Below are 230,686 nucleotides of genomic sequence, written 5' to 3' on the forward strand. Positions count from 1 at the left end.
AAAACACTTTTAGGCAGGATTTGCTCTACCGGATCAATACCATTGAGATTACACTACCGCCACTGCGGGAGCGCTTGGAGGATATCCCACTCTTGGCCAACCATTTCATAGATATCTATTCCAAAAAATACAACAAGGAAATCCGCAAGGCTGGAGAGGCCCTGATCAAAAGGATGCAAAAGTACCATTGGCCGGGCAATATCCGCGAACTCCAGCACAGCATCGAGCGGGCGGTCATTATGACGACACACAGCGTACTCCAGCCGGAGGACCTATTTATGCAAAAGCAACTCAGCCCCGAAAAGCAGGACGAAATGGTCAGCCTCGACCACCTCAACATCGAGGATGTGGAGAAGATTTTGATTAGAAAGGCCCTGCAAAAGCACAATGGACATATTACCCGCGCAGCAGAGGAATTGGGATTGACGCGATCATCATTGTACAGGAGATTGGAGCGCTATGGGCTTTAGATCATTTGCGGTTGGCGTGACGGTCCGCATCCTGCTGATCGTGTTTTTTGTCTACTTGGGCCTGTATATCCATTACCAAGACGGCTCGGTTATCCAGGGGATCATGTTTTCCCTGATTGTGCTTTTCCTGACGTTGAACCTCATCTCCTACAGTACTACCACCAACCGAAAAATCACGCGCTTCCTCGAGTCGATCCGATACTCCGATTTTTCTTCCTCCTTTACCAAAGACAGCAAACTCGGTTCATCCTTTCGGGAAATGAACATGTCCTTCAATGAGGTGATCGAGGCCTTCAAAAAAACGCGTGCCGAAAAAGAGGAGCAGATGCTTTTTCTCCAAATCATGATCCAGCATATCAATACGGGGATCATTTCCTTTGACAGTACGGGGAAAATCGGCGTCATCAACGGTGCCGCCAAGCAATTGCTGCAAATCCCCCAGTTCAAGGATATCCATGACCTTGGAAAACTCTCCATCGAACTGCTCAAAAATGTACTTTCGCTCAAGCCGGGCGGCTCCTTTTCGATCAAAATTAACAACGACCTCCACCTCAACGTGCAGTCCGCCGCCTTCAAGATGGAGGGGAACAGTTGGACCCTGCTATCCTTCCAAAACATCCGTGCCGAGCTCCAGAAAAACGAACTGCAGGCTTGGCAAAACCTCACCAAAGTCCTTCGCCACGAGATCATGAACTCGATGACGCCCATCGCCAGCCTTGCAAATTCGCTTGGGACAATCCTGGAAGAGGATGTCATCGAGCAGGAAGACGGCAGCTTGGAAATCGAGCAAGACACTTTTGTCGACCTATCGGAAGGCCTACAGACGATCAGCAAACGCAGCGCGGGCCTGGTGGATTTCGTCAACGCTTACCGGGACTATACGAATATTCCCCAGCCTGTCCTGAGACGATTCCCCGTGCAGCAGCTCTTTGAAAACATCTGCACCCTCCTCAAGGAAGAATTGCTCAAAGTGGACATCAAACTCGTGACGGAAATCCAGCCCAGAGAACTGGAAATCAATGCCGACCAGGACTTGATCCAAATGATCCTGATCAACCTGATCAAAAACGCCAAGGAAGCAATGGAAAAGGCCACCAACCGCACGATCATCCTCAAAGCAGGCATCGACGGGCAGTCCTTTCCATATATTCGGGTCATCGACCACGGCGAAGGCATCGTTCCGGAGGCGATCGAGCGGATATTTGTGCCCTTCTTCACGACCAAAAAAACCGGCAGTGGCATTGGCTTGGCGATCTCCCGTCAGATCATGAACCTCCACAAAGGCAGCCTCGAAGTCGAATCCGAACCCGGTAAAAGGACAGCATTTACCTTGAGTTTTGGGTAAGTCCCAATAACAATATCACTCTTTTTTCGCCAAAGCGCTTTGCCGGGATTGAATTGACAGAAATATTAAATCTGCTGAGACAAATGCAACACATATTTGGAAAGCTTGGCTGTCAAAAACCCCCCTAGGTGTAGAATAGACTTTCGGTGGTGGCTGGGTGTAGTTTGCAACTACACCCTTCTATCAAAAAATATTTGCAATTGCATGCTATGGACAATTCGTCGAATTAGAATATAGTTCTAAACAGATGGAATTAATTTGAAGGCGTAATTGCAAATTACGCCTAGCGCCAACGCCACATTTCACCCAGACGGGGATTTCCTCAAGGTGACTAGCGGCTACGCATTGCTCAGCGCAAAAGGAGGGCAGCGTAGGATATAAGATACTCATCTGCACAGAAATGGAAAACTATTGCAAAAACCAGGGAAACGATTGCAAAAAGAGGGGTAAACCTGACAAAAGCTATGATCAGTTATCAAATGAGCTAATGCCAAAATCAATAATAGCAAAGTAGCCCCACCGGTTCTAACCTTTGCTAGTTTTATACCTGCCCTCTGTTCACCGGGACTGACTTTTTTTAGTACATCTTTGGCCAGAAAATAAACGAATACCAGCAAGATTACACCAATTATCTTGTTCATAAGTTCTAGTCTTCTTTAGATTGATCAACCGCAAATATGACCCCAGAATTGAGTTTGTCTACTTGGGCATTAAGAATATCTTTTGTGGTTTTGTATAGGTCTGTTTTGTTTATCGTTCTTTCAACTGGCTTCGGCGCAATCCCCGTCTAGGTTTAGTCTCGACCTTCGTTGGTGGCTGGGTGGGTCCCGATAATCATCGCGGATGAAATTCCACCCTACTATTCTTCCAATTTGTAATTGGAGTCATCGACTAAACACTAAAGAGGAATATAGTTTGAGATGAGGTGAATTACAAATTCAAAGAAAAATAAAGGCTTAATTTCATCCTCGATAGCCCTTGGGGTAGGCCTAGCGCCTTCGCCAAATTTCACCTAGCTGGTCCTCCTTTGCTCCCCTACCCCAAATACTCATAGACACTATGGTAACAGCCGTGGGATTCTACATAGTCAATGTAGGCATGATAGAATGGGTGGGCACTTAGCGTAGCGCTGTCTCCGACGACGATCAGTTTGCGCTTGGCACGGGTCAGGGCTACGTTCATGCGGCGGGTGTCGGAGAGAAAGCCGATCTCATTTTTGGTATTTGACCGAACCAGACTCAGCAGGATGATATCCCGCTCCTGTCCTTGGAACCCGTCGATTGAGTCGATCGTCAGGAGTTCGGAAAAGGATCGCAGGTTAGGATAGTTGTAAGACTCGAAGAGCAATTCGTTGAATTTCCTGACCTGGGCTTTGTAGGGCGCGATCAGTCCGATATTCCAGGCGGCTGTTTTGATCTTGGCGATGCCGATGCGCTTGATCAGCGACTCAAGTTGGCCGAGGCAAAACTTCGCTTCCTCCGGATTGAAAGTGGAAAATGTCTCCTCCTCTGTCTGTTCGGCAAATCCACTTCCCGCAGTATCGATAAATTCCAGCACAGGTTCGGCTTCATCCAAGAAATGATATCGGGTATTGGGTGCGGCATGCAAATCCCGACGGTAGAAAAAATCACTCGAGAACCCTGCAATCAACTCCGGCATGCGGTACTGGACATTGAGCATATGGGAAGCTGAGGGCTTGCGTTTGATTACCTTTTCGAAAAGCGTCTCTGCGAGGCCACCTTGTGCCGCTTCATAGGACTTGATCGTTGGCGGGAGTTGGCAGTGGTCACCTGCCATCACGACCTTTTGGGCTTTTTGGACCGGAATCCACACGGCCGGTTCCAATCCCTGCGCGGCCTCATCGATAAACACAACGGGAAACTTGCGCCCATCGAGCATGGAATGCGCCGCACCGACAAGCGTACAAGCCACAACCTGCGTTTCCTGGAAAATGTCATAGACGATATAGTCCTCCAATTGCGCCGCTTCATCCCGGGCCCGGGCAACCTCATCCAGCATTCTGCGCTTCTGCATCCGCTCTTCCTGACCGTAATTACGTTTGTACTTGGAGGCAAGCTTGCGCAGTTCGTCGACAGATTTTTTGACCCGCTTCAGGTCCTTGTAGCTTTCGTGTTGCGCAATCTTCGCATCCAAAGTCTGCGCAAGAATCTGTTCGTCAACCCGTGCAGGATGCCCGATCCGCAGGGTTTTGATACCTTGGGTGACCAGTTTTTCCACCAAAAGATCTACGGCCGCGTTGCTGGGTGCAGTCACCATGACCTGGGAAACAGACTTCAACGTCTCGACGATCGACGCGACCAGGGTAGTGGTCTTGCCTGTCCCTGGAGGACCATGGATGACGGCCACGTCCTTTGTGGCCACCACCAACCCTAGCGCCTGATTCTGGCTTTCGTTGAGTCCTTCGACTTCCAACGGCTCAATGGGCCCGAATTCGGGAGATTTTTCACCCAATAGAATCTGCTTGAAGGCGCCCAAGCGGCCTTTCTCGGACTGGATGACGGATTTCATGGCCGACTCCATTTCGCGGTAGCTCGCCTCGTCGAAGAGCAAGTCGACGCCAATACGCGTTTGGAAGGCCCAGTCAGGAAGTGAATCCTGCGAAAGGGTAACGGTCATCGTATCCTTTTTGACCTGGTTGATGACACCGCTGATGCGCATATTGGATACGTTGTTGAAATCGGCGGTGGTGAAGATGGAGACGGATTTGCCGGACTGGAAGGAGTGCGATCTGCCCGTATCAAACCGCTCAAGCTCAACGATCAAATGGTCGCCAAGTCTGTGCTTGCTGGTTTTCAACTGGACTGGATACCAGCAAACACCCTCTTCTTTTTTGGCTGCGATCGAGGCGTTCAGGACCTTTCGGCGGTACTCCTGGAGATCGGTTTCCCACTCCAACTTCAAAAGTTTCAAAGTATTTGTTAATTCTTCCTGAATATTTCGCATCAATCTTTAATTTTAGGGCGAAAGTAATCATTATCCTTCCCCCAAATTATACACTCCAGTAAAAGGTGAATTTTCTCGCACACGCTTATCTATCATTTGGCGATCCTAAGGTTCTAGTCGGAAATTTTATCGGTGACTTCGTCAGAGGCGATATCGAACACAGTTTTGAAAAGGATATCGTCATTGGCATCAAGCTCCATTGGGGTATTGATAACTTCACGGACCACCACTTTGTAGTGAAGGAGGCACAGGCAATCCTGAGGCCGCATTACAGCCGTTATTCGATGGTAATCACGGATATGTACTTCGATTACTTCCTCGCAAGGTATTGGAAAAACTACAGTGCCAAGCCGCTGCCTGAGTTCGCCGATGAGGTTTATGAAACGATTGATAGCTATGCCGACATATTACCGGAGAAATTCCTCCAAACATTCAGCTACATGAAGTATTACAACTGGCTGGCTGGCTATGGGGAACTCGAAGGAATCCGCAGGGCAATGACAGGAATGTCTAAGCGAACACGCTTCGATTCCAAAATGGAGACCGCCCATATTTTTCTAGACGAACACCACGAGTACCTAAAGGTCCATTTCGGCGATTTTTTTGAAGATGTGGTAAGTTTTGCCAAGGGAAGATTGAAGGAACTGAGGGAAGAATATGGTTCACTGCAAACCTAAGACAAGCACGTACATTGCCTTGAGCCTCATCCTGTTGGCTTTGGTCGCAGGATTGGTCAGTACTTTGGGGCACTTTGCCAGCCAAAGAACGTATCCAATTTGGTTGTATTTGAGTGTGACTGTACTTCTCACGGTGGTGATTTTGATGCTTTTGGTCAAAATGATAGCCGGCTTCAAAACCATATCGGCCGGCGATGGAAAAATCGTAACCATGCTGCCGCTTCGAAACCAAACCAAGGTTTACCCACTCGCGGAAGTCATCGCTTGGGATGAGGAAAAAGTCGTTGCCAACAAACGCGAGTTTCGGCAGCTGACCATCGTTTTTTCTGACAAAAACTCATTCACCATCAGTAATCACGAGCATGTGAATTATGATGATTTTTTCAAATACTTGCTCAAAAAGCTTCCCAACAAAAGACCTAAGCAAAAGGGGAAATAAGGTAAACGGAGACTCTTTAAAAATCCTTTCTGGAAAGAAAAAACCCCGATTTTGGACCGGGGCTAGCTATTATCTTTGGGTGCGGAAGTTTCTGTCGTACAGCGTGATGCTGTCCTTGATGATTTTATAAGCTTCTTCTTTTCCAAGAAAATCCTCCACCTTCACCTCCTTATTTTCCAATTTTTTATAGTCTTCAAAAAACCGGTGAACCTCCTTCATCAGGTGGGGCGGCAGTTCATCGATATCGCTGATATAATTGACGGATTGGTCGTCGGCTGCCACGGCGATGATTTTGTCATCGGCCTCGCCCCCATCTACCATCCGCATTACGCCGATGACTTTAGCCTTCACGAGAGTCATCGATGGAATGTCTATCTGTGATATAATCAGAATATCCAAAGGGTCCTTGTCGTCGCAGAAAGTCTGGGGAATAAAACCATAATTCGCAGGATAATGCACTGCCGAAAACAACACCCGGTCCAGCAGAAGCATGCCCGTTTTCTTGTCCAATTCGTATTTTCCTTTACTTCCTTTGGGGATTTCTATGACGCCCATTACATATTCAGGGGCTTCTTTTCCAATATTGACATCATGCCAAGGGTTGATCATCTCTAAAAAGATTTAAGGGTAAACAATAAATATCAAGCAAATTAACGCCAAAATGCCAAGGAAACAAAGTGCATGTATGCTGGGGATTTTGGAATTTCCCAGTCCTTGGAAATGGTTTATACCGAAGTCTTTACAGGTTCAGAAGGCTTTAGGGAAGGCAAAGTTACCTGTACCGTGGTGCCAAGGTCAACTTCTGACTCGAGAAGGATTTTTCCACCAAGCTGATAGACTGCCTCTTTGACCATATACAATCCCAAGCCTGAACCGACGCTTTTCTGGGTTGCCCTTTGGAAAAGGTTGAACACATCGGCACGGTATTTCTCCTCAATTCCTACGCCGTTGTCTGCAATGGAAATAAGTGCTTGATCTTCCTCGACCACGATTCGGATGCGCACCTGTTTGGAATCCGAATAATCCTTTTGGAACTGGCACGCGTTGTTGAGAAGATTTCCAAGGATCACACGAAGCTTGGAATCATCAGAATAGAATGGCTGGTTTTGGGCAACATCAACCCGCAAGTCGATCTCAGACAAATCCCAACGTGAAGCAAGATTGTCTATTTGCTGCTTCACCAAGTCTGCAAATTCGATCTCTGTGACTTTGTTTTCCAATTTGGTAGACCTGTAGAAATCAAGCATTTTGAAGATGTATTCGTCGAGCTTATGCATCGCCAAATCGATCATGTCAAAATACTCAAGCACATTGGGGTCTTTGGATTCTAGCTTGGCGAGCTTGGAAACTCCCGAGATACTCATCAGCGGCCCACGCAATTCGTGCGATAGCGTATACACGAACTGGTTCATTTCGGAGTTGATCTTTTCAAGCCTTTCATTTTTAACCCTGAGTTCCCTTCTAGTGAAATAGATATCTCCGGCATTGATGATTGCATTTTTGACCGTTTCGATGTTCCATGGCTTGTCAATAAACCGGTACACCTGACCTCTATTGATCGCGTCGATTACACTTGCTATATCGGAATAACCTGTCAACAAGATTCTGACCGCTTCGGGATTGATTTTCATCAGTTTTTCAAAAAACTCAATACCATCCATTCCCGGCATCCTGATGTCTGCGATGACCACATGGAGTTCCTGCTCGGCTGCGATCTGCAATCCTTCTGCGGCGCTTTGGGCAGTCACCACTTTGAATTCCTTTCTCAGGCTAGCTTTGAAGGAATTCAGGTTATTGTCCTCGTCGTCGATGTATAACACTATGATCCGATCAGTCATTGTACGGCGTGGTTTGGTATATTGGTAACGTGATGATGAAATTGGTGCCCCTGCCCTCAGCGGTATCCACGTGTAGTGTACCCTTGTGGTTTTCGATGATGGTGTAGACGATGGAAAGACCCAATCCAGTTCCTTTCCCTACGGCTTTGGTCGTAAAGAAAGGTTCAAAAATCCTTTGTTTGACATGATTTGGCATGCCTGGGCCATTGTCTTCGATTTCAATTTTGATTTTTTCGCCCAGAAGTGAGGTACGTATAGTCAGGGTCGGCTCGGCTATCTTCGCATGGTCAAGCAAGGCATGAATCGCATTGGTAATGATATTCATAAAAACCTGGTTCATTTTACCGGCGAGGCATTCGACCATGGGAATGTTGCCAAATTCCTTGTTCACCTTGATCTTGCCTGCCATAGCACTGTTGAGCAGGACCAGCGTGCTGTTGATGCCATCATGGATATCGACCTTCTTGACATCCTGCTCGTCCACTCTTGAAAACAAGCGTAGGCCCTTTACAATCTCTACGGTGCGCTTTGCGCCATCTTCCATGCCCCTGAGCAACTGATCTATTTCCTGAAGGATATATTCGAATTCGATTTCCCTTTCGAGTTTGTCAATTTCTTTTTGGGATTCGGGTGAAAACTCAAGCTTTCCTTTTTTGCGATAAAGCTCCACAACCTCCAGCAAATCACCAATATCCCGACGCAATGGAGAGATGTTGGAGCTGACAAAATTGATCGGGTTATTGATCTCATGCGCAATGCCCGCGGTCAACTGACCCAAGGAGGCCATTTTCTCCTGATTGACCATTTGGGTTTGTGTGCTCTGCAGGTTGTGCAGTGTATATTCCAATTCCTCGGTGCGTTGCTTCACCTTTTCCTCCAACAGTTCATTTTGCTCAATAATCAAGCTCTCGTTTTGCTTGAGCACTTTCATGATGTCGTACTGCTCCTTTTCCTTTTCTGACTCAAGGATGCTTTTCCTATCCGCAAGTGCAAATGAAAACAAGATTACCTGGAGCGTTGCCGCCAATGGAAGAATATAGACCGAAAATGACGAGAACGGAATCAATCCGAGTTCGATGGATATGTGCACAAGGGCACCCATCGCAAAGACCGTCCAGGCTATGATAAAATACCTGGCGGGAAGGTATCCTTTTCTCAAAACCCGAAACCCAATGAACCAAACGAATACTGACAACAGCCCAATTGCCAGGAGGTAAATCCGATATCCCGCCATCTGGGAAAAGAAAATATTATCAAGCACCACAAACACAAAAATGCCAACCAGGAAAGTGACTCCGATTTTGAGCTTGGGTGCGTATCTAGAAATCGCCAAAAATTCCTTGGCAAATAGCGTGATCGAAATTCCAGTTAAGGAACCGAACAAGACGATTGATCTGACATTCATCCATTCCCAACTGGGCCAAAGCAGCTCTTGGGTATATCCGAATATCGAAGATTTGGCAAACCAAATGAGGATTGTATGAATCGTATAGAGTATGTAAACCTTGTCCCTGAATGCAATGAAAAGAAACAAGTTGTAGACAATCAGTCCTGCCAAGATTCCTGTAAACACCCCAAAAAGAATGTTCTGCAGGTTCATTTTGTAATTTACTTGCTGAAGGTCAGCAATATAGGCGGAAAATATCTTGCTATTGTTACTCTTGATTTTAAGATACACATCGGCTTCCTGCATTCCCGAGAGGTCTAGCTCAAACGCGATCTTATTGGTAGGGATGATCTTTTTGTGAAAGTCAACGACTCTGCCGCCCATTTGGTAGCTGAGGATTTTCTCCCCATTTGCCAAATAGAAGTGTGCCTCGTCCAAGCCGGAGTTGTTGATAACAAGGAACTTCCTTTGATCATCCAAACTCTCTGACTTGACACGAAACCGAAGCCAAATCGAACTTGAGTTGATACCGAAGTTATGGATTCTTTTGGCAAGCTCCCTAAAATCCTTGCGATGAATAATTTGCTCCGGCGTGAACTCATTTCCCGGGTCGACCAAGTACTCAAATTGGGAAACGGGAATAGCTTCCTGCTCTGGCAAAATATGAATCGGAAACAAGCCGACTATCCAAAGAATAATTGAAAACAACCCAACCATCGGAAAATTACATTCATTAAAACTGATGCGGGACTGGCCCGACCATCGCAAATATTGCAGCTATATATCGGATATCCGCATCTAAATCCATGATTTCCAAATGATTGGAAACACACTGCAAATATCCAAGCCAAACAATCGGGTGACGAAAGATCAGGGGCAACCAAGCATTTGTCAGGAAAAAACGTGGGGTAAAATTTGATTAAGTATCTCTTACTCAATACAACACGTCATTTCCGGATGGCAATATGTGGATTTCTTTTGTATTTTTTGAATACGGGCACATTCAAATGCCGAATATTTCTTTTTGAACCAAAAAAATTGAAGGATAATGTCAAAACCCAAAAACTACCCAAATCTCCAACGAATATGTTTTTCTAAAAAAACCAAACCTCAATCAAGTACAATTTTCTCCTTCTTCCATAAATTGGTTTTTTGATGCATAAACGAGGAGAAAATAAGATTCAAACTACTGAAAATCAGTTTCTTTTTGGAAGAAAGGAATTCAAAATAGCCGAATAAATGATCAAAAAAATGAAAGATTTTTGATGAAAAATTGACCTACCTAAGCCCATATTTTTTTATTGCCACACAAAAAAAATACAATTACATTCAAAGATTGGTGTTTGGAAATAAAATATTTGTAGTTTTGCCACAATCAATCATGCCATTCGATGTCTGAATCACCCCAAGATAAGATAAGAATCCTGTATGTAGATGACGAAGAAAACAACCTTCAGGCCTTCAAAGCTACATTCAGGAGAAACTATGAAATCTACCTAGCCCTATCTGCCAAAGAAGCAAGGGAAATTCTTCAAAACCACGAAGTGCAGATCATCATCACGGACCAGCGGATGCCTGATGAGACAGGGGTGGACTTCCTTGCGTCGATCATTCCGACCAATCCGGACCCAATCCGTATCCTGTTAACTGGCTATACGGATATCCAGGCTGTGATTGATGCAATCAACAAAGGCCAGGTATATCACTACCTAACAAAGCCTTGGGAAGAAGAATACATGAAAAACGTGATCAGTAACGCTTTTGAGGTATATTCGTTACGCAGAGAAAACAGGCAGCTCACCGAAGACCTGATGCTCAAAAATAAGGAGCTCCAATCAATGCTTAATCTGAAAGAAATGCCCTAATAACGGGCGGCAAGCAGCAGCAATAATTCCTTGTGGGTCATTGAGAATTTTCGTGCAAGATAAGCATTTGTCAGGCTACCTCTGTACGTGTAAACTCCCTTCATGAACCATTTGTAGTTGAATACCATCTCCTCGGCCCCTCCCAAATCAGCCATTTGTAGCAGAATGGGTGTAAAAATATTACTCAGTGCAACTGAAGCCGTACGGGAAACCCTAGACGCGATATTGGGCACACAATAATGGATAACACCATACTTCTGGAACGTTGGATTGTCGTGGGAAGTCATCTCGGAAGTCTCGATACATCCTCCTTGGTCAATAGACACGTCAATGATCACGCTCCCCGGCATCATTGAAGCGACCATTTCTTCGGTCACCACCATTTTGTTTTTGCCCTTCTCGGCGCGCATCGCGCCGATCACCACATCCGCCTCTTTGATCGCTTTGGCGATGGTATAATTATCTATCGTGGAGGTGAATACCTGCTGACCAAGCAACTGTTTGATCCTGCGCAGTTTATAAATATGATTATCAAATACCTTAATATTTGCCCCAAGGCCGAGCGCGGTGCGAGAGGCGTATTCAGCGACAGTTCCCGCGCCTACAATCACCACTTGGGTCGGGGGTACGCCCGTGACGCCACCCAATAGCAGACCTTTACCGTTATTCACGGCACTGAGGTATTCCGAGGCGATCAACATGACGGTGCTACCTGCTATCTCACTCATCGCACGAATGACAGGCATTCCTCCAACCTTATCCTCCAAAAACTCATAGGCAACTGCCGTTATCCGCTTTGAATTCAGCGCATGTATGAAATCAGCGTTTTGTTTTCCAAGCTGCAAGGCCGAAATCAGGCAGGAACCAGGCCTCATAAACTCGATTTCTTCAACTACGGGCGGCTCGACCTTCACAACCACCTCAGCATCAAACGCCTCCTTGGCCGAATAGACAATTTTCGCACCGGCGTCAGAATACTCTTTATCCGAAAATTTTGATTGCGCGCCGGCACCAGTTTCGACCATCACCTCCATCCCGTTGTTTATGAGTAGGGCAACAGCATCCGGTGTAAGAATCACGCGCTTCTCTTGTGCGGCGGTCTCAGTCGGCATCCCGATCAATAGTGACCGTTTAGCCTCCTTCACTTTTGCCATTGCTTCCCTGGGAAAAATCCCAACGCCCTCGGTTATCTCAACCATCTGCTTGCCCATTTTTTACCTTCCTTAGGATTAAATGCCTTGTCCCATTGTGCAGGGTAATTATGCGGATATGGAAAAAATCCTCCGGCAAAAATCCCGGAATCTTTTCCGCCCACTCTATCCAACAATAATTTCCACTTTCGAAATACTCGTCTACTCCGATCTCAATTGCCTCTGCGGGATCCTCCAGCCTATAAAAATCAAAATGGTAAAAGACTTCACCAAAGTGATTCCCGTACTCATTGACCAACGAAAATGTCGGGCTGCTTACCCGATCTTCCACCCCAAAGTGTTTGGCTATCGCCCGGATAAGGGTCGTCTTGCCGGCACCCAAGTTTCCTTGGAAAATCCAGATCTTCTCATCCCCAGCGTATTCGATCAGCTTCTTTGCGGTCTGATCGATTTCGTCCAAGCTTCGGCACTCAATCGTTTCCAAATCTAATCAAATATTCTTTGGTGACATTCGGACTATCGGAACAATCATTTCCTCCAATGATACGCCGCCATGCTGAAACGTATCCTTGTAGTAGTTGACGTAGTAGTTGTAATTGTTCGGATATGCAAAGAAATAATCTTCGACCGCAAAAACATAACTTGTGGAAACATTGAATTTTGGCAACTTGGCATCTTCGGGCCGAGAGACTTCAAATACTTTTCCACTCTCGAAGTTGAGGTTCTTTCCCTGCTTGTACCTTAGGTTGGTCGTGATGTTCTTGTCCCCAATGATTTTGTAGGGCTTATTGACCCGCTTGGTGCCGTGATCGGTCGTGACAATGACTTGGGCCTTGGCTTGATGGATTTTTCTAAACAGCTCATACAAGGAAGAATGTTCAAACCAGCTTTTTGTCAAGGAACGGTAGGCGGACTCATCAGGAGCCAACTCCCGGACCATCTTCATATCGGTCCGTGCATGGGACATCATATCGACAAAATTATACACCAAGACATTCAGATCATTTCTCAGCAGTTGGCTGAATTGGTCGACCACTGCTTTACCTTGATAGGATTGGATGATCTTATGATAGCTGTACTTGATAGATAGCCGGTTTCGATGGAGGTTTTCACCAAGAAACTGCTCCTCGTTGTTGTTTTTTCCTTCCTCTGTATCTTCTCCCTCCCAAAGCTCCGGATGTATTCGCGCCATATCCGAAGGCATCAGCCCGCTGAAAAGTGCATTACGCGCGTAAGCCGTCGTAGTAGGAAGAATGCTGAAATAGGTCCCTTCTTCCTCCACATTGAAATACTCGGTAATCAGCGGCTTGATTGACTCCCACTGATCGAGCCTCAGATTGTCGATCACTACAAAAAAAAGCGGTTTTCCAACTTGTATGGTTGGAAAGACCTTTTCCTGGAGGAGCCGGTGGGAAAGTATCGGACGGTCGCTTTTGGGGTTGTTGATCCAGTCGAGGTAATTGTGTTTGATAAATCTCGCAAATGAAGAATTTGCTTCGGTTTTTTGGGCGTCAAGCACGTCTTGCATACTCTTGTTTTCGGTCGCATCGATCTCAAGTTCCCAATAGGTAAGTCGTTTATATATCTCGGTCCATTCCTGAAATGTGGACGCTTCGTCGCAGGCATGACTGATATTCATAAAATCTTGCCTGTATGAGAGGTTGGTCTTTTCTGTGATCAACTGCTTGTTTTGGAGGATCTTCTTGACGGAAAGTAGTATCTGATTCGGATTTATCGGCTTGATGAGATAGTCTGCGATCTTTCCCCCAATCGCATCGTCCATGATTGTTTCCTCTTCACTTTTGGTGATCATGACCACGGGTATCTGCGGCTTAAGCATCTTGATTTGCTGCAAGGTCTCCAACCCAGTCATCCCCGGCATCATTTCATCCAAGAAAATCACATCAAAATTGCTTCTTTCGACCGAATCGATCGCATCGACACCGCTGTTGACGGTCTCGATTTCATAACCTTTTTGTTCCAAAAATAGAATATGTGGCTTAAGGAGATCAATCTCGTCATCCGCCCACAGGATTTTGAACCTTTGCATAGAGTAGCGTTTACTTCTTCTTGAATTTATAATTACTTTTGGAACCAATCAAATGTCGCGGACATTGAAAAGCCACAAGATACTGAATGATCCTGTTTATGGATTCATTACCATCCCCAGCGGACTGATTTTTGAAATTATCGACCATCCATTCTTTCAACGGTTACGGCGGATCAAACAACTTGGTTTGACTGATTTCGTCTATCCAGGCGCCCTGCACACCCGATTTCATCATGCACTGGGTGCTATGCACCTGATGCGTATCACGCTGGACAACCTGCGCGTGAAGGGGACGGAGATTTCCGAGGAAGAGTATGAGGCTGCGCAAATCGCGATCCTTCTCCACGACATTGGGCACGGACCCTTTAGCCATGCCTTGGAATTCAGTCTTTTGAAAGGCATACCCCATGAATCAATTTCGGCACTCGTGATCGGCAAATTGAACGAAGAGTTCGGTGGAAAACTGGGCCTCGCGATGAAAATGTTTGGCGGGACCTATCATCGAAGATTTTTCAATCAGCTTGTATCCAGCCAGTTGGACATAGATAGATTGGATTATTTGCAGCGCGATTGCTTTTTTACGGGCGTCTCGGAAGGGACGATCGGCGCCGATCGGATCATCAAAATGATGACAATTTCAGAAGACGAACTCGTCATCGAGGAAAAGGGAATCTATAGTATCGAAAATTTCCTAAGTGCCCGGCGTCTGATGTATTGGCAGGTCTACCTGCACAAGACGACGGTAAGTGCCGAAAACATGATGATCAACCTGATCAAACGGGCAAAATTTTTGGTGCAAAATGGGGAAAACATCCCCGCCACCGAGGACCTGTTAATCTTTCTTAAAAACGACGTGCAGCTACAGGATTTTGAGAATTCCGATCAAATCCTACACGCGTTTTTGTCATTGGACGACTTTGATGTTTGGGGAGCAATCAAATGGTGGAAAAACAGTTCCGATCCGGTTTTGAGGAATATTTCAAACATGTTTTTGACCAGAAACCTCTTTAAAATCACGTTGAGAAACGAGGAATTTTCGGATGAGGAATTGGAAAATGCCCAAGCAACCCTTGTGAAGAGGCAACATATTTCGAAGGAAGATTTGGGTTATTATTTTTCCCATGGATCATTGAGCAACTACGCATACCTCAGCAAGGAGAAGATCAATATCCTCACCAAAAAGGGAGAAAAAATCGACGTTGCCTCGGCCGCTGACCTTCCAAACATCAAGGCGATGAGCAAAATTGTCAAGAAACACTTTCTCTGTCATGCCAAAAATTTAATTTTGTAAGATACAATCGCGCACGCATGGAGTTTTCCCTCAATCAAATCGCAGCACTCATCAACGGACAGGTAGAAGGTGACGGCAGCCTCACGGTCAGCCGAATCGACAAAATCCAGGAAGGTATGCCAGGAGGCATCAGTTTTCTTTCCAATGCCAAATACGAGTCTTTCATCTACGAGACGAAAGCCACTGCTGTGATTGTGTCTGAGGATTTCAATCCCCAAAAGCCGATTTCCACCAATCTGATACGCGTCAAGAATGCCTACAATGGTTTTACACAACTTTTGGAAACCTATGAAGCAATGGTCAAAGGTCAACAATCCGGTGTGGAAGAGCCTTCTTTTTTTCATCCATCCAGCCAAATCGGAGCAAACCACTACCGCGGCGCTTTTTCTTATGTAGGAAAAAACACAGTTTTAGGTGACAATGTAAAGATTTTCCCACACGCCTACATTGGTGACAACGTCCGCATCGGCAACAATGTGACGGTACACGCGGGGGTGAAGGTTTACAACAATACCGAAATTGGAAATAATTGTACCATTCACCCCGGGGCAGTCATCGGGGCCGATGGATTTGGATTTGCGCCACAAGAAGACGGCAGTTACAAGGCAATCCCGCAATTGGGTAATGTGGTTTTGGAAGATCATGTGAGCGTTGGCGCCAACACGACGATAGACTGCGCAACGATGGGATCCACTTTGGTCAAAAAAGGCGTGAAAATCGACAATTTGGTGCAAATCGCCCACAACGTAGTCATAGGTGAAAACACGGTCATTGCTTCCCAAACGGGCATTTCGGGATCTACAATAATTGGAAAAAACTGCGTAATTGCTGGCCAAGTGGGAATTGTGGGGCATATCAAGATCGCGGACAACACGACCCTCGGAGCCAAAACCGGCATCATCAAAAGCGTGGATACACCTGGAAAAACACTTTTTGGTTATATAGGATTTGAGGTAAAGGAATTTTTGAAGTCCTACAGCGTATTCAAAAAACTTCCCGATATACAGGACAAAATCAAAGAACTGGAAAAAAAGGTTTAAATTTGCCGCCTAGTAGCTAATTCAGGAAGCGAAAATCGGACGAATGAGAGTCAAACAGCATACGATCAAAAAACAGGTTACCTTATCAGGAGTCGGACTCCACACAGGCGTAATCTCCAACATGACTTTTTTACCTGCCCCTCCTAATCACGGCTATAAATTCCAGCGCATAGATTTGGATGGTATGCCCATCGTAGATGCTGACGTAGACAATGTGGTGGATGTATCAAGAGGAACAACCTTGGAACAAAACGGCGCGAGGGTTTTCACGGTTGAGCATGTGTTGGCCGCATTGGTCGGACTTGAAATCGACAACGTTCTGATTCAACTTGACGGACCCGAACCACCCATCATGGATGGCTCCTCGATCCAGTTTATCCATATATTGGAAGAGGCAGGCTTGGAAGAGCAAAATGCGCTTCGCAGGTTTTTTGAGGTACCAGAAAGTATTACCTACCGTGAACCGGCCAGGGAAGTGGAGATTGCCGCTTTGCCATTGGATGACTACAGGGTGACTGTGATGGTTGATTACAACTCTCCGGTACTCGGTAGCCAACACGCTTCTATCACCAATATCAGCCAATTCAAGGATGAAATAGCTTCTTGCCGTACATTCTGTTTCCTCCATGAGTTGGAAATGCTCTACAATCACAACCTGATCAAGGGCGGAGACCTCAACAACGCCATCGTTGTAGTCGATCGAGTGGTGGAAGACAAGGAATTGGAGCATTTGGCCAAGATGTTCAACAAGAAAAAAGTCGAAGTCAGGAAAGAAGGTATCCTCAACAATGTCGAGCTCCGATACAAGAATGAACCCGCAAGGCATAAATTGCTCGATGTGGTGGGTGATTTGGCTTTGGTAGGAAGACCTCTAAAGGCGCAAATTTTAGCGGCCCGTCCAGGCCATGCAGCGAACGTCGCCTTTGCCAAGAAAATAAAAAGGGTCATGGAAAAGGCCGGTCCGGTGAATATTCCCCACTATGACCCCAAACTCCCACCGGTCATGGATATCAACCAGATCAGCAATATCCTTCCCCACCGCTATCCATTCCAGTTGATTGACAAGATCATCTATCTGGACGATACCGTCGTCGCAGGCGTAAAAAACGTAACGATCAACGAGCCGTTTTTTATGGGGCACTTTCCGGGAAATCCTGTGATGCCAGGCGTTTTACAGGTAGAGGCGATGGCCCAAACAGGAGGGATTTTGGTTTTGAGTACCGTCGATGATCCGGAAAAATATTGGACCTATTTTTTAGGTATTGAAAGTTGTAAGTTCCGCAAAATGGTTCTCCCTGGAGATACACTCGTGTTTAAATGCGAGCTCTTGGCCCCGATTAGACGGGGAATCGCAAAAATGAAGGGAGAAGCATATGTGGGAAACACATTAGTCTGTGAAGCAATTATGACCGCTAGCATAGTCCGTAAAGAAGCATGATCAGTCCACTAGCATATATACACGACAAGGCCAAGATCGCCAATAATGTCCACATCGAACCATTTACCATGATCCACGACAATGTGGAAATCGGTGAAGGAACATGGATAGGTTCCAACGTTACGATTTTTCCAGGTGCCAAAATCGGAAAAAACTCCAAGATATTCCCTGGTGCCGTGATTGCGGCAATACCGCAAGACCTGAAATTCCACGGAGAGGAATCAACAGTGGAAATTGGTGACAACACAACGATCCGCGAATGTGTCACCATCAGCCGTGGTACGGTCGATAAGCGAACCACCAAGGTCGGTAACAATTGTCTGCTGATGGCTTATGTCCATATCGCTCATGACTGCATCGTCGGAAACAACGTCATCATTGCCAACTCGGTGCAGGTGGCGGGGCATGTGTCGATTGATGATTGGGCGATCATCGGCGGTAGCAGTGCGGTGCACCAATTTGTCAAAATCGGCATGCATTCTATGATTTCGGGTGGTTCTTTGGTCAGAAAAGATGTGCCGCCCTTTACAAAAGCAGCCCGTGAACCACTTAGCTATGCGGGGGTCAACAGTCTGGGTCTTAGAAGACGGGGCTACTCCAGCGAAGTGATCAGCCAAATTCAGGAGGTCTACCGATATCTGTTTTTAAATAGCCTCAACAATACCCGCGCACTGGAAGAAATCGAAATCAATCTTCCCGCCACCAAAGAGCGGGATGAGATCGTCAACTTTATCAGATCTTCCGAGCGCGGTGTGATGAAAGGCTATATCAGCTAGGATGGATGGAAGTCCTGCTGCAAAATATTTCGAAGCGCTTCCAATACGAATGGATTTTTAAAAATCTGGACCTTCAGATTGCCGATGGATCTCGTTGGGCAATAACCGGCAGCAATGGTTCGGGGAAGTCAACGCTTTTGAAATGTATCTCGGGACTTCAACCATTGACTGAAGGGACAATTTCCTATAACATTCATGGCGAAACCATCCCCTCCGAAGAAATCTACAATCACCTAGTGATTTCGGCACCCTATCTCGAACTCCCAGAAGAGTTCACTTTGAGCGAGTTTCTGCAATTCCACTTCAGCTTCAAGCAAATAAAGCCAAGCCTTACCCACAGGCAAATGTTGGAAATCATGTATCTCATCGGGCAGGAACACAAACCGATTTCACAGTTTTCTTCCGGAATGAAGCAGCGATTGAAGCTGGGAATTTGTTTTTTTTCAAAAACAAATTTAATTCTGCTGGATGAGCCAACTTCCAATTTAGATGAAAAGGGAGTCAAATGGTATTTGCATTTGATCCAACATTTTTCGCAAGACGCCACGATTTTCGTCTGTTCCAACGACCAAAGGGAATACAGCTTTTGTGACAATCTTATAGAAATCGAGACCTACAAGCCAAATCGGATGCTTTGATATTTCAGGTATATCACTATTTTTACGAGGAAATATCAACTAAAAAATTATGCTTAAATCACCAATGCGCACTCTCCTAGCACTATGCGCGCTACTTCTAGTATTCTCCTGTAAAGACGACGGAGAAGTGGATCCTCCCAAAACCCCTGAGGAACTTGCAATTGAAGATTTAACTGGAAGCGGAACAATCACCTGGGCAGTGGCTGGAGGTGGTTCTGTTACTCGTGATGGACGTAACGAAACGAACGTTTACCAAACTTTTGAGCTGACTTTAAATTCATCTCCAGGAAAAACCTACACCTCCATCAACGGTGCAGACCTATTTGATGCCGGAGGAAGCTGGGCATTCGTGACAGGCAGCCTTGACAAAATCATCCTTGATGGTTCCAAACCTGCCGCCAAAATCCCGATTTCCTTTACACGGACAGGAGACAATTTGATTTTGACATTCTCCATTGTTGCACCAAGTGGTAGAACCATGCCGAATGGCGCCGTAGCCGGTAACTATACATTCACATTGAGAAAAAAGGCATAAAGTCTATTTTCATGAAGAAAAAAGGGATTCCGACAAAATCGGAATCCCTTTTTTTATGCCTTGAGCGTCACAAGGGTCACACCCGCGCCTCCCCTGTCGGCGTGTTCATCTTCCAACTTGGATACCGAATTCATCGACCGCAGCAGGTTTCTGGTTATTTCCCTCAATATGCCATCCCCTTTGCCATGGACAATACGCAAGTCCTTCAAACCCAACATAAACCCATCATCGACAAAATTCTGCACTAAGGAAATGATCTCCTCTGCACGCTTTCCCCTGATGTCGAGGTTTGGCGAAAAATCCATCATTTTCGCATTGGTGTCAAAGCCAACTCTTCTGGCAAGGGATTTTTTTTCCTTTTTCATTTCTCCCAATGAAATCTTCTCCAAGCGATTCAGTTTCACGTTCGATTTCAGATCTCCGATGCTGATTTCGGCCTCATTCTTTTTGAGGGCCATCACCTCTGCAATCGCACCGCTGTCCTTCAATCGCACGTGATCACCCACGGCAATCTCCCCTGAAATGACCTTGATGGTTTTTTCGGGAGCTGGAGTTTTCTTCTCTGGTTTCACCTTTGCCTTCAGCTGCTCGACCTCTTGCCTCAGTTCCTTTGCTTTATCTTTGTCGGCCTGCGTGCGGCGGATTTCGGAAATGGTATTTTCGATCTTCCTGTTGACATCGTCCAAGAGTGCTTTCGCCTCTGTCTTCGCCTCTTGGATATACTTCTTTTTGTTTTGCTCCAAGGATTCCTTCATCTCGGCATATTCCTTCATCCGCTGATCAAGGATCCTTTCTTTCCTTTTGTTTTCCAGCAGGAGGGATTCTTGCTGCGCCATTTGGTTCTCGAGCTTGGTAAGAATCTTATCGTACTTGACACGCTCTTCTCCAATATGCTCCTTGGCATAGTCGATGATATCCTTGGCGATTCCAATCTTCGAAGCGATCTCCAGTGCAAAGGAGCTTCCTGGTTTGCCAATATCCAATTGGTAAAGCGGTTCCAATTTCTCCACGTCATAGCGCATGGCCCCATTCACCAAGCCTTGGTTTTTGGCGGCCACCTGTTTGAGGTTGCCATAGTGGGTTGTGATCACCCCATAGGCTCCGGTACTGTTGAGAGCAAGTAGAATCCCCTCGGCTATCGCTCCACCAAACATCGGCTCAGTCCCTGTACCAAACTCGTCGATAAAGATTATGGATTTCTTGTCAGCAAATTGGGTGAAATGCTTCATGCTCATCAGGTGTGAGCTGTAAGTACTGAGGTCGTTTTCGATATTCTGCTCATCCCCGATGTCGATGAAGAAATCATCAAACACAGTGCAAACAGAATGACTGTCCATCGGCACCAAAAGGCCACATTGGAGCATAAACTGGGCCAAGGCCACTGTTTTCAGCGTGACGGATTTCCCGCCTGCATTGGGCCCCGAAATAACCAAGAGCCTTCTGTTATGGTCTAGGCTGAGGTTGAGTGGCACGACTTTCTTCCCTACCTGTTTGAGGGCAAATTCGAGCAGAGGATGTCTTGCATCGGACCATTGAAGTTGACGCTCCTTTTTTAAAATGGGCTTGTGTGAATTGGTCTTGATCGCAAACTTTGCCTTGGCCCGAATAAAATCCACCATTCCCAAAAAATGATAGGCCTTACGCATCTCGGGTATGAAGGGTCTCATTGTATCCGTGAGCTTAGTCAAAATCCGTTGGATTTCCCTCCGCTCCATGTACTCGAGGTCCTTCAGCTCATTGTTGATGTCCAAGACTTCGGCTGGTTCGAGATATACAGTTTGGCCAGTAGCTGATTCATCATGGATGAATCCCTTGATTTTTCGCTTGTTTTCTGCCAAAACCGGAATGACCATCCTGCCTCCCCTGACGGTAATGGATGCGTCATCGGGCGTCATCCCCTTCGATTTGGCTTCTCGAAATATACGGTCCAATACCTTTCTAAGGCGGTTTTCCTCGTACAATATCTGTGACCGAATCAGGGATAGTTCCTGGGAAGCGTTGTTTCTTATTTTTCCCTTTTCATCAAGTATCCTTTCTATCGCTCTCAGCACAGTATTGTCCAATGCAACAAGGCCCAACAATGCAAACAGACTCGGATACGCTTCCTCATGATCCTTGAAAAACTCGATGCACCGGCTGAGGGTAAAAAGTGAAAGCCTGATTTCGTGGAATTCTTCTTGATCCAGAAAACTTCCCTCTATCCTCGCCTTGTCAAGGTAGGGATTCGCATCGGTGTAGTTGGATGAAGGGAACAACTCCCCGGACCCAATGATTTTCTTGAATTCATCTGTCTGTTCAAGCAGCCTCGAAACCAGTGACAAATCCTTTGAAAAGGACATTTTGTCCACGAATTGGATACCTAAAGGTCCAGAACATTCCTCTTTGATTAGTTCCCGGATCTTGGTAAAGCTGATTTTTTCTTCTACGTTTTGGGGATAAAGCATGAATCGTACCTATTTGCCAGAAGATTCGATGACGTGCAGGGAATCAATGGTCCTGGCATAAATCCTGTCCATCACCCGAAGATCCCGCATATAATACTCAAGGCTTGCTCTAAAAACCGAGTCGCTGACCGCATGTTTTTCAAAAACCTCATTTTCCAAATAGGGATACAATACCCTTGAGGAATCAAAATGTATCGGAAACGAACTGACTATCCCCTCTGCCAAATGGATATCCGTCAGGATTTGAACCATTTTGTCTTCCGAGAGCACGCCTTCCGGCTGCTTGTCAGGACTGCAGGAAAAGGAAAGGATCAAGCAGAAATGGAGAAATATTTTTTTCACGAACCAAAATTAAGGAAATCCAAGATATAGCCGTCGAATTATAACATGGTAAACTCCCGAACATCCCATTTCGTTTTTAAATTCAAATATCAGGCTTAATTTAGGCCCGCGAAAACCCCAACATGAACCAACTCCTCAAGAAGCTCAGACGGTATGAAATCATGATCCGGAAGGTGGTCAACAACCAGCTTCAGGGTGACTACCAATCGATCTTCAAGGGATCTGGGTTGGAGTTTGACGACCTGAGACCCTATCAATATGGGGATGATTTCAGGACGATCGAATGGAAAGTTTCCGCCAAAGGCCACGGCACTTTCGTAAAGACCTTTCGGGAGGACAAAGACCAGTCGGTTTATTTTTTGCTGGACATCAGCGGTTCGCAGGATATCGGCGACGAAGGCAAAAAGAAAATCGATATCGGAAAAGAAGTGGCGGGGGTACTGACTTTGGCCGCGGTCTTTGAAGGAAGCCAAGTCGGCTTGATTTCTTTTTCAGACCAAAAAGAAAAAATCATCCTTCCCGGCAAAGGTCCCAAGCAGGGCATCAAAATCATCCAAGGGATATTCGGCCACAAAAACATATCCCTCAAAACAAACTTGAAGGAAATGTTCAACTTCGCCCTGAACATCATCAAGAAAAGGAGTATTGTCATCGTGATTTCTGACTTTATTGATCAAGGATACGAACGACCATTCAAGGCATTGGCCCAAAAACACGATTTGATTGCGATCCAAATAACCGATCCAAGGGAATCCGCGTTACCTACTTTGGGGATCATCCCGGTCTATGACAAAGAGCAAGGTAGGACGACTTGGGTGAATACCGCCTTTGGGAGTTTTTCTAGAAAAATTCTAGAATCTTTCAGCTCAGAACGCGAACACCTCCAAGATGTCTGCAAGAAAAACCAAGTCAACTACCTCGAAATCAGTACAAAGAATGACATTGTCCTGCCACTGATAGAACTATTCAAGCACCGTAACCGAACCATGAAGCGTGGGTAAAATCTTGGCCTCCATATTGTTGATTTTGGGATTCTTTGTCCGGCCGGTTTTGGCGCAGGATATTGAGGTGGAGGGCTATTTCATGCAGGATTCAGCGAAGCTGGGCGAGCGGGTTGCCTATGTGCTCAAAGCCAAATATCGCCCCGGCACGAATATCATTTTCCCGGATTCCAGTTATAATTTCGAGCCTTTTGTTTTGCTTGAGAAAAAATCCTTCATCTCATCTACAACCGATGACGTGACATTGGACTCCGCCGTGTACTATGTGTCGAATTTTTCGCTCGACCCCGTTGCACGGCTGTCATTACCGATTTATGAAGTCTTTCGATACGATAGTCTGGAGCACAAACCCCTGGAAGCCCAACTCGCCCTGAAATTGACGATTGACCCGCTTCCCGAAAACCTCGCCTTCAAGGACAACAACGTCTACCAACCCATACCTACCGAATTCAATGTGTTTGTTTTGGTTATCGTCCTGGTGGTAATGCTGGTGGTCGCTGCCGTCGTTTTGTTTTTCTTCGGAAAAAAACTCAAGCGAATATGGCAAAACTGGCTCGAGAAACGCAAATACAAACGCTTCCTCAGCCGGTGGGAAAAAGCAGAACTTGCCTTTGCTTCCCAACCCGACATGGATCATGCCGACGAGTTGCTAGGGCTTTGGAAAACTTACATGGAGCATCTCAATGAGCAACCTTTCAGGGAATGGACTACCACGGAGATTTCGGAATTCCTTGACAACAAAGACATCATCAAGGATTTCCGCGCGATCGAATCCATCATCTATGCGGGGCAATCCGGAAAGGACATCAGCGAAAACTGTCAAAATCTAAGGGAAGTATGCGCCATGGCGTTCCAAAAGAAGATAACCGAACCCGATGAATCCAAATAACATCAGCGACTTTTTCTCCTTGTTTTGGTTCCTTCCCGAGACATTCCAGTCCTATGATTGGGAAAACATCTGGGCTTTGCACCTGCTTTGGATCGCTCCGTTGGTAATGGGTTTGCGGAAGTTTGTCAAATTTCTAAAAAACCCCGTGTTGGAGCTTTCCCTTCCGGGTACGGTTTCACAAAACAATCCATGGACTTATCTACGTCTCATTCCGGGAGTACTTTTTATACTCGGACTGTGGATGGTGATCATCGCACTCGCCCGTCCGCAGAAAAGCAACGAGCGTGTCGAACAATACACCGAGGGCATCGATATCATGCTGGTGATGGATATATCGGAATCGATGGACCTACAGGACTTCAGCCCCAACAGGCTGGAAGCGGCCAAGCAAACGGCGATTGATTTTGTCAACGGCAGGTTTGGCGACCGGATCGGAATGGTGATATTCTCAGGAGAGGCTTTTTCGCTGGCTCCTTTGACGACAGACTACAAGCTGCTCACCGATTTGGTGAAGGATATCACCTTCAATATGATGGACGCCAAAGGCACCGCGATTGGCAGTGCGCTGGCGGCAGGCACCAATCGCATGCGGGAATCAGAATCCAAAAGCAAGGTCATGATACTGCTCAGCGACGGTGAAAACAACGCCGGAAACGTCGATCCGATCTTCGCTGCCAATCTCGCCGCGGCCATGGATATCAAAATCTACACGATTGCCGTGGGCAAGGATGGCATGGTACCCTATGGCGTGGATTTCTTTGGACGGCCGCAGATGATTGAGAGCTATCTGGACGAAACCACCCTGCGGGATATCGCGCGCATCGGCGGCGGGCAATTTTTCAGGGCTTCCGATGGAAATGCGCTCGAGCAGATTTTTGACCAAATCAATACCATGGAAAAAGCGGAAATCAAGGAATCCCGCTACAAGGAAACTGTGGATTTCTATCGGGTGTATTTGTTTTGGGGCATCCTCTTTTTCCTCATTTGGATGGGGCTGAAAAGCAGCTTTTTCAACAATTTCCTCTTGGATTAAGGCCTATTCCGCCAGTGCCTCCCGTGTCAGCTGCTCAAACAAAATGTAGGTGGAGTAAAACGTAACCGGAACACTCACCAACAATCCGACACCAAAGGTCAAAATCCCGCCGAGATTGATCAACAACACAAGTAAGGTGTAGACAAAAAACTTCCACCAACGCACCGTGATCAGTTTCCGGCTTTCCTCCAATGCGCTCCAATAGTCAAATCCCCCAAAAATTGCCATTAAGACCGCAAAATTGTAAGCTACTGCCAGGTAGACTCCCGGAATGATAAAAGCAAAAATACCCAGACTCACCAAAACCTGCCCTACCAGCCAAATCAAGACGGTCGGAAAATAGTAGGTGAAACCTTTGAAGAAATCCGGATACACAACGGGTTTCCCAGCACTGATCTTGAAGGCCACGAGATAAAAACCCGAATACAAAGGAGGGGCAAGCAGCAGGCCAAATAGGAAAAGGAATTTATCAAGATAAACCAGCGCCAGCAGCTGCAAGGAAAAAATCAGCAGCGTAAAGGCCATGCTGAAAAGCGGCTGCTTCAAAAACATTTCCCAAGACTTCCGGAACACCAGATCCAGGTCAAAGTCATAGCCTTTTTCCCGAAGTGCGGCAAGACGTTCTTGGTTCGTGTTGGTTGAAGTCATTTTCAGATCAGATAGAATTCATTGGGTTGGAGGCAGCACAAGCCAAATGCCACACTTTACGATAGACCGCAGATAAATGCCCACCTAAAATTTGTAAGTGGGCAAATGTTTCAGGATATCGGCAGTCATCTTGGCAAGGTCAAAGTCGTGCTGCCAGCCCCAATCCTGCCGAGCTCGGCTATCGTCAATGCTGTCGGGCCAAGAATCAGCGATCGCTTGGCGGAAATCGGGCTCATAACTGATCTTGAAGTCGGGATAATGAAGCTTGATGCTTTCATAGATTTCCCTTGGACAAAAACTCATCGCCGAAAGGTTATAGCTCGAGCGGATCTTGACACTCTCCCGTGGTGCCTGCATGAGTTGGATGGTGGCTTTGATGGCATCGGGCATGTACATCATCGGCAGATAAGAATCTTCTCTAAGAAAGGATACAAAATGCTCCCCTGCTATCGCCTTGTGGTAGATATCCACGGCATAGTCAGTAGTTCCTCCGCCCGGCAGAGACTTGTATCCGATTAGCCCTGGATAGCGAAGGCTGCGTACGTCAACACCGTATTTTTCAAAATAGTACTCGCACCAGCGCTCCCCGGCTTGCTTGGAAATTCCATAAACCGTATTGGGTTCCTTGACACAGTATTGGGGTGTCTGGACCTTGGGCGTATTGGGACCAAACACGGCAATGGAAGAAGGCCAATAGATTTTGTCCATTTTTTCTTCCTTCGCAAGCTCCAATATGGAAAGCAGGCTGTCCATATTCAACCTCCAGGCAAAAAGCGGGTTTTTCTCGCCCGTGGCGGAAAGCACCGCGGCCAAATGATAAATCTGAGTCACACTTTCGGATTTCACCAGTCGGCGGACAGCCGCATCGTCCATCACATCAAGGACTTTTGTCTTGCAGCAATCAAATTTTTCAAGTGATTTTGGGTTGATGTCGGTAGCGATTACCTGCTCGCCACCATGGATTTCGGCCAAAGCCTGTGTCAGTTCTGAGCCCAATTGCCCGGCTGCACCAATGATCAAAACGCTTTCCATGAGTAAAATTTTCCGACAGATGGACTTCTATGCCCCCTGAGGTTTTTGATTATATTTGGGATTGAATGGCGCAAAAATAGTGATTTCAGCCGATGTACGGCACAAGGGCGCCACAAGTGTTTGAGCTTTTAAAAAAACTAATTCCAATCCATGTACGATACCCTAAAACCCAAATTAGAGAAAGAGTTGCAGGAAATCCAGTCTGCTGGACTTTTCAAGAAAGAGCGGATAATCACCTCCCCCCAGGCTGCGGAAATCACCATCGCCGGCGGACAAAAGGTGTTGAACTTCTGCGCCAACAACTACCTTGGCTTGTCATCCCACCCCAAAGTGATCGAGGCGGCCAAGAAAGCCATCGATACGCATGGATTCGGTATGTCTTCTGTCCGCTTCATCTGCGGGACGCAAGACATCCACAAGGAGTTGGAGGAAAAGATTTCCAAGTTCTTGGGTACAGAGGATACAATTCTATATGCAGCCGCTTTTGATGCCAATGGCGGTGTATTCGAGCCTTTGTTTGGTCCGGAAGACGCCATCATCTCCGATGCCCTGAACCATGCCTCCATCATCGACGGTGTCCGCCTCTGCAAAGCCATGCGCTACCGCTATGAGCACAACAACATGGAGGACCTCGAAGCCCAACTCAAGGATGCCGATGCCAAAGGTGCCGTTCAGAAAATCATCGTCACGGATGGGGTCTTCTCTATGGATGGCACCATCGCGCAACTGGACAAGATTGTCGCTTTGGCTGAAAAATACAAAGCGGTAGTCATGTCAGACGAATGCCATTCCACCGGATTCATGGGCAAAACCGGCCGCGGCGTACACGAATACCGCAACGTCATGGGCAAAATCGACATCATCACCGGTACCTTGGGCAAAGCATTGGGCGGTGCTTCGGGCGGCTTCACCTCAGGCAGAAAAGAAATCATCGAACTCCTCCGCCAACGTTCAAGACCTTACCTGTTTTCAAATACCCTCGCGCCTTCGATCACAGGCGCATCGATTGCCGTGTTTGATTTGCTATCCGAGACGACCGAACTCCGGGACAAACTCGAGGAAAATACCAAATACTTCCGGGCCAAGATGACTGAGGCAGGATTTGACATCAAGCCGGGAGAGCATCCCATCGTTCCGATCATGCTTTACGATGCGGTATTGTCCCAAAAAATGGCTGAAAAGCTGCTGGAAAAAGGAATCTATGTGATTGGATTCTACTTTCCCGTCGTGCCGAAAGGCCAAGCCCGGATCCGCGTTCAGATTTCGGCCGGACATGAGCGTCACCACCTAGACAAGGCGATTGCAGCTTTTGTTGAAGTTGGCAAGGAACTGGGAGTTGTAAAGTAAAAAAAAATTATCCCGTGCCATGACCCTTCCATCATGGCACGGGATTTTTTTTAGTGGCTGGGAAATCAGGGTCCAAAATACGCTACTGCCATCATTGGCGGACTATTTCACCTCCTCACATTCTTCTCCTCTATCCTTTTCAGCTCGCTTTGAATCTTTTCCTTGCTGATCCATTGACCGCGGAGCATCAGGCCTTCAATGTTTTTGAGTCGGCTGAGATCTTCGAGTGGGTTGCCTGACACCAAGACAAAATCTGCCGCAGCACCCGACTTGATCACTCCATAGTGCCCATCTTGTCCAAAGTAGCGCGCGATGTTGGCCGATCCAGACTTGAGGATTTCGACAGGTTCCATTCCCGCTTCGTGCATGGACTTGATTTCATTGTGGATCGAAAAACCGGGTACGTTGAACACCTGCGGGCTATCCGAACTCATCAATATCGGAACTCCCGCTGTATGCAAAGCCAACAGCATTTTTTGACGGAATTCAAGGTAAGGCTTCACGATCTCTTCCCGAAGCATGCCCTGGTTTTCCAACAGTTTTTTCTGGTTGACCCATTGCTGTATTTGGACTCCCGGGAGGTACTTCATGTCGGGTTCGAGCCGAAACTGGTCGGCAGGTATATACCCAAAAAACCGTTCAAACAGCGTAAGGGTCGGCGCAATCCAAGCTTTGGAATCCAATGTCATTTGGACCAATTCAGGGATTTTGGACATGTCTGCATAGGGAAGCGCCATCATGCTGAACGCTCCCGCCACCTGGGGATCAAGTTTGCTCTTGTCTGCAACCAGTGCCTCAATATATCCATCCATGTGCTCCACGGACTTGTAGCCATGTTGGAGGGAATTGGCAAGGCCCACGTCCAATGAAACGTGGCCGCCAAAGATGATACCCTCTTCTTTCGCAGTGTTCGCGATCGCCAAAAACCGCGGCATATCCAATCCTGGATGCAGCTTGAGGTGGTCAAATCCACCGGCTTTCTGCTCCCGGACCATTTGGGCGCCGTGCTCCGGACTTTGCACAGAGCCTCCGTTCAGGGAAGGACCCGCAGCAAACAGGCGTGGGGAAATGATTTCCCCAGAGGCCACTTTTCCCTTCAACTCAAGATGTGAAGGATGCCCCATCATTCCCCTTACATTGAGAATGCCGTTAGCGATGTACAGCCAAAGGATATCCTGGGTATAGGAAAAGTCCCCCTCTGCGGATGCAGGCGGAATATGGGAGTGCATTTCTGCCAAACCAGGATGTGCAAAAGCTCCTTTTGCGTCTGTTTTGGTAATATTGGTCGGTATGTTTCTGGGCGGTGATGCCTTGGGGAATACGGCTGTGATTTTTCCTTCTTGTACCAAAATGGACTGGTCGCGAAGTATTTGACCCGACTCGACGTCGATGATGTGGACGTTTTGAACGAGCATATCCTGCGCAGCACACGCAAGAGAAGCACATGCCGCGACAAATAAAAGAAGGAGCTTTTTCATGGTTAAATTTGGGTTTAAGATGGGTGTGGAACACTGGCTTTCCAATCACTGTGGAAAAAGGCCCCACTTGGGTCGTCTTTGCGCTGATAGGTATGCGCACCGAAATAGTCTCGTTGTGCCTGAATGAGATTAGCGGGGGAATCGGTCGTGATGCGGCTGAGGAAATAATTGGCAGCGGCTGACATGACAGGCAGCGCATGGCTATGCTGCAAGCCCAAGCCAACGATGTACGTTAGGTCCAATTTCATTTCCTTGATTTTTGATTTGAGTGATTTGGTGGTGAAAATGGACGTGTTGTCCTTGAAAATTCCCACCAACTGCTCCATCATGGTAGAGCGGATGATACAGCCATTGGTCCAAATACGGGCAATCTCGCTGAGATTGAGGTTCCAGCCTTCTTTTTCCGATACCGTCTTCATCAAGTCGAAGCCTACTTCATGGTTGATGAACCGTGTGAGGGCATAGGCGTTTTTGAGTTTCTCGATCAAAATGACCTTATCCTCCGCAAAGGCGCCGAATCTGTGTCCATAATATTCAGCCAATTCGACCCGATTAGATTTGTTGCTGGAAAGCATCCGGGCAGTCACGGCTTCAGACAAAGGACTATAAGGCACTTGAAAGTTCAAAGCAGTGGTCAAGGACCAGCTGCCGGTTCCTTTTTGGCCCGCCTTGTCCAAGACCATATCCAGCAGATATTCCCGCCCATCCCTTACCAATAAAATATCGGCAGTAATTTCCAACAAATAGCTCCTTAGGCCTTCATTTGCCCAATTCTTCAACACTTTCGAAATTTCAGGATAGGTGAGTTTGAGTCCATATTTCATCAATTGGTAAATCTCAGCCAAAGCCTGCATCTCAGCATACTCGATGCTGTTGTGCACCATTTTTATAAAATGCCCGGATCCGGCGGGGCCGATATACTCAACGCAGGGATTGGCATGGGCATCTTTTGCGGCGATTTTTTGCAGGTAGGGTGCCAAGATATCGAAGGCTTCCCGGCTTCCACTCGGCATCAGAGAAGGACCTCTACGAGCGCCCTCCTCTCCACCGGAAACGCCCATCGCTACAAAGTGAAGACCCTTTTCCTCCAAAGCCTTCACGCGTCGATTAGAATCCTCATAAAAAGAATTCCCGCCATCAATCAGGATATCTCCCTCCTGCAACGAGGACTCCAATTGGGCGATTTGTTGATCAACCGCCGCACCGGCAGGGATCATCAGGAGTATCTTCTTCGGGGATTGAAGCGATGAAAGAAAACCTTCCAGATCATCAAATCCCTTCAACAACGGAAATTCAGTATTCTCCTCAGCGAACTGGCTGGCAACGTATTCCTCTTTCCCCTCCACAAAACGGTTGTAAACCGAAACAGGAACGCCCTTTTCAGCAAAATTCAACGCAAGGCTTTTCCCCATTACACCCATGCCGATGATGCCGATATGGGAAGCTGCTTGGGATATTTCAGGATAAGACAACACCTCCTTTACCATTTCTTCTGGACTCTTCGTAATATCGATGTGATAACCGTATCCAGGTTCCTCCCAAGTGTTGAGTTGCGAATCGAGCAAATCGGGGTTCATGTAATGGCCCTTTCTTGCGGCCATCCTTTCGGCAATCACTTCCTTCATGCCTTTGAGGTGCAGCCAAATAATGTCCGGGACGGTTTGAAGCCTTTCCCGATATACTTCCCGTAGCGCAGAGCAAGCCAAAATCCCCCCACCGGATGATTCCCATTTTTGGATATTCTCCGCTAGGTGATCAAGCCAAGGCCAACGGTCGTGGTCGGTCAAGGGAATACCGTGGGTCATCTTCTCGATATTTGCTGTGGGATGGAAGTCATCCGCATCATAAAAAGGCAAATGAAGATTCTTTGCCAAAAGGGAGCCCAAAGTGGTTTTTCCGCTCCCGGATACACCCGTCACAATGATTATCATAGCCGAAATTAAGAAAATTAATTATTTTCACCATGTTTACTTACGCAGGGCAAATGGCTGCTTCAGAAAATCTTTCCGATCATTTTTATACCAAAAAAGTCGCCGACCTGCATCACCGTAGGCTGTTGGTTTTTCATCCCAAGACTCCCGTTTCCGGCGTGGCAGCGGCCATGGCCGAAGAAAAAATGTCCTGCGTATTTGTAGGTCCTAGGGAGGATGACATCCAAGGCTATGTCACTGACATCACCCTCCGTGACAAGGTATTGGCCAAAGGAATATCTGCGGAAATTGAAGTTGCGGAGATAATGGATTCGGGTATCGTCTTTATCCCAAGACAGGCATTTCTCTATGAAGCTTTGCTGCTGATGTTTCGAACAAAGACGAGGTATTTGCTCGTCCGCGAACATGGAAAATTTGTCGGGTGGATATCCAGAAACAAGATCCTCTCCGAACAGGCGCAGGGACCGTTCATGTTTATCCAATCCGTGAAGCAAGCCTTGGACACTGAGGAACTCGCCTCGAAATGGGCGCAACTTCCCTCGATTATCCACGATTTGTTGTCAAAGGGCATGAAGGCCCAAATCATCAACCAAATCGTCACGGCTGTCTCTGACGCCATTGCGCTCCGGATCATCGAAAACGTGATCCATGAAATGGGCCCGCCACCGGCAAAGTTTGTCTTTTTTGTATTGGGAAGTGAAGGACGGTCCGAGCAAACGCTTAAGACCGATCAGGACAATGCAATCATTTACGAAGATAAAGCCAATGAGCAACGGGAGATTGTGCGCGAATACTTCCTGGAGTTTGCAGATCGGGTTTCCACCGACCTGGACCGGGTCGGTATCATATTCTGTAAGGGTGGATACATGGCCAAAAACCCCAAGTGGACCCATTCGCTATCGCACTGGAAGCGCAACTATGAAAACTGGATCCAAGAGTCTTCACAGGAAACAGTAATGAAGTACGCAACCTTCTTTGACTGCAGGCCGATTTTCGGGGATTTTTCGCTTTTGGATCAATTGAAGACATTTATGGGAGATTTACTTGAAAAAGCTCCGGAGCGCTTTTTTGTCAATATGGGTTACAATGCGCTGCAATTTGAACCTCCACTTTCATTTTTCAGGGGTATCAGAACCTACGAAATTGATGGGGAAAAACATTTTAACATCAAAAAAACGATGACCCCCATTGTTGACTTGGCCCGGGTATATGCCCTACACCACAGGATTTTTGAAACAAATACCGGAGAAAGAATCAAGGCGCTTGAATCATTGGGTGTCTTTTCACACAAGGAAGCCAATGAACTCAGCCACGCGTACTACTACCTGATGGGACTTCGGCTCGAAAAACAGTCGCTACAATTGCTTCAAAAAGATGAAAAAGCCTCCAACCATGTAAATATTGACCATTTGACGAAGGTCCAAATGGTCACATTGGTGGAAATCTTCAAAGTGATCAAAGAATTTCAACTGAAAATCAGGGTGGCGTTTACTAAAAATATATTTTAGCAAATCGAAAAGATCTTTTTTAAATTTTTTATAAAAGTCTATGATTTTATACAAAAGTTTTTTTATTTTGTGTAGAAAATAAAATCCCAATAAAATTTCTTATTTGGAAAGATTGGTAATTGCAATGCAGATTAGAATAAACCAATCTTCTAAAAAGGGAACGATTACCAAAATTAATGATCGGAAGAAAGATTTCTAACCGAAACTTCTCCATGACAAATCCAGAGTACGAATCTGATAAACCCAGCAACATAACTCCATCTATATGCTCAGCAAATATCCGCTTTCAGAAGTAGAAAAAGCCTTTCAGAAAGAATCAGGAATTGAGAACATCAGCACGCTGATACCGTACCTCACGGTCGATAACTTCCCAAAGCTCGGTTTGATCACGGCTTGCCGATTTTTGGAATGGGTTTCCGAAAACCCCCAAGGCGTCATCAGTCTTCCGACTGGAAAAACTCCCGAATACTTTATCAAATGGACGCAGTTCCTTTTGGAAAATTGGGACACAAAAAAAGGGAAAGAAGTGCGGGACCGCTACAATATGTCAGCCCTAAAGAAGCCCAACCTGAAGGATTTGACATTTGTGCAGATCGATGAATTCTACCCGATTTCTTCCAAACAGAAAAACAGCTTCTTCGACTACGTCAACAAATTCTACCTGGAAGGATTTGGAATGAGCAAGGAAAAAGCCATCCTGATCAATTCGGACGAGATCCCTTTGGCTGGCGGCAAGCACTTCAAGGAGGTTTTCCCTGATTTGAAGGTGGATTTGTCCCTCCGCTTCCGCGATCCGATAAATGCCCTCGAAAAAATCCAGCAGCAATCCATTTACATGATTGACCATTGGTGCGGGCAATATGAACAGCGCATCAGGGATGCAGGCGGCATAGGGTTTTTCTTGGGCGGAATTGGTCCAGATGGACATATAGCATTCAATACGCGGGGATCGCACTTGTTTTCGACCACGCGTCTGACAGAAACAAACTTCGAAACCCAGGCCGTAGCCGCGGGGGATTTGGGTGGGATCGAGGTTTCTGCCAATAGACTAGTGATTACAATTGGCCTTGAAACCATTGTTTACAATCCGGAAGCAGTCGGCATTATCATCGCCGCGGGTGAAGCCAAAGCCCAAATCGTCAAGGATTCTCTGGAAACACCCCTGAGCAATATCTATCCTGGAACAGTACTGCAAAAACTCAAAAACGGACGTTTTTACCTGACCAAAGGTGCTGCAGTTCGCCTGACCGATTCCGTGGACGCCTATTACAAAAAAGGCGAATGGACCTGGGAGAAAACGGAAAGATCCATCATTGATCTTTGCAAAAAGATCCAAAAGTACGGCCACAGGCTCAAAATGGAGGACCTGAAAGCAGACAAATACACGTCGATGATTCCGGGGCTGTCCGAAGACACGGTCAACCAAGTGATGAAAAGTGTGGTTGAGAAAATCAACCGCGGTACAGAAAAGGAAAAAAACCAAGTACTGCTACATACCGGCCCGCACCATGATGATATCTCTTTGGGGATTTTGCCACACATTACAAATCAATTGGCGGAAAACACCAACGAAGCCCATTTCTCAGTATTGACTTCGGGCTTCACGGCCGTGACAAATTCATTTGTGATCGATACGCTTTTGCAGACCAAGAAATTGCTGGACGAAGGCTTGATCCAAATGGTCCATTACGATGACTTTTTTGACGTAGGCTACAAGCTGAAAACCGATAAGGATGTCTATCACTTTCTGACCAATGTGGCTTCCGAACACCCCGACCAGAGAATAAGAGGTCTATGCCATAGGGTCGTGCGGGCATTGGTGGACATTTGGGAAGTGAAAAGTAAGGCCAAGCTGCGCGAAACCATCAATGACGTGATCAGCATTCTGAGAAACTCCTATGACGGCGAGAAAAACCCGGCCAAAATCCAGAAGCTGAAAGGTATGATCCGGGAGTTTGAGGAGGAATTGGTTTGGGCGCATTTTGGGGTACAGGTCAAAAACGTCCACCACCTGCGCTTGGGCTTCTACACTGGTGACATTTTCACCGAACAACCCGATAAAAAGCGTGATGTGGAACCGATCGTGGAATTGTTCAGAAAAGTTAACCCAACTAAAATAAGTTTGACATTGGACCCAGAAGGTTCTGGGCCAGATACCCATTACAAGGTACTTCAAGCAACCGCAGAAGCGGTCCGTCAATGGGGATTGGAAAAAGACTTGAGCGAATTGCGCATCATTGGTTACAGAAACGTTTGGTTCAAATTTGAACCCCACGAGGCCAACGTGATCGTGCCTGTTTCACTCGGAGACATGTCGGTGATGGAAGATTCCTTCACCAATTGCTACCTGAGTCAGGTAAATGCTTCCTTCCCTAGCTATTCGCACAACGGGAAATTCTCCACTGTTGCGAAAAGAACCTGGGTGGGACAGTTAAACGACATACAGTTGCTATTGGGTAAAAACTATTTTTACCTCCACGATACGGCAAAGGTTCGGTCAAGCCACGGCCTGATATTCTTCAAGGATATGAATGTCGAGGAATTCTTGGCCCATGCGAGGGAATTGGAAAAATCCATCGAGGGAATGCTTTGAAGTACGAGAAAATAAATGGCCGGGAAGAAAGTCCAGCGCAAACTTTCTTCTGCGGCCGTTGAACTTTTGAACAATAAACCTATGCTGAAAACCGAAAGACCTATTCTTGGCTTGGACATTGGTGGCACCAATATCAAAGCAGGCGTGCTCGTCGGATCCGAGTTGGTGGATATCCGAATGATCGAAACTCCCTCACAGGAATCCCAGGAGTACATCCTCGAGACGATCGCCGATCTGATTGGCACCTATCTTCACCACGATTTTTTTGCGATTGGAGTAGGTATTCCAGGTCTGATAGACACGGATTTGGGCATTGTGCTCAATCTTGAAAATATCCCTTCCTTCAAAAGGGTACACCTCCGGGAGTTTTTGGAATTGAGGTTCGGCAAACCGGTATACATCAACAATGACGCGAATTGCTTTGCGCTTGGGGAATACAAATTTGGCGCAGCAAAAATCTATAAGCATGTAGTCGGAATCACGCTTGGCACCGGACTTGGCGCAGGCATTATTGCGAATGGACACCTTTATTGTGGTTTCAACTGTGCGGCGGGCGAATGGTGCTCAGCCCCCTATTTGGACCAAGACTTTGAGTTTTATTGCAGTTCCAAATTTTTTTATGCCAAATACCATGCAAAGGCAAAATCACTTTCGAAGCGGGCGAAAGATGGAGACAAAGAGGCATTGCGCGCTTATGCGGAATACGGGCACCATTTGGGTGAATTGATCAAAAACATCCTGTACACGCTAGCGCCCCAGGCAATTGTCTTAGGTGGATCGATTAGAAAAGCTTACCCCTTTTTCAGGGAAAGTATGCTGGCCAATATCGCCACATTCAAGTATCCCTCCGTGAGTGCCAACCTCAAGATCCTGATTTCGGAGCTGGATGAAACAGGCATACATGGCGCAGTGGCGCTAGTGGATGAATATGCCGTACCCGCTGAGCCCGTTGAAAAGAGCATCTGAGGCAACCGTTATTTTTTCAGAATAATATTTGGATTCGTCTGCCACGACTCACTTGGGTCTGTAATAATTCGTACCTTTCGGCAGATTTGAACCCAAATAGTATGATCTACAATTCCATTATCGAGACCATTGGCAACACCCCCATGGTTCGCTTGAACAGAATCAATAAGGGCATCAAAGGAGAAATCCTCGTCAAAGTCGAATACTTCAATCCCGGGAACTCCATGAAAGACCGGATGGCCATCAAGATGGTAGAAGACGCCGAAGAGGCCGGAATCCTAAAGCCCGGAGGCACCATCATCGAAGGCACGAGCGGCAATACGGGAATGGGCTTGGCCTTGGCGGCAATAGCCAAGGGATACCGCTGCATCTTCACAATGGCAGACAAACAATCCAAGGAAAAAATCGATATCCTAAAGGCCGTCGGGGCCGAGGTAGTCGTTTGCCCAACCAACGTTGCACCCGAGGATCCTCGATCATATTATTCCGTAGCAAGACGTCTCAACCAAGAAATCCCGAATTCATTCTACCCCAACCAATACGACAATCTCTCCAATTCCCTCGCGCACTACGAAACGACCGGCCCCGAAATCTGGAAAGATACAGAAGGCAGAATTACGCACTATGCGGCGGGCGTCGGCACCGGAGGCTCCATGTGCGGTACAGCAAAGTACCTCAAGGAACAAAACCCCGATATCGTGACCGTGGGCATCGACACCTATGGCTCAGTTTTCAAAAAATATAAAGAAACAGGAGTATTCGATGAAGATGAGATATACCCCTATCTGACCGAAGGTATCGGCGAAGACATTCTCCCAAAAAACGTAGACTTCTCACTCATTGACCATTTTATCAAGGTCACGGACAAAGACGCTGCCGTAATGACAAGGAGGCTTTCCCGTGAGGAAGGGCTCTTCGTGGGCTGGTCCTGTGGATCGGCTGTACACGGTGCCTTGGAGTATGCCAAAGAAAACCTCAAGGAGGGTGACGTGATGGTGATCATCCTGCCAGACCATGGCACACGCTATCTCGGCAAAATCTACAACGACGATTGGATGCGCAACCACGGCTTTCTCGAGGACAAATCTTTTGGCACTGCAAGGGATATCATCGCCTCTAGAAATGGCAGCTACAGGCTGGTTGTCTCCCAGAAAAACGACAACGTAAAGGATGCTATCCACCTGATGAACCAAAAGGGCGTATCCCAGATTCCCGTCGTGGAAGATGGTCAGGTTGTGGGGAGCATTACCGACAGCAAACTGCTTTCCAAGATCATCGAAAATCCAGAATTGAAGGATGCAAAAGTTTCCGAGGTGATGGAAACTTCGATGAAATTTGTAGCCTTGGACAGTACGCTTGATGTGCTCAGCAGCATGCTCGAAAAGGAAAAAGCGGTCCTTGTCAGGGACGACAAACACCAAATCCACATCGTCACCAAGCATGATCTCTTGGAGGCCATGACCAAGTAAATATCTTTCAACATTATTTGGAAAGGAGATAGGAGGCGCAATAAGGTTTCGAGGCCATTCGTCGCAGAAATCGAGAAACCCTGCATCTCCTACTCCCATTTTCCCCGATTCTCACATCCTGTTTGCGAAAATTCCAAAATTCTGTAATTTGACCGAAATAGCGTCAATTACATGTTTCCCAAAGGATTACCTGTTTTTATCACCCTTGCCTTTCTTTTCCTTGTCGGATTGATCATTTGGCTTTGGCCCGAAGACCGTGTTAACTTCAGTACGGAAGTAAAGCCAATCCTGAACAAGCATTGCATTTCCTGCCATGGCGGTGTCAAAAAAAACGGTGGCTTCAGCGTACTGTTTGAGGAGGAAGCATTAGCCCCGACCGAATCAGGGATACCGGCCATTATCCCCGGCAGTCCCAACCAAAGCAACCTCATCAAGCGGCTCCATGAAACCGATCCCGAGTTACGGATGCCTTACCAAAAACCCCCGCTTTCTGAACAGGAAATTGAAATCCTGAGGAAATGGATCAAGCAAGGCGCAAAATGGGGAGATCATTGGGCCTATGAAAAAGTAGCAAAACCAGAAGTACCGAATCGTCCACAATGGAAAGAGGGGATCAAAGCATCTACCTTGGATGCCTTTGTACTGGAAAAACTGGAGGAAAATGGACTTCAGTCCTCCGCTCCAGAATCCAAAGGTCGGTTGCTGAGAAGGCTTTCTTTGGATATCACAGGCTTGCCACCCTCCGAAGGCCTCGCCAAGGAATGGAAAACCGGGCAAGTGGATTTGGATCAAGTCGTTGACACGCTGCTTTCTGACAAGGCTTTTGGCGAAAAATGGGCAAGCTGGTGGTTGGATTTGGCGCGCTACGCAGATACCAAAGGCTATGAGCGGGATGTGTCACGGACTATGTGGCCTTACAGGGATTGGGTGATCGACGCACTGAATGCGGATATGCCCTTTGACCAATTTACCATCGAACAGCTAGCCGGGGATCTTCTGCCCCAGCCGAGCGACACACAATTGAAAGCCACAGCCTTTCATCGAAACACCATGAACAACGATGAGGGCGGAACCCAGGATGAGGAATTCCGGGTAGCTGCCGTGCTGGACAGGGTCAACACAACCTTTGAAGTCTGGCAAAGTACCACCATGGCCTGTGTGCAATGCCACAGCCATCCCTACGACCCAATCCGGCACGAGGAATATTTTCAAGCGGCGGCATTTTTCAACAATTCCAGGGACGAAGATACCCACGATGAGGAACCCAAGCTGCGCATGTATGAAGCCACTGATTTGGCTGAAATCGAAACCATCAAAAATTGGGTCAAGGACTTTGGCAAAAAGGAAGATGTTAGGTTCTACGGTGATTTCCTCAGATTCCAGGAGCCCAAATACCATGCGCATCTCTGTGAGGACTTTGACAAGGCCGAGCTGATCGATACCAAATGGCTGGGCCTTTGGCCTGGCGGGTCAACATATCTGAGAAATGTTTATACAGGCAGCTCCGACCTTTTGCTGCTGAATTATTGGGCGGATGTGGACGGAACCAAGATGAGTATCCGTGAAGACGGTCCAGACGGGCGGGTCCTCAGCCAATTTGTCATCAACAAAACCAATGGTCGAGTGACGCGGGCGATACCCTTTTTACCCGTAGATGGAAAGGTTGACCTTTTCATTTCGGCCGAAAATCCAAGAGCCAAAGCCCAACAAAACACCTCAGCGATCGTATGGTTTGCCTTCGTCCCCTCTCTTCCCGGAAAAGACAAACCGGGACACGCCGGTATGCAGGAGAAGTTTATCAGCCTGCTCAACCAAAAACCGCTCTCACTACCGATCATGGGTGAAAACCCAAGCTTCATGCAGCGGGAGACAAGGGTATTTGAAAGGGGAAATTGGTTGCTGCTTGGCGAAAAAGTAGAGCCGAAGACTCCGGCAGCCCTGAACCCTTGGCAAGAAAAATGGCCCAGAAACAGACTTGGATTGGCCTATTGGCTGACGGACAAAGAGAACCCCTTAACTGCACGCACGGTCGTCAACCGGGTTTGGCAGCAGCTGTTTGGTCGGGGCTTGGTCAACACCTTGGAGGACATGGGTACCCAATCTGATACGCCATCGCACCAGGAGTTGTTGGATTATTTGGCTTGGCAACTGATGTACGAATATGATTGGAGCCTCAAAAAGCTGATCCGGGAAATCGTGCTTTCGAACACCTATCGACAAAGCTCACAAATCACACCGGCAATCCTTGCCGCAGACCCGGAAAACCGCTGGTATGCCCGAGGACCGAGGATAAGGCTTAGCGCCGAACAGATACGCGATCAGGCTCTGGCAAGTACCGGTTTGCTGAGCAGGAAAATGTATGGTCCGCCAGTCATGCCTGAGCAGCCTGAGGGCGTTTGGCAGACGGTCTATAACGGTGAATCCTGGACAACGAGCGAAGGCGAAGACAGGTACCGACGCGCAGTCTACACCCTGCTGAAAAGGACAAGCCCCTACCCTTCCTTCATCAGCTTCGATGCCGGTAGCAGGGAGGTCTGCCTCAGCAAACGCATCGTCACCAACACACCGCTTCAGGCGCTCGTCACCCTCAACGACCCGGTCTACATCGATGCGGCGCGAGAGATAGCAAAAAAAATGCATACACTCAGTGAGAAACCCCAGGAAGCGATCGCGTCAATGTATGGATCGATGATGCTGGAAGAAATCCCACCTGCAAAACTCCAAGCTTTGACAAAGTTGTACGAACAGGCATTGGAAAACTATCGCCAGAAACCCGAAATGGCCATTGAGTTGATTTCCCAGTCGGAGCAAAAAAATAAAAATACACTTGCCGCTTATGTGGTGGTAGCCAATGCCCTGTTGAACCTGGATGAATTCCTAACTAAACCCTGATTATGCTAGGACTTGAGAGACTATTAAAAGAACTCCAGCACCGCCAATTGGAAGAGCAGACGAGGCGGCACTTTCTCCTCGAATGTGTCAGCAAAATGGGTGGATTGGCACTGGCGCCGCTGCTATTCTCCTGTGAATCAAATCCCAAAATACCCGCGACTCAGCAGGTTGCCTTGAGTCAGCGCACCCTCAATCCCCTTTCCCCCCAGCCTCCACCGCACTTGCCCAAGGCGAAGTCGATCATCTACCTCCACATGGCAGGATCGCCTTCACAGCTAGAATTGTTTGATTTCAAACCTGAATTGGTGAAATACGATGGAAAAGCCTGCCCAGAGTCGCTGTTGGAAGGGAGAAAATTCGCCTTTATCCGCGGTGTCCCCAATCTTTTGGGGCCCCAGTCCAGTTTCCGGCAACACGGTGAATCCGGCGCATGGGTGTCAGATTACCTGCCTCATTTTTCCAAAGTTGTGGACGAAGTAGCATTTCTCAAAGCCGTCCATACCGACCAATTCAACCATGGCCCCGCCCAACTTTTCATGCATACCGGTAGTCCGCGTCTCGGAAGGCCAAGCCTCGGGAGTTGGGTGACCTATGGCCTCGGAACAGAAAACCAAAACCTGCCGGGCTTTGTCGTGTTGACCTCGGGCGGAAAAACCCCCGATGCAGGCAAAAGTGTCTGGGGCTCAGGATTCCTTCCTTCTGTCTACCAAGGTGTACAATGCCGCTCCAAGGGAGACCCTGTGCTTTACTTGCAGGATCCAAAAGGGATCTCAAGGGATTTGAAACAAAACATCATCAGTGCCATCAATGATGTCAATAAATTGGAATATGAGCAGTACGGAGATCCTGAGACACTGGCCCGGATCAATCAATACGAAATGGCCTATCGGATGCAGATCGAAGTCCCCGAAGTGATGAATATCAACGATGAGCCCGCATACATCCACGAACTCTACGGCACCAAGCCAGGTGAGGAAGCATTTGCGAACAACTGCTTATTGGCCAGAAAGCTCGTCGAAAAAGGCGTCCGCTTTGTCCAACTTTTCGATTGGGGATGGGACAGCCACGGCACGGATCATTCGACGGCGATCGACTTGGGCTTCAGAAACAAATGCAATGAGATCGACCGCCCGATTGCAGCGCTGTTGATGGATTTGAAGCAAAGGGGAATGCTCGAGGATACGCTGGTCGTCTGGGGCGGGGAGTTTGGCCGCACGCCGATGCAGGAAAACCGGGAGGGAAAAACGATGGGCTACAAAGGCCGCGATCACCACGTGGAAGCTTTCACCATGTGGATGGCCGGAGGCGGGATCAAAAACGGCAGCTCCTTTGGCGAGACCGACGAATTGGGTTTCGGTGCGGTCAGCGGCAAGGTCTCCGTGCACGATATCCATGCCACCATCCTCCAACTGATGGGATTCAACCATGAGCAATTCACCTATGATTTCCAAGGGAGACCGTTCAGGTTGACAGATGTAGAAGGCCATATCATCCAAGAAATCCTGGCTTGATGGCAATACTCGCGCTTATAGAACTACTGGGTAGAATGCACCCCCTATTGGTACACCTACCGATAGGGTTCCTTATTTTTGGGATTTTCCTAATTTTCTATTCCAAAAAAGAAAATGACTTACTCCCGGCCGTACGCCTTGCGGTGATACTTGGGCTATTGGCGGCTATTGCGTCCGCGATAAGCGGCTGGCTGCTCTACCAATCGGAAGGGTTCGCGTTTGAGACTGTCCGTGGGCATTTGATAGCTGGTGTGATCACCAGTATTCTTTCAGGTTGGCTACTTTGGGTATCCCACCGAAGGACAGCCATCGACCGCAGCATCAAATGGATATCCGCCGCCTTGGGAATCGCGTTGCTGATCACAGGCCATCTTGGCGGCAACCTGACACATGGAGACGATTACCTGGTGGAGGTTCTTCCAGAACCGGTTCAATCGTGGTTTGGATATGAACCAGAAGCCCCCAAACCCATTGCCTTGGATCCCGATCAATGGCAGGAGGCCTTGGTCTATGAAGATCTCGTGATGCCCATTCTCCAGCAAAACTGTGTAAGTTGCCACAGTCCCAAAAACAAAAAAGGTGGCTTGATGCTGACTTCCATCGAGGCAATCCAGCAGGGAGGGGAAAACGGGCCTGTTTTGACAAAAGAGAATCCACTTGAAAGTCCGCTGATCGCCCGCATGCTTTTGCCTTTGGACCACGAGGACCACATGCCTCCAAAAGAAAAACGGCAGCCGGAGAAGGCCCACATCGAATTGGTGAAGGCCTGGATCGCTGCCGGAGCGGACTTTTCAAAAACGCTTGGAGCCGCAGGAATCGAAAAAAACTTGCTTGTCCCATTTTTCAAAAAAGAATCTATTCCCGACTTTCCCATCACGGACCTCGCCCCTATCCCGGTGGATAGCCTGAAAGTTTTTGCCGAAAAGGGAATCCTTGTCGAACCCATCAGCCTCGACAACAGCTTACTCAAGGTATCCTGTATCAACTTTTCTGCTTTCACCGATGCTGATTGGGAAATGCTGAAAGGCATCAGTTCCCACGTCGCTTGGCTGGACCTCAGCGGGACAGCGGTAAGCGACAGCCTGATGGTACATGTTGCTGGACTTCCCAACCTCACCGTCCTCAAACTCAGCAACACTGCCCTGCGGGGTATCCTTTTGGAAAAACTGAATGCAAATACCAACCTCAAGCGGCTCTACCTCAATCAAACGGAAGTCGACTGGAATACTTTGGAAGTATTGAAAACCCATCCCAGGCTCATGGGATTATTCGCCTACAACACACCCGCTTCCAAGAGCGAAACACCCGATTGGGCGAAAAAATGGGGAATCAAACTGGAGACAGGCGGCTATCAGTTACCTGTGGTGGAGACAGAGAAGGTGGTTTATTGAATTCATCATTGACTTTTCTAAACGCATTACGCTGTTTCAGTTTAACGCAGTCCAGAGAAAAACCACTCCCATATACGTCCAAAACAATGAAAAAAGGATGTGAACAATCGTTTCAAAGGTCTTCCCTTTCCATAGTTTGGGTGAATAGACAAATAGCTGGACAAATAACCTGATCGTCCAAAAAACACCCAAGCCGAAGCAGATGTGCTTTCCGAGTTTTGTACCGATCAGATCCGCATAGGACGTAATGCATAATACCCCCATTGCAAATACCGTGAACGCGATGAAAAACGTATGCACTTGTACCATTTGGCGATTAATCAGCGTCAATGAATTGAGCTGCTCTTTCCAATTGAAATAACGCGGAAAAATTATGTGGACAAGCGCTAATGACGCCAAAAGGTACCCAATGATTCTAAAGTGAATCTCCATTTTTTCCCAAAACAAACGTCGTGATGAAAGGTGTTGTTTTTTGTTCCTTAATGATCTTCAGATTTGCCGCAACAAAGGAATTCAGCCATTGCCTGCGCGAAAAAAAGTGAAAAAAACCTATCGTGTAGGCTGCGAAGTTGAAAAGATCCCTCAGATGCTCTGTCACATAGATTCGACAATCTGAATTTGCTACCCGATTGATTTCCCGAAAAAACACAGCCCTTTCACGCGCATCTCTAATTTCGTGGGCGGATAAAGTCAAAAAAATAAAATCAAAGCTACTATTACCGAATGGAAGCTTTTCGGTTTCAACGTTGATTGTTCTTGGATCCGGTGGAAATGCTTTTCGGGCACGTTTGATTGATACTTCGGTATGTTTTCTGGGATCATAAAAATCACAAATTGTAAGGCAAGAATTTGGAGCCTTTGTTCGGATGATATGACTCGTTTCATCAAAACCTGCATTTATATTTAAGATACGGCAAGGCCTAGTATCATCGAACCAGGTCATTTGGTAAAGATCAGACCGATCATAGATATAATGTGACACGACAAGAGAAACCAAAATTGAAAACCCTGAAAACAACGCGAGCCAAAAGAAAACATCTTGAAATTGAGTCGGAAAAATCTCTGTAAAGATTGTCAGTACGACAATCAAAGAACCAGCGATCAAATAAAAGTGCCAATTGAAAAGAACAATGTTGCTTAGACCTTGAAATCTGTTTCGGTTTGTGGCCATTGTTCAATTCTTCCCTTTTTCCAAATGTAAGGTATATTTTTCACCTCAAATGCATTCGCAAGGAGTGAATTTTTAAGCCTTAGTTCCTCAAAAAAACCCACCCGAACCCCTTGAACTGATATTGGTTGAGGTTGCCAGTTCTCACGCATGCCCTCAATGATCAGGACTTGTTTTCTCTTTTCATCAAAGCTGAAAGTGAACGGCAGCGGACCTGCAAACCTACGGGCTTCCTTCCAATCGGAAAACGGTGAACCCTCGGGCAAAGCGGGTTGAATCCGCTTTGTATCGATCGTCAATTCTATCCCCGAACGAACTGAAATGATATTCATTAAACCACCTTCGTGGGTTATATTGATGTCGGTAGTGGAATATTTGTAATGTGTGAAAACATTTCCGAGAAATTGCATCTTGAGCTTATCTGTTTCTGATTTTAGGATGTACAAGCCCCTCAACCGCTTTCCCGACCGAGATTCATATCTGACAAACACCCGGTACCCAATTAGGAAAAAATCATTTCCAAGAAACTTTGGAAAACCCTTTGGCCTCAGATTCTTGGTTTGGACCATCGCCACCGCAACGAATCCCCATTTGTCTTGAAAGGTGTCGAGTTCCAAACATTCCGGTATCAAATCGGCAAGCAAATCTTTTGGAACTGCAAAAGACAAAACAATAGAACTTTCAAAAAAGGCTTCGATTTCGAATGGATGATTTTTTAGAAAGTCTATCATTTGGTCAACTATTTCTCGCCGTTGTTTAACACAAACTCATTGTAGTACACCAACCCGATGAACAAGAGCGCAAACAAGGCATTATACCTTCCCCAAAGCAACAAATCAGGAACAAGCACAAACTCTAGAATATTCATGATTGCGACCAAAAACATCTGAATGATAGCATTCAGCCTTGATCTAAACCTGGTCAAGACCCAAAACGCCATGATGGTTTCAGAAACTCCAATCAAATGGGTCAAAAGAGGAGCATTCGAATCTCCCAATATTCTGCCTACGATCTGCTCATGCCTGGGGACAAGGCCGAGCACTTTACAAAAAAATCCATTCACCAGCCACACAAATGAAATTGCGGCTGTCAACAGATGATCTCTGAGCTTTGTGCCTTGTCGAGGTGCCATAAAACCTTGCCTTCAAATCTTACTCCCCAGATTACTTCTTTCCGACCATTGACGGCGTTACCTTTTCGCAGATCACCGCAACTCCTCAATAAAGCAACTCCGATCATTTGACTTTTTCCATGAGCCCATCAAGCCCCGCCACGACACTTCCATCTGGGAACAAAGCGATCGGCCGTTTGATCATGCTGCTTTTCTGGAGGAGTATCGGAAGTCCGGTGGATGGACTATCCATCAAGGCCTTTTCCGCATCCGAAAGCTGGCGAAAGGTGCTTCCTTTGCGGTTAACGAGCGTATCGTAGCCCAGCTTTTCCGCAAAGCTCGACAGTAAAGCGCTATCTGGCGCATTCTTTTTGTAATCCATCAACTCGTACGCGATCCCCTTTTCTTCCAGCAATTGAAAGGCTCTCTTCATGGTATCGCAGTTTTTGATGCCGTAGATTTTGAGTGACATGGTTATGGGTGAAATTTCCTAGAGAATATGTTTTTCAATTCTTGAGGCTTCCTTTTTTTCGAAATCGCTTTCAAAAATCAGAAACCTCAACTCGCTAAATCGTTACCAATTTGGCAAGAAATATCTATCTATTAGTCAAAAAGGTCGGGTTCCTCATGAAAATTATCCGATTTTAAATGACACAACATCCTACTTTGGTATAAAAATCCTTACGGTGCCAACCTCCAGACTACGGCTGAAAGTCTGCTTGTCAAACTGTTTGGCCTTCGAATACCACTATCATATCCCTACAAACAAATCATCCATCGTCACTTCACTCTGCACCAGCAGGTTACTGTAAGTGTTGCGATGAAGGCCATAGGTACTGACAAAGGTGAAATGGACTGCTTTCCGCGTTTTGGAGATTTCTTTAAACGTGGAGATCTTGGCCCGCAACTGGTCTGCGTATTCCTTGGTAATGCTAAAGGTATCGAGGTGATACTTGCATTCGCACACTGTAATCACATGGTCCCGACGGTCAATCAGGAGATCGATCTGGGCGCCTTTGCCTTCCATCGTGCCTCGCCAGGCAGCATGCTCCGCCTGGATACCGCTGATACCCAGAGCCTTTTTGATCTGTGGAACATGGTCGAGACAAATCTGCTCAAAGGTGAATCCTTGCCATGCCCGGTGACTGGGCTGATCGATGAGCTGTAGCCAGTCGGTGCTTTGGGGCTCTTGCAGAAAATGGAAATAAAATGCAGTGAAATAATCCGACAACCTGTAAAGGGTATTTTTTTGTTTCCTGTCCAAGGAAGGATAGGAAGTGATAAAGCCGCTCTCTTCCAAATCCTCCAAGACTTTGCTCAGCGTTCCGCCAGACTGGATTCCCGAGACCTTGATGATTTCACTCCGGGACATGCCGTATGTTTTGCTCGAAATTGCCTCCACCACATTTTCATAGACTTCATGCCGCTTGAAGAGTGCTCTGTACAGGTTGTGAAACTCATTGCGAAGCAGACCACTCTTTTCAAAAAAGAGACTTTGAATCGTTTGGGCAGCACTTCTTCCAGGCTCCACGGCACTCAGGTAATAGGGAATTCCACCCATACACATGTAGAGTTGGGTAATTTGGTACCGGTCGAGTTGGCAGTTATTTGACTGCAATAGTTCCTCCGCTTCGCTGAGGGTAAAGGGCTCGATCTTCATCTGGGCAGTCACGCGGTTGTGAAGGCCTCCCGTGCTGTTGATGACTTCGGTCAGCATCCAAGAAGCTGCCGACCCGCAGACAATCAGCAAAACGTCCTGCCTGTGTGTAGCCCAAGCATTCCAAAAATGCTCCAAAGCCATCAAAAAATCAGACCCGTGGGTTTGCATCCAAGGAAGTTCATCTATGAAAATGACTAGTTTGCCATCTTTCTTTTTGTCTTCCAGATAGGACCTTATCCGCTGAAATGCCTCCAACCAATTGGCGGAGGGCTTATCAAAAAACAAGGGAGACTGCCTGTTCATCTCCGAATCGAAGTTGAATAACTGCTGCTCTGTAGTCGCATTGGCCAATCCACTGATAAAAAAATCAAATTGGTATTCGAAAAATTCCTTGATAAGAAAGGTCTTTCCGACCCTTCTCCGGCCATAGACAGCCAAGAATTCGGATTTCTTGCTCTCCAGCAATTTCCTCAGTCTATCCTGAGGAGCTCTTCTTCCAATCAGGTGCTTGCTTCGCATACGTGAACTATTTGCAGCCAAAACTTACACAAATAAACAATTTTTGGCTGATAAAAATATATTTATCAGCCCGAATTGAATACTTTTATTCACTTTTGGCTGCAAAAATTCATTTTTGATTCAAAAAAAGAGGGAACAGATCCCCCTTTTTTATCAATCTGTTCAAAAGACTTACTATCTACCCATCACCTCTATGATCGACTCCCCATGCGCTGTTACGATTTTTCCAACCAAGTCCTCAGTCAGCGCAGTGGACAAAAACAGGGATTCGTATTGGGATGGCGCAAGGTAGATCCCACGGCTCAGCATGGCCTGGAAATATCTTCCGAAAAGCGCAGTATCTGATTTCTTGGCAGTCTCGAAGTCGTATACCTCTTGATCCGTGAAAAACAAAGTATACATACTTCCCAACTGATTGATGGTGAAGTTCAGACCCAACTCATCCAAGACCGATCTAAAGCCAGTCACCAGACTATCTCCGATCGCATTGAGCTGCGAAAAAACCTCCGGATGGCTGTCCAAATGCCGCAGCATCGCCAATCCGGCTGCCATCGCAATCGGATTCCCGGACAAAGTTCCTGCTTGGTAAACCGGTCCAGAAGGTGAAACAAAGTCCATGATTTCCTTTTTTCCTCCATAGGCACCGACAGGCATCCCGCCTCCGATGATTTTGCCCAGCGTGGTCATGTCGGGAGTGACACCAAAAAGCTCCTGTGCTCCGCCCTTTGCCAGTCTGAATCCTGTCATCACCTCGTCAAAAATCAACACAATGCCTTCGCGGTCGCAGATCTTCCGGAGTCCTTCCAAATAGCCGGGTTTTGGCAATACCAGGCCCATATTGCCGGGAACTGGCTCAAGGATGATGGCGGCGATTTCATTTGGGTTTGCGGCAACAAGACTTTCAATAGCTTCAAGGCTATTGTAGGGAGCGAGCAGGGTGTCTTTTGCCGTGCCGACGGTCACGCCAGGGGAATCCGGATTGCCCATGGTAATGGCGCCGCTCCCTGCTGAGATCAGGAAAGAATCCCCATGGCCATGGTAGTGGCCTTCCATCTTGATGAACTTGTCCCTTCCGGTAAATCCGCGCGCGACACGAATGGCCGACATCGTGGCTTCTGTACCTGAATTGACCATCCGGACTTTTTCGACCGAAGGCACCATCGAAATGATCAGCTCCGCAATCTCCACCTCCCGGGCCGTGGGAGCACCAAATGATGTCCCGTTCTCCAATGCCCTCACGATCGCCTCGCGGATCATCGGATGGTTGTGGCCGAGGATCATCGGGCCCCAACTGTTGATCAACTCAATGTAGGCGTTGTCATCCTCGTCATAGATGAAGGCACCATCGGCCCGCTTGATGAAAAGCGGGTCTCCGCCAACGGCCCTAAAAGCGCGAACGGGAGAATTGACTCCTCCCGGTATGAATTGTTTTGCCTTTTCAAAAAGGGCCTTACTCCTGTCTTTTCGCATTTGAAATTTATTTTTCTACAAGCACGCCGTTCTCGAGAAATAAAACTGGAACGTAGCTATTGTTGTTGCTTTGATTGAAATCTGACCCATATAAAATCCTTCCGTTTTGGAATCCGCGCTGGTCAAGATTTTTCCTAAAGTCAAAACCTTTGCTTGGACCGATGGTCTCGGTTACCCAATACAATAACTCGTATCCAAGGTAGGCATTGGCGGGTGGTTGGCTAAGGAACCTTTCCTGAAAACTAGTCCTGAACTTTTCAAGGTTTGGGTTGGAAAAATCCACTGCATTGTTGCCGATGAAATGAAAGATTTGGTTTTCTAGCATTTCATAGCTGGCAAAATTGAAATACAGCCAACTGTCCATCACCAAAATCGGGGTTTGGATGTTCTTCGCCTCCATAAATCCAAAGGTACTTTGGGCCAAATTGGGATCATCTGAAAGGATCATTACGAGATCCACATCGGCCCTCTCCCCATTGCGAAGTCGAACTTTGTCAAAAAAACCGTTAATTGTTCTTGGATTGACTTGCTCGGCGACGGCAATACGATAACCTTTTTTGTTTGCAATCTCCTCGACTCGTTTGGCAAGTTGCTCGTCTCTTGTGGCATTGGAATAGGCAATTGCAATCCGTTTTCCGGCAATATTGCCACCTGCAAATTCCATGACTCTCCCTGCAATGGATGCCACAGAGGGCCTAAACAAATATGCAAATTCCAATCCCTCGATTTTGTCATCCACATTTGAAAGCGGATTGACAAATGGAATGTCATTTTTCTCCGCAAACTGTGCCACCAATTCGGTCTCTTCAGGATAAATGGGTCCAATAATCAGATCCGCATCCGTCACGAAACTGTCTGCCAAAACTAATCTCAACCTGTTTAAATCGCGTTGGGTATCATAGCTTCTCAAGTTGATTTTGTAGCCCACTTGTTTCAATTCATCTAAGGCAAGCCTAAGTCCTTGGTAAAACTCAAGCACAAAATTCCCCGATCCAAGGCTTGCAATGTCTGTGACACCGGCATAATTGAAGGGTAAAATGATCGCAATATCCAAAGTTTGGGGATTTTTTGTGGTAGGTATATTGCCTGGGCCCGATGAACTGCTTAGCTGTTGCAAAACCCTGCGCTCGTCGGCAGAAAGGATCGACTGTTTTTCAAGTTGGCCTTTCATTGCAAGTCGATAGCCTTGGTTTTTTTGGAATTTGCTGAAGTTGGCAACCAAAAAACTAACCGAGGCATTCTCAAGGTATTTCAAACTTGCCTTTTCTGCCTCTGCGTAAATCTTGGTATCCTTGATGTTTTCTATTTCTGTCAGAGCGGCCTGAAAGTTGCCATCTTTGAAGTGAATCAGCGCCAAAAGATACCTGACATCGTCTTTTTGTTGCCAGGAAGCATCCTGGGCCAATGGCATGAGGACGGATTTTGCCAATTCATTTTGATTGTTCTGGAATGCCGCCCGTGCAAAGTGATAATTGGCGTACTTGGATAGCGCTCCGTAGTCTCCCTCCATGTAGGGCCTAAGTAGATTCATGGCGTCATTGTAATTGCCATAGCTGATCAATGTTTTTGCCCTTTTGTAGGAGGCAAGCTGGTCTTGACCGAAACTATAGCTGGAAAAAATCGAGAAAGACAGGATCAACAGGAAACTGACCTTTAGGGGGGATATTTTCAAGTGGTTCATTGTTTCTTCCTACCAAAATTGGTTCCGAAATTACAGGATTTTTGGCCAAATGAAAAAGAAAGACATACAGGTAAGGGTACTTCGCCCCTCCAAAAGCACGCGATATTGACCAAAAAGTGACCTTGAGGAGTTGCAAACAAATCTCTCCTGTTAGGAAGTCATTCGGTTTTTGCGGGTAAGATTTTTTATAAAATCCACTTTCCTAAACCGCAGCGCTGACCAATCCGCATCAATGGCAATCTGTCTCACGCCTTCGAAACCGTTTTGCCCCAAGACTTCCCAACCCGTATCCCGGTTGATACTGGCTTTATACTTCTTCGAAGTACCCTTTGGATAGGCCATCCAAAAAACCTGGTCATTTTGGATATTGTCCTTGATCTGCGAAAAATTGCGGGCGATTCCCTCTGCAGTAGTCGCGAAAGAAATGAAAAAATCAGCGGCTGCGGGCTTCTCGACCACAATGCCTAGATTTGTCCATTGCATGGCTGTGGGAAGGAACTCCGATGGTATCTCCGCCATGAAAATTTTCATTCCTTCTTTGAAGTTTAGTTTGCTGAGTAGTTCGGTCATAAATCCAGATCTTTAAAAGCGAGTCTTGACACAAAAAAGGCTTGTTTAAAACACTCCCATTCCTAAAAATAGGGCTTTTTTTCCTTTCAAAACTCAACCTCAGTAAGAAATTCAATTTGGAAAAACATCGCCAAGAGACACCGCCGACGGCTTCTTCTACAAATCGAACATGCTTCCCCCATTGCGATCCAAAGATGACAAAGGTCTGTTTTGGGAACTAATTTGGGTCTATCTTTGTTACCACGTTACAATTTGGGGCTGACCGGTTTTGACAGTAGGTGTGAAGATTGGGCCCGCATGCAGGCTGAAGTATGTACGGCCTTGAAAGATTCATACGAACACAACTGGCGAAACTTCTTACGCCATGGCTGCCTAATCTCTCCTTCACTTGGATGAGACCGGCTTAAAGGGTTGAGTACCGATAGGCGCTCCCCGGCCACATCCCGCTACCTGTTGCGCTGTCCGGGTGGACTTGGGGTGTCGACTAGACAGCGATGCTCCCTGCGAGGCTGCTAGGCAGGGCTAAGACAAGCGGCTAAGCCAAACATAGGTGTGTCACCCAGCAGTGTTTTGGTCGAAAACCCAACCGGTGACTAAGCATGTAGACGGTACAGTGTTTCCCTATCTGGACGCGGGTTCGACTCCCGCCAGCTCCACAAAAAAAATTCCCCCACCCTAACTCCTTCAAATAGGGTGGAGGATTTGGTAAATGGTTAAAAAATACTCCTTCAATCGTATGGGTCAGCGACAGTCCAAATCGTCTGCCTGATACCCAAATTCCTTTTTTTATTTATAAAAGCAGTGCGCTCTTCAGGCCTGCGGCGATTTTTTTGCTGAATGAACTTTGTACTTCTCTTGCGTCGTCCTTTCTGATCGAAAGGAATGAAGTCCTGTCCCTGATGATGTCCCAAGCCATGTCTTTGGCTTCTCTTTCTGTGCCGGCGTCGGTTTGGATTTGAAACTCGATTCCGTTGATTTCCAATTTGATATAGTACTTTGCCATAACCTAAGTGTTGAAACAGTGAGTGATTTTTTGCGAGATATTTAGATTCAACAGCTTTCGCTGTACCGGGCACTATCAAACTGTCTAAAACATATTTGATGGTTCAAAGTACATTTTTTTATATTTCAAAAGCAAATATTTCACAAAAAAAATTTCCAACTTTTTTCAAAATCCCCATTATTTCAATGTTTTGGGGGTTTTGTCCAAAGTTGGAAATCGTAAAAATTTGGAATCTATTTAAGCCGATCAGGTTCCAAAGTAGCTGTTCAGCGTTTCCACCATGTGTTCTTTTTCCTGCAAATCCTTGATGACCTTCCCTTTTTCGAGCAAGACGATCCTGTCACAGATCTCCGTCACATGGTTGAGGTCATGGCTGGAAATCAGGAAAGTGACCTGCCTATCGGACTTTTCCTGGAGAATCAATTTTTTTAGGCGCACCTGGGAACTAGGGTCCAGGTTTTCGAAAGGCTCATCCAGCATCACAACCTCAGGATTTCCCAGCATGGCAGCCGCAATTCCCACTTTTTTGAGGTTTCCCTTGGAGAGGTCCCGGATGTATTTCTTTTTTCCCTGGATTTCATCATTGAACAATTCCTGGAATTTCTCCAGGTGCAGCTTCAAATCCTCCACGGAGAGTTTGTAGATCTTGCGCAGTGTCTCGAAATACTCGTCCGGCGTCAAATAGGAAAGCAGCATGTGTTCGTCCAAGAATGCACCTACCCTTGATTTCCAGTTTTCCGTTTTGCTCACGTCCATCCCGTCCAGCAATACACCGCCGCCGGTGGGCCTCACGAGATTGAGCATAATCCTGAATAGCGTCGTCTTTCCTGCGCCGTTGTTACCTACCAGCCCAAAGCATTCTCCCTTGGGAATCTGAAGCTCCTCCACATCCAAGACAACCGCGTTCTTGTATTGTTTTTTGAGTCCCTGTACCGATATCATAGTTCTTGTCTAAATGAAGATGAAATTTCGTATTGATTGGCCATTACTTTCCTTACCGCGATTTTGGACAAATAGGGATACGCCACCAAACCCGCTGCACCCACTACGCCCAATGCGAGCAATCCGACATATTGGTCAAAAATCAAGGCAAACGGCAGGTAAATCGCATAGGGTGCCCCCATCATCGGAATGATCATCAGAAACTGGGCGACACCCACGCCTTCGTAATTGAACATTGCACCTTTGTTGAGATCCATGGGTTTGGGTTTCCAAAGTGCAAGGTTGATCACCATATGGATAATCACGCCCACATTGAAAAGAAACGTGGCGATGTGGATCAGCAATATTTCCCAACCAAAAAACACGTAAGGAACCGATGCGAGAAAGCAAATGACTGAAGTACCGATAAAGAGCAGATATTTCCCCTTGACCAAGGCCTCCAATCCGCCTTCTTTCTGCATGTAGAAATCGAAATTGGCGGAATTCCAACTCAGGAAAAGCTGCCCGTACTGAAGCATAAAAATCCCCGTGATAAATGATCCTACGAATACAAACAAGTGGTTGAAGCCCTGTTCAGTTTTGTATTGTGGATTGGCGTAGAAAATCAATCCGTACAACAGGAAAAATCCGGCCAACATGAGATAGGTGCGGCTTTTCTTGTGCCTGATGATCAGTTTCCATTCCAAGTTGGCAAGCTCTCCCGCCAATCCAAACCGGTTAAAAATCCCAAACTCTTGATTGACAAAGCGGACCTGTTCCTCTTCCATCAGGTCTTCGAGATAGGCATTTTGGTAGTAAAACTTGTATGCCAAGTAATACATGCCGAGAAAAACCCCAAAGAGACAAATCACCGGAATAGCCGAAACTAGAGACCAATCAAACAGAGGCTTCACCCAATCGCCCAAATTGAACCAACCGAAATAGGTAGAGCCTGAGGTCAGCAACAAGATGCCAAATATCACCGCGAGGCCTTTCCAACTATCCTCAAACTTTTGCTTGAACCATAGCATCAGCCAATGCAGCGACCAACTGCTCAGACAGACCGAAGCCAGCCAAGAAAACGCCGCAAAACTCCCAAACCTCGGCCCTACCTCTTGAAAGGCAAATGGTGTGAACAGCAGCAGAGCAATCAGACTGAGCGGAGAAACAAATGACCGCCCCAGTAAAAAATGGATGATCCTACTCTTTTTGATCGGCAAGTGCAGAAACCGCTCCAGCTCAATCACAGGAAGTTTCTGGACAAAATACCGATAGATAAACTCAAACAGAAAGAAGAACACCAAGAAGCTCGATAAGGTGGCGTAGGCGTCTTCCTTCTCGAATCCTTTTTCGATTATGACTTTTAGAAATAATCCCAAAGCAAGGACATATCCCAACAACAATACAGCCAAAAACGCCAAGAAAACAGCCACAAGGGCGCTCTTGGCAAAGGCGGTAGAGCGGATTGTTTTCAAAAGCTCAAGTCTGATCAATTCTACAACCATAGCAAAAATGGATTTAATAGGTTTTCAAGTAACTTTAGCGACAATATAGCCAAAGATGGCCATTGCCGTCAACTCACAATATTTAATTTGACCCAATGAAGGAAAATTTACAGGAATCAGGATTTTTCAGTTTGGTGCAGGCACGACGCTCCGTGCGGGTGTTTAACCAAACCGAACCTTTTGATTTTTCGGCTGTAGGCCGCAGTATCGAAGCTGCCGTGCTGGCACCCAACAGTTCCAATATGCAGCTATGGGAGTTTCATCGGGTCAAGGAAACCTCTCCATTGAAGGTGCCCCTAGCCAAACTTTGTATGGGGCAAAAGGCCGCAACCACTGCAAGGGAACTCGTATTGATCGTCACAAGAAGGGATTTGTGGAAAAAAAGGGCGGCTGCCAACTATGCATACATTGATGATTGCTACAAGGACTCCGACCCTGTCAAAAGAAAACGTGGGCTCTCCTACTACAGCAAACTGATTCCGAAACTCTATGCTTGGTACCCGTTATGGTCTCCGGTCAAACAAATTGTCGCTTGGGCCATTGGACTGAAAAGGCCGATGGTGAGGGAAGTCTCCGAGGCAGACGTCCGCGTATCGGTGCACAAAAGTGCCGCCCTGGCAGCGATGACTTTTATGTATGCCATGAAAGCCGAAGGGTACGACACCTGTCCTATGGAAGGATTCGATTCCAAAAGGGTGAAGAAACTGCTCAATCTACCAAAATCCGCTGAAATCAACATGATCATCGGCTGCGGCAAGTCGGCGCCGGATGGCGTCTATGGTCCAAGGTTTAGGGTGCCAATGGAAGATGTTGTGGTGGAATACTAGTTTGGAAGTACGAAGTCGGAAGTTTGATTCAAAAAGCGATACCCAAGCATTGAAAATCGAATGCCATGGACCATCGACCACTGGCTTTAAACTTCCTGTATGCCGAAGTCCCAATCTCAAATTACGAGTCACCGATAGCTAATACCCATATTTCCCCTTCCATCTTTCCTTCAAAAACTTTCTCAATTCATTCTCTCGAGCATTGTTGCCTGGGTCATAGAACTTGGTGTTTTTGAGAGCGTCCGGCAGGAATTCCTGTGCGACAAAGTTGTTTTCGTAGTCATGGGCGTATTGGTAGTTTTTCCCATAGCTCAAATCCTTCATCAACTTGGTCGGCGCGTTGCGCAGGTGCAGCGGCACAGGAAGATCCCCTTTTTCGGCGACTGCGGCTTGGGCTTGGTTGATGGCAAGGTAGGATGCATTACTTTTGGCGGAACTCGCCAAGTAAGTAACACATTGGGCAAGGATAATCCGGGATTCGGGATAGCCGATCATTTTCACAGCCTCGAAGCAGTTGGTAGCGAGCAGGAGCGCATTTGGGTTGGCATTTCCGATATCCTCAGAGGCCAATATCACCAAGCGCCGTGCGATGAATTTGACATCCTCCCCACCTTCGATCATCCGCGCGAGCCAATAAACGGCCGCGTTTGGGTCGGAACCCCGGATGGATTTGATAAAAGCGGAAATAATGTCATAATGCTGCTCGCCCGATTTGTCGTACAAAGCAATCTTTTGTTGGGCGATCTCCGTGACCTTTTTATCGGCGATGATAATTGGCTCTTCCCCGATGCTATCCACAACGATTTCAAACAAATTAAGCAACTTTCTCCCATCCCCGCCGGAAATTCGCAACAAGGCCTCCGTTTCCCTCAGCTCGATTTTCTTACGCTTAAGAAACACGTCCTTTTCCATGGCCTGATGCAGCATGGCCTCCAATTCGCTTTTCCCAAGCGGATTCAGCGTGAAAACCTGACAGCGTGAAAGCAATGCGGCATTGACCTCAAAGGAAGGATTCTCGGTCGTCGCACCAATCAGTCGGATAATACCTTTTTCTACCGCACCAAGTAAGGCATCCTGTTGGGATTTATTGAAGCGGTGGATTTCATCGATAAATAAGACAACCCCAGTCTGGAACTTGGCCTTGTCGATGACTTCGCGAATTTCCTTCACTCCGGACGAAATCGCACTCAGCGTGTAAAATGGCGCCTTGATCTCATTGGCGATGATATTGGCAATCGTAGTCTTGCCGACTCCAGGAGGTCCCCATAAAATCAACGAAGGGATATTGCCCGCACGGATTGCCCTAAAAAGAAAAGAATTGGGACTCGAAAGGTGCTCTTGACCGATCAAATCCTCCAATCGGTGGGGCCGCATCCGTTCGGCAAGGGGAGTCTGTTGCATCGTAGAAATCAATTGATGGGGAGATTTCAAAGGTACAAATTCCCTTGTCAAACCATCAATTTCGCAATTTCAAAACCACGCAATCGGTAGCGAAATAGAGGTTTTTCAATAGGCTATCCTTATTGGTACAAGAACTGCAATTCTTCATGTCAATGATTCAATAGTTTACAGATTTGATTAACTTGACTCGGTCGAAATTGCATTTTTATGTCCCACACGGATTCTCGAAAAGCCTCAATAAGGCTTTATAAAAAACTCAAATACGGTTGGATACTCGCCACCACCACCTTCACGGGAAACTTTATTCTCGCTTTTTTGACCACCTACTTCTTTCGAAGTCTGGGCTATGCCGATGATGTAAATTATGTGTTTTTCTTGGCGATTCTGGCTGTAGGACTTTGGGTAACTGAAGCCATTCCACCTTTTGCGGTGGGCATATTTATTTTCTCAGGACTTTTGCTCGGCTTTGGTACGGACTTGATCCTAGTCGAGCACAAAACACCGGTCGAAATGTATCTCGGCACCTGGACAAGCAACGTGATTTGGTTGCTTTTGGGCGGATTTTTTCTCGCTGAGGGCATGAGTATCGTAGGTTTGGACCGCTCGCTATTTAGGTTTACGATGCGAAAGTTTGGAAATCAGCCCAACCGACTGCTCTTGGGCATCCTGCTTACAACGGGCGTTGCCAGTATGGTCATGTCCAACACCGCCACTACGGCAATGATGGTTTCCTCCATTCTACCCTTGGTAAGGCTTCTCGGCAAAACCTCTCCCTATTCCAAAGCCCTATTGGTAGGGATACCCGCAGCGGCGACACTTGGAGGAATGGGTACCATCATCGGTAGTACACCCAATGCGATCGCTGTCGGCGCACTACAAGAAAAGGGACATTATTTGACATTTGTAGACTGGATGGTTTTTGGTATCCCAATGGCTTTTGTGACTTTGCTGATTTTTTGGCGGTTTTTGGTCAAAACACTAAAACTAGGTGAGGTCACTTTGGACTTGACGGAGTTAGCCAACAAGCCGAAAAGCCCCTTTACATTCGAACGTGGAGCGGTGATTTTTACCCTTGTTATAACGGTCGGCATGTGGCTGACCGAGTCCATACATGGCCTTCCGATTGCTGCGACATCAGGCATTCCCATAGTTCTCTTGACCTTGTTTCAGGTCGTCAAAGCAGAAGATGTGCGGAGGCTTCCATGGGACACGCTGATGCTGGTGGCTGGTGGCTTGGCGCTCGGCATTGCCATGGTGGACGTGGGTCTGACGGATATCATCATGGATGCGATCACGCATTTGGATATCCCATTGGCAGGAGTTGCGGTGATTCTCTCACTCGTCGCAGTTGGTATTTCCAATATCATGAGCAACACCGCGGCTGCGGCGATATTGGTGCCATTGGGGTTATCTTTGCCGGGTGTGTGGGGAATTGTCACACCGCTGGTTGTTTCACTCAGCTGTTCGTGTTCCTTGCTTTTACCCGTTTCTACGCCTGCGAATGCGATTTCCTATTCCACAGGATTGATCGAGCAGAAAAGCTTCTTCCCAAGCGGCTTGTTGATGATGGTTTTGGGGCCGCTGATGGCTTTTGGAACGGTTATGCTTTACACGTATCTGTTTGGCTATTTTTCCTGAAATCAAATGGATTTGACCAAAGCTTTCATTTTATCCAACCCAGTCTTTGCTACTTGAAAAGCATCCTCTTTCCAATAGGTTTGGTTGAAAAGCTCTAAGGAAAGCACTTTCGGCCCACCCATATTTTTCAGGTCGGTCAATATCTGCTTCATCGGTGCCGCTCCGTCACCCGGATACACCCGATCCTTATCTTCCTGTTTTTCCCTTGGAATACTTGAAACAAAATCATTCATGTGAAAAATCTCCACCAAATTCCCATTGAGCATCTTAAGCCCTTCATAGCCCGAACCTCCCCGAAACAAATGGTAAACATCCGGCAATATCCTTGCATCCTTGTCATTGGCAACAGCCGCCACCATAAGCACCTGGCCTAAGTGGTGAAAATACGGGAAGGCGCCCCAAAATTCCAACTGCGGCATTACGCCTGTTTTTCTTCCCAAATCCAGCAAAGCCTTGTAACGCTCGCCTGCCTTGAACAGGTCCAGAGGTGCGGTCACACCTGCCGCAGGTGCAGCAACCCTCGTGCAGCCAAGTGAGGCCAATAGGTTCATTTCCTTTTCCATCTGTTCCATGCCGACCTTTCTTTTGGCATCGTCATCCACCATCCATGGCGCAAATCCAATCGCATTTTCAAAAGTCAATCCAGCATCAGAAATCAATTTCTTCAAACTTGCGGCGGTATTCCCTTGGGAAATAAATTCCTCCAGATCACGGATCCACAATTCTACCCCATCATATCCCGCTCGGGCAGCAATATCCAAATAGCCTTTCAGGCCGGGCTTTTGGCCCATGATGGTGCTGGTATTGAGGCAAAAGCGAAACTCGGATTTTGCTTTTGGGGGCGTTGCTGGTATAGCCGATGTAAGTATCGCAGCACCAGCGCCGAGTCCGATGGATTTTAGGATGTCTCTTCTTGTACTCATGGTTGGAGTATATTGGTTATTGGTTATTGGTTTCTTGTTCAAGGTCCGCCGTTTCTATGATCCATCCAATTCACTTGAAGCGCGATGTAGGCCTCAGAGCGACGGCAAAGGGATTGGTTTTTTTGTTGAACCTAGCCAATCGTCGATCCGAGGCTCCGATAATAGGCGATTGACGCATAGTCCTGCTTTTTGGTTCTTGAATCTTTTTTCCCAAAAAAGAAAATTTCCATTTGCCACAAAAACCCGAATCTGTGCCTTGAAAATAGTTTTTTGCCAAAAGAAAAATCAACCATTTATGTAATTGGGGCGTAAAATGGGAATACTCCAGACAATTATTACCTATCTTATCCTGCCTATTGAACCTAAACCAACCGCATGAAACAAATTTTTACGCTAGCTCTTTTCCTTTTTGGATTTTGGGGAGTCTCGGTTTCACAGGAAGGATCGGTTGCTTCAAATATCTACCAGTCAAATATCCCACTCCACCAGGAGACGATCAGCGGCGGATTCTATGTGGACCCACCACCCAGCATCCAAGGTGATCCTTACTTTTCTTCAAAAAACTTCGAAATCGGCAACCTGACCGTCAACGGGATTACCTACCAAAACGTCCCGCTGCTATATAATATCTATTCCGACGAAATCATTACATTCCATCCTGAGCACAGGCAAAGAGTGCTTATCAAAACAGACAAAATCAACGCGTTTTCTTTTCTGGAGAAGTCAAAATCGAATTTTGTCAAAATTGCCGAGAACCCTGATTACAGTCACCACGGAAACGGATTTTATGAAGTTGTCGCTTCCGGAAAGGTCGACCTACTTGACAAACATTACAAGACTCGGAAAGAAAAACGTGAACTGAGCAAATACACCAGTGAGTTTCTGGAAAAAAATGATTTCTGGTTGCGAAAAGGCGATGAGATGCGTCTTGTGAGAAAGAAAGGTGACGTCTTCGATTTTTTGGACTTGGAAAAAAAAGAGGTACGGAAAATGGCCAAACAGCAAAACTTGATTTTCAAATCCGACAAACGAGCCTACCTGTTAATGGTCGTATCACACTATAACGACCAGAATCCATGAGCATCCGGGCAATCATCTTACTCATCCTCATTGGAATTGGGAGGCTTGGTTTCGCACAGGAAATCAGCCAAGACGGACAGCGCATTACGGGCCTTTTCCCCGGAATCAGCTTCGAACGCTTCGCCAGCCAAATCGAATCAAAGACCGAATTCAGGTTTTACTTCGACGAAAAGGCACTTTCGGAAACCCAGGTCAATATCAGCGCCAAGGAAAATACGCTTTCCCAAATACTGACAGGGATTTTTGAAGGCTCGGAATTCAGGTTTTTCATCGATGAAAGAAAACGGGTATTCATCACTCAAGGAGCTCCCTTGGACAATAGCCTCAACCCGGACTTTTTCAAAACACTCGAAGACCAACAAACCCTCGACAGCCTGCAGCGGCAAAAGGACATCGACAGGGTGTATTCGAGAAACAAGCTCTACATCCTCGGCGAAACGAATCCCAGCAAAACGGGGACCGCAACCCTCCGCGGCAACATCACTTCGCTTGAAAACGGGACGCCCGTCAACGGCGCCATCGTTTTCGAAAAAATCAACTACACCCGCGCTATATCCAACGATAAGGGGAACTATGAAATCAAGTTGCCGACTGGGAGACATGTCCTGTTTATCCAAAACCTCGGCGGTTTTGTGGAGCAGCGCCAAATCAACCTTGTAGGGGACGGGATTCTTGACATTTCCATCGAAGAAAACATTATTTCACTCTCCGAGGTGACGATTTCATCCGAGAAAATGAGCAATATTGGCAGGCCTGAAATGGGCGTACAAAAGCTCAATATCGCCTCGATGAAAAAAATCCCGGCGGTCTTGGGAGAAGTGGACGTCATCCGTAGCATCCTAACACTGCCCGGCGTGCAAACCGTGGGCGAAGCAAGTGTGGGTTTCAACGTCCGAGGAGGTGCGGCCGACCAAAACCTGATTCTCTACAACCATTCGACGATTTACAATCCCTCACACCTTTTTGGACTCTTCTCAGCATTCAACCCAGATCTCGTGGAGTCAGTTGACCTGTACAAGGCCGGCGTGCCCGTCAAATACGGCGGCAGGCTGAGCTCGGTCCTCAATGTCAACGGCAAGTATGGAAATCCCGACAAGGTGACCGTTCGTGGTGGGATTGGTTTGCTGACAGGTCGATTATCAGTCGACGGGCCGCTTGGCCCCAACACCTCATTTTCCCTGGGCGCTCGCTCCACGTATTCCGATTGGCTCTTGAAAATCCTGGAGGAAAACACTGACTTCCAAAATGGAGCGGCCAATTTCTACGACTTTGACCTCCACTTTTCACAAAAAATCGGTCAAAAAAATGTACTTCGGTTCAACGGCTATGGCAGCAGGGACCGCTTCCGATTTGATCCAGATACAACTTTCCAATATCAAAACCAGAATTTCAACCTTGGCTGGACACATTATTTCAACGAAAAGCTGGAAATGGAAGTGGTGCTGGGCAGGGATTCGTATGAGTTTGGAATCGAAGGTCGGGACAATCCCTCCAATGCCTACAACTTTGGATTTGAGATCAAACAGAATTTCGCAAAGGCCAATTTCCGGTATGAATTGGACGAACGGCATACGCTTCAGTTTGGAATCAACGCGCTTCAATACCAACTGAGCCCAGGATCGATAGCGCCCGAGGGGCCGGAATCCATCGTCGTTCCAAAGACAGTAAGTCAGGAACAAGCTTTCGAAACGTCCATCTTCCTCGGCGATGATTTTGAGGTCAATGACAAAATCACGGTCAATTACGGCGCGCGATACGTTTTCTATAGTTTTGTAGGACCCAATACGGTCAACATCTACCAAGAGGGAGTCCCGCGAACCCCGGCTTCCTTGATTGGTGAAAGGACCTATGGGTCGGGTGAAACTATCCAATCCTACAGCGGCCCTGAGTTCAGAATCTCGGGTCGCTATGCGATCAATAATATTTCCTCGGTAAAATTGGGCTACAACACCAATAGGCAGTTTATCCATTTGCTGACCAATAATGCGGCCATCGCGCCGACGGATATCTGGAAACTCAGCGATCCGCATATCAAGCCGCAATGGGGCGATCAGATATCCTTGGGTTACTATCGCAATTTCAAAGTGGACAAATATGAGTTTTCGGTAGAGGCTTACCACCGAAACATGAGAAACCTTATCGACTTCAGGTCAGGTGCGGTTTTGATTTTGAACGAAGCATTGGAACAAAGCGTCCTCAATACCGACGGCAGGGCTTATGGTGCGGAGTTTTTGCTGCGCAAAAACCAAGGAAAACTCAGTGGATGGGTATCATACACTTATTCCCGCTCACTCTTGAGAACGGCCGCTGCCGAAACAGCCGAAAAAATCAACAACGGAGAATGGTATCCAAGCAATTTCGACCAGCCTCACAATGTCGTTTTGGTAACAAATTACGCTTGGAGCAGAAGGTTCAGTACTTCCCTTCTGGGCAATTACAGCACGGGTAGGCCAATCACCTTGCCCGTTGCCAAGTTCAACTATGGCGGTTCGGAGCGGGTATATTTCTCCGAAAGGAACGCCTACAGGATCCCGGATTATTTCCGCTTGGATTTTTCGATGAATATCGAAGGAAACCACAAAGTGCGAAAACTGGCACATTCCTCTTGGTCCATCGGGGTATATAACCTGTTGGGAAGACGTAACCCGTATTCGGTTTACTTCACTCCCGTCAACGGCGTGCTGAAGGGTTATCAGTTGTCGATTTTCGCCGAACCGATTCCATTTATCACTTACAATTTCAGGTTCTGATGGGAAGAAAGCCCGCCCTTTTGTTCGATTTACTGGTCCTGATCGCGATCACAACAGCATGCAGGGACCCATTTGAACCCGAAGTGACGGATGCTGATTTGGGAATATTGGTTGTGGAGGGATTTATTGAAACCAATGGAGCAGAGTCAAAAATCACGCTGAGCAGAACCGCGCCTATCAGCCAGACCGATTTGAGCAGACCAGAAATGGGCGCAAGTCTTAGACTGGTTTCTGAGACAGGAGAAATGTGGCAATTTGCCGAAACAGCCGCGGGCGAATACAAATTGGCGGAGATACTGGACAATAATAAGATATACGAACTGAGCATATCATTGCCCGACGGAAGCGAATTCAAAAGCAAGCCTATGAAACCGATCGTTTCGCCTGAGATCGAAGAGGTCGGATTCCTACGTGATGAATTTGGTGTAGAGATTTTTCTTAGCACCCAGGGTAATGAGGAAGCAGAGTATTTCCTGTGGGAATATAAGGAGCACTGGATATTTTTCCCTGGGGTGATTTCTTTCCTAAAATTCGAAAAAGGACAGGTTTCAACCCGAGGGGAAGACGAGCGGATTGACAGGTGTTGGACTTCGAATATTTTCCCGAAAATCATCCTGCAGGATGCTGCGCGATTTGAAAACAACACAATACTCCAGCGGGAACTAGTCCGCATCCCCAATATGTCCGAAAAGTTGAGCCGTAGATACAGCATTGAGATAACACAAAGGGCATTGGACCGCGAGGCCTATGATTTTTGGGAAATCCTGCGAAAAAACTCTGACGACATTGGAGGGATTTTCAGTCCGCTCCCGTCGATCCTCAAGAGTAACATTATTCCTGCCGAAGGAACTGTACGGGAGGCTATCGGCCACATCAGTATCGGCCAATCATCCAGCAAACGGATTTACATCAACAATGCTGACGTGGCACCATGGCGGGTATTTATACCGGATTACGAGTTCTGCATCATTTTCCCCGACACGATCCCACCCAACCAAGCTGCCCTCGCCTTCAATAACGACACAAGAGTCCCTGCCAGAGAAATTTGGGATGGCCCAGCACTTTTGGGATACCATGCTTCAACCAAACAATGTACAGACTGCACCCTGAGAGGAACAAACAAAGCCCCGGATTTCTGGGAAAATTGAGACGATGAAACGAATTGGAAAAACATATTGCTTACCGATTACCAAGCTGACGGTACTTTGTGCCGCAATTGGGATCGTGCTTTTGGGAGCTTGCCGCGATCCATTTGAGCCTGAAGTAACGGAAACGGATTTGGGGATTTTGGTCGTGGAAGGATTTATCGAAACCAATGGGGAGGAATCCAAGATTATCCTCAGCCGTACTGCTCCCGTCGGACAGTCCAGCCAATTTTCAAAAGAAACGAGGGCATCGGTAAGACTCAATTCTGAATCCGGCGAAACCTGGTTTTTTGAAGAAAAAAACATGGGGGAATACTCGCTCACCGCCACCTTGGACAACAACACCAGGTACCGCTTGGAAATAAACTCTGCAGGTGGGCGTCAATACCTCTCCGAGTGGATGCAGCCCGTCGTCAGTCCTGAAATCGGCGAATTGGGTTTTATACGTGACCAAAACGGAGTGGAAATCTACGTCAGCACCCAAGGCAACGAAGCTGCGCAGTATTTTTTGTGGACATATGAGGAGCATTGGATTTTCCGTCCAGCGGTGAGGACAGTGTTCAAATATAACCCGGAGACAAAGGACGTGGAGCCACGCAGGGACGATGAGCGCATCGATCTTTGCTGGAATTCCAATGTCTTCCCAAAGATCATCCTTCAAAACGCTGCTAGATTTGAAAACAACACCATTCTTCAAAGAGAGTTGGTGCGCATTCGCCCAAATGACGAGCGCTTGATGCAACGGTACAGCATCTTGGTAAAACAACGCGCCATCAACCAAGAGACCTATGATTTTTGGGAAATTTTGAGACGGAACTCTGATGATATCGGAGGCATTTTCAGCCCACTTCCCTCCCTTATCCGCAGCAATATCGAGCCGATTTCAAATCCCGAGGAAACCGTAATCGGCTTTGTCAGTATCGGCCAATCGGCAAGCAAAAGAATATATATCGATAATGCGGATGTGGCACCTTGGCCAGTCACCATTGAGGACTATAAATTTTGCAGGATGGAAACGGACACTATTTTAGTGGCAAACTATTCCTCCGCTTTTGGTTCGGGGCAAAGACTGCCTGCAGCACCAGTGATGGTGGAGACCACCACAATCGGCTTTTACCCCGTCAGGCGAGACTGTGCGGATTGTACGCTCAGGGGCTCCAATGTAAAACCAGAATTTTGGGAGGATTGAGATGAAAATAAAAAAAATAGGTATGCTTTTGGCGTTGACCCTGTGGTCGATATCGACTTTTGCGCAATCCGTGGAACCCGAAATCCTACAGGCGGTCATTGGGCAAAATATCGCCGTCACGGGAGAAAAAGTCTGGTTTTTTGTCGAGGCGAAAGACAAGAACGGCAAAAGCGGCTCAAACATCGGCTATGCCGAACTGGTCAGTCGCAACGGAATTCCTTTATTTCAAACCATTTTCCAATTGTCAAATGGTGAAGCCCAAGGCTATTTGGACATTCCCTCACAGATTGATTCTGACCATTATTTGGTCAGATTTTATACCCGAATCAGCCCGCTGTTAAGTACCAATGGAGTGTGGAACCAGTTCATCACGGTCATCAACCCGAAGTCACAACAGCGAAAAATCACCCAAAATCAAGTTCAAAACAGGTATCAATTCAAACAGCCGAGCACTGACGGCAACTTGGATTCGGCCAAACCAAATTCAAAACTCAACCTTGTAGAGGCCTGGACCGAACAACCTGTCCTCCTGAAATCAGCATTGGTCAATCCCTTTTTGCCAAATAACGCCAAAGGCTATATCGGAGGGGAGATATATGACGCGCTACCGAGTGATTACCCGCTGATTCCTGAGCCGTTTGGACATGTCGTCTATGCAAAAAACCTCCAAGAGTCCCAAAATCCTTCGGAGACGTTTTACCTTTCCGCCCATGGCGAGAAATCATTCTTAAACTCAGCCAAGGCTAAGCCAAACGGCGATTTGTTCTTCGAACTTGGTGCCATGAAAGACTACCGGTTTTTGATCGTCCAATCCAATCAGGCCGAATCACCGATGAGTTTTGCGCTGCAATCACCTTTTGTGCCGCTAAGTTTGAAAAGCGATTTCCATTTCCCACCCTTCGTCGTGGAAGAAAGCCAAAAAGAATTCTTGTTGGATTTGGTGACGGCTTCCAAAGTCACAGCGGCCTACTATCCAAAGCAAACGCTCGAGAATTTCCCCATTGTAGTAGGTTTTGACGAAGACAGAATTTACAGACTCGACGATTATACCCGGTTCGAAACTTTTGAGGTTACGCTGAGGGAATATGTGCCGGAAGTAATGGTCAGACGCCAAAACAAAAAAGCACTGCTGAAAGTCCTTAATAAACCTCTGGGCACGGTATTCAATGAAAATCCATTGGTTTTGCTAGATGGCATGCCCGTGTTTGATATCGATGCGCTCATAGAATTTGATCCGGTGAAGATCGAAAGCATGGAAATCATGGCGCGTGAATTTTTATTCAACCATGAAAAGTTTGACGGGGTGATCAACATCCATTCTTTCAAAAATGATTTTGGCGGATTTGAATTGCCCCCAAATGCGATTTACCTGAATTATCCCCTAATTCAGCAGCCAACGACGCTGGTGTCACCCCAGGTGAATTCCAGTTTGGGAACGGCGCGTTTTCCGGATTTCAGAAATTTGTTGCATTGGGAAATAGATCCAAACAAACCCTCAGCAGTCTTCACCTCCGAGGTCGAAGGCAAATATGAACTGACGCAGGTCTTGCGCGATTCAGATGGCAGATTGAAGCTCGTACAGGAAGAATTTGAGGTGAAAAACTGATTGTACCCAAAATAATCAAAGGGGAACACGGTATTCTATCCATTGGCTACCGTGAATGGAAAAAATGGCATATTCATTCTTCCCTGCGGGCAAATCAATCGCCAGTGGAGAAGTACCGGGCAGTGGTCTTTCCGAGAGCATTTTGCCAGCCAAATCATAGAGATAGATAAACTCCTGCTGCCGGTCGATTACAACCAAGATCTCATTGCTGGGACCAAAGTGGAAATATTGGAAATACAAATCTTTGGCATCGATGCGCTGCGAAAACAGCGTTTGGTAGGACTCATCCAAGACCGTTAATTGATTGAATTCCTGTACGACCAACAGGTATCTCTCATTTTTCGGATCTTTCACCAAGTGGAAGCTGCTCTCGCGGTCAGGTCTTGGCAACTGTGTCCGCTCCGTAATTTCTCCCTGAAAATTAGCCATCACCACTTCCCCATTTGGACTGACGGTCACGATACGAGTTTCCTTGGCAGAATTCCCCTCACGGATTGCATATTGGGTAAGGATTTCGTCAGCAAGCTCAAATGGCGCGCCCGGCTCGTACTCTCCCCTCCTGTTGAACAAATGCCAATATCCCTTACGGTCGATTACAAACATACGGTCACCCAATCCGGGAACCCTGAAATGTGTCGGATTTGACACAATCGGGTCCGGAATCACCTTGGGATTCCAGCCATCCAAAATTTTTCCTTCCCTGTCCAATAAGTAAATCTCCCCGGACGCGCTGGCGAGGAAATACCGATAGTTGCGGTCATTCTCGTAATCCACCAAGTTGAGGTAGGAGATGCTTCCAGTTGGAATATCGACTGGAAAACCCGGCAAAAACTCACCCAAACGATCCACAGCATACAGACTGTTGGCCGTGGCAAAAAGCAGTTGAAGCTTGTTGTTTTTATAGTAATCGATTTGGAAAATGTCCGAAATGATCGGTCCATCTAGCATTTTGGAGAAGACTTCCTCCCCTTCCTCGGTAATCAAGTGCACCTTATCCGATCGATCCTGGACAAGGAATTCCAGACTGGCATCATTGAAATTCCGCAACCCTTTGGGACCGAAAGTCAGCTCTTCTTCGAAGGTAACCGTCTTGATTTCATGCATTGCGAGCTGCTGTTCTGCACCTGTCTTTGTGTCCCGATAGCTAACCTTTCCTGTCAAGAAATGGGAAGAATTCGACACTGAGACCTGAAGGCTAAGCTTTTCGAACTGAAAAGCGACCGCAGCATATTTCTGAAAAAATGCCGCCCACGATGGACTCACGAAATCCATCCATGTCGGCCATGTATTGGAGAAATCCAGCTCCCAATAGGTCTGGAATTGGGATATGTCGCCATTTTCAGAAGGAAATCCGGTCGATGCAATACTTTTGCCATTCCCTGAATCCATTTCGTCCAAATAGCGCTTCAAAACACTGTTGCTGTTGGCCATCAAGATATTTCCTTCCAACACCGTGATGAAGGTATTGGGAAAGCCCGAAAAATTGGCCCGAAACAAATGGGTTGGAAATTGGTCCAAATCGATCATAAAAATTTCCCTTCCCCGATAAAAATCAACGTAGGTTGATCGTTCAATCCCTTCGGCAATTCCAATGACAAAATCCCGCAGCATCTCTGTCTGTCGGGCTGCAGAATCTGTCCGAAAAACAAGGATCCTGTCCCTGCGATCAGAAAACGACTGCCCCATCTCGATCGCCAAATGCATGCCCGTAAACCCCTCCAAAAAACCCCTATCAATCAATTTATTCTCCAACTCACCGGATACCACTGGGTTGAGGACAAGATTTTCCCCCATTATTCCCGACAATTTTGAAATATGATCAAAGCTAAATACCGAGAAAGAAGCGGCGCTATTGGGTACCAAACCAAGCCAATTGGACCAGGTAGCTTCGGAAATATCGGATGTTTCGATCGGAAAACTTGGATCAGAATACAGTTCGCCGGAAAAGCGAATTTCCGATCCGTCTATTTCAGGATGAATAACCGCCGCCAATTTCTCAGGCCAGGCCACGAAGACTTCTCCTCTTCCTTCCTTTCCCAACACGCCTGCAAATCCTTGGACACCGGCTTTGGTCAGAATCAAGGTGACGGGTTCTCGGTTCTTAAAAAGTCTGTCGCCGTAAATATCACCCATGTTTGGAATGGATTCGCTTTGCACGTTTCTTATCGCCTCCTCCAACAAAAATGACGTGAAACTCAAAAGCACCAGGTTGTCGATACGGGCAACCGAAAGCGTCCTGCTGCCGTCCTTCGCCTTGATTTCCCTGATTTCCACGTCACTGTAAAGTCTCGTGGCGGAGACATACCTATTTGAAGTGTTGGATTCAATGATTGACCAAAAATCCTTGAGCGCTTCGTCACTCACTTCCAGTACAAACAGCCAATCCATTTCATCTTTGCCTACTGGCTGTAGAGATGCAAGGAAATTTTTGTTTTTGAGGAATTTTTGCAATCGACCTTGCTGCCCTGCCAAACTATCCAAACCCACCAACATCGATTCCGCATTTCGCACCGCGGGAATGGTCGTCATTTCTTTCCAGAATTTTTGGGAAACCAGCCCATTCCAAAATCCAACCGGATCATCGACACGCAACAGCAACAAGGATTCTTCCGAGGTTGCCTCGAAGGATGACCGCAAAGGCTTTCCGAAAAAATATCGAAAGGCCAAAAAGGCCGAAAGGCCAATCAGCAATATACCCAGACCTACGATAATTCTCCTTTTCAAACCTGACATTGATGATTCCCAATCCGAATTCCAATAAAATAAAAAAATCCCGATTAGCGTCGGGATTTTCTCTATTGCAAACGTAAGGAATGTTATTTGGCGGACAACTTGTCCAAAACGTTCATTACTTCTTTCACGTGACCCCTTGATACCTCTAGAAGGGCTTTTTCCTCGGCATTCAAATCCAGTTCGATTACCTGCTCGATGCCGTTTTTTCCAAGGATGACAGGCACGCCGAGGTAGCAATCGTCAATGCCATACTCTCCGTCCAGCTTGATGCAAACTGGGAATACACGGCGCTGGTTCTTGACGATGGACTCTACCATTTGTGCAGCTGCCGAACCTGGCGCATACCAAGCGGAAGTTCCCATAAGTTTCACCAATTCACCGCCGCCAAACTTAGTCCGCTCGATGATTGCGTCCAATTTATCCTTTGCGACCAATTCGGTCACAGGAATTCCAGCCACAGTGGTATACCGAGGTAGTGGCACCATGGTATCTCCATGTCCACCCATTAGGATCGCTTGGATTTCCTTGGAAGAGATATTCAGCTCGTCAGCCAAAAATGCCCTGTATCTCGCGGTATCCAGGATTCCAGCCATACCCATCACCTTTGTCCTTGGCAACTTGGAAGTGATGTGTGCTTGGTAAGTCATCACGTCAAGCGGATTGGAAACTACAATGATGATGGCATTTGGGGAATATTTCACAACATTTTCCGTCACAGACTTCACGATTCCGGCATTGGTTTCGATAAGGTCGTCACGGGTCATTCCGGGCTTCCTTGGAAGGCCGGAAGTGATGACTACCACGTCAGAATTGGCAGTTTTGGAATAGTCGTTGGTGCTACCAACAGTCCTGCTGTCATATTGGTTGATGGGGGCTTTTTGCCAGATATCCAGGGCTTTTCCCTCTGCAATACCTTCCTTGATGTCCACGAGGACGATCTCCTCGGCAATCTCCCTATAGGCCAAAACATCGGCACAGGTTGCGCCCACATTGCCTGCACCGACCACGGTTACTTTTGTCATGATATTTGGTTTATTTTTAGATGAAACATTGATTTCAAAAGTGGCGCTAAGTTATTAAACAAAGCCTTCCAAATAAAAGATTATCCAACAATAGTTGACCACAGGTGGGTTTTGGAATGCAAATGGCAACAGGAAGTTGACTTCCTTCCACCAATCCAATTTCTCCGAAAACAAAATTCCTATTGAGGGGTCTCGAACATTTCCCCGAGGTTGAAAAACCCGAAGGAATTCTTGTAAGACTTAAAGAGCCGACGATTGTTCTCGTTGTAATATTCCGCCAAGGAAGTCATGATTTTTGCCTTGATGGTAGGATGGCTATCGAATACTTCCTGGATCGCAAAATGCGGAATCACCATCAACTCAGCCTGGTCCGAATTGACGATGGCTGTATATATCCTGGTGGCATTCTCAATAAAGGAATTTTCCCCAAAAGCCTCCCCGCGACGCGCTTCTTTGATGACTTCAAAGGTATCCTTCACATCCAGCGTCAAATGGATGATACCCTTCGTGACAACATATAGCGCCTGACTCGGATCACCACGGAAGAAAATCACCTCTTCTTTTGCGTATTTGCGATATTGGATGGCAGGAAGAAACCTAGCCATTTCAAGGTTTTTGAGCCTTTCGAAAAAATTGACTTGGGAAAGAAACTGAAAAACCTCTAGTTCCTGTTCACTGAAAGTCCTGGAAAATGGATTGATCATTTTTGAGTTTTTTTGAAATAAAGCACCTCTTTTGTGCGCTCGTCTATTTTAAAACGGTCAGAAATCCGAAAGCCCATCACCCAGACGATTTCTTCACCAGAAAGCATGACAAGCACCTGCTTTTTCTTAATAAGCGGGACTTTCAAATCTACCAATAAATCACTGACTTTCTTTTCCCGATCCATACCCAGTGGCCTAATTTTATCTCCTGTCTCCCATTTTCGGATGCGAATCGGGAACACCAGCTTCCCGAGGTCAAACATGGCATTATCGGGCGCAGGATCGATTTCGACCGGGGCCGGCAGTTTCAATATGTCATATTCAAAGTCCCAAATCCTGCAGGAAATATCATGAACATTGACTGCTTTCTCCTGCCAGTCAAAACTAGATTGTCCTAAAATGAGAAAATCCCGGTCGCAGTTCAGCATATAGCCTCCCGCAATAAATGACTTCCCGGCTTCCGCCCTGTCCACGGCGGCGATGATATCTTCCGCATCATGCATCGAAAATCCAAAATCCCTGATCCAATAATAAAGCATCGAGATTCTCCCAGCCTGCTGTCCAATATCCTGAATAGCAAGGTACTGGAACCCCTCCTCTGACTTAATGTGGTATTTTTTCCATTCCTCATAAAGTGAAAAAAATGCCCTCCCCGTATCCTTTAACCGCTGAAAACTCCCAGCCATCTGCTGCAGGCTTCCAGGTATTGCGCGCTCAAATACCGGCAAAATCTCATTTCGAAGGACATTTCTCTTGTATTCATTACCCGCATTGCTACGATCTTGCCGCCAAGCAAAGCCATTTTCCTTCATGAAAGCATGGATCTGTGCTTTTGAAAACGGTAATAATGGGCGTAAAATATGTCCACGGATATCCGCCATACCGTAGATACCTTCGATACCGGTACCTCTCAGGAGATTGAGAAAAATGGTTTCCAATTGGTCATCCGCATGGTGGGCGACAAGGACTGCTTCGAGACCGTTTCGCTCCAGCAAAGACTCGAACCAAGCATACCTAAATTCCCTTGCTGCCATTTGGGTGGATAGTCCCGTGGCCTCCAAGGCTTCTTTACTGGTGTGCGTAACAAAAATCGGCACTTGCCATACTTCTGCTAAAGCACGTACAAATCCCTCGTCAGCCTGACTCTCCTCACCGCGGAGACCGAAATTGACATGGGCGACCGCAAATCCGATTCCAGACCGCTTCAAAAGCTGACCAAGACAAACACTGTCTATCCCGCCACTCAATGCCAAAAGATACGTTTTACCCGAATCCAAAAGTTTTTTCTCCCGTAAGTGGTCTATAAAAAGCGCTTCCATAAGTCAAAAATATCATTTTTGGTTAATTTGCGCCCACATCGGTTTCCAAATGCTCCAAAAGTTTCTTTTGTCCATCGCCTGCCTGTTTGTTGTGGGACTATCAACTGTCAGTGCCCAAAACACACTCGAAATTTTGAATGCGGAGCTTTTGCAGGGAGCGGGCGGATTTGAGAGACTGATATCAGATGTGCGGATGAAGCACCAGAATACGCTGATTTACTGTGACTCGGCGCATTTTTTCAGGGCTGAAAATCGCGCGATACTTTATGGCAACGTGCGCTTTGTGGACCAGGAAGATCCCGTGACTACTACCAGCCGGTATGCGGAATATGACGGGGCCACAAAAGTTGCAAAACTGCGCACAAACGTAGTCTTCAAGAACCAGTCGACCTCTTTGTACACTGATTTTCTCGATTATAACAGGGTCACAGGTGTCGCAAATTATTTCAACAAAGGAAAAGTCGTTGACAGCGTCAATGTCCTGACTTCCAAGGAAGGAACCTACGAAACCACATTGGAGAAGATTACTTTTTCGAGAATGGTCGAATTGGTCAATCCCGATTACACCCTTCGAACCAATTTCCTGATTTACTATACCATTCCGAAAACCTCCGAAACAGTCGGGATCACGAATATTATTGCCAAAGGTGGGGAAAGACTCAACGCCCAAAAGGGTAGCTATTATGACACCGAAAACAAGATTTTCAGGTTTTATGATGGTGAAGTGGAAACCGAAACCAGCAGAGTGTACGCTGAGACGCTCTTCTACGACGAAAAAAAGAAATATTACGAGGGTCGGGTCAACGTAAGCGTGTACAATAAGGAGCGGGAAATCGAAGTGTTTGGGGAAGAAGGGAAATATTGGGAAGACCGAAAATACAGCATTGTCGTGGGGAATGCGCTCGTGAGGAAGTATTTTGAAAAGGACACCATGTACATGTCGGCAGACACGCTCATTTCACAGGACAGTGACAAAGCCGAGGAAAAACAGCTGTTGGCTTTTCATAATGTAAACTTCGTGAAGTCTACCATGTCGGGAAAATCGGATTCGTTGGCCTATGTCTATTCGGATTCGACCATACACTTATACCGTGATCCGGTCATTTGGGACAATAAAAGCCAAATCTCCGCGGACAGCATCAGGTTTTTGATCGCAAACGAGGAAATCGACAAAGTCTATCTCACCCAAAAAGCGTTTACAATCAGCAAAGATTCCATCGGCAATTTCAATCAGATGAAAGGGCGAAAAATGACGGGCTATTTCAAAGACCAAAAAGTCAGCCGCCTGCATATCCAAGGAAATGGGGAGTCCATTTATTTTGACCTAATCGGTGATTCAACCTTACGCGGGATGAACAAGATGCTGTGTGCCAACATCATCATGTTTTTCGAGGAAGGTAAATTGATTAAGGCAAACTGGCTGGTGAAGCCGGAGGGCGAATTCAAACCACCCCATCTGATCGAGGAGAAAGACCGGAAATTGGAGGGGTTCAACTGGCGGGAAAGTGAAAAGCCGAGCATGGAAACCATCAATAGCTGGCGGATGCCGAAAAAAAGGGAAAAAAATCCTTTTAATTTTTTTGATGGCCCGGATATTGTGATTCAGCCCCCGAGTGATGAGGAAATACAAAAACTATTGGAGGAAAAAACAAAATCCACCGATAACTAACTCGTTGAAAATCAAACCATCCCAAAAGATCGCGTCTGCAACGGATTTTCTCCAGAAAAATTTTAAAAAGGTTAACAAAATTTAACCGCCAATGTATCAAAAGACCAAACCTATTTGGTATCTTTAGTCGTATTAATCAATGATTTAACGCTTCGTCGCCTATAGAATTCAACTTTACATGAAACGATTCTTCCTGACATTTCTCACCGCATACTTTTTGCTGACGGGTTATTCGTCGGCACAAGTGAGGGTTTTGTCGGAGAGCGTTGAGTTCAGCGGTCGTATCGGAACTTCACAACGGAAATCGCTCATCATCCAAAACGAAAGCAGTCAAGTCAAAGACTATAATTTGAAATTCTTGAGAGGAAACATCGGTTCTTCCCAAAACATCAAATTGTGTATTTCGGACAAATGCTACGATCCACGACGGGATTTTGCAAAAATCAAACTTACCCTTCAGCCGGGTGAGATTTTCACAGATCTGTACATTGAATTCGAAATGGGCATCTCCGAGACAAAAGGCAACTTCGATCTTCAATTCGTGAATGCAACGAATCCTCGTGACGTTTTCGTGATTGAATCGGTCTATGAAGTTTTCAACCCATCGATAGACAACACCAACCACAAAGACATCTCCATCGGCAGTGCCTATCCAAATCCAAGTAGTAGGTCTGCACAGATTGATTATGAATACAAAAATCCAAATGCTTCGGCTAAGATTACCATCAACAGCTTTATAGGTAACCCGGTGGCAGAATATACCCTGGATCCGACACAGAAAAACATTGTCATCAACGTCTCCGACCTCAACCCTGGGGTTTATTTTTACACTTTATTTGTTGACAACAAAAATATAGTGACCAAAAAGCTCGTTGTCAAGAAGTAGAAATGACGCTCTCCCCCACCCTTCATTGGTTTAGAATGAATTATACCCTATATTTGCGCCTCCAAAAAGCGATGAAAAAAAATTTCCTATACGTTCTCCCTGTATTGATTTTGTTGACCGTGAGTTCTTGCGGCAAATTCTACAAACTGGAGAAAAGTACCAACTGGGAAGAGCTCTACGAGGCGGCTAACAATTATTACAATGCTGGAGAGTATAGTAAAGCCATCATCCTTTACGATAAGGTGTTACCCGTCATTCGAGGGAGTGAACGCGCAGAGTTGGCGGACTTCAATTACGCCTATTCTCACTTCCGGATGAAGCGTTACATCGAGGCGGCTGGCTATTTCAATACCTTCTATCAGACCTATAACCGTAGCCCCATGGCGGAAGAGGCACTGTTTATGAATGCCTATTCTTTGTACCTCGATGCACCGGACTATAACCTGGATCAGAAAAGCAGCCGAGACGCCGTGAATGCGATCCAGTTATTCATCAACAGATTCCCGCAGTCTGATTCCTATGAAAGGGCGACTGCCATGATTGAGGATCTGCAAGTGAGATTTGAAGAAAAGGCCTACCAGGAATCCATGCTCTACCTCAGGTTAACTGATGGTTTATTCCCGGGTGATTTCTACCGTGCCTGCATCATCAACTTCCAAAACTTTGCAAAAAACTATCCCGACTCAAAATACAATGAAGAATTGGGATATAAACTCGTCGAAGTAGCCTTGGCTTATGGTAAGGGCAGCAAGTTTGACAAAAAAGAGGAGCGCCTGAATGACGTATCCAAATACGCAGATCAGTTTAAGAGAAGATACCCTGACAGCAAATATGTGGGAAGAGTAGAGGAGTTTGAAAAAACAGCACAGGCAGAGATTCTGGCCTACCAAAAACTCAAGAAAGAGTACGATGAACAGCTTGCCCGCGCCAATGAAGAGGCTGCAAGCGAACAGGCCACCGAAAACAAGAAAAAGAACCAATAAAAATCACAATAATATGGCAGTGAATCCTTCGATCATTACAAGAGATTTGGATAAAGTATCCGAGCCGACCGGGAATCTGTACGAATCCATCCACGTGGTTTCCCAAAGAGCCAAGCAGATTTCCTCCATCATGAAGGAGGAATTGAATACCAAGCTTTCCGAATTCGCCTCCACCGTGGACAATTTGGAAGAGGTTTTCGAAAACAAAGAACAAATCGAAATATCGAAGTTCTACGAAAGGATGCCGAAACCATCCACATTGGCAATGGAAGAATTCATGGAGGGAAAACTTTATTTCAGACATCCGGAAACTTCATCTGAAGAATAAATGCGGCTGAAAGACAAGAAAATCCTATTGGGAGTCACCGGCAGCATCGCCGCCTACAAGTCGGCGATTCTCACAAGGTTGTTAGTCAAAGAAGGAGCAGAGGTACAAGTCATCATGACTTCCTCTGCTCTTGATTTTATTACCCCACTGACACTTGCCACACTTTCCAAAAGGCCAGTCCACCACCGATTTTACGAGAACAATACAGGCCAATGGACCAACCATGTAGAGTTGGGACTGTGGGCTGACTTGTTGCTGGTGGCGCCGATTTCGGCAAATACCTTGGCGAAGTTTGCCAATGGCATTTGCGACAACCTCCTTGCGGCCACATACCTGTCTGCAAGATGTCCAGTGATGCTGGCACCTGCCATGGATCTGGATATGTACCAGCATCCGTCCGTGAAGGAAAACATTACCAAACTAAGTCAATTCGGTAATCTGATTTTGGAAGCCGAAGACGGCGAATTGGCCAGCGGTCTTTCTGGTCAAGGAAGACTGATGGAGCCCGAACACATCCTTGAAAGGGTATTTGATTTTTTTGAGCCTAAAACTGAATTTGCGGAAAAAAACGTATTGATCACCTCAGGACCGACCCAAGAGGCCATAGATCCAGTGAGGTTTATCAGCAATCATTCATCTGGCAAAATGGGAGCCGCAATTGCCATGGCTTTCGCTGAAGCGGGGGCAAAAGTACATTTGGTGTTGGGCAAAGGAGCGGTGAAGCCCGACCATCCCAATATCCAAATTCAATCGGTACGGAGCGCCCAAGAAATGTATGACGCCTCCGCCAAGCTTCATCCAGCCATGGATATCTGTGTGTTTGCGGCGGCTGTCGCAGACTATGCACCCAAACATGTTGCGGCCGAAAAAATCAAAAAGGATGGTGAAGGAATGGTGCTCGAATTGGCTAAAAACATTGATATCGCATTTACTTTGGGGCAACAAAAGCGGTTCAATCAAATCCACGTCGGATTTGCACTGGAAACTGAGCGCGAAGAATTCCACGCCAAGCAAAAGTTGACCAAAAAGAATTTTGATTTGATCGTTTTGAATTCAACCAAAGATGAAGGTGCTGGCTTCCAGTTGGATACGAATAAGGTGAGGCTATTTCGGGAAGATGGATATTCGGTAGAATCCGGCGTACTTCCAAAAACAGAGGTTGCCAAACTCATTTTGGAAGAAATCAAGAAATTGCCTGTTAAAATTTAGGCATTAGTCCTTCGTTATCTTTAGCGATCTGAATCAATCATGAAGATAAAGCTACTACTCGGATTGTTTTTTTTGTGCCTGACGCAAGCCCTCAGCCAGGAGCTTAACATTTCCGTCATCATCAATAGTGACCGCGCAAGGACTCAGGAAACCCGGGTATTTGAAGACATGAAGGTGAGCTTTGAGCAATTCATGAATGGCAGGACCTGGACCAACGACCAGTTTCAGCCCCAGGAAAGGATCAAAGGCAACATGCTGATTACCATTTCGGACATGCCCCAGATTGGCTTCTATAACGCAACGGTGCAAATCCAGAGCGTACGACCCGTGCATGGTACCGGCTACGAATCCATGGTTCTCAACTTTATTGATAGAAACTGGTCCTTTGAGTACCTTCAATCCCAACCCCTAGAGTTCAACCGATTCACTTTCCTAAACAACATCAGTTCGCTTCTGGCCTACTATGCCTATATCATGCTAGGTTTTGACTATGATAGTTTCTCACTGAGAGGCGGGGATCCCTATTTTGAAATCGCGAATACCATCGTCAACAATGCCCAACAATCCCCGAGACCCGGATGGGGAGCCAGCCCAAATGACCGGAGAAATAGGTATTGGCTAATCAATGACATTTACACTTCCTCGGTCTTTTCATCCATCCGCGAGGCGATTTATCTCTACCATCGGAAGGGGCTCGATCTGATGATCACCAATCCCGAGGAAGCCTATATCAATATCCTAGAGGCTATTAGGCTGGTTGTGGAGGCAAATGATGCCCAGCCCAACAGCATTTTTACCATTGCCTTTGTAGACGCGAAAGGCGATGAAATCAGCAAAATTTTCAGGAATGCGCCAAAAGAAATCAGGGCTGAAGCAGTGGCATTGATGCTAAGGGTAGACCCTAACAATGCAAGACGATACAACGAACTCCTGAAAGGCTGAGCCCCGACTTAAATTCAAAACCACTGTATTCACTGACTTTGGGATTGGAAATCACATTTCATACCAAAAATCCATCGGATCGGGATAGTCAAATTTGAATCCAGTCTCCAGTATTTTTTCGGAAGAAATCACTTTTGAAGGCATCGTCCCTCCGGGCGCATAGCTATTTGGTGCAGGGAAACCCAGCTCGACCGCGTTTCTTTCATAGATATCACGTCGGCGTGGATGGATTGGTGCTACGGCATTGAAAACCGCTCCAAAGAGTTCTTTCTCAATAACCCATGCAGCCAATCTGACAGCGTCATCACGGTGGATAAAGTTGACGGGCGTATCACCTACCACATTGTCCTTTCCCGAAAAATACCTGCCTGGAATCCGGTCGACGCCCAATAGACCACCGTATCTGATGACTGAACACTGAATATCCCTGTCTTCGAACCAGAGCCTCTCCGCCTGTAAGATTCCCGGACTCCCGGAATTCCCATTTGTAAGCGGGTAATCTTCCGAATACTCTATATCGGCATCAGGGTAAACGGATGTAGAGCTTGCAAAAATCACTTTCCTGATACCTGCCTGCTTCGCCATTTCCTTCAAAAACTTGTTTTGCTCCAGGTAAAAGGAATCCGAATTCACTCGGCTTTTGGGCGGAATATTGACGAACAGCACATCAGCCACGAAGAGGCTTCCAAACCCTGCTCCTTCCGGGTGGGGTGAAAAACGGAGTACAACAGCATCGATTCCCTCCGCTTTCAATGAGACGGACTTCTCCGTGGATGTGGTACTGCCCTTGACGAGTAAGCCTTTCCTCAAAAGATGTTGTGCCAAAGGCCTACCCAGCCAGCCAAGTCCTACAATCGATACTGTTCGCATTTTCAGTTGTTTTTTAAAAGTTTTTACTAAATTCAAAAACCGTATTTAGGCAAAATTAATCCCAATAAAAGGATGGAAATTTATTTTTTTGGAAAGGAATTTAGGATCAGACTAGCAATCATGGCGCTGGTTTTTCTATTGCTTTCCTGCAATGGAAGCGAAAAGGAGCAAATCCAAGGAGACTGGTACAGCTTCGACAAAGATTCCGTCTATTTCGAGTTGTACATCAACGACACGATGATTGTCCTCAATCAGCCGCAGATTGGACCAGTTGGTTATGATTATGAAGTGAAAGATGACAGATTGATTGTGAGCAATTCGGTCGGTATGGAGAGGATTTGGAAATTGGAGGAAATCACCTCTGCGTCGATGACACTTTCTGATAGCCTCGAGCGGCTTCAATATTTTCGCTTGAATGTTGGAAAAAGCTTTTTCAATAGCCTAGTTGATTCAGCAAGTTTCAGGGAGTTTTCAGAAAACTTCAATACCCGGTTTGCTGTACAAAGCAAAAAATGAAAAAACCCTCCGGCTTCGGAGGGTTTTTCAGTTAATAACTTTTCTTCGGCATTGTCCCCAGAATGTAATCCCAAAGCGGGGAACTCACGCCAAATGCCGCATCGGGATCTTTGTAGTGATGTATTGAATGATTCACCCAGAGTACCCTGAAGAAGTTTCTCGGCGGCTGATATGCATGGACCATGTAGTGAACACCCAAATACGCCGCATAGCCAATCATGAATCCAGGCAAAAAGAATAATCCATAGTCTCCCATCAGGAATGTAAACAAATAGTAAAAGATCACCGCATACACAAGTGTTATGAATGGAGGAAGTGTCAACCTGTCTTTATCTTTTGGATAATCATGGTGAACCCCATGCATGTTATATTGGATTTTGTCTTTTATAGGTGTATCGGGAATCATATGGTATATATACCTATGCATGAGATACTCTAACAAAGTGAATCCTAAAATGCCTAAAATTAGAACGCCAAAGCCAGCATACAGCGATATGTCTGTAGTCTTGAAGCCCCAATAAAGGGAAATGCCTCCTGTTACAAGCCACAACGTAATTGGAATGGAGATATGAGTTCTGGTAAGCTTTTCCAGGATAGGGTTTTTAAACATTTGCGCAGAACCATGATTGTCTGGCCTGTCCAATCTCCCGATTTTTTTGAGTGTAGTCATATTGTCGGCAGCTAAAAGGTTGAAGGATGAAAATATAATTTGGTCTAGTTTAACGTATGCAAATTTAATTTGTTGACTTCATTTGTCAATCAAGCACTTCGATATTTAGTCTTATGATCTTTGTCAGACTTTGGCTGTTGCAGGCCTAGTCTTCTCCAAAGTGCGCTGATATACTTCCTCGTAAAGTGGCAGGATATTGGTCACGTCAAATTCACGCGCCCGATCCAAAGCGCGTCTTTTAAATCCTGGAAGATTGGCGTCATCTAAAATGTATAATGCCTTTTCAGTCATGGTTTTGACGTCTCCTACCTCACAGGTAAATCCTGTCACACCATCAATGTTTAACTCCGGTATCCCACCGGCATTTGAACTCAAGACGGGTACTTCACAAGCCATCGCTTCCAAAGCCGCCAAACCAAAGCTCTCCCGCTCTGAAGGCATCACAAACAAATCGGCAACAGAAAGAACCTCCTCTACTGCCTCTAGTTTACCTAAAAAACGGATATCGTCACAGGTTCCGAGGTCTCGACATAGTCGTTCCATTCGGTCACGCTCGGGTCCATCTCCTACCAAAAGCAACTTGGCTTTGATTTTTTTCCTCAATTCATAAAAAACATGAATGACGTCTTCCACGCGTTTCACTTTTCTGAAATTGGAGGTGTGTACCAAAAGCTTTTCGCCATTTGGGCATATCGCCATTTTAAAATGCTCCTTTTTCTGCCTTTTGAAGCGCTCTAGATCGATAAAGTTGGGAATAACTACAATATCTTTTTTGATTTCGAAATGCTCATAGGTGGATTTTCGTAGGTCCTCGGAAACGGCCGTTACCGCATCAGATTGATTGATACTGAACGTCACCACCGGAGCATAGCTTGGATCTCTGCCCACAAGGGTAATATCGGTACCATGCAAAGTGGTGACGACCGGAATATGAATCCCCTCTTCTTTCAAAATCTGCTTGGCCATGTAGGCCGCCGAAGCATGGGGGATGGCGTAGTGCACATGCAACAGGTCCAATTTCTCATACTTGACTACGTAGACCATTTTGCTGGCCAAGGCCAACTCGTAAGGAGCATAATCAAAAAGTGGATAACTTTTGATATCCACCTCATGGTAGAACAGGTTCTGGTTGAAAAAATCGAGACGGGTTGGCTGGCTATAGGTAATGAAATGGACCTGATGGCCTTCCTTGGCCAAGGCTTTTCCCAATTCCGTCGCTACCACCCCACTCCCACCAAATGTCGGATAACATACTATCCCTATCTTCATGCTGGCTTGTGTTTGTAATTTCTACAATGCTAACAACACTTCTAGTACTCCGTTTTGTTCAGAATGCCGCCAACAAATTTTCCCTCCCAAATGGGCGGTTCACTGACGCATGGACTGGTAGATGACATCGTGAATCTCTTGCCGGACATTATCCTTGAGCAAGAGGTTGTTTTCAGCATCTGGATGGACACGATTGGATAGAAAAACATAGACCAAGTTATGATCGGGATCTGCCCAGGTACAGGTACCGGTGAAGCCCGTATGTCCGAAGGTATTTTTCGAGGCCAAAACTCCAGCACTGCCACCCTTACCGCGCTCGGGTTCGGGTTTGTCCCAACCCCATCCTCGTCTGCTTTGGGCGGATTGGCGTTTTGTGAACTCACTCACTGTCTGGGGATCCATCATATCCACATCGGCATATTTACCTCCATTTAGCATCATTTGCATCATGACAGCCAAATCACCCGCTTTTCCGAACAAGCCCGCGTGCCCCGCAACTCCCCCGTACATGGCTGCCCCCGGATCATGGACATATCCTTGGATGACTGTTTTTCTGAACGCAACATCATCCTCAGTCGGAGCCACCATGTCAATGCCGTATTTTTTGAAAGGATTGAAGGTCATCGTGTACAGCCCGAGGGGTTGGTAGATGTTTTGGTCGAGAAACTCGTCCAAGGGCTGATTGGTAACCCGTTCGACCAACGCCTGCAGCAGGTACATTGTCAGATCGGAATAGACGTAGCTGTATCGATTTCGGCCTTGCTCCTTTTGCCGTAATTTCGATTGGATGGTCCAGTGCCAGAGACTGTCGCGCAGGGAATTCATTCCATACATGTTGTTTGAAACAGGGGTCGTGAAACCCGGCTCAGGCTTTTCCCGATAGTACTCTGACTTCCATCGCCCCGATTCCACGGTTTTTGCATAATGCGGGATAAAGGCCACCAAACCCGCCTCGTGTGCCAAAACATCCTTCAAAATCAAAGGACCCTTATTTGTACCTTTCAGTTCCGGCAAATACCTCTCGAGCGGCTTGTCCATATCTATCTGGTTGCGGCTGGCCAAAAACATCACTGCCTGCGTAGTCGCCAAGATCTTGGTCACGGAAGCCAAATCATAGACCGTTTCGGTCGTGACTGGTTTTTTCTTAGTGTAATCATAGTAGCCATAGGCTTTTTCAAAAACGACCTGACCATTCTTTGCCACCAAAACTACGCCACCCGGGAAAGCCTTTTTCTTGATACTGATATCCATGATGGTATCAATTCTTGCCAATACATTCCGATTCATTCCTTGGCTCTCGGGAAATGTATATGAAAGCCGATTCAATCCTTCCAAAAATCCTCCTGTGCCCATCCTATAGGTTGTATTTGTCGAAACGGGCAATATTCCGTGAGCATCCCTTGCCCCAAAAATCAATTCCGGAACAAGGCGCTGCGTGGTCGAATTGTTTTCAAATGCAATCACATGATGCGCCACATCTGGAAGGAATTTCGTGGAATATGCATTTCCAAATACCACTAGGGTCACATCTTGGCGCTCCGACAGGCTTTTTAGAAATTGATAATCTGAACTTGCCATGCCAAAACTCCTATTGGGATTGTTGGTAATGCCCATCATAGCGATCACTATGTGATTGTATCGCGCAAGTTGCTTTGCGAGCGTGTCCTGACTGGCTTGGTCGGAAGCCTTTCCAATTTCGAAATGGTCGAACTTGGCATATTTGTCAAGTTTTTTCTGAAACTCTTTTCCATCACCCCCAATTGTTAAGGAAGCAAAGTTTTTCAGATCCAAATTTCTAAAGGGAAGCAGATTATCCTTGTTGGAAGTGACCGTGATGGCACGTGCATAGAGCCTCTCGGCCAAGATTTCGGCAGCAGGCCGATTGATGCGATTGACCAGATTGCTTGTGTCTATCGGCTTCCTTTGGTTGAGCCCTGCCCAATACTTAGCCTTTAAAATCTTCTGTATCCTGGATTCTACTTCTTCTTGGGAAATCTTACCGTCCTGGATAGCCTGTAGAATCATCGCCTTTGCCTTTGGGACGTCCTGCGAATACAACAAGACGTCATTTCCAGCCAACAGGGCCCTCAAATCCACCTCACCGGGCTTGTGGTACTTGGTCACTCCTTGCATATTGAGTGCGTCGGTGAAGACCAGCCCATTGAAGTTCATTTGGGTCTTCAGGAGATCGCTGACCACATACTTTGATAGCGTTGTTGCTTGGTTTGGTGAGCTATCCAGATTTGGGACGTGGAGATGGGCAACCATCACGCTCATCAGATCGTTTTCGATCAGTTCACGGTAAGGGTACAAGTCGATATCGATGATGCGCGTGACTGAATGATTGATCACTGGCAAGGCATAATGGGAATCGTTCTCCGTGTCTCCGTGTCCAGGAAAATGCTTGGCATTGGCCATGATGCCGTTGTCCTGAAGGCCTCTCATGTAGGCCAGGGATTTGCGGGTGACCAGTCTCTTCTCCTCTCCGAAGGCCCTGTATCCAATTACTGGATTATTAGGGTTGGAGTTGACATCTACGACAGGGGCGAAGTTGATATGCATTCCCAACTCTTTGAATTGGTGGGCGATCTCTTTTCCCATTTCGTAGATCAGTTCATCGTCGGGCAAGGCACCCAGGGTCATGGCTTTGGGAAATCCAATTATGGAATCCAAGCGCATATTCACGCCCCACTCGGCATCCATGGCCACAAACAGCGGGATCTTCGAAATTGATTGGTAGCGATTTGTCAAATGCGCCTGTCGGACCGGCCCTCCCTGGAAAAATATCACACCTCCGATTTGGCTTTCGGTGATCAATTTTTCGATTTCGGCGACGTGTTTGGCGTCTTTGTTTGAATAGGCGGCCACCATGAAAAGCTGTCCGAGCCTTTCTTCAAAGCTCGTATTCTGAAAAATACTGTCTACCCAAGCCATTTGACTCGATTGGTCGATCACGGCCAAGGGGTCTTTTGCCTTCCTGAAAATCTCTTCGTTGGGCTTCTTTCTACCAAAAACTGCCCCGGTAATCAGGAGAAGCAAAATTCCCATCCACGCTAGCCAAACTTTTCCCCGCATGCTCCTGTTTAATTTTTATTGCTTGTGATTAGGATTAACTTTGTATGAATATACATCGTTTGCACAAACATTACGAAAAAAAGCCGCGCTTAGTATGATAATGTGATGGTCGGAACGCAGGTTTTTTTGAATATTTCATAACACATTGAATCGGTACAAACATGAAATTACCTTCCATACTCAGAGTAGCCAGCCCCCAAAGATTCGAAATCAAGCCGCGCTACTATGACCCCATAAAGGAGGAAATTGAGCAGCGAACTGCAAGGATTAAGAAAGAACTCCAAGCTGAAGGCAAAATCCCGCTAGCGGACGAGGATACGGAAGACATGACATACTCTTCTTCGATCAGGGGCGCATTCGCCAGTGGAAATCATATCCGAGGCAGAAGTACTTCTTTGTTCAATAGCGCATCCATGTTGCGCTTGGTTATTTTTATGATCTTAATCGCTGCGGTGTTCGGGTACATTTATCTTGGTCCTGAAGCTTTGTATACAGTCGCTTATATAGTCGGTGGATTAGCATTGTTGGTCATTTTTTTCAGGATTAAGGGCAAATCAGGGAAATGAGCGATATCATCCAACTGCTTCCTGATGCGATTGCCAACCAGATAGCTGCGGGTGAGGTCGTCCAAAGACCTGCATCGGCCCTCAAGGAAATGTTGGAAAATGCCGTGGACGCCGGTGCAACCCAAATACAGGTAATCGTCAAGGAAGCAGGGAAAACGCTCATTCAGATCATCGACAACGGAAACGGCATGTCCATGACCGACGCCCGTATGTGTTTCGAACGCCACGCCACCTCCAAAATCCGCACTACAGAGGATCTTTTTGCCATCCGTACATTTGGCTTCCGGGGAGAGGCTTTGGCTTCCATAGCTGCCGTGGCGCAATTGGAGATGAAAACCAGGCAAGCGAGTTCCGAACTAGGCACGCTGATCCAAATTGAAGGGTCCGAAGTCAAGAAACAAGAACCTGTTTCGTGCCCAATCGGCACATCCATTTTGGTCAAAAACCTGTTTTTCAACGTGCCGGCACGGCGCAATTTCCTCAAGTCCAACCCAGTCGAAATGCGCCATATCGTGGAGGAATTCCAAAGGGTTGCGTTGGCATATCCGGAAATTGGATTCAGCTTGTACCAAAATGACCTTGAGCTTTTCAAACTTGTTCCTGGAAAACTCAGCCAGCGCATCGTGGGCATCTTTGGCAAGTCCTACCAAGGACAATTGGTGGCTTGCCGGGAAGAAACCCCACACCTCAATATCCACGGATACATCGGAAAACCGGAGGCGTCGAAAAAGACGCGGGGCGAGCAGTTCTTCTTCGTAAACAACCGATTTATCAAAAACAACTACCTCCACCATGCCGTGGCCAATGCCTACGAAGGACTGATGGGTGCAGATATGCAGCCGTTTTATGTGCTTTTCTTGGACATTGACCCAAGCCATATCGACATCAACGTCCATCCGACCAAGACAGAAATCAAGTTTGACGACGAACGGACCGTGTATGCCGTGATCCGGTCGGCAGTGAAGCAAGCCCTAGGTGCCCATCATGTCGTTCCGTCGCTGGACTTCAGCTATGATGTCAATTTTACCGAAAACTGGAAAAAAACTCCCGGGCAAGCCGAAATGCTGACCAGGGAACATATCATTCCCACGGATGAGGGCATCCAAGAAAACCAATACAAGAGCTTTCAAACTCCCATGTTCAAGAAACAGGCTGTTTCGGGTTGGGAGAAGCTATTTGAGGGACAGCAGAAAAACCCGATGATTTCCGAGCGGGAAATTCCTGCCGAAATTCCGGAACTTGAGGATATCCTCACCCTTCCTTCCAAAGCCAACGAAGACAGGTTTCCCTTTCAGGAAAGTCATGCGACGGGAAACACATTCCAAGTAGAAAACAGCTATGTCGTGGCGCAGCTTTCGTCCGGTTTAGTCATTATCGAGCAGCAGTCAGCACACGAGCGTATCCTGTTTGAGCGTTATAGCAAGCAACTTACACAAGCTGCAGGTGCATCGCAACAATGCCTATTTCCTCCCCATATCCAACTGAGTCCGGCTGATTTTGCCTTGGTCATGGACATGCAGGAGGAACTCAGTCGCTTGGGATTTTTGATTGACCCCTTTGGGAAAGATACTTTGCTCATCCGTGGTGTTCCGGCAGATATCCAAGTGACAAACGAAAAGGCATTATTTGAGGGGCTCCTTGAGCAATTCAAAATATTCAAATCCGAGCTTTCCGTCGACAAACGCGAAAGTCTCGCCCGCGCCATGGCCAAGAGATCCTCCATCAAAAGAGGCACAAAATTGGATACGGCAGAGATGGAGACCATCGTCGGGCAGTTGTTTGCCTGCCAAAACCCAAATTATGGACTTTCCGGGAACAAAACCTTCATCAAAATAGATTTACAACAGATCCACGGCTTTTTCAACAAATAGCTCATGTTCAGACCCATTACGCCCATAGTCAAGAATCTCCTGATCATCAATATTGCCTTGTTTGTGGTAGCAACTTACGTCATGCCCAATCTTTCGGCGATTTTTGCCTTGTACCATATCCAAAGCCCAAGATTTATCCCGACACAGTTTCTGACCTACATGTTCATGCATGCTGATGGTTGGCATTTGTTCAGCAACATGTTTGGATTGTTTGTGTTCGGCCCTTTGTTGGAGGAATTTATCGGACCCAAGAAGCTATTGACGCTTTGGATGGTTTGTGGCGTGGGTGCTGGTGTGCTGTATTCAGGATACACCAGTTTTCAGACTCAAAAATTAGACAATTTGATAGCTGAGTTTTACAGTGAACAAAGCCCTGAAAATTTCCGAAAATGCATTAGACATTTTACAGATAAACCAAATCCTGAATTAGTTGAATTCATGGATTACTTTGACAGAAACCCGGATAACGAAAATATTAACCGGGAATCAAAGGTGGTCCTTACAACCTTGAGGAATAGCGTTCTGAATGGGAATATGGTGGGTGCCTCAGGAGCCCTATTTGGTGTTTTGATTGCTTTCGGAATGCTGTTTCCCAATACCCAACTGTTACTACTCTTCCCACCAATACCGGTAAAGGCAAAATATCTGATATTGGCTTACAGCGTTTATACCGTATATGCTGTTATCATTGACAATCCGCAGGACAATGTGGCGCATTTTGCCCACCTGAGTGGATTGGTGATTGGGGCGGGATTGGTATATTATTGGAAAAAAAGCAGGAAAAGTTTTTACTGATCGAGCTATGTACGAAGGGTTCTGGTATAATCTCAAAAACGCATTTAGGCAAAACAACAATAGCCTGTACAAGATCATTGCGATCAACCTCTTGGTGTTTGTGGTGATGTTGTTTGCCAGGGTGATACTTCAATATTCGGGAGGTGCATCGATCTATGAACTGCTGCGCACCAATCTGATGATGCCGGCGGCGGTTCCGCAGCTTTTGGAAAAGCCATGGACCGTGATGACCTACATGTTTTTTCATGAAGGTATATTCCATATCCTGTTCAATATGCTGTTCCTGTACTGGTTCGGGATGCTGCTGCATGAGTATTTGGGCAGTAGAAAACTGGCCAATATCTACATCCTTGGAGGTATTGCCGGTGGATTGCTATACCTGACCATGTACAATATTTCGCCTTTTTTTGCAGAGGTTCTACCAATTGCAAAAATGCTCGGCGCCAGCGCAGGCGTATATGCGATCGTGGTGGCAGCCGCAACCCTTTCTCCCAATACCACTTTTTTTCTACTTCTGCTCGGTCCCGTTAAGATCAAATACATCGCGATATTCTATGTGTTTATTGCCTTCGCGAACTCGGCGGGAAACAATGCCGGCGGGGAACTCGCCCACCTTGGCGGCGCGGCATTGGGATACCTGTATGTAATCCAACTACGCAAAGGAAGGGATTTGGGTAGATGGATTCAGGCAATTGGACGGTTTTTCGAAAGACTTTTTACCAAAAAACCAGCAGTAAAGGTGACTTACCGGAAAGAAAAAGTGAGCTCTTCCGAATCCTATCGCAGCTCCAAATCGAGCGGCGCGGCCGCAAGACCACAAGAGACCACCCAAGAGGAAATCGACCAAATCTTGGACAAGATCGCAGCCAAGGGTTATGATGCTCTTAGCAAGGAAGAGAAAAGGAAACTGTTTGAGTTCAGCAAAAAATAGCTTTAATCCTTCTAGGCATTGAGCAAAGGGCATCCAAACATCAAGGCATTATTTCTTTTTCAAAATAGGATAGCTTGCCGTTTTTGTCCATTCCCTGAATCACGAGCTTGTAACCTTGTACAACGTCGCTGTTGAAAAACTCGATCGTGCCTGAATTGCCATCGATTGCAACTTTCGGATTCCAATAGAGGGTCGAGCGAAAATCCGGTTTGGGGCTGTTTTCTTGGTCATACTTTGGCATGTAAAATTCCCGCGCCGTGGAGTATCCGGGAAACCTCAAATTGAACACCCCTTCACCTGCTTCCAATACCCCCCCTCCACGCTTTGTATAGAATGCAATCGCACCACCTGCGCCCGCCGAACCAAAAATCGCCAAACTCGCACCATCCTTGAATACATCGACTGCCGCTAAATCCCTCGGGCTGATCGAGCTGATAAACTGTGCGTCCACAGGAACGTTGTCCAACAGGAAAATTGGCGAAAGCTGGTTGAGCGAACCCGCGCCCCGAATCGTCACGGTAGGTGCACCCATCGGATTGGGCTTGATACTGACACCGGAAAACCTTCCTTGCAGCAACTGCCATATATCAAAATACCCCTCAAATCCACCTATTTCGGAAGGAATCAGGGTTGCGTCGCCTTTACCATACATCCGGTTGATGTTCTCCTGCTCGGGCTGGTATTTCTGTGCTTTCACGACAAATTCGTCAATATCGACGGTCCCCATCTCATCAAAAGCGGCAGAAGACTGTCGGCGCTTTTCTGCTTGCGTCAAAAACTCCTGCAAATACCGATCAGCCTCGAAGCTCTTTTGTGTCGGTACGAATCCCTCCCACTGCTGGTATTTGGCTAATGGCGGGTCAAGCTCGAGTTGGACGAGTTCCCTGAGTCTTTTGTCCCTTACGGTCAATACCAATTGGGTGGTATCAGTAAAAGTCATGTCGTCGATGATAAACTTCCCGTTGTCGGTATATTCCACTGCAAGGAAATCCTGTTCGTTACCTTTGCTGAACACATTGATAATTCCACCTCCAAGACCTTTTTTGTTCCCGTCCTTTGGGGAAACCGTACCTGTGATATTGATGCCCTGCTCAATGAAATTGCTGTTGTTGAATTTCTTGGAGAGAACTTCTTCCCAATCAAACCGCCTCCAACCATGTGTCAGCATGACGAGTTCGATAGACTCATGGTCACGTTGCTGCCCAAAAAGCCTGATCGGCTGATGGATGTTTCCTTGGAGTTCCGATTCGAGTTTGAGATAAGAAAGAATGTTGGAATTCGACTGAAAGGATTGTTCCTGTGCGTCGATGACGGACACAGAATAGTTTCCCCCTTCAAATCCTTCCCCGTCCACTTGAAATGACCAGGTATTTTTCGCCCTTGGCGCTAAATTTACTTGTGGGGTGTTCACGGTGAGTGCACGCTCGTCTCTCCCAGAAATATACACCAAGCGCTCCGCCAAGGGAGTTCCCCCAGGCTCAAATACGGCGATTTGATTGATACCAGAAACCAATTGGGATTTACGAATGCGCGCGCCGGTGACGCCGTTTGCGAGGTTGATCACCTGCATATGGCCAATGCGGCCCCGGGCATGGACTACCAGCAGGGCTTCGCCTGTAGGTGATATTTTTCCAAAATCTCTGGCTTGTATCAGGATATTGACAAGGGCTTCGTTCGAATTGTCCACCGTGAGGTTAATGCCAGAAGCCTTGGTTGGAGGCAAATCGACCATGCGGGAATTGCCATCGATGGTAATCTCTGCGGCATATTTTTGACCTATTTCAGGAGTCAAGCTAAATACTCCAAGTCCAGATGTGTTTGTTTCAAAAGGTATTTTTTCCGTTCCGTTTTGTACCGTGCCGGAAATTTTGGCTGGAGCGCCATCAGGATAAACAGCCCTGACAGCGACCTTATTTGCAAATCCTGCTACCAAGTCACCTCCCTCTGGCAAGAACTGAATGTCAAGGCTGCGGCTGGCAAAGGGCAATACAAACTGACGTTCCACACCATACTCCTCGTTTTCCTTCCACGTAAGGACCAACGTGGAAATCTCGCTTTCCTTGCCAATTGGAACCTGAAATCCCAGGGTCCCTTTTCCCTCCGCATCCAATTTTAGAGCTTCTGTTTTGATACCTGTAGAGCCGATTTTCCAAGTAGCGGATATCTTACCTGAGGTCAGCGGCTTGAGCGAGCGATCTAAAACCGTAACCGATCCCTGATAGCTTGTACCTAGGTTGGTTTCCGATTTTTCCCAAACAACCGTTGGTTGGAAGCTGAGATTGTATGGCTCGAAAACTTGAATTGACGTCGAAAACACCGCATCATTCCCAAATCCGCGCATCCAATGGGAATAAGCTTTTATCTGATAGACGCCTTCCTGAGTAAAATTATCCAGACGAAATTCACCTGCGCCGTGCCCCTCCTTGATTTCAATCGCCTTTTGTTGGATAAGGTTTCCCGCATTATCGAGCAGATCCACGTAAAGAACTTTGCTCAAAGGCGATGGTACATCCGGGCTTCCTGCCGTCAGATAGCACGAAAACCAGATATTGTCGCCAGCGGAGTAGATATTTTTATCCAAATGCAGAAAGGCCTTCTCCTCAGGAAAATCCGCGACGTAGGCTTCCATGTTGGCCAAAATCTTTTCCGTCAATTCTGCGATACCGAGCGGCTGTTGGTTGATAAATGGGAAGAAAAATGGCACGACAAAAAAAAGCAGCAGGTTTTTCATAATGGTTGGTTTACTTAAAACAAAACTTTGAACACGTGAAACTACGTCAAACTTATAGTTAAGTTTTGTTTCATCCGAAAAAATCCTGTTCAAAAGGACAAACGGCTAGTTAAGCCTTTGAAATCCAAAAAGAAAAATTTCCCTCAGGCCATACCCAGTTGCGCCACCTCATTCTTGTTGGCTAGCTGACCGCAAGCTGCGTCAATGTCCTGACCTCTGGACTTGCGGACTTTGGCTACGATGCCATTTTGTTCCAAAATCCGCACGTACATATCCACCGCTTCTTGGGATGCCTGTCGAAATTCACCCTCATCGATCGGATTGTATTGGATGATATTGACTTTGGAAGGGATGATTTTGCAGAACTTGGCCAAGGCTTTGGCATGGCTCTCGTCGTCATTGATCCCATCCCAAATGACGTATTCGTACGTCACCTTCCGCTTGGTCTTTTGGTACCAATACTTCAAAGCTTCCGCCAAATCCTCGAGGGGATTTGAATCGTTGATCGGCATCAGACGGCTTCGTGTCTCGTTTATGGCGGAATGCAGGGAAATGGCAAGGTTGAACTTGACTTCATCATCTGCCATTTTCTTGATCATTTTGGGAATGCCCACGGTCGAAAGGGTAATCCGCCTTGCTGCCATGCCGAGGCCTTCGGGAGAAGTGATTTTATCGATCGCTTCTACGACGTTGGCATAGTTGAGCAGTGGCTCGCCCATGCCCATGAAAACGATGTTGGTCAAGGGGCGGTTGAAGTAAGTCTCGGCCTCCTCCTTGATCGCAACGACCTGGTCGTAGATTTCATCTGGGTTGAGGTTGCGCATCCGCTTGAGGCGGGCGGTGGCGCAAAAGTTACAGTCGAGGCTACAACCGACTTGTGAGGAAACACAGGCCGTGATGCGCTTGGAAGTAGGAATCAGCACCGACTCGACGATTTTGCCGTCGTACAGCTTCACGGCATTTTTGATGGTGCCGTCGCTTGAATGCTGCATCAGGTCGACATGGATATGGTTGATGGAAAAGTGCTCCTTGAGCATCTCCCGGGTTTCCTTGGAGATATTGCTCATGTCGTCGAAGTTCTTCAATGATTTGTTCCAAAGCCATTCAAACACCTGCTTGGCACGGAACTTCTTTTCGCCTTTTTCGACAAAGAATTCCTCCAACTGCTCCAAACTCAACTTCCTGATATCTTGCTTTGCGGTACCTTCCATGGTGCAAAGGTAGGGGAAATAAGATTTCAGATTTGAGAATTGAGATTTGAGATTGGAAAATTGGGGGTTTGGGGGTTTGGGGGATTAGGGGATTAGAGGGATTGGGGGTTTGGAAAATTGACCGCTACAGAATGTGATTTCTCTGGTCGCCATCAATTTTCCAATTCCCAATTTTTCAATTTTTCAATTCGCCTATCCCTTCAGTACCTCCATCGTATCCCTCAAAGTATTTCTGATTTCGACGATGCTTTCCCATTCCCGGTCTTTGTCACCATGCTCGATCCCGACATAGCCGTGATAGCCATGGGCAAGTACGATTTTCATCATTCGGGAGTAGTCAAGGGCGTGCTGACCACCTCGGTCATCCCACACGGTCGGCTTAAGACTGACGCACTTTGCCTTGGGCATGAGTTCATCGACTCCCCGATAGGAATCGTACGATACGATCCGCTTGTCATCTCTGTGAATCTGGAAATTGCCGAAATCAGGAAGCGTCCCGGCACGCGGGTGCTCCGTTTCCTTGATCAATTCGGCCAGCCACTTGGCATCTGAAGAGTACCCGCCATGGTTCTCGATAATGACATTGATGTCAAAATCATGTGCAAACTCACACATCTGACGCAGGCCGGAACTGGTGACGTTCAGGGCTTCTTTGGCAATCTTTGGATCCTCGCTCCAGGGTACAGCCGTGTAGGCATTGATACGAATCGAGTGGCAGCCGAGAAACTTAGCGGCTTCAACCCATTTCTTATGGTTTTCCACGGTTTGTTTCCGCTCCTCGGAAGTAGCTGCTCCCAACATTCCCTCCCGGTCCACCATGATCAATACGGAGGTGACACCCTCGCCTTCTGCCCGGGTTTTCATTTCCCGCAGGTAGTTCATGTCCTTGGCCTTGTCCATAAAAAACTGGTTGACATATTCGACCGCATCGATGCCATGCTTCTTGGACATGGCCGCAAAGTCCAAATGATCCATCTTCTTGCCAAAAAGAAGTCTGTTCACAGACCATTCGGCAAGGGAAATTTTGAAAAGTGGATCTTGGGATGGCTTGGAAAATGACATTTGCGGAATACCAAGGCCGATGGCGGCAGCGGCGATTCCCGTTTGTTTGATAAACTCTCGTCTGTTTTTCATAAAAATTGGTTGAATTGGTGTCAGTTTAGAATTCCCATCCGGGACGGCAATGGCTTTTGAACCGATAGAGTCGGCACGGTTTGATCATGAATCAAACTCCCTGTGATTGAGTGAATTACCTTTCTTCAGAGAGCCAAATAAGATCATTCAAAAAATTTAGCCATTTGTGGGATGGAAACAAAATCAGCCCGCGGTTTTTTGAAGGAGGGAGTTTTGAGGCCAACTGAAAAAGCCTCCTGCACAGAATCCTCAACGAAACCCAAGGGCTCATTCCTTCTCCTTCAACCCAAACAACGGCCGGACCCATTTCCACCTTCGGATCAGAAATTCATAGATCAGCCAGGAAAGTCCAAAAGTACCGACCACCATGAGACCGAATTTTGGCCAAAATCCCCAATCCAAGTGCATCAGGTAAAAACCAATCGCTATCGTGATGGTCTGATGCAGGATGTAAAAAGGATACACAGCCTCGTTTGCGTAGCTGAGTTGGGCGCTCGGCCTGTTCAAATAAGCCGCCGCATAGCCAAAAAGGACCAGAATCCACGCCCAGAGATTGACTACCTTAAATATGGCCTCGGTAAAGTGAACCGGCGTCGAGTCCTCAAACAACAAACGGATTCCAAGCAGCAGCGAAAAGAAGACAAGCCCGATGTAGAAGTACTTTCGCCTGTTTTTCTCCACAGTAGCCCAAAAAACGTCCTTCACCGAAATCAGCAAAAAGCCATAGAAAAAGAGTGTGCCGTAGTTGACCAAATTGAACCAATCGCCAATCAAGGCATGGGTCGATTCAAAAAAGGGCTCTACCAGTGACTCCCATATGTACAGAGGAATCACGAGCCAAAACAAGCCAAAGGGCTGGCTCGCCCATTTTCGCATCCGATTTAAAATCCCAGAATTTGGATGGGACCGGAGATACAGAAACAGTGGGAGCAACACCAGCGAAAACAGCAACAAATAGGGCAGAAACCACAAGTGGTGCCAAGAGAAATTACCCTCTGGATATACCCCATTGGCGAAAAGCTGCGAAGGCCAAAAGTCAAAATAGCCTGGGTTGATTTGGCCTTTGTCCAATCGCTCGAAGTATATCTGCGGTGGCACGATGACAAACATCCCAAAGACCAAAGGAATGAACAATCGGATGAATCGCTCCTTTGCAAACTGTCCGGCAGTCCTCCTAGACAGCGCATAGAAAGTGCCCATGCCCGAGATCACAAACAGGATAGGCAAGCGCCATTGGTTCACAAAGAGCATCGGCCAGCGGGCATTGGGATAGATGATGTCGTTTTTGATATGCCAGCCCCATGGGACGAAAAACATCCCCACATGATAAAATATCAACAAGCCAAAAACGATGACCCGCAGCCAATCCATATCGTGTCTTCTCATGGAATTACTTTTTTCCCAAATGTAGAATCTACATAAGACAAATAAAGCGCCTTGGGATGGCTGTCACGGCTTTGTGACGAATGACAAAGCCTAAACCTTGATCCGGCTTTCGAACAGCGGAATCATCCCCCTTGACACAGGAATCGTCTCCGGGTGATGCTTCAAGTGCAGTTGGTACCCTTGCGCATTTCCTTTGATATCGCCCACATGACGGAGATTGACCAGATAGGATCTGTGTGTCCTGATTATATGGTCGGGTGCCTCTAGCTGCGTTTCAAACTCCTTCAGCGTCATCCTTTTCAGCAACTTGTGAACTTTCCCGTCTTCCACAATGAGGATTTCGAGGTAGTTACCATCTGCCTTTGCATACAAAAAACCGCTGCAGTCGAGCGTGAAGTCATCACTTTTCTGTTGGGTACGGATGAGGATTTCTTCCGGTCCTTTGGCAGTTTCGGCAGGATGTGCCGTCGCATTGTAGCGTGCGGCAAGTGTTGTATGCTCCCGACTGAGCCGGATAAAATTGATCGGTACGATGATGGAAAAAAACAAAATCCCCACGAGGCAGGTATTTCGGATTTCCTCGATCAGATACCGCCAAGACCAGTTGTACGGATTGTCATAAATCAAGTCCCTGATCAAGAACTGGGAAATACCGATCAAAACAAACAGGCCCAATACCACCAGGATTTCCTTTCTGACGGTCCAGTTATCCTCATTGGTGAGCAGTCCAATCGGGCCCAAAAACAGCAATACGACCAAAGTAGCATTGGCCGAATGCACCACGCTGATCCAGAAGAAATCCATCCGGTGTTCCCTGGGATTATTATTGAATGGCTCAAAAAAGTAATTGAACAACACACTCAAAACAAAAATGAGCAGTGCAAACGAAATAAGCTGTTTGCCTTTGTAGTAGAAAGGATAGGGTTGGTCGAGGAAGTTAAGGAGATTTGAAGCCATCGTTTCCAATTTTATTGCAATCGTAAACCCAAACAGAATTCCCAAGTTAAGAATCAAGTCTTTCCCCCGCTTTGCAATCTGGACCACCACCCAGCAGATTTGTCAAAGGCCAGGTTTTTCGCCTATCAGCGCCATAAAGGTCCTTGATTCCATTATCTTAATCGTTTTTTCACCGACCCTCAAATCATCACTTTGGTTCAGCGTGACAATATAGCCTACGTTCACCTTCAGTGCCTCCATGGCTTCCAAAAGTCCGTTGACTTCCCGGTCCCGGTTGTCGGCATGGAAGGTTGCACAGACTTGGACGATCCATTTGCATTCGTTCCCCTCGAAAACGACGAAGTCACATTCCAACCGATCCTTGAAATAAAACAACTTGGTGTATTTTCTTCGAAGGGTCAGATAGATAAGATTTTCCAAAAGCCTTCCTTCATCTTTGCTGAAGCTCAGGGAATTGGATTTTGCAAATCCCGTATCGATGCAGTAAACCTTTTTGGGATTTCGGGCGACGGACTTGGCAGACCAACTGAATCTGGGGAGAAAAAAGAACAAATACGCATCTTCCATCCAAGACAGATAATCCGACACCGTGCTCGGGGAACCGATTTGAAATGTGTTCTTTATGCCATTGTAACTTACTTCTTTCCCGACATTGCTCACCAAGAATAGCGCCACCTCCATCAAAACCTGTGTGTTTTTGATCCCAAACCTGACAGAGATATCCCGTAGGAGGATGTCTTTGAGCAGCATTTGCAATATCTCCGGATTCTGGTCCCTGAGAAATTCCGGAAAGCCGCCGTTATACAAATAGTTTTTGAAATTCTCGTCGGTGTTCTCTTTCGAAAAATAGCTCAGGTATTCTTCATAAGAAAACGGGAAGATTTCATGACTCAAGTATCTACCTGTAAGCCTTGTCCCCAATTCCCTACTAAGCAGTGACGCATTTGATCCCGTGACGAAAACCTTGGCGCCCTGTTCATGCAATTGCCGCACAAAAACCTCCCAGCCAGTCACGTTCTGGATTTCATCAAAAAAATAGGCATCCACATCTTTCCCAATTACCTCATCCAATTTAGAAAAATCACCCACTTCAAAACCGAAAACACGCGAATCCTCAAAGTTGAAATACGCTACTTTATCGTAGAATCGCCTCGCTATCTCCCGCATCAAAGTGCTCTTCCCACATCTCCTCACGCCTGTGATTACCTCTATGTGCTTGGACTTGGCCTCAAGTTGGCCAAGATAGGCACGCTCAACGAATGAGTCCTGTTTCTCCAACAGACCCTGCTGACCCTGATAAGCAGCCAGTACATCCTCCTTAAAAACCATATTTTCAATGTCTTATCTAGACAAAGATACATCTTACGCTGTAAAAATAAAACATCTTACGCTACAAACGTAAGATATTTTACGTTGGCAACGTAAGAATAATGAAGAAGGCAAGATGTTTCCAATCTAATTCAAAAACCTGGCTGGAATATCAATCCTCCTGTTTCCGGGGCCAAATCTTGTCCCCAAATTGGTCAATCACACGACCATCTTCGTCGTAGGACGTGATTCGGTAGGCACCGTCCTCCAAAGTCAAAAGAGTAAATGCCCGGATCTTTTGCGCGACCTGTAGGTACCAAGTGCTGTCTACCGGATGGATATCCCTTGGGGTCACTCCCCACGAACCGTCTCCCACATAGACGATGCCGCCTTCTGCCACCTGCATGTTTTTGATCGGAAAGGTGCGCTTGTAGGCATGGTCGTGATTTTCGAAGGCCAACTGGACCCCATGTTGCTCAAAGATGGGCGTCCAAGTTTCCCTTACCAAGGTCTGCACCTTGTCACCATAAGCCCGAACGGATGGATAGGCGGGCACATGGTAAATCGGCAGTTTGAAAGCGACGTCTTGCCTTGCAGCCAAGGTACTTTTGAGCCAATCGGTCTGCGCTCCCAAGATCGGATTGGAATGCTCCGTATCCAAAATGATCAGGCTCAGGTAATCACCAAAATCGAGCACATTGTAGCCTGGTTGTCCCGGAAAGGCAAAAAGCCCATAGAAATACGGTGCGATACGGTTGCGGAATTCATTGTTTTGGACGTAACCTTGGTGGGCGCTGTGGTATCCACGCACCACCTCATGGTTGCCTGCCGCTACCAGGCAGGGCAAAATCCGTCCCTCCGCCGTCACCAAAGTCTTGCTGTACGCGTCAAACCAATCGTAAATCCGACCAACGTTTTCAGCGACACCGTTTTCATAAGCCATGTCCCCACCGATGATTACAAAATCGGGATCGAGCCCGCTGACGACCCTGTTGGTTTTCTCGAGCCATTCCTTCTGGTGCATCGAATCGCCGCCGATGGCGATTTTCAAAGCGGTGTTTTTCAGATTTTTTGGCATCGTACGGAAAAAGTAGACGCGCTCGCTTTTTCCAAATTTGATTTCATACTCCCTCGCCGGCTTCAGACCTTGGACAGAAATGCGGTGGACATATCGGGTGGAAAAAGGATAAGGCAATACGTCGCTCTCCAAGGAACTCCACTTGGTCTTTCCCTTTTCCCGAATGAACAAAGTATCCGGCTCCAAGCGCTCCAAATGCCAATCCACAACCATGCTGTGGCTGGGGTCATCGGTCCAAGTCAGGTAAAATGCTTTGGGATCGCTTTGGCCAAAGGCAGTAGAAACGGCAAAACACAATAAAACAAGGAGTACAAATCTGTAGGTACGCACTGGCATGGCTAGGATTGGATTTGATTCTTGGAAAAATACGGGAGAAATCCAAAACGGCAAAAAATGGAATGTTTTGTTTCTATTAACTGTCAAATATGAAATCACGGCCCTCGGATTCTATTTTCTCCCTGCTGCTTTTGATAATCCGTCGCCAGGGCTTAGTTTAGAGAGATCAAATCAGATCATGGACAACTGGGTAGAATATCTCAACGACATCATCGCCTACGATATCAGGTGGAATATCTACAAGACCATCTTGATTGTTTTGGTGCTTTGGGTAATCAAGAAGGGGGCTTACCGCCTGATCGGCAACCGCCCAGACGAGGATATCCGGAGAGTTTACCATTGGCGCAAATCAATCCAATACACGCTCGTATTCATCGGGCTGTTATTGGTAGGCAACATTTGGATCAGCAACTTCCAATCCATCACCACTTTTCTCGGACTTTTATCAGCCGGCATTGCGATTGCGCTGAAGGATATTTTTGTCAACATCGCGGGATGGGTGTTCATACTTTGGCGGAAGCCTTTTGATGTCGGCGACCGGATCCAAATCGGCGAGTACAAGGGCGATGTGGTGGATTTGAGGCTTTTCCAATTCAGCTTGCTGGAAGTCGGCAATTGGGTAGATGCGGAGCAAAGCACCGGACGTATCATCCATGTTCCCAACGGCATGGTGTTTTCATTTCCACAGGCCAACTACAGCCAAGGCTTCGAATACATCTGGAACGAGCAGCAACTGTATGTCAGCCTCGATTCTGACCATAGGCGGGCGCAGGTGGTCCTGAAGGAAATCATGCACGAGCTGCTTCAGGGGGATTTTAAGCAAATTGAATTGGAGCTGAAAAAGGCCCACAAGGAGCATTTCATCACCTTCAGCCAATATACGCCGACCGTCTACACCAAGATCCTCGATCGGGGAATTCAACTTTCGCTTCGATACTTGTGTCACCCAAGAAAGCGGCGGTATTTTGAGCATCAGATTACCGAGGCGATTTTGGACAGGTTCAAGTCGGAGCCGACGATACGGATTGTGTACCCCATTACTTCGGTTATTTTGGAGCAGTCGGGTGGGAACAACGGGAAATAAAAAAGCTGCCCCGGTTTTCCGAGACAGCCTGTATTCATTTTTTTCTAGATTAATCCTTCTTCTTCAAATCACCCCGTTTTATGGATTGGATGAATTTGGACCACGCGAATGGATCCATGAGGGTAAAGGGTCTTGGTCCATAGCGATCTTGGATCTGCAGAATTTGTCCCTGCTGGAAATAGCGCCAGTTTTCATTGGCCGAGGCCGGCATTTCCCCGGCCCATCGAAGCAGGGTCTCGGGACTCATATTGCCCCGGGTGTCGATGGCCATTGGAGCCTCATAGTTCATGGCCAATACTTGCCGCTTGAATTCGTCCTCTGTTGGATAAGGCATGACCTCGATCTCGGCAAGTGAAATCTCATCCACCTGCATCGTCAATATCAAGCTGATTTTGTCATCCTCTACATTGTTGGGCACTTTGAAGGTCTGCCTCTTTAAGCCAATAAAGCTAAATACCACAGAATCCCCTTCCAGTACGGGCATCGAGAAATAACCGTAGCGGCCCGAACTGGTGCCCCTCCCTTTTTTAGGCACGTAAATGTTGACCCCGGGGACGGCATCGGTGCTGTCGGCGTTCAGGATAATACCTGACAATTGGATCACTTTGCGCTCCCGGTCTTGGGCATTGGCTTGGAAAGCACCCAAAAAGAGCATTCCGAGAAGGATTGTGGAAAGGCAATATGGTACTGATAATTTCAAAGCTGAATCGATTTGGGCCCTTGATAGAAACGTCCATCTCCAACAATGGATGTCCTATTTTGGCCTAATATTAGTCTATTTTGGCGTGAATTGCTTCATTTGCCGTACCTTTCTTTCGTTAAATTTGCTAAATGCGCCTCAAAAACATCAGCTTGAACTATGGGATGCGGATTTTCAAGGCTTTGTCCGAAGAACCCCGCGTGAGAATCCTGCACCTCCTGCTCCAAAACAAGGAACTCAGTATCTCCGACCTGGAGCATATCCTCGATTTTACCCAGACCAAAACCAGTCGGCACCTCATTTACCTCAAAAATGCCGGATTGCTCGGCAGCAGGCGTGTGGATCAGTGGATTTTTTACTACATCTTGGACGAGGCACAGGAAATCATCCAGCAGATTTTCAAGTTTATCCAGAAGGACCCAAACCTTATCCGAGATCAGGAGGTTTTTGTGATACTTCAGTCCAACCGTGAACTTGCCAAAAACAAGATCGAAAACAACCCCTACAGAAAGTAAATTCTCTTGAAAAAATACACCCATCTCTTCTTTGACCTGGACCACACCTTGTGGGATTACGACCGCAATGTGCAGGAATCCCTGTCCGAATTGTTTGTCCAGCACAGCCTGACCAATGCCGGCATCCCCGATGTGGATGCTTTCATCAAGTCCTTTTACGCGGTCAACTTCAAGCTTTGGGCACTCTATGACGTAGGGAAAATCAGCAAAGAAAGCCTGCGTGAGACCCGTTTCAAATTGATTTTCGAGCATGCAGGTGCCAATCCCGAGATGGTATCCCGCGATTTGGAAGATGACTTTATGTCCCGCACTTCTTCCAAGCCACATGTGTTGCCCTACACAAAGGAAGTCTTGGCATATCTCAGGCCGCACTATGGCTTGCACATCATTTCCAATGGCTTCAACGAAAGCCAATTCAAGAAAATGGAGGCCTCCGGACTGACACCCTTTTTTGATCTCGTGGTCACATCAGAGACCACAGGTCATAAAAAACCCGATCCGCGTATTTTCCAATATGCCATGGAACAGCTGCGCACCGTGCATACAGACTGTATCATGATTGGCGACAATCCCAATTCCGATATACTTGGCGCCATCCGCGCCCAGATCGACAACGTCTATTTTGACCCGCACTTCAAAGGCATAGAACATACACCGACCTATACCATTCGGCATTTGAAGGAATTGGAAGAAATCTTGTAGGTTCCTTTTCGGACAAAATGTTTGGAGAAACCATCTGGAACCAAGATCACCATGTTTTCCAAAAGGTATGCCTTATATTTGCCTACCAAAAAATATAAACTCAAATAGATATGCTGAAAGGATTTTTCAATGTACCTACTCCGCAAAACGAGCCGGTAAAGGGCTACGCGCCGGGTTCCCCCGAGAGAAAAGAGCTTCAAAACATGCTCAAGACACTCCGCTCACAAGTCATTGACGTACCGATGTACATTGGCAGTGAGGAAGTGCGGACCGGGCACAAAAAACCCATGTCGCCTCCACACGACCATCAGCATATCCTGGGGTACTTTCACGAGGGCGACGCGTCCCATGTCGAGCAGGCCATCAATGCCGCCCTTGGGGCCAAACATGCCTGGGAATCCATGGAATGGGAACAGCGTGCAGCGATATTCCTGAAAGCAGCCGACCTCTTGGCTGGACCCTATCGTGCAAAAATCAACGCAGCCACCATGCTCGGCCAATCCAAAAACGCCTTCCAAGCTGAAATCGACTCCGCCTGCGAAATCATCGACTTCCTTCGCTTCAATGTCAAGTATATGGCCGAAATCTACGCCCAACAGCCACCCGTATCCGGGAACGGGGTTTGGAATAGACTCGAACAGAGACCTTTGGAAGGGTTTGTTTTTGCTTTGACACCGTTCAACTTTACCGCGATCGCCGGAAATCTCCCCACATCCGCCGCGATGATGGGCAACACGGTCGTTTGGAAACCAGCCTACACCCAAATCTACTCAGCAAACGTCCTGATGCAGGTATTCAGGGAAGCCGGCGTACCGGACGGCGTAATCAACTTGGTCTATGTGGACGGTCCGACGGCCGGTAACATCATTTTCAACCATCCTGATTTTGCGGGAATCCACTTTACGGGTTCCACGGGCGTGTTTCAGCATATCTGGAAAACGATTGGCGAAAACATCTACAAATACAAGTCTTACCCAAGAATCGTCGGCGAAACAGGTGGAAAGGATTTCGTCATTGCCCACAAGTCCGCCAATCCAAAAGCAGTGGCGGTTGGCTTGTCAAGAGGTGCGTTTGAGTTCCAGGGCCAAAAATGCTCCGCAGCATCGAGGGCGTATATCCCCTCCAACCTTTGGGAAGATGTGAAAAAATACCTCTTGGAAGACCTTGCTTCCATGAAAATGGGCGGCACGGAAGATTTCACCAACTTCATCAATGCCGTGATCGACGAGAAAGCTTTTGACAAAATCGCCAAATACATCGACAACGCGAAGAAATCCGAAGGCGTAGAAGTCATCGCGGGCGGCACCTATGACAAGTCAAAAGGCTACTTCATCGCACCGACCGTCATCCTGACCAAAGATCCGATGTACACCACGATGTGCGAGGAGATCTTCGGGCCAGTGCTGACAATCTATGTCTACCATGCTGAGCACTTTGAGGAGGCCTTGGAACTGGTGGACCAGACTTCCCCCTATGCTTTGACAGGTGCAGTGTTTTCACAGGACCGCTATGCAATCGAGCTTGCCACCAAAAAACTCCGAAATGCCGCCGGCAACTTTTACATCAATGACAAACCAACAGGCGCTGTCGTCGGGCAACAGCCATTTGGCGGAGCAAGGGCTTCGGGCACAAACGACAAAGCGGGTTCGATGATCAATCTGCTACGCTGGGTATCGCCAAGGACGATCAAGGAAACTTTCGTGTCGCCGGTGGATTACAGGTATCCATTCTTGGGGGAGGACTGAGGATAGAGTCAAGACATAAGACTCAAGACACAAGATTCAAGAATTGCAGAACCTTTGGGGTTTTTATAACCCCGAAGGTTTTTTTCTTTTTGCGGAAGCCCCTTTGACGAAAAAAAGAAGGCGGCGATTTTGTGAACCTTCCTTGTCTTCACACCCCCCTGAGTGAAGTTCAGGCTGTCAGTGATGGCTGGGTGGATCCCGATATTCATCGCGGATGCAATTCCATTCTATTATCAACACAATTTTGAAATTGGAATAGCGATCAAATGCACCGCACTGGAATATAGTTTGAGATCAACAAATTCATTTTATAGAAAAGCAGGCCAATGCGTCTAGAAATCATTCTGTGGTTCCGATCGTTATCGGAATTAGCATTGAGCCGGAAAGTAGGGCTGGCAAATTACGCTAAGCGCCTTAGCCATACTACGACCAGACGGGGGATACGACCTATACCAAACCTAGGTGGAGATAATAGCTTTACATCAATGTTTACTTTGTGATAATATCTAAATATCTAAAGAAACGAGTCAAAAATAGAGAAAGCGGATACAACAACAACCAAAATGGGCCCGGTGCAAAATCGTGCAGTTGACTTTCGTTCTTGATGATGAGAAAATAGATAAATATTAACGGAGTTATCGAAACGATTGCACCAAACATTGACAAAATCTTTACGCCATCGCTCAACTGTCCTCGCTCGATTCTTAAAAATACCAAGCGCGTTACCAGCCCGATTACAAGAAGGAATACCGAAAAAATCAATGATGCCAAAATATGTTGGGAAGAAATATTCTTAAGACTAAAATCAGTGAAAACAAAGAATTGTAACACAATCAAGGCAACAATTAATCCAAGGATTTCAATCTTTTTCATTTGTCCTTCTCCCTTAGGTGCTCAACTCGTCTATCATGTTCTCCCGCCTCCTGAGCTTAGTATAGACTTTCGGTGGTGGCTGTGTGGATCCCGATATTCATCGTAGATGCAATCCCACCCTTTTATTTTTCCAATTTGCAATTGGAACTGATATCCAAATACCGCATTGGAATATAGGTTGAGGCCAGGTGAATTACAAATTTCACTAAAAAAAAAGGTGTAGACGCCATCTCGGTAGCATTCGGGATACCCTTAGCGTCCAGGCCACATTCTATCTAGATGGAGGAATATGTCCGTGTGAGGTTGGATTACCGACTTCCGGCAGCGCAATTGGTTTGACCTTAGTCGCTCTTCAAGCTCTTCACGGGATTCGCCAAGGCTGCCTTTACGGATTGGAAACTTACCGTCAGCCAGGCGATGATGAGGACAGAGAGTCCTGCCACAAGGATGACGCCCAATCCGACATTTACCCGATAGGCAAATCCCTGCAGCCACCATTTCTCCATGACCACCCAGGCCACGGGGACCGCAAGGACAAAGGCCAAGAGGATCATTTTGGTAAAATCCTTGGACAGCATCATCACGACCCCGCTCACCGAAGCGCCCAAAACTTTCCTGACACCGATTTCCTTGGTGCGCAGGCTAGTGATATAAGCCGACAATGCAAACAGCCCGATACAGGACACGAAGATGGCCAATCCCGAGAAAATCGAAAATATCCGCCCTGTTTGCTGTTCCTGTTTGTAAAGATTGTTGAGCCGATCGTCGAGGAAGGAATACTTGAATGCCTGACTGGGGTCGATTTCCTTCCATTTGCCTTCTATCGCGTCGATGGCAGCTTGGGTTTCATTGGGTTTGATACGGGCCAAAACATACTGGCCACCAACTTCCTGTCCAAAGCTTTCGACATTTTGCAGCACCAAAGGTGTAATCTCATCCCGGAGCGAGATAAAGTTGAAGTCCTTGACGACGCCGATCACAGTTCGCCAAATCGTCACCGGACCATCCGGCCCATTTTGCACCTCGGACAATTTTGCGCCAATCGGATCCCCGATATCAAGCAATTTCACCGCCGTTTCGTTGAGAATGAGGTAAAGTGAGTCTTGGGAATCCTCCGAAAATGATCTGCCCGCTAGCATTTCCAAACCCAAAGTCTCGATACCTCCATCCGCAATGACCATCGATTTGACTGTCAATAGCTCGCTTGCCCCCTCCGGCTGGTACATTACGCCAAAAAACGAGGCTTCATCCCCTGGTGCCGCAAAGGAGTACGCCGCGCTCTGCACTTCCGGCATTTGGCGGATTTCCTCCACAAAGGTCTTGAGGTTTTGGGGACCATAGCTGAATCCCCGCTCGACCATCAGCACATGCTCCTTGTCAAAACCCAAGGAGATGTTCTGCATATGGGCCATTTGGTTGCGGATAACCAAAGTGCCGATGATTAGGATAATAGAAATCCAAAATTGGAATACGACAAGCCCGTTTCTGATCCATTGGCCTTTGTGGGAGGAGGTGAATCTTCCCTTCATCACCTCTGTCGGCTTGAAAGAAGAAAGCACCATCGCCGGATAAATCCCTGCCAACAATCCGACAATCAGGATAACCCCGATGGCCATGCCCAAGGCAGGAAACGAGAACGGAAGCTCGATTTGCCTGTCAGTGAGGTCGTTGAAAAATGGCAAAGCGAATTGGGCGAAAGCTACTGCGAGAAATACGCCAAATGCACTGAGGATGATGGCCTCAGATAAAAACTGCGTCATCAATTGGCCGCGCAAAGAGCCCATTACTTTACGAATGCCAACTTCCTTCGCCCGCTCTGCGGACTTGGCGGTGGAGAGATTCATAAAATTGACACAGGCAATTCCCAAGATCAAAACGGCCACGGCGATTAGAATGTAGATGGAATTGATATTGCCACTGGGCTTCAATTGGGCTTCGATATAGGTCGGGAATAGATGGATGTCAGTCAGCGGCTGTAGAAAATACCGGTAACCGTTTCCGGCATTTCTGTAATCCTCCCAGGATTTACCCAATTCCCGCTCGATCTGACCGGCGGCGTATTTGTCTACGAGTTGGGGGATTTTAGCTTCAAGAGTTTGCGGGTCCACACCTTCCCGAAGTTTGAAAAAGGTATAGGCCGAAAAACCCGTGAAATTTTCCTGCTGCAAAAAGGGCAGACCCGTATTGGAAATCACGGCACTGAAATCAAAATGGGAATTGCTCGGCAAATCCCGCATCAGGGCGACCACGGTCAGTTCAATATCAGCCCCGCCGCCTAGCTTGACGGTCTTTCCGATCGGATTTGCTTCTCCAAAGTACCTTTTGGCAAAATCCTCCGTCACCACCATTTCATTTGCTTTTGTGAAAAGCCTGTCGGATTTACCCTCCACAAAAGCAAAATCGAAAACCCTGAAAAAAGTGCTGTCAGCGGTCAGAACCATTTTCTCGTCGAACTTCACTTCATCGCCCTTGGCATCGATATGTATCAACTCGACGTCGGGGAATCTTGTGGCAAGGGTTACTTCCTCGATTTCGTCATAGGATTCCTTTGCCACCTTAGCAAAGGAATGCGGCACAATCGCGTAATAGGTACTGTGTTTTGGATAAATGCGCTCCAAAGACATGCGATAGATCCTGTCGTGATCCCCGAAGAACTTGTCGTAGGAAAACTCATGCTGGATGAAAAGCACGATCAGTATACAACTCGCAATTCCTACTGCCAACCCAAGTATGTTGATAGTGGTGTAAACCTTTTGCTTCAGGAGGTTTCTGAACGCTATTCTGAATTGGTTTTGGATCATGGCCGGGGAGGTGATTGTTAATGGTTATTGGGTTATTGGGAAATAGTCCATAGCTGCAGCTCTTGCTTCTTGTGTCTTGAGTCTTGTGTCTTAAGTCTCTCAAATCTCACGTCTTATTTCTCCAATCTCCCGTCTCCTTTCAATAAACGTGATCGGAACAAACTTATCCGTAGGTGCGCCGATGTAGTACAGCGTCCAATTGGGATCATGCTTGGCTAGCATTTCCGAAATGCAGTCCGCACGGTGTCCATTTGGATTTTGGCATTCATCCCAAAAAAACAATTCCACTTTGTAATGAAGGGATTGCTTCTGGTTGTTGATCGTCACCTCGATGTTGATGTCCTGTTTTCCTGTGCCGGTCGGGATGGGTATAGCGATGTGTGTCATGGGAGTGGGGGTTAGGGGTTCGTGAGTTATTGGGTTATTGGGTTATTGGATAAATGGTTAAGTCCACAGTCGATAGTCCACAGCCGCGGCTCTTGGTTATTGGCTCTTGTTTCTTGTTTCTTGTTTCTTGTCTCATTTTCAGGCCGTACTTCCTACTTGGTACTTGGTTCCTCCTCTGAATCTACCAATTTCAATTCATCACACCCTTGTTACTCGCTTCTCAAGTTCTTCACGGGATTCAGCCAAGAGGCCTTGACGGTTTGTGAGCTCACGATCAGCACAGAGAAAACCAGCCCGACCCCAACAGCCAAGAGGAAAACCCCAAGTCCGAGATTGGTTTTCACAGCAAAATCATTGAGCCATTCCCGCATCAGGTAATAGCTCGCCGGAAGGGCCGCTAAGATGCCAATCATGGTGATTTTCAGGAAATCCTTGTTGAACAGCATGGATATTTCCAAAGTCGTAGCTCCCAAGACTTTCCGGATACCAATTTCCTTGATTCTACTACTAATCGCCAAGGACGCCATGGCAAACAGTCCCATCCCCGCGATAATTACCGCGATCAATGCCGCAGCCGAGACCAATGCCCTGAGGCTTTGATCTTTGGTGTATTGGTTGGCGATGTTATCCTCCAAGAAGCTGTAGTTGAACGGGTCGGTGCCGTAGATATCCTGCCACTTGGCGCGCAATTTCCCCACGGTCTCCTGCATATCATTGGATTGGATTTTTACAAAAATCTTCGGCACCATATTCTCGGACATCCACAGCGAATGGACTCCAGGGAAAATATGCCCATGGTGCAGCACCAAAATCCCTGGCTCAACTTTCCTATACAAGCTCTCGTAGTGAAAATCCTTCACCATGCCTACCGCCTTGTTTTCTGGGAATCCTCGTTTGCTTTCCAGAGAATTGCCGACCACATCGTCCCAACCCAAGGCGGATTTCATCGCCTCATTGATGATTATACCCGTCGACTTGTCCGCTGGAATATTGGCTGAAAAATTCCTCCCCTCGATCAATTCCAATCCAAAAAGCGGCAAAAACTCCTCATCGACGATGTTGACCTTGAATTCGATTTCCTTTCCATCGGGGCTTTCATAGCCTGCATTGAACCAAGTATTGTCCCCAAAAATCGCCGTGGCCACGCTGACGTTCTCGACCTCGGGCATCTTGATAAGTTCATTTTTGAAGGTCTGCCCATACTCGAATCCCTTGTCGATCAATTGGCCCAACCCTTGCGCAGCCGGCGGCGGGACGTTGATCTGCAAAATCGCCGTCCGGTTGATTCCCAATTCATGATCCTCGATCGTCTTCATCTGCTTGTACATGATCAGGGTACAAGTGATCAGGAAAATCGAAATGAAAAACTGAAATCCCAGCAGGGACAACCTGAGGCCCTGCTTCCCAAACTTGACACTCAAATTGGACTTCAGGACTTGTATAGGCCGAAAAGAAGCCAAAAACACAGCAGGATAGGATCCCGCAACCAGCGCGATCAACACGCCAAAAACCAATATCAATAATACCTGTCCGCCGGAAAGAGAAATCGCCATGCGGGTTTCCATCAGTTGATTAAAAGTGGGTAGAAACACACGGGCCAAGCCGAGTCCAAGACCCAAGGAGAACAGCGTCATCAGGATGGATTCGGCCATGAATTGCCCAAACAACTGGTCGGTTCCGGCTCCCATCGTTTTCCGAACTCCGACTTCCTTAGCCCTTGATGAAGAATTTCCAATCGCCATTGTAGTGAAATTGATACAAGCAATCAGGATGATGAGTACCGCAATTCCCCCCAAAATCCACAGGATCCGCGGATTCATATTGGCCGCGGTTCCGGCTTCTTCGGAAAAATACACATCCGCCAAAGGCTGGAGTGCGAAATTGTAATCAATTGGTTCCTCCCGATTTTGGAACAAACCGTGGATATACTGCTGCATGGATTTCTCAAATCCAGCTGCATTAGTCGGGTTTTTGACCATCAGGTACGCATCTCCAAAAGCCATATACCAATGGTCCCTTTGCTCCTGCGTGTAAAGCAAGTCCGCATTGTCGTCCAGCATCAAAATCTCAAACGTCAAGCTGGAGTTGGCAGGCACGTCCTCCATTACACCCACGACCTGGTAAGAAATAAATTCTTCAGCAGGTCTGATAAGCAGGGACTTACCCACCGGATTCGTGTCTCCAAAATATTTCTTGGCAGTACTTTCTGTCAATACAATATCATACCGATTTTCGGAAGTTTTCGGCGTTTGCCCCTGCACCATTTTGAAGCTGAACATCTCGAAAAAACCGGGACTCACCATCATGATGTCTTGGTTGAATCCCTCGCCGTCCTCGACTTTCGCCAGGAAATTTTGTGGGAGAATATTGGTAAAAACCATCTCCTGCGCAAAATTCCCCTCCAAAACGGGCTTCAATGCCAAGGGCATACTCGGCGTCCGAAACACCTGATCGCCCTCTTGACGCGTATTCAATATCCGATAAACTGCATCTCCATTTGTATGGAAATTGTCAAAGTTCAATTGTAGCTGGATGTAGAAAAACAGCATGATCGAGGCTGCCACGCCCACGGTAAGTCCGAGGAGATTGATGCCTGTGTAGGTCTTGTTTTTCAGTAAGTTTCTGAATCCTATTTTGAAATAGTTCTTCCACATGGAGTTGGTAGTTTAAGTGGTTTATGTGATGGCCTAAGGCCCAATTTTTTATTCATTCTTTAAATAGTCCACCGGATTGCTAGCCGCGGTCTTGAAGGACTGATAACTAACCGTAAGCCAAGCTATTACGACTGAAATAAGTCCTGCGAGCATGATCAGCAAAAGGTCAATTTCAATGCGGTAGGCGAAGTTGGAAAGCCAGTAATTTGACATAAGGTAATAGGTCAATGGCCCCGAAATCACAAAAGCGAGCAAGACCAGTATCGTGAAATCCTTGCTCAGGATCGTGACCAAATGCGCCACCGTAGCCCCCATGGCCTTTCGAATGCTGATTTCCTTGGATCGCTGCTCCGTGGTGTAGGCTGCCAAGCCAAACAATCCCAAGCAAGCAATACTGATCGCGAGGACGGTAAATACCAGAATGATATTTCCCATCTTTTGCTCGGACTGGAACAGGGAATTGTAATTGGCATCGATGAAGGAATACTCAAAAGCGGCACCATTGGAGTGCTTTTTCCAGATGGTCTCCAGAAGTTGAAGGCTTTCCTGCACATTTCCGGCTGCAAGTCTGATGGCGAGTTCGTTGTTTGGTTCGGGACCGAGGATCATGACCAAAGGCCTAACCTGCGTACGGAGACTTTCATAATTGAAATCCTTGATCACACCGATGAGGGTCTTCTCGGTCATGCCATCGGTATCGGGCCAAAAACTGGAAATACGCTGGGTGCCGTCGATCTCGCCAAAACCCATCATGTTGTAGGCGGTTTCGTTCAATATCACCGCTGCTGTATCGCTGGGAAAATCCTTGGAAAAAAACCGGCCTTTCACCATTTCGAAGCCCATGGTCTCCAGGTTGTCGTGGTCGGTGAAATAGAGATTGCAGAGGAAATCCTGGTTGTTTTGCATGGTTTTGAAAACCGTGGACCAATCGATATTGGGCGGGAGGTCGTTGGCATAACTGGCCGAAACAAAGGCCGATTGGGACAAAAGCTCATTCTTAAATGCTTGCCCATTTTGACCCAAGGAACGGGTATGCAGCAGGTTGATCACGTTTTCCTTGTCGAATCCCAGGTTTTTGTCCTGCATGTACCGCAGCTGCTTGTAGACAACCATGCTGCTGATGATCAGGGAAATGGAGATCAAAAACTGAAACACGACCAAGCCATTCCTGAAATGCGACCGTTTGGCGCCGCTTCGAATCTTCCCCTTCAGCACCATAGCAGGTGAGAACGAGGTCAGGTAGAATGCCGGATAGGAACCCGCCAACACGCCAACCAATACGGCAAACACCAGCAAGCCGACAATCACCAAGGGATCCGTGAATATTCCCAATCCCAAATCCTTTCCGGAAAGCGTATTAAATGGACGAAGGGCGAGCAGGATAAGGAAAAAGGCGATGAACATCGAGATCAAACCGTACATGATCGACTCCGACAAAAACTGTAAGACCAACCTGTTTTTCTGAGCCCCGATGGATTTCCTGACCCCTACCTCTTTGGCACGATTGGCAGATCGTGCGGTGGACAGGTTCATGAAATTGATGCAGGCGATGAATATGATGAATAGGGCAATCGCTCCGAAAATGTAGAGGTATTGGATCTTACCCCCGGGCTTGATTTCCTCCTGGGTCTCCGAATACAGGTGGATATCATGCAGCCTGCTGAGATAGTAACCCAAGCCACTTCCTTGTTCCCGGAGCGCGTCCATTGACAAGCCCAAGAAATTTTCCAGTTCGGGGCCGATGTATTTTTCAACAAACTGGTCAAGGGCCGTCTTTACCTTCTCCGGATTTGCATTGGGATAAAGCCTGAAGTAGGTGTATAGGTTGTTGCTCGACCATTGCTCATCCTTCATATACGGCCAACTCTCCCCCGACAGGATCATTCCAAAAACCAAATGCGAATTGTGCGGAGGATCTGCGGCGATGCCGGAAACGACTGTCTCCCGCTTGTCCGAGCCGCGGAGGATGATTTTTCCGATCGGGTTTTCATCACCAAAATACTTTTGGGCAGCCGTTTCAGTCAACACCACTTTGTTGGTGCCTTCCAAGGCTGTTTTCGGATCGCCTTCCAGCAGTTTGAAGCTGAAAAAATCGAAGAAATTCGGGTCCGCCACGAGCATATAGGGCTCCGTGAAAGTTTTTTCGCCATGTTGGATAGGCATCGTTCGGAACATACCCAGCCTGATCACTTCCTCCACCTCGGGTACCTCTTCCTTAAGGGCGGCAGCCATGGGTGCAGGCGTGAAGCCCATATTGAAATCATTGCCATTCATGCTGCCGGCCATATTTACCCGGTAGATACGTTCGCCATCCTTGTGGAACTTGTCGTAGCTCAATTCATCGACCACGTAGATGATGATCAAAATACTGGCAGCCATCCCCAGGCTCAGACCGAGGATGTTGATTGCGGAATAGGCCTTCTGTCGGCTCATTATCCGCCAAGCTGTAAGGAAATAGTTTTTTAACATGTTAGTGGTTGGTAGTTGGTTAGTTAATTGTCAATTCACCATGGTAATTGATGCTGTGCTGGTTATTGGTTATTGAGTTATTGGTTATTGGTTGTTCATTATTTGTTATTCGTTATTAAGTTATTCGGTCCTCGAGCGCCGTCGCTGGTTGGTCCCCGAGCGAAGCCAAAGGGTTGAATTAGTAGTCGATAGACCATAGTCCATAGCAGCGACACGCTGATTCTGTTGTCTTACGTCTTATGTCTCGTGTCTTATGTCTCATGTCTCATGTCTTGTGTCTCAAATCTCATATCTCCTGTCTTATATCTCATATCTCCTGTCTCACCCATAAGCCTGACTTCATCTCATTCACTTTTCAGCGCTTGCATCGTATTGGAGTAGTAGGCTTTGATGGCTTGGACAGTTACCAACAGCAGTGTGACTACTACCGTCCCTAAAACCACCAAGGCAAATGTCCCCAGGGGTAACTTGGTCTGGAAAGCAAAGTCCTTCAACCACTTACTGGATAGGTAAGCGACTGTCGGCAGGGCCAAAATGGCTGCAATCACTACGAGAACGATGAAATCTTTGGAAAGCAAAGCGACAATCTGCCCCCCGCCTGCGCCGAGGATTTTGCGGATGCCGAGCTCCTTGTTTCTTGTTTGGATCATGTAGGAAACCAAGCCGAGCAAGCCAACGATCGATATCAAGAAAGTCGCAATGGCAAAGAGATTAAACATTTTGGACAGTCTGACTTCGGATCGGTACAGCCTGTCGAAATCTTCATTGAGGAAAAAATATTGGAAATCCTCTTTCCCAAAGAGCGACTCCCATTTTCCTTCTATTTGTTCCAAAAGACCGATCGACTGGGCAGGGTCAAATTTTACAACCATACGATAGGCATATTGCGGCGCCACGTCCATGGCGATGCCGTGGATATTTTGTTGCACGCCCAGTTGGTGGTAATCCTTCACCACCCCAATGACGACTCCCTGCGGAGTGGTGGATGGGGACACAATTCTCTTTCCCAATGCCTCCTCGGGGGATTTCCAGCCAAAAAGAGCCACAGCTTTTTCATTCAGGATCAAGCCTTCGTCCAAGTCGGTGACCCGATTTGCATCAAAATCCCTCCCGGCGATCAGTTCAAGCCCAAGGGTTTTGATATAGTCTTCATCTACAGCCAAGTACTCCACGGAGGTGGGGTTTTCCTTTTCCCTCCCTTCCGGATAGGCAATCTGCCCAATCCAGCCTGGTCGCCCCGGAATGCCGTTGGCGTAGGAAACTTCCTGCACTGCTGTCAATTGCTGCAATTCATTTTTCAAAGCAGCCACTTTAGAGCCCGGTATTCTGTTCGTATTCAAGACAAGAATTTGGTCTTTGTCAAAACCGAGATTTTTTTTCTGCATGAATTGGAGTTGGTCCAACACGACGATCGTACCCATCAGCAGCGATACAGAAATGAAAAACTGCAGCACCACCAAACCCCTTCTCAACTGAAGGCCTGAGGCCGAGGCAGTGAATTTTCCTTTGAGAACTTTTATGGGCTGCATGGCGGACAGTGCGATCGCAGGGTAATAACCAGCCAAAAAGGTGATCAGGATCAGTAGTGCAATCAAGCCCAAAATGACTTCAATGCTCCGCAAAACGGCAAGGGTATAACTCTTATCCAAGAGCTCATTGAATAGCGGCATCAATACGTTTGCCAAGAGCAAGGCGAGGAGAAATGCCAAAAGGGTCAGTACAAATGCTTCTGCCAAAAACTGGATAACCAAGCCGCCCCGAGATGAACCGACGACCTTCCGCAACCCGACTTCCTTGGCCCTGTCCATGGACCTTGCGGTTGACAGGTTGATGAAATTGATACAGGCAAGCAGTATCGCAAAGGAACAAATCCCTATCACCAGCCAAAGCCGATCCATACTGCCGATGTTTCCGAGGCCATTACCGCTTTCAGACTTAAGGTAAATGTCTCCCAAAGGCTCCAAAAGCAGCTGTACTTCGCTCCCCCAAGACTTATACATCTCCCCCATGCGGTCCATGTAGAGGTTTTTTGTCTTCTCGGAAAAAGCTGACGCATCGGCATCTTCCCGCAAGAGGACATAATTGTGGAGATTGAAGTTGCCCCAACCATCCTCATATTGCATTTGGGTCAGCGCTTCGAGTGTCGCAAATGAAACCAGGAAGTCAAACTGAATATGTGAATTTTGGGGAACGTTCGCGACCACACCGCTTACGCGTAGCGGAATGCTGTCTTCCAGCATGAGTTCTTGGTTTAGTGCATCCCTCCCTGGGAAAAACTTCTCCGCCAATTCCTCCGACAGCACCACTTGGTAAGGCTCCTGAAGTGCTGATTCGGCGTTTCCTTTTCTCATCCCAAAAGAAAACACCTCCAGCATCTCCTTGCTTGCAAAAAACATCCGGTGGTCGAATCGCTGCTTGTCTTGGTACAGGTCCATTTGTGGCCAATTGGCGATATAGACCACCTTTTCCACCTCCGGAAAATCAGACTCGAGCACCTTCCCGATCGGCCAGGCATTGGTGCTGTTGTAGCCCTCTTCCCCGGTTTTGAGATCTCGAAACAAGGAATTGACACGGTAGATTCTCTCCCCGTTGGCATGAAACCGGTCGAACGAAAGCTCGTCGATAGCAAATACCAACATGTAGATGCCTCCTGTCAGACCTAAAGCCAAACTGAAAATATTGATCAAAGCGAATCCCTTCCTCTTCCTGAGATTTCGCACGGCCACCTTTAAATAGCTGAGTATTTTCATAACAGGAATTGTCTATTGGACTTTGAAGGTATCCACGGGATTGGTCATGGCAGCTCGGATAGACTGCGAACTCACGGTCAGGGCCGCTATCAAAGCTGCCGAAATCCCTGCGGTCAAAAAGATGACCCAGGAAACATGAATGCTGTAGGCGAAATTCTCCAGCCAAATACTCATCCCATACCAAGCAATCGGTACGGCGATCAAAAACCCAAATAACACCAGCTTGAGAAAATCCACGCCCAAGAGCGTCACAATGCTGGCGACGCTGGCACCCATTACTTTGCGGATGCCGATTTCCCGGGTCCGCTGTTCGGCTGCATAGGCTGATAAGCCAAAAAGTCCCAAAACAGAGATCAGGATGGCCAAGCCGGCGAAGAAGCCAAAAACCTGGGCGACCTTTTCCTCAGACTCATATTGCTGGTCAAAACTGTCCGAGACAAGATAGTAGTCAAAGGGAAGGTCAGGGCGCATTGCCTGCCATTCATCCCGTAGGTAGGAAATGGTTTCTTCCTTGTTTTCGGAGGAAATCTTTACCGCCACGGAGTTGATGCGATTGGTTGGAATCAAAAATACAATCGGGCTGATGGGCTGGTGAAGGGATTCAAAATGGAAATCCTTGACCACGCCGACGACATATCCCCTTCTATCGCCATACATGAACTGCTTTTGGACCGCTTCTTCCGGATTAGCCCAACCAATAGCCCGCACGGCAGATTCATTGAGGATAAATGCCTCCGTGGAATCCGAAGCCAAATTGATGTCAAAATCCCTACCCGCCACCAAGTCAATCCCAAAAGTCGTCATGAAGCTGTGGCTTACATGGATATCCGAAACCCGCACGTTGATGGGTGTGATCTCTCCATTTACTTCGGCCTGTGTACCCTGGGAATCCAAAAGCCTACCCGAGGGTACACGACTAGCCACTGCAACTGCCTGAATATTGGGATGCTGGAGGAGCCTGTCCCGCATCATTTCATAGTTTTGTGTAAACTCAGGATAGGAATTCAATACAACGATGTCGTCTTTTTCAAATCCGAGGTCCTTGTTTTTCATAAAATCCAGCTGGTCCAACACGACCAAAACCGACACGATCAATACAATGGAAATCGCAAACTGACCTACGACAAGGATGGAGCGGAATTTCTCATGGACGGAACCGATTTTATAGGTCCCTTTCAGCACCTTGACCGGCTGGAAACCTGACAAAAACATCGAAGGGTAACTTCCAGCCAAAATACCAACCAAAACCACCAAACCCACAAATCCTAACAGGTATTCGGGGTGTTCGAGAAGATTCAATGACAAAACTTTTCCTGTGAAATTGCCAAACGCAGGCAATGCCAGATAGGCGATTCCGAGGGCCAAAAGCATCGCCATCACCGCCATGATAATTGTCTCGCCCATAAACTGACGCACAAGTAGCTCGCGGTCCGCGCCCAGCACTTTCCGCAATCCAACTTCCAAAGCCCGTTTCGCAGAGCGGGCGGTAGCAAGGTTCATGAAGTTGATGCAGGCGATGAGGAGGATAAAAATCGCGATCGCCCCATAGATGTAGACATATTCAATGCTGCTGTTGGGTTCGATTTCCGAATCCAAATTGGAATGGAGGTGGATATCCGTCAGTGGCCACAGGTAAAGTTTGGTTCCTTTTGACGTTGGAATGCCCTGTGCATTGGCCTGCATATGGCGGTCAATAAAAGCTGGCAGTTCATCTTCCAAAGCCTTTGGGTCGACCCCGTTCTCCAGCAGTAAGTAAGTGCCGAAGCTGTTGCTGCCAAAGTTCATCATCATTTGCTCGTAGCCGCCGTAGAACTGGACGACAGGTTCCATCGAGGCCAAAAAGTCAGCCTTGAAATGTGAATTGTCTGGAAAATCCTCCATTACGCCGCGGACCTGAAGATTGACGGCCGTCGGGCCAATAATCGCCTCCATGCTTTTCCCAACGGGATCCTGATCGCCAAAATATTTCCTTGCCATGGATTCGGTTAAAATCACTCCGTCCGGAAAGGAAAGTGCCTTTTCTCCGTCGCCTGAGACCATTTTCCAGGAGAATACCTCAAATACATTTGGATCCGCAAAAAACAGTCTTGACTCCTCAAAGGTGTTTTGCCCCTCTTTCAGCACTACGTCCACATTGAGGAACCTTACAGCCTCTTTAACCTTGCCTTCAAAATCAGATTGCAGCAAGGGCCCAAAAGGCGGAGCTGCATGGCCCAAATGCAGGCTGGTGGCACCGTCTTGGTTGAACCAAGCCCTCGAAACCCGGTAGATGCGGTCGGCATTTTCGTGGTATTTGTCGTAGCTGAGTTCATGCTGGACAAAAAGGAAAATCAAAATGCTGGAAGCCATTCCGACCGACAACCCGAGGATATTGATCAGGATGAATGCAGGGCTCTTTTTGAGGTTCCGGATGAAGATTTTGAGGTAGTTGGTGAGCATGGTGGTTTGTTGGTGAGGTGGGTTCGTTGTTCAGCTATTCGTTATTGGTTATTGAGTTATTGGTTATTGGATAGTTCCGCATGATATTCATTCGGGTTTATACATTTCTCATTCATTATTTCCCATCCAGTCCGTAGACCCTAGCCACTCAAACATCTTGTGTCTTACATCTTGTGTCTCATTTCTTGGTACTCGAAGCTATTGATTCTTCAGCGTTTCGGCAGGATTACGGGCATACACCCTGACGGTCCTGTAACCTATTGTCAAAGCAGCAATGGTGGCTACCAACACAACCGCAAGCACATAGTTGATTGGAGAAATTGCTGTCTGGTAGGCAAATCCTGAAAGCCACTCCTTCGAAAACCATATCCCAACCGGAATTGCCAAAAGGGCAGCGAAGGCAAGTAGGATAAAGAAATCGGCTGATAGCAATTTCAACACAGCCAGCCTATCGGCACCCAACACCTTTCTGATACTGATTTCCTTTGTTCTTCGCAAGGCAACGTATGACACCAAACCAAACAACCCCATACAGGCTATCCAAACGGCGATGCCGGAAAACAGACCGAACAGCGCTCCGACCTTTTGCTCTGATTGGTAAAGATTGCTGTAGGCGTCGTCGAGAAAACGGTAATTAAAAGGACGTTCAGGAAACATGGTGGTCCATGTCTTGGATATTTCCTCCAAATGCGGCGCGGGATTTCCGGCGGGCAGTTTGATCAGGATCCAATTGGCCTCTGCTGGCTGAATGAATACCGCCAAGGGCCCTACCCGGTGATGCAGAGAATTAAAATAAAAGTCCTTTACTACACCCTTGATTACGGAACTTACGCCATTGAAATTGACCTTTTTGCCGACGCTTTCTTCCGGAGTCCAACCCATCTCACGTATGGCCGATTCGTTGAACAGTATCGACATTTCCAAGCCTCCTTCATAGGCTGTCGTTTGGTCGACATCGGTTTCCACAAAATCCAGCCCTGCCACCAATTCCAATCCGATCGTCTTGAAAACGTCATGGTCGACACAAAAACCCGTGACCATCAACTCCTTCTGAAAGTCTCCCCCCGGAAGGATGGAGTACCCCGCCTGAATAAAGATCGGCATGGAATTGCTCATCGCGGCGGCACTTGCATGGCCGGTTCTCACCAACTCGGTTTTGAAGGCAGGGATTTTATCCCGCATGTTATAGTGGGTTTGGAGCGCTATTACCTGTTCACGATCATAGCCAAGATTCACCGACCGCATGTACTGAAGTTGCTGGGATATTACCAAGGTGGCGATGAGCAATCCCATAGAGATGAAAAACTGGAAAACCACCAGTCCCTTTCTCAGCCAAATCCCTCCCCCAAGCCTCATTTCATTCCCAAGTGCTTTCAAAGGCGCCATTCCTGACAATACCAACGATGGGTAAATTCCCGCCATCAATCCCACCAAAAGCAAAATCCCAATCAAAAAACCAATACCCCATGGCCCGAATAACAGATTCAACTGCATCGGAATCCCAGAAAAATTCTCAAAGACACCCTTGCCCAGGTACAGCAGCAATATGCTCAATGAAATCGCCGCTATACTCAAGATCATGGACTCGGAGACAAATTGCCCAAACAACTGGCCTCGGGCAGCACCAAGAACCTTTCTCAGACCTACTTCTTTATTCCTTTCAGTAGCCTCGGCTGTAGCCAAATTGACATAATTGATCACACCGATCATTACCAGCAATATCGCGATGAGACCGAAGAGATACAGGTTTTTGATGTCATTGGCTGGCTTGATGCCTTTGAGTTGGGAGTCGCCCAGATGGATGCTGCTTACCGGCTGAAAAAAGAACGCCGTACTGAAATTGTATTCACGCATATCTGAACCCAGATACTTGTCAACCATTTGGCTGAGTTTCACTGAAAAAGCCTCTAAGTCGGTTCCTGCACGCAATTTGGCATAGGAGAAAAAATTGGCTGGAGACCATTGCGGTTCTCTTCCAAGGCGGTGGGTTTTGAAGGAACCAAGGAAATCAAAATCCAGATGGCTGTTGGAGGGAAAATCTTCCATCACTCCGGATACTGTGTATTCGGTACCGTCTACCTTGAGCGTTTTCCCAACCACACCGATGGACTGGTTGAAAAGCCGCTTGGCTGTAGTCTCAGTCAACACAATTTGTTTTGGCTCGGAAAGGGCGATGGCTGACTGACCCTCCAATAGCTTGAAGTCAAACACTTTGAAGAAATTGGCGTCTGCAAATGCAAACCTGTTTTCTTCAGTGCTCCCCTCTCCAGCATCGACCAGTACGGAAGAAAAAATTGAGAGGTCAAACACAGTAGTCGCCACCTCCACTTCGGGAAACTCCTCCATCAGGGTCGGTACCAAGCTGGCCGGCGTCGTTCCGACCATTTGTGATTCACCAGCTGAAGAAAACTCCTGGCTGAATTTGTAGATCCGCTCATAGTCCGTATACATACGGTCATAGCTCCATTCATGGTATATGTAGAGTGAGATCGCAAAAAAACTGCTTAGAGCGATCGTCAATCCAAGGATATTGATGGCCGTATACAGCTTTCGCTTCGACAGGTTCCTAAAGGAGGTTTTGAAATAGTTTTTCCACATGGATCAGCCAAAGTTTATGTCAATTGATCACAAATGGTGAAGAGGGAAGTTCTGCCACATTAGCAACACACAACAGAACCCCCCACCAAAGATTGATCGCTTTGCACTTGATGTGTTCCAGTTTTATGCCACAGTCAAAATCCCCCTTATTGATCAGGAACGGGGCTTTTTCGATGATGATCGGCAGAAATCACGGACAGTTTTGTTCGTCAGCGGTCAAAATCGGATGATATAAAAAAACAAGGCCCCCACAAAATGGAGGCCTTGCTTGGCATATCTAAACTAAAATACCTCTGAAAAAGAACGTTTGCGGCTGTCGAGGCTTAAGCCTGGCGTGAAGGAGAATTAGCCGCAGACTTTCAGAATATCGAAATCTTGGGACTTGTCAGCTAATAGTTGGTTTGTTCACAAAAAGGGCAAATGACATGCATTGCGTCTTTCGAGAAAACCTTGGTGCCAAAAGCATACCAAACCGATGAAACAGTGATTTCAGGCCAATTTGCATACAATTCTGTGCGCTCGCTACCAAAGGGCGTACAGAATTTGTTCATTTACGAACAAAACCGTGGACAACAAATCATGGTTAAGTCCCATGTGCGCCCATTCAACTTTAAACCTCGACTGCCATGCGATACTTGATCATGCTTCTTTTTATTTTTGGATTTGCCCCAAATGCCATTTCACAACAAGGCTCAAATTCGGCTGGCAGTTATACCTTCAAGACCCCCGACCGAGACGGAACCGGGAAAGTGTACATGGGGCGCGAAATTTCCAAAGTGATGAACTTCATGGGGATGAGTTGGCTGGAGCGCTCCACTCGCAACCAGGAGGAAAATACAGACTTAGCCATCAAAAAACTCCCGATCGATGAAGCCAGTGTCGTAGCGGATATCGGTGCAGGATCGGGTTTTTACACTTTTCGAATTGCAAAGCGGGTCCCAAAAGGGAAAGTATATGCAGTAGAAATCCAAGATTCGGCGATCAAATACCTGAAGGAGAAGAGCGAGGAACTGGGATTTGATAATGTCATCACAGTCAAAGGAAGCGAAAAATCACCCCAATTGCCCGAAAACTCCATAGATCTCGCGATTATGGTCGACGTCTACCACGAACTGCTGTATCCGCATGAAGTCCTGCAGGAAATCAAAAAATCCCTGAAACGCGACGGCAAACTGCTGCTGATTGAGTATCGGGGAGAGGATCCGGAGGTTTACATCAAGCCACTCCACAAGATGACCGTAGCGCAGGTGACCAAGGAACTCACTGCAAATGGCTTCAAAATGGTCCAAAACGGCCAATTCATGAATATCCAGCACTTTTTGGTTTTTGAGAAAGAAGACTAGAATATCGAATTATCAGGCACGCAAAGAAAACCAAGGAGCAGAGAGCGCAAAGGAAAATTGATTTCACTCCAAGACACTAGGACGCCAAGGAAAAGGAAAGCAGAGAATTTACAGATAATAGCAAAGCACCAATCGCTGCCTACTGAGACTACTTACTGCCAAAAACTGCCCTACACTATACTTTTGCGTTCTTTGCTCCTTTACCGTCTTTGCGAGATCAAAAAAAATCACGTCAGCCTCCTGATCACTTCCGCACAATCAGGCCATTTTTCCAGCAATTCCTCGGCTGTATACATCCTGAAATCAGCAAAATCAAAGCCCGGCGCCACTGTGCAAGAGACCAAACAATAAGCCTCTTCGGCATCCACCGTCGACCCAAAAATACTTCCTTCGGGTACCAAGACTTGTGGCCGATTCCCTTCCAGGCCCACCGGACCCACTTTCAATCGCTGATAACCCGATTCGGAAAGCACATGAACTGTCAGCGGACTCCCCTCGTGGTGATACCAGATTTCATGTCCGGCGATGCTGTGAAACTTGGAAATGTTGTCCGAGGTCAGCAGAAAATAGATCGAAGTCATCAGGTTTCGTCTGCCATTGTCGGTGTTGATGGTCAATGCGGACCTGTAGGTCTCTCCATAATACCCGCCCTCGGGATGGGGCTGCAGATTCAATTCCTCAATAAGTTGTTTGACTCGCTCCATGGCCTTCAGTTTTTTCCAAATGTATCCAATTTTCGGCAGCAAGGCTCAGGCAGCCTACGTGCTTCCACTGTGGATAACTTGTGTTTTTGGAGCGTTTTGGTGTGGGAAAATTGTGGGGAAATAATGGTGAAAAATATTGCTAAACAGTCATTTACGCAGTAGCTTTGATGATATCAAGTGAGAGATAAAAGGCCAAATGTAAAAGTTTGGGCGAAGGTTGAAAGTTTGGACGGAGATGCGAAGGGAGATTTGCCTGCAATGGCAAGTATCTGAGACGGGAGACCGCAGAAGCATCGAAATCAGGTTGGTAGCCGAAAGGCAAGCAATCCGAAAAACACAAACCTAAGGTCACGCACCCGGGCAACTGGGGGAAAAGCCAAAATAACCGTAGCTTGACATGGTTTGAGGACCACGGTTTTCAAATGATGAGAGCGGGAAAAATCCGAAAAGGTTTTTCCCGCTTTTTGCTTTTTGGGGGGTGCGGTTATTGATAATTCATCATTTTTTTAAAAGTCCATAGTTGATAGTCCATAGACCATAGCCGTCATAGCTATTCAACATTCAGCGTTCGATATTCGAAATTCAACCAAGAATGTCACCCAACACATTTTTCTCAGGCAGCCAAAGTCCCTGGTTCGGGTGTCTTGTTTCTTGTGTCTTATTTCTCAAGTCTCATATCTCATATCTTGCTTCTCGCTTCTCACATCTCCCCTATCATTTCTCAAACTCTACCTCGTACAACGACATATATTTGCCCAAATCGGAGAATTTGAAAAACAACCTTGCTTTTTTGCCCAATCGGAGGCTGGTGTATTTGTTGGCGACGTCTTCGGGCGTATTCAAGGGTTGGAGTGAGGGATACCAAATCACATGGCCAGGTTTTTGGATTAGCAGTTGGGGTTTGGTCCAAGCTTGGGAATTATTGCCTTCTCCAAGCTCTTTGTGGGGATTGAAGGAAATGTACAGCTTATCACCGATCCATGATTGGCCTTCGACCCTACCCATAAGCATGACCCAACATTCCAAATAGTCATTCCAACTGACTGATGGCCCCCAATGGAATCCTCCCTGAGGAGATGATGCGGGACCACCACCTTCTTCGGCAGGTATCTGTAAACTCGCCACAGGTTTGCCAATACCATCCCAGGCGGCATTGAAGCCTGTGCCATCCCATCGTTTGGCTTTCCCCTGCGGATCATCCAAATCCGTGATCTTGATGCGTGCGATGCTGATGCACTGTCCGCCCGCCTCGACCAACGGATCATAGCTCGCCGCATCAAACACGCCGGGGTAGCCATATTCTCCATAAAACAGGTACAGGTATTCGCCCACGGCCACCGCAGAGGGGTCACCGACACCTCCAGCAAAAGTCTTGGAGATATTGTGTGGTTTCAAGATCATGCGAGGTTGTTTGTCTTCCAAAAACAAGCCCTTGTTGTCCCAGGACCAACCCCCATCGGTGGACTTCATGACACCGATGCGGCAGACTGCTGCGGGCGTAATTCGCTCTGTCAGCCCAAGTGGCCAATCCTTGTCTATGTAGCCTTCCCCGGTTTCGGAATCATAGGGAAGAGTTTCGGGATAGTTCTCATTGTGGTAAATCGCATAAAGCGTCCTACCACTTGGATCCTTGGAATCCTGATAGACGGTCTCAAACCACACGGCCCCATGTAGGCCAGGCTGTCCAGCAGGAGCGTTTTTGGGTAGTTTGGGAGCGATGTATTCAGAAGCGGGCGTGGAAAACACTTCGTCCGCATTGGATCCAGAGGCAAACTTCAAGTCCTCGGCAAACCCCCAAACAGGGTCTTCTCCATATTTTCCCGGAAAAATCCGCAGCGTATCTCCCACCCACACTTCTGCCATATTGCAGTCCACAAAATTGTTGAAATGGAAAGTGTCGGTCTCGATGAGGCGAAATTTGGGGATTTCGAAGGATTCAGCGGTTGGCGGCTCGGTTTTCTCGGTTTTGTTCTGACAGCTAAAAAGTAGGAACGCCGAAGCCGCGAGAGCCAATAGGAGTGATTTCATGGTTTATTGGGATTTTCCTCCAATTTAAACAGGTAAACCCAAAAAAGACAAGGCCCAGACTTTCAAAATCCTGGCCTGGCCAAATTATTTGTTATTTCTCAGTTTTCCTCAATCGCCGTTGCCACTTGACCTACGAGATACCCCTTTCGCTGGATCAATTGGTCGATGCTCTGGAGCTCGGGCTCCACGTGTTTGCCCTCTTCTTTCAGCTTCAGGAGAAATTCCCGGTATTTCATATAGGATTCTTTGGCCTTGTCGGGTTGGTTGAGTCGGGAATAGACGATCCCCGCTTCTTTTTCCAAATCCGCCAAGGGCTCAATGGATTTCCCCTTGCCCTTCTGGATGTAATCCAAGGCCAGTTGAATGGAGTAACGATCGTTGGATATCCGACGCTGTATCCTGCTGAGTAGGAGGTAGTCTTTGTCTGTGGCCAAATCCAGGTTATTCAACCTCTCGGTCAGCTGCATGGCGTAGAAATAGTTTTTCAAATGGTATTCCTGCCAAGCGGCGGTGCTGATGGCGTTGGCTATCACTCCTGTGTATTGGTAGTCGTCCAAGCTTATGATTTCCGGGTATTGTTTCAAAAAAGCCTTCCCGTACCGCTGCGCCTTGATGCGCTGCTCGCTGGTATATTGTGCGCCAATATCCTCCAAGGCGCTGGTCGAAAGGAAATACACCGACATGCCCAGGTCAGCCGATACGCTGTAATCCGGTACGTAGCCGTAGTTGATCCCATCGACGGTCTGGGCAGTAGCCATCGTAACCGCTGCAATCGTCGCCCAAGTGCGGGCACGGGCTTCGGTCTTTAGCCGCGCATTGAGATTGATCAGGTTATGTTCCAAAACAACATGTGCCACGCATTCTGCCAAGACATTCATCAACTCCGCCTCCGTTTTTGTGCTGGCAAGCATTCCCGTGGTGAGCACAATCATCCCATTGTCAAATGCAAATCCAATCTGCTCTGTCGAATTCAATACCACAATCGAAAAGTTGCTGGAACGTTCTTTCACCAAAGGCGTGGGGTGAATCAGATTGACCATCTGGTACAGATAGTCATAGAGCATATCGTCTTCAAAAACCATTTTGTTGCTCAGGGCAGTGGAATAGTAGTCCAAGGCCTCTTGGTGCAGCTCTTCCCGCCTACCGCGCTCCCACCCGACCTTGTTGACGTTTTCGGCCCGATTTTCAATCCACACCATTTCCCAAAAGTCGTGGCCTTCATCCAACAGTGTGATCTTGTCCTCACTGACGGCCCTGACTTCCGTGAATACATGTACCAAGTATTGGGGTTTCAAGGTATTCGGATTGGTCCTTTTGGCCAAAATGGGGATGGTGTCGCCGACATGATAATGGGCAAAAGGCTTTGAAACGATTCCATTGAGGTAGATTTTCTGCTGCGCGGATAGATGTGTGGAACACAACAGGACAACAAGTAGGGAGAGCGTCAATTTCTTTTTCATATCAAAAATCTTTATATCCATGATTGGTTACGGCTAATCCAAAGGGGAGGTTACTAAAAAATTCGATAAAAGGCGAAAAATTGAAAGTCTCACCTTGTGCAAATCAACAGTAATCCAGCCTCATTGTAGCCCATAATTCTCCCATCGTGGAAGCACCATTTCACTCTTTACCAGCGCCTGAATCCCAGCCACGGTGGTAATTGAATCTTGGTGTCGTGCAAAAAAAGCCGGCAAATTGGCAGCGTTGGCAATCACACGGTCGAGCTCAGGATCTGTTTTTCCGAGTTTGAGCAAAGCCCGTTTTTGCTCCAGTAGGAGCGAAAGCAAGCTTCGGTTGGCATATTCGGGATAAAGGTTATCGTTGTCAAAAGCCTGCTTTTTGTCCAGACCCAAGGCGAGTTTTTGGACAGCGGCGATTTTGACAGGAACACTGTCGGGACTTAACTTTTCAACATCCGCCAAGACCACATCGATAGCAACAAAAAACCGATTCAGCTTATGGCCGATTTCGAGATCAAGTTTTTCGACGATTTCCTCGTGCTTGAAATCCTGCTGGACCTTGACCTGATAATCGCTGTACGCTTTGGCACCAATCCAGGTAAACGCCGCCGACAAAAGCCAAATCCCAATCTTGGAATCAAAAATTTTGAGAATCTTGAGCAGGGTGGTTTTCGGGGTTTTCTTCTCAAGGATTTCCTCCAATGTCTCGATCCGGTAGGTTTCGAGCGCTTTGATTTTCTCTTTTTCTTCGTGAGAAAGCATAGTGGGCTAGGTTAATTTTCAGGTTGTTTCCCTTAACCCAAGTTAACAACAACGCATCTTATTAAACCAAGCGGAGAATGTGAATTAGCCAACAATTGTGAAACATAGGCAAACAAGCCTACCAATTTTCCAAGATCGACAATACCAATCGGGAGGAATTGACGGAAGCAGGGCCGACGAACTGTTCAAAATTGGTGCGTGCATCGTGGTTCGCATTGTCGCTGCAGCTGCGAATCACTACGAAAGGAATCCCCAAGGTCCTGCAGATATGGGCAACCGCCGCACCTTCCATTTCGGCTGCCAAAGCGCCATATTCCCCATACAGCCACTGCGCCTTGTCTGGGCTACTTACAAACATATCGCCCGTCGCAATCAAACCGGTAAATACGCTGGGCTTTCGTCCTGAAAGACTATTGAATTCGACTTGATTGGAAGCAGTTTGGCTTTTGAATACCAATATCGGATCTGAGGGGATAAAAAGCTCCGTTTGGTGCCCGCCTGTGAGTTCGCGATAGGTGGTTACCGAAAAACCGTTTCCGTCGTACTTTCCAAAGTCATGCTGGAACAAGCGGTCCCCAATCACCATATCGCCCGGCAAGGATTCGGGATGCAGGCCACCCGCGACACCGGTGAAGATCAAGGCATCTATATCGAAATTCTGCACCAACACCGCCGTGCTGTAGGAAGCGTTGATTTTTCCTACGCCTGCTTTGAGAACGACTACTTTTTTCCCCCGGATTTTTCCTTTGTAAAAGTCGATCCCGCCGATAGGCACTTTCTTTGGACGCTTCATTTCGCCCAATAACAACTCTATTTCCTGATCCAATGCCCCCATCAAAGCGATCCTTTGGGAAAGCGTCTCGGAGACTGGAACCAGCCAAAACACCAGCAAGAAAGAAAATGCCCACAGTTTTTTCATGCCACAAAGATCACAAATGCCCTTTGATCCGCCATGGATTTGGGATGACTGGAGATAAAAAACAAATCAGGGAAGAAAGTCGCTACAAAGACGCCGACTTCATGATATGACATTCATCATTCGATATTCATTATTTCAAGGATCAAGAATGATGAACAAGGAACATCGAACGTCGATCTCCAGTCTTGTATCTTGTGTCTTGCATCTTGTGTCTCAAATCTCATATCTCATATCTCCTCTCTCCCCTACTGCCAAAGAAAAAACAGTGCCAAAACCGAAATCACAGCCAGAATGGGGTTGACTTCTCGTTGGCCTCCGGTCAGCAGATTCAGCACCGTCCAACTGATGAAGCCAAATGAAATCCCTGTCGACAGGCTGTAAGTAAACGGAATCAATACCATGGTCAAAAAGGCCGGAATCGCTTCTTGGGGAATTTTCCACTCAATCTTTGTAAGAGGAATCACCATAAATGAGCCTACCAAAACCAATGCAATCGAGCTGGCTACAGCGGGAACGATGGATAGTAAGGGCGAGAAAAACATAAACGGCAGAAAAAGCAAACCTGCTGTGATGGCGGTCTTTCCCGTACGACCGCCTTCCTCGATACCAACAGCCGATTCGATGTAGGCCGTCCCCGAGCTGCTGCCCACCAATCCCGCAAACAAAGTCGCAAAGGCATCCGTCAGCAAGGATTGGCGCATATTGCGCGGAATGCCATCGGGGTCCTTCAAGCCCGAGGCTTCCGCCAAGCCCACAAAAGTCGATATCCCGTCAAACAAAATCGTGAAGGTAAACACGAATATCACGGGCAAAAATCCGTACCGAAGCGAACCCAAAATATCGGCTTTCAGCAACAAACTGAAATCCGGCGTGGCAAAGAAACCGGAATAATTTACGACCGTCGCCGTGCCGAAATTAAACGCGGAAGCGTCGCCCCACCAGCGTCCGATCGGCCAAGCCAACAGCGTGGTGACCAATATCCCCAAGATAATCGCCCCGCTGACTTTGCGGATGATCAGCGCCGCCGTCACCATCAATCCAAGCAGAAAGGTCAAGCTGACCGGATCTTTGAACGATGCCATCCCCACCAATGAAGCCGGATTGTCCACGATGAAGTGTGCGTTTTGGAAGCCAATGAAACAGATAAAAAGACCAATACCCGCCGATACGGCATGGCGCAGGGAGACAGGAATCGCCGCAATGATCTTCTCCCGAGTCTTGAAAATGGACAAAAGCAAAAAGATCACCCCCGACCAAAACACAGCACCCAAGGCTTCCTCGTAGCTCAATCCATAGCCCTTGACCGCCGTGTAGGCAAAAAAGGCATTGATACCCATGCCGGGGGCGACGACAATGGGATTTTTGGCATAAATCCCCATCATAATGCTCCCAAAAGCCGACACCAATACCGTCGCGGTCACGACGCCCGAGAAGGGCATCCCCGCATCGGCCAAGATGGCGGGATTGACGATGATGATATAGAAACAGGCCAAAAAGGTACTCAGGCCGGCCAGGATTTCAGTTTTGGTGTTGGTAGGTTTGATACTTCCCATATGATTTTTCCAAAATTGAAAAATAAGGGGAACCGGGATGAAAAGCAAAGAGGCTTTCCGATTCGACGAAATGATTTGTCTGCCAAAAAAGATTTATTCGTACATTTATCCAAGAGATAAAAATCCCGCCGCGATGGATACCATTTTGATACAGATAACCAACGAAAAAGCCTACAAGCTAATGGAAGATTTGGAGGATTTGCAACTCATCAGGATACTCCAAAAGAAGCAAACTCATTATGAAAAACTTTCTGAAAAATACGAAGGCAAGTTAAAATCGGAGGTTGCTGAGGAAATGCATGAATATCTTTCAAAAGGTCGGGAAGAATGGAAAGACAGAAATACCTAATCGACACCAACGCAATTATTGATTTTCTAGCTGGAAAACTGCCAGCAAACGGGCGTAATTTTTTAGTCGAATTAGTCGATGCGATACCGCAAATCTCCGTGATTTCCAAGATTGAATTGCTGGGATTCCAGACCACCAATGATCAATATGAAATTTTATCAGGATTCGTTCACGATGCAAAAATTCTAGGATTATCAGAGACAATCGTTGAAAAATGTATTGACCTGAGAAAAAACCACAAAATCAAACTTCCGGACGGGATTGTAGCAGCCACTGCTTTGACATGCGATTTGTCGCTAGTGACTCGTAATGTTTCGGATTTCATTAACATCCCAAACCTAGTAGTAATCAATCCCCATAACCTCTGATCTCGCTTTTTGAGTTGTCAAATCCATATAGCTCCTGCTTTCTTTAACTTAAATGCCCACTTTTTATATTTTGATTCCGCTTAAACGAACTTCTTCGAAATGACTCTCAGTCCTCAAATCAACTTCCGAAAAGCAAACCTTGCTGACCGACAAGCCCTTTGGCAAATTATCCAACCCGTAATCCGACAGGGAGGAACGTATGTCTTTTCACCAGATTCGGATGAAGACAAAATCATGGGCTATTGGCTTGGGAGGGACAAACAGACCTACGTGGCGGAAATTGAGGGGAAAATCGTAGGGACTTTCTTTATCAAGGACAACCAACCTGACCTAGGAAACCATATCTGCAATGCGGGATTTATTGTGAATCCGAATGTGGCCGGACAGGGAATCGGCCGACACATGGGGCTTTTTGCACTTAATGAAGCGAAAAGGCTAGGCTACCAAGCCATGCAGTTTAACTTTGTCGTCAGCACCAATACCCATACGGTACGCCTTTGGCAAAGCCTCGGATTCCAAGTCATCGGGGAAGTCCCCGATGCCTATCGACATCCCGAACTTGGCTTGGTATCGGCTTTGGTGATGTACCAAAAACTCTAAGACAGGATGAAAACAGACTTTTTGATCGTGGGCGGTGGCATTGCCGGATTGACGACTGCAATTGCACTGAAAAAAATCGGCATCCACGCAATTCTCGCCGAAGCATCTCCCGAAATCCGGGCTGTCGGTGCCGGCCTCGCCCTTGCTGCCAATGCCATGCAGGCACTTCGACAAATAGGCATATCGGAAGCGGTCATTCCGCTCGGCCGGGAACTGAAAGCCTTTACCATCTATGACCAAAAGGGGAAACCCATTTCCAAAACCAATACCGACCCAGCCAACTCCCGGTTTGGCATCAGCAATTTCACCATCCACCGTGCGGCACTGCACAGTGCCTTATTGGCACGGCTCGATGCGGGGCAGGTATTGACGGGAAAACGGTCCAAAGACATCGCTGAAGAAGGGGATGCCTATCGTGTTGATTTTGAAGACGGCAGTTCGATAACTGCTGAAAATGTAATCGTCGCGGAGGGAATCCACTCCCCCATCCGAAAAAAACTCCTCCCCACTTCGAAAATCAGGTACGCAGGCTATACCTGTTGGCGGGGCATCACGGACAATCCATCGCTTCAAATCGAGGAAACATCCGAAACATGGGGAGCAAAAGGGCGCTTCGGCGTTACGCCTTTGGCAAACGGCCAGGTGTATTGGTACGCGTGCATCAACAGTCCACACGCCAATTCAACTTTGAAGGATTGGGGGAAAAAGGAACTGATGGAGGTTTTCAAGGATTTCCATACGCCGATTCCGCAGGTGTTGTCAGCGACAAGGCCCGAGCGGATCATTTGGAACGATATCCTGGACTTGGAACCCATTGATCGTTTTGCCTTCGGACGAATCGTCCTGGTCGGTGACGCAGCCCATGCCACCACGCCCAATATGGGCCAAGGGGCCTGCATGGCAATCGAAGACGCAGCAGTTTTGGCGAGTTGTTTGTCCAAGAACACGGACGTCGCGGAAGCTTTTTCGGCCTTTGAAAAAAGAAGGCTCAAGCGCACACACAATATCGTCAAGACTTCTTGGACGCTTGGCAAAGTCGCTCAATGGGAAAACAGCTTGCTCCGCGCCATTCGTGACAAGGCCTTTCGGATGATTCCGGCAAAGCAAAGACAAAAGCAGATCGAGGCGCTATATGCCGTGGATTTGGGTTAGGGGCAAGGAAAATTCAGCTCCCGTCTGTGTAAATGGCCCGCTTCAGATTGGTGGCAAAAACGATGTTTTCTAAATTTAACCATTCACAAAATGGACTATGAAACTTGTAAGCCCCCACTTCTACGTTGTCTGCATTCTGATCCTGGCTTTTTCCTGTGGTCAAAAAACCGAACAAACCACAGCCCCACAGCGTCCCAACATCGTCTTCATCATGTCGGACGACCACGCCTATCAGGCAATTTCAGCTTATGACAACAAGTTGATCAATACGCCCAATATCGATCGGATTGCCAAAATGGGCATGCTGTTTACCAACGCCAGTGTCACGAATTCGATTTGTGCACCTTCGCGGGCGACCATTTTGACGGGTAAACATTCGCATATCAACGGCAAGGTGGACAACCATTTTCCCTTCGACACTACAAACGTCACCTTTCCCCAAATCCTCCGTGCCAACGGCTACCAGACCGCTATGTTTGGGAAGCTGCACTTTGGCAACAGTCCAAAGGGATTTGACCAATTCAAGATTCTACCCGGACAGGGCAATTATTACAATCCTGATTTTATCACCAAGAATGAAGGAACCGTCCGCGTAGAAGGGTATGTCACTGACATCATCACGGACATGACCCTGGATTGGCTGCAAAACGAACGCAAAGCCGACCAGCCGTTCCTGCTGATGTACCTCCACAAGGCTCCTCACCGGGAATGGCTTCCCGCAGAGCGACACTTAGCCAAATATACCCAAAAGACATTTCCAGAACCAAGCACCCTATTTGACGACTACTCGGGTCGTGGAAGTGCGGCCCGCGAAGCAGAGATGAACCTCCTCAAGCACATGAACTGGGCGGGCGATTCCAAAGTCTATCCCGAAGTGATGCAGGAACTCGGAATTCCAGATCTATCGGGCTGGGATAGGCGCGCCTTCGAAGGAGAACGCAGCAGGCAAAACGACAGCCAGCGCGCCAATTGGGACAAATACTACAAGCCGCTCAATGAAGCATTTAAGAAGGATTTTCCAAAAATGTCCGAAAAAGAGAAGATGCAGTGGCGGTATCAGCGCTATATGCAGGATTATCTCGGTACCATAGCAGCCGTGGACGAAAACGTAGGCCGTGTATTGGATTACCTCGAGGCAAATGGACTGATGGAAAACACGATCATCGTCTATACTTCGGATCAGGGATTTTACTTGGGCGAACACGGATGGTTCGATAAGCGCTTCGTGTACAACGAATCCTTCAAGACCCCACTACTGATTTCATGGCCCGGCAAAATCAAGGCCGGAAGTCGCTCCGACGAAATGGTGCAGAACCTGGATTTTGCGCAGACCTTCTTGGATGCGGCGGGAATCCCTGCCCCGAGCGATATGCAGGGCGAGAGCCTGATGCCTCTTTTGACCGGAAATGGCAACCAATGGACCCGTGAGGCGGTTTACTATCATTACTACGAATATCCCGCAGTGCATATGGTAAAGCGGCATTATGCCATCATCACCAAGGACTACAAACTCGTGCATTACTACTTCGACGTGGATGAATGGGAACTTATCGACCGCAAAAACGACCCCAACGAAATGCGCAATGTGTATGATGACCCTGCCTATGCGGAAATCAAAAAGCAACTCCATGCCCAACTCGATGGCCTCAGGGAAAAATACGGTGACAATTCCCAAATCAGCCAAAGTTACATCGACCGCTACCTGCAAGATATTTCCAAACAACGCGCCTTTGGTGCCAACCAACAAAAGGTCAAGGAAATACTCGACAAAAAGGGGCTAAAGGCGGCTTATGAGTTTGATTGATGTTATGTTGTCCGACGGTTGCGCCGTCGGACTTTTGGTAAAGTCGCCTTTTGCAACGCACCTAGGAACCGAGCCACAGGGTCAATACAAAAACATCCGAAGGCATAGTCTTCTGATATCGAAAATAAGTGCCTTTTATCATTGATCTAAGAGTAGCGTATACGAACTATTCACTCTTACAAATCGTAATGTGTTTTAATTTGGGTAATTAAAAATTTTTCTAAACTTATCATTATCAAGAATCCCCTCTCTTATGATCAGGCAAATCATCGTCCCGAAAAAAAAGACATACACATTGGAAATTCCCGAATCATACATCGGCAAGAAAATTGAATTGATCGCTTTTGAAATCGGTGAAACTGAATCGCTTGTATCTGATTCTGAAAGAGACGCATCGGTCCAAAATCTTTTTGAGAAGTTTGAAGGATTGACCTTCGACGGAAAAGGTGAGTTTGTTTTCAGTAGATTAGACGCAATTGACTATGAGTAAAATAGCGGTTGATACAAATGTTTTGCTCTATTTTTTTTTGAATACCTCTGAAACTGAGCGAAGAATCAAAGCTGCTGAATTGATTTCAAAGGAACCCGTTTTTAACTCCCAATCCCTTAGCGAATTAATAAATGTCTTGACTAGAAGATGGAAATATTCTAAGGAGTCGGTCATTCAGGTTAGCACCAAATTTTTGGAGGTTTGCAATTATGTACCACTCACCGAAGAATCGATAACGCTAGCATATGACATTTGTAAGAATTATGACTTTCAAATTTTTGATGCCTTTGTTGTATCGACCGCTATCGAATCTGGGTGCGAGTCCCTTTACACTGAAGATTTACACCATGGCCTAATCATTGACAAAAAGCTTACGATCATAAACCCGTTTGCCTAAAAACTATTTTCTCCCCCTCCGCTTTAGCTGATAGTCACAAACGGCGATCCCAATTGTTTATTGATGAACTTTTTCAATAAAAAAACCGCCCAGTTCTCTAGGCGGTGGTTTTGTCGCCCGACCGTTGCACCGTCGGACTCAAGGTAGAGTCGTTTGAAGCGAAGTAATATACCAAGCCAAAGGCTCTAGACTCAGGAATCCGAAGGCACAGCCTTCGGATAACAGAGCTATTCCCTCACATTCATAAACCTGATTTCCTGGATGTTCATCAATATTTCTTCGGGTTTGGCTTGGGGATTTTTGAAGACAAAGTAGATGTTCTGCTTTCCTTCCACAGCTTGGCTCAGGACGACTTGGGCCTTGGTGGCATTTTGACGGCGCCACTCGATGGGATTCACGCCAGCTGGAGGGCGCATAAATGCTTGCTCCTTTGGCGCCACCGCATTGCTCGTACCAATCAGCGCGCCGGTCGGCGATCCCAAACGCACCTCAACCTGTCCACCCTTTGCCTGTACGCGGGTACTGACCTGTACATACAGATCGATCTGCTGCACCCCGGTCAAATCAATATCCTCAAATCCCACCTCTGAGTCGTTTCCGGTCACAAAGAAATTGACTTGGGGCGTGGTCATCAATTGGACACCTTTTCGATGACTTGATTCCTGTGGATTGAGGAAAGGATTTTTCAAAGCCACAAAATCAAGTCCAGAAAGTGAACCTACTTGTCCGGCACCTTTGTCTGCATAAAATGCCCGCAATAGATATCCTCCCTGCCCATCTTCACCTTCTGGAACGGCTGGCTTAACACTTCCCTTTAAAGGCAAAGAGGCAACCGTTGGCTTCACTTCATTGACAGACAGGATATATTCAACCATCCTCCTGGCATCTGCCTCACTCAAACCTGGGTGTGCAGCCATGCCATGGTCGCCCCATACGCCGCTGCCTCCATTGATCACCTTGCTGATCAACAGCTTCACGTTTTCAGGGGTTTTTGGATAGCGTTCGGCTACAGCTTGGTAACTCGGGCCAATCGATGTTTTGTCCAATTGGTGACAAGACTTACAATCACTGCCTTCGATCAGATTTTTGCCCAGGTTCAATACAGCCATGCTTTCCGCACCGCTTTGCTTGGAAGCGATTTCGATCGGGTCAAAACCTTTTGGCACATAATCGAACGTAATCGCAACCTCCTCTTGTTTGATTTTGCCTTCGGCAGTGCTGCCGTCTTCCTTGTCTGTAACGCTTACTTCGTAGGAGAATTCAGGTTGGCCAAAGTAGAAGGTGCGGTTACCGGAAAAAGCAATGGAGACCTGAGGTGGTTCGTTGCCAGCGGTGACTTCGAGGGTTTGGGCGTTCTTTTCGCCTTTTGTATCCGTGACGGTCAAGGTCACCTGATAAGTACCCGGTTGGGTAAATTCGAAGCTCGGATTGGCTTCCTTCAAGAGGGTGTTGACTCCGTTGTCGGAACTGATGAGCCATTCGTAGTTGAGCTTGCCTCCATCGTAATCATCATAGTCATTGGTTCCTTCGGAGGAAAACTTGGCGGTAAATGGAACCGCTCCCGCATTTTTGTCCACTGCCGCCGTCACGTTGGGCTTGCGGTTGCCTGCATTGTACTCGATTTTGATAAGACGTGAATTGGCATTTCCCCTGAACCAAGCACTGCCGTATTCCAACACGTACAATGCCCCGTCCGGCCCAAAGGTCATGTCGATCGCCGAACTAAAGGTATGGCTTGGCATAAAGCGCTCCATGGAAACATAGTCTCCATTTTTGTCCATCGTCACAGCCATAATCCAGCCCCGCATAAAGTCCACGATGAGCCATTTTCCTTCGTAATAGGCTGGGAAAACAAACGGCGCATCCTTTTTGAAATTTGCTTTTCTAAACACGGGACCGCCTGTGGCGCTTCTTCCCGAGCTTCCCAGCATTGGAAATTCCTCAGAAATGCCATAGGGATACCAGATCATCGCGGGCACCACCGGAGTCGGGAGTTCCCGCAAGCCTGTGTTGTTGACCGATTCGTTGACCGGCTTGTTCACATCGTAAGGCGCCCCATATGTCCCGGCAGCATGGTCGTGGCGGGTATAGGCTTGGTTGTTGCCGATGAAATAAGGCCAGCCAAAAAAGCCCGGTCCCTTGGCCTGATTGAACTCGTCGTAGCCTTTTGGTCCCCAAATGGAATCTACCACGGCATCCGGTCCAACTTCACCCCAATAAATGAATCCAGTCTCGCTGTCCCAAGAAACCCTCCAAGGGTTGCGATGGCCCATGGTGTAGATTTCCGGTCTTGTTTTTTCTGTTCCTTCGGGAAAAAGATTTCCCTTCGGAATCGTGTAGGTACCATCCGGTTCGGGATGGATGCGCAGGATTTTGCCACGCAGGTCATTGGTATTGCCGGGGGCGCGCTGGTCATCGGCGTTTTCATGCCCGGGCCTTTCATCCAAATTGGAGCTGCCTTCCCGCGGGTTGACGGTATTGTTTCCAACGGTCAGGAACAGGTTACCATCCTTGTCGAAGGCCATGCCTCCACCCGTATGGCAGCATTCCTCCCTTTGGGTCTGAACTTCGAGTACGACTTTTTTGGAGGATTCCACCAATTCATTCCCTTTCAGTTCCCAGCGTGCCAAGACATGCTTGGGCAAATCCGGATCTGCATAGTACATGTAAATCCAGTTGTTTTTCTCATAGTTCGGGTCCGCAATCACACCCATCAGGCCTTCCTCGGCTTCACGTACAGCGCCTTCCTTGTTGGTATACTTCGTGTTGACAGGAATTGTGGCCACAAGGGTCACAGTCTTGGTCGTTTCGTCCAAAATCTTCACGCCGCCCTTACGCTCGACAAATAGAATGCGGTTGCCGGGAAGAAAAGTCATTGCCATGGGTTCGTCCATCCCCTCGGTCAAGACAACTGGCGTGAACCTGTTTTCGTCAGGTTTGACAGTAGGATCGTCTTTTGGCCCACAGGCGGCAAACCACAGAAACAGGATTCCCATGGCCAACCATGGGGATTTTTTGAAATGGGAAATATTCATAGTTGTGTTGTTGATTCTAGGGAAAATTAGACCAAGGCCTTTCTGCAAAACTCCAGGCATTTTTGGACTTCTTTGACGGCATCGGAACCTTGGGGTACTTGGTATTCGAGCTCGATTGTCGCCGGAAACTTGTACTTGTTTTTTTGCATGGTTTGCAGGATTTCGGCAATCGGCGTATCGCCGGTGCCCCAAGGGAGGTTTCCTTTGCCATTGGCTGGGGTTTGGCGGTCCTTGACGTGCATGCTCCAAATCCGATCCTGCCATTTTTCGATCAAGGGCATCATGTCTGTATGGCCCGCAGCCACATAATGGCCCGTATCGAAATTCAGACCGTTGCTATCGCTCTGTCCCAAGGCCGTATCCCAAAAAGTGAACGTTTGCTGCTCGTGGCCATGGTAGCCCACCTTCATTTTATTGGCATCGCCCAATTTGCCAAGACGCAGCGTCTGCTCATCGTTGGATGGATGCTCCAAAGTCACATGGCTGGCACCGAGGATCTTCGCCGCCTTCATGCCATAGGCCACTTCCGCATCGGAATTGTTGGCGCCAAAAGCATTGGGTTTGAAAGCGTAAACGGATATTCCGGCATCCTTGAACATTTTGGCCGCCTGCTCGAACTTCTTAAAATCAGCCTTGGACCTCCACTCGGATACCACCTTGGCATATGCCTCGGACTGTTTTCTGATATCCGCCAATTCTGCCTTTTCAGCATCCGTAAGTGTTTCGCCACGGCGTTCTTTTCCCCCCAATTGGAATACTCTCATCCTGTTAAAGGTTGGTTGGGGCATTCCCGCAAAGTACTCCACAGGTTCGCCCATCATTTCCACAGCGCTGATGCCCGATTCCCGGATGTAGCGAATATTGGCCTCCAAGCTTTGGTCAGCCATGGAGCGGTACGAATAGGTAATGCAGCCGATCTGAACGCCGTTGATTTTGGAATTGGGCCTGCTAAGGGACTGGATGATCGCGGGGGCACCTTGCAGCCAAGCTGGGGCAAGTGCCAGACCCGTGGCACCAAGGGCGGATTTGATGAGGAAGTCTCTGCGGTTGTTCATGTTGTATTGTCTCAAAAACGAGACAATGTAGATACACAAGCGCAATTTCATTTGCAATTCTTGACAAACGGCGGAAGGAATACTTGGAAAAGAATAATCGAAGAAATATGAAAAAAGGTGAACTGGGAAAATGCAGGGGAATGTTTGGAGACGTGGTTGTCCGGCGGTTGTACCGTCTGACCGATGGTAGTGTCGCTCGTGGCGAAGCAAAAGACCTAACCAAACGCTTTTAGCTCAGGAATCCAAAGGCTACGCTTTTAGAAAACGGCGTGCCTTCATCCTCCTGAGCAATTCCAAAAAACCGGGAATCCATGGCAAGGTCCATATCCACGGCAACAACGGCGCATCAGTCGGGGTAGAGCCGGAGAGCGGGGCAATGTTCATCGCGGGAGTGTCTGGGATCACCAAGGCTCAATTCAACAACCTATGGACTATACCAAGGGAAGAACAGTTTCCCCAAGCATGGATAACTTCTGACAACCAGCACTTTGAATCCATCGATACCACCTTCCATTACATCCCAAAGCAAGTCGAATAATTTCTAGAATCCCTTACAAATGGGCGTTTGCCTATAGTCAAGGGAGAAGACGACCGCAGAGTTGTGGAACCCTTCACCGCCATTTACCAACGCCGGAAAGAATACAGGCCTGTGAGATTCCCGATAGGGTTCGCTGCCTAGGAGGGCTGAATCAAAAATCCCGGCAGGACATTGGGAATGCCAAGTCCCGAATAATCGACCCTAAAGAGCAAACAGATGAGTACCATCAAGACGCAAACGCTCTAGGACAAAAACTAATTTTCGTATTCGTTAGGTTAAGGAAACTAGAGTTGTATTCTCCGAGTCGCTTCGTTTTTGAGATGGTTTATCTCAGCCTAACTATTTTTTTACCACCTATTCCTCCAGGATATCCCGACGAACCCCAAAAAAAGCAACTATTAACAAAAAAATACGTTGGCAAATAGACCAAATAGCCATCGACCGATGAAAAACCTCTTTCTATACTTTCTTGCCTTTTTTTCAATTTCTTTTCTCATTAGCTGCACAACCACCAGAACTATCCCAACTGTAGAAGGAAGTTATGATGGTATTGAAGTCTATACTGTCAAAAACCCTGGCAAGGAGTTCAATGAAATCAAATTTATCCAAGTTCATGGTGGTTGGTTTTCTGGTCCAAACGGCTTAACCAAAAAACTCATCAAGAGAGCCAAAGCTGAAGGCGCAGATGCTTTGGTCAATGTACAATACAACCAACTTCATGTCGGAGCCACTATTTCCGGAACAGCCATCAAATTTGATGATCCGGTCAATTGAGATAGGATTCACCAATTCTTGGTCTCTTCTTCAAAATCCTTGATGGCAAGGGAGTCTACACCTTCAATTTGGTGTCTGCTTTCATAGATCGTGTCAATATAATCCCGCACATTCATCAGGGAAAATGGCTCTTTTCCAACACTTTTCAAGACAATCAAAGCATTAAATGTTCGCTCCCTGTAGTCGAATCGATAGTATCGTGACGCCTAGGATTCAATTCCGCGGCACCTATGGTTTTGACCTGTTGTCCAACGGTTGCACCGACGGACTGATGGTAGTGTCGCTTGTGGCGACGCTTCTAGCAAACGAGCCTAAGGCACTAAACTCAGAAATCCGAAGGCACAGCCTCCGGATAACGCGGCAAAATTTTTTATCTTCAGAAAAAAACCAAAACCCTCCACATCTTCTTTTCTTTGGTATTAGTAAACCGTAAATCCCGCATGAACCTTTTCGAACCCGAGATCGACAAAACCAAAAACCACCTTCCAAAGGATGGAATAGTGCATTACCATGGCAGGATTTTCAACCAAAAAGAGGCGGATTCTTTCTATGAAAACCTGCTCCATACCATCGAATGGAAAAATGACGAGGCCTACATTTTCGGCAAACAGTACATCACCAAGCGGAAAGTAGCCTGGTACGGGGACCGGGATTTTGAATACACCTACTCCAACGCCACCAAGCGGGCGCTGCCTTGGACAAAGGAACTGACAGACTTGAAAAAAGTGATCGAAAGGGAATCAGGAGAAACCTTCAATTCCTGTCTGCTGAACCTCTATCATTCGGGTGAGGAGGGTATGGCTTGGCATAGCGACGGGGAAAAAGACCTGAAAAAAGACGGTGCAATTGCCTCCGTAAGCTTCGGCGCTGAGCGGAAGTTTGCCTTCAAGCACAAGGAAACCCAAGAAAAAGTCGAATTCCTGCTGGAGCACGGAAGTCTGCTGGTAATGGCTGGTACCACCCAAACCCACTGGCTGCATCGCCTCCCGCCCACCAAGTTGGTCAAACGGCCGCGGGTGAATTTGACGTTCAGGACGATTGTGGAATAAATTTTTTTATGAGCAGTAAGAGTTCATCGCACTCACAACACGAGTTACACAATCAAAACTTCGGCTTGAAATGATGGGTAATCAGGGAAATTGACTTTGTAATGGGATTGGATACCATCCAATTTGCACAGCCAAAGACCGTTATTTCAGTAGATTTACTTCCGTGAATCTTTGATCGAAATACCAAGCGTTGGGAAATGTAGTATTGGAACTGAAATTCCCGTCCCGCTGGGTAGGCTGATCGGCTTGAAGTACTAAATTCCATTGTTCGATTCCTGCGAAGTAATGCAACTGATAGCGATAGGCCACTTTTTCGAGAGTCCTGCTTTTGTTTTCCTTAAGATTTCCCAACTCATCGACCCCGTTCTTCTTACTATACCGTTCAACTTTGCTTTGGGTAGGACTGACGGTAAGGACTCCGCCATCGGCTGAATATTGCCCGCTTTCCCTTACAAGTATGATGTCTTCGTATGCATAGCCAAAATTCCGCTCGGTGTACTGGTAGGTCCCATCCTGGAAAAACTCATACCGGCAAGTCGTGTAGCCCGAGCTGCCCCAAGCTGTTGGATTGGCAAAAAAGGAAGAAACTGAAGCGGACCTATTCCATTTTCCCAGGATTTGCTGGTCGACCACTACTTGCGCAGGGGAAGAATTAGAAATTGGCTTTTCGCTGGAGGAAACAGCAGATGGATGGGAAAAAGATGGTAAATCCAAAGAACTTCCAAAATCCTCCAATTCCTTTTCAAAGGCAGTCGTATTACTTAAAAAAACATAGCTGATTTTTTGTTTGTGATTGGATAAAGTTACCAAAACCACTGCCTGATTTTGGTTTTGGTACACGTAAGGTGCTACGCCTATGACTGCATTCCATTCGGAATTGAAAGAAGTTTTGGAAAAATCCGTTAGCCCTTTGGGTTGGTAGTTTACCTCAATCAGTGATTGCCAATCCCCTTTAAAATCTTCATCCAATGATCCTGAGGAGGTTTCTGCCTGGTAGAGAATAATTCTGCCAAATTCGCCGGATTCTTGGTTGATTTTGGTAAAAGCCAAGTATCCATTTCCCTCATTTTTAACCCAATCGCCGGGTGGCAAAAAAGCAATATTGCCATATCTTTCTACCTGTTGGCCAAATACTACAGCCAAGGTCCCGATGTTGATGACAATAGTCAGGAATATTTTCACAATTTTTTCGCAAAATACACCGATTCGTAACGTACATGTCTTCATAGTGCCATTCAGCTGATTTAACAATGAAAATTATCCTCCTTTTAGGTGGTTGACCATCCCGTTTTTAGGGGATTTTTCTGAATCGGTTGATAAAAAAATCGTGCGTTGTTTTTTCGGTCAAATTGCCTGTTGGATACAGGGATCATTTTAGCAGCATGTTGTGGATTTCCTTGAAGTCCAAGCCTTCCATCATCTTCTGCCTGAAATTATATTTCCAGGCGTAACTTCCTGTTTTATCTTGCGCAGGAGCAGAAAGTTCCACTATGACGAATTGGGGAATATGGTACGGTAATTTCTTATCCATATATTCCTCATTGACAAATACCATGTGAAACCTGTCCTTACGGAAATTAATTTCCGGTTCGTTTTCCATGATGAAATTTCCATGGAAAAATAACTCAGAAACCCGCTTAGTGAGCTCTTCCTCGCTACTGTTGCGCAAGTAGTTATCTACCCGCTTGACCGCATTTTCTGTCTGTATCTTAAACTCTGCAAGGCTCTCGTAAACCTGCGAATAACTCTCAGGAAACTTTTTGTAGCCCTCCTCAATGCTTTCGATATATATGTCTCTGTAAGTGTAGAGTTCTTCCCTGAACTGGGTGAGGTATTCCTTACGGGTAACGTACCTAAACAAAGGGACATTTTCTTTCCTGATGACAAACCACTGCTGTCTTGGTTCTCTTCCGCCATAGATTTCCTCGGTATAATGATCCATCCAACCATTGCTACTGACAAAATTCTCGTGGATAAGAAATACCCTTTGCCCATTGATACCGTAATCTGACTCAGAGCCTTTGACGACCCCGATTCGGTAATCGGTTCCGAAAACTTCCCGAGCAGTAATTGGAGATACGAATGGCTCGTAATTGTTTATCTGAAAAGAAAGATAAACTCCTGTTTCATAAGTTTCAGTAACCTTGTCCCCCACCGTACAGACAAATCCCGGATGGCCTATGTAAAGCCGGTAACCGAAAGGCAAGTAGTCATATACATTGGAGAAGTCCAGGTATTTGCTGTAATTGACATTGCCGCCCATAGGTTGGGGATAGGCTTTTTTGGCAAGATTCAGGAGTTTTTCAAGATTGGCATTTGCTACGCTCTTATCGTAGCTTCCGGGTTTTGCCTTGATGTGTCCTGGCGCTGAATATAGATCGAGCTGTTTCCAAGCCCCGGGATAATTGCTTAAGTTATCGGTGGGACAGGGTGAAACAGTTTGTGCAGCTAACGAAAACACCTGAAAAATCAAAACAAATGCACAAATGATGCCGGCCTTATACCTGCCATAAAGCTTACCAAAATGCTTTTTCATATTTCAAGGGGATGTGTTGGCCTTGATTTAATTAATATATCCACTTGATCGGGAATCCCTTACTTTTTACTGAAAATATTCCCTACCGTAGTCACCTTCGGTCCGGTTCCCCTGAACCCGCTCAAAATAGACAATTCATACCCTGTGGAAGCGCTTATGGATGCGGCTTTTCTGATGTCCAATCCGTTGTCATTTGGATCGGTTGATTTGGGGACTTTCAAACCCAATTCAGCCCCAGCGGATGCCTTGACGATTATATCCTTCAAATTCCAGTTGCCGTCGAATTTTACTGTGGTTACCACTCCCGCGCTGAGATCTGAAGCAAGGGCTTTTCCGATGTTATCAGTCACCTTGCCAATTTTCCCACCGAAATAAACTGAGTGCTCAACGGTCTCGAGTGTAGAAGGATCGTATTTCTCGCCACCGCCGAATTCTACTCCGTAAAGCTTTCCACCAATAGTTGCCTCCTTACAGGTGAACTTACTTTTTACAAAATAGAAATCCAGGTCCCAGTGGGTTATGCAATGCGTGTCCTCCCATACTGACATCTTTCCTTTGGGGTTAACTGATTCACTGACCTGCGATTCGCAACCTTCTTCTGAATAGATGATTACCGGATAAGGATAATATTTCTGAAGTTGGGATAAAGTACTCAGGTATTCCCCATATAAAGCGTATGCAAACTCTGTAGGATCCTGAGGAAGAAAATACAATGTGTACCAATAGGTATATTCCTGCAATCGCTGAAATGCCAACGATTCCATTTGCTGCACGAAAGCATTGTTGATGGGGGCTGTTTTCTCTATTCTTGTTTTGTTCAACATCTTCCTCATCGCACAGAGTTGTTTTTCCAAGGCATCAATCTCCGCTCCTGAACCGTCACCGTCTTCCAGGTCTGCTATGCGTTTGGAGATTTCGCCCATTTTTCGGATGTCAGCAGCAAAAGACTCCTCCAGCGCCTTTATTTGCGAATCCCTGGCTTCCTGCAACTTAGCTATCCTTTTGTTGAAACTACTAGCATAAGAATCGTCCAATTCTGTCATCAAGACTTCCTGCGCCTGAATTTTGAATGGATTCCAGACTTGTGCAGCAAGACTGTATTGTTTTTGCACGTCTTCGAGACTTTTCATGTTCCGGTTATTGACTACCATTTGAGTAGTAATCTTTTGATAGCTGTCGAATAGCTTATCCGTTCCGGAGGGATATTTTGTGTTCAATGCATCTGCAGTGAGGGAGAGACCATGAAAAAAATCAGCGATTTCCTGTTCACGACTTAATGCCCTCTCATTGGACTCCGGCACTACTGGCATCGTAAATCTTTTGGTTACCGCTATTTCCCGGTAATTCCTTTTGTCGTCTAGCTTCAGTATTTCGATCCTCTCCTCTACTTGACCTTGATCCATATCTTTCAGTTCAAAATAGGCGTCTTGGGAGAAGCCTCCTTTAAGCGCATTTTTCAGGTAGGATTTAGCCATGGCAGTGTTGTTTTCTTTCATTGCAATTCGTGCCAGACTACGGTTGGCTTCAGGGTGTTGCTCGTATTCACTGACTGCCTGTTCGAGATAGGGTTTTGCTTTTGTTATATGACCGAGGCTGAGCCATGCCTGGCCCAGGTTGTTGTTTACTATACTGCTTTGGGGATTTTTTTGATGCAGGTATTCGAGGATTGGAATGCTGTTTTCCGCATAGCCTGCCATGGTGATGACCGAGGCGAGATTGCTTAGCAAAAGCTCATCCTGTGGATCAGCAATGGAGGCCTTTAACATCAGGTAAGCCGCAGGTTCCTGTTTGCCTGCCAACCAATACATATATCCGGCCTCTTTTGTCTGCTGCCCTTTGTACAAATGCGGAGCAACATCTGCGTGTGCCTCGGGACTCAAAGCCTGATCTGCCCCATTTTCAAAATCCTTCAGGAAATTGAGCATCTCAGCTTCATTCCTCGGAGTGGCTTTAATACTTGCTATGGCATTTTCATCTGGATTGGGAATGGCTTTGGGATCTGCGTCTGCCCCCTCTTCACTCATTTTTCTTTTTATGTCTTCCGGGTCTTGGCCAAATTGCCGGATCATTTTTTCCATCATTTTATCCGGATCATCCTCATCTTCGTCAAATTTTTCCTCATCTGGATCCAGTTCCCCTTCTTTAGACTCCCCTTCGCTTGTTTCGGTCGTTTCACCCTGAGGTGTCGTTTCTTTTTCTTTGGATGACTTCCCTCCAAGTCCAGCAGGGACTGCCTTTTCTTTCAACTTGGAACCCAAGCCTTTCAAGGGCGATTGTTTTTCCCCTTTATCTTGTCCCTGTGCTTGAAGGGTCACTAGAGACAGGGACAAAAGGATCAAAAACATTTTTAAGGAATGTAAAATCATGTTGGTTTTCATATCGTATTCAAATTTATGGGGCTAATCAATGTTCAATTTGGTATCCATTTCCTGTTGTTTTCCCGCTTGGTCTTTGACACATCGGCAGGAGTAGCCGTTTGTTGCCAGCGTGTATATTCTGCCGACGGCATCTGTATTGTAATGCACGTGGTGATTCCAGAGGTAGAGCAGGCCATAGCGGTCATCATAGACGGTAGAAGTCCAAAAATTCCCGTATTGGCCCAGGGTGACAAACTCTCCATTGTCTTTTCGAGCACCTGCAGGTTTGATGGCGAGGCCACTGGAATTATCACCTGAAAATTCGGAGGAATTCCAACCGGATGGGCTTTTCAGATTGGGAGCAATATTTCCCCGATCACCCGTCTGTTCCAATTCAGCAGCAGGTAGCCCAAGAAATCGCTCCAATTCAATCCATTCTTTGTCTGTAGGAATATGCCAGCCCTCGGGACAGAGTCTCCCTGTGGCCACCGCATAACCATTGTACAGGAATCCGTATTGCTCCATGTTCTTAGCTTCATTCTCGAAAAAAGCATAAGCCCCGCTTTTGATTTGGGACCATTCTGTGGCATCTTGGCGATTGGGAATTTTCACCGTGTCCCGGTAATGGGTCGTCCTAAGATTCTCTTTGAACCAATACTGATTACCGATCTTGATGATTTCGTATCGGTTGCTGTCGAGATCATAGACAGGTCTGAGATTGACGTCCAGACTGTCCGCTTTGGGATTGCCTTTGGTCTGAGTTTGTCCAAAAGCAAAGCCTATTGAAAAGAGAAAAAGAAAAGTGAACAAGGGTTTCATAGGATCAGAGGAATTGGGTTTTGCCTAAAAGGGATTGTAGAAACACATAATCAATAGCTTGCTCCAGCTTCTTGATATTCTCAAAATTGATCTGCTCATTGATGTCATAATTGATGCTTACAGATATAAGCTGGGGCACCCATTTGGGTAGTTTGGGATCGAAATAGGCCAAATTGGGCTTCACCAAATAATAGACATCCGGATCATTTTCCTTTTTGAATCCCCTGAATTCCCCTTTGGTCTCTCCACGTTCGATGATTGCCGGTGCGGACAATTCCTCTGGTGACATGGATTCCAAAAGGGCTTCGGTGGATTGGATCAGTTCTTCCTGCGCTCTCAGATTTTCCAGACTTTGGTCAAAAACGCGTTTGCTAGCTGCATCAAAATCGGGATCGATCTCCTTGTGGTAGCTGAGGGATTCTTCGTAGGATTTTTTTAGAAGCGGAATCTTCAGCTTCAAATATTCTCCCTTAGTCAGCGGAACCATCGGACTTTTGTCCTTGTAGGTCAGGATGTAAACCTTTTCTCCCAAGGAATGACTGTCTGAAGGAATTTGGATCTCCCATAAAAGTCGATCCCCCTGCTGCTTAGGACAGTTTTCCAGGATAAAATATCCATTGGGATGATCCTCAGGAAGCTCCGCTGGGAACAGGTTAAATGCACCGCCTAGCTCTTGAGAAGCAGAAATCTGATTGACATAAAAAGTCACCAAAGCTGAAGTCTCCAGATTGGGAACATAAGCCTGTGGGTTTTTAGGATCTCTTTTGCAGACATATTCCAAAAATCTCATCGACTGACCATAAGGATTGGCCGCCCAATTTTTTCCTTCTCCAAGGGGAATAGAAAAGGAATCGGAGAAACTCAAAACACCTCCAATCGGCGTGTATTTGCCCTTTACGGATTCGTGGATTTTTGCTAATACAGCCCGCTCTTGCGTCACATCCGCAGTACTTACATTTTGGATTGAGCCGTCTTTGTTGGATTTCCACGAGCCGGGGATTTTGGCAAGTTCTGCCGGTTCGCAATCCTGGGATTTTGCATTTAAAAATGCCAGAAAGCAAAAAAGGAAGACAAAATAGCGTTTCATTATGGGTTTCATGGCTAGTTGATTTTGGTGGTCATGCCCTGAAGTATTCCTTTTCCTTCCATGGAAGGGCCACTGTTCCATCCCCATCGGGCTTCTGCTCCTATAAGGGTTACAGATTTATCGTCTACAAATCCGAGTGTAGCCTTATTGGTATCCTCACTGATAAAATTGGAACCTACGGCTACTTTTGCCCCAGCTTTCACGCCGATATCCGTGACTCCATTCCCGTCAAACTCAACAAAACCGTAGAGTTCACCTTTCAACTCGGCCTTAACCGGACCCAACTCGGAAGCCTTGGCCAAATCCCAATCAAGGCCGATTTCCACCGAACCCTGGATGATCTGGTCAGTATCCATATTTTCCTTGACGGTGTACTTGAAAAACTTGGAGTCCAGCTGTGTGGTCATCTTGTTGCACTCGATGGTAACGGACCCGATAATCAGGTTCATCTCGCTTTTTTCCTTGCAAGTCATGTCATAGAAATCTCCCAACTTGCCCGAAACCAAACCCAATTCCTCTTCCTCCTCCGGAACCTCACAAGGACTTGCAAACCTGACTTCCTGTCCGCTAATCATTCCCAGCCAAGTGATCATCGCCCGGAGTTTTTCCAACTCAAATTCTTCCGGCCAAAGGGTGTATTGGAGATAGTTGAGCCTACGGCTCATGGCAAATCTCCAGTAGTCAATCCACTTCTTGTTTTCATCCCGGAGGAGGGTATTGCTTTCTCTCAGCAGATTATTGTTGAGGTTATCTTTAGTTTGACAATATGCCTTTCTATCTGCATCGGTTGAGCCTTCCCCATCCCGAATATTCTTCATTGCTTCTCTATAAATAAGGCCATGCCGATCCTCTATTTCCCTTAGCATCTCCTCCAGCTTGTCCCGATTGGCAAGTTGCTCCTCGTAGCGCTGCAATTCCAGATCAGGATTTTCCTGATCGTAGTATTCCATTTTTGCTGCGATTTTGGAGGAAAAGACCATCTGCTTTTTTGGGAGGTGAAGGTTGGATTGGGGATTCAGCATTTCCATTGCTCTCTCTTGGATCTTTATTGCATACTCATTCTGCGCAAGAGCAAATTGCTGCTGATACCTAGCAGAAAGCTTTGTGATCTCAGCACGGTAGGCTTCCCATTCGCCTTCGAAGTATTCGCTTTCTTGGACATTCATCGGGTAATCAGGCCAGTTCATGTGCCCAAAACCCAAAGGATCTTCGTTCAATTCCGTGGTCCAAGTGATATCCTTTCCGGTGACTTGGTGCCCCAATTCCTTGATTTTTTCTTCCTTCTCAGGGCTATAACCAGATTTGATGCTTTCCTTCAGGGCTTTTGCCGCTTCGGTCTTATTGCCTTTTTTCTCTTCAATTACGCTCTTCGTCAGGTTGGCTTGGGAGTGTCCGGGATACAACATAAGTGCGCTGTCGATGTAAGCTTCGGCTTCGGGAATATCCCCCAATCCAAACCAAGCCTGAGCCATGTTATTCAGGACCGTGCTGTTTTTGGGATAGTTGGTATTGAGGTGTTTCAGGATGGGAAGTGCCGCTTCTTCAGCACCTGCCATGGTGAGAAAAGCCGCGTAATTGTTTAGGTAATCGGGATTGTTTGGGTCAGATTGCAGGGTATTTCCTAAGACCAAAATTGCATAGGCCGTTGAACCAAACATCCAAAGTCCATTGGCAATCTGGGCACCTTCAGCTGGTGAACCCGCCATTCCGAAAAGTTCGCTGGCGTTATTGCTTGCTTCAGAGCCCATTTTGGATGAAACTGCCGAATGAACTTTGGCTAGGTAGGGGGCCAGATCAGCACCTTTTAGAACAGTTTTTTTTGCGGCTGCGATACGGACTTCATCTTTTTTAGGAAAAACACTCTCCTCCACGCTGCCGTCAAATGATCCGGACATTGCAGTTCCCAACTTATTCAAATCGGGAACCCCAATACCCATTTTCTTCATCATTTCCCTGGCTTCAGGATCCAACTCTTGCATCATCTTTTCCAATTCCTCCTTTGTGGGAGGCCTTTCCTGGGCTAAGACTTGAGCAGATCCAAACAGAAGAATCCCGAAAAAAAGGATCATTACAGCCAAAAACAGATTTTTCATGGTGTGGGTGAGATATTGATTTCTTTGGAAAGCTAGCCCTAAGCTTACTCTCCCAACATCCTGTAAAAAGGGGATTTTTGATGTGAAACAGAGATCAGCGAATCTTCACCAGCAAGTATTCCTCCCCTGCTCCATTGTTGAGATAGAGCAAACGTCCGCCCTTCACCGCCTGGAAATGTGCGTCAAACTGCTGGGTTTTGCCTAGGTAGCGGTTGGTGAGCGTAATGGTCCAATTCGAAATACTTGAATTCCCCTTGTACTCTTGCTGAAAGGTATTCATTGCTCCCACTGCTCCCGTGGCGCCGTTATGAATACTGGAGTAAGTCGGCCCTGTAAAGAAAAATGTAGCACTCGAGGAAGCGATCGTCGCCCCGGCATAGGCTCCAGTGAAGGAATCGTACCATTGGGTCATTTGACTGCCGCCACTTTGCCAGGTGCCGTTCAGGTCATTCGGTCCGATGGCAAACTTGTTGTATCGGCTCATGGCTACCAGATCAGAAGTCCATCGGTCGGATGCTTTTGGAAAAATTTGCCTCATGCTATTCTCATCCACAGTACTTGCAACTGTCAACATTGCGGTATTGGGAGAGACTGTCAAATACATCCCAAGAAATCTACGCTGCCCTGTCTGAGGATCTTGTCCCCAACCTTCCACATATTTGGGCTGAAGTGAACTGACAAACTCCCCTCCGTCTTGGTAGGCTTTGGTGGTGGTATTGAAGGTAGGCGCCACATGATTATCCCAATAAAAATCCCGGTCCACCACCCCGGTTCCACTGAAATTTTCGATTCGGTAGGGAAGCACAAAAAACAGGTAGACCTTCGTTTCGCCTTTTTGTGCCAACACCCAGTCCGACTGAATACTGGAAATCCAACCGTCATCAAAATTGCTGGTCGTAAACTGAAAACCAGTGAATGGTGCTACCGAAGTCTTTGGAAGAGATGAATTTGAAGAAGGATTTTGAGCTGGGGATTGGGATGAGGCTGGAGGATTTGGAGCAGGAGCTTGTTGATTTACCGAAGGCGAAGTACTTGACCTGGAAGGAGGCAAAGGTGGAATGTAAGCAGGAGCTGTGGGCTGAGTTGAAGTTGGAGTAACTTGCTGGCCTGGCTGGCCTTGAGTAGGTTTTGGAACGGTGTTGGATTTGCCTAGGTAAAAGTTGGTTTCGGCCTTGTCCATGGAAAAATAAATCAGGTAGGCAGTTTGTCCTTTGACCAACCAAGCGATCCGGTCGTCATCCGTGGGTAAAATCTCAAAGCCGGATTTTTCTAACTCAGAAACCAAAACTTCCGCATCAAATCCAGATTGCGGTGTGGGCGGAAGCATATACACCTCCACCTCACTTAGGGTGACCTTTGGATCATTCACTTCGGTTTCAAGCAGTGAAGCTGCCGCCACAGTGGATAGAAACCGCTTGTCCTGCTTGCTTCCATCGGGAAGTTTGAGATTCAAGGCAGTAATCTGATTTGCCGGGACAACATTTTTCTGGGCGAAGACCATCATCGGAACCAAAAATGACACAAGAATCAGCAGTTTGGACTTCATGGATATAGGGTATTTGAGCGATATAAACCTAGCGTTAATTGTCTCCGTCCAAACTCCCTTAAAAGGAGGATATTTTCTCCCCCAAAAATCCTCTAAAAAGGGGAGGTTTTTGGAATCGGGTAATTTCATAATTTGTAGTGTTTATAGACACGCCGACTCGCTTCATGAAAAAACTCCTTTTCATTCCAATCATTATCTTGCTGAGTCTTGAACTAGCTGCACAACAGCATTTGGCAGACAGCGTCAGATTGACGCTGCAACAAAATCTACCTGATACCACCAAAGCATACAATCTGATAATGCTCGCCATGTACACCGAACCATTGGATTTGGCGAAGGCACACGAAATCTATCAGGAAGCGGTTGATTTTTCCTTAGAAAAAAAATTAGAGTATTATGCTGGACTTGCGTTGTTCTACGAATCCACTCCCCTGGAACTAAGCGGCAAATACCAAAAACAGAAAGAAAACCTGGATCGTGCTGCATCATATTTCAAGCAATCCTCCCACCCCAATGCCAAAAGAGAGGAAGCACGCGTTTTTGGAGGTTTGTCCAATTATTATCGAAATGCAAGTATGCTGGATTCCGCGGTGGAAGCATCACTCAACTCAATCGCACTGCTCGAAGATTTGAAAGATTATGCAAGAGTTTCGACCCATTGTCTGAATTTGGCGATGATTTTTCAGCAGCTTAGTCTCCCCGAGAAACAGAAAGAATATGTGGACAAAGCGTTGGATTTTGCGAAAAAGGCAAATCACCCTGGTAATCTAATGCTTAGCTATTTGCAGCAGGCAAGTTACTTCACTGAAATTCGGGATTTTCAAAAAGCGAAACTTTACGCTGATTCGGCCTCGGTCTATTACAGCGGTAGTTTTGACTTTACGAGGAAACAAAACTTTTTTTTGATAAAGGCTGGTACGTTCCAGAATATCAGCGAATTCGACAGCGCGATCCATTATTTCAAGCAAGCATATGAAAATGGCAAAGAAGCCGGTTCACGCTGGAACATGACTGAGCCCCTCATGCAGATCGGTTACATTAATTTTAAGCAGAAAAATTACGCTGAAGCGGAGAAGTATGTCAAAATGGGACTCGAGATTGCAGAAACAGATTCAGTCCTGGTTTTTATGAAGGAAGGTTACGGTACCCTAAGTGATATCTATGCCGCTAATGGGAATTTTAAAGGCGCATACACCTTTCTAACCCGCTACAATACCATCAAAGACAGCTTACAGAGTGAAGACAGGAAAAGATATGCGCTTGATATCGAAAAAAAATATGAATCTGAGAAACAGCGCAACCAAATCCTTCAACTCGAGGCACAAAACGCCAACCAATTGGCCGAGAACCAAAAAAGAAAGCTGACCATCTGGATGCTGGTGATTTTGGCAGTGTCATTGGGAGCGATCATTCTCCTAATAATCAGGAAAAACCAACACAAACAACAGCTTCAAGTTCAGAGGATCAAGGAACTCGAAACTGAAAAACAACTTGCTGCTACTGAAGCAGTCCTCAAAGGCGAAGAACAAGAACGAAGCCGATTGGCCAAGGACCTACACGACGGCTTGGGCGGCCTGCTTTCCGGAATTAAATTTTCATTTCAAACTATGAAAGGCAACCTGATTTTAACCCCAGAAAATGCAAGGCTTTTCGAAAGAAGCCTTGATATGTTGGACACCTCGATCATGGAAATGAGGCGGGTTGCCCATAACCTGATGCCGGAAAACCTGATCAAGTTCGGTCTGGATGCGGCTTTGAAGGATTTTTGTGAGGACATCAACCAAAGCGGAGTGATCGATCTCCGCTATATCTCAATAGGTATTGAGGGAAATGAAATCGATCAGACCACTGCGGTTTCGATTTATAGGATCATTCAGGAATTGGTCAACAATATCCTGAAACACGCGGAAGCAAAAACCGCCCTGGTGCAACTCACCAAGAATAGCAATTTGATTCTTTTAGATGTAGAAGATGACGGCAAGGGCTTTGAGCACTCCAAGATGCTGCTTGGAAAGGGAATCGGATGGAGTAATATCAAAAGCCGCCTCGAATATCTGAATGCGAAGTTTACACTCGACTCTGCTCCCGAAAAAGGCAGCAGCATCCACATTGAAATCCAACTTTGATGAAGGTCCGACTTTTTATAGTGGATGACCACTACATGGTGATTGAAGGTATACGCTCACTGCTACAGCAGGAGGAAGACATCGAGTGGATGGGGCATGCCACCAACGGTGAGTCCTGTTTGGCGTTTTTGGAGAAAGATGAACCCGACGTCATATTGATGGACATCAGTATGCCCGGGATGTCTGGCATTGAGCTTTGCAAAGAAGTGAAAAAACAACATCCTGGAATCCGGGTATTGGGATTGAGTACATTTGACCAGCGAAGCTTCGTGGAGAAAATGATCGAAAACGGGGCAAATGGCTATGTGCTAAAAAATGCCGGTAAGGATGAACTGCTGAAAGCAATACATGCAGCAAAAGCTTTCAAATCCTACCTGAGTTTTGAAGCAGTGAAGGCACTGAAAAGCGAATCGGGAGAAGCACCAATTTTGACACGAAGGGAAAAGGAGATTTTGGAGCAAATTGCCGAAGGCCTGACAAATCAGGAAATCGCCGAAAAGCTTTTCATCAGCGTCACCACAGTCGATACCCACCGCAAGAACCTGATGCTGAAATTTGATGCGAAAAATGTCGCCGCCCTGATCCACCTTGCAGGCAAGTGTGGTTATTTGTGAGAAATCTCCACTTTATTAAGAAGGGTTTCGTTGATTTTCTTTATTTGCCATACCAAAAATCTTTACTCCACCCTCACCACTGGAAACTCCGTGATCCTAAGTGTCGTGCAGCCATATGGCACCAGGGTGATTTCACGTTTTCGGCGCTCAAGCTCAGCGGGGGAAATAACTTGTGGGATATTCTCGGAAAGCTCGGGTGCGCTCTTGACAGTCCTCCACTCGGGCAAGTGGACTCCATTCAACCTCAGCTCGATCGGCGCATTCTCCAGATTCCAAGGGTAATCGCCGTTCCATTCTCTCTCTATCAATGCCACATTCTCGGAAAGGTTGCGGAGAAAACTTTCTTCCAACGCATAATTCCAATCGCTTTTCGGAAACACTTCCCAAAATGCGCGGAAGCGGTCTTTCCTATCCTTTTGCCGTTCTTCTGATTCGACCTTTAAACTGAAAACCAAGGGCCCTCGTTCGATCGAAACCATTCCTTTGTACCAAGTTGAGGTTTTCAATTCCATGGGCAGGGTTAAAGTCACTTTGTCCCCATTTTTCCAGGTTCTATTCAGGACAGCGACTTGATTGGTGGCCACAAAATCCACTGCCTGCCCATTGAGGGTGATTTTGGGATCTTTCGCCCATGCCGGAATTCGCAAGTGGAACGGAAACTCGGCTTCCTTGGTGAGTTCCAATGCGAAATCAACGCGCTCACGAAACGGAAATCCCGTTGTCTCGACGATCTTGAGCGTTACGCCATCGGCCACCGTCATTTGGACCGTACTTGGCGCGTACAACAGGGCGGCGACACCACGGTCGGGAGTGGCATAGAACAGGTTTTGGACAAACTTCGGCCAAGACTGATGCATATTGGTGGTGCAGCAGGGGTACCCAGAGAGCACGCCGAACACAAAATCCGTCCCCTCGTGGTTGGTTTTTTCGAAGGAAGTTTCCAGTTGGTCGGTGAGTTCTACCTGATTTGCGGCCTGGAAATATTGTCTCGTCCGGTAATCGTCGGATGCCTGAGTCGGCAGGGCATTGTAGGTGATTCTTTCGAGCAGATCAGCAAATTCCATGTCGCCCGTGATTTTGAGGTTGGTTTCCAGGGAAAACATTTCTTCAGCAATCGAGCACAACTCGATGCCTTGGACGGGATTGTTGCCGTGCAACGGCTCATCGCCTCCATACATCCCTGTAGGCTGACCGTGGTATTGTTTGAGGTCGCCCAAGGCTTTTTTGACCGCAGGGAGGGCTTGGGAATCCTTGCTCTTCTGGTAATAGACCAAAGGTTGCTTTAGGCCTTGGGCCACATTGACGGTATGCAATCCGGGAATTTTTGAAATGGTCAAAACCGCCATTTCCGTCGAATCAAAAGGATAACGCTTGAGTTTGTTGTAAAACCAAGTGTCGTCAAATTGGAAAGGATTTTCGGCATTGGTATAAATCTTCTGCCAAGGGAAGGTTTGCTCTTGGATCAAATCTCCCAGCTCAAGCAAAAAGGCATCTCCCGTGATGTTGTACAGCCAATAGACCACCATCAGGTTATCACCCGCCCTTCGGTTGGCCCAAAGTGAAAGATGGTCCAAAGGCTTTTCTGGAAGCATTTTCAATTGGTATTGGAAATATTTGGTCAAGGCTGTAATCACCCGTTCGTCACCCGTGGCTTGGTAATACTGCTGCAGCACTTTGAGCATGACCATCTTTGGCCACCAATCTTCCCTTGGGCCTTTTTGAATGCCGCGTTCGGGCTCAGGTTCCGTCTCAAAAGGACTAGGGCCAAGATATCCGGATTCGGCTTGGTTGGCCAGTGTCCATTCTATCCAAGGCCGCGCCTTTTGTTTCAGTCGCTCATCGTCGAGGATATACGCCAGCGGCAACAAGCCATCGATCCAATACGGGCCTCTTTCCCAGCCGTCCCCATCTCCGCCAAGCCAGCCGTTTCTAGGGCCGACGACCTCGGGATAAATCTCATCCAAATGCCCGGTGAGTCCATCAGCCATACGCCGCAATTGGTCCTCCAGCCAGCCATTGGCTTTGATGCTCCCCAGTGGAAGCTCCAAATACGGTGTAGCTGCCAAAGGCGACCGATTACTGAGGTAGTGGGCGTTTAGCGCATCAGGTTTTTTTTGTTCAGGCTTGGAACAAGACAGCAGAACTGCCCATAGGACGAATAACCAGACAGATTTGTACATGGATCGACGAGGTTGATTTTCGGAAAAACCAAGTTAACGATCTGTCTCACAAAAAGGAATAAATGTGCTGAGAGACGGGGGCTGGCCAATTCGGTCGGCGGATTTTTTGATCAAATTTTTTCGACACCCTCCACGTCCACTTCAAAAGTCCAAACTAAATCCTGACAATCATTGGACACATTTGATCCTGGACATTTTTGCTGGGTTCCTGAGATCAGGTAGCCGTTTCCCCGAGAGGTGAATTCCAAGGTTTTCCCGTATTCATTGAAAAATTCCCCGTAGGTCTTTTGCCAAACAAGGTTTCCCTGCCGATCAATTTTAAGGAGCAATGCATCATAATTTCCTGCCCCAAAGGAACTCGTAGAGCCAAGCACCAAGCACCCTCCATCGGTTGCGGCAAGGGCTTGTCCTGCACGGTCGTAACTGGTGCCTCCAAAAGTTTTTTGCCAAATGATTTTTCCATCAGAAGCCTTTTTGGTGACTTCTATATCGCATTCAGTGGGGGAACCGCAGTTGACTGTAGCGACTTCGAAAACAGAGCCATCGCCGAAATCTGATATTCCTGAGTCGGTAAAGGGCCAAAACAGGTAGGTAGAAAGTGCAAAACAAATAACTCCGATTGCTCCCAATACGGAAAACTTACTTGCTATGAGGGTTTGAATAATGGCATTCATTTTTTGAAAGGGTTTGGATTGTGGCACATGGTTTTTCTCTTCCGACTCCAACAAAATCATCTCCAAATCCACCTCAAGTGCTCGGGCCAGAATCCTCAAGGAATAGAGACTCGGCTTCACTTCCGCGTTCTCTATGCGTTGGACCGTCCGCAGGGACACGCCGCTGCGATCGGACAATTCCTGTTGAGTCCACCCTTTTGCTACTCGAAGCGACCTGATTTTCTTTGCTGAAGTCACGGCCAAAATTCTCCTTTCATTTCCTGTTGTCAAACGTCGACGCTACGTCATCCTCACGTCATTTGGAAAAACCCACCTGAAGCCGTAATGTTTGGTATTGTTTTTTGATTCAAACATTGCTGAATCGCAATCCGTAAAAATCAACTAATTTTGTTTCCAAAATCAACATTTATGCAAGGCAAATTCAATCACATTTTTTGGGTAGCGATCATCAGTCTCTTCATTTGGACTGGATGCAAGGAACCCGTCGAGGTAATGGTTCCCATAGGCGACGATGGACAGGTTTTTGCCATCGACACCGAGGACAGTAAGATTCCCTACATCGTCATCGACACCCGCGGTGCTTCGATTCCCTACGAACCCGGTGTCGTTGCCCAAATGAAAATCTATGAGGAGAAAAAGCTCATCCAAACCCAAAGGATCGACATCGAGTACAGGGGAAAAACTTCCTTCCGCCTTTCTGACAAAAAAGGCTTCAACTTCGAAACCATCGATGACGCGGGAGAAGGAACGGATGTATCCCTGCTTGGATTGCCAAAAGAGGAAGATTGGCGCTTGATTGGCCATGTGGTGAATGTATCCGAAAAATACATCTGGGACAGGAGCCTGATATACAACCCTGTGGCTTATGAGCTTTCCAATCGGATCGGAAAATACGCCAGTCGCGGAAAGCTTGTCGAGATCGAGGTCAATGGCGAGTACATGGGCGTATATTTTCTCTGCGAAAAACTGAAACGCGATAGCCAGCGGATCGATATCAAGTCCCTCAACGCCAGTTCTACCAACCTGACGGGAGGCTATATCCTCAAGATCGACAAAGCCGACGCGGGACCCGAACATGACGGCGCACCGCTTTCCTATTTTCTAAACAACTGGGACGATGATGCGCGCTACACCGCACAAAACAGCTTTAGGAGTCAATACGACATCAACCGCAATGTCATAACGTTTCCACCATTTGCACCACCGTATCACACCAATCAATACCTGGAGACGTATTTCATGTACGAGTATCCCAATGCGGAAGACATCACGGACGCGCAGGAGGCCTACATCGCAAACTATCTCCACGAATTTGAGACCGCTTTGATCCAAGACAATTTTGGGGCGGGCCAAAGGACCTATGCCAACTATATCGAGATCGGGAGTTTTGTGGACTATTTCATCATCAACGAGCTCTGCCGCAATGTGGACGGCTATCGCCTCAGTACCTTTCTGGTGAAAGATAGGGATGGCAAGTTGGCCATGGGACCGGTTTGGGATTTCAATATCGGTTTTGACGAAGGAGGGAGAATCCCGATGGATGACTGGGTGATCAACTACAACAGCCTTGTAGACAGGGATCCTTGGATGCTACCCTTTTGGTGGACCAGACTGATGGAAGACCCCGTGTTCAGGCAAGCATTGAAAACCCGTTGGACAAGTCTGCGTAGTGGCCCACTGAGCAATGCAAACCTCCAAAACCTCGTGGCAGAAACTGCCAAGTATCTCCAAGACAACGAAGCCGTCACCCGCAACTACGCCAAATGGGAAGTAAGCAAAGACCGCACTTACGAGCAAGCTATCCTCGACCTACAAAATTTCCTCAGCCAACGCGCCAATTGGATGGATGGAAGGATTGGGGCCTTTTAGAATTTGACTAGCGTTTGGTGATTGTGATTGGAAAAAAATTTCCCGGAATTTACTCAAATGAAAAAAGCGCCAATTCAGACTGTTGATAATGGTCTTGAGGAATGGTGTACCAACAATATTTCTACCTTGTCAAGGCCCTCAAACTGATAGATTATGCGGTAGTTTCCTTCGATCAATTCCCTTATACTGTCGTCGTTTTTTTCGGGAACAATCCTACCTATTTCAGGCATTGTTTTCAAAATATTAACTTTATTAAAAAGTTTTGAAACTATAGAAGCAGCATATTTTGGAGAATGACGCTCGCAGTAGGTTGCTATACTGGTCAAGTCATCCACTGCTCTTTCAGTCCAGACTACTTTAACCACTTTTCCAGTTTCTTTTTGGCCTCTTTTTCTAAATAGACTTTACCCTCGCGGACCTGCTGTTGGCCTTCTTCAATTTTTTCCAATACCAACAAACGTTCAATCAAGTCGTCAAGGGAAAACTCCTCAGGAAAATCTTGAATTTGTTCAATCAGTTGTGCCTTTTTCATTTTCATAGGTTTATTGGGTGCGTATACTTATGGTCTTCGATTTTTCCAGTCATGCCTATCCCGAAGGTTTACGCATTTCCCTTCCTAAGTTAGCACATTCTTCTGACTAATCACTAAACGAAAGAAACACCCATTTCTGGTTTCCAATATCTCATCGTACAGGCATCGTAAATCGCCATACCCCGTTTTTTCAATCTGGGCCCGAGTGGAGAAAGCAGTTCAAATTCAACCTTACAACTTGTAAACCTTGAAAAGTATAAATCAATACCCCACTCCTGTAATTCCCCTATTGATCCCGCGTCGAATGTCTTACTTTTTGACTACATACAAACCCATTCGACCTCTTATGAAAAAGCTTTACCTCGTTTTGATTTTGGCTGCCGTGTTCGGCCACATTTCGATCCATACACTTAGCGCTTATCCCAAAGTTTCTGATGAAAATACCGCTGCCGCTCCAGGCGATTACCGTTGGGTGGTAGAAGGATTTGACTGGGGACCGGCTGTCAACAAGGTAATTCTCACGCTCAGTGAATCGGCCAAAGAAGCCAACGCTGCCCAATACCAGGTCTTCGCTTCGAGGAGTCTGGAAGGCGTAGAGATCGCGCCAGAAAGCGCATCCGGTAACCGCACGGTCGTGTATGCCTACGTTTCTGACGAAAAAGGAAACAGAGTCGCTGAGGGAAAACATGTCACCTTGGTATTGGCGGTAAGCCCGGTGATGCCTTTGGGCTCCCCATTCCAATATACCCGCATCAACAACCGCGGTGGCAACTATTGGGTAGACTATAAGCTGACCATCATCCATACAAAAACCGGAAGGATTTGGAACAATCCTGTTGGAAAGATCATGCCACTCGTCGACAATTTTGACCTGACGGGAAAATTCAGCTACGGCAACAACCAAACCATGTCGTATGCCAGCTACACACCTTCAAAAACCACGGGTAAAGTTCCATTGATCATTTGGCTGCATGGTGGCGGTGAAGGTGGATTTGATCCGACAATGGCTTTGTTGGGAAATAGGGCGGCAAACTATGCCTCGCCGGAAATCCAGGTCCTTTTTGGCGGCGCTTACGTCTTGGCCCCGCAAGCGCCCACTTTCTGGATGCAGGGCCCCGAGGGGATGACAAGGGGCAAGGACAATGACGTGTACAATCAGGCTGTTTTTGCCTTAATCCAGGATTTCGTAGCCAAAAATCCCAACATCGATCCGAAAAGAATATACGTGGGCGGTTGTTCCAATGGTGGTTACATGTCGCTCAAGCTGATTTTGGAGCATCCGGATTATTTCGCAGCAGGCTATATCAGTGCACTCGCCTACAACAACGAGTTCATTACCGATGCCCAAATCCAAAAAATCAAGAACGTCCCGATGTGGTTTATCCACGCCAAGGAGGACCCAACCACAGTCGCCGACCAAACGGTCGTGCCGCTGTACCACAGACTAAAAGCCGCCGGTGCGAAGAACGTCTATTTCACCTTCTACGACCATGTTACCGACATCACGGGATTTTATGGCGGGGAAAATTTCCGCTACAATGCGCATTGGTCATGGATCTATAGCCACGCAAACTTGGCCCGCAGGGACTTCGATGGCTCAGCGGTAATGCTCAACGGCAGGCCGGTAACGATTATGGAATGGATGGCTGCACAGCGGAAGAAATAATCCCGACTTCTATCAACAAAAAACCTCAGTGATGATCTGAGGTTTTTTGTTGCTTGTTATCGACACACAGTCCTTAATTTTCTGTTTGACGGTCGTAGGATTTAATGATCTCCTCAAAATAATGGATCATACGGTTGAATGCCTCGATCGATATGTACTCGTTTTCGCTGTGGATGGTCCTTTGTTCGGAAGCGTTTAGGACTACGGGAAGGAATCGATAGACATTTTTGCTTACCAATTCATACTTATAGGCATCCGTTCCCCCGATTGTGATGTAAGGCGTAGCTACCGCTTCCGGAAAAATCCTCCCAATCGTCTCTTGGATCACTTCAAAACCCCGGGTGTCCGTCGGAGAGATATTGGAAGCTTCCCTTGGTGTACCGACCTCTTCCAATCGCACCTCAAATCCTTCGCATGCATTTTCCACGTGTTTTCTAACATCCTCCACGGTATTGCCAGGAAGGATTCTGAAATTGACCACGAAATCGACTTCCGATTCCAGCACATTGGCAGCCTTGCTCCCTGACATCATCGTCAGCGCCGTGGTGGTGCGAACAAGGGCATTTGTGCTCGGGGTTTTGGTGAAATTGTTCAAAAGCATCGACTCAAACAGCCAACGGTTGGCGATGGCCATGCGGGAGGCGAAGGGCATTTCCCCACCCACGTTGTTGAGGAAATTTTCCATCGGAGGTATCAGCATCGCAGGCATTTGGTTTTCCTCCAAACGCTGCATGATAACGGCGGCTTTTCCAATCGCACTTTGGAGTGGCGGCATGGACGAGTGACCGCCCAATCCCTTCACGTGGATCCGAAGTGACAATAGCCCTTTTTCCGCCATTCCAACCAAGGCAATATCCTTGTCCAACAAGCCGACGCTGCCTTTTGCCGAAATGAGGCCGCCTTCATCAAAGACCGCATCAAACTCGATCCCTTTGCTTTTGAAATCCGCCGCGATCTTTGCCGCACCTTGCCTCCCACCCACTTCCTCATCATGCCCAAAGGCAAAGTAAACATCCCGCTCGGGTTGATGTCCCATCAACATCAGTTTCTCGGCGGCTTCCAAAATCGCGAACAGCATGTTTTTCATGTCCAAAGAACCCCGTCCATAAATCCGGCCATTGGCGATGGCGCCCGAAAAGGGAGGAAAATCCCAGGATTCCGAGATGGAGTCTATGGGTGCTAAAGCTTGGTCCTGCGGCCTGAAAACCAAGTCTTCAACCGCTATCGTATCAGCCATCGGGTCGTAGCCTGCGACAGGGACCACATCGTAGTGGGAAAGAAAAAGTATAGGCTTCAGGTCCGCTTGCTTTCCCTTCCATCTGAAAATCATGCCATACCCGTTTACCTCATCATACTCCATTTGCGCAAAAATCACCGGGTAAGACTCCTTTAGATATGCCTTGAACTGATCAAAAGGCGCGTAGTCGAAAGCCTCATAGTCGGCGTTGGAGATGGTAGGAATGCGAAGCCCACCTGCAAATCTTTTGAGTGAAGTTTCAGAGATCGGGCTTAACTCAAGTGGGCTGTTGGACTTGGCTGTATTTTCTGAAAAGGGATAGGTCCAAGTATTGAATACGACCAATCCGATGAGGAAAAGGATGATGACGAGCAGAAAGCTTAGGATTTTTTTCATGGAAAAGCTGAATCTTGATGATGGCTTGAATACTTGCGATTGAAGATAAATATAGTGAAAACTCAGTTTTGGAAACTGTCAAGATTCCCTTTATCACTTTTCCCTCCTACACCGGTCGCTGCAATACTTGACTTCATCCCAGACTTTTTCCCACTTTTTTCTCCAGGTAAATGGACGGTTGCAGACCACGCAGGTCTTGGTAGGAAGGTGCTGTTTTTTGACGTTTTTGGGCATAATCATTGTCGTTAGGACTGGGGATCCATTTCTCCCCTGCGGGTATGGATGGCCAAGATCCGCTTGTTTTCTTTGATCACCCACGCGTTTTTCCTGTGACCCCAAATCTTGTCCCGGGCGTACCTTCCCGCGGCTTCCACATCCACAATCGGCGGCGGATAAGCCGAGTTTTCCGACAAACCATATAATTGCCGCTCCATAGCCGTCATCGCATAGGGTTCATGGATAAACTGCTCGGGTATATCTTGGAGCTCAGGTAGCCATGTTTTGATAAAAATACCCTTAGGATCATGGTCCTGACTTTGTTTGACAGGATTGTAGATCCTTACGGTATTGATTCCGGTCACGCCGGCCTGCATTTGGAATTGGGGAAAGTGGATACCCGGCTCATAATCCAGAAAGAGCCGCGCCAGATGATAGCTCCCCTCCCGCCAATCTTGGTACAGGTGATGACAGAGGAAACTCACCAACATGGCCCGCATCCGAAAATTGATCCAGCCCGTAGCCTCCAGGCACCGCATACAGGCATCCACGAGTGGAAATCCTGTGCTTCCCTGTTTCCAAGCCTCGATCAGCTCCGGCTTACTAGGATGCTCGAGCAATTCATAGCCGGCGTTGATACATTGGTTTTCGTAAGTACAGTCCACCTCAAACTTTTGGATAAAATGGCAGCGCCATTTCAGCCGAGTGAGGAAGTTTTGCAAAGAACCCGGGAAACTGGATGTTTTTGACGCATTTTTGACAAACTGGTAAGCCTGCTTCACGCTGATGTTGCCCCAACTCAGGTAGGGAGAAATACGCCCACAGCTCGTGCGGCTTTCGAGCGGCTTGCTGATATGGCGGGTGTAGTTTTTTCCCCTTTCTTGGACAAAAGAGCCCAAATACCGAAAAGCGAAATCTTCCCCCGCAGGCTGAAATCCACTTGGATATTGTACCAATTGTAAACGCAATTCATCTGGAACGGGAAAGGGATTGGAAAATGGAAGTGGCTCTCTCTTGGAAAATGTATTGACGACTAAGGGTGCCTCCATCGTCCGGTACCAAGCCTCATCCCAACCCGCACGGTCGCGAATGCCGCGGACGATGCCATCGCGCTGGGATTGATGCCATTGAATTCCCGCTTTCCGAAAAAACGCGCTGAGCTTCTTGTCCCTTTGGTAAGTCAATCCAATGCCGGACTCTTGGTAACTGAACACGTTCCTGATTTGGTACTGACTATGGATAAATGAAAAAGCTTCTATTGCTTCCGCATGCATGATGACTATCTCGAGTCCGTATTTTCCGATTTTCTTATTTATCTGTAGGATCGAATGGTACTGGAACTGCAAGTGTCGCAAGCTGGTATCGGGATAGGAAATGATCGAGGGCTCCAACAAAAACACAATCAAATAGGGCAAAGAATTCCTTTCGGCAAACTGCAGCGGCAGGTGGTCCTGGGTACGGATATCCCGCTTCAACCAGACAAGGTTGATTTCCCTCCGGTCAGTTTGATGATCGATCTGAATGCCATTTACTTCCATCGCCCGCAGATACGCTAAGACCGTTTGGAAATTTTGTTGCCGGTAATGGCACGCTGCCGATCGCATTTGAAGCGATCGATCTCAGGATTCCGCTTCTTGAGATGCTTTTGGCTGATTCCCTGGTTTACCCGCTTTCTCCAAAGATCGAAGCTGCTGCGCTTGAGTTGCCTGCGCATGAGTTTGATGACCTCGGCCTCGCTCAATCCAAACTGTGCAAGAATAGCCTCGAAGGGCGTCCGATCCTCCCAAGCCATTTCGATGATACGGTCCTTGTCGGCGGCTGTCAGGTTCAACTTTTCCATGTCCCAAAAAGATCAATGATTGCCTTTTCCCGAAAATCAAAAATCTCTTTCAATTGCTTTTGGATGAACAAAGCATTCGCAATTGCTCCCAAAAACCCAAGGGGTGGGCTGTAGGTGACTATGTCGGTCATTTCCACGCCGCCGTTGATTTCCTCCAGTTTATGCTGGTGATGCCAAAGCTTGTAAGGGCCGATGCGTTGCTCATCGACAAAATACTCCAAATCGCGCACGTGGGTGATTTCCGTCATCCACTGGATCGGAATGCCCAACATCGGTTTGACCGTGTAGGTGATGATCATACCGGGGTACATTTTGGCCTGGCCGGTATTGCTCGTGACATGGAAATCCATGTAATCAGGCGTGATCTTTTTCAGATTGGCTGGACTTGAGACAAAGTCCCAAACGGTCTCCAAACTTGCGGGGATTTGTTGTATACGGGTGAATTGGTAGAAGGGCATCGAAAAGGAAAATATCCAACGACTCAACAAAAGCCCGCAGAACTTGTTTGCAGCTCAAACCTGAAAATTTCCTCAGGGTAAACAGAAAGACCTATTTCGAGGCGGTTTTTCCTAACATCGGAAAAAGCCGTACGATCTCCTCTTTGTTGGGTTGGGTGCCATATTCGCAGACTTCGAAAGCTTCTGCAAATTGGACTTGTGCTGCCTGTTCCTCACCGTACCAAGATTCCAAGGCTTTGAGTACTGAGGCATTTGGAGTGGAAAAACGCTTCGATTTGAGCCAGGCTTTTCTCTCCGCCTGCCCAGTTGGAATCGGCTCGGTCAGGTTTCCGATCCAAGGCAGCCACTCATAAAACTGGGAAACATGGGCATCCATAGCATCGATTTTCTTGTCAATCACCGACGAGATATCGATCGCGATATCCGGCTGAAAGGGGTTGGGCTTTTTGAAATTGTCTTGAAAATAAAGGAAAACGGGATTTTTGCGAAGCGGCGGTGTATCGGCAGCAATGTTGGGCACGCCCACCATATAGGCTGCATCCTGCACCAAAATCCCAGTGTAGCGATGGTCGGGATGGTAGTCATTGTTTCGGTGGGAAATCACCACATCAGCTTCCCATTCCCGGATTTTTCGGATGATTTCTAGGCGATTTTCCAAAGTGGGCAAGAGTTCCCCATCGTGATTGTCCAACACATCGTATTGGATGCCCAGCCGCTTTGCAGCTTCTTGGGTTTCGGCGTACCGCCGCTTGGCAAGAACACCCCCGCCCATTTCCATGTGTCCGGCATCACCGTTGGTCACGGAGATGAACTTGACCTGATGCCCCATGGCTACGAAGAGCGCGGCAGTCCCTCCACCTTTGATATCACAATCATCCGGATGGGCGCCGATCATGAGGATTTTGAGGACTTTGCCTTGTGCAAGGACCTGAAATACAGCAAGTGTCAAAAGGGAAAATACCAGTACGATTCTTTTCATGGCAAAAGGATTATGATAAAAATTTAAGGAGAATCAGCCCCACCTGCAATCCCGCAATGGATGGATGGTTCGTTTTTTCTTCACAAGAGCTGTGCCTTTGCCGGTTAATTGTCTGGTTTCATTACATTAGAAGGTCATTCAAGATTTATCGCCAATAAGCAAACCGTCATGAAAATCATTGTCAATATCTTTTTGCTGATGTTGTTTAGCCTCCCTGCCTTCTCCCAGGAAACCATTAAACTCTATGCTGGCAAAGCGCCCGGTTCGGAAACCTGGGATTGGACGGAGAAAGAGACGAGCCCGTTTCCCAACAACCGCATGCTGTACAATGTCTCTGAACCTGTGCTGCTACATTATCCCGCGCCGAAGGAAAAGGCAACCGGAACATCCATCATTGTGGCTCCTGGTGGCGCTTTCCATATTCTGTCCATCGACAATGAGGGCATCCGTGTGGCAGAGTGGTTGAATTCGCTGGGGATTTCTGCCTTTGTGTTGAAATACAGGGTGGTCAAAAGCCAAACAGACAATCCCTTTGCAGAGCTGATGCCGCTGATGCAAAACAAGGACAAACTGGACTCGATCAATGCACCCGTAGTCGAAATGGCCAAAAACGATGGAAAAGAGGCCATGAAATTTGTCCGATCAAACGCTGTAAAATTCGGACTGGATCCCGGAAAGATCGGTTTCATGGGATTTTCCGCTGGAGGCACCGTCACCATGTCGGTGATGCTGAGTGCGGAAGAAAAATGGAAACCTGATTTTATAGCCCCTATCTACTTGTATAAAAAAGCTGTCCTCGGCAGCAATATGCCAAAAAAAGAGACACCGATTTTCGTGGTTGTGGCTACCGATGATAGCTTGGACTTTATGCCGCACAGTGTGGAACTCTACCTCGAATGGGTCTCCGCGGGACATCCCGCCGAATTGCATGCCTTTGAAAAGGGCGACCATGGATTCGGTTTTGCTCCGCGGGGAACTACCTCAGACATGTGGACCAAGAATTTTGAGTTTTGGTTGAAGAAAAGAGGATTGATACCTCAATAAACCAAAACACCGGCTTGCATCATGTCTTTTGAAAAATATTGGAGAGGCTACTCAAAAGGCAAGAGTATTGTTCAAATCCGTTAAATTGTATCTCATGAAAAATGTCGGCATTATATTCCTTTTCCTGATATTCCTGTTCACAAACTCCCAGGCCCAAGAACTTCCCCTCAAAATCGGCGTCGCCGGCCTCAACCATGGCCATGTTCCTTGGGTATTGAATGCCGATAAGCGGCCTGAAATCGACATTGTAGGCATTGCCGAACCGGATCGGGAACTGGCTGAAAAGTACTCCAAGCAATATGGATTCTCGATGGACATCGTTTTTGATTCTATTGATGAAATGCTCGAAAAAACCAAACCCGAGGCCGTTACGGGCTTTGGCACAACCTATCAACACCTCGAAATCGTGCAGAAATGCGCGCCGAAAGGCATCCATGTCATGGTTGAAAAACCACTGGCAGTCAGTCTCGACCACGCACGGGAAATGGCGGACTTGGCAAGAAGACACAAAATCCAACTGCTGACCAACTATGAAACCACTTGGTATCCCAGCCACCAGCAAGCGCTCGAAATACTGGAGTCCGAAAAAATCGGAGATATCCGCAAGATCGTCGTCCGAGATGGACATCGTGGCCCCAAGAAAATCGGCGTAGGACCCGAGTTTTTGGAATGGCTGACAGACCCCGAACTGAACGGTGCAGGGGCCTTGATGGATTTTGGCTGCTACGGCGCCAATCTCAGCACTTGGCTGATGGATGGACAAAGGCCCATATCGGTGACCGCCGTGGTCCAGCAACTCAATCCCGCTGACAACCCAAAAGTGGAGGATGAGTCGACCATCATCCTGACCTACCCAAGCTCCCAGACAATCATCGAGGCGTCCTGGAATTGGCCGATCGGACGAAAGGATATGGAAATCTACGGCCTGACCGGTGCGATTCTTGTCGACAACGGCAAACAACTCAGGCTGAGAATGGCGGAAGGATATGATGGCTTTTCGGAAGAAAAATTTGAAATGGAAAAACGGGAAAGGCCACTGGATGATCCATTTTCGATGTTGTACGCGGTCGTGCGGGGCCAAATCACCCTTCCAAATGATGATCTCAGTGGTCTCGAAAACAACCTGATTGTGATGGAAATCCTAGACGCTGCGAAGGAAAGCGCGCGGTCAGGAAAGACAGTTTGGCTAGACAAGCGCTGATGCGTACCGAGAACAAAGTATGACCTACCAGGTCACCAGATGCAGGCAGGAGATGGGAGAAGCAAGAAGCGAGAAAAATTGAAGAGACGATGTATTACGGGCTATTTACCAAATGACCAAATTTCACTGGCCGAACCCTGGCGATTGAAGTTTATCTTTTTCTGACGAAACACTCGAAAAACCGCTGCCGATAGAAAATAGTTAATTCGAAAAATCCGATCAACAAGCTGGAAAATGAGGAAAACAACCTTTAAGGTATCAAAAATGGATTGCCCATCCGAAGAACAAATGATCCGGATGAAGCTTTCCGACCTACCAAACATAGCTTCTCTAGACTTTGATATCCCGAACAGAAAGCTGGCTGTTTTTCACACGGGCGATTACTCGGAAGTATTTGAACGTCTTGAAAGCCTGAAGTTTGACACGACCTTGGTTGAAAGCAATTCTGTGGAAAACCAAATAAATGCCACTGAAGACACGGGAAAACAAAGAAAATTGCTTTGGCAGGTCTTGGGGATCAATTTCTTCTTTTTTGTACTTGAAATGACCACCGGTTTTCTGTCAAACTCCATGGGACTTGTTGCCGATAGTTTGGATATGCTGGCCGATAGCATTGTCTATGGACTGGCCCTTTTGGCAGTAGGCGGCTCGGTTGCACGTAAGAAAAACATCGCGAAATCTGCAGGCATTTTTCAGCTGATACTGGCAGTTTTGGGATTTATGGAAGTGGTCAGGCGATTTGCGGGACTAGAGGCGATTCCCGGTTTTCAGACGATGATCATCATCTCTATCCTCGCCCTTATTGGCAATGGACTCTGTTTGTATTTATTGCAAAAGAGCAAGAGCGAGGAAGCACATATGCAAGCCAGCATGATCTTCACGTCGAATGACATCATTGTGAATCTTGGTGTGATCGTCGCCGGTGGGCTCGTCTTCTTGACAGACTCAAAGTATCCCGACCTTGTGATTGGGACGATCGTGTTTTTCCTCGTTGGACAGGGAGCGTTAAAAATACTCAAGCTTTCAAAATGATTGGGGAAAAAGACCACTGTTTGCCTAAGCATCCATATTCAAATAAAACGCCGTGCATTATTTCCATCGTTTGGCCGATATTTGTCTGAGCCGATTTTCTAAACGAACCATCATGAAAGCCCATCTGACCAAGCTTGCTGTTGTTTTGCTCCTTTGCGGCAGCAATGCCTTCGCGCAGCAACAAACCTACTGCAACCCGATCAATATCGACTATGGCTATACGCCGATCCCCAATTTCTCGGAATGGGGCAGGCATCGGGCGACCGCGGATCCGGTAATTGTAAATTTCAAGGGCACGTTTATCCTTTTCTCCACCAATCAATGGGGATACTGGACCAGCACGGATATGTCCAACTGGAAATTCCACTCCCGCCTTTTTCTCCAGCCTTGGAACAAAGTCTATGACGAACTATGTGCCCCGGCTGTAGGTGTTTTGGGCGATACGGTCATCGTGATGGGCTCGACCTATGAGCGGGATTTCACGGTGTGGATGAGCACCAACCCGACAGCCAATGAGTGGAAGCCCCTCGTGGAGAAATTTGACATCGGCGGTTGGGATCCGGACTTCTTCACAGACGATGACGGCAGGCTCTACATGTACAACGGCAGCTCCAACCGCTATCCGCTCTACGGGATCGAACTGGATAGAAAGACACTGAACCCCATCGGCACACGCAAGGAGATGTACCTACTAGAACCAGACAGATACGGCTGGCAGCGCTTTGGCGAGCACATGGACAATACCTTCCTCGACCCTTTTATGGAAGGTGCCCACATGACCAAGCACAACGGCAAATACTACCTGCAATATGGCGCGCCAGGGACGGAATTCAGTGGCTATTCCGACGGTGTAGTGGTCGGAAAAAGCCCACTTGGACCGTTTGTACCGCAATCCGATCCCCTGAGTATGAAATTGGGTGGGTTTGCACGGGGTGCAGGACACGGGAGTACTTTCAAGGACAACCAAGGAAAATACTGGCACGTCAGTACAATCATGATTTCGGTGAAAAACACTTTTGAGCGACGCTTGGGTATTTGGCCTGCAGGTTTTGACAAAGACGATATGATGTGGAGCAGTACTGCTTTTGGGGACTATCCACACTATCTCCCGGACACTGACAAGGCTGGCGCCTTCACAGGATGGATGCTGCTCAACTTCAACAATCCGATGGCAGTGTCCTCAACTTTGGGGGCATTTTCTTCAAACCTTGCCAATGATGAAGATTTGAAGACTTATTGGAGCGCCAAGACCGGTGACAAAGGTGAATGGATTCAATCCGACCTCGGCCAAATCAGCACCGTCCATGCCATCCAAATCAACTACGCCGACCAGGATGTGGACCAAGACCGCCTTGGCAAGCGCAGCGATCAATTCCATCAATACATCCTCTACCATTCGAAGGATGGAAAAAAATGGGAAGTCTTGGTCGACAAAAGCAAAAACAAAACGGACATTCCGCATGAATACGTCGAATTGGAAAAACCGGTACAGACACGCTTTCTGAAGTTGGAAAACATCCACATGCCGACCGGAAAATTCGCCTTGAGCGGCTTCCGGGTCTTCGGTCATGGCAATGGCAGCAAACCGGAGAAAGTGAAGCAATTCATGGTTTTCCGCACCGAAAAGGACAAACGCAGCGCCTTTATCAAATGGTCGCCCATGCCGGATGCCTTCGCCTACAACATCTACTACGGCACCGCGCCAGACAAATTGTATACTTCGATCATGGTATTGGGCAACAATGAATATTGGCTCAAAACCATGGACCGTACGAAGACCTACTATTTCACCATCGAAGCCATCAACGAAAACGGGACGAGTGAATGGTATGAAGTCCAAAAGGTAGATTGATAGAAGTCCAAGCGCGGTTTGAATCTTTTACCTGCCAACGTGGTTTTCCCTTCAAATCAAAATGAAAGGAAATCTCCATGGAAATTGGAATAGATAGTTTTGCGGCCTACGTCACCGACTCCAAGGGCAACCCAATCGGAACTGCCGAAGCGGCCATGACCGAGCTCCTTGCCAGAATCAAACTGGCGGACGAAAAGGGATTGGATGTCTTTGGTATTGGGGAGCATCACCGCAAGGAATTTTTGGACTCGGCGACTGTGGTGATTTTGGCAGCCGCCGCGGGGCAAACCAAGCGCATCAAACTCTCGAGTGCCGTGACGGTGCTGAGTGCCGCCGACCCGGTCCGTATTTTTCAACAATTCGCCACGCTCGATCTCGTATCCAATGGCAGGGCTGAAATGGTCGTCGGCCGCGGTTCATTCACGGAAGCATTTCCCCTTTTTGGTCTGAAACTACAGGACTATGACAAGCTCTTTGCAGAAAAACTGGGTTTGCTCCTGCAAATCAGCAAACAAGAAACGGTGACTTGGTCGGGCCAATTTCGTCCGGCCTTGCACAACCAACCCATTTATCCCCGTCCAGTGCAAGATCCCCTGCCCATTTGGTTGGGCGTGGGTGGTACGCCAGGTTCTTTTGCAAGGGCTGGTTCCTTGGGTCTGCCACTGATGGTTGCGGTGATTGGTGGGGAAACACACCGCTTCCGTCCCTTGGTTGACCTATACCGGGAAGCGGGAGACAAGGCGGGATTTTCACAAGACCAGTTGAAAGTTGGGCTCCATTCGCTCGGTTATGTTGCCCAGACACATGAGGAAGCAGTCGAGGCCTACTACCCCGGCTATGCGGAGACTTTTACCCGTATTGGCAAGGAACGGGGATGGCCACCCGTAACACGTGGGCACTTCGAGGCACAAAACGCCCGAAGAGGCGCATACCTCGTGGGGAGTCCAGAAGAAGTGGCCGAAAAAATCCTCCGCCACAGCGATTCCCTTGGCGGCATCGACCGTTTCACCTTTCAGATGGACAATGCCGGCCTCAGCCATCAGCAACTCAGTGAATCCATTGCGATGATTGGGGAGGAAGTGATTCCGTTCGTAAAAGCCAAATCCAGTTCCCATGTTTGACAGCCCTGACTATCCTGCCGCTTTGGATGAATCGCAATTTGAGGCTTGGTTCGAAAAAGGCCGCGAGAGCCGAATTCCTTATGCCTACTTGCTGATCATGTGGGATGAGATCGAAGGAAAATACGATCCGATCTATGTCGAAAGCAGGAAAGAAATCCAAGAATATCCCCCCTATGGGCAATCCCCCGAAAACAGGTTGCTCGTGGCGGCTTATGATCTGTATTCGGGGGGAAGAGTCGGGTGATGTAGAAAGTTAGAAGTACGAAGTTGGAGGTATGATTTGCGCGGAAAGGAGGAATTTCATTTTTTATCGAATGAGGTATATCGAGCCCTAAGGTCCAAATAACCATACATATTTTGTTCCCTCTAGCCAAAGGTAATCGTCTTTAAAAAATTTGTAGGACGATTACTTAAATTTTTTAAAGAATTAATTTCAAATTTTAAAAGGAATTTCACATTTTTGTAGCGCTATTACAAGAAAATAAAATTTGAAAAAATCACTAAAAGATATAGTCAATATCAGAACCGGACTCTTCGCCAAGCCCACAGATCATGGTGAAGTGGTATATCTGCAATCCAAACATTTTGATGAAAATGGGCAACTGGCAGCTGTGCTTTACCCGGATCTGAATAAAGATAGCATTCCTGAACAACATTTGCTGAATGCCGGAGATGTTTTGTTTGCCGCGAAGGGAACCAAAAACTTCGCAACCGTATACGAGGAAAAAAACCCAATTGCCGTTGCATCAACCTCATTTTTGGTTCTTTCCCTTACGACAAATGTTATTCAGCCTAAGTTTTTGGCCTGGTGGCTTAATTCAAAGGAGATTCAGGAATTTTTGAAAGGAATGGCCAAAGGGACCTCTATTCCATCGATCACCAAAGCGCAAATGGAAGAATTGAAGGTGCCGCTTCTACCATTGGACGTGCAGGATGCCCTTGTGAGGTTATCTGAATTAAGGGTATCGGAAAAAATGATCCTAGCGGATATAGACCGACTAAATGACTATAAGCTTGATTTAAGTTTGATGAAAATTATCCAAAGCTATGAGTAAGAAAATCACCCAAAAAGACATCAACGATGCGGTGTGGAGAGCCTGTGACACGTTTCGCGGCAGTATCGATCCCAGTGTGTACAAGGATTATGTGCTGACGATGCTTTTTGTCAAGTACCTCAGCGATGTCCATGACGACAAGCAGGACGAGTATCTCAAAAAATACAACGGAGATCAGGAGCGGGCCAAAAGGGCCATGCAATATGAGCGGTTTATTGTGCCTGAGCACAGTCACTTCAAATACCTCTACGAAAACCGAAATGCGGTCAACATCGGCGAACTGATCGATATCGCCTTGGTGGACTTGGAAGAAGCGAATCGGGAAAAGCTCTACAGCGAAGACGGAGCGGGGATTTTCAAAAACATCAGCTTCAACAGCAGCGTGCTCGGCGAGCCCAAAGACAAAAATACCCGACTGAAAAACCTGCTTCTGGACTTCAATAAACCCGAACTGGATCTTCGCCCGTCGCATCTGGATGGGGTGGATATCATCGGAGGGGCATATGAATACCTGATTTCCAACTTTGCCTCGGATGCAGGCAAAAAGGCCGGAGAATTTTTCACACCAAGTGAGGTTTCCACGCTTCTGGCCAAGCTGACCAAGTCTGCACCGGGTTCGCGTATCTGTGACCCCACTTGTGGTTCGGGTTCGCTGCTGATTAAGGCTGGGCAGGAAGTAGGCTCGCCCAACTTTTCCCTCTATGGACAGGAAGCCAACGGCAGTACTTGGGCTCTTGCAGTGATGAATATGTTTCTCCACGGCTTTGACAATGCCAAAATCCGCTGGGGAGACACCATCCGCAATCCCAAGCTGAAGGAAGGCGATACGCTCATGAAGTTTGATACGGTAGTGGCCAATCCTCCATTTTCCTTGGATAAATGGGGAAAGGTCGAAGACAAAGACGGGGAGAAAACCACCATCACCTGGGATCCGGAAACGGACCGATACAATCGCTTCTGGCGGGGCATTCCCCCCAAAAGCAAGGGAGACTGGGCCTTTATCTCCCACATGATCGAAACAACCTATGAAGGCAGAGGCAAAGTCGGGGTGGTGGTTCCTCACGGGGTACTTTTCCGCGGAAGTTCCGAAGGCAAAATCCGTCAAAAGACCATTGAGGAAAACCTACTCGAAGCGGTAATTGGCCTGCCGGCAAACCTCTTTTTTGGTACAGGTATCCCGGCTGCAATTCTGGTTTTCAACAAAGGGAAAGGCTCCAATTCCGAAGTACTTTTCATCGACGCTTCCCAACACTACGAAGCTGCCAAAAACCAAAACAAGCTTCGTGAAACGGATATCAAGCACATCGTGGATACCTATCGGGATTTTCAGGCAGGTAAATTCAAGCCCGGCGTGGTGGAGGATAAGTACAGCTATGTGGCCACGTTTGAAGAGATCAAAGAGAATGACTTCAACCTGAATATTCCCCGCTATGTGGATACCTTCGAAGAAGAACCCGAAGTGGATATCGCGGCCGTGCAACAGGAAATAGACAAACTGGAGGCTGAACTGAAGGCGGTACAGGCGGAAATGGATCGATACTTAACTGAATTGCTGAAAGGATAAAAAATGAGCCTATTCCACCGCCAACGTCTGCTTTCCGGGATTCGGGAAACTCATCAGGTTTCGGTTCAATCCGATTGGGCTTATGCGATTCGCAAGCAAGCCAGATTGATACTGTTGCCTCTTTTTCGCGAGGTTATTGTCTGTTGGAAAGTGGAAGGCATCAGGGAAACCCCATGCCTAACAGAACTTGCTAACGAGCTTTATCGAGGTTTTGAAAATATTGGTCAAATCTCTGAATCAACTCTTCCCATTGCGAAAGAAAAAGTATCTGGATTTATCCAATCTCTTTCAAATTCAGAAAAATCAGTATTGAAGTTTTATTTTCTAAGCGAGGAGGAAAATATTGAATTTCTTTCCCAGCAAATCATAGAACCCATCACGGATGATCCTATTTCGCTTGATAAGATAGATAAGGGTGTAGGCAAACAATTGAAGGCTCAATTCAAAGATTTTTCTGATGTACATCTGGAATCACACCTACTCAATGAGCTTCGAGAAATCGAAAACATCATCTCCAACTCAGACCTGGAAATTGGTCTGGATACCGAAGCCATCACCCGGATCAATGAAGGATTCTCCGACTATCTGGATATTCCTTACGGAGAGATTTCCCTGATCCAAAAGCCTATTGACGAATGGGAGTTTTGGAAAAAGGTCACCGCTGAGGAGCCTGAAACCATAGGCAAACGAATCCATACCGAACGTGGACTGGAATGGGTGGAGTGCTGGCTGCCGCCGAATGGCCGAATTCGGGTCAAAGGAGATTTTCTGGATGAACCCGATCGGGATAAGGCGGCGACTGTAGCGATTCCCAAAGCGCTGAGAAGAGTCATCCGCCAAGTCCATGATCAGCTCAAAGAAACCTATCAGCTACTGGATAATCAGATCCATTACACCTTCTTTACGCAACGAGAATCCTTGGAAAATATCCTTCCCCGGGAAGGAATTGACTTCTTTATAAATCAGATCGAGGCGCACGGCGCAGATGATTTTGTCGGACATATCAGTCTATCCATCAGACGTTATCAGCATAAAGTCCTTCAGGAATGGGGAACACAGATCCCGGTTCATTTGGACCTTCGCCATTGGCTGGATGAAGATGAGACCAATGAATATAAAGTTTGGGTGCTGTCCATAGGTAAGGAAGAGATGCCCCTGGAGACTACCTTTTCCGAAGCGCAAATCGAGTCCATCGCCCAATCGATCCTTGCCGAAATCCACCGATCCCATCCAAAAGACCACGAAAACGAATGACAGAGATCAAAGCAAAAAAACTATTCTTTAACCTTGAAATTCCAAGCGGGTGGGAGGTGAAGCATTTTGAAGAGATTGCAGATATTGATAAAGAAAGTTTAAAGGGAAATACTCAAAAAGATTATGAATTTGACTATGTCTCTTTATCTGATGTGGACTCGGAGGATTTTAAGATAGAAACAACAAGGGTTTTGTTTGGAAATGCTCCCTCAAGGGCAAGAAGAATTGTAAAGCAGGGTGATATTTTGATGTCTACGGTTCGTCCAAACCTTCAAGCCTTTTCTTTGATAAGAAATGAAGTGAAAGACTTAATCGCTTCAACTGGTTTTGCTGTAATCACAGCAAAAAATTGCAGTAATGAATTTTTGTTCCAATATCTATTTAGCTCTGGAATCGAAAGACAATTTTATCAATTATTAGTTGGATCCAATTACCCAGCCATTAATTCATCCGATGTTAGGAAACTGAAAATCCCATTACCTCCCCTTCCCGAGCAGCGGGCCATCGCCCAGGTGCTGGGGAAGATGGACGAGGCCATTCAGACCACCGAGCGCCTCATTTCCCAAAAAGAACTCCGCAAAAAATGGCTGATGCAAAATTTGTTGACGGGGAAGATGAGGTTGAAGGGGTTTGAAAGGGAGTGGAGGGAGTACAAACTCTCTGATTTGTTTGATAGAGTTACAAGAAAGAATATTGAGGGAAATACCACCGTGGTGACTATTTCTGCGCAAAGAGGCTTTGTTCGTCAAACAGATTTTTTCAATAAAAACATCGCTAGCGAAATCACAGACAACTACTTTCTTGTTGAAAAAGGAGAATTCTGCTACAATAAAAGTTATTCAAACGGGTATCCTTGGGGAGCGACCAAAAGGCTAAAGGATTTTGATAAGGCAGTTGTAACGACACTTTATATCTGCTTTGGAATCAAGGAAAGTGGTGAAGCCGACCCAGAGTTTTTTGAGCAATTCTTTGAAGCCAATCAATTAGATAAAGGACTAACAAAAATAGCCCATGAAGGTGGACGAGCTCATGGACTTTTAAATGTGACTCCGTCTGACTTTTTCTCTCTTAAAATTAAAATTCCTGATTTTGAAGAACAAACCGCCATCGCCCGCGTGCTTCAGACTGCTGATCAGGAAATCAGTTTGCTCAAAGCCAAAGCGGATAAGCTGCGGGAACAGAAAAAAGGAATGATGCAGGTACTGCTGACGGGGAGGGTGAGGGTGAAACTAAATGAACCTTAAAATATGAATACATCTGAAATTTTTAAGGAATTTTTAAATAATATCAAGATTGCAGAAGAATCCGCCGAAAGTATTTCTTACCGGTATGGTCGAATTACAAGGGCAATGAATCAGAAATTTCGGGATACTGATTCTAAAACAGCGAATAGCTTGCAAGTGGGATCATATGGTAGGTATACTGGGATTAATGGCATTTCTGATTTGGATATGCTCTTTATCATGCCCGCTTCTAAATGGGAAGAATACAATAAAGCTGGAGGTCAATCGAAACTACTCCATGATGCAAAAGACGCAATTTCTGACACCTATTCTTCTTCTGATATAAAGGTCGACAGATGTGTGGTGACGGTAAATTTTACCGATTCACATATCGATGTTCAACCGGTTTTTGAAGTTGAAGATCAGGACTATAAATATCCTGACACGTATGGAAGTGGATCGTGGAAAATTACAAAGCCAAGAAAAGAGATGGATGCAATGGTCGAATTCGAGGTGAATAAAAATCGAAACCTTAGAAGGCTTTGCAAAATGGCAAGATCATGGAAAAACAAACATGGAGTCTATATGGGAGGTCTGTTAATAGATACACTAGCTTATAATTTTTTGAAATCAACCAACTATTATGATTCAAAGAGCTTCGCCTACTATGACGAAATGTGTAGAGACTTTTTTAAGTATTTATATGATCAACCAACCGAGCAAAAGGAATATGGGGCTTTGGGGAGTAAGCAGAGGGTAAAAGTCAGGAAATCGTTTAATAGGAAAGCAAAAAAAGCATATGATTTGGCAGTAGAGGCAATTGACGCTTCAACTGATAAATTAAAGCATGATAAATGGAGAGATATTTTTGGGAAAGAATTCCCTAAATATGAAGGTGAGGAGAAGGAGGCTCGTGCAATTAATGAGAACTACCGAAATACAGAAGAATTCATTGAATCTTACCATCCTGTTGATATAAGATATGATTTGAAAATCGACTGTGAAGTAAAGCAAAGTGGATTCCGAGAAGGGTCTTTACGGGATTACCTCCTTAAAAAAATTAAGCTTAGACCAAATAAATCCTTACGGTTTTTTATTGAGAGAATAGATGTTCCACCTCCACATGAAGTGAAATGGAAAGTCACTAATCGTGGAGAACAAGCAATAAAACGGGATTGTGTTAGAGGACAGATATTAAGTGATGCTGGTTCTGGTGAAAGAAAAGAAAACACTAATTTCAAGGGAAGTCACTTTGTTGAATGTTATATTGTTAAGAATAATGTAGTGGTAGCAAAGGATTTAATTGATGTTCCTATTTCTGAATGATAATTTCAAGAACCTATGAGTCAAGAAAGAAAATTGCTGGAATCCCAGATAAGAGAAATTTATGGTCGTGTAGTTTACACCCATAAGACTCATGAGAAATGTGCAGATTTGTTAAAAGAGAGAAGTGATTTCTTGAAGTTAACTGAGATTATATTGTCAGCTTTAACCACGACCAGCATTTTGGTTGTTTTACTCGGAGATGGTATTGTTTTTCAACTATTTGCAGCAATATTTTCGACTGCGCTTCTTGGGCTAACTTTATATTCTAAAGACTTTAATCTGCTAGCTATTGCAGAAAAGCATAAACAGGCAGCTTTAGATATTCTAGAGGTTAGAGAAAAACTATTTTCCTTACTCGTTGACTTACGAATTGGAAATAACGAAATCGAAATCCTTCAATTGAAAAGGGATCAATTGAACGATAAATTGGTGAATACATATAGAGGAGCTCCGAAAACAATCAGTAAGGCATATCAGCTTGCTTCTAAAGCTTTAAAGGAAAATGATGAATTTACCTTTTCAGATGCAGAGATTGATAAGTTTTTACCCGAAAATCTGAGAATTAAAGCAAATAGTTAAACCTTTAAAATGACCATCTCCACCTCCGATACAGCCCTTGCCCTGCGCATTTCCCAAGCGCTACAGGAATATTTTGATCGTGAGCGGATCGTTGGGCCGCTGCGGTCCAATGAGGTCTATGAGATTCTGGTTAGGAAAGGACTGATCGAGCGGGACCGGCATCAGGGGATCAAGTTCCGGGACTTTCTCCATCGGCTCCGAAAGGAAAATCAGCTCTATCTGATTCCCCAGTGCCGATTTGAAGAGACGCGGGGAGATTCTGTGAATTGGTTTTTTGAATCCACCCCAGGCAAGGTGCCCACCGGAAGGAAACTGGTTCCACTCGCTAAAGCAGTCCAAAAGAAAACCCTCGATCTGGAGGCGATCCGACAGGAAGTGGAAAAGCTACCGAAGCGGGATACTTCGGGATTTGGCGTGGTGGAGTTAGAAACCAGAAAGAATTACCCTCGGGCGTATGAGTATTGGACTCAGAAAGAAGAGGAATTGCTCCAGAAAGTCTATTCCGAGATCCAAGATCCCATGGAGCTGAGTAGGTTATTCAAGAGACAGCCGAGTGCGATAGAGAATAGATTGGGAAAATTAATTCTAGGCGGATGAAGTACTTCTTGTTCATAGACGAAAGCGGAGATCATGGATTGACCAGTCTCAATCCCGATTTTCCTGTATTTCTGCTCTGTGGCGTACTGGCATCCGACTCGGATTATCAACAGATCCGAGAAGGCTTTAATCGGATTAAAACTGGCCTTTGGGGTCAGAAGGAAGTGATCTTTCACAGCAGGGATATTCGAAAATGTGAAAAGGAATTTTCGGTGCTCTTTGATCTCGATAAGAAAAAATGGTTTTACAATCATCTAAACCAATTAATTGCTGAGCAACCCTTTACCGTCATTGCCTCGGCCATTCGAAAAATCGAATATATCCGAAGATTTGGAAGGTTGTCCAATGATGTCTATGAATTGGCCCTTTCTTTCATCATCGAGCGTTCAGTTTTTTACTTGGATGCCTTGAAAAAGAAGGACATCCAGTTGGAAATCATCATTGAGAAAAGAGGAAAGAAAGAGGATAAGCGACTGGAGGAGCATTTTCAGCGCTTACTGGCTAGGGGTACAGGATATGTGTCTGCTGATCGATTGAAAGCCTACGGTTTCAATATAAGGTTTCAGTCCAAGCGGGAAAACAACAACGGATTGCAGTTGGCGGATTTGGTAGCTTACCCAGCCGCCCGCCATGTAATCGAGTCCCACCGTGCGAATCCTGCATTTGATTTGATAAATCCCAAGTTTTATCGAAAAAACGGAAAACTCTATGGACTTAAGATCTATCCCTGAAAAAACAAAGAGCCCAACTTTCGCCGAGCTCCTTGCCGATCGGGGACACCCCGGTCCAAATGTTTTTCTGAGAAGCCTCCCAGATACAACGCAAGATTAAACAAAAAGATTAAAGTGACCTACTGCAAAAACAAAAAAATTACCTTCTGAGGCAAATAGGAAATTAATTCAGGTTTAAAAAAGCGAAAAAAAAGGCATGAACACTCCCAGTTTCAAAGAAGACCATATCTCCCAGATCCCTGCGATCCAGTGGCTTTGCAAGCTGGGCTTTGAGTACCTGACCGAATCCGAGGCACTGAAGCTAAGGGGAAACAAGACGCAACAGGTGATTTTAGAGGAAGTTCTTCGAGAGCGGCTTCGCGTGATCAATTCGGAGAAGAAAGTCAGCTCCACCCGTACCACCTACATCAGTGATGCCAATATCGAAAACGGTATCCGTTCCCTTCAGGAAATCCCTCTGAATGAAGGCTACATCCATGGCTGTGAGTCGGTGTATAATTTGCTGACCTTGGGGATGGCCGTAGAGCAGTCAGTAGACGGAGATAAGAAAAGCTTTACCCTGCATTTTATCGATTGGGAAAATCCTTCAACCAACAAATTCCAGGTTACGGAGGAGTATAGGGTTATGCGAAGTACCTCCCGCGATCACTATGTACCTGACTTGGTACTTTTTATCAATGGAATTCCCATCGTCATCATCGAATGCAAGCGGCCCGATATGAAGGATCCGCTTCGTCAAGCCATTTCCCAACATCTAAGAAATCAACAGGAAGATGGAATTCGGAGCCTCTATGTCTATTCCCAATTGTTGCTTTCCTTGGCCACTCAGGAGGCAAGCTATGCGACAAATGGCACTCCCGAAAAGTTCTGGGCGAAATGGAAGGAGAAATTTCCTTCTGAGCTGGAGGAGAAAACCCACCAAGCCAAGCTAATCGAACTCAAAAACGCCAAATTGGCCCCAGAGCTAAGCAAAAAGCTATTTGGAGAGCGATTTCGATATGTGCAGCAGTATTTCGAAGCCTTGGAACAGCAGGAAGTTCAGGTTACCGAACAAGACGAATACCTCTATAACCTCTGCCGTCCTGAGCGCTTGATGGATTTGACTTACAGTTTTGTCCTCTTTGACGATGGAGCCAAAAAGATCACCCGATATCAGCAGTACTTCGCTGTCAAGAAAACTATGGATCGAATCAGGCATCCAGAAAAGGACGATACGGGAAGAATACGCAGAAAGGGTGGGGTGATCTGGCATACCCAAGGAAGCGGGAAATCCTTGACCATGGTGATGCTCGCACAGGCCATCGCCATGGAACAAAGCATCCCCAATCCAAAGATCATTCTGGTTACTGACCGAACCGATTTAGACCGACAGATTACCAATACTTTTCGCAAGTGCGGAATGGCAGTCAGTAATGCTGCCACAGGTTCCCAGCTCGTTCATTTGTTGGAAAGTCCTTCCGATGCGGTGGTGACGACCATTATCAATAAGTTTGCCGCCGCGGTCAAGAAGATCCAAAAGCCCCTCGACAACCCTAATATTTTTGTTTTGATTGATGAGGGACACCGAACGCAGCATGGCACATTCAATATCGAAATGCAGAAAACCCTTCCGAATGCCTGCTTTATTGCAATGACCGGAACGCCCCTGTTCAAAAAGGAAAAAAGTACTGCGGCAAAATTTGGGGGGGTGATAGATGCCTACACAGTAGATCAAGCAGTAGAGGACGGAGCAGTAGTTCCGCTTTTGTATGAGGGACGTTTACCAAGACTGGAAGTGAACTCAGGTCCCTTGGATCGGTATTTTGACATGGTTTCAGAGCCCTTTTCAGAAAATGAAAAAGCCGATTTCAAAAAGAAATTCAGCAGAGCAGATCAGATCAATTCAGCAGAGCAGCGCATTTATTCAATTTGTTGGGATATCAGCCTTCATTTTCGAGACAATTGGAAGGGAACTGGATTTAAGGCGATGTTGGTCTGTGATAAGAAAGTCAACGCCATCAAATTCAAGGAAATTCTGGATGAAATTGGATTGGTGAGTTCGGAGGTGTTGATTTCCTCCGTGGATGATCGAGAGGGAGAAGACTCAGTCTATGAGCAAAGTAGCGACAAAGTGCAGAAGTTTTGGAAGCGGATGATGCAGGAGCATGGAACTCCCAGAAAGTATGAGTCACAACTCGTCAGTCGGTTTCAGAATCAACCTGACCCAGAGATTATCATTGTGGTAGACAAGCTGCTTACCGGTTTCGACGAGCCAAAGACCACGGTATTATACCTAACCAGAAACCTTCAGGATCATAAACTTCTTCAAGCCATTGCCCGGGTAAATCGGGTCTATCCAGAAAAGGATTTTGGCTATGTGATTGACTATTACGGCGTGATCGAAAATCTGGATGATGCCTTGAAAATGTATTCCGCATTTCAGGAATTTGACGAAAAAGACGTGGAGGGAACCTTGGTAAATATCGCCGAGGAAATCAAAAAACTTCCGCAGAAACACTCTGAGCTTTGGGATATTTTCAAGGAAGTCAAAAATTCCCGAGATGCGGAGGGGTATCAGATGATTCTTAGAGATGAGGCGCTTCGGGTTGTTTTCTATGACAAGCTTTCCGCTTTTGCAAAATCTTTAAAGCTGGCACTTTCCACGGTTTCATTTCACGATGATACCGATCCGAAGTTGATTGAGCGATATAAATCAGATTTACTTTTCTTCCTCAAGCTGAGAAATGCAGTTTCGGCCAGATACTCAGACCGGATTGATTACAGCCGTTATGAAAGTCAAATCCAAAAACTGATCGATACCCATGTGACCGCTGAGAAAGTGGAGCCGATTACTGAACTAGTGAATATTTTTGATCAGGAGAGCTTTGCTAAAGAGGTCGAAAAGACCGTAGGAGAGGCAGCTAAAGCGGACAAAATTGCGAGCCGAACAGCAAAGCATATCGCTGAAAAGATGGAGGAAGATCCGGCTTTTTATAAGAAGTTTTCCCAAATGCTCTCCCAAGCGATCGCCGACTATGAAGCAAGACGGATATCAGAGACTCAATACCTGCAACGAGTAAAAGATGTCATGAATGGTGTCTTGAACCACACCGATTCCGATTTACCTGAATCCTTGAGGCAGGAACCAGTGGCAGCCGCTTTTTATGGATTGACATTGGAGTTTGTGAAGGAGAAAATGAATGACAAAAAAGTTTCGGGATTAATCAGCGAACAGGCTTCGCTTGCGATTGACCAGCTGGTAAAGACAGCAGTTTTTGGAACCAGTCAAAAACCAATCGTGGATTGGGAAAACAAGGACATGATCACAGGAAAGCTGATTATTGAGATTGGAGATTATTTGATAGACGAAGTGCGGGATAAATATCAGCTGGATTTGGCTTTTTCAGAGTTGGATGAGTTGGCGGTCAAGATTTTGGAAGTAGCCAAGAGACGTTATAAATCATGAAGGATTCATTTCAATTTGGCTCCAAAGTAATTGATTACCAAATCACCTATTCGGATCGAAAGACCTTAGGAATCACCGTCACGCCTGAATCAGAAGTCATTATCCAAGCTCCTCTAGATGCAAAAATCGAACGGATTCAGGAGATTTTACACAAAAGAGCGCCTTGGATTCTTAAGCAGCAGAGCTTCTTTCTATCCTTTCAGCCTAGAACCACAGAGCGAAGGTATGTGAGCGGGGAAACGCACCTTTATCTAGGAAGGCAGTATAAATTGAAAGTAATTCAATCACATAATGAATTGGTGAAACTGCTTCATGGAGAATTGGTGGTTGAAACTCCTAATCAGAAAAATGTAAGATCTTTGGTAAAAGCATGGTATCTGGCAAAGGCGAAAGAAAAATTCCAAGAACTCTCAAATCAGTGGATCCATAGGTTCGGACCCGAAGGAGTCCAGCCAACCTCCATTGTTTTGAGAGAAATGCCGTTACGTTGGGGAAGTTGTACTCCAAGAGGAAAAATCATTTTAAATCCCGAACTCATCAAAGCACCCAAAGGATGCATTGAGTATGTGATTGTCCATGAACTCTGTCATTTAGTATATCGTGACCACTCACCTGCGTTTTTCAGACTTCAAACCCGATATATGACAGGTTGGGAAAAGTGGAAGATGAAACTGGAAAAGCTATTGGCATAAATAGACCTTGAAGCAAGCGCAAGTTCTGCTACTTCAGAAACTTGGAAAAACACCTGATAAATGGTCTGACTTTCGAGGGCCGTATTTTAAAATTCAGATTCGCCTATCATCCCATTTTATTTTTACTGACCCAAAAAGCTAGAAATTCCTTGGAACAAAAAGCCCCGTCAAATCCCTGAGGCTGGACATTGTTATTTAGGACAGGGCAAACAAGTCGATGTAGGATTGAAAAGCATAGACCCTGTTTCTCCTGAAGCCTGTCAACTCCACCAATATTCCAAGGTCGACGAGGTCGTTGACCAAGCGAATGGCAGTGGAGACATGCACATCCAGCACTTCTGCCACTCTCGCACTATCGATGATTGGATTGCCGTAGAGAACCTTCAATAGCTTTTTCGCTTCCTGTTGCCTCTTGCCTAACTCAATAAGCTTGGTAAACTCAACATGTTCACGCAAGGCCAGTATTCGTTGGAAAGTGTTGATACTTGCCTCAGCAGTTTCGATTACGCCAACCAGAAAAAACCCAAGCCAAGACTGAATATCATTTTTTTCACGTACCCGCATCAAATGGTCATAATAATCTCTGCGATTTTTTTCAAAGAAGTCGGACAAGTACAAAACCGGTCGCTTCAATAGACCTTTGTCGAGCAAGTAAAGTGTGATCAACAGCCTCCCAATTCGACCGTTCCCGTCTAGGAATGGGTGAATAGTCTCGAACTGATAGTGAATGAGCGCGATCTTAAGCAAATGCGGCACATTGGTCGGAGTATCGCTTGTATCTGCATGGATAAAATACTCCAAATCACCCATCAATTCTGAAATTTCGTCATGGGTCGGCGGGACGAAAATTGCGTTCTTTAGACTCGGTCCTATCCAGTTTTGGCTGGTTCGAAACTCTCCTGGCATTTTTTCCTTGCCACGTGTCCCCTCCAACAATGAAGCATGGGTATGTTTGATCAAGCGTGTGGAAATTGGGATTTTTTCCAATTCCATTATTGCTTGATTCAAGGCCACAATGTAGCGTTGTACTTCCTTCCAGTCTTCTCTTCTTTCAGGTTCAATATCCTGTTCGTTGGTTAAAGCCTCCTGAAAGGATGTTTGTGTTCCTTCAATCTTACTTGAAACCGTCGCTTCCTTGGTGATATGCATCTTGATAAAGAAATCCACATCAGGTATCAATTCTGAAAAAGCATCCAATTTACCTAGGCAACGATCTGCTTGACTCAGTAGATTTGCCAACTTGGGATCTGAAATCACCCATTCATAATTGATCTTTTCAGGCCTAAAACTCTGGTATTCCATCCGCTTGACCCAGTTTCCTGATTTGAAAGTCTTGATGTCCCTTGTCTCCATACCTGCCTAATTTCTGATTATTATATTTGCAAAAATAATCTTTTTTGCAAATATAAATTAATGTATTTGCACTTAATAGATTTTGTACAAATATGAGAATTCATCTTTGCAGTTCGAGGCGACTTTTGGCCAAGGAAAAGCCCAATCGAATACTGGGGCTTTGAGTGTTGAATGAGGAATCTGCAAATAGGTTGATGGAGGATTGAAAAGCAGAGACCCGGTATCACGTATGGCGAGTCAATGCCAACAGAGGACGAGACCAATAAGACATTTGATCTCAAAAAATAGCATTCCAGCTTTGTGCCTCCACTCTCTTTTTTGTCTAACAACTTTTAAAAAACTGCTTCTGACCGAGTCGAGCCTCAATTTCCTTGGCAGTCTTGGTGATGGAAAGTCCGCCTAGATTGGTGCACCTGAGGGTATTGGGGATGCTGTTACCAACCACATACATGGTTTCGATGACTTCGTCGAGCGGAATCAGGTGGTCATAATCTGCCATGGCCATATTGGCGCAGGAGAGTGCATTGGAAGCTGCCATGACGTTTCTGTTGAGGCATGGGGCTTCCACCCGGTTGCCAATCGGGTCACAAATCATACCCAAAGAACTCTGCAAAGCCATGGATGCCGCGGATAGGCTTTGCTGCAAGCTCCCTCCCGCAAGACTGACGATCGCCGCCGCTGCCATGCAGGAACCGGAACCGCATTCGGCTTGGCAACCTCCGACTTCAGCAGCAAAAGTGGAATGCGCCGCAATGAATACGCCGATCAGTCCGGCAACCATCAAGGCCTTTACTGTTTCTTCGTCAGAAAGTCCAAGAGTGTCCGCCACAGCCAAAACCGAGCCCGGCATGGCCCCACAGGATCCTGCGGTCGGCGCCGCCACAATCACGCCCATGGAGCTCTTGACCTCCATGATCGCGGACACATACATGATGATCTTGTTCAGTACGTCCGCAGCGACCAACTTCCTGTCCTCCACCATCGACTTGAACTTGACCGACTGTGGACCCAAGATCCTGTCTTCGAAGTGGGTTCCCTTCAATCCCGTTTCGACTGCATTTTTCAGGATTATCCGGATATCCTCCATTTTGGAAAGGACTTCCGCTTCGGAGATATTGCCCCGCATGCTTTCGTACCGTACTGCCAACTCCCAAAGGCTGAGCCCCTTGTCCTGATTGTAGGCCAACATTTCTTCACAAGTGATGAAGGGAACGGTTTGATTCTTGACTGAAAGGATTGGCAATACAGGCCTGATTTGTTTTGCGCTCCTTACCGTTTCGAGCGCAAGCAGGTCTTGGATGAGGTTCGTGTCCAAGGATTCCCTCGACCTGATTTCGACGAATGGCCTTTCGTCGACAATGATGTCCCAATCTGCACAGTCCCCGGTTTTTTCCAAGTATTTTTGAATGCCGACCGGATCGTCGGCAAAAACCAAAGTCACATAGCTATCCCCGGCCATGGACACTTTTGTTCCGTCAATCTCAATGACCTCAATCATTCCACCCCCGGTGGAAATGGCGATTACCTGATGGCTTTCCCATGGGTTGGTCAGGGTGATTTTATAGGTGTTAGGGTGTTCTGCCTGAATATCCTTGATGTTGATTTTCGCCTGAATGCCAGCAGCACCCAAATGCTGTTCGGAATGGACCAAGCGCTCGTCATAAGCCTCCCAGCCCAGAAATCCTCCGAAAAGTCCCATGTCGGAACCTTGGTCTTTGTGGGTGGTGGCCAAAGAGCCATTGGGGTCGAAGTCAATTTCTATCGAAGAAATTTGGCCGTCCATCAGGTCATGGCATATGCGCCCGATCCTTAGGGAAGCAGCGCAATGGGAACTTGAAGGTCCTCTCATGACAGGCCCCACGACATCATTGAATATACTCGGGAATGTTTCCATAGGTCCCAATTTATCAAATTTCAATTAAAACATCCTTCATGAATCAAAATATAAACGGCGGCTTGGGAATGTCGCTTCATACTAGCTCGGATTGTCAAACTCCACATACTTGAACGTATGTGAACCATCTTCAAACAGCTCAAAAAGCCCATAGCCTTTGTTGGTGTTTTCATAGGGCTCGTCGCTCCACCAATTTCCGGATACGGCCCCGCTGCAGTGATAATGGATGTTTTGGTAGAGGAGTGATTCCACCAAATGGATATGCCCGCTGATGCAGGCCTTCACGTTTTTGTGTTTGAAAAACAAATTGATCAAAGGCTTGGCATCGATGTGCATCCAGGCTCCTGGTACGATCCAATTGCCCGTTTCGGCATTGTTGCCATCCAAAAATGGGGTCGCGCCCAAGATTGGAATATGGGAAACAATCAAAATCGGCTTCTCCGCGGGTATGGATTGCAGCGTTTGCTCGAGCCATGCTGCCTGCGCTGTATCCAGTTTGGCGGTGTACCAAGTGCCATCCTCCTTCTTGTGCGTACTGTCGAGGACTATGAAATGCCAGCCTTTGGATTCGAAGGTGTAATAAGGCATTTCCATACCATGTTCCCGCATCACCCAAGCCTTCCCCGGGAAAGGCTCCTCGTGGGGAGTTTTGCCCCAAACGTCATGGTTACCGATGCAGTGGTAAATCTTCAGATCTGGATAGGCGGCACGGATTTTTCGCCACACGGCCCATTGGGCTTCTGTTTCCGCTTCATCCTTTCCCAATGCATCCATGATGAGGTCGCCGCCGTTCACAAAAAAATCGATCGGCTGTTCCTTGTTTAGAATATGGTCAAAACATCTCTTGACCCCTTCCTCGGCACCAACTCCCGGCTCAATATGCATATCTGTCACATGGGCAAATCGCAAGATGGGAGTTTTGGCTTGCAAGGGTTCAGTTTTAGGGTTGGTACAGGCAAGGGGTAGAACACTTGCGCCCAAAGTCCCCAAACCGAGAGCCTGGAGAGCGTTTCTTCTTGTGATTTTGGATTTCATAGCATTGGTATTTCAAAGATGAAAAACGCGATCAATAAAGATGGACTTTATCTTTAAAGGATAGCAATAGCGAAGATATCCGAATTTTCGGTTTTTGAAAGGCAATTGGACGGTTGTGGGAGGATTCGAAAGACCATCATTCCCGAAATGGAAAAGACCTCAATCGAATCGGATTTTTTTGCATAAATTATTCCGTCGATAAACTCAATCCAAACTGATGGTCCCAAAAAGACTTACCGCCGCGATTCCGCTTTTATTCATGATTTGTATAAGTTCATTTTCCCAGCAAATCCGTTTGCGTGAGACCAAAACAGGAGTCGATTTCCTATCAGGCGGAAAAGTCTTGTTGACCTACCAAACATCTACGGCTGAGGTGCCCGAGGGCGTAAAAGCTGAATTCAGAAAGTCCGGCTTTATCCATCCGCTTTTTTCCCCTTCCGGTCAGGAACTCACCCGCATACAGCCACCTGACCACTACCACCACTATGGCATTTGGGGCCCTTGGACAAAGACCTTGGTAGAAGGACGGGAGGTGGATTTTTGGAATTTGGGAGACGGAAAAGGCCGGGTGGATTTTGACCGTTTGATCTCCAAAAAAGAAAAAAAGGATAACGCCGAGATCCTCGTCCGACAAAAACACACCGATCTCCTTGCTCCGAACGGCGCCCAAGTCGCCATCGAGGAAGATCTCGGCATCCGCGTTTGGAATATGGAGCAAAACAGGTATGCCGTGGACTATACCACGGAAATTTCCACTCCCCTGAAAACTCCCGTGGTCTTGGAAGCCTACAGGTACGGTGGTGGAATCGGCTTCCGGGCGACGGCAAGATGGGATGCAAGCAACAGTCATATCCTTACCTCCGATGGCAAAGACCGGAAAACCGCCGATGGCAGCTATGCCAAATGGGTGATGGTGTATGGGGTTTCCGACGACCCTTCCGGGGAAAGTGGAATCCTTTTTCTCAGCCATCCCGAAAACCGCGCCCATCCCGAACCCATGCGGGTATGGCCGGAAGACTCAAACGGGGGCAAGGAAAATGTCTTCCTAGAGTTCTGTCCCATCCGCCTCCAAGCTTGGGAAATCCTCCCCGGCAAGACAAATACTTTAAAGTACCGCATGATCGTCTTTGACGGTAAAATGACCGCGACGGAAGCGGAGAGTTATTGGAAAACATTTGCAGCACGATAAAAAACCCAAGGTTCAAACCTCATGAAACGAAGAGAATTTATCAAAACCACCGCATTGGCAGGTACCGCCTTGGGTTTCCCGACCATTTTCCCCGCTTCGGTATTCGGTAAAAATGCCCCCAGCAATAAGATCAATATCGGCCAAATTGGCTGCGGAAGGATCGCACGGTCACACGACCTTCCCGGAACCTGGGCACATGATATGGCCCGCATCGTAGCAGTTTCGGATGTGGACAGCAAAAGGATGGCGGAAGGAAAAGCCTTGATCGAGGCTCATTACACCCAAAAAATGGGGAAGCCTTATCTCGACGTCAAGCAATATGGAGATTACCGGGAAATGCTGTTGGACAAAGACATCGACGCCGTGATCATCAGTACACCTGACCATTGGCATTCCCAACCGGCCATGGAAGCAGCTTTGGCTGGAAAACACATCTACCTTCAAAAACCGACTTCCCTCACCATCAAAGAAGGCCGTCAATTGACGGAAGTGGTGAAGAAATCCGGAGTAGTCCTGCAGTTGGGTACCCAGCAGCGGTCCAGTCCTCAGTTTCGTATTGCCGCCGAACTGGTCAGGAACGGCAGGATCGGAAAATTGCATACAGTCCGTATCGGGCTTCCGGGCGATCCTTCAGGGCCCAAGGCCAGTCCGATGCCTGTTCCGAAAAACCTGAATTTTGACATGTGGCTAGGGTCCACGCCGGAATTGCCCTACTCCGAAATCGGCGTGCACCCGCAGGAAGGATACGATCGTCCTGGTTGGCTGCGACATGAGAATTACGGTGCGGGCATGATCACAGGCTGGGGACAGCACCATTTTGACTCGGCGGCATGGGGCATGGATACCGAACTCACCGGACCACGTTTTATAGAAGCGGTCGCGGAATTCCCCAAGTTCGGATTTTGGAATGTCCACGGCGATTTTATGGTCAAGGCCGAATACGAAAATGGCGTCACCATGCTCACGAGCGGCGGCTTCCCCAACGGCATTCGGTACGAGGGTACGGAAGGTTGGATATGGGTCTCCCGGGGCGATTATGTGGCTTCTGCTAGCGACCCGGTTGCCAAAGACAAGAGTTCAAAAGCATTAGACGCCTCTGATCCAAGGCTATTGGAATCCGTGATCGGGCCCAGTGAAATCCATCTTTATAAGAGTGCAGACCAACACGGAAATTGGCTGGAATGCATCCAAACGGGAAAGGAACCTATCTCCCCGATCGAAATCGGCCATCGCTCTTGCTCGGTGTGCCTGGTCAGCCACGTGGCGATGAAAGTAGGAAAAAGACTCGAATGGGATACAAAAACCGAAAAGTTTGTCAATGACGATGAAGCAAATTCCCATCTCAGCAGATCCCAACGAGCTCCTTATGGGACGGATTTTGTCAAAGTCTAATCAGGAAAATTGAACTTGATGAGGTGTATTATCGCATTTTCCCTTTTACTTATCATTGGTTGTGTGCAGCCAAAGGAAGAGACCATGGCCGACAAACGCAAGATTACCTTTATGTCCCTTAATCCGGGACATTTTCACGCAGCACTCATCCACAAGTCCATGTATCCCCACGTGGATTCGACCGTCTATGTCTTTGCTCCTGCAGGCGACGAACTCAAGGATTATCTTGGGAGGATCGACAGCTACAATTCCCAGCCTCAGAATCCCACAGCATGGAAAATTGAAGCATACGTAGGCACTGATTTTTTGTACAAAATGATTTCCCAAAAACCAGGGAATGTCATGGTAGTTGCGGGGAAAAACGACCAAAAGATTGACTACATCATGGCAGCAATCCAAAATGGCATCCATGTCTATGCTGATAAACCATTGGTAATCAATCGGGAAGGATATGGGAAATTACGGGAAGCCTTTGTCTTGGCAGCCCAAAAGGACTTGCTGCTCTACGACATCATGACGGAGCGCTTTGAGATTGCTTCGATGTTGCAGCGGGAGTTATCGATGAATCCCGAGGTATTCGGCGAGCTGGTTGAAGGCACTTTGGAGGAGCCTGCCATTACCAAGGAGAGTGTGCATCATTTTTACAAGCAAGTTTCGGGAAAGCCCTTGGTCCGGCCGGACTGGTTCTTCGATGTCAGGAAGCAAGGTGAAGGCTTGGTAGATGTCACGACCCATTTGGTGGATTTGATCCAATGGGCGGCTTTCCCGGAGCAAACTTTGGACACTGCAGATGTACAAATGCTTTCAGCCAAAAGATGGCCGACTCCACTTTCCATTGAGCAATTCCAGCAGGTAACTGGAAAAACGGCTTTTCCCGAATACCTGAAAAATGACCTTCAAGGTGATACATTGCAGGTGTTCGGCAACGGGGAATTGCACTACACCCTCCGCGGTAAGCATGCAAAGGTCAGCGTGACTTGGGATTTTCAGGCTCCGGAAGGTGGCGGAGACACGCATTTTAGCATCATGCGGGGCAGCAAAGCCGAACTCATCATTCGGCAGGGCCCCGAACAAGCCTTCAAGCCAACTTTATATATCAGGCTACTTGAGGGACAGGAGAAAGCGCTGAAGGATGCCATTCGAATCGCCTTGCAGACGAGGTATCCCGGACTTGACTTGGAAAAACAGTCAAACGGCGAACATCAGATTTTGATTCCCGACGAATACCATGTCGGACATGAGGCACATTTTGCCCAAGTGACAGAAAAGTTTCTGGAGTATTTCCTAGAAGGAAAAATGCCCGCTTGGGAGGTCCCCAATATGTTGGTAAAATACCATACGACTACCCGGGCCTTGGAACTCGCGGGCAATTATCCTTAGGCGACGGATCGAACCAACGACTCTTTCTCAAGCACTTTTTTACCCTCCGGGTGTAACGATTAACCATTTGATTTCATGAAAAATATTTTCCGAACTCCGAAAAACCGGGTGATTTCATGACCGTTGTCATATGATTTTTGAAATCTACTTTTTGGGGTAAGTTTATTTAGATTTTTTAAAAATAGTGATTGTTTAGAATCATTCTAAGCGGTATGTTTGCATCACTATTTTAACTCAGTCTAAATAAACAAGATGAAAGCGATATACTTATTCCTCCTGTTATCCCTAGTTCCCCTGATAGGAATGGCACAGGAAAGTGCTCTAAAGGGAAAAATCTCCGACAAAAACAACAACCCGCTGCCCTATGCTTCGATCCAACTGGTAGGCACCGTAAGGGGAGTCCAGAGCAATACGGATGGGAATTTTGTAATGAACAACATCCCCAGTGGGACCTACACAGTCAAGGTGATGAATTTGGGCTATGAGGATGGTTCTAAGGAGGTCGTGCTGGTTCCGGGACAAACCACAGAGCTTGAAATCGTTCTTTCGGAAGAACCAATTTGGATCGATTCATTTGAACTGTTGAGCAGCCGGGGGATTTTGGGCCAGGAAAAACTCCCGGAAGTCGAGGATTTTCGCATCAATGCCGGAAAGAAGAACGAGGTTATCCGTGTGCGTGACTTGGACGCGAATCTTGCGATGAACAACAGCCGGCAGATTTTTGGCCGTACACCAGGGATATCGATCTGGGAAAATGACGGTTCGGGAATCCAATTGGGAGTGGCATCAAGGGGACTTAGCCCAAACCGATCCTGGGAATTCAACGTGCGCATGAACGGCTATGACATCACGCCCGACCCGATGGGCTATCCGGAGGCTTATTTCACTCCGCCGATGGAAGTTGTGGAAAAAATCGAGGTGATTCGTGGCGCTTCGTCGCTCCAATTCGGACCGCAGTTTGGAGGCCTGCTCAACTTTGTATTGCGAAGACCGGACCAATCTACCCGCTTTACGGCCGAGACACTCAATACATTCGGCAATAATGGTCTTTTTAGCACCTTCAACTATATTGGCGGCACCGAAGGCAAATGGAGCTATACTGCCTATTACCAAAAAAGAATTGGCCAGGGATGGAGGGAAAATGGTTATTTCAATACCGACCACGCCCATTTGGAAGTCAGTTATGCAGCCAGCAACAGACTTAGACTTGGCTTTGAAGCGACCTATATGACCACGGAGAGTCAACAGCCAGGCGGATTAACCGATGCGCAGTTCAATCAGGACTCCCGCCAAAGTACCCGAAGCAGAAACTGGTTCAGCACGCCATGGTTTGTACCTTCATTTTCCGCCCAATATATCGTCTCGCCTGCTACCAAATTGGATTGGAAGGTATTTGCGACGATTGCCGAGCGCAACAGCATCGGTTTCATGAAGGCAATCAATATCGAGGATGACTTTGGCAACCGTCAGGTGGACAGGGATTTTTACACTACCTATGGTTCTGAACTCCGCATGACGACCGAGCATTCCCTTTTTGGATTCAAGAATACGCTTGCGACAGGTTTGAGATATTTCAACGGGAAGATCGACAGGGTACAATCTGGGGTTGGTGATAACGGCACGGACATGAACTTCGATTTGCTTCCCGGTACATCCTATCCACGGGATTTGGATTTCCGAAACACAAACTTGGCTGCATTTGCGGAGAACATATTCCGGTTTTCGGAAAAATTCCTCCTGACAGCGGGCCTCAGACTGGAGCAAATCCAGTCAGAAAACAAAGGACAGTTTTCGGTGAGCAATGGAGTCCCGATTTTCATGGACCCGGTAACGAGAACCAGGTCATTTGTCATTGGCGGACTAGGGGCAGAATACCACATCACTCCGACAACGGAACTGTACTCGAATCTTTCCCAAGCATACAGGCCGGTGTTGATTTCGGACCTGACTCCTCCTGCCACTACAGACGTGATTGACCCCAATCTGCAGGATGCACGGGGTTACAACTTTGACTTCGGATACCGCGGCAATATCGGGACGGTTTTCAACTTTGACCTCAGCTACTTCCACCTGAACTACGCCAACCGCATCGGCACCATCACCCAACTCGACCAGGCCGGACAAAGCTATCAGTTCCGCACCAACTTGGGTGAATCCGTAAGTAAGGGCTTTGAAGGCTATCTTGAGTTTGATCCTGTGACGGCCATTTTCAAAACATCACGGTATGGTTTCCTCCATTTCTTTGCTTCACTTGCCTTTGTGGATGCCACTTACCAGGATTTCCTGACCACAAGCTTGGTAAATGGACAATTGGTCGAAAGCAACCTGAAAGGCAACCAAGTCGAAAATGCCCCAAGAAAAATCAACCGCTACGGTGCGACCTATAGATTCAGAACCTTCTCGATGACCTGGCAACTGAGTGACATTGGTGAGACGTTTGCGGATGCCTCCAACACCGTGACGCCCAATGCGGCAGCAACGACCGGTCTTATCCCTGCCTATAAGGTCCAAGATCTGTCCGCCAGCTATATCTTCAAAAAGCGATATACCCTCAAAGCAGGTATCAATAACCTGACCGACGAGCGCTATTTTACGCGCAGGGCGGGCGGCTATCCCGGACCGGGCCTAATGCCAGCCGACGGGCGGACGTTCTATACCACATTTGGCTTGAGGTTCTAAAAAAAAGCCCTTTCCATCTGAGAAAGCCGCGCGGGATTTCCGTGCGGCTTTGTTTTTTGGTGTTTGGGGAAAGTTTTTAAGGCCGACTTGGAAACGCACAGAATTTGGATGAGCAATATCCAAGAACCAGAATGTGGACGAGTAAGCTTTTTTCAAATAATCTCTCCCTGCCAAAGCCGCTCCAAGAATATTTTCCAAGGAACGATAGAAATGTCCCCAGCTTTCCTTTCCAATGGATCGTCACTTACTACGATCAGCTTTTTTACGGAATATTCCTCTGAAAAGCTCTTTAACCCTTTCAAATGCCTCGGCTGTACATTGTCCGTCCCTTTCACTTCTATTGCCACCTCATGGTCGCCGAGTATAAAATCAACCTCGAACTGAGAAGTAGTACGCCAATAAGAAATCATATAGTCCTTTTCAGAATACTTACTGTGTGCATGTAACTCCTGGTAAATAAAATGCTCAAAAGCATGTCCAAAAGACTCACTTTTAGCCTCTATTCTACCCCGTTTCAGAAGCTTGTTGACGATGCCCAAATCAAAGTAGTAAAACTTTGGAGCCAAAATTACCCTGCGCTTGGGCTTTTTTTGAAATGAAGGCAAAAAACGGCCCAATAAAGTGTCTTCCAAGATCTGGAAATACTCTTTAACAGTATTATGGCTAACACCACATTCGGTAGCAATATTGGAGTAGTTGACGATCTCGCCGTTGGAGAAAGCAGCAGCTTCGAGAAACTGCGTAAAGGCATTTATATTCCGAATCTTCGCTTCAGCCAAAATTTCGTCCTTTAGGTAATTCCCAATGTACGCTTCAATCAATTTTTTAGGGTTTTCCGACAAATAGTGGCGCGGCAACAGCCCGTTGTTTAAGGCCCTCAACAATTCAAAATCGGGGATTTCAGCGTGAATGAGCGGATACAGTTCATACCTAAGCGCCCTCCCTCCTAACAGATTGTTTCCGGCTCGAATGATCTTTCTAGGGCTTGAGCCGCTTAGGATAAACCTCACCGAATGGTTTACGATCAGCCAGTGGATTTCATCCAACAAAGCTGGAATTTTCTGTATTTCATCGACAACGACTGGAACAGTATTGCCACTCGCCAATACAGCCTGTCGAAACTGCTGTGGTTCGGATTGATACCTCAAAAAAGTGTCAGACAATAATAAATCGAACCATAACGCATTAGGAAAAAGACTCTTCAACAAGGTACTTTTCCCTGTCTGACGTGCGCCCCAAAGGAATAAGCTCTCATTTCCAGAACCCTCCAAGACTTGCTTTCTTACAAACATAGCTCAAATTTTACTTACAAATATCATGATAATTGTAAGTAATACTTACAATTATCATGATATTTTTAAACCATATTCACAAAAATCATGGAAAACAAATGAAGAACTCCGGAGGCAACCGGGATTGACCAATCGCCATTCCCAAGCTTCATGGATCATATCGGAATAAACAACTCAAAATACTCTCGGAAAGGATTCAATCCCTACACCTCCTCTATCACCGAATATCCTTCCGACATATCTCCGGAAGTCCAGGCCCATTTTTCATGCAGCCGAATTTTGCCATTGGGAAGGATTTCGGGGATGGAATGGCACTTGCCCGTCATGATTTCGCCCCTATCATTGATTTGGTGGTACACCATATCGATACAGCCGCTTTCATCCACTAAGCCTAGCAGATGACCTTGGATGATTCTTCCTCCTTGGTATGCCGCACTGAGGATATTGCCTGACTGCTGGTAGTGGAAGCGTGTCTCGGAGGAGGTTTCACCATTCCCCGTGTTTTGCACGGGCCTGAAGATTTTGTTGTGGTAGGTAGGCATATGTGATACGTTTATCAGTATTCCAGTCCTTACTTCTATATAGTTTCACGTTATCGAATCCATACGTGTGCATAAGCATTGGAGAATATACAACAGGTCAAATTGAAACCTTAATCTTCATAATAGACTATTTCACGCTTAAAGACTTTTCTAAGGACTCCATCTATGAATTCTTTTTGCTCTATCCAATTACCCAGTTCATCATAAGAATAAGTAAAAGTTGTTGTTCTTGATTCACCGCTTTCAACGGAACTTATTTTTTTTCCAACTACATTCCCAAACACATCAAGCTCGTTTTCAGACAAAAATGTTTTTCCTGTCCGTAGATCGGTCTCCAAAACCTTCGCCGGGTTTCTGTAAGAATCGCTTCCAAAAAAATTAATTGTAAGGTTCCTTAGCCTTGATTCGTTACCATAGTCTTCCACCTTGATTATCCGCTCCTGTTCGTCAAATTGAAAATACTTCCTAGCGATATAGGAGCTGTCGCTGTTAACTGTAGTAACCTCCTCCGTACGGTTTTCCAGCTTGTGATGATAGGCCATCCTCATTTCACTGTTTCGCTTTTCAATAATCGTAGTATGGTTTGTACTTGGATACAAATAATGAAAGCTTGCGGTATCTGTCTGATCAATGGATTTGAAGATGTACGTTTCTTCGATTAATCGATGTAACGAGTCATAGCGATAGGACCAAGTTGCGGATGGAACAAGTTTACTATCATGTAGTTTTAAATCAATTTTCTTGACCTTCCATCCTTGACGATCAAATTGCACGATGAAATTTAGCATCCCAAAAAAATCGTATGGGACGAGATTTACTGTATCACTCTCTTTTCCACCTGGCTCAAATGCATAATTTCTGACTTCTTGGACTTGCCCTTTTAGATTCATCGACACCGAGTGTTTGACAGATAATTGACTTTTTTGGCCAAAGGCAATTAGTGGCGTTCCAAAAAATAAAAGTAGAATAAGCAGTCTTTCCATAGGTGTAATTTTCAACAAAGAACCTAAGTTCAAAACAAAGTCGCACCAATTCTTTCAATTTTAGGATCGTCACTAAACTAGTGTGGAAAACTCTGCTTGCAAAATTGTGTGAAAATCTTTCCTACTAAGCGCATTCGCACAAAAGCTATCAAAACCGAAAAAAGGCTGGCCAATGAAACTCTAATTTAAAAGAATCGGAATTCTAATTGGTCATTCAACCGCTTTCCTCTCCCCCTCTTGGGCTTGTCCCGATAGCCATCGCGGACAAGGACCCCATGACTAATCCCGCAGATTCGGGATTATACCAATGAGCAAACGAAGCACCCCCTCGAAATGCTATAAAAACAAAAAAGCGGCCACATGACCGCTTTTCGCTCCCCCTCTTGGGCTTGAACCAAGGACCCCATGATTAACAGTCATGTGCTCTAACCAACTGAGCTAAGGAGGAGTTTTATCTAACCGCTTTCGGTTAAAGTGTTGCAAAAGTAATAGCACTACCGTTTTTTTCCAAACCTCAATCTCAAAAAAATTCCATACCCCTTAGCTTCCATCTATTTTCATTCATAATCAGGTACTTATTTTTTGTGCCATACAAGGCCGAACAGGCTCAACATAAGATAATTCTCTTTCTGTTTGGAAAATTTCCCCCTGAGGACTACCAAACCTGCGCTAGATTCCATAAATTCCATTGTATTTACCCTGTCAATCAATATATGGAAACATTTCAGATTACAGTCAACGGAAAAAAGCAAGATGTCACCGCCGACCCGGAAATGCCGCTCCTTTGGGTCATCCGCGACCTGCTTGCGATGAAAGGCACAAAATTCGGCTGTGGCCAAGCCCTTTGCGGCGCCTGCACCGTCCTCGTCGACAATGAGGCAGTAAGGTCCTGCAGCTACCCGATCTCCCAAGTAGGGGACCAGAAAATCACCACCATAGAGGGACTGTCCGAAGACGGCGATCACCCACTGCAGAAAGCCTGGGTAGAGCATATCGTGCCCCAATGCGGCTATTGCCAATCGGGTCAAATCATGAACGCGGCAGCACTATTGATCTCGAATCCTAAGCCATCCGAATCGGACCTCGAGGCGGCCATGGCCGGTAACCTCTGCCGTTGCGGCACCTATACCCGAATCAAAGATGCCATCCTTACCGCTTCCCAAAATAGCTAAGCCATGAAAAGTTTTATCCCTGTGTTCAAAACAAGAGAACCGCAAAACAAAAGTGAGGTGTTCATTCCCTCCAGGCGTGATTTTCTCAAACTCGGTTCATTGGCCACCGGCGGCTTTCTATTGGGCGTCAATTTCCAATGCAGCGGGCCGAAGGGCGAATTGCTTACTTTTGCACCCAATGTGTACCTCAGCATCGACTCGGACAATCTCGTTACGATCATTGCCCACCGCTCAGAAATGGGCACTGGTATCCGCACCTCCTTGCCCCAAATCGTCGCGGATGAATTGGGTGCTGACTGGAACAAGGTGAAGATCGTACAGGCCGAGGGAGACGAGGAAAAGTACGGCAACCAAAATACGGACGGCTCATTTTCCGTCCGGATGTTTTATGAGCCCATGCGCAAGGCAGGCGCTACAGCAAAGCATATGCTGGTCGCAGCCGCAGCCGAAAAATGGGGCGTCCCGGCATCCGAATGCACCACTGAAAACGGTCAAGTTATCCATGCGGGGAGCAACAAGAAAATCGATTTTGGGGACTTGATCGAAAAGGTCAAGGATGCACCCATCCCGGCACCGGAATCCGTGACGTTGAAGGACCCTTCCACTTTTACGCTGATTGGCAAGGATGTCGCCATCTATGATAACAAGGCGATCGCCACCGGCAAAGCTGTCTTTGGTGCGGACGTGGATCTTCCAAACATGAAGATCGCCGTCGTCCGCCGCAGCCCGGTGGTTGGTGCAAAAGTCATTTCCTACAAGGATGAAAAAACGCTTGCCATCCCCGGTGTCAGCCAAGTCGTGAAAATCGACGGCGCGGGCATTCCTCCCGGCTTGGACAAACCCTTGGAAGGCTTGGCGGTCATCGCAGACAATACCTGGGCGGCTATCAAAGGCGCTGATGCATTGGAAATTGAGTGGGACCTGGGGCCAAACCAAAGCTATAACTCCGAAATCCAGCTCGAAGAAATGCTTGCCAGTACCGCCAAGGACGGCAAAATCCGACGAACGCGCGGCAATTTCAAAACCGCACTTCAAGGTGCCGCAAAGGTCATCGAGCGTACCTATGCAGCTCCATTCTACGCCCACTCGACGATCGAGCCGCCGGCAGCAATCGCTGATTACAAAGGCGACGGCACGGTCGAGATCTGGGCGCCTACGCAGCATCCCCAATGGGCCCGGCAAGCCGTGGCCGCTGCCTTGGACATCGATTACCAGCAGGTCAAAATGAACGTGACGCTCCTCGGTGGTGGATTCGGGAGAAAATCGAAGCCTGACTTTGTGGTCGAAGCGGCCTTGCTCTCCAAAGCCGCCAAATCACCTGTCAGGGTCCAATGGACACGGCAATGTGATCTGAACCATGATTTCTACCATTCCCTGAGTGCGCAGCGAATAAAGGCCACGATCGACAAAGACGGCAAGATTTCAGGCTGGAACCACCACACGGTCTTCCCGGCCATTGGTGCCACCGGAAATGCCGACGAGGTCCATCCTTCTGATGGCGAACTGGGCCTTGGCTGCACGGACTTCCCGTACAACGTCCCCCATATCCAAATCGAAACCCACGAGTCCAAGGCCCATACCCGTATCGGCTGGCTGCGCTCAGTGAGCAATATCCACCATTCCTTCGCCATCAATTGCATGATGGACGAGTTGGCGGAGGCGCGGGGCGTAGATCCTGTGCAGCAAGCTTTGGAATATCTCGGCGAGGATCGGAATATCACATTTACGGAGGAAATGCCAGGTGGGAAATATGAAAACTACGGTGAGCCCATAGATGCTTTCCCTTGGAACACAGGCAGGATGAAGCGCGTCATCGAGCGGGTAGCCAAAGAGGCGGGTTGGGGAAATGCGCTTCCCGAGGGCCAGTCCTTGGGATTTGCTTCGCAAAAAAGCTTCCTGACCTATGTCGCCTGTATCGTCAAGGTACAAAAAGATACCAACGGAAAAATCAGCATTCCCGAAGTCCACTACGCCGTCGACTGTGGCGTGGCGGTGAACACGGACAGGATACGGTCACAGTTTGAAGGGGGTGCACAATTCGCGACGAGTTTGGTGATGACATCTGCGATCACCTTTGAAAATGGCAAGGTCAAACAAAACAACTTTGACACCTATCAGATCATCCGAATGCCGCAATCCCCGAAAAAAATCCATGTGCATATCGTGGAAAGCCAGGAAAAGCCAACCGGCGTGGGAGAACCACCCGTTCCGCCCTACATTCCTGCTTTGTGCAACGCGATGTACAAACTCACGGGAGAAAGGATTTTCAAGCTTCCATTTGGAGCCTGAGTTTGTTAAACCCCTTCGGAAAAACTGTGCAAATCAGTCAATCCGAAGGGGTTTTTCACTTTTTTGAAACGCAACATATACATATTTTAGTAGATTTGGGCGTTTTAGTGCATATCACCCAAATCCATGAAACGCAAGCTTTTAATTATTTTCACTGTATTTTTTGTGGTGCCTACCTTGATTTTGGGCATCTCCTTCGCGATCCTGCAAAGACACCAACAAGAACTTACCCAAAAGGTGATCGACTCCCTCAATCGGGAATTTGTCGGTGAACTCACCCTCGAGCGAACGGGGCTCGCCTTTTTTGAAAATTTCCCCTATCTCTCGATTGATCTGAAAGGCGTAGCGTTTTACGATTCCAAAGCACAAAATTCGAAGCCATTGTACCGGTTTGAGGATATCTATCTGGGCTTCAATGTCCTTGACCTGCTGAGCACCAACTATACGATCAAAAAAATAAAAGTAAAACAAGGACATTTGGACGTGGTCAAGTATCCAAATGGGGATATCAATATTCTTTTGGCCAAGGGCATGAAGGAGGAAAAAACCACGGAAGACTCCGACTTGGATCTTGACCTTGCGTCCATTGAAATAGAAAAAATCGATGTTTCCTACCGGGACCTCGGGATGGAGACCGACTATGTCATGCACATTGGCAAACTAAAGAGTAGCGTGTCGATACAGGAAAACCAACTAGAATTGGAGACGATCGGCAACCTTATTTTTGATCTGGATTATCAGGGAACCCACACTTTTTTTTCGAACAAACATGTACAATTGGACCTTGATCTTCAATATGATCTGGAAAAGCCAAAACTTACCCTGAATCCCTCCCAAATCCAGTTGGAAGAGGCATTTTTCGCCGTTTCAGGAACCGTAGATCTCAGCAATGAACTGACCGATTTCGACCTGAAGCTCGAGGGTCAAAAACCCGATTTCAAGATGGTCGCGGCATTTCTCCCCGCGGATCTTGCCGCGGCACTCAACGAATACCAAAACCAAGGCGAGGTGTTTTTCCACGGATCCGTCAACGGTCCACTCGGAGGTGAGCAGTTTCCTGCAATCTCGCTTGAGTTTGGCTGTGAGGATGCCTATTTCCTCAATCCTGAGATCAACAAAAAAGTCGAAAAGGTCAGGTTCACGGGATTCTACACCAATGGTGCGGAGCGGAATCTGAAGACCTCGGAATTGGTACTGCAAAATGTATTTGCAAAACCGGACAAGGGTATTTTTGAAGGTAGCCTGACCGTCAGGAATTTCGAAGATCCCTATGTCAAGATCAAACTCAATGCCGACTTCGATCTAGGTTTCGTCGGGGAGTTCTTTAATTTGGATGGAATTGACGGCATAGAAGGACAGGTTATTCTCAGCATGGATTTCGACGAACTGGTGGACCTGGATGCCTCCCAAGCCAGCCTCACTAAAATCAAAGAAAGTGTCCAATCAGAATTGACCCTGAGAAATCTCCACTTCCGCTTAGCTGACTATCCCTATCCAATCAAAGACGTCAACGCCCATATGGTGATGGAGGCAGGAAAAATCACACTCGATTCCCTTCGCCTCAAAATCGAGGATTCGGATTTTCGCTTGGCAGGGACAATCAGCGACTTTCCGGCGATTATCCATGGACTTCAAAAGCCCGTGGATGTCAAATTACAGGCAAGTGCGGAAAAACTGGATTTTGGTAAGCTGACCAACACGCCTGACGGGGAAACGCTAGAGGACCTTTCGCTCAAGTTGAGCTTTGCGGCAATCGCGCAGGATTTGATGCATTTTGACCATTTGCCAAAGGGTGAGTTTTTCATCGATGACCTCTACGCCAAGCTTGGCAAGTACCCACATACGCTTCATGATTTCGAGGCTGATATACTGATCGGAAACAACGAACTGGAGGTGAAGGGGTTCAAGGGTGAAATCGACCAATCAGATTTCTTTTTGAATGGCAGGGTGGAAAATTTCGAAAAATGGTTTCAGGATAGAATCGAAGGAGAATCGACATTTGAATGGGATGTCCGCTCCAAACAATTGAGAATTAATGACCTCCTGACCTACAACGGGGTAAATTACCTTCCGCAATCTTGGCGGGAAGAAGTACTCAGCAATTTGCATATTCATGGCACGGTCGATCTCCATTACGAGGGGGACCTGCAGTCTGCAGATCTATACCTCACTCAATTGGAGGGGAAAACTACCCTGCATCCCTTGAAACTGGAAAATTTCAGCGGGCGCATCCACTACGAGCCTGACTATCTTTTGGTCGAAAACTTCGGCGGGAAAATGGGCCTTTCAGATTTCAATATCCACATGGGCTTGGGATTGGATTCCGCCCACGCGACCAAACCCGATTATTTCCACTTCAAGGCCAACGCTCTGGACCTAGACGCACTGATGGGTTTCAAGAGCATAGAAGAAGATACCAACCATCAAGAAGCATTCAATATCTTCAAGGTTCCCTTTCGAAACATGGAATTCAAGGCTGACATCAAGAAGCTAAACTATCACACCTATTGGCTGGAGGATGTGCTTGGCCGTGCACGGACCACGGAGGACCATTACCTCTACCTCGATACTTTGGCACTGAGCTTGGCAGATGGAAATTTGGGTCTCAAAGGCTATTTCAATGGGAGCAACCCGGACGAACTCTACTTTTCGAGCAAAATGCGCGCGGAAAAGCTCGATATCGACAAGTTGCTTTTCAAGTTTGAAAACTTTGGCCAGGACTATCTGATCAATGAAAACCTGCACGGCAAGGTCTCCGGCACCATTGACAGCAAATTCCGCGTGTATCCAGACCTTACCCCCATCGTGGACAAATCAGAAGCAAAAATGGACTTGACGGTTTACCAAGGCAGCTTGGTGAATTTCGGGCCGATGTCGGCCCTGGCAGGCTATTTTTCCGACAAAAACCTCAACCGCATCCGGTTCGACACGCTCTCCAATACCTTCGACCTGAAGGGCGGAGTATTGCACATCCCCAGGATGAATATCAATTCCAGCTTGGGATTCATTGAGCTTTCCGGTACGCAGGGCCTGGATATGAAGATGGACTATTTCCTGCGTATTCCTTTGGGTATGGTTACCCAGGTGGGATTCAGGTCGCTTTTCGGTGGCAAAAACAAAAACGAAATCGATCCTGACCGTGAAGATGCCATTGTCTATCGTGATACCGACAAACGGGTCCGATTCGTCAATATCAACATGACCGGAACCCCGGACGATTACAAAATCGGCTTGGGAAAAGATCGGAACTAGTTTCTGGATTTGCCAATCGGCGTCTCGTCGCAGTCCACGTCCCCGACCACGTACTGCATGCCATTGAGCAAAAAGCGAAGCAAATCGGGGTTTTCGAAACTCTGCGCATTGTGCGAGGGAGAACAATACATCACCTTGCCTTTGCCCTGGGGCCGTATCCATGAGACGTAGGTAACGCCCTCAGGATTCGAAATCTTTTGTTCCGTAATCTTCCCATTTTCAAAATAGAGCAATGGAGTGAAATCCAGCGTCTCGTAGGCATTTTTGTAAAAATACGGCTCGTCTACATGACGGAAACCGGTCTTGGGAAAAGCCTGCACCAATGGATGGCTGGGGTCTGCCAGCTTGACATCGATCAGCTGCTGCACCGGGTGATAATCAAAGCTCGCCCCCACCAGCCTGCTGAATGCCCGGGAATTGTTATGCATCGTGATGCCCCCGTGCAGGACAAGCAATCCTCCGCCATCCTCCACATAGGCCAGTAGACTCTTTTCCAAATCGGCGGCACGCTGCATCAGCAAGACGGTATCGGTTTCGGGATTTTCAAGCGCCAACTTGTCCCAAAAGATGTTCCGCCGATCGGGCTTGGAACAGGTGTTGTTCAGGACCACGGCATCGAACTGGGCAAGATTCCCCGCTTCAAACATCCGAATATCCTTGCTGGCTGTGACTTCAAATGCACCGCTCTTGGCTCCAAGTATCTTGACGACTTCCTCGGTATGTGGGATCACCCAATGCTCAAAGCCCGTATGCAGCGAAAAAACAAGGATTTTCTTCCGCTTGGACACAGGGAAACTGGCCTTCTCCGGCGCCAAGCCTTGGATCTTTGCCTTCCATGCCTCATCGAGCTTCACTTCGGGAAGGTTTTGTGAGAAGCCGTTTTGAAACAAAAGACAGCCAAAAACGACCAAAAATACCTTGACCAGGTCATTCGAAAGAAAATGCTTTTCTATACGATATCGGTTATCCATCATCTACCCAATTACTGCAAAAACGCGGAGATTCGGAAACACTCTCTGACAAATGGAAATGTCCGAAATATCACCTGCTTTGTTTTTGCCTAGGAAAAGAAAAGTGAGGATCATTAACATCGTTGAACTGGGAGAAAAAAAAAAGCCCTCCCAAGGGGAAGGCTTTTGGGAACTGAATAACCCAATCTATGTAATGCAATACTTATCCAACCAAATTCCCCTCTCCGTCCCACTCGGCGACCTTGCCACGGTCCTCGGGCTTGAGGTAGAGTGAGAGGTATTTTTCCTCGTAGGCGAACCCATGTTTCTTCATCACTTCATCGGGCACACCATCCCATACGTTGGGCGTGTTGCCTTTGTAGTCCATGTACTTGAATCCGATCTCGGAAGTAAAATAGCCCGTTGCAGTCAGGTTGCGCAGCATGTTGAAAAACCGGACGGCGCCTTCCATTTCAGGTTTGGCCTTGTCCGGCCATGCGATCTCGTCGATGATGGTCATGCGCTGTGACTCATCGAGTTCGAGGAATTTCTTTCCATAGCTCTCATCGCTGTAGTGGTCCAGCCACATCAGTCCACCCCGCATGGGCGTCTGGTAGGCGGGATAATCCTTCATCATGAATTCGAGGAAGTCGGTCACCTTGGCATCTGTAGCCGATCCAAAGCCCTCACTCGCAGGCATGATGATATCGGTAAGCACATCGAGTTTTTTGCGCTCGTCCTCGGTCAGAAATGTATCTGCAAGGAGCTTTTGGTCCCTGATTTTCTCTTCTTCGGTCCTTCCGCCTGGCGTACCGCCGAGGACTTTGGGGCTCATATCTGCCTGCTTTTGCTCAGGCGTGCAGTGCGTCAGCAGAAATCCGGATGCCAAAGATCCGGTGAAAAGGAGTTTGAGGTTTTCTCTTCTGTTCATGGTCTTGGCGATTAGATGTTTTTCTTTTTCAATTCAGCAACAATGTAGTCCGAAGTCCTCCATGCAAGTGCCAGAATCGTCCAAGTCGGATTCTTGTCGGCTTGGGAGACAAAGGGTCCCGCATCCACGACAAAAAGGTTTTTGCAGTCATGCGCTTGGCAGTTGCTGTTGAGGACGGATTTATTGGGATCGTTGCCCATACGGGTCGTGCCGACTTCATGGATGATACGGCCTGGAGCGGCCAATCCATACATCGTGTCGGGTCCTGGTTTTTGCCCCAGAAGGACCGCACCCGCATTGGTGAGGATTTCCTCAAAAGTATCCTGCATATGCTTGGCCTGCTTGATTTCCTGATCGGTCCATTTGTAGTGGAACTTGAGTACAGGAATTCCATACTTGTCGACCACCTTGTTGTCAATTTCGCAGTAGTTGCTGTACATCGGGATACTTTCTCCCCGTCCGGACATGCCGAGGGTACTTCCGTAAAGACGGCGGATGTCCTTTTTGAGGCCTTCCCCGTAGCCGCCGTTTGGACTTGGGTTGCCAAATTCGTCCTTGATGTACTTCCGCATTGTGTCCATCGAGAATCCAGTGCCGTACGATGGCATTCCCATGCCACCCCAGACCTCGATATGATAGCCCCGGGCAAAGTCCAACTTCTTGTTGTCCAACCACCAAGGGGTATAGACGTGCATACCTCCGACACCGTCCTCGTTGTAGCGCTCTCGGTCTATCAGTTCGGGCATGATACCCATCCTGTCCGCACCGGTACTATCGTGGAGGTATCTACCGACCATTCCGCTGCTATTGCCCACACCGTTGGGATGGGTTTTGGATTTGGAATTGAGCATGATACGGGCGGACTCGCAAGCCGAAGCACCCAAGACTACTACCCGGGCGCGGAGCTTGTATTCCTTCATATCCGTTTTGCTCACATAGGAGACGCCCGTGGCGTTGCCTGCATCATCCAAGGTGACTGCACGCACCATCGCATGGGTGAAGAGATCGACTTTGCCTTTGGCCATGGCCGGCTTGACAAGGACTGTCCCCGAGGAAAAATCGGCGTAGACCTGACAGGCCCTGTTGCACTGATTGCAAAAGAAGCAGACTCCACGCTCCGAATTGATGGGGCGTGTAAGCATGCTGAGGCGCGAAGGAATCACAGGTACGTTTGCCTTTTTGGCGCCTTTGGCATAGTACATCTCGTGAAGGCGTGGCTTTGGAGGGGGAAGGAAAAAGCCATCAGGCTCATTGTAGATGCCTTCCTTGGTACCAAAAACGCCAATCAATCGGTCAACTTTATCATAATAAGGCTTCACATCATCGTATCCGATGGGCCAGTCGTCGCCCATGCCGTCAATGCTCGCACGTTTGAAATCATTCGGTCCAAATCGCAGGGAAATCCTGCCCCAGTGGTTGGTGCGTCCTCCCAGCATCCGTGAACGGAACCAGTCAAAGCTTGTCCCTTCACCACGGGTATAGGGCTCTCCCTCGATATCCCAGCCGCCAATCGCTTGGTCAAAATCCCCAAAAGGCCGCACACGCGTCCCAGCACCCCGGCGCGGTGACTCCCAAGGATACCTGAGTTGGGTACGGTATTCGTCTTTGGCAGGATCAAAATCCCCACCGGCTTCCACGACAGCCACTGCCAACCCGGCCTCTGAAAGAATCTTGGCAGCCATCCCACCACCAGCGCCCGAGCCTACGATAATCGCGTCATAGGACTCAGCGGTCGATTTGATTTCAAAACTCATGTTTTACAAAATTTTTATGTTTGTTTGACAAGTTAAATAAAAAATTTTAAAACGGTGCAAACGTCGGCATCCATAATTTTATGAAGTTTCGCCGCGCCTCGGTTTATTTTACAAAACCCTTGTTCAAGGTGAATGTTTATCTGTAGAAAAGGTCGATTTCAGGTAATCAATCAAACCAGACAGAGAATCAAATTCCGCCGAAAGCGTCCCTTCCTTCCAAGTCAATCGGGTCGGATTGGTTTGGACGTGGATTTCGCCATCCGGTATGTCAAATGTGCCCAAATGCTTTTTCCAAGCCAGTTCGATCCAGATTTTCCACTCCGCCGGAGCGAAAACTTCCGCCATTTTTTGCCGCTCTTGGGCTACGACTTTTCCGAGTTTCCGATCAAATTGGAACCGCTCGTTTGGGAAGAGCAGGTTGATTTGCCCGTCCAAAATCATGTCCTCGGGACTGCCTGAGACAAGCGGGCTGCCGCATTGCATGAGCCAAAAAATATCGGCAGTCTGAATGGCGATTTCGAGGTCATGGGTCACGACCAACACGGCTTTGCGCTCCCGATGGGCCAGTTCACGAAGCATTTGCATGATCTCGATACGATTGACCAAATCCAAATGCGCGGTGGGTTCATCCAAAATGATCACATCCGACTCCTGTGCCAAGGCCCGCGCGATCATGACCTTTTGCAGTTGCCCGTCGCTGATTTCGCTGATGGGCAGTGCCCTGATATAATTGATTTGGGTTGCGGAAATGGCTTTTTCCACAGCCTCTTGATCCCTTTGCGACAGGCTTCCCAGCCAACCCGTGTGCGGAATCCTGCCCAAGCTGACCAATTGGTAGACACTGAGGTTACCGCCCCGGACTTTGTCAGTCAGGACGACGGCAATTTTCTTGGCGATATCCTGCTGGGAATAGGATTGGAGCTGCTTTTCATCCAAAAAAATCTCCCCATCCAAAGGGGGCATTTGGCCCATGATGGTCTTGATCAGCGTAGATTTCCCGACTCCATTCGGACCCAGAATACAGGTAAGGCTTCCTTTCCCGAGAGAGAAGTTAAGGCCATCCGCAACGGCCTTTGCGTTCAGGCCGGATCCATACCCTATTTTTAAATTGCTGCCTTTTAAAATTGTCATCGCAGCCCTAAAGTAACTCATTACGGCAAATTCTCATGTCTCACCTCGTGAATCTACTTGCCACTTTTTACATATTATCCCAATTTTTCAACCCTTAGGGGTTGGGGTGCAGAACCTTCCACACCGACACTTTCCACCGGGTTTAACCCGGGGCAACTACCACGACGTGGATTCAATCACTTCGTGATGTACTATAGTCTCATATCTCAAGTCTTTCGTCTCAAGTCTCTTAGAATTCCCTCGAAAAATTCCTCCGCAATATCAGCCAAATCACCATCGGCGCGCCGACCAAGGAGGTCACCGCATTGATCGGCAATGTCAAGGCCGACCCCGGCAATTGGCTGATGCCGTCGCATACCAATAGGGCGATTGCCCCTATCAGCGCACTCGCGGGAAACAATACCCGATGGTCCGCGGTCTTAAACACCAGTCTTGCCATATGCGGAACGGCAATGCCGATAAAGGCAATCGGTCCGCAAAATGCCGTCACCGAACCGGCCAATATTCCCGTGCTCAGGATCATCGCCCAGCGGAGATTTTGGATTCGGATACCCATGCTTGCCGCATAGTTTTCTCCCATTAGCATGGCATTGTAGCCTTTGATATGCAGGAGTAGCGGGATACTGCCAATCACCACGGCCGTCCCCATCGCAGGAAGCTGCGCATCTTGGGTGGCCCCAAGACTGCCCATCGACCAGATAGTAAAGAGCTTCAATTGCTCGGCATCGGAGAAATAGGACAAAACCGCCACCAAGGCCGAAACCGCCGAACCAAACATCAAGCCGACAATCAGCAGCGTCATGCTATCCCTGACCCTCCACGCCACCAGACTGACCAATAACAACACCCCAATAGCTCCAATACTGGCTGCGATAACTACCGACCAAGTGCCAAAACCGGATGTCCCAATCGAGAAACCAAATGCCGTCGCCGCCATCAGCAGCACCGCGACACCTAGGCCCGCACCCGAAGAAATCCCCAACACATAGGGTCCAGCAAGGGGGTTTCGGAAAAAGGTTTGCATCTGCAATCCGCTCCAAGAAAGCCCAATTCCTGCTATAATGGCGGTAAACGCTTTCGGAATGCGATAACTGATGAAAATCGTTTCCCAGGATTCTTTGGAAAAAGGATGGCCAAAAAATCTCCCCACGATCTCTCCGAAAGGAATCCAGACCGAACCTACCGACAAGTTGGCCAAAAGGCAGAGCAGCAAAAGCCCAATGCCCGATGAAAACCAAAAGGCAGGTCGTCTATTTTGCATCTATTTTTTGGTAAAAGTAGGGCTGGTAATCCGGCAGCAGCTCGGGATGGAGTACCTTGATCAAATCCTTCAATATCCAATCCGGTCTCAAATATCCTAGTTCGAAGTATTCCAAACCTCCCGTGGGACCTTTTTTGAGTGCGTAGGTGTAAACCTCCCCGGTTTGAAACGCTTTGAAATCCTGATAGCGTCGGTCTGCGACTCCCATTTCTTCCAGACTCGGGAAATCCGCCACACCTATCCACACATCCGCATCCATTGCCCGGTCAAGTACATACTCGTAGCTCAATTCGGCACTTCCGGTACCTTCAATATTCGAAAACAAGTAATCAGCACCCGCAGACTCCAGTAGCTTGGCTGCCCAAGAATCGCCCCCAGGCAGGTACCAAACGTCTTGGTACATGATACCTGCGAGGACCCGTGGCCTCATGAGGTTTTGCTGCTTCACAAGTGCAATCGCGCCGAGATATTCTTTTTCCAATACTCGAAAAATACTGTCCGCCTCTGCACTCTTACCCAACAACGCCCCTGTCACTTTGATCCACTCCGCACGCCCGAGTGGATGCTGCTCCAAATAATCCCCGTTCAAGATCGCCGGGACTCCGGCCTTGCGCAGCAAATCCAAATTACTAAGTTCATTACCCAAAGTGGAAATCTGTACCCAATCAGGATTCAAATCAATTATCCTTTCAATATTTGACTGTGGGCCAGCACCCAAATCCTCAATTTCACCCGCAGCAATTCGTCCCCTAGCTGCAGGAGAACTGATCAAATCCAAGTTTGGAAATCCAATCAAAGCATCTGTTTTTCCCAAATAATCCAAATGGGGAATCTGGGTAGTGGCGGTAAGCACGACCCTTTCAGCCGGCAAAACGACCACGGCTTCGAAGGATTCCTCCGGGAAATCACTGTCAGCGCTGGTGCGAATCAAGTACCTTATGGAATTATTTTGCCCCGCATAGGCCTTTTTCACTTCCAAAACCAAAAATCCCTCTCCCTTCCAAAAAGTAAACCCAGTGGCATAGGCTGGCTTGATTTCATTCAAATACTTCTGCTTTTCTACTTCCTTGGGGCTACAAAAAAAAATGAAAAACATTCCCAGTAAAAGGATTGCAGATTGGATCGTGCGGAATGCAGATATTGATTTTGCGTGCATACGGTTCCAAATATAACAGCCGAATCGGAAGGCTGTTCGTTTTCTATTTTTTAAAATATCAGTTCGCAGGATGAAAAACCAACGCAAAAACAACTATGTTTGCATCGGAATGTTGGTTCCCGATCCGATTTGTCGGGTCAGGGATTAAAAGGGAATCCGGTCCAAAACCGGAGCTGTCCCCGCAACTGTAGCCCCATCTGAGCTGAAACTCAGATAGTGTTTTGCCCCCACTTGCCATTGTGCGCCACGGCGTATGAGAAGGCCAGCAAAACCAGGGAAGCCAGGAGACCTGCCAAAATTCTTTGTATTCGAAGGCTTTCGGGTCGAAAAGCCAAGGAGGAAAAACGACAATTCAATATCCTTCACAGGAAAACAAGGGGGAGCGTACGCCTTTTTCCCTACTTGGATGCTGCTGTTTTTCCTTTCTATCCGTCCCGATTTGTCAGTTCGAACGAGTGTTCAGTACTTAAACGAACGGTCCAAAAATGGTCGGTGTATCCGTCAAGGCAATTCTCTCAATCGCTTGCGCGCTGCTCTCAATGGCTGCCCTGCATGGCAGGCAGCTTTCTGAGGTCTTGGAAACCGACACCCTAAGATCGCACGTTATCTTCAATCACGAGGACTCATCCAGTGCAAAGCCCGATACCTTGGAATTGGCTGCCGTTCAGGTTTGGGCCGGTAGTTGGAAGAAATTTGCCGTGGGCCAGCGTTTGCTAACCTACTCCAAGGATGATATGCGGGAATTTGAGGGCTTGGCCTTGGCGGAATTCCTGCAAGCGAGGACCGGCCTTTTTCTACGGCAAAATGGCCCAGACATGCTGGCTTCGCTCACCATGCGGGGAACCTCGGCAGGACACAATGCGGTGTTTTGGAATGGTTTGCCAATCAACAGCCCCTCACTGGGACAGACCGATTTCTCGGTCTTGCCTACGGGAGGCTTTGAAGAAGTAGAGGTCCACTTCGGTGGTGGCGCAGCACTTTTCGGCACGGATGCGATAGGCGGATCCCTACACTTGAAGACCCAGCCGAAATTTGACCAAGGCCATCAGGCGAGGGCAAATTCACTGGTTGGCAGCTTTGGGCGCTGGAATTGGGGTGCGGAATATGCCTTTTCGAATCAGCGCATCGCGACCCGATCAAAGGCTTACCGCACCTCGGCCCAAAACGATTTTCACTTTCGGGATCTTTCCAAGCCCGGCACTCCCATCGTAAATCAGCCACACGCACAGGTAAAGCAATGGGGATTCTTGCAGGACTTTGCATGGAAGGTTCGGGGAAATCAACTGATCGGCAGCGCGTTTTGGTGGAACGAAACCGATCGGCAGATTCCGCCCATTATGGGTTCCAATACGCAAGATGTGCAGCAGGACAAGAGTTTGCGCTGGGCGATGGACTATACTCGATTTTGGGCAAATACCAGCCTCCATGTAAAAACGGGCTGGGTACGAGACGACCAGACTTTCAATATTGCCACGCGGAACCTGACCGACCAGTTGCTGGGCTCAGCGGATGTAGACTGGAGTTTGGCTTCGAAGTTGTTTTTCAAAAGCGGCATCCGACACACCCATGTCATCGGCAAGCTCAGCACGTATATGGCTCGGGAAAACCGTACTGAAGTCTATCACGCCAGCAGATACCAGCCCAGCGAGCGATTTTCACTCAGCATCAATTTGCGACAATTGCTTTATGATGGAACCTGGGCTCCTTTCGCGCCTAGTCTGGGATTCGAGTGGGCTTTTGGGAAAACCGAAACCCAAGGACTGACCGGGCTGGGTTCAGTATCCCGGGCGTTTAAAGTGCCGACACTCAACGACCGCTTTTGGATCCCCGGCGGCAATCCAGACATACTTCCTGAGGAAAGTTGGTCTGGCGAATTTGGCCTGGCACACCGTTTTTCAAAAAACAAAACTACGCTCAGCCAAACGTTTACCCGCTTTCGGATGTCCGTCGACAATTGGATCATTTGGCTTCCAAAAGGAAATATATGGTCTCCTGAAAACATCCGCGCAGTGCAAAATGACGGATTCGAATACCATGCACATTTCGAACAAATATTGACAAGGGATTGGAAATTCGAGCTTTCGGGCAACTATGCCTGGACGCGCGCCCTACAAACCGCCGCAGCTACTGAAAATGATCCCGGACTGGGCAAGCAGTTGCCTTATACGCCTGTCCACAAATTGCAGGGGCTTGCCTCAATAAGCAAAGGAAACCTTCGGATTTTTGCCAACCAGCAATGGGTTTCGGAGCGATTCGTGACGACAGACAACCTGTCCACCGTGGCGCCTTACTACCTCCTCGATCTCGGCCTGCAGTCCCAATGGCACTGGGGTCCACTTGCCGGACAGGCAGGTTTTCAAATCAACAACCTCCTCGATACCGAATACCAAATCATGCGCCTGCGGGCGATGCCTGGAAGAAATTATCAATTCAACCTATCCATAGCTTTATGAAACTGTTCAGATTACTTTCCTTTTTGCTCGCCTGGGCGGTTTTCGCCTGTAATCCAGAAACTCCCAAGGAGCCCCTCGGAGAATATGAAACCGGAGTCCTTATCGCCAATGAAGGCGCGTTTGGAGCCAATGATGGCGAAGTTTTTCACTATGTGCCTGAGTCAGAAACACTGAAAACCAATGTCTTCGAAACCGTCAACGGAAGGCCATTTGCGGGATTGCTGCAGGCAATCGTGGAACAGCAGGGGCGCATGTACTTGGTCGCCAATACCGGCAAAGTAGAAATCGTCAACCCAAAGGACTTCAAAAGCATCGGTGCCGTCACCGCTGATTTGGTACAGCCACGTTCGCTGGCCAGCAGTAGGGATAAGCTGTACATCGCCGATTGGGGACCTTATGACGCCAATTTCAACAATCCTGACTCATATGTAGCGGTAGTAAACTCCCTGGATGGAGGTTCTGTCGCCAAAAAAATCAAAGTTCCCAGGAGACCGGAGAGTGTATTTGCGGATGAAAATTTTCTCTACATAGCCAATCAAGCGGCTGGAAAACTAACCATCGTATCGACATCCACAGATGCTATCGTCGGCAGCGAGGATGTATTGGGCGCGCCCGAAAAGCTTCAAATCATCAACGGACGTCTCTTCCTTTATGCACGGGATGCCGATAGGATCTATTTCCACGAAATCAACCGTGGCAATCAGCGCATTCTCAGCACCAGGACTTTTACCTTATCAGACGCGACAGCGGATTTTGCCAAGGGCGAACGGGACGATATCTACGTGATCACTTCCTCAGGCTGGCCAGATTACAATGACGCAGTGGCCAAGATTAACCTCGAGACCGAAAAAATCATCAAGGCAGACTGGCATGTGGGTACAGGGTTTTACGGAATAGGCTTCGATCCCAATACAAAGCAAGTCTTCGTAGCCAATCATGCCGGATTCACTGGAAATGGCACCGTAAGTATCCTCGATGCCAATGGGCAAGAAACAAAAAAACTGAATGTCGGAAGAGGGCCGAATGGATTTTTCATGAAATAACCTGCTAATCCATCTTGAAAAACGGGCAACACCGGCTGCCCTTTAATTTTTTGAAAATTATTTTTTTCTCAAATAACCTATTTATATTCACGAACTATTCTCTTATTCAAAACATCGAAATGTTCCACTCTTCCTTTGCCCGCATCTTATACACTGTTTTGTTGGTTTCATCAGTCAATCAACTTTTCGGACAAAGCAATTTTCAATCCGGATACGCTGTCAACATCGAAGGGGACACTTTGCGGGGAAAGATCGACTATCGCAATTGGGAGAAAAATCCGAAAAAGATTACCTTCCAACACGGGGATGCGTCGGGTCCAAATGAATTTGCACCCGCGGATCTGATTTCATTTGCTGTAATGGACGAAATCTACGTCAGTGCGTTGGTAGAAACGGAAGTTAGCAGTTCCAATACCAATCAACTTGACAACACCGCAAGGCTCGAAACGATCCAAGAGCAGGTCTTTTTGCAGACACTGATAAAGGGGGAAAAAAGTCTTTACCTGAATGTCAACTCATTCTCGAAGGAAAATTTTTACATCAAAGATGGAGATAGGTTTCTATTGCTGACCTACAAGAAATATAATGCGGAGAAGTTGGAAGGGGGCTATACGAGGAGTTATGTGGCAGAAAACAAGATGTACCAAGGCCAACTCAGCGTGTACCTGCAAGATTGTCCCTCCATGAAAAAGGCGACCCAGTCCGTTTTGTACAAAAAAGAAAGTCTTAAACGCCTTTTTGAATCTTACTACGACTGTATTGGCGAGCCTTTGGAATTTAGTAAAAGAGACGAAAAAACATTCGTCAAATGGGGCGTTGTGGGAGGAGTCTCCGCTACTTGGCTTCAATTCAAAAGCGAGTTCCATCCCAATCTTACCAATCCGGATTATGGAACTTCCATCAATCCTACATTCGGTGGATCGATGGACATAATCTTTGCGACGAATTTGAACAAATGGGCGATGGTAAACGAACTCGTATATGCTTCCTACCAACATTCTGGGGAAAGCGTCAACCAGAAAAACAATAACCTAACCGAGTACTCGAGCACGACATTCGCCTATCATCAGATCAAAATGAACAACATGATTCGATACAGTTCCTTAATCGGTAATGCTGAATGGTTCACCAATTTGGGATTGGCAACAGGATTGGCCATTAGCCATACAAATGAAGAAAATCTGCGGACCGTATTCTTCGAAACAGAAAAGTTTGAAACAAGAGAGGCTGTAGAAGGTGGACGAATTTTTGAAGTTGGCTTCCTACTCGGTACTGGCATTCGTATCAAAAAAATATCCACAGAAATCCGCTACGAAAACGGCAACGGCATGTCCAATTTCCCATCCTTGGCCTCAACAACCCATAAGTTTATACTCCAACTAGGATATCGGTTCTAAAGTATTCATTCCCAAGACATGTAAAAAAACGACACGCTTTCTATACCTACCAAATTAATTTTGGGAACAGGCCTATTTCATGAACTTCGACTTCGTACTACGCACCAAAATCCATTCCAAAGGACCTGGAAAAAACCTGTTGAGAAACACCAATAACTTACCTGGCAAGGTGAGATAGACTATTCGTTTCCGCTTTCTAATGGTATGCAGAATAATCTCCGCCACTTGTTCACGGGTATGGTGTGATCGGCGACTAATCGGGACCAAAGTGCCATCCGCATTGGTTATCCTCTTTTTCCCATCATAATTGGTAAAACCCACATAAAGGATCCCAATGTGAACCCCCGTATTGTATAATTCTAGCCGAAGCGTCTCAACAAAAGCAGTAAGTCCCATTTTAGCAACACAGTAGGGGCCGTTGTTTGGAAGCCCACGAATCCCTGCGAGACTGGAAATAAAGACAATACTACCTTTGGTTTTTTTGATTTCGGGCAGTGCTGCATGGGTACAATACACGGCGCTCATGAGATTGGCATTTACGACCTCTTGGAAAACCTGCGGAGATGTTTCATCTACCCTGCCACGGAAACCTCCGCCGGCATTGTTGATAAGGATGTCCAAGCGACCAAAGTGGGAAACCGTCCTTTGGATAAGCGTGTTGCAGAACTCCGGGTCATTCACGTCGCCCACGGACGCTAAAGGATCAAAGCCAAGCTGGCGAAACTCCATTTGAGTCTCATTCAAGCTTTCAAACGAACGGCCATTCAATACGACTTTGGCTCCCGACTTCAAAAACCGAAGGGCAGTTACTTTTCCAATACCCCTGCTTGAACCGGTAATCAAAACCACTTTGCCTGAAAAATACTTCATCGATAAAATTTGGGCTTACATAAGTAATTGGTAACTCAATCTAAGGTGAAAAAACAAAAGAGGCAACTGGGACAGAAAGGCAAAAAAAATGCTGCCAAATTTCTCTGGCAGCCATTTTATTTAGTAGAAATTGTGGGATTTATTTCTTCTTTGGAAAAATCGCTGACTCGCCCAATTGTTCTTCAATTCTCAGCAATTGGTTGTACTTGGCCATCCTGTCCGAACGGGAAGCAGAACCAGTTTTGATCTGTCCGCAGTTGGTAGCAACTGCCAGGTCAGCGATCGTCGAATCTTCGGTCTCACCTGATCTATGTGACATCACGCAAGTCCAACCTGCCTTGTGGGCCATTGCAATCGCGTTGAGTGTCTCTGTCAAGGTTCCGATCTGATTGACCTTGATCAAGATAGAGTTGGCGGATTTTTCTTTGATCCCCCTTGCCAAAAACTTCACATTGGTGACCAGCAAATCATCACCTACCAGCTGTATCTTGTTGCCGATTTTTGCGGTAAGCATGGACCAGCCTTCCCAATCTTCCTCAGCGCAACCATCTTCGATCGAGTCGATTGGATATTTTTCAGTCAATTCGGCCAGATAAGCGACTTGTTCTTCCCTGCTTCTCACTTTTCCTGATGGACCTTCAAACTTACTGTAGTCATATTTGCCATCTTTGAAAAACTCAGACGCGGCGCAGTCAAGCGCGATCGTCACATCAACTCCAGCCTTGTAGCCCGCATTTTTGATGGCGTCCAAGATACAAGCAAGCGCTTCTTCTGTACCTCCTGAGAAGTTTGGAGCAAATCCACCTTCGTCACCGACGGCGGTACTCAAGTTTTTGTCATGAAGGATCTTTTTCAGATGATGGAAAATTTCGCAACCCATCCGAATCGCTTCGGAGAAGTTTTCGGCACCAACCGGCCTTACCATAAATTCCTGAAAGGCTATCGGCGCATCGGAATGGGAGCCACCGTTGATGATGTTCATCATCGGAACAGGAAGGGTGTTGGCATTGACACCACCGACGTAGCGGTACAGCGGCTGCCCTGCTTCCATGGCTGCGGCCTTGGCAACTGCCAACGAAACCCCCAGAATCGCATTTGCGCCTAGTTTGCTTTTCGTAGGCGTGCCATCCAAATCGATCATGATTTGGTCAATCGTATTTTGCTCAAACACGCTCAAACCGAGAAGCTCAGGAGCGATGACGTCATTCACATTTGAAACCGCCTTGAGGACGCCTTTGCCAAGGTATTTGCTTTTGTCTCCGTCTCTGAGTTCCACAGCTTCATTCACACCTGTGGAGGCGCCACTTGGCACAGCTGCCCTTCCAAAAGCTCCATTTTCGGTGTATACATCCACCTCGATGGTTGGATTACCCCTAGAGTCTAAAATCTGTCTCGCATGAATCGACTGAATCAATGTCATAATGTAAAAGGTTTAAGAGTTATGAGTTATTGTGCATTAAAGTTACGAAATCATCGAACAAATACCGGGAATCGTGTGGTCCTGGGGAGGATTCCGGATGGTATTGGACAGAAAACGCAGGCTTGTTTTTCAATCTGATACCGGCTACCGTATTGTCGTTCAGGTGTACGTGGGTGATTTCGACAACATCACTTTTTTCGACATCCTCCCTGTTCACGACGAAGCCATGGTTTTGTGAGGTGATCTCACTTTTTCCCGTCAGTAGATTCTTGATGGGATGGTTCAGCCCTCGATGGCCATGGTGCATTTTATAAGTGGATATTCCACAGGCCTCCGCCAAAATCTGGTGTCCAAGGCAAATACCAAATACAGGCTTATTGGTGGCCAAAATTTCCTTGGTCGTTTCTACAGCATAAGGCATCGCTGCAGGATCGCCTGGGCCATTGGAAAGAAAATAGCCGTCTGGGTTCCAGGCTGCCATTTCGGCTAGGCTAGTCTTGGCTGGAAATACTTTGCAGTAAACGCCTCTGCTTGCGAGATTTCTCAGGATATTCAGTTTTATCCCAAAATCGAGGCAAGCGACTTTTTTTGGTGCATTTTCATCTCCAAAATAGAAGGTCTCCTTGGTACAAACTTGGGAAGACAGCTCCAGACCATTCATATCAGGGATCTTCGCCAATTCTGCCTTAAGGCCGTCGAGATTGCCTTCATATTCGGAACTAATAATAGCGTTCATCGCGCCCACAGAGCGGATGTGGCGAACAAGTTTCCTTGTGTCAATATCTGCAATTCCCGTTATCTTATACTCGACAAGGTAATTTTGAAGGGACCCATGCCCATCAAGTCGGCTGTAAACCTCGGAAAAGCTATTGACCACGATTCCAGCGATGGTTGGCGCTTTTGATTCCACTTCATCATTGTGGACCCCATAGTTTCCAATATGGGATGTAGTGGTCACAATAATTTGTCCCGTGTACGAAGGATCGGTGTATATCTCCTGATATCCGGTCATACCCGTGTTGAAACAAATTTCACCCCCGTTAGTACCGGGGCTTCCAATCAAAGTACCGTGGAACACAGTACCGTCTGCCAGTAGAAGTGATGCTTTTTGTTTTTCCATTGTGAAGTTTAAAACGGTGCAAAGGTAAGTATTTTTTGAGGGAATCAGGGATTCAAATCCAATCAGACATTAAAAAAGGGATTGAACTTACGTCCAATCCCTTTTTCAATTAATTCAATATTCATGAAGTTATTCAGCAACTTTTTCTTCACCAGATCCCGCGTCTTCAGCAGCAGATGCTTGAGGCGCAGCGGTAGACTCAGCTGCTTTACCAGAACCTCTACGGCTTCTTCTAGTTGCCTTCTTGGCTGGCTTAGCTTCTTTCAACATCAGTTCGTTGAAATCGACCAATTCGATGATACACATCTCGGCATTGTCACCCAAGCGGAAACCAGTCTTGATGATTCTGGTATAACCTCCTGGCCTGTTGCCTACTTTCTCGATCACTTCACCGAAAAGCGCTTTGATCCCCTCTTTGTTTTGCAAATAAGAGAAAACTACCCTTCTGCTGTGTGTGGTATCGTCTTTGGCCTTTGAAATCAAAGGCTCAACATATTTTCTTAGCTCCTTAGCCTTGGCAAGCGTAGTTGTGATACGCTTGTGAAGAATCAGGGAGTTGGCCATGTTAGAAAGCATCAGCTTCCTATGGCTAGCCTTCCGTCCAAGGTGGTTGAATTTCTTACCGTGTCTCATTTTATTTATTCTTCATCAAGTTTATACTTAGAAAGGTCCATTCCGAAGGTCAAGCCTTTTTCCTGGATTAGCTGTTCCAATTCAGCAAGTGACTTTTTACCGAAGTTCCTGAATTTCATCATGTCGGAAATCTCAAGCTTGGCAAGATCGCCCAAAGTCTTCACGTCAGCAGCTTTCAAGCAGTTGAAAGCCCTTACAGAAAGATCTAGGTCGCCCAAAGAGGTCTTGAGAAGCTTTCTCATGTGAAGGAATTCTTCATCGATCGGCTCTGGTTCAGAGATACCGGTAGAATCAAGCACCATCGTCTGGTCAGAGAACAACATGAAATGCTGTATCAGGATTTTTGCAGACTCCTGAAGTGCTTTCTCAGGGTGTATCGATCCATCGGTAGTCACCTCAAGGATCAATTTCTCGAAGTCGGTTTTTTGTTCTACCCTTGTGTTTTCCACGCTATATTTCACATTCTTGATAGGAGTGAAAATGGCGTCGATTGGGATCACACCAAAAACCTGCTCTTTTGGTTTGGATTCCTCAGCTGGAAGGTAACCTCTCCCTTTTTCGATGGTCAGTTCAATTTCGAAACTTTTTGAATCGTCGAGGTGGCAAATCACAAGTTCAGGATTCAATACCTCAAAAGAGGAAGTGAACTTAGCGATATCTCCAGCAGTGAATACAGACTGATTTTTGACCTCTACGGTGATTTTGCCATCGATAGAATCGTGGACTTTTTTGAATCTCACCTGCTTTAGGTTCAAAATGATATCGGTCACATCTTCAACAACGCCCTCGATCGTAGAAAATTCGTGCACCACTCCCGGAAGCTTCACGGACGTAATGGCATATCCCTCCAAGGAAGACAACAAGATCCTCCTCAGGGCATTGCCAATCGTAACACCGTAGCCCTTCTCAAGTGGCTTGAAGGTGAACAAGCCATGAAAATCATCGGCTTTTTCCATCACCACTTTCTCGGGCATTTGAAATGCTAGTATCGACATATCAATAGTTCTTTTAAAGTCTGGTTGTTTTTATTTAGAGTAAAGTTCAACGATCAATTGCTCCTTGATATTTTCAGGAATGTCCTCCCTCGTAGGAACTGAGACAAACTTACCCGAGAAGGAAGCACTGTTCCACTCTAGCCAAGGGTAACGGTTAGATTTTCCGGCCAAGCTCTCAGTGATCGCTGAAAGCGACTTGGAGCGTTCCCTTACGGAAACGATGTCCCCTGGTTTCAGGATATATGATGGAATGTTGACTACCTCGCCATTTACTGCGATATGTTTGTGGGAAACCAATTGACGGGCACCTCTCCTAGTTGGTGCAATTCCCAACCTAAAGACGGTGTTGTCCAGCCTTGATTCCAACAATTGAAGTAGGTTTTCACCGGTGATACCCTGCTTTGAAGAAGCTATATCAAACATACGGGCAAATTGTCTTTCGAGCACTCCGTAGATGTACTTGGCTTTTTGCTTCTCAGCGAGCTGGATAGCGTATTCGGATTGTTTCTTCCTTCTACCTCTCCCATGCTGTCCGGGAGGATAATTCTTCTTTTGGAGAGCTTTGCTGTATCCTTCGATCTGCTCCCCGAATCTTCTGGCGATTTTCGCTTTTGGACCTGTATATCTTGCCATTTCTGTTTTTTCTTTTGAGATTAAACTCTTCTACGTTTTGGAGGACGGCATCCGTTGTGCGGAAGTGGAGTCACGTCGATAATGGTGGTAACATCCAACCCTACATTTTGCAAAGTCCTGATCGCAGATTCTCTTCCTGCTCCTGGACCTTTTACAAAAACCTCGATTTTCCTCAGTCCCAAGTCATATGCGGCCTGACCGCAGTTCTGAGCTGCCATCTGTGCAGCATAGGGAGTGTTTTTCTTTGAACCTCTGAAACCCATTTTACCGGCAGAAGCCCAGGAAATCACCTGACCCGAGTTGTTAGTAATAGAGATGATGATGTTGTTGAAGGAAGCCTTTATGTGGGCTTGGCCTACTGCTTCTACCTTAACAACTCTCTTTTTACCTTTTGTTTTATCGTTCTTTTTCTGAGCCATGATCTAATTCAAGATTTATTTGGTCGCCTTCTTCTTGTTGGCAACAGTCTTTCTCTTTCCTTTCCTTGTTCTCGCGTTGTTCTTGGTTTTTTGACCCCTGACAGGCAAGCCCTTTCTGTGTCTCAAACCTCTGTAACAACCAATATCCATCAACCTTTTGATGTTCAGCTGTATTTCGGACCTCAAAGCTCCCTCTGTCCTGAATTCTTCAGAAATAATGGTCCTGATAGCTGTGGATTCGTCATCGTTCCACTCTCCTACTTTTTTGTCGAACGAAATACCTGCTTTTGTGAGGATGTGCCTGGCCGAACTTCTTCCGATTCCGAAGATGTATGTCAAACCAATCTCGCCTCTCTTGCCATCGGGTATGTCAACGCCTGCAATTCTAGCCATAATGATTAACCTTGTCTTTGTTTAAACTTAGGATTCTTCTTGTTGATGACGTAAAGTTTACCTTTTCTCTTGATCAACTTACAGTCAGCGCTTCTCTTCTTAATTGATGCCTTTACTTTCATGACATTTTATTTGTATCTGTAAACGATTCTACCTTTTGAAAGATCGTAGGGTGAAAGCTCCAACTTTACTTTGTCACCCGGAAGGATCTTGATATAGTTCATTCTCATCTTCCCTGAAATATGGGCGATAAGCTGGTGCCCATTTTCAAGCTCAACTTTAAACATTGCGTTTGACAACGCCTCTATGATCGTACCATCTTGTTCTATAGATGTCTGTTTCGCCATATTTAGAAATTAAAATTTTCTTCTATGTACTTGTGCGTGGTCAAGATCTCTGTTCTGTCCTCAAAGATCGCTACCGTATGCTCATAATGGGCTGAGACCTTCCGGTCAGCTGTTCTGATCGTCCATCCGTCCCGTTCTTGAACAATGTTCTTTGTGCCGAGATTTACCATCGGTTCAATTGCCAGCACCATTCCACTCTTAAGCGGAGTGCCAGACCCTCTTTTGCCATAATTCGGAACTTCAGGTGCTTCATGAAGGCTCTTCCCTATACCATGACCAACCAATTCCCGAATGACAGTATAACCTTTGGCTTCGACAAATCGCTGAATGGCATTTCCAATATCACCGGTCCGATTACCAAAGACGGCCTTTTCAATACCTAGATAGAGAGATTCTTTTGTTGCTTTGAGCAACGACAATACAGCAGGGGAGACTTCACCGACAGGGTAAGTATAAGCGCTATCGCTATGAAAACCTTGGTGAAAGACTCCACAATCTACTGAGATTATATCGCCATCTTTCAAAACATAGTTACTTGGAAAACCATGAACCACAACCTCATTTACGGAGATGCAGAGCGAAGATGGAAAACCATTGTAACCCTTGAACGAAGGTACACCCTGATTGTCCCTGATGTACTCTTCAGCTATCTTATCCAGAAAAGAGGTCTTTACCCCTTCTTTAATATACTTTGCTACTTCTCCGTGAGCTTTTCCTAGAATGAGGGCACCTTGTTTGATTATCTGAACTTCCTCGGAAGTCTTATAATGAATCATACAGCGGCGGCGTAATTTGAGGGATTATTCTTCATATTCCCACTTTTCATCATACCCTCATAATGCCTCATCAACAAGTAACTTTCAATTTGCCTCAATGTGTCCATGATCACACCGACCATGATTAATAGAGAAGTTCCTCCATAGAACTGGGCAAACTCGCCACCAACACCTGCAACAATCGCGAATGCTGGAAGGATCGCAACCACTGCCAACAGGAATGAACCCGGCAATGTAATCCTTGAGATGATGTTGTCAATGAATTCAGCAGTAGGAGCACCAGGCTTAATTCCAGGAACGAATCCACCGTTTCTTTTTAGGTCTTCAGCTATTTGCTCCGGATTAACGGTGATTGCAGTGTAGAAGAAGGTGAAAAGAATGATCATCACTGCAAACACAAGATTGTATTGCCAAGATGTGAAATCACTGAAAGTACTTCCAATATAATTCGCGATGTCGTTCTCAGATGACCATATCTGCGCAATCAGCGCAGGAAGAAACATGAGAGATTGAGCGAAGATGATCGGCATTACACCAGATGCATTGACCTTGATAGGAATGTATTGCCTTTGGCCGCCATATACCTTCCCTCCAACGACCTGCTTCGCATATTGAACAGGAATTCTCCTGGTGGCCTCAGTCAACGCAACTACTCCGACAACCACAAAGAACAACACTCCAGCTTCAATCAACAAAAGCAACATGCCAGAGGTACCTTTCGAAACCACCTCCGCGATGATAGCGCCAGGAAAGCGGGAAATGATACCGATCATGATCAACATAGAAATACCGTTACCGATCCCCTTTTCTGTGATTTTCTCTCCCAGCCACATACAGAACATCGTTCCGGCTGACAGTAGAACCAATGAGCTAAACATGAACAACGAAGTACTGACCATGACAGCACCCGTAGGCAGAATTGTCGCAGTGATGTACCCAACTCCTTGTGCGACTGTAATCGCAATCGTCAGAACACGGGTGATTTGGTTAATCCTTTTTCGACCGGATTCTCCCTCTTTCTGCAATTTCTGAAAATAAGGAACTCCAACAGTCAAAAGCTGCAACACGATGGAAGCAGATATATAAGGCATGATTCCCAAACCAAAGATGGATGCATTGCTAAATGCCCCACCAAGGAAAGTATCAATCAAACCGAAGATACCTTCAGGCGCATCTCCAAGCTTCGATGGATCCACGCCTGGCAATACTATGAATGAACCCAATCTAAAGACGATCAAAAATCCAATCGTATTAAAAATACGGGTTCTTAGATCCTCAATAGAAAAGATATTCTTAACTGTTGAAATAAACTTTTTCATCTAACCGATTAAATCTTGTTTACTGTTCCGCCAACCTTTTCGATCGCTTCAACTGCGGAAGCAGAGAATGAGTGGGCACTTACGGATACCTTGGCAGTGAGCTCGCCTCTACCTAAGACCTTTACGACATCTTTTTTACCAACCAATCCGTGTTCTACAAGAGAATCGAAGGTGATAACCTCGAGGTTGTACTGAGAAGCCAGATCCTGAAGTACATCCAAGTTTATAGGCTTGTTGTAAACTTTGTTTTTGTTATTGAAGCCAAACTTAGGAATTCTCCTTTGAAGAGGCATTTGACCTCCTTCGAAACCAAGCTTGGATTTATAACCTGATCTAGATTTTGCTCCTTTGTGACCTCTAGTAGACGTACCACCCCTACCAGAACCTGTACCACGACCGATTCTTTTGCGGGATTTGGTAGACCCTTCTGCAGGCTTTAGATTATGTAATTTCATGATTAGATTTCCTCCACTTTTACAAGGTGACTAACTTTCCTTAACATACCGGCGATAGAAGGATTATTTTCATGTTCTACCGTCCTGTTGATTTTTCCCAGTCCAAGTGACACAATTGTCGCCTTCTGATCCTTTGGTCTCTTGATGGTACTTTTGACTTGAGTAATTCTGATCTTTCCCATTTTGATTAACCGTTAAAAACCTTTGACATTTTCACACCTCTCTGTTGGGAAACTGCAATCGCATCCCTCAACTGTACCAAGGCATCTATTGTAGCCTTAACCACGTTGTGCGGGTTTGAGGAACCTTTTGACTTCGCCAAAACGTCAGTAACTCCAGCAGATTCCAAAACAGCACGCATTGCACCACCGGCAATAACGCCAGTACCGGGTGCCGCAGGCTTGATGTAAACAAATCCGCCGCCAAATTTACCAAGCTGATCATGAGGAATAGTACCTTTCAGTACCGGAACCTTTACGAGATTCTTCTTAGCGTCTTCAATGCCTTTTGTGATTGCGTCAGTCACTTCGTTCGCTTTGCCAAGCCCGTAACCTACTATGCCATTTCCGTCACCTACTACGACAATTGCCGAGAACGAGAATCTTCTACCACCTTTTACCACTTTGGCTACTCGGTTTATAGCTACAACTCTCTCTTTCAATTCTGTATCTGTAGCCCTGATTGGTTTTCTTCTAACTTGAGACATAATAGATTAAAATTTAAGGCCTCCCTCTCTTGCGCCTTCGGCAAGAGCTTTGACGTTACCGTGATATATATAGCCACTTCTGTCAAATACAACTTCCGTGATTCCGCTTTCCAAAGCCCTTTCAGCAAGTTTCTTACCGACTTCTTTGGATACTGTCACGTTGGTGTTATTCACCGACCCGAGTTCTTTGGACGAAGCCTGGGCCAATGTATGCCCCTTTAGGTCATTGACCAACTGGGCATAGATACCAGTATTGCTTTTAAATACTGACAAACGAGGTCTAGAATCAGTACCGGAGATTTTCCTACGGATACCCTTTTTGATTCTGAGTCTTCTTGAGTTCTTATTAAAGGCCATCTTAATTATTTTTTACCAGCAGTTTTACCAGCCTTACGTCTTACAATTTCACCTACGAAGCGAACACCTTTTCCTTTGTAAGGCTCCACTTTTCTCAATGACCTGATCTTGGCAGCAATTTGCCCTACCAGTTCCTTGTCAATGCCCTCCAACGTAATCAAAGGGTTTTTACCTTTTGGAGTTTCGGTAGCCAATTTTACTGACTCAGGCAGTGCAAAGAAGATGCTGTGCGAATAACCCAATGAAAGCTCCAACACCTGACCTTGATTAGATGCTTTGTAACCAACACCCACCAATTCCAACTCTTTCTTATATCCTTGGGATACACCTACAACCATGTTGTTGATAAGCGCACGGTACAAGCCATGCAGAGACTTGTGTCTCTTTGAGTCGGTAGGACGCTCGACTAGCAGTTCCTTTCCTTCTACTTTCACAGTAATGTCGGGATTCACATCCCTACTGAGGGTTCCCTTGGGACCTTTAACAGTGACAACGTTGTGCGCTGACACGTCTACAGTAACACCCGCCGGAATATCTATCGGTTTTTTACCTATTCTTGACATGACGTTTTATTAATATACGTAGCAAAGTACTTCTCCTCCTATTCCTTCAGTCCTCGCTTCTTTATCGGT

The 230,686-nt window shown here is 46.9% G+C and carries 190 protein-coding genes, 1 tRNA gene, 1 other RNA gene and 1 riboswitch (2 of these 193 only partly in view); of the genes, 85 read left to right on the plus strand and 107 right to left on the minus strand.

The genetic code is table 11. The features are described from left to right. On the plus strand, positions 1-470 hold the end of the coding sequence (locus C943_RS09510) for a sigma-54-dependent transcriptional regulator (RefSeq protein WP_008627073.1). Its footprint begins 919 nt before the window's first position; only the last 470 of its 1,389 coding nucleotides appear in the window; the start codon falls outside the window, past its left edge; it ends in the stop codon at positions 468-470. Further along, the gene (locus tag C943_RS09515) at positions 460-1,815 is read left to right on the plus strand and encodes a sensor histidine kinase (protein WP_008627075.1); all 1,356 of its coding nucleotides are present in this window, start codon (positions 460-462) and stop codon (positions 1,813-1,815) included. The genes C943_RS09510 and C943_RS09515 overlap by 11 nt, the downstream gene beginning before the upstream one ends. Before the next feature lie 1,035 nt (positions 1,816-2,850). On the opposite strand, the gene C943_RS09525 is transcribed toward C943_RS09515, so the two are convergent. Next, positions 2,851-4,779: an AAA domain-containing protein gene (locus tag C943_RS09525; protein WP_008627080.1), complete on the minus strand. Its 1,929-nt coding sequence runs from the start codon at positions 4,777-4,779 to the stop codon at positions 2,851-2,853. 65 nt (positions 4,780-4,844) lie between these two features. Between C943_RS09525 and C943_RS09530 the strand changes: the two genes are divergently transcribed. Further along, the gene (locus tag C943_RS09530; RefSeq protein WP_008627081.1) at positions 4,845-5,456 is read left to right on the plus strand and encodes an acyl carrier protein phosphodiesterase; all 612 of its coding nucleotides are present in this window, start codon (positions 4,845-4,847) and stop codon (positions 5,454-5,456) included. Positions 5,457-5,475: 19 nt separating this feature from the next. Continuing rightward, complete coding sequence (locus C943_RS09535) at positions 5,476-5,895, plus strand: hypothetical protein (RefSeq protein WP_008627082.1); 420 nt, start codon at positions 5,476-5,478, stop codon at positions 5,893-5,895. A 69-nt stretch (positions 5,896-5,964) separates the two neighbouring features. Here C943_RS09535 and C943_RS09540 read toward each other — a convergent pair whose 3' ends face one another. The 3 genes from C943_RS09540 to C943_RS09550 form a co-directional block, all read right to left on the minus strand. After that, a complete protein-coding gene (locus C943_RS09540; protein WP_008627083.1) occupies positions 5,965-6,504 on the minus strand; it encodes an inorganic diphosphatase in 540 nt (179 codons plus the stop codon). Positions 6,505-6,620: 116 nt separating this feature from the next. Next, the gene (locus tag C943_RS09545; RefSeq protein ID WP_008627084.1) at positions 6,621-7,733 is read right to left on the minus strand and encodes a hybrid sensor histidine kinase/response regulator; all 1,113 of its coding nucleotides are present in this window, start codon (positions 7,731-7,733) and stop codon (positions 6,621-6,623) included. Then, positions 7,726-9,780 (minus strand): sensor histidine kinase, encoded by a 2,055-nt coding sequence (locus C943_RS09550; protein ID WP_245545529.1) that lies wholly within the window; start codon positions 9,778-9,780, stop codon positions 7,726-7,728. The genes C943_RS09545 and C943_RS09550 overlap by 8 nt, the downstream gene beginning before the upstream one ends. A 731-nt stretch (positions 9,781-10,511) precedes the next feature. Here C943_RS09550 and C943_RS09555 point away from each other — a divergent pair. Then, complete coding sequence (locus C943_RS09555) at positions 10,512-10,985, plus strand: response regulator (RefSeq protein WP_008627088.1); 474 nt, start codon at positions 10,512-10,514, stop codon at positions 10,983-10,985. On the opposite strand, the gene C943_RS09560 is transcribed toward C943_RS09555, so the two are convergent. Genes C943_RS09560 through porX form a run of 3 tightly spaced genes read right to left on the minus strand, consistent with a single transcriptional unit; the run spans position 10,982 to position 14,186 of the window. Next, positions 10,982-12,184, minus strand: a complete 1,203-nt coding sequence (locus C943_RS09560; protein ID WP_008627089.1) for an alanine dehydrogenase — start codon at positions 12,182-12,184, stop codon at positions 10,982-10,984. The genes C943_RS09555 and C943_RS09560 overlap by 4 nt on opposite strands. Continuing rightward, positions 12,177-12,620, minus strand: coding sequence for a tRNA (adenosine(37)-N6)-threonylcarbamoyltransferase complex ATPase subunit type 1 TsaE (gene tsaE, locus C943_RS09565; RefSeq protein ID WP_040479976.1), 444 nt, complete (start codon positions 12,618-12,620; stop codon positions 12,177-12,179). Before tsaE ends, C943_RS09560 begins: the two co-directional genes overlap by 8 nt. A gap of 6 nt (positions 12,621-12,626) precedes the next feature. Next, on the minus strand, positions 12,627-14,186 hold the full coding sequence (gene porX / locus C943_RS09570; RefSeq protein WP_008627091.1) for a T9SS response regulator signal transducer PorX: 1,560 nt from the start codon (positions 14,184-14,186) through the stop codon (positions 12,627-12,629). A gap of 52 nt (positions 14,187-14,238) precedes the next feature. Here porX and C943_RS09575 point away from each other — a divergent pair, with 52 nt between their 5' ends. From C943_RS09575 to C943_RS09600, 6 genes are all read left to right on the plus strand, one after another. Continuing rightward, positions 14,239-15,477: an HD domain-containing protein gene (locus C943_RS09575; RefSeq protein WP_211208878.1), complete on the plus strand. Its 1,239-nt coding sequence runs from the start codon at positions 14,239-14,241 to the stop codon at positions 15,475-15,477. Positions 15,478-15,494: 17 nt separating this feature from the next. Continuing rightward, the gene (gene lpxD, locus C943_RS09580) at positions 15,495-16,517 is read left to right on the plus strand and encodes a UDP-3-O-(3-hydroxymyristoyl)glucosamine N-acyltransferase (RefSeq protein WP_008627093.1); all 1,023 of its coding nucleotides are present in this window, start codon (positions 15,495-15,497) and stop codon (positions 16,515-16,517) included. 43 nt (positions 16,518-16,560) lie between these two features. After that, entirely contained in the window at positions 16,561-17,955 is a 1,395-nt protein-coding gene (locus tag C943_RS09585) for a bifunctional UDP-3-O-[3-hydroxymyristoyl] N-acetylglucosamine deacetylase/3-hydroxyacyl-ACP dehydratase (RefSeq protein ID WP_008627094.1), read from the plus strand. Further along, a complete protein-coding gene (lpxA, locus tag C943_RS09590) occupies positions 17,952-18,731 on the plus strand; it encodes an acyl-ACP--UDP-N-acetylglucosamine O-acyltransferase (protein ID WP_008627095.1) in 780 nt (259 codons plus the stop codon). Before C943_RS09585 ends, lpxA begins: the two co-directional genes overlap by 4 nt. A gap of 5 nt (positions 18,732-18,736) precedes the next feature. After that, positions 18,737-19,369 (plus strand): ABC transporter ATP-binding protein, encoded by a 633-nt coding sequence (locus tag C943_RS09595; RefSeq protein WP_008627098.1) that lies wholly within the window; start codon positions 18,737-18,739, stop codon positions 19,367-19,369. Positions 19,370-19,433: 64 nt separating this feature from the next. Next, the gene (locus C943_RS09600; protein ID WP_085988932.1) at positions 19,434-19,904 is read left to right on the plus strand and encodes a hypothetical protein; all 471 of its coding nucleotides are present in this window, start codon (positions 19,434-19,436) and stop codon (positions 19,902-19,904) included. A 53-nt stretch (positions 19,905-19,957) separates the two neighbouring features. On the opposite strand, the gene C943_RS09605 is transcribed toward C943_RS09600, so the two are convergent. Beyond that, positions 19,958-22,348 (minus strand): endonuclease MutS2, encoded by a 2,391-nt coding sequence (locus C943_RS09605; RefSeq protein WP_008627100.1) that lies wholly within the window; start codon positions 22,346-22,348, stop codon positions 19,958-19,960. 9 nt (positions 22,349-22,357) lie between these two features. Then, the gene (locus C943_RS09610; protein ID WP_008627101.1) at positions 22,358-22,690 is read right to left on the minus strand and encodes a DUF4296 domain-containing protein; all 333 of its coding nucleotides are present in this window, start codon (positions 22,688-22,690) and stop codon (positions 22,358-22,360) included. A 122-nt stretch (positions 22,691-22,812) separates the two neighbouring features. On the opposite strand from C943_RS09610, the gene C943_RS09615 reads away from it, so the two are divergent. The 3 genes from C943_RS09615 to C943_RS09625 are packed head-to-tail and all read left to right on the plus strand — an operon-like array spanning position 22,813 to position 25,613. Further along, complete coding sequence (locus C943_RS09615; RefSeq protein WP_008627102.1) at positions 22,813-23,691, plus strand: DUF58 domain-containing protein; 879 nt, start codon at positions 22,813-22,815, stop codon at positions 23,689-23,691. Further along, positions 23,684-24,580: a hypothetical protein gene (locus tag C943_RS09620; protein WP_008627104.1), complete on the plus strand. Its 897-nt coding sequence runs from the start codon at positions 23,684-23,686 to the stop codon at positions 24,578-24,580. Before C943_RS09615 ends, C943_RS09620 begins: the two co-directional genes overlap by 8 nt. Beyond that, on the plus strand, positions 24,567-25,613 hold the full coding sequence (locus C943_RS09625; RefSeq protein ID WP_008627110.1) for a vWA domain-containing protein: 1,047 nt from the start codon (positions 24,567-24,569) through the stop codon (positions 25,611-25,613). Before C943_RS09620 ends, C943_RS09625 begins: the two co-directional genes overlap by 14 nt. Positions 25,614-25,616: 3 nt before the next feature. Here the strand turns inward: C943_RS09625 and C943_RS09630 are convergent, their stop codons facing one another. Both C943_RS09630 and C943_RS09635 read right to left on the minus strand, forming a co-directional pair. Continuing rightward, positions 25,617-26,261 carry a hypothetical protein gene (locus tag C943_RS09630; protein WP_008627113.1) on the minus strand — a complete coding sequence of 215 codons (645 nt, stop codon included), beginning with the start codon at positions 26,259-26,261 and terminating at the stop codon, positions 25,617-25,619. 84 nt (positions 26,262-26,345) lie between these two features. Beyond that, the gene (locus tag C943_RS09635) at positions 26,346-27,293 is read right to left on the minus strand and encodes an NAD-dependent epimerase/dehydratase family protein (protein WP_008627115.1); all 948 of its coding nucleotides are present in this window, start codon (positions 27,291-27,293) and stop codon (positions 26,346-26,348) included. A gap of 150 nt (positions 27,294-27,443) precedes the next feature. On the opposite strand from C943_RS09635, the gene kbl reads away from it, so the two are divergent. Then, a complete protein-coding gene (gene kbl, locus C943_RS09640; RefSeq protein ID WP_008627116.1) occupies positions 27,444-28,640 on the plus strand; it encodes a glycine C-acetyltransferase in 1,197 nt (398 codons plus the stop codon). Between the two features lie 107 nt (positions 28,641-28,747). On the opposite strand, the gene C943_RS09645 is transcribed toward kbl, so the two are convergent. Both C943_RS09645 and gndA read right to left on the minus strand, forming a co-directional pair. Then, a complete protein-coding gene (locus C943_RS09645; protein ID WP_008627117.1) occupies positions 28,748-30,118 on the minus strand; it encodes an amidohydrolase family protein in 1,371 nt (456 codons plus the stop codon). Positions 30,119-30,132: 14 nt separating this feature from the next. After that, on the minus strand, positions 30,133-32,049 hold the full coding sequence (gndA, locus tag C943_RS09650; RefSeq protein WP_040479980.1) for an NADP-dependent phosphogluconate dehydrogenase: 1,917 nt from the start codon (positions 32,047-32,049) through the stop codon (positions 30,133-30,135). A 32-nt stretch (positions 32,050-32,081) separates the two neighbouring features. Here gndA and C943_RS09655 point away from each other — a divergent pair, with 32 nt between their 5' ends. The 7 genes from C943_RS09655 (at position 32,082) to C943_RS09685 (ending at position 44,379) form a co-directional block, all read left to right on the plus strand. After that, positions 32,082-33,557 carry a DUF294 nucleotidyltransferase-like domain-containing protein gene (locus C943_RS09655; protein WP_008627121.1) on the plus strand — a complete coding sequence of 492 codons (1,476 nt, stop codon included), beginning with the start codon at positions 32,082-32,084 and terminating at the stop codon, positions 33,555-33,557. A gap of 265 nt (positions 33,558-33,822) precedes the next feature. After that, positions 33,823-36,150, plus strand: a complete 2,328-nt coding sequence (locus C943_RS09660) for a PIG-L family deacetylase (protein ID WP_008627122.1) — start codon at positions 33,823-33,825, stop codon at positions 36,148-36,150. A gap of 81 nt (positions 36,151-36,231) precedes the next feature. Beyond that, positions 36,232-37,116 (plus strand): ROK family protein, encoded by an 885-nt coding sequence (locus C943_RS09665; protein WP_040480287.1) that lies wholly within the window; start codon positions 36,232-36,234, stop codon positions 37,114-37,116. Between the two features lie 101 nt (positions 37,117-37,217). Further along, positions 37,218-38,585, plus strand: coding sequence for a cystathionine beta-synthase (locus C943_RS09670; RefSeq protein ID WP_008627124.1), 1,368 nt, complete (start codon positions 37,218-37,220; stop codon positions 38,583-38,585). Positions 38,586-38,756: 171 nt separating this feature from the next. After that, positions 38,757-41,477 (plus strand): PSD1 and planctomycete cytochrome C domain-containing protein, encoded by a 2,721-nt coding sequence (locus C943_RS09675; RefSeq protein WP_008627125.1) that lies wholly within the window; start codon positions 38,757-38,759, stop codon positions 41,475-41,477. Between the two features lie 2 nt (positions 41,478-41,479). Then, on the plus strand, positions 41,480-42,988 hold the full coding sequence (locus tag C943_RS09680; RefSeq protein ID WP_008627126.1) for a DUF1501 domain-containing protein: 1,509 nt from the start codon (positions 41,480-41,482) through the stop codon (positions 42,986-42,988). Beyond that, a complete protein-coding gene (locus C943_RS09685) occupies positions 42,988-44,379 on the plus strand; it encodes a c-type cytochrome domain-containing protein (RefSeq protein WP_040479996.1) in 1,392 nt (463 codons plus the stop codon). The genes C943_RS09680 and C943_RS09685 overlap by 1 nt, the downstream gene beginning before the upstream one ends. Positions 44,380-44,794: 415 nt before the next feature. On the opposite strand, the gene C943_RS09695 is transcribed toward C943_RS09685, so the two are convergent. The 8 genes from C943_RS09695 to C943_RS09730 all read right to left on the minus strand — a co-directional run bounded on the left by C943_RS09695 (position 44,795) and on the right by C943_RS09730 (position 52,519). Next, positions 44,795-45,322, minus strand: coding sequence for a class I SAM-dependent methyltransferase (locus C943_RS09695; protein ID WP_211208880.1), 528 nt, complete (start codon positions 45,320-45,322; stop codon positions 44,795-44,797). A gap of 194 nt (positions 45,323-45,516) precedes the next feature. After that, positions 45,517-46,278, minus strand: coding sequence for a DUF2071 domain-containing protein (locus C943_RS09700; protein WP_008627131.1), 762 nt, complete (start codon positions 46,276-46,278; stop codon positions 45,517-45,519). A gap of 8 nt (positions 46,279-46,286) precedes the next feature. Continuing rightward, on the minus strand, positions 46,287-46,679 hold the full coding sequence (locus C943_RS09705; protein WP_051069569.1) for a DoxX-like family protein: 393 nt from the start codon (positions 46,677-46,679) through the stop codon (positions 46,287-46,289). Between the two features lie 103 nt (positions 46,680-46,782). After that, the gene (locus tag C943_RS09710; RefSeq protein ID WP_008627136.1) at positions 46,783-47,130 is read right to left on the minus strand and encodes an ArsC/Spx/MgsR family protein; all 348 of its coding nucleotides are present in this window, start codon (positions 47,128-47,130) and stop codon (positions 46,783-46,785) included. A 279-nt stretch (positions 47,131-47,409) separates the two neighbouring features. Then, positions 47,410-48,837 (minus strand): AAA family ATPase, encoded by a 1,428-nt coding sequence (locus C943_RS09715; RefSeq protein WP_008627138.1) that lies wholly within the window; start codon positions 48,835-48,837, stop codon positions 47,410-47,412. Positions 48,838-49,011: 174 nt separating this feature from the next. Beyond that, a complete protein-coding gene (hemL, locus tag C943_RS09720; RefSeq protein ID WP_008627139.1) occupies positions 49,012-50,307 on the minus strand; it encodes a glutamate-1-semialdehyde 2,1-aminomutase in 1,296 nt (431 codons plus the stop codon). Between the two features lie 7 nt (positions 50,308-50,314). Continuing rightward, positions 50,315-51,988, minus strand: coding sequence for an ABC transporter substrate-binding protein (locus tag C943_RS09725; protein ID WP_008627140.1), 1,674 nt, complete (start codon positions 51,986-51,988; stop codon positions 50,315-50,317). A gap of 150 nt (positions 51,989-52,138) precedes the next feature. Further along, complete coding sequence (locus tag C943_RS09730) at positions 52,139-52,519, minus strand: hypothetical protein (RefSeq protein WP_234862361.1); 381 nt, start codon at positions 52,517-52,519, stop codon at positions 52,139-52,141. Positions 52,520-52,812: 293 nt separating this feature from the next. Between C943_RS09730 and ssrA the strand changes: the two genes are divergently transcribed. Beyond that, positions 52,813-53,217, plus strand: a transfer-messenger RNA (tmRNA) gene (gene ssrA / locus C943_RS21720). A gap of 131 nt (positions 53,218-53,348) precedes the next feature. Here ssrA and C943_RS09735 read toward each other — a convergent pair. From C943_RS09735 to C943_RS09745, 3 genes are all read right to left on the minus strand, one after another. Further along, positions 53,349-53,561 carry a hypothetical protein gene (locus C943_RS09735; protein WP_008627144.1) on the minus strand — a complete coding sequence of 71 codons (213 nt, stop codon included), beginning with the start codon at positions 53,559-53,561 and terminating at the stop codon, positions 53,349-53,351. 246 nt (positions 53,562-53,807) lie between these two features. After that, a complete protein-coding gene (locus C943_RS09740; RefSeq protein ID WP_008627145.1) occupies positions 53,808-54,503 on the minus strand; it encodes an ABC transporter ATP-binding protein in 696 nt (231 codons plus the stop codon). Next, positions 54,500-55,987, minus strand: a complete 1,488-nt coding sequence (locus C943_RS09745; protein WP_008627154.1) for a DUF5687 family protein — start codon at positions 55,985-55,987, stop codon at positions 54,500-54,502. Before C943_RS09745 ends, C943_RS09740 begins: the two co-directional genes overlap by 4 nt. Before the next feature lie 95 nt (positions 55,988-56,082). Here C943_RS09745 and C943_RS09750 point away from each other — a divergent pair, with 95 nt between their 5' ends. Continuing rightward, positions 56,083-56,814, plus strand: coding sequence for a nitroreductase family protein (locus tag C943_RS09750; protein WP_008627158.1), 732 nt, complete (start codon positions 56,083-56,085; stop codon positions 56,812-56,814). 138 nt (positions 56,815-56,952) lie between these two features. Here C943_RS09750 and C943_RS09755 read toward each other — a convergent pair whose 3' ends face one another. After that, positions 56,953-58,215, minus strand: coding sequence for a replication-associated recombination protein A (locus C943_RS09755; RefSeq protein WP_040480293.1), 1,263 nt, complete (start codon positions 58,213-58,215; stop codon positions 56,953-56,955). A gap of 207 nt (positions 58,216-58,422) precedes the next feature. Here C943_RS09755 and C943_RS09760 point away from each other — a divergent pair, with 207 nt between their 5' ends. Next, on the plus strand, positions 58,423-59,853 hold the full coding sequence (locus C943_RS09760) for an SLC13 family permease (RefSeq protein WP_008627160.1): 1,431 nt from the start codon (positions 58,423-58,425) through the stop codon (positions 59,851-59,853). 2 nt (positions 59,854-59,855) lie between these two features. Here C943_RS09760 and C943_RS09765 read toward each other — a convergent pair whose 3' ends face one another. Beyond that, positions 59,856-60,776 (minus strand): sugar phosphate isomerase/epimerase family protein, encoded by a 921-nt coding sequence (locus C943_RS09765; RefSeq protein WP_040480297.1) that lies wholly within the window; start codon positions 60,774-60,776, stop codon positions 59,856-59,858. A 375-nt stretch (positions 60,777-61,151) separates the two neighbouring features. Between C943_RS09765 and C943_RS09770 the strand changes: the two genes are divergently transcribed. The 5 genes from C943_RS09770 to C943_RS09790 are packed head-to-tail and all read left to right on the plus strand — an operon-like array spanning position 61,152 to position 68,546. After that, a complete protein-coding gene (locus tag C943_RS09770; protein WP_008627163.1) occupies positions 61,152-61,856 on the plus strand; it encodes a hypothetical protein in 705 nt (234 codons plus the stop codon). Next, positions 61,853-64,606: a TonB-dependent receptor gene (locus C943_RS09775; RefSeq protein ID WP_008627164.1), complete on the plus strand. Its 2,754-nt coding sequence runs from the start codon at positions 61,853-61,855 to the stop codon at positions 64,604-64,606. Before C943_RS09770 ends, C943_RS09775 begins: the two co-directional genes overlap by 4 nt. Continuing rightward, on the plus strand, positions 64,606-65,754 hold the full coding sequence (locus C943_RS09780; RefSeq protein WP_008627167.1) for a DUF4249 domain-containing protein: 1,149 nt from the start codon (positions 64,606-64,608) through the stop codon (positions 65,752-65,754). The genes C943_RS09775 and C943_RS09780 overlap by 1 nt, the downstream gene beginning before the upstream one ends. Before the next feature lie 4 nt (positions 65,755-65,758). Then, the gene (locus tag C943_RS09785) at positions 65,759-66,940 is read left to right on the plus strand and encodes a DUF4249 domain-containing protein (protein ID WP_008627168.1); all 1,182 of its coding nucleotides are present in this window, start codon (positions 65,759-65,761) and stop codon (positions 66,938-66,940) included. A 1-nt stretch (position 66,941) separates the two neighbouring features. Beyond that, entirely contained in the window at positions 66,942-68,546 is a 1,605-nt protein-coding gene (locus C943_RS09790; RefSeq protein WP_051069571.1) for a hypothetical protein, read from the plus strand. 15 nt (positions 68,547-68,561) lie between these two features. Here C943_RS09790 and C943_RS09795 read toward each other — a convergent pair whose 3' ends face one another. The 4 genes from C943_RS09795 to tilS form a co-directional block, all read right to left on the minus strand. Next, on the minus strand, positions 68,562-71,270 hold the full coding sequence (locus tag C943_RS09795; RefSeq protein WP_157198500.1) for a hypothetical protein: 2,709 nt from the start codon (positions 71,268-71,270) through the stop codon (positions 68,562-68,564). A gap of 92 nt (positions 71,271-71,362) precedes the next feature. Further along, positions 71,363-72,301, minus strand: a complete 939-nt coding sequence (gene mdh / locus C943_RS09800) for a malate dehydrogenase (RefSeq protein WP_008627171.1) — start codon at positions 72,299-72,301, stop codon at positions 71,363-71,365. Positions 72,302-72,480: 179 nt separating this feature from the next. Continuing rightward, entirely contained in the window at positions 72,481-73,005 is a 525-nt protein-coding gene (locus tag C943_RS09805) for a Crp/Fnr family transcriptional regulator (protein WP_008627175.1), read from the minus strand. After that, on the minus strand, positions 73,002-74,324 hold the full coding sequence (tilS, locus tag C943_RS09810; protein ID WP_008627180.1) for a tRNA lysidine(34) synthetase TilS: 1,323 nt from the start codon (positions 74,322-74,324) through the stop codon (positions 73,002-73,004). The genes C943_RS09805 and tilS overlap by 4 nt, the downstream gene beginning before the upstream one ends. A gap of 49 nt (positions 74,325-74,373) precedes the next feature. On the opposite strand from tilS, the gene C943_RS09815 reads away from it, so the two are divergent. The 6 genes from C943_RS09815 to porD all read left to right on the plus strand — a co-directional run bounded on the left by C943_RS09815 (position 74,374) and on the right by porD (position 80,341). Further along, positions 74,374-75,993, plus strand: a complete 1,620-nt coding sequence (locus C943_RS09815) for an OstA-like protein (protein WP_040480003.1) — start codon at positions 74,374-74,376, stop codon at positions 75,991-75,993. 178 nt (positions 75,994-76,171) lie between these two features. After that, a complete protein-coding gene (locus C943_RS09820; protein WP_008627191.1) occupies positions 76,172-76,879 on the plus strand; it encodes a T9SS type A sorting domain-containing protein in 708 nt (235 codons plus the stop codon). A gap of 71 nt (positions 76,880-76,950) precedes the next feature. Then, on the plus strand, positions 76,951-77,862 hold the full coding sequence (locus C943_RS09825; RefSeq protein WP_040480006.1) for an outer membrane protein assembly factor BamD: 912 nt from the start codon (positions 76,951-76,953) through the stop codon (positions 77,860-77,862). Between the two features lie 13 nt (positions 77,863-77,875). Beyond that, positions 77,876-78,190, plus strand: coding sequence for a DNA-directed RNA polymerase subunit omega (locus C943_RS09830; protein WP_008627197.1), 315 nt, complete (start codon positions 77,876-77,878; stop codon positions 78,188-78,190). Next, positions 78,191-79,399: a bifunctional phosphopantothenoylcysteine decarboxylase/phosphopantothenate--cysteine ligase CoaBC gene (gene coaBC / locus C943_RS09835; protein WP_008627199.1), complete on the plus strand. Its 1,209-nt coding sequence runs from the start codon at positions 78,191-78,193 to the stop codon at positions 79,397-79,399. 39 nt (positions 79,400-79,438) lie between these two features. Then, positions 79,439-80,341 (plus strand): type IX secretion system protein PorD, encoded by a 903-nt coding sequence (gene porD, locus C943_RS09840; RefSeq protein WP_008627201.1) that lies wholly within the window; start codon positions 79,439-79,441, stop codon positions 80,339-80,341. 51 nt (positions 80,342-80,392) lie between these two features. Here the strand turns inward: porD and C943_RS09845 are convergent, their stop codons facing one another. Further along, on the minus strand, positions 80,393-81,211 hold the full coding sequence (locus tag C943_RS09845; RefSeq protein WP_008627203.1) for an NAD(P)-binding domain-containing protein: 819 nt from the start codon (positions 81,209-81,211) through the stop codon (positions 80,393-80,395). Positions 81,212-81,283: 72 nt separating this feature from the next. On the opposite strand from C943_RS09845, the gene C943_RS09850 reads away from it, so the two are divergent. Then, on the plus strand, positions 81,284-81,727 hold the full coding sequence (locus C943_RS09850; RefSeq protein ID WP_008627206.1) for a hypothetical protein: 444 nt from the start codon (positions 81,284-81,286) through the stop codon (positions 81,725-81,727). Between the two features lie 31 nt (positions 81,728-81,758). Here the strand turns inward: C943_RS09850 and C943_RS09855 are convergent, their stop codons facing one another. The 3 genes from C943_RS09855 to C943_RS09865 form a co-directional block, all read right to left on the minus strand. Continuing rightward, positions 81,759-82,397 carry a sterol desaturase family protein gene (locus tag C943_RS09855; protein WP_040480009.1) on the minus strand — a complete coding sequence of 213 codons (639 nt, stop codon included), beginning with the start codon at positions 82,395-82,397 and terminating at the stop codon, positions 81,759-81,761. 123 nt (positions 82,398-82,520) lie between these two features. After that, positions 82,521-83,666 carry an N-acetyl-alpha-D-glucosaminyl L-malate synthase BshA gene (bshA, locus tag C943_RS09860; RefSeq protein WP_008627210.1) on the minus strand — a complete coding sequence of 382 codons (1,146 nt, stop codon included), beginning with the start codon at positions 83,664-83,666 and terminating at the stop codon, positions 82,521-82,523. A 99-nt stretch (positions 83,667-83,765) separates the two neighbouring features. After that, the gene (locus C943_RS09865; RefSeq protein ID WP_008627212.1) at positions 83,766-86,741 is read right to left on the minus strand and encodes a serine hydrolase domain-containing protein; all 2,976 of its coding nucleotides are present in this window, start codon (positions 86,739-86,741) and stop codon (positions 83,766-83,768) included. A gap of 161 nt (positions 86,742-86,902) precedes the next feature. On the opposite strand from C943_RS09865, the gene C943_RS09870 reads away from it, so the two are divergent. Genes C943_RS09870 through C943_RS09885 form a run of 4 tightly spaced genes read left to right on the plus strand, consistent with a single transcriptional unit; the run spans position 86,903 to position 90,904 of the window. Next, the gene (locus tag C943_RS09870; protein ID WP_008627215.1) at positions 86,903-87,307 is read left to right on the plus strand and encodes a hypothetical protein; all 405 of its coding nucleotides are present in this window, start codon (positions 86,903-86,905) and stop codon (positions 87,305-87,307) included. Next, positions 87,304-89,178, plus strand: a complete 1,875-nt coding sequence (mutL, locus tag C943_RS09875) for a DNA mismatch repair endonuclease MutL (RefSeq protein ID WP_008627217.1) — start codon at positions 87,304-87,306, stop codon at positions 89,176-89,178. The genes C943_RS09870 and mutL overlap by 4 nt, the downstream gene beginning before the upstream one ends. A 3-nt stretch (positions 89,179-89,181) precedes the next feature. Next, positions 89,182-89,973: a rhomboid family intramembrane serine protease gene (locus tag C943_RS09880; RefSeq protein WP_008627219.1), complete on the plus strand. Its 792-nt coding sequence runs from the start codon at positions 89,182-89,184 to the stop codon at positions 89,971-89,973. 7 nt (positions 89,974-89,980) lie between these two features. Then, positions 89,981-90,904: a rhomboid family intramembrane serine protease gene (locus tag C943_RS09885; RefSeq protein ID WP_008627221.1), complete on the plus strand. Its 924-nt coding sequence runs from the start codon at positions 89,981-89,983 to the stop codon at positions 90,902-90,904. Between the two features lie 40 nt (positions 90,905-90,944). On the opposite strand, the gene C943_RS09890 is transcribed toward C943_RS09885, so the two are convergent. The 7 genes from C943_RS09890 to C943_RS09920 all read right to left on the minus strand — a co-directional run bounded on the left by C943_RS09890 (position 90,945) and on the right by C943_RS09920 (position 101,045). After that, on the minus strand, positions 90,945-93,635 hold the full coding sequence (locus C943_RS09890; protein WP_008627223.1) for a TonB-dependent receptor plug domain-containing protein: 2,691 nt from the start codon (positions 93,633-93,635) through the stop codon (positions 90,945-90,947). Between the two features lie 143 nt (positions 93,636-93,778). Further along, positions 93,779-94,846, minus strand: a complete 1,068-nt coding sequence (gene rlmN / locus C943_RS09895; RefSeq protein WP_008627232.1) for a dual-specificity RNA methyltransferase RlmN — start codon at positions 94,844-94,846, stop codon at positions 93,779-93,781. Between the two features lie 192 nt (positions 94,847-95,038). Beyond that, entirely contained in the window at positions 95,039-95,980 is a 942-nt protein-coding gene (locus tag C943_RS09900) for a sugar phosphate isomerase/epimerase family protein (protein WP_008627233.1), read from the minus strand. 267 nt (positions 95,981-96,247) lie between these two features. Beyond that, positions 96,248-97,366, minus strand: coding sequence for an acyltransferase family protein (locus C943_RS09905; protein WP_008627235.1), 1,119 nt, complete (start codon positions 97,364-97,366; stop codon positions 96,248-96,250). Between the two features lie 90 nt (positions 97,367-97,456). Next, positions 97,457-98,323 carry a LytR/AlgR family response regulator transcription factor gene (locus C943_RS09910; protein ID WP_040480305.1) on the minus strand — a complete coding sequence of 289 codons (867 nt, stop codon included), beginning with the start codon at positions 98,321-98,323 and terminating at the stop codon, positions 97,457-97,459. Positions 98,324-98,425: 102 nt separating this feature from the next. Beyond that, the gene (locus tag C943_RS09915; protein WP_008627237.1) at positions 98,426-99,652 is read right to left on the minus strand and encodes an ATP-binding protein; all 1,227 of its coding nucleotides are present in this window, start codon (positions 99,650-99,652) and stop codon (positions 98,426-98,428) included. Between the two features lie 151 nt (positions 99,653-99,803). Then, positions 99,804-101,045: a purple acid phosphatase family protein gene (locus tag C943_RS09920; protein ID WP_008627238.1), complete on the minus strand. Its 1,242-nt coding sequence runs from the start codon at positions 101,043-101,045 to the stop codon at positions 99,804-99,806. A gap of 178 nt (positions 101,046-101,223) precedes the next feature. On the opposite strand from C943_RS09920, the gene C943_RS09925 reads away from it, so the two are divergent. Continuing rightward, positions 101,224-102,129 carry a mechanosensitive ion channel family protein gene (locus C943_RS09925; RefSeq protein ID WP_040480306.1) on the plus strand — a complete coding sequence of 302 codons (906 nt, stop codon included), beginning with the start codon at positions 101,224-101,226 and terminating at the stop codon, positions 102,127-102,129. 49 nt (positions 102,130-102,178) lie between these two features. Here the strand turns inward: C943_RS09925 and C943_RS09930 are convergent, their stop codons facing one another. Next, entirely contained in the window at positions 102,179-102,784 is a 606-nt protein-coding gene (locus tag C943_RS09930; RefSeq protein ID WP_051069573.1) for a carboxypeptidase-like regulatory domain-containing protein, read from the minus strand. Positions 102,785-102,960: 176 nt separating this feature from the next. Between C943_RS09930 and C943_RS09935 the strand changes: the two genes are divergently transcribed. The 3 genes from C943_RS09935 to pruA all read left to right on the plus strand — a co-directional run bounded on the left by C943_RS09935 (position 102,961) and on the right by pruA (position 105,791). Then, the gene (locus C943_RS09935) at positions 102,961-103,344 is read left to right on the plus strand and encodes an ArsR/SmtB family transcription factor (protein WP_008627242.1); all 384 of its coding nucleotides are present in this window, start codon (positions 102,961-102,963) and stop codon (positions 103,342-103,344) included. A 6-nt stretch (positions 103,345-103,350) separates the two neighbouring features. Beyond that, positions 103,351-104,046, plus strand: a complete 696-nt coding sequence (locus C943_RS09940; RefSeq protein ID WP_008627244.1) for a YjjG family noncanonical pyrimidine nucleotidase — start codon at positions 103,351-103,353, stop codon at positions 104,044-104,046. Positions 104,047-104,156: 110 nt separating this feature from the next. Then, entirely contained in the window at positions 104,157-105,791 is a 1,635-nt protein-coding gene (gene pruA, locus C943_RS09945) for an L-glutamate gamma-semialdehyde dehydrogenase (protein ID WP_008627247.1), read from the plus strand. Between the two features lie 489 nt (positions 105,792-106,280). Here pruA and C943_RS22355 read toward each other — a convergent pair whose 3' ends face one another. The 8 genes from C943_RS22355 to C943_RS09990 form a co-directional block, all read right to left on the minus strand. Beyond that, positions 106,281-106,664, minus strand: coding sequence for a hypothetical protein (locus tag C943_RS22355; RefSeq protein WP_008627250.1), 384 nt, complete (start codon positions 106,662-106,664; stop codon positions 106,281-106,283). 341 nt (positions 106,665-107,005) lie between these two features. Next, positions 107,006-109,465 (minus strand): ABC transporter permease, encoded by a 2,460-nt coding sequence (locus C943_RS09960; protein ID WP_008627251.1) that lies wholly within the window; start codon positions 109,463-109,465, stop codon positions 107,006-107,008. A 99-nt stretch (positions 109,466-109,564) separates the two neighbouring features. Further along, complete coding sequence (locus C943_RS09965; RefSeq protein WP_008627252.1) at positions 109,565-109,852, minus strand: hypothetical protein; 288 nt, start codon at positions 109,850-109,852, stop codon at positions 109,565-109,567. A 209-nt stretch (positions 109,853-110,061) separates the two neighbouring features. Continuing rightward, entirely contained in the window at positions 110,062-112,506 is a 2,445-nt protein-coding gene (locus C943_RS09970; protein ID WP_008627253.1) for an ABC transporter permease, read from the minus strand. 48 nt (positions 112,507-112,554) lie between these two features. Further along, positions 112,555-114,975 carry an ABC transporter permease gene (locus C943_RS09975; protein WP_008627254.1) on the minus strand — a complete coding sequence of 807 codons (2,421 nt, stop codon included), beginning with the start codon at positions 114,973-114,975 and terminating at the stop codon, positions 112,555-112,557. Positions 114,976-115,319: 344 nt separating this feature from the next. Continuing rightward, positions 115,320-117,725, minus strand: a complete 2,406-nt coding sequence (locus C943_RS09980; protein WP_008627255.1) for an ABC transporter permease — start codon at positions 117,723-117,725, stop codon at positions 115,320-115,322. 12 nt (positions 117,726-117,737) lie between these two features. Then, entirely contained in the window at positions 117,738-120,164 is a 2,427-nt protein-coding gene (locus C943_RS09985; protein ID WP_008627256.1) for an ABC transporter permease, read from the minus strand. A 198-nt stretch (positions 120,165-120,362) separates the two neighbouring features. Further along, complete coding sequence (locus C943_RS09990; RefSeq protein ID WP_008627258.1) at positions 120,363-122,762, minus strand: ABC transporter permease; 2,400 nt, start codon at positions 122,760-122,762, stop codon at positions 120,363-120,365. A gap of 626 nt (positions 122,763-123,388) precedes the next feature. Between C943_RS09990 and C943_RS09995 the strand changes: the two genes are divergently transcribed. Next, positions 123,389-124,105 (plus strand): class I SAM-dependent methyltransferase, encoded by a 717-nt coding sequence (locus tag C943_RS09995; protein ID WP_008627261.1) that lies wholly within the window; start codon positions 123,389-123,391, stop codon positions 124,103-124,105. 227 nt (positions 124,106-124,332) lie between these two features. Here the strand turns inward: C943_RS09995 and C943_RS10000 are convergent, their stop codons facing one another. The 6 genes from C943_RS10000 to C943_RS10025 form a co-directional block, all read right to left on the minus strand. Continuing rightward, on the minus strand, positions 124,333-124,809 hold the full coding sequence (locus C943_RS10000; RefSeq protein ID WP_008627263.1) for a cupin domain-containing protein: 477 nt from the start codon (positions 124,807-124,809) through the stop codon (positions 124,333-124,335). 714 nt (positions 124,810-125,523) lie between these two features. Continuing rightward, positions 125,524-126,837, minus strand: a complete 1,314-nt coding sequence (locus C943_RS10005) for a hypothetical protein (RefSeq protein WP_008627266.1) — start codon at positions 126,835-126,837, stop codon at positions 125,524-125,526. A 98-nt stretch (positions 126,838-126,935) separates the two neighbouring features. Continuing rightward, positions 126,936-128,318 carry a M48 family metalloprotease gene (locus tag C943_RS10010; protein ID WP_040480013.1) on the minus strand — a complete coding sequence of 461 codons (1,383 nt, stop codon included), beginning with the start codon at positions 128,316-128,318 and terminating at the stop codon, positions 126,936-126,938. A 99-nt stretch (positions 128,319-128,417) separates the two neighbouring features. Then, positions 128,418-129,059 carry a hypothetical protein gene (locus tag C943_RS10015; RefSeq protein ID WP_008627268.1) on the minus strand — a complete coding sequence of 214 codons (642 nt, stop codon included), beginning with the start codon at positions 129,057-129,059 and terminating at the stop codon, positions 128,418-128,420. Positions 129,060-129,177: 118 nt separating this feature from the next. Further along, positions 129,178-129,978 carry a 5'-methylthioadenosine/adenosylhomocysteine nucleosidase gene (locus C943_RS10020; protein WP_008627269.1) on the minus strand — a complete coding sequence of 267 codons (801 nt, stop codon included), beginning with the start codon at positions 129,976-129,978 and terminating at the stop codon, positions 129,178-129,180. A 245-nt stretch (positions 129,979-130,223) separates the two neighbouring features. Beyond that, positions 130,224-131,531: an NCS2 family permease gene (locus tag C943_RS10025; protein WP_008627271.1), complete on the minus strand. Its 1,308-nt coding sequence runs from the start codon at positions 131,529-131,531 to the stop codon at positions 130,224-130,226. Positions 131,532-131,664: 133 nt separating this feature from the next. On the opposite strand from C943_RS10025, the gene C943_RS10030 reads away from it, so the two are divergent. The 7 genes from C943_RS10030 to C943_RS22625 all read left to right on the plus strand — a co-directional run bounded on the left by C943_RS10030 (position 131,665) and on the right by C943_RS22625 (position 136,691). Next, positions 131,665-131,880 (plus strand): hypothetical protein, encoded by a 216-nt coding sequence (locus C943_RS10030; protein ID WP_157198501.1) that lies wholly within the window; start codon positions 131,665-131,667, stop codon positions 131,878-131,880. After that, the gene (locus tag C943_RS10035; protein ID WP_040480015.1) at positions 131,859-132,248 is read left to right on the plus strand and encodes a type II toxin-antitoxin system VapC family toxin; all 390 of its coding nucleotides are present in this window, start codon (positions 131,859-131,861) and stop codon (positions 132,246-132,248) included. The genes C943_RS10030 and C943_RS10035 overlap by 22 nt, the downstream gene beginning before the upstream one ends. A gap of 99 nt (positions 132,249-132,347) precedes the next feature. Beyond that, positions 132,348-132,848, plus strand: a complete 501-nt coding sequence (locus C943_RS10040; protein ID WP_008627274.1) for a GNAT family N-acetyltransferase — start codon at positions 132,348-132,350, stop codon at positions 132,846-132,848. Positions 132,849-132,854: 6 nt separating this feature from the next. Next, positions 132,855-134,000: an FAD-dependent monooxygenase gene (locus C943_RS10045; protein WP_008627275.1), complete on the plus strand. Its 1,146-nt coding sequence runs from the start codon at positions 132,855-132,857 to the stop codon at positions 133,998-134,000. Between the two features lie 97 nt (positions 134,001-134,097). After that, positions 134,098-135,804 (plus strand): sulfatase family protein, encoded by a 1,707-nt coding sequence (locus C943_RS10050; RefSeq protein WP_008627277.1) that lies wholly within the window; start codon positions 134,098-134,100, stop codon positions 135,802-135,804. A gap of 253 nt (positions 135,805-136,057) precedes the next feature. Next, positions 136,058-136,294 carry a hypothetical protein gene (locus C943_RS10055; protein WP_008627278.1) on the plus strand — a complete coding sequence of 79 codons (237 nt, stop codon included), beginning with the start codon at positions 136,058-136,060 and terminating at the stop codon, positions 136,292-136,294. Continuing rightward, the gene (locus tag C943_RS22625) at positions 136,287-136,691 is read left to right on the plus strand and encodes a PIN domain-containing protein (RefSeq protein ID WP_040480018.1); all 405 of its coding nucleotides are present in this window, start codon (positions 136,287-136,289) and stop codon (positions 136,689-136,691) included. The genes C943_RS10055 and C943_RS22625 overlap by 8 nt, the downstream gene beginning before the upstream one ends. Before the next feature lie 227 nt (positions 136,692-136,918). Here the strand turns inward: C943_RS22625 and C943_RS10065 are convergent, their stop codons facing one another. After that, a complete protein-coding gene (locus C943_RS10065) occupies positions 136,919-139,726 on the minus strand; it encodes a PQQ-dependent sugar dehydrogenase (RefSeq protein ID WP_008627279.1) in 2,808 nt (935 codons plus the stop codon). Between the two features lie 26 nt (positions 139,727-139,752). Beyond that, positions 139,753-140,781, minus strand: a complete 1,029-nt coding sequence (locus C943_RS10070; protein WP_008627280.1) for a sugar phosphate isomerase/epimerase family protein — start codon at positions 140,779-140,781, stop codon at positions 139,753-139,755. Positions 140,782-141,763: 982 nt separating this feature from the next. Here C943_RS10070 and C943_RS10075 point away from each other — a divergent pair. After that, positions 141,764-142,093 (plus strand): hypothetical protein, encoded by a 330-nt coding sequence (locus C943_RS10075; RefSeq protein WP_008627286.1) that lies wholly within the window; start codon positions 141,764-141,766, stop codon positions 142,091-142,093. Positions 142,094-142,101: 8 nt separating this feature from the next. On the opposite strand, the gene C943_RS22030 is transcribed toward C943_RS10075, so the two are convergent. Further along, complete coding sequence (locus tag C943_RS22030) at positions 142,102-142,251, minus strand: hypothetical protein (protein ID WP_008627288.1); 150 nt, start codon at positions 142,249-142,251, stop codon at positions 142,102-142,104. Positions 142,252-142,533: 282 nt separating this feature from the next. On the opposite strand from C943_RS22030, the gene C943_RS10080 reads away from it, so the two are divergent. Further along, positions 142,534-143,142 carry an alpha-ketoglutarate-dependent dioxygenase AlkB family protein gene (locus tag C943_RS10080; protein ID WP_008627290.1) on the plus strand — a complete coding sequence of 203 codons (609 nt, stop codon included), beginning with the start codon at positions 142,534-142,536 and terminating at the stop codon, positions 143,140-143,142. 141 nt (positions 143,143-143,283) lie between these two features. On the opposite strand, the gene C943_RS10085 is transcribed toward C943_RS10080, so the two are convergent. From C943_RS10085 to C943_RS10115, 7 genes are all read right to left on the minus strand, one after another. After that, positions 143,284-144,324, minus strand: coding sequence for a hypothetical protein (locus C943_RS10085; protein ID WP_008627292.1), 1,041 nt, complete (start codon positions 144,322-144,324; stop codon positions 143,284-143,286). A gap of 187 nt (positions 144,325-144,511) precedes the next feature. After that, the gene (locus tag C943_RS10090; RefSeq protein WP_008627295.1) at positions 144,512-145,678 is read right to left on the minus strand and encodes a hypothetical protein; all 1,167 of its coding nucleotides are present in this window, start codon (positions 145,676-145,678) and stop codon (positions 144,512-144,514) included. 59 nt (positions 145,679-145,737) lie between these two features. Further along, positions 145,738-148,056 (minus strand): tetratricopeptide repeat protein, encoded by a 2,319-nt coding sequence (locus C943_RS10095; protein ID WP_008627296.1) that lies wholly within the window; start codon positions 148,054-148,056, stop codon positions 145,738-145,740. 21 nt (positions 148,057-148,077) lie between these two features. Further along, positions 148,078-148,854: a fibrobacter succinogenes major paralogous domain-containing protein gene (locus C943_RS21410; RefSeq protein WP_008627298.1), complete on the minus strand. Its 777-nt coding sequence runs from the start codon at positions 148,852-148,854 to the stop codon at positions 148,078-148,080. 4 nt (positions 148,855-148,858) lie between these two features. After that, a complete protein-coding gene (locus C943_RS10105) occupies positions 148,859-149,953 on the minus strand; it encodes a hypothetical protein (protein ID WP_008627299.1) in 1,095 nt (364 codons plus the stop codon). A gap of 2 nt (positions 149,954-149,955) precedes the next feature. Beyond that, positions 149,956-152,034 (minus strand): tetratricopeptide repeat protein, encoded by a 2,079-nt coding sequence (locus tag C943_RS10110; RefSeq protein ID WP_008627300.1) that lies wholly within the window; start codon positions 152,032-152,034, stop codon positions 149,956-149,958. 94 nt (positions 152,035-152,128) lie between these two features. Next, positions 152,129-153,580 (minus strand): hypothetical protein, encoded by a 1,452-nt coding sequence (locus tag C943_RS10115; RefSeq protein ID WP_008627301.1) that lies wholly within the window; start codon positions 153,578-153,580, stop codon positions 152,129-152,131. A gap of 164 nt (positions 153,581-153,744) precedes the next feature. On the opposite strand from C943_RS10115, the gene C943_RS10120 reads away from it, so the two are divergent. Both C943_RS10120 and C943_RS10125 read left to right on the plus strand, forming a co-directional pair. Beyond that, entirely contained in the window at positions 153,745-155,706 is a 1,962-nt protein-coding gene (locus tag C943_RS10120) for a tetratricopeptide repeat-containing sensor histidine kinase (RefSeq protein WP_040480029.1), read from the plus strand. Then, positions 155,706-156,320 (plus strand): response regulator, encoded by a 615-nt coding sequence (locus C943_RS10125; RefSeq protein ID WP_008627304.1) that lies wholly within the window; start codon positions 155,706-155,708, stop codon positions 156,318-156,320. The genes C943_RS10120 and C943_RS10125 overlap by 1 nt, the downstream gene beginning before the upstream one ends. Before the next feature lie 62 nt (positions 156,321-156,382). Here C943_RS10125 and C943_RS10130 read toward each other — a convergent pair whose 3' ends face one another. Next, entirely contained in the window at positions 156,383-158,500 is a 2,118-nt protein-coding gene (locus C943_RS10130) for a beta-L-arabinofuranosidase domain-containing protein (RefSeq protein WP_040480032.1), read from the minus strand. A gap of 110 nt (positions 158,501-158,610) precedes the next feature. After that, positions 158,611-159,411: a helix-turn-helix domain-containing protein gene (locus tag C943_RS10135; RefSeq protein WP_157198503.1), complete on the minus strand. Its 801-nt coding sequence runs from the start codon at positions 159,409-159,411 to the stop codon at positions 158,611-158,613. Between the two features lie 171 nt (positions 159,412-159,582). Between C943_RS10135 and C943_RS21415 the strand changes: the two genes are divergently transcribed. Then, entirely contained in the window at positions 159,583-161,043 is a 1,461-nt protein-coding gene (locus tag C943_RS21415; protein WP_008627309.1) for a CotH kinase family protein, read from the plus strand. A 74-nt stretch (positions 161,044-161,117) separates the two neighbouring features. On the opposite strand, the gene C943_RS10155 is transcribed toward C943_RS21415, so the two are convergent. Then, a complete protein-coding gene (locus C943_RS10155; RefSeq protein WP_040480046.1) occupies positions 161,118-161,408 on the minus strand; it encodes a type II toxin-antitoxin system RelE/ParE family toxin in 291 nt (96 codons plus the stop codon). Continuing rightward, positions 161,396-161,581, minus strand: a complete 186-nt coding sequence (locus C943_RS10160) for a hypothetical protein (protein ID WP_008627311.1) — start codon at positions 161,579-161,581, stop codon at positions 161,396-161,398. The genes C943_RS10155 and C943_RS10160 overlap by 13 nt, the downstream gene beginning before the upstream one ends. Before the next feature lie 340 nt (positions 161,582-161,921). On the opposite strand from C943_RS10160, the gene C943_RS10165 reads away from it, so the two are divergent. Continuing rightward, positions 161,922-163,241, plus strand: a complete 1,320-nt coding sequence (locus C943_RS10165; RefSeq protein ID WP_008627312.1) for a prolyl oligopeptidase family serine peptidase — start codon at positions 161,922-161,924, stop codon at positions 163,239-163,241. Between the two features lie 73 nt (positions 163,242-163,314). On the opposite strand, the gene C943_RS10170 is transcribed toward C943_RS10165, so the two are convergent. The 6 genes from C943_RS10170 to C943_RS10190 all read right to left on the minus strand — a co-directional run bounded on the left by C943_RS10170 (position 163,315) and on the right by C943_RS10190 (position 168,367). Beyond that, positions 163,315-164,874 (minus strand): M20/M25/M40 family metallo-hydrolase, encoded by a 1,560-nt coding sequence (locus C943_RS10170; protein WP_008627313.1) that lies wholly within the window; start codon positions 164,872-164,874, stop codon positions 163,315-163,317. 93 nt (positions 164,875-164,967) lie between these two features. Then, complete coding sequence (locus C943_RS21725; protein ID WP_008627314.1) at positions 164,968-165,108, minus strand: DUF2256 domain-containing protein; 141 nt, start codon at positions 165,106-165,108, stop codon at positions 164,968-164,970. An 11-nt stretch (positions 165,109-165,119) separates the two neighbouring features. Then, complete coding sequence (locus C943_RS10175; RefSeq protein ID WP_008627316.1) at positions 165,120-166,628, minus strand: cryptochrome/deoxyribodipyrimidine photo-lyase family protein; 1,509 nt, start codon at positions 166,626-166,628, stop codon at positions 165,120-165,122. Between the two features lie 14 nt (positions 166,629-166,642). Further along, positions 166,643-166,930 (minus strand): TIGR03643 family protein, encoded by a 288-nt coding sequence (locus C943_RS10180; protein WP_008627318.1) that lies wholly within the window; start codon positions 166,928-166,930, stop codon positions 166,643-166,645. Continuing rightward, the gene (locus C943_RS10185) at positions 166,918-167,343 is read right to left on the minus strand and encodes an SRPBCC family protein (protein ID WP_245545530.1); all 426 of its coding nucleotides are present in this window, start codon (positions 167,341-167,343) and stop codon (positions 166,918-166,920) included. The genes C943_RS10180 and C943_RS10185 overlap by 13 nt, the downstream gene beginning before the upstream one ends. A gap of 136 nt (positions 167,344-167,479) precedes the next feature. Further along, positions 167,480-168,367 carry a PIG-L deacetylase family protein gene (locus C943_RS10190; RefSeq protein ID WP_008627323.1) on the minus strand — a complete coding sequence of 296 codons (888 nt, stop codon included), beginning with the start codon at positions 168,365-168,367 and terminating at the stop codon, positions 167,480-167,482. Between the two features lie 168 nt (positions 168,368-168,535). On the opposite strand from C943_RS10190, the gene C943_RS10195 reads away from it, so the two are divergent. The 16 genes from C943_RS10195 to C943_RS10270 all read left to right on the plus strand — a co-directional run bounded on the left by C943_RS10195 (position 168,536) and on the right by C943_RS10270 (position 187,083). Next, on the plus strand, positions 168,536-169,411 hold the full coding sequence (locus tag C943_RS10195) for an alpha/beta hydrolase (protein WP_008627325.1): 876 nt from the start codon (positions 168,536-168,538) through the stop codon (positions 169,409-169,411). Positions 169,412-169,505: 94 nt separating this feature from the next. After that, positions 169,506-170,612, plus strand: coding sequence for a Gfo/Idh/MocA family protein (locus C943_RS10200; RefSeq protein ID WP_040480052.1), 1,107 nt, complete (start codon positions 169,506-169,508; stop codon positions 170,610-170,612). Between the two features lie 234 nt (positions 170,613-170,846). Continuing rightward, positions 170,847-171,644 (plus strand): cation diffusion facilitator family transporter, encoded by a 798-nt coding sequence (locus C943_RS10205; RefSeq protein WP_008627328.1) that lies wholly within the window; start codon positions 170,847-170,849, stop codon positions 171,642-171,644. Between the two features lie 112 nt (positions 171,645-171,756). Then, entirely contained in the window at positions 171,757-173,496 is a 1,740-nt protein-coding gene (locus C943_RS10210) for a family 43 glycosylhydrolase (RefSeq protein ID WP_211208881.1), read from the plus strand. Between the two features lie 77 nt (positions 173,497-173,573). After that, entirely contained in the window at positions 173,574-174,617 is a 1,044-nt protein-coding gene (locus C943_RS10215) for an LLM class flavin-dependent oxidoreductase (RefSeq protein WP_008627331.1), read from the plus strand. Further along, complete coding sequence (locus C943_RS10220) at positions 174,610-174,861, plus strand: hypothetical protein (RefSeq protein WP_008627333.1); 252 nt, start codon at positions 174,610-174,612, stop codon at positions 174,859-174,861. The genes C943_RS10215 and C943_RS10220 overlap by 8 nt, the downstream gene beginning before the upstream one ends. Before the next feature lie 244 nt (positions 174,862-175,105). Beyond that, the gene (locus C943_RS10225; protein ID WP_008627334.1) at positions 175,106-175,672 is read left to right on the plus strand and encodes a restriction endonuclease subunit S; all 567 of its coding nucleotides are present in this window, start codon (positions 175,106-175,108) and stop codon (positions 175,670-175,672) included. After that, the gene (locus C943_RS10230; RefSeq protein ID WP_008627335.1) at positions 175,665-177,236 is read left to right on the plus strand and encodes a type I restriction-modification system subunit M; all 1,572 of its coding nucleotides are present in this window, start codon (positions 175,665-175,667) and stop codon (positions 177,234-177,236) included. Before C943_RS10225 ends, C943_RS10230 begins: the two co-directional genes overlap by 8 nt. A gap of 3 nt (positions 177,237-177,239) precedes the next feature. Next, positions 177,240-178,490 (plus strand): hypothetical protein, encoded by a 1,251-nt coding sequence (locus tag C943_RS10235; RefSeq protein ID WP_008627336.1) that lies wholly within the window; start codon positions 177,240-177,242, stop codon positions 178,488-178,490. Further along, positions 178,487-179,734, plus strand: a complete 1,248-nt coding sequence (locus C943_RS10240; RefSeq protein ID WP_008627337.1) for a restriction endonuclease subunit S — start codon at positions 178,487-178,489, stop codon at positions 179,732-179,734. The genes C943_RS10235 and C943_RS10240 overlap by 4 nt, the downstream gene beginning before the upstream one ends. A 3-nt stretch (positions 179,735-179,737) precedes the next feature. Continuing rightward, positions 179,738-181,039, plus strand: a complete 1,302-nt coding sequence (locus tag C943_RS10245; protein ID WP_008627338.1) for a nucleotide-binding domain-containing protein — start codon at positions 179,738-179,740, stop codon at positions 181,037-181,039. Positions 181,040-181,054: 15 nt separating this feature from the next. Continuing rightward, a complete protein-coding gene (locus C943_RS10250) occupies positions 181,055-181,618 on the plus strand; it encodes an SLATT domain-containing protein (protein WP_040480054.1) in 564 nt (187 codons plus the stop codon). 9 nt (positions 181,619-181,627) lie between these two features. Beyond that, complete coding sequence (locus C943_RS10255; protein WP_008627339.1) at positions 181,628-182,215, plus strand: hypothetical protein; 588 nt, start codon at positions 181,628-181,630, stop codon at positions 182,213-182,215. Next, positions 182,212-182,946 carry a DUF3800 domain-containing protein gene (locus tag C943_RS10260; RefSeq protein ID WP_008627340.1) on the plus strand — a complete coding sequence of 245 codons (735 nt, stop codon included), beginning with the start codon at positions 182,212-182,214 and terminating at the stop codon, positions 182,944-182,946. Before C943_RS10255 ends, C943_RS10260 begins: the two co-directional genes overlap by 4 nt. Positions 182,947-183,142: 196 nt before the next feature. Beyond that, on the plus strand, positions 183,143-186,391 hold the full coding sequence (locus C943_RS10265; protein WP_008627341.1) for a type I restriction endonuclease subunit R: 3,249 nt from the start codon (positions 183,143-183,145) through the stop codon (positions 186,389-186,391). Next, the gene (locus tag C943_RS10270) at positions 186,388-187,083 is read left to right on the plus strand and encodes a M48 family metallopeptidase (RefSeq protein ID WP_008627342.1); all 696 of its coding nucleotides are present in this window, start codon (positions 186,388-186,390) and stop codon (positions 187,081-187,083) included. The genes C943_RS10265 and C943_RS10270 overlap by 4 nt, the downstream gene beginning before the upstream one ends. A gap of 195 nt (positions 187,084-187,278) precedes the next feature. Here the strand turns inward: C943_RS10270 and C943_RS10275 are convergent, their stop codons facing one another. From C943_RS10275 to C943_RS10285, 3 genes are all read right to left on the minus strand, one after another. After that, positions 187,279-188,436 (minus strand): Fic family protein, encoded by a 1,158-nt coding sequence (locus C943_RS10275; RefSeq protein ID WP_008627346.1) that lies wholly within the window; start codon positions 188,434-188,436, stop codon positions 187,279-187,281. Between the two features lie 322 nt (positions 188,437-188,758). Continuing rightward, positions 188,759-190,330 carry an L-serine ammonia-lyase, iron-sulfur-dependent, subunit alpha gene (locus C943_RS10280; RefSeq protein WP_040480318.1) on the minus strand — a complete coding sequence of 524 codons (1,572 nt, stop codon included), beginning with the start codon at positions 190,328-190,330 and terminating at the stop codon, positions 188,759-188,761. 81 nt (positions 190,331-190,411) lie between these two features. After that, complete coding sequence (locus C943_RS10285; protein ID WP_008627350.1) at positions 190,412-191,365, minus strand: metallophosphoesterase family protein; 954 nt, start codon at positions 191,363-191,365, stop codon at positions 190,412-190,414. Positions 191,366-191,582: 217 nt separating this feature from the next. Here C943_RS10285 and C943_RS10290 point away from each other — a divergent pair, with 217 nt between their 5' ends. The 4 genes from C943_RS10290 to C943_RS10305 all read left to right on the plus strand — a co-directional run bounded on the left by C943_RS10290 (position 191,583) and on the right by C943_RS10305 (position 198,005). Further along, positions 191,583-192,554 carry a DUF6807 domain-containing protein gene (locus C943_RS10290; RefSeq protein WP_008627361.1) on the plus strand — a complete coding sequence of 324 codons (972 nt, stop codon included), beginning with the start codon at positions 191,583-191,585 and terminating at the stop codon, positions 192,552-192,554. Positions 192,555-192,575: 21 nt separating this feature from the next. Continuing rightward, positions 192,576-193,946: a Gfo/Idh/MocA family protein gene (locus tag C943_RS10295; protein ID WP_008627363.1), complete on the plus strand. Its 1,371-nt coding sequence runs from the start codon at positions 192,576-192,578 to the stop codon at positions 193,944-193,946. Positions 193,947-193,964: 18 nt separating this feature from the next. Continuing rightward, positions 193,965-195,326, plus strand: coding sequence for a putative oxidoreductase C-terminal domain-containing protein (locus C943_RS10300; protein ID WP_008627365.1), 1,362 nt, complete (start codon positions 193,965-193,967; stop codon positions 195,324-195,326). Between the two features lie 252 nt (positions 195,327-195,578). After that, positions 195,579-198,005, plus strand: a complete 2,427-nt coding sequence (locus tag C943_RS10305; protein ID WP_008627367.1) for a TonB-dependent receptor — start codon at positions 195,579-195,581, stop codon at positions 198,003-198,005. Positions 198,006-198,157: 152 nt separating this feature from the next. Here the strand turns inward: C943_RS10305 and C943_RS10310 are convergent, their stop codons facing one another. The 4 genes from C943_RS10310 to C943_RS10325 all read right to left on the minus strand — a co-directional run bounded on the left by C943_RS10310 (position 198,158) and on the right by C943_RS10325 (position 201,270). Beyond that, positions 198,158-199,297 (minus strand): ATP-binding protein, encoded by a 1,140-nt coding sequence (locus C943_RS10310; protein WP_008627369.1) that lies wholly within the window; start codon positions 199,295-199,297, stop codon positions 198,158-198,160. A 203-nt stretch (positions 199,298-199,500) separates the two neighbouring features. Further along, entirely contained in the window at positions 199,501-199,839 is a 339-nt protein-coding gene (locus tag C943_RS10315) for an avidin-fold protein (protein ID WP_008627372.1), read from the minus strand. A 110-nt stretch (positions 199,840-199,949) separates the two neighbouring features. Then, positions 199,950-200,822 carry a hypothetical protein gene (locus C943_RS10320; protein ID WP_008627380.1) on the minus strand — a complete coding sequence of 291 codons (873 nt, stop codon included), beginning with the start codon at positions 200,820-200,822 and terminating at the stop codon, positions 199,950-199,952. A 374-nt stretch (positions 200,823-201,196) separates the two neighbouring features. Beyond that, a tRNA-Asn gene (locus tag C943_RS10325) sits at positions 201,197-201,270 on the minus strand. A gap of 265 nt (positions 201,271-201,535) precedes the next feature. Between C943_RS10325 and C943_RS10330 the strand changes: the two genes are divergently transcribed. The 3 genes from C943_RS10330 to C943_RS10340 all read left to right on the plus strand — a co-directional run bounded on the left by C943_RS10330 (position 201,536) and on the right by C943_RS10340 (position 207,535). Continuing rightward, positions 201,536-201,994, plus strand: a complete 459-nt coding sequence (locus C943_RS10330) for a (2Fe-2S)-binding protein (protein ID WP_008627382.1) — start codon at positions 201,536-201,538, stop codon at positions 201,992-201,994. A gap of 3 nt (positions 201,995-201,997) precedes the next feature. Beyond that, positions 201,998-204,283, plus strand: a complete 2,286-nt coding sequence (locus tag C943_RS10335; protein WP_008627384.1) for a xanthine dehydrogenase family protein molybdopterin-binding subunit — start codon at positions 201,998-202,000, stop codon at positions 204,281-204,283. A 126-nt stretch (positions 204,284-204,409) separates the two neighbouring features. Beyond that, positions 204,410-207,535 carry an AsmA family protein gene (locus tag C943_RS10340; protein ID WP_008627386.1) on the plus strand — a complete coding sequence of 1,042 codons (3,126 nt, stop codon included), beginning with the start codon at positions 204,410-204,412 and terminating at the stop codon, positions 207,533-207,535. Here the strand turns inward: C943_RS10340 and C943_RS10345 are convergent. The 6 genes from C943_RS10345 to C943_RS10370 all read right to left on the minus strand — a co-directional run bounded on the left by C943_RS10345 (position 207,532) and on the right by C943_RS10370 (position 214,658). Continuing rightward, positions 207,532-208,506 carry a ThuA domain-containing protein gene (locus C943_RS10345; RefSeq protein WP_051069584.1) on the minus strand — a complete coding sequence of 325 codons (975 nt, stop codon included), beginning with the start codon at positions 208,504-208,506 and terminating at the stop codon, positions 207,532-207,534. The two genes, C943_RS10340 and C943_RS10345, sit on opposite strands and share 4 nt — an antisense overlap. Positions 208,507-208,708: 202 nt before the next feature. Next, positions 208,709-209,416, minus strand: coding sequence for a gluconate 2-dehydrogenase subunit 3 family protein (locus tag C943_RS10350; protein WP_008627391.1), 708 nt, complete (start codon positions 209,414-209,416; stop codon positions 208,709-208,711). 11 nt (positions 209,417-209,427) lie between these two features. Next, entirely contained in the window at positions 209,428-211,170 is a 1,743-nt protein-coding gene (locus C943_RS10355; RefSeq protein WP_008627392.1) for a GMC oxidoreductase, read from the minus strand. Between the two features lie 123 nt (positions 211,171-211,293). Beyond that, positions 211,294-212,322: an ABC transporter ATP-binding protein gene (locus C943_RS10360; protein WP_008627393.1), complete on the minus strand. Its 1,029-nt coding sequence runs from the start codon at positions 212,320-212,322 to the stop codon at positions 211,294-211,296. Positions 212,323-212,530: 208 nt separating this feature from the next. Next, positions 212,531-213,562 (minus strand): iron ABC transporter permease, encoded by a 1,032-nt coding sequence (locus tag C943_RS10365; protein ID WP_008627394.1) that lies wholly within the window; start codon positions 213,560-213,562, stop codon positions 212,531-212,533. After that, positions 213,552-214,658: an ABC transporter substrate-binding protein gene (locus C943_RS10370; RefSeq protein WP_008627395.1), complete on the minus strand. Its 1,107-nt coding sequence runs from the start codon at positions 214,656-214,658 to the stop codon at positions 213,552-213,554. Before C943_RS10370 ends, C943_RS10365 begins: the two co-directional genes overlap by 11 nt. A 156-nt stretch (positions 214,659-214,814) precedes the next feature. Continuing rightward, positions 214,815-215,029, plus strand: a riboswitch (cobalamin riboswitch). A gap of 174 nt (positions 215,030-215,203) precedes the next feature. On the opposite strand from C943_RS10370, the gene C943_RS10380 reads away from it, so the two are divergent. The 3 genes from C943_RS10380 to C943_RS10390 all read left to right on the plus strand — a co-directional run bounded on the left by C943_RS10380 (position 215,204) and on the right by C943_RS10390 (position 219,611). Then, entirely contained in the window at positions 215,204-217,171 is a 1,968-nt protein-coding gene (locus tag C943_RS10380; RefSeq protein ID WP_245545531.1) for a TonB-dependent receptor, read from the plus strand. Continuing rightward, positions 217,168-218,214 carry a YncE family protein gene (locus C943_RS10385; RefSeq protein ID WP_040480060.1) on the plus strand — a complete coding sequence of 349 codons (1,047 nt, stop codon included), beginning with the start codon at positions 217,168-217,170 and terminating at the stop codon, positions 218,212-218,214. The genes C943_RS10380 and C943_RS10385 overlap by 4 nt, the downstream gene beginning before the upstream one ends. Before the next feature lie 119 nt (positions 218,215-218,333). Beyond that, positions 218,334-219,611, plus strand: coding sequence for a porin family protein (locus tag C943_RS10390; RefSeq protein ID WP_008627406.1), 1,278 nt, complete (start codon positions 218,334-218,336; stop codon positions 219,609-219,611). Positions 219,612-219,683: 72 nt separating this feature from the next. Here C943_RS10390 and C943_RS10395 read toward each other — a convergent pair whose 3' ends face one another. The 18 genes from C943_RS10395 to rpsH all read right to left on the minus strand — a co-directional run. Continuing rightward, positions 219,684-220,481, minus strand: a complete 798-nt coding sequence (locus C943_RS10395) for an SDR family oxidoreductase (RefSeq protein ID WP_008627407.1) — start codon at positions 220,479-220,481, stop codon at positions 219,684-219,686. Between the two features lie 139 nt (positions 220,482-220,620). Beyond that, complete coding sequence (gene eno / locus C943_RS10400; RefSeq protein ID WP_008627408.1) at positions 220,621-221,901, minus strand: phosphopyruvate hydratase; 1,281 nt, start codon at positions 221,899-221,901, stop codon at positions 220,621-220,623. A gap of 19 nt (positions 221,902-221,920) precedes the next feature. Continuing rightward, positions 221,921-223,021 carry a glutamine-hydrolyzing carbamoyl-phosphate synthase small subunit gene (gene carA, locus C943_RS10405; protein WP_040480066.1) on the minus strand — a complete coding sequence of 367 codons (1,101 nt, stop codon included), beginning with the start codon at positions 223,019-223,021 and terminating at the stop codon, positions 221,921-221,923. A gap of 129 nt (positions 223,022-223,150) precedes the next feature. Then, complete coding sequence (gene rplQ, locus C943_RS10410) at positions 223,151-223,654, minus strand: 50S ribosomal protein L17 (RefSeq protein ID WP_008627411.1); 504 nt, start codon at positions 223,652-223,654, stop codon at positions 223,151-223,153. A gap of 5 nt (positions 223,655-223,659) precedes the next feature. Further along, positions 223,660-224,649, minus strand: coding sequence for a DNA-directed RNA polymerase subunit alpha (locus C943_RS10415; RefSeq protein ID WP_008627413.1), 990 nt, complete (start codon positions 224,647-224,649; stop codon positions 223,660-223,662). Positions 224,650-224,679: 30 nt separating this feature from the next. After that, on the minus strand, positions 224,680-225,282 hold the full coding sequence (gene rpsD, locus C943_RS10420) for a 30S ribosomal protein S4 (RefSeq protein ID WP_008627415.1): 603 nt from the start codon (positions 225,280-225,282) through the stop codon (positions 224,680-224,682). A gap of 20 nt (positions 225,283-225,302) precedes the next feature. Further along, positions 225,303-225,701, minus strand: a complete 399-nt coding sequence (rpsK, locus tag C943_RS10425) for a 30S ribosomal protein S11 (protein WP_008627417.1) — start codon at positions 225,699-225,701, stop codon at positions 225,303-225,305. Between the two features lie 15 nt (positions 225,702-225,716). Beyond that, positions 225,717-226,094 carry a 30S ribosomal protein S13 gene (gene rpsM, locus C943_RS10430; protein WP_008627420.1) on the minus strand — a complete coding sequence of 126 codons (378 nt, stop codon included), beginning with the start codon at positions 226,092-226,094 and terminating at the stop codon, positions 225,717-225,719. Between the two features lie 5 nt (positions 226,095-226,099). Next, positions 226,100-226,216: a type B 50S ribosomal protein L36 gene (gene ykgO / locus C943_RS21730; RefSeq protein ID WP_008627422.1), complete on the minus strand. Its 117-nt coding sequence runs from the start codon at positions 226,214-226,216 to the stop codon at positions 226,100-226,102. Between the two features lie 6 nt (positions 226,217-226,222). Further along, the gene (gene infA / locus C943_RS10435; protein ID WP_040480068.1) at positions 226,223-226,441 is read right to left on the minus strand and encodes a translation initiation factor IF-1; all 219 of its coding nucleotides are present in this window, start codon (positions 226,439-226,441) and stop codon (positions 226,223-226,225) included. Positions 226,442-226,443: 2 nt separating this feature from the next. Beyond that, positions 226,444-227,217: a type I methionyl aminopeptidase gene (map, locus tag C943_RS10440; protein WP_008627428.1), complete on the minus strand. Its 774-nt coding sequence runs from the start codon at positions 227,215-227,217 to the stop codon at positions 226,444-226,446. After that, a complete protein-coding gene (gene secY, locus C943_RS10445; protein ID WP_008627430.1) occupies positions 227,214-228,536 on the minus strand; it encodes a preprotein translocase subunit SecY in 1,323 nt (440 codons plus the stop codon). Before secY ends, map begins: the two co-directional genes overlap by 4 nt. Positions 228,537-228,544: 8 nt before the next feature. After that, entirely contained in the window at positions 228,545-228,991 is a 447-nt protein-coding gene (gene rplO, locus C943_RS10450; protein WP_040480072.1) for a 50S ribosomal protein L15, read from the minus strand. Between the two features lie 2 nt (positions 228,992-228,993). Then, complete coding sequence (gene rpmD, locus C943_RS10455; RefSeq protein WP_008627433.1) at positions 228,994-229,173, minus strand: 50S ribosomal protein L30; 180 nt, start codon at positions 229,171-229,173, stop codon at positions 228,994-228,996. A gap of 5 nt (positions 229,174-229,178) precedes the next feature. Beyond that, positions 229,179-229,697 carry a 30S ribosomal protein S5 gene (gene rpsE / locus C943_RS10460; RefSeq protein ID WP_008627435.1) on the minus strand — a complete coding sequence of 173 codons (519 nt, stop codon included), beginning with the start codon at positions 229,695-229,697 and terminating at the stop codon, positions 229,179-229,181. Between the two features lie 6 nt (positions 229,698-229,703). After that, entirely contained in the window at positions 229,704-230,054 is a 351-nt protein-coding gene (gene rplR, locus C943_RS10465) for a 50S ribosomal protein L18 (protein ID WP_008627436.1), read from the minus strand. 5 nt (positions 230,055-230,059) lie between these two features. Next, positions 230,060-230,617, minus strand: a complete 558-nt coding sequence (gene rplF / locus C943_RS10470) for a 50S ribosomal protein L6 (protein WP_008627439.1) — start codon at positions 230,615-230,617, stop codon at positions 230,060-230,062. 9 nt (positions 230,618-230,626) lie between these two features. After that, positions 230,627-230,686: the final stretch of a 30S ribosomal protein S8 gene (gene rpsH, locus C943_RS10475; RefSeq protein WP_040480074.1), read on the minus strand. Its footprint extends 336 nt past the window's final position; only the last 60 of its 396 coding nucleotides appear in the window; the start codon falls outside the window, past its right edge — the gene reads right to left on this strand; it ends in the stop codon at positions 230,627-230,629.

The sequence above is a fragment of the Mariniradius saccharolyticus AK6 genome, assembly GCF_000330725.2.
GTDB lineage: Bacteria > Bacteroidota > Bacteroidia > Cytophagales > Cyclobacteriaceae > Mariniradius > Mariniradius saccharolyticus.

Excerpts from the sequence above, each read along its gene's own strand:
- C943_RS09515 (WP_008627075.1), top strand. The coding sequence starts at position 460 with ATGGGCTTTAGATCATTTGCGGTTGGCGTGACGGTCCGCATCCTGCTG.
- C943_RS09525 (WP_008627080.1), bottom strand. The coding sequence starts at position 4,779 with ATGCGAAATATTCAGGAAGAATTAACAAATACTTTGAAACTTTTGAAG.
- C943_RS09540 (WP_008627083.1), bottom strand. The coding sequence starts at position 6,504 with ATGATCAACCCTTGGCATGATGTCAATATTGGAAAAGAAGCCCCTGAA.
- C943_RS09545 (WP_008627084.1), bottom strand. The coding sequence starts at position 7,733 with ATGACTGATCGGATCATAGTGTTATACATCGACGACGAGGACAATAAC.
- C943_RS09555 (WP_008627088.1), top strand. The coding sequence starts at position 10,512 with ATGTCTGAATCACCCCAAGATAAGATAAGAATCCTGTATGTAGATGAC.
- C943_RS09560 (WP_008627089.1), bottom strand. The coding sequence starts at position 12,184 with ATGGTTGAGATAACCGAGGGCGTTGGGATTTTTCCCAGGGAAGCAATG.
- porX (WP_008627091.1), bottom strand. The coding sequence starts at position 14,186 with ATGCAAAGGTTCAAAATCCTGTGGGCGGATGACGAGATTGATCTCCTT.
- C943_RS09575 (WP_211208878.1), top strand. The coding sequence starts at position 14,239 with ATGTCGCGGACATTGAAAAGCCACAAGATACTGAATGATCCTGTTTAT.
- lpxD (WP_008627093.1), top strand. The coding sequence starts at position 15,495 with ATGGAGTTTTCCCTCAATCAAATCGCAGCACTCATCAACGGACAGGTA.
- C943_RS09585 (WP_008627094.1), top strand. The coding sequence starts at position 16,561 with ATGAGAGTCAAACAGCATACGATCAAAAAACAGGTTACCTTATCAGGA.
- lpxA (WP_008627095.1), top strand. The coding sequence starts at position 17,952 with ATGATCAGTCCACTAGCATATATACACGACAAGGCCAAGATCGCCAAT.
- C943_RS09595 (WP_008627098.1), top strand. The coding sequence starts at position 18,737 with ATGGAAGTCCTGCTGCAAAATATTTCGAAGCGCTTCCAATACGAATGG.
- C943_RS09600 (WP_085988932.1), top strand. The coding sequence starts at position 19,434 with ATGCGCACTCTCCTAGCACTATGCGCGCTACTTCTAGTATTCTCCTGT.
- C943_RS09605 (WP_008627100.1), bottom strand. The coding sequence starts at position 22,348 with ATGCTTTATCCCCAAAACGTAGAAGAAAAAATCAGCTTTACCAAGATC.
- C943_RS09615 (WP_008627102.1), top strand. The coding sequence starts at position 22,813 with ATGAACCAACTCCTCAAGAAGCTCAGACGGTATGAAATCATGATCCGG.
- C943_RS09625 (WP_008627110.1), top strand. The coding sequence starts at position 24,567 with ATGAATCCAAATAACATCAGCGACTTTTTCTCCTTGTTTTGGTTCCTT.
- C943_RS09630 (WP_008627113.1), bottom strand. The coding sequence starts at position 26,261 with ATGACTTCAACCAACACGAACCAAGAACGTCTTGCCGCACTTCGGGAA.
- C943_RS09635 (WP_008627115.1), bottom strand. The coding sequence starts at position 27,293 with ATGGAAAGCGTTTTGATCATTGGTGCAGCCGGGCAATTGGGCTCAGAA.
- kbl (WP_008627116.1), top strand. The coding sequence starts at position 27,444 with ATGTACGATACCCTAAAACCCAAATTAGAGAAAGAGTTGCAGGAAATC.
- C943_RS09645 (WP_008627117.1), bottom strand. The coding sequence starts at position 30,118 with ATGAAAAAGCTCCTTCTTTTATTTGTCGCGGCATGTGCTTCTCTTGCG.
- gndA (WP_040479980.1), bottom strand. The coding sequence starts at position 32,049 with ATGATAATCATTGTGACGGGTGTATCCGGGAGCGGAAAAACCACTTTG.
- C943_RS09655 (WP_008627121.1), top strand. The coding sequence starts at position 32,082 with ATGTTTACTTACGCAGGGCAAATGGCTGCTTCAGAAAATCTTTCCGAT.
- C943_RS09660 (WP_008627122.1), top strand. The coding sequence starts at position 33,823 with ATGCTCAGCAAATATCCGCTTTCAGAAGTAGAAAAAGCCTTTCAGAAA.
- C943_RS09665 (WP_040480287.1), top strand. The coding sequence starts at position 36,232 with ATGCTGAAAACCGAAAGACCTATTCTTGGCTTGGACATTGGTGGCACC.
- C943_RS09670 (WP_008627124.1), top strand. The coding sequence starts at position 37,218 with ATGATCTACAATTCCATTATCGAGACCATTGGCAACACCCCCATGGTT.
- C943_RS09675 (WP_008627125.1), top strand. The coding sequence starts at position 38,757 with ATGTTTCCCAAAGGATTACCTGTTTTTATCACCCTTGCCTTTCTTTTC.
- C943_RS09680 (WP_008627126.1), top strand. The coding sequence starts at position 41,480 with ATGCTAGGACTTGAGAGACTATTAAAAGAACTCCAGCACCGCCAATTG.
- C943_RS09685 (WP_040479996.1), top strand. The coding sequence starts at position 42,988 with ATGGCAATACTCGCGCTTATAGAACTACTGGGTAGAATGCACCCCCTA.
- C943_RS09695 (WP_211208880.1), bottom strand. The coding sequence starts at position 45,322 with ATGACCTGGTTCGATGATACTAGGCCTTGCCGTATCTTAAATATAAAT.
- C943_RS09700 (WP_008627131.1), bottom strand. The coding sequence starts at position 46,278 with ATGATAGACTTTCTAAAAAATCATCCATTCGAAATCGAAGCCTTTTTT.
- C943_RS09705 (WP_051069569.1), bottom strand. The coding sequence starts at position 46,679 with ATGGCACCTCGACAAGGCACAAAGCTCAGAGATCATCTGTTGACAGCC.
- C943_RS09710 (WP_008627136.1), bottom strand. The coding sequence starts at position 47,130 with ATGTCACTCAAAATCTACGGCATCAAAAACTGCGATACCATGAAGAGA.
- C943_RS09715 (WP_008627138.1), bottom strand. The coding sequence starts at position 48,837 with ATGCGAAGCAAGCACCTGATTGGAAGAAGAGCTCCTCAGGATAGACTG.
- hemL (WP_008627139.1), bottom strand. The coding sequence starts at position 50,307 with ATGCGAAAAGACAGGAGTAAGGCCCTTTTTGAAAAGGCAAAACAATTC.
- C943_RS09725 (WP_008627140.1), bottom strand. The coding sequence starts at position 51,988 with ATGAACCACTTGAAAATATCCCCCCTAAAGGTCAGTTTCCTGTTGATC.
- C943_RS09730 (WP_234862361.1), bottom strand. The coding sequence starts at position 52,519 with ATGAAAATTTTCATGGCGGAGATACCATCGGAGTTCCTTCCCACAGCC.
- C943_RS09735 (WP_008627144.1), bottom strand. The coding sequence starts at position 53,561 with ATGGCAAAGTACTATATCAAATTGGAAATCAACGGAATCGAGTTTCAA.
- C943_RS09740 (WP_008627145.1), bottom strand. The coding sequence starts at position 54,503 with ATGATATCGGTACAGGGACTCAAAAAACAATACAAGAACGCGGTTGTC.
- C943_RS09745 (WP_008627154.1), bottom strand. The coding sequence starts at position 55,987 with ATGGTTGTAGAATTGATCAGACTTGAGCTTTTGAAAACAATCCGCTCT.
- C943_RS09750 (WP_008627158.1), top strand. The coding sequence starts at position 56,083 with ATGAAGGAAAATTTACAGGAATCAGGATTTTTCAGTTTGGTGCAGGCA.
- C943_RS09755 (WP_040480293.1), bottom strand. The coding sequence starts at position 58,215 with ATGCAACAGACTCCCCTTGCCGAACGGATGCGGCCCCACCGATTGGAG.
- C943_RS09760 (WP_008627160.1), top strand. The coding sequence starts at position 58,423 with ATGTCCCACACGGATTCTCGAAAAGCCTCAATAAGGCTTTATAAAAAA.
- C943_RS09765 (WP_040480297.1), bottom strand. The coding sequence starts at position 60,776 with ATGAGTACAAGAAGAGACATCCTAAAATCCATCGGACTCGGCGCTGGT.
- C943_RS09770 (WP_008627163.1), top strand. The coding sequence starts at position 61,152 with ATGAAACAAATTTTTACGCTAGCTCTTTTCCTTTTTGGATTTTGGGGA.
- C943_RS09775 (WP_008627164.1), top strand. The coding sequence starts at position 61,853 with ATGAGCATCCGGGCAATCATCTTACTCATCCTCATTGGAATTGGGAGG.
- C943_RS09780 (WP_008627167.1), top strand. The coding sequence starts at position 64,606 with ATGGGAAGAAAGCCCGCCCTTTTGTTCGATTTACTGGTCCTGATCGCG.
- C943_RS09785 (WP_008627168.1), top strand. The coding sequence starts at position 65,759 with ATGAAACGAATTGGAAAAACATATTGCTTACCGATTACCAAGCTGACG.
- C943_RS09790 (WP_051069571.1), top strand. The coding sequence starts at position 66,942 with ATGAAAATAAAAAAAATAGGTATGCTTTTGGCGTTGACCCTGTGGTCG.
- mdh (WP_008627171.1), bottom strand. The coding sequence starts at position 72,301 with ATGACAAAAGTAACCGTGGTCGGTGCAGGCAATGTGGGCGCAACCTGT.
- C943_RS09805 (WP_008627175.1), bottom strand. The coding sequence starts at position 73,005 with ATGATCAATCCATTTTCCAGGACTTTCAGTGAACAGGAACTAGAGGTT.
- tilS (WP_008627180.1), bottom strand. The coding sequence starts at position 74,324 with ATGGAAGCGCTTTTTATAGACCACTTACGGGAGAAAAAACTTTTGGAT.
- C943_RS09815 (WP_040480003.1), top strand. The coding sequence starts at position 74,374 with ATGCTCCAAAAGTTTCTTTTGTCCATCGCCTGCCTGTTTGTTGTGGGA.
- C943_RS09820 (WP_008627191.1), top strand. The coding sequence starts at position 76,172 with ATGAAACGATTCTTCCTGACATTTCTCACCGCATACTTTTTGCTGACG.
- C943_RS09825 (WP_040480006.1), top strand. The coding sequence starts at position 76,951 with ATGAAAAAAAATTTCCTATACGTTCTCCCTGTATTGATTTTGTTGACC.
- C943_RS09830 (WP_008627197.1), top strand. The coding sequence starts at position 77,876 with ATGGCAGTGAATCCTTCGATCATTACAAGAGATTTGGATAAAGTATCC.
- coaBC (WP_008627199.1), top strand. The coding sequence starts at position 78,191 with ATGCGGCTGAAAGACAAGAAAATCCTATTGGGAGTCACCGGCAGCATC.
- porD (WP_008627201.1), top strand. The coding sequence starts at position 79,439 with ATGAAGATAAAGCTACTACTCGGATTGTTTTTTTTGTGCCTGACGCAA.
- C943_RS09845 (WP_008627203.1), bottom strand. The coding sequence starts at position 81,211 with ATGCGAACAGTATCGATTGTAGGACTTGGCTGGCTGGGTAGGCCTTTG.
- C943_RS09850 (WP_008627206.1), top strand. The coding sequence starts at position 81,284 with ATGGAAATTTATTTTTTTGGAAAGGAATTTAGGATCAGACTAGCAATC.
- C943_RS09855 (WP_040480009.1), bottom strand. The coding sequence starts at position 82,397 with ATGACTACACTCAAAAAAATCGGGAGATTGGACAGGCCAGACAATCAT.
- bshA (WP_008627210.1), bottom strand. The coding sequence starts at position 83,666 with ATGAAGATAGGGATAGTATGTTATCCGACATTTGGTGGGAGTGGGGTG.
- C943_RS09865 (WP_008627212.1), bottom strand. The coding sequence starts at position 86,741 with ATGCGGGGAAAAGTTTGGCTAGCGTGGATGGGAATTTTGCTTCTCCTG.
- C943_RS09870 (WP_008627215.1), top strand. The coding sequence starts at position 86,903 with ATGAAATTACCTTCCATACTCAGAGTAGCCAGCCCCCAAAGATTCGAA.
- mutL (WP_008627217.1), top strand. The coding sequence starts at position 87,304 with ATGAGCGATATCATCCAACTGCTTCCTGATGCGATTGCCAACCAGATA.
- C943_RS09880 (WP_008627219.1), top strand. The coding sequence starts at position 89,182 with ATGTTCAGACCCATTACGCCCATAGTCAAGAATCTCCTGATCATCAAT.
- C943_RS09885 (WP_008627221.1), top strand. The coding sequence starts at position 89,981 with ATGTACGAAGGGTTCTGGTATAATCTCAAAAACGCATTTAGGCAAAAC.
- C943_RS09890 (WP_008627223.1), bottom strand. The coding sequence starts at position 93,635 with ATGAAAAACCTGCTGCTTTTTTTTGTCGTGCCATTTTTCTTCCCATTT.
- rlmN (WP_008627232.1), bottom strand. The coding sequence starts at position 94,846 with ATGGAAGGTACCGCAAAGCAAGATATCAGGAAGTTGAGTTTGGAGCAG.
- C943_RS09900 (WP_008627233.1), bottom strand. The coding sequence starts at position 95,980 with ATGAAAAACAGACGAGAGTTTATCAAACAAACGGGAATCGCCGCTGCC.
- C943_RS09905 (WP_008627235.1), bottom strand. The coding sequence starts at position 97,366 with ATGAGAAGACACGATATGGATTGGCTGCGGGTCATCGTTTTTGGCTTG.
- C943_RS09910 (WP_040480305.1), bottom strand. The coding sequence starts at position 98,323 with ATGGCTTCAAATCTCCTTAACTTCCTCGACCAACCCTATCCTTTCTAC.
- C943_RS09915 (WP_008627237.1), bottom strand. The coding sequence starts at position 99,652 with ATGGTTTTTAAGGAGGATGTACTGGCTGCTTATCAGGGTCAGCAGGGT.
- C943_RS09920 (WP_008627238.1), bottom strand. The coding sequence starts at position 101,045 with ATGCCAGTGCGTACCTACAGATTTGTACTCCTTGTTTTATTGTGTTTT.
- C943_RS09925 (WP_040480306.1), top strand. The coding sequence starts at position 101,224 with ATGGACAACTGGGTAGAATATCTCAACGACATCATCGCCTACGATATC.
- C943_RS09930 (WP_051069573.1), bottom strand. The coding sequence starts at position 102,784 with ATGCTCTTTTTGGGTGCTTTCCAAGCCAATGCCCAAGACCGGGAGCGC.
- C943_RS09935 (WP_008627242.1), top strand. The coding sequence starts at position 102,961 with ATGCGCCTCAAAAACATCAGCTTGAACTATGGGATGCGGATTTTCAAG.
- pruA (WP_008627247.1), top strand. The coding sequence starts at position 104,157 with ATGCTGAAAGGATTTTTCAATGTACCTACTCCGCAAAACGAGCCGGTA.
- C943_RS22355 (WP_008627250.1), bottom strand. The coding sequence starts at position 106,664 with ATGAAAAAGATTGAAATCCTTGGATTAATTGTTGCCTTGATTGTGTTA.
- C943_RS09960 (WP_008627251.1), bottom strand. The coding sequence starts at position 109,465 with ATGATCCAAAACCAATTCAGAATAGCGTTCAGAAACCTCCTGAAGCAA.
- C943_RS09965 (WP_008627252.1), bottom strand. The coding sequence starts at position 109,852 with ATGACACACATCGCTATACCCATCCCGACCGGCACAGGAAAACAGGAC.
- C943_RS09970 (WP_008627253.1), bottom strand. The coding sequence starts at position 112,506 with ATGTGGAAGAACTATTTCAAAATAGGATTCAGAAACTTACTGAAAAAC.
- C943_RS09975 (WP_008627254.1), bottom strand. The coding sequence starts at position 114,975 with ATGTTAAAAAACTATTTCCTTACAGCTTGGCGGATAATGAGCCGACAG.
- C943_RS09980 (WP_008627255.1), bottom strand. The coding sequence starts at position 117,725 with ATGAAAATACTCAGCTATTTAAAGGTGGCCGTGCGAAATCTCAGGAAG.
- C943_RS09985 (WP_008627256.1), bottom strand. The coding sequence starts at position 120,164 with ATGCTCACCAACTACCTCAAAATCTTCATCCGGAACCTCAAAAAGAGC.
- C943_RS09990 (WP_008627258.1), bottom strand. The coding sequence starts at position 122,762 with ATGTGGAAAAACTATTTCAAAACCTCCTTTAGGAACCTGTCGAAGCGA.
- C943_RS09995 (WP_008627261.1), top strand. The coding sequence starts at position 123,389 with ATGCGATACTTGATCATGCTTCTTTTTATTTTTGGATTTGCCCCAAAT.
- C943_RS10000 (WP_008627263.1), bottom strand. The coding sequence starts at position 124,809 with ATGGAGCGAGTCAAACAACTTATTGAGGAATTGAATCTGCAGCCCCAT.
- C943_RS10005 (WP_008627266.1), bottom strand. The coding sequence starts at position 126,837 with ATGAAATCACTCCTATTGGCTCTCGCGGCTTCGGCGTTCCTACTTTTT.
- C943_RS10010 (WP_040480013.1), bottom strand. The coding sequence starts at position 128,318 with ATGGATATAAAGATTTTTGATATGAAAAAGAAATTGACGCTCTCCCTA.
- C943_RS10015 (WP_008627268.1), bottom strand. The coding sequence starts at position 129,059 with ATGCTTTCTCACGAAGAAAAAGAGAAAATCAAAGCGCTCGAAACCTAC.
- C943_RS10020 (WP_008627269.1), bottom strand. The coding sequence starts at position 129,978 with ATGAAAAAACTGTGGGCATTTTCTTTCTTGCTGGTGTTTTGGCTGGTT.
- C943_RS10025 (WP_008627271.1), bottom strand. The coding sequence starts at position 131,531 with ATGGGAAGTATCAAACCTACCAACACCAAAACTGAAATCCTGGCCGGC.
- C943_RS10030 (WP_157198501.1), top strand. The coding sequence starts at position 131,665 with ATGGATACCATTTTGATACAGATAACCAACGAAAAAGCCTACAAGCTA.
- C943_RS10035 (WP_040480015.1), top strand. The coding sequence starts at position 131,859 with ATGGAAAGACAGAAATACCTAATCGACACCAACGCAATTATTGATTTT.
- C943_RS10040 (WP_008627274.1), top strand. The coding sequence starts at position 132,348 with ATGACTCTCAGTCCTCAAATCAACTTCCGAAAAGCAAACCTTGCTGAC.
- C943_RS10045 (WP_008627275.1), top strand. The coding sequence starts at position 132,855 with ATGAAAACAGACTTTTTGATCGTGGGCGGTGGCATTGCCGGATTGACG.
- C943_RS10050 (WP_008627277.1), top strand. The coding sequence starts at position 134,098 with ATGAAACTTGTAAGCCCCCACTTCTACGTTGTCTGCATTCTGATCCTG.
- C943_RS10055 (WP_008627278.1), top strand. The coding sequence starts at position 136,058 with ATGATCAGGCAAATCATCGTCCCGAAAAAAAAGACATACACATTGGAA.
- C943_RS22625 (WP_040480018.1), top strand. The coding sequence starts at position 136,287 with ATGAGTAAAATAGCGGTTGATACAAATGTTTTGCTCTATTTTTTTTTG.
- C943_RS10065 (WP_008627279.1), bottom strand. The coding sequence starts at position 139,726 with ATGAATATTTCCCATTTCAAAAAATCCCCATGGTTGGCCATGGGAATC.
- C943_RS10070 (WP_008627280.1), bottom strand. The coding sequence starts at position 140,781 with ATGAACAACCGCAGAGACTTCCTCATCAAATCCGCCCTTGGTGCCACG.
- C943_RS10075 (WP_008627286.1), top strand. The coding sequence starts at position 141,764 with ATGAAAAACCTCTTTCTATACTTTCTTGCCTTTTTTTCAATTTCTTTT.
- C943_RS10080 (WP_008627290.1), top strand. The coding sequence starts at position 142,534 with ATGAACCTTTTCGAACCCGAGATCGACAAAACCAAAAACCACCTTCCA.
- C943_RS10090 (WP_008627295.1), bottom strand. The coding sequence starts at position 145,678 with ATGAAAAAGCATTTTGGTAAGCTTTATGGCAGGTATAAGGCCGGCATC.
- C943_RS10095 (WP_008627296.1), bottom strand. The coding sequence starts at position 148,056 with ATGAAAACCAACATGATTTTACATTCCTTAAAAATGTTTTTGATCCTT.
- C943_RS21410 (WP_008627298.1), bottom strand. The coding sequence starts at position 148,854 with ATGAAACCCTTGTTCACTTTTCTTTTTCTCTTTTCAATAGGCTTTGCT.
- C943_RS10105 (WP_008627299.1), bottom strand. The coding sequence starts at position 149,953 with ATGAAACCCATAATGAAACGCTATTTTGTCTTCCTTTTTTGCTTTCTG.
- C943_RS10110 (WP_008627300.1), bottom strand. The coding sequence starts at position 152,034 with ATGAAAAATCTGTTTTTGGCTGTAATGATCCTTTTTTTCGGGATTCTT.
- C943_RS10115 (WP_008627301.1), bottom strand. The coding sequence starts at position 153,580 with ATGAAGTCCAAACTGCTGATTCTTGTGTCATTTTTGGTTCCGATGATG.
- C943_RS10120 (WP_040480029.1), top strand. The coding sequence starts at position 153,745 with ATGAAAAAACTCCTTTTCATTCCAATCATTATCTTGCTGAGTCTTGAA.
- C943_RS10125 (WP_008627304.1), top strand. The coding sequence starts at position 155,706 with ATGAAGGTCCGACTTTTTATAGTGGATGACCACTACATGGTGATTGAA.
- C943_RS10130 (WP_040480032.1), bottom strand. The coding sequence starts at position 158,500 with ATGTACAAATCTGTCTGGTTATTCGTCCTATGGGCAGTTCTGCTGTCT.
- C943_RS21415 (WP_008627309.1), top strand. The coding sequence starts at position 159,583 with ATGCAAGGCAAATTCAATCACATTTTTTGGGTAGCGATCATCAGTCTC.
- C943_RS10160 (WP_008627311.1), bottom strand. The coding sequence starts at position 161,581 with ATGAAAATGAAAAAGGCACAACTGATTGAACAAATTCAAGATTTTCCT.
- C943_RS10165 (WP_008627312.1), top strand. The coding sequence starts at position 161,922 with ATGAAAAAGCTTTACCTCGTTTTGATTTTGGCTGCCGTGTTCGGCCAC.
- C943_RS10170 (WP_008627313.1), bottom strand. The coding sequence starts at position 164,874 with ATGAAAAAAATCCTAAGCTTTCTGCTCGTCATCATCCTTTTCCTCATC.
- C943_RS21725 (WP_008627314.1), bottom strand. The coding sequence starts at position 165,108 with ATGCCCAAAAACGTCAAAAAACAGCACCTTCCTACCAAGACCTGCGTG.
- C943_RS10175 (WP_008627316.1), bottom strand. The coding sequence starts at position 166,628 with ATGGAAGTAAATGGCATTCAGATCGATCATCAAACTGACCGGAGGGAA.
- C943_RS10180 (WP_008627318.1), bottom strand. The coding sequence starts at position 166,930 with ATGGAAAAGTTGAACCTGACAGCCGCCGACAAGGACCGTATCATCGAA.
- C943_RS10190 (WP_008627323.1), bottom strand. The coding sequence starts at position 168,367 with ATGAAAAGAATCGTACTGGTATTTTCCCTTTTGACACTTGCTGTATTT.
- C943_RS10195 (WP_008627325.1), top strand. The coding sequence starts at position 168,536 with ATGAAAATCATTGTCAATATCTTTTTGCTGATGTTGTTTAGCCTCCCT.
- C943_RS10200 (WP_040480052.1), top strand. The coding sequence starts at position 169,506 with ATGAAAAATGTCGGCATTATATTCCTTTTCCTGATATTCCTGTTCACA.
- C943_RS10205 (WP_008627328.1), top strand. The coding sequence starts at position 170,847 with ATGAGGAAAACAACCTTTAAGGTATCAAAAATGGATTGCCCATCCGAA.
- C943_RS10210 (WP_211208881.1), top strand. The coding sequence starts at position 171,757 with ATGAAAGCCCATCTGACCAAGCTTGCTGTTGTTTTGCTCCTTTGCGGC.
- C943_RS10215 (WP_008627331.1), top strand. The coding sequence starts at position 173,574 with ATGGAAATTGGAATAGATAGTTTTGCGGCCTACGTCACCGACTCCAAG.
- C943_RS10220 (WP_008627333.1), top strand. The coding sequence starts at position 174,610 with ATGTTTGACAGCCCTGACTATCCTGCCGCTTTGGATGAATCGCAATTT.
- C943_RS10230 (WP_008627335.1), top strand. The coding sequence starts at position 175,665 with ATGAGTAAGAAAATCACCCAAAAAGACATCAACGATGCGGTGTGGAGA.
- C943_RS10235 (WP_008627336.1), top strand. The coding sequence starts at position 177,240 with ATGAGCCTATTCCACCGCCAACGTCTGCTTTCCGGGATTCGGGAAACT.
- C943_RS10240 (WP_008627337.1), top strand. The coding sequence starts at position 178,487 with ATGACAGAGATCAAAGCAAAAAAACTATTCTTTAACCTTGAAATTCCA.
- C943_RS10245 (WP_008627338.1), top strand. The coding sequence starts at position 179,738 with ATGAATACATCTGAAATTTTTAAGGAATTTTTAAATAATATCAAGATT.
- C943_RS10250 (WP_040480054.1), top strand. The coding sequence starts at position 181,055 with ATGAGTCAAGAAAGAAAATTGCTGGAATCCCAGATAAGAGAAATTTAT.
- C943_RS10255 (WP_008627339.1), top strand. The coding sequence starts at position 181,628 with ATGACCATCTCCACCTCCGATACAGCCCTTGCCCTGCGCATTTCCCAA.
- C943_RS10260 (WP_008627340.1), top strand. The coding sequence starts at position 182,212 with ATGAAGTACTTCTTGTTCATAGACGAAAGCGGAGATCATGGATTGACC.
- C943_RS10265 (WP_008627341.1), top strand. The coding sequence starts at position 183,143 with ATGAACACTCCCAGTTTCAAAGAAGACCATATCTCCCAGATCCCTGCG.
- C943_RS10270 (WP_008627342.1), top strand. The coding sequence starts at position 186,388 with ATGAAGGATTCATTTCAATTTGGCTCCAAAGTAATTGATTACCAAATC.
- C943_RS10275 (WP_008627346.1), bottom strand. The coding sequence starts at position 188,436 with ATGGAGACAAGGGACATCAAGACTTTCAAATCAGGAAACTGGGTCAAG.
- C943_RS10280 (WP_040480318.1), bottom strand. The coding sequence starts at position 190,330 with ATGGAAACATTCCCGAGTATATTCAATGATGTCGTGGGGCCTGTCATG.
- C943_RS10285 (WP_008627350.1), bottom strand. The coding sequence starts at position 191,365 with ATGAAATCCAAAATCACAAGAAGAAACGCTCTCCAGGCTCTCGGTTTG.
- C943_RS10290 (WP_008627361.1), top strand. The coding sequence starts at position 191,583 with ATGGTCCCAAAAAGACTTACCGCCGCGATTCCGCTTTTATTCATGATT.
- C943_RS10295 (WP_008627363.1), top strand. The coding sequence starts at position 192,576 with ATGAAACGAAGAGAATTTATCAAAACCACCGCATTGGCAGGTACCGCC.
- C943_RS10300 (WP_008627365.1), top strand. The coding sequence starts at position 193,965 with ATGAGGTGTATTATCGCATTTTCCCTTTTACTTATCATTGGTTGTGTG.
- C943_RS10305 (WP_008627367.1), top strand. The coding sequence starts at position 195,579 with ATGAAAGCGATATACTTATTCCTCCTGTTATCCCTAGTTCCCCTGATA.
- C943_RS10310 (WP_008627369.1), bottom strand. The coding sequence starts at position 199,297 with ATGTTTGTAAGAAAGCAAGTCTTGGAGGGTTCTGGAAATGAGAGCTTA.
- C943_RS10315 (WP_008627372.1), bottom strand. The coding sequence starts at position 199,839 with ATGCCTACCTACCACAACAAAATCTTCAGGCCCGTGCAAAACACGGGG.
- C943_RS10320 (WP_008627380.1), bottom strand. The coding sequence starts at position 200,822 with ATGGAAAGACTGCTTATTCTACTTTTATTTTTTGGAACGCCACTAATT.
- C943_RS10330 (WP_008627382.1), top strand. The coding sequence starts at position 201,536 with ATGGAAACATTTCAGATTACAGTCAACGGAAAAAAGCAAGATGTCACC.
- C943_RS10335 (WP_008627384.1), top strand. The coding sequence starts at position 201,998 with ATGAAAAGTTTTATCCCTGTGTTCAAAACAAGAGAACCGCAAAACAAA.
- C943_RS10340 (WP_008627386.1), top strand. The coding sequence starts at position 204,410 with ATGAAACGCAAGCTTTTAATTATTTTCACTGTATTTTTTGTGGTGCCT.
- C943_RS10345 (WP_051069584.1), bottom strand. The coding sequence starts at position 208,506 with ATGGATAACCGATATCGTATAGAAAAGCATTTTCTTTCGAATGACCTG.
- C943_RS10350 (WP_008627391.1), bottom strand. The coding sequence starts at position 209,416 with ATGAACAGAAGAGAAAACCTCAAACTCCTTTTCACCGGATCTTTGGCA.
- C943_RS10355 (WP_008627392.1), bottom strand. The coding sequence starts at position 211,170 with ATGAGTTTTGAAATCAAATCGACCGCTGAGTCCTATGACGCGATTATC.
- C943_RS10360 (WP_008627393.1), bottom strand. The coding sequence starts at position 212,322 with ATGAGTTACTTTAGGGCTGCGATGACAATTTTAAAAGGCAGCAATTTA.
- C943_RS10365 (WP_008627394.1), bottom strand. The coding sequence starts at position 213,562 with ATGCAAAATAGACGACCTGCCTTTTGGTTTTCATCGGGCATTGGGCTT.
- C943_RS10370 (WP_008627395.1), bottom strand. The coding sequence starts at position 214,658 with ATGTTTTTCATTTTTTTTTGTAGCCCCAAGGAAGTAGAAAAGCAGAAG.
- C943_RS10380 (WP_245545531.1), top strand. The coding sequence starts at position 215,204 with ATGGTCGGTGTATCCGTCAAGGCAATTCTCTCAATCGCTTGCGCGCTG.
- C943_RS10385 (WP_040480060.1), top strand. The coding sequence starts at position 217,168 with ATGAAACTGTTCAGATTACTTTCCTTTTTGCTCGCCTGGGCGGTTTTC.
- C943_RS10390 (WP_008627406.1), top strand. The coding sequence starts at position 218,334 with ATGTTCCACTCTTCCTTTGCCCGCATCTTATACACTGTTTTGTTGGTT.
- C943_RS10395 (WP_008627407.1), bottom strand. The coding sequence starts at position 220,481 with ATGAAGTATTTTTCAGGCAAAGTGGTTTTGATTACCGGTTCAAGCAGG.
- eno (WP_008627408.1), bottom strand. The coding sequence starts at position 221,901 with ATGACATTGATTCAGTCGATTCATGCGAGACAGATTTTAGACTCTAGG.
- carA (WP_040480066.1), bottom strand. The coding sequence starts at position 223,021 with ATGGAAAAACAAAAAGCATCACTTCTACTGGCAGACGGTACTGTGTTC.
- rplQ (WP_008627411.1), bottom strand. The coding sequence starts at position 223,654 with ATGAGACACGGTAAGAAATTCAACCACCTTGGACGGAAGGCTAGCCAT.
- C943_RS10415 (WP_008627413.1), bottom strand. The coding sequence starts at position 224,649 with ATGTCGATACTAGCATTTCAAATGCCCGAGAAAGTGGTGATGGAAAAA.
- rpsD (WP_008627415.1), bottom strand. The coding sequence starts at position 225,282 with ATGGCAAGATATACAGGTCCAAAAGCGAAAATCGCCAGAAGATTCGGG.
- rpsK (WP_008627417.1), bottom strand. The coding sequence starts at position 225,701 with ATGGCTCAGAAAAAGAACGATAAAACAAAAGGTAAAAAGAGAGTTGTT.
- rpsM (WP_008627420.1), bottom strand. The coding sequence starts at position 226,094 with ATGGCTAGAATTGCAGGCGTTGACATACCCGATGGCAAGAGAGGCGAG.
- ykgO (WP_008627422.1), bottom strand. The coding sequence starts at position 226,216 with ATGAAAGTAAAGGCATCAATTAAGAAGAGAAGCGCTGACTGTAAGTTG.
- infA (WP_040480068.1), bottom strand. The coding sequence starts at position 226,441 with ATGGCGAAACAGACATCTATAGAACAAGATGGTACGATCATAGAGGCG.
- map (WP_008627428.1), bottom strand. The coding sequence starts at position 227,217 with ATGATTCATTATAAGACTTCCGAGGAAGTTCAGATAATCAAACAAGGT.
- secY (WP_008627430.1), bottom strand. The coding sequence starts at position 228,536 with ATGAAAAAGTTTATTTCAACAGTTAAGAATATCTTTTCTATTGAGGAT.
- rplO (WP_040480072.1), bottom strand. The coding sequence starts at position 228,991 with ATGAAATTACATAATCTAAAGCCTGCAGAAGGGTCTACCAAATCCCGC.
- rpmD (WP_008627433.1), bottom strand. The coding sequence starts at position 229,173 with ATGGGAAAGATCAGAATTACTCAAGTCAAAAGTACCATCAAGAGACCA.
- rpsE (WP_008627435.1), bottom strand. The coding sequence starts at position 229,697 with ATGTCTCAAGTTAGAAGAAAACCAATCAGGGCTACAGATACAGAATTG.
- rplR (WP_008627436.1), bottom strand. The coding sequence starts at position 230,054 with ATGGCCTTTAATAAGAACTCAAGAAGACTCAGAATCAAAAAGGGTATC.
- rplF (WP_008627439.1), bottom strand. The coding sequence starts at position 230,617 with ATGTCAAGAATAGGTAAAAAACCGATAGATATTCCGGCGGGTGTTACT.